General features: G+C 37.6%; 216 protein-coding genes, 2 tRNA genes, 5 pseudogenes and 1 CRISPR repeat array (2 of these 224 only partly in view). Of the genes and pseudogenes, 118 read left to right on the top strand and 105 right to left on the bottom strand.

Features of this window, described 5'->3' with window-relative positions:
• From cysW to DJ533_RS13670, 4 genes are all read right to left on the bottom strand, one after another.
• Positions 1 to 322, bottom strand: the start of a protein-coding gene (gene cysW / locus DJ533_RS13685) for a sulfate ABC transporter permease subunit CysW (RefSeq protein WP_065994910.1). 572 nt of this gene lie to the left of the window's left edge; 322 of the gene's 894 nt are visible here — the first part of the coding sequence; it begins with the start codon at positions 320 to 322; its stop codon lies off the left edge, out of view.
• Positions 319 to 1,152, bottom strand: coding sequence for a sulfate ABC transporter permease subunit CysT (gene cysT, locus DJ533_RS13680; protein ID WP_065994909.1), 834 nt, complete (start codon positions 1,150 to 1,152; stop codon positions 319 to 321). The genes cysW and cysT overlap by 4 nt, the downstream gene beginning before the upstream one ends.
• An 82-nt stretch (positions 1,153 to 1,234) precedes the next feature.
• On the bottom strand, positions 1,235 to 1,840 hold the full coding sequence (locus DJ533_RS13675) for an RBBP9/YdeN family alpha/beta hydrolase (protein WP_065994908.1): 606 nt from the start codon (positions 1,838 to 1,840) through the stop codon (positions 1,235 to 1,237).
• Positions 1,841 to 1,872: 32 nt separating this feature from the next.
• Positions 1,873 to 2,880, bottom strand: coding sequence for a sulfate ABC transporter substrate-binding protein (locus DJ533_RS13670; RefSeq protein WP_065994958.1), 1,008 nt, complete (start codon positions 2,878 to 2,880; stop codon positions 1,873 to 1,875).
• Between the two features lie 160 nt (positions 2,881 to 3,040).
• Here DJ533_RS13670 and pabC point away from each other — a divergent pair, with 160 nt between their 5' ends.
• The 4 genes from pabC (at position 3,041) to DJ533_RS13650 (ending at position 6,271) form a co-directional block, all read left to right on the top strand.
• Positions 3,041 to 3,865, top strand: a complete 825-nt coding sequence (pabC, locus tag DJ533_RS13665; RefSeq protein WP_065994907.1) for an aminodeoxychorismate lyase — start codon at positions 3,041 to 3,043, stop codon at positions 3,863 to 3,865.
• Complete coding sequence (gene mltG / locus DJ533_RS13660; protein ID WP_065994906.1) at positions 3,858 to 4,913, top strand: endolytic transglycosylase MltG; 1,056 nt, start codon at positions 3,858 to 3,860, stop codon at positions 4,911 to 4,913. Before pabC ends, mltG begins: the two co-directional genes overlap by 8 nt.
• A gap of 8 nt (positions 4,914 to 4,921) precedes the next feature.
• The gene (gene tmk / locus DJ533_RS13655) at positions 4,922 to 5,521 is read left to right on the top strand and encodes a dTMP kinase (protein ID WP_065994905.1); all 600 of its coding nucleotides are present in this window, start codon (positions 4,922 to 4,924) and stop codon (positions 5,519 to 5,521) included.
• 333 nt (positions 5,522 to 5,854) lie between these two features.
• Complete coding sequence (locus DJ533_RS13650; RefSeq protein ID WP_065994904.1) at positions 5,855 to 6,271, top strand: PaaI family thioesterase; 417 nt, start codon at positions 5,855 to 5,857, stop codon at positions 6,269 to 6,271.
• A 131-nt stretch (positions 6,272 to 6,402) separates the two neighbouring features.
• Here DJ533_RS13650 and DJ533_RS13645 read toward each other — a convergent pair whose 3' ends face one another.
• Positions 6,403 to 7,794: a Do family serine endopeptidase gene (locus tag DJ533_RS13645; protein ID WP_065994903.1), complete on the bottom strand. Its 1,392-nt coding sequence runs from the start codon at positions 7,792 to 7,794 to the stop codon at positions 6,403 to 6,405.
• 229 nt (positions 7,795 to 8,023) lie between these two features.
• Between DJ533_RS13645 and nadB the strand changes: the two genes are divergently transcribed.
• Positions 8,024 to 9,673, top strand: coding sequence for an L-aspartate oxidase (gene nadB / locus DJ533_RS13640; protein WP_065994902.1), 1,650 nt, complete (start codon positions 8,024 to 8,026; stop codon positions 9,671 to 9,673).
• Between the two features lie 54 nt (positions 9,674 to 9,727).
• Here nadB and DJ533_RS13635 read toward each other — a convergent pair whose 3' ends face one another.
• Positions 9,728 to 10,540, bottom strand: a complete 813-nt coding sequence (locus tag DJ533_RS13635; protein WP_065994901.1) for a rhomboid family intramembrane serine protease — start codon at positions 10,538 to 10,540, stop codon at positions 9,728 to 9,730.
• A 75-nt stretch (positions 10,541 to 10,615) separates the two neighbouring features.
• On the opposite strand from DJ533_RS13635, the gene mtgA reads away from it, so the two are divergent.
• Positions 10,616 to 11,290: a monofunctional biosynthetic peptidoglycan transglycosylase gene (gene mtgA, locus DJ533_RS13630; protein ID WP_065994900.1), complete on the top strand. Its 675-nt coding sequence runs from the start codon at positions 10,616 to 10,618 to the stop codon at positions 11,288 to 11,290.
• A 124-nt stretch (positions 11,291 to 11,414) separates the two neighbouring features.
• The gene (gene ppk1 / locus DJ533_RS13625) at positions 11,415 to 13,496 is read left to right on the top strand and encodes a polyphosphate kinase 1 (RefSeq protein ID WP_065994899.1); all 2,082 of its coding nucleotides are present in this window, start codon (positions 11,415 to 11,417) and stop codon (positions 13,494 to 13,496) included.
• A gap of 73 nt (positions 13,497 to 13,569) precedes the next feature.
• On the opposite strand, the gene oxyR is transcribed toward ppk1, so the two are convergent.
• From oxyR to rubA, 4 genes are all read right to left on the bottom strand, one after another.
• Entirely contained in the window at positions 13,570 to 14,478 is a 909-nt protein-coding gene (gene oxyR, locus DJ533_RS13620) for a LysR family transcriptional regulator OxyR (RefSeq protein ID WP_065994898.1), read from the bottom strand.
• 12 nt (positions 14,479 to 14,490) lie between these two features.
• The gene (gene estB, locus DJ533_RS13615; protein WP_065994897.1) at positions 14,491 to 15,429 is read right to left on the bottom strand and encodes an esterase EstB; all 939 of its coding nucleotides are present in this window, start codon (positions 15,427 to 15,429) and stop codon (positions 14,491 to 14,493) included.
• A gap of 55 nt (positions 15,430 to 15,484) precedes the next feature.
• The gene (locus DJ533_RS13610) at positions 15,485 to 16,675 is read right to left on the bottom strand and encodes an NAD(P)/FAD-dependent oxidoreductase (RefSeq protein WP_065994896.1); all 1,191 of its coding nucleotides are present in this window, start codon (positions 16,673 to 16,675) and stop codon (positions 15,485 to 15,487) included.
• A gap of 75 nt (positions 16,676 to 16,750) precedes the next feature.
• The gene (gene rubA / locus DJ533_RS13605; RefSeq protein WP_065994895.1) at positions 16,751 to 16,915 is read right to left on the bottom strand and encodes a rubredoxin RubA; all 165 of its coding nucleotides are present in this window, start codon (positions 16,913 to 16,915) and stop codon (positions 16,751 to 16,753) included.
• A gap of 569 nt (positions 16,916 to 17,484) precedes the next feature.
• Between rubA and DJ533_RS13600 the strand changes: the two genes are divergently transcribed.
• The gene (locus DJ533_RS13600; RefSeq protein ID WP_065994894.1) at positions 17,485 to 18,027 is read left to right on the top strand and encodes an adenine phosphoribosyltransferase; all 543 of its coding nucleotides are present in this window, start codon (positions 17,485 to 17,487) and stop codon (positions 18,025 to 18,027) included.
• A gap of 68 nt (positions 18,028 to 18,095) precedes the next feature.
• On the opposite strand, the gene DJ533_RS13595 is transcribed toward DJ533_RS13600, so the two are convergent.
• Entirely contained in the window at positions 18,096 to 18,587 is a 492-nt protein-coding gene (locus DJ533_RS13595; RefSeq protein WP_171488566.1) for a YqiA/YcfP family alpha/beta fold hydrolase, read from the bottom strand.
• A gap of 373 nt (positions 18,588 to 18,960) precedes the next feature.
• Positions 18,961 to 19,674 (bottom strand): hypothetical protein, encoded by a 714-nt coding sequence (locus DJ533_RS13590; protein ID WP_148245838.1) that lies wholly within the window; start codon positions 19,672 to 19,674, stop codon positions 18,961 to 18,963.
• 117 nt (positions 19,675 to 19,791) lie between these two features.
• Between DJ533_RS13590 and lysS the strand changes: the two genes are divergently transcribed.
• Together lysS and DJ533_RS13580 are read left to right on the top strand one after the other, a co-directional pair.
• Positions 19,792 to 21,318, top strand: a complete 1,527-nt coding sequence (lysS, locus tag DJ533_RS13585) for a lysine--tRNA ligase (protein ID WP_065994957.1) — start codon at positions 19,792 to 19,794, stop codon at positions 21,316 to 21,318.
• Between the two features lie 106 nt (positions 21,319 to 21,424).
• The gene (locus DJ533_RS13580; RefSeq protein WP_109849248.1) at positions 21,425 to 22,729 is read left to right on the top strand and encodes an IS4 family transposase; all 1,305 of its coding nucleotides are present in this window, start codon (positions 21,425 to 21,427) and stop codon (positions 22,727 to 22,729) included.
• Positions 22,730 to 22,977: 248 nt separating this feature from the next.
• Here the strand turns inward: DJ533_RS13580 and DJ533_RS13575 are convergent, their stop codons facing one another.
• Entirely contained in the window at positions 22,978 to 23,958 is a 981-nt protein-coding gene (locus DJ533_RS13575; RefSeq protein ID WP_065994657.1) for a Tim44 domain-containing protein, read from the bottom strand.
• A gap of 121 nt (positions 23,959 to 24,079) precedes the next feature.
• Complete coding sequence (gene radA, locus DJ533_RS13570; protein WP_065994656.1) at positions 24,080 to 25,468, bottom strand: DNA repair protein RadA; 1,389 nt, start codon at positions 25,466 to 25,468, stop codon at positions 24,080 to 24,082.
• A 509-nt stretch (positions 25,469 to 25,977) separates the two neighbouring features.
• Here radA and DJ533_RS13565 point away from each other — a divergent pair.
• The 8 genes and pseudogenes from DJ533_RS13565 (at position 25,978) to DJ533_RS13530 (ending at position 33,426) form a co-directional block, all read left to right on the top strand.
• Positions 25,978 to 27,396: an amino acid permease gene (locus DJ533_RS13565; RefSeq protein WP_065994655.1), complete on the top strand. Its 1,419-nt coding sequence runs from the start codon at positions 25,978 to 25,980 to the stop codon at positions 27,394 to 27,396.
• A gap of 145 nt (positions 27,397 to 27,541) precedes the next feature.
• Positions 27,542 to 27,760: an LPS translocon maturation chaperone LptM gene (lptM, locus tag DJ533_RS13560; protein WP_065994654.1), complete on the top strand. Its 219-nt coding sequence runs from the start codon at positions 27,542 to 27,544 to the stop codon at positions 27,758 to 27,760.
• A gap of 30 nt (positions 27,761 to 27,790) precedes the next feature.
• Positions 27,791 to 29,035: a diaminopimelate decarboxylase gene (gene lysA / locus DJ533_RS13555; RefSeq protein ID WP_065994653.1), complete on the top strand. Its 1,245-nt coding sequence runs from the start codon at positions 27,791 to 27,793 to the stop codon at positions 29,033 to 29,035.
• Between the two features lie 13 nt (positions 29,036 to 29,048).
• Positions 29,049 to 29,894, top strand: coding sequence for a diaminopimelate epimerase (gene dapF / locus DJ533_RS13550; RefSeq protein ID WP_065994652.1), 846 nt, complete (start codon positions 29,049 to 29,051; stop codon positions 29,892 to 29,894).
• Positions 29,895 to 30,132: 238 nt separating this feature from the next.
• A complete protein-coding gene (locus DJ533_RS13545) occupies positions 30,133 to 30,633 on the top strand; it encodes a chorismate--pyruvate lyase family protein (RefSeq protein ID WP_065994651.1) in 501 nt (166 codons plus the stop codon).
• 14 nt (positions 30,634 to 30,647) lie between these two features.
• Positions 30,648 to 31,535: a 4-hydroxybenzoate octaprenyltransferase gene (gene ubiA, locus DJ533_RS13540; protein WP_065994650.1), complete on the top strand. Its 888-nt coding sequence runs from the start codon at positions 30,648 to 30,650 to the stop codon at positions 31,533 to 31,535.
• Between the two features lie 115 nt (positions 31,536 to 31,650).
• Complete coding sequence (locus DJ533_RS13535) at positions 31,651 to 32,850, top strand: alpha/beta hydrolase family protein (protein WP_065994649.1); 1,200 nt, start codon at positions 31,651 to 31,653, stop codon at positions 32,848 to 32,850.
• Between the two features lie 150 nt (positions 32,851 to 33,000).
• A pseudogene (locus DJ533_RS13530) lies at positions 33,001 to 33,426 on the top strand (endonuclease domain-containing protein).
• A 53-nt stretch (positions 33,427 to 33,479) separates the two neighbouring features.
• Here the strand turns inward: DJ533_RS13530 and DJ533_RS13525 are convergent.
• From DJ533_RS13525 to DJ533_RS13515, 3 genes are all read right to left on the bottom strand, one after another.
• Positions 33,480 to 34,475: a 5'-nucleotidase gene (locus DJ533_RS13525; protein WP_065994648.1), complete on the bottom strand. Its 996-nt coding sequence runs from the start codon at positions 34,473 to 34,475 to the stop codon at positions 33,480 to 33,482.
• Positions 34,472 to 35,437 carry a RipA family octameric membrane protein gene (locus DJ533_RS13520; RefSeq protein WP_065994647.1) on the bottom strand — a complete coding sequence of 322 codons (966 nt, stop codon included), beginning with the start codon at positions 35,435 to 35,437 and terminating at the stop codon, positions 34,472 to 34,474. The genes DJ533_RS13525 and DJ533_RS13520 overlap by 4 nt, the downstream gene beginning before the upstream one ends.
• A 68-nt stretch (positions 35,438 to 35,505) precedes the next feature.
• Complete coding sequence (locus DJ533_RS13515; RefSeq protein WP_065994646.1) at positions 35,506 to 38,400, bottom strand: valine--tRNA ligase; 2,895 nt, start codon at positions 38,398 to 38,400, stop codon at positions 35,506 to 35,508.
• A gap of 365 nt (positions 38,401 to 38,765) precedes the next feature.
• On the opposite strand from DJ533_RS13515, the gene DJ533_RS13510 reads away from it, so the two are divergent.
• From DJ533_RS13510 to DJ533_RS13500, 3 genes are all read left to right on the top strand, one after another.
• Positions 38,766 to 39,458 (top strand): hypothetical protein, encoded by a 693-nt coding sequence (locus tag DJ533_RS13510; RefSeq protein WP_065994645.1) that lies wholly within the window; start codon positions 38,766 to 38,768, stop codon positions 39,456 to 39,458.
• Positions 39,459 to 39,539: 81 nt separating this feature from the next.
• Positions 39,540 to 40,337: an SDR family NAD(P)-dependent oxidoreductase gene (locus DJ533_RS13505; RefSeq protein WP_065994644.1), complete on the top strand. Its 798-nt coding sequence runs from the start codon at positions 39,540 to 39,542 to the stop codon at positions 40,335 to 40,337.
• 434 nt (positions 40,338 to 40,771) lie between these two features.
• The gene (locus DJ533_RS13500; protein ID WP_171488565.1) at positions 40,772 to 42,007 is read left to right on the top strand and encodes a tetratricopeptide repeat protein; all 1,236 of its coding nucleotides are present in this window, start codon (positions 40,772 to 40,774) and stop codon (positions 42,005 to 42,007) included.
• Positions 42,008 to 42,076: 69 nt separating this feature from the next.
• On the opposite strand, the gene DJ533_RS13495 is transcribed toward DJ533_RS13500, so the two are convergent.
• Positions 42,077 to 42,265 (bottom strand): hypothetical protein, encoded by a 189-nt coding sequence (locus tag DJ533_RS13495; RefSeq protein ID WP_065994642.1) that lies wholly within the window; start codon positions 42,263 to 42,265, stop codon positions 42,077 to 42,079.
• 214 nt (positions 42,266 to 42,479) lie between these two features.
• Positions 42,480 to 43,058 (bottom strand): DJ-1/PfpI family protein, encoded by a 579-nt coding sequence (locus tag DJ533_RS13490; RefSeq protein WP_065994641.1) that lies wholly within the window; start codon positions 43,056 to 43,058, stop codon positions 42,480 to 42,482.
• Between the two features lie 239 nt (positions 43,059 to 43,297).
• Between DJ533_RS13490 and sbmA the strand changes: the two genes are divergently transcribed.
• Positions 43,298 to 44,497, top strand: coding sequence for a peptide antibiotic transporter SbmA (gene sbmA / locus DJ533_RS13485; RefSeq protein ID WP_065994640.1), 1,200 nt, complete (start codon positions 43,298 to 43,300; stop codon positions 44,495 to 44,497).
• 82 nt (positions 44,498 to 44,579) lie between these two features.
• Here sbmA and DJ533_RS13480 read toward each other — a convergent pair whose 3' ends face one another.
• From DJ533_RS13480 to DJ533_RS13470, 3 genes are all read right to left on the bottom strand, one after another.
• The gene (locus DJ533_RS13480; protein ID WP_065994639.1) at positions 44,580 to 45,329 is read right to left on the bottom strand and encodes a DUF4850 domain-containing protein; all 750 of its coding nucleotides are present in this window, start codon (positions 45,327 to 45,329) and stop codon (positions 44,580 to 44,582) included.
• A 242-nt stretch (positions 45,330 to 45,571) separates the two neighbouring features.
• Complete coding sequence (locus DJ533_RS13475) at positions 45,572 to 46,468, bottom strand: ABC transporter ATP-binding protein (protein WP_065994638.1); 897 nt, start codon at positions 46,466 to 46,468, stop codon at positions 45,572 to 45,574.
• Positions 46,468 to 47,412 carry an ABC transporter permease gene (locus DJ533_RS13470; protein ID WP_065994637.1) on the bottom strand — a complete coding sequence of 315 codons (945 nt, stop codon included), beginning with the start codon at positions 47,410 to 47,412 and terminating at the stop codon, positions 46,468 to 46,470. The genes DJ533_RS13475 and DJ533_RS13470 overlap by 1 nt, the downstream gene beginning before the upstream one ends.
• A gap of 238 nt (positions 47,413 to 47,650) precedes the next feature.
• On the opposite strand from DJ533_RS13470, the gene DJ533_RS13465 reads away from it, so the two are divergent.
• Entirely contained in the window at positions 47,651 to 47,890 is a 240-nt protein-coding gene (locus DJ533_RS13465) for a hypothetical protein (protein ID WP_065994636.1), read from the top strand.
• 271 nt (positions 47,891 to 48,161) lie between these two features.
• Here DJ533_RS13465 and DJ533_RS13460 read toward each other — a convergent pair whose 3' ends face one another.
• From DJ533_RS13460 to map, 3 genes are all read right to left on the bottom strand, one after another.
• Complete coding sequence (locus DJ533_RS13460; protein ID WP_065994635.1) at positions 48,162 to 49,388, bottom strand: MFS transporter; 1,227 nt, start codon at positions 49,386 to 49,388, stop codon at positions 48,162 to 48,164.
• Between the two features lie 236 nt (positions 49,389 to 49,624).
• Complete coding sequence (locus DJ533_RS13455) at positions 49,625 to 50,704, bottom strand: OmpW/AlkL family protein (protein WP_065994634.1); 1,080 nt, start codon at positions 50,702 to 50,704, stop codon at positions 49,625 to 49,627.
• Between the two features lie 336 nt (positions 50,705 to 51,040).
• Positions 51,041 to 51,868 (bottom strand): type I methionyl aminopeptidase, encoded by an 828-nt coding sequence (map, locus tag DJ533_RS13450; RefSeq protein WP_065994633.1) that lies wholly within the window; start codon positions 51,866 to 51,868, stop codon positions 51,041 to 51,043.
• A 218-nt stretch (positions 51,869 to 52,086) separates the two neighbouring features.
• Here map and rpsB point away from each other — a divergent pair, with 218 nt between their 5' ends.
• Together rpsB and tsf are read left to right on the top strand one after the other, a co-directional pair.
• Positions 52,087 to 52,836 carry a 30S ribosomal protein S2 gene (gene rpsB / locus DJ533_RS13445; RefSeq protein ID WP_065994632.1) on the top strand — a complete coding sequence of 250 codons (750 nt, stop codon included), beginning with the start codon at positions 52,087 to 52,089 and terminating at the stop codon, positions 52,834 to 52,836.
• A gap of 143 nt (positions 52,837 to 52,979) precedes the next feature.
• The gene (gene tsf, locus DJ533_RS13440; protein WP_065994631.1) at positions 52,980 to 53,858 is read left to right on the top strand and encodes a translation elongation factor Ts; all 879 of its coding nucleotides are present in this window, start codon (positions 52,980 to 52,982) and stop codon (positions 53,856 to 53,858) included.
• A 60-nt stretch (positions 53,859 to 53,918) separates the two neighbouring features.
• On the opposite strand, the gene DJ533_RS13435 is transcribed toward tsf, so the two are convergent.
• Complete coding sequence (locus DJ533_RS13435; protein WP_065994630.1) at positions 53,919 to 54,524, bottom strand: hypothetical protein; 606 nt, start codon at positions 54,522 to 54,524, stop codon at positions 53,919 to 53,921.
• Between the two features lie 67 nt (positions 54,525 to 54,591).
• Here DJ533_RS13435 and DJ533_RS13430 point away from each other — a divergent pair, with 67 nt between their 5' ends.
• Positions 54,592 to 55,140, top strand: coding sequence for a DUF3465 domain-containing protein (locus DJ533_RS13430; RefSeq protein WP_065994629.1), 549 nt, complete (start codon positions 54,592 to 54,594; stop codon positions 55,138 to 55,140).
• Positions 55,141 to 55,217: 77 nt separating this feature from the next.
• Positions 55,218 to 55,313: pseudogene (locus DJ533_RS13425) on the top strand (AraC family transcriptional regulator); the annotation flags it as partial.
• Between the two features lie 213 nt (positions 55,314 to 55,526).
• Here DJ533_RS13425 and DJ533_RS13415 read toward each other — a convergent pair.
• The 8 genes from DJ533_RS13415 to DJ533_RS13380 form a co-directional block, all read right to left on the bottom strand.
• Complete coding sequence (locus DJ533_RS13415; protein WP_065994628.1) at positions 55,527 to 55,973, bottom strand: Mpo1 family 2-hydroxy fatty acid dioxygenase; 447 nt, start codon at positions 55,971 to 55,973, stop codon at positions 55,527 to 55,529.
• A 367-nt stretch (positions 55,974 to 56,340) separates the two neighbouring features.
• Positions 56,341 to 56,952: a septal ring lytic transglycosylase RlpA family protein gene (locus tag DJ533_RS13410; protein WP_065994627.1), complete on the bottom strand. Its 612-nt coding sequence runs from the start codon at positions 56,950 to 56,952 to the stop codon at positions 56,341 to 56,343.
• Positions 56,953 to 57,236: 284 nt separating this feature from the next.
• Positions 57,237 to 58,238: a lytic murein transglycosylase B gene (gene mltB / locus DJ533_RS13405; RefSeq protein ID WP_065994626.1), complete on the bottom strand. Its 1,002-nt coding sequence runs from the start codon at positions 58,236 to 58,238 to the stop codon at positions 57,237 to 57,239.
• 653 nt (positions 58,239 to 58,891) lie between these two features.
• Positions 58,892 to 59,740 carry a metal-dependent hydrolase gene (locus tag DJ533_RS13400; RefSeq protein ID WP_065994625.1) on the bottom strand — a complete coding sequence of 283 codons (849 nt, stop codon included), beginning with the start codon at positions 59,738 to 59,740 and terminating at the stop codon, positions 58,892 to 58,894.
• 202 nt (positions 59,741 to 59,942) lie between these two features.
• A complete protein-coding gene (locus DJ533_RS13395) occupies positions 59,943 to 60,593 on the bottom strand; it encodes a hypothetical protein (protein ID WP_065994624.1) in 651 nt (216 codons plus the stop codon).
• Positions 60,594 to 60,615: 22 nt separating this feature from the next.
• Complete coding sequence (gene queF, locus DJ533_RS13390; RefSeq protein ID WP_065994623.1) at positions 60,616 to 61,440, bottom strand: NADPH-dependent 7-cyano-7-deazaguanine reductase QueF; 825 nt, start codon at positions 61,438 to 61,440, stop codon at positions 60,616 to 60,618.
• Entirely contained in the window at positions 61,440 to 62,213 is a 774-nt protein-coding gene (locus DJ533_RS13385; protein WP_065994622.1) for an ABC transporter permease, read from the bottom strand. Before DJ533_RS13385 ends, queF begins: the two co-directional genes overlap by 1 nt.
• A complete protein-coding gene (locus tag DJ533_RS13380; protein WP_065994621.1) occupies positions 62,210 to 63,145 on the bottom strand; it encodes an ABC transporter ATP-binding protein in 936 nt (311 codons plus the stop codon). Before DJ533_RS13380 ends, DJ533_RS13385 begins: the two co-directional genes overlap by 4 nt.
• A 187-nt stretch (positions 63,146 to 63,332) precedes the next feature.
• Between DJ533_RS13380 and DJ533_RS13375 the strand changes: the two genes are divergently transcribed.
• Positions 63,333 to 63,408, top strand: a tRNA-Arg gene (locus tag DJ533_RS13375).
• A gap of 507 nt (positions 63,409 to 63,915) precedes the next feature.
• On the opposite strand, the gene DJ533_RS13370 is transcribed toward DJ533_RS13375, so the two are convergent.
• The 3 genes from DJ533_RS13370 to DJ533_RS13360 all read right to left on the bottom strand — a co-directional run bounded on the left by DJ533_RS13370 (position 63,916) and on the right by DJ533_RS13360 (position 65,840).
• Positions 63,916 to 64,263 carry a hypothetical protein gene (locus tag DJ533_RS13370; RefSeq protein WP_065994620.1) on the bottom strand — a complete coding sequence of 116 codons (348 nt, stop codon included), beginning with the start codon at positions 64,261 to 64,263 and terminating at the stop codon, positions 63,916 to 63,918.
• Between the two features lie 177 nt (positions 64,264 to 64,440).
• Complete coding sequence (locus tag DJ533_RS13365; RefSeq protein ID WP_065994619.1) at positions 64,441 to 65,055, bottom strand: hypothetical protein; 615 nt, start codon at positions 65,053 to 65,055, stop codon at positions 64,441 to 64,443.
• An 83-nt stretch (positions 65,056 to 65,138) separates the two neighbouring features.
• The gene (locus tag DJ533_RS13360) at positions 65,139 to 65,840 is read right to left on the bottom strand and encodes a 3'-5' exonuclease (RefSeq protein WP_065994618.1); all 702 of its coding nucleotides are present in this window, start codon (positions 65,838 to 65,840) and stop codon (positions 65,139 to 65,141) included.
• A 438-nt stretch (positions 65,841 to 66,278) separates the two neighbouring features.
• Here DJ533_RS13360 and lldP point away from each other — a divergent pair, with 438 nt between their 5' ends.
• The 4 genes from lldP to dld all read left to right on the top strand — a co-directional run bounded on the left by lldP (position 66,279) and on the right by dld (position 71,804).
• The gene (lldP, locus tag DJ533_RS13355; protein ID WP_065994617.1) at positions 66,279 to 67,943 is read left to right on the top strand and encodes an L-lactate permease; all 1,665 of its coding nucleotides are present in this window, start codon (positions 66,279 to 66,281) and stop codon (positions 67,941 to 67,943) included.
• 34 nt (positions 67,944 to 67,977) lie between these two features.
• Entirely contained in the window at positions 67,978 to 68,721 is a 744-nt protein-coding gene (gene lldR / locus DJ533_RS13350; RefSeq protein WP_065994616.1) for a transcriptional regulator LldR, read from the top strand.
• A gap of 3 nt (positions 68,722 to 68,724) precedes the next feature.
• Positions 68,725 to 69,879 (top strand): FMN-dependent L-lactate dehydrogenase LldD, encoded by a 1,155-nt coding sequence (lldD, locus tag DJ533_RS13345; RefSeq protein WP_065994615.1) that lies wholly within the window; start codon positions 68,725 to 68,727, stop codon positions 69,877 to 69,879.
• Between the two features lie 233 nt (positions 69,880 to 70,112).
• On the top strand, positions 70,113 to 71,804 hold the full coding sequence (dld, locus tag DJ533_RS13340; protein WP_065994614.1) for a D-lactate dehydrogenase: 1,692 nt from the start codon (positions 70,113 to 70,115) through the stop codon (positions 71,802 to 71,804).
• Between the two features lie 44 nt (positions 71,805 to 71,848).
• Here dld and DJ533_RS13335 read toward each other — a convergent pair whose 3' ends face one another.
• Positions 71,849 to 72,853, bottom strand: coding sequence for a hypothetical protein (locus tag DJ533_RS13335; RefSeq protein ID WP_065994613.1), 1,005 nt, complete (start codon positions 72,851 to 72,853; stop codon positions 71,849 to 71,851).
• Between the two features lie 414 nt (positions 72,854 to 73,267).
• Between DJ533_RS13335 and glyA the strand changes: the two genes are divergently transcribed.
• On the top strand, positions 73,268 to 74,521 hold the full coding sequence (gene glyA / locus DJ533_RS13330; RefSeq protein ID WP_065994612.1) for a serine hydroxymethyltransferase: 1,254 nt from the start codon (positions 73,268 to 73,270) through the stop codon (positions 74,519 to 74,521).
• Positions 74,522 to 74,683: 162 nt separating this feature from the next.
• Positions 74,684 to 75,088 (top strand): nucleoside diphosphate kinase regulator, encoded by a 405-nt coding sequence (rnk, locus tag DJ533_RS13325; RefSeq protein WP_065994611.1) that lies wholly within the window; start codon positions 74,684 to 74,686, stop codon positions 75,086 to 75,088.
• A gap of 165 nt (positions 75,089 to 75,253) precedes the next feature.
• On the opposite strand, the gene DJ533_RS13320 is transcribed toward rnk, so the two are convergent.
• Both DJ533_RS13320 and DJ533_RS13315 read right to left on the bottom strand, forming a co-directional pair.
• On the bottom strand, positions 75,254 to 75,583 hold the full coding sequence (locus DJ533_RS13320; protein ID WP_065994610.1) for a thioredoxin family protein: 330 nt from the start codon (positions 75,581 to 75,583) through the stop codon (positions 75,254 to 75,256).
• Positions 75,584 to 75,621: 38 nt separating this feature from the next.
• Positions 75,622 to 76,077 (bottom strand): N-acetyltransferase, encoded by a 456-nt coding sequence (locus DJ533_RS13315; RefSeq protein ID WP_065994609.1) that lies wholly within the window; start codon positions 76,075 to 76,077, stop codon positions 75,622 to 75,624.
• A gap of 123 nt (positions 76,078 to 76,200) precedes the next feature.
• On the opposite strand from DJ533_RS13315, the gene DJ533_RS13310 reads away from it, so the two are divergent.
• Together DJ533_RS13310 and DJ533_RS13305 are read left to right on the top strand one after the other, a co-directional pair.
• Positions 76,201 to 77,193, top strand: coding sequence for an NAD(P)H-quinone oxidoreductase (locus DJ533_RS13310; protein WP_065994608.1), 993 nt, complete (start codon positions 76,201 to 76,203; stop codon positions 77,191 to 77,193).
• A gap of 160 nt (positions 77,194 to 77,353) precedes the next feature.
• A complete protein-coding gene (locus tag DJ533_RS13305) occupies positions 77,354 to 77,857 on the top strand; it encodes a hypothetical protein (protein WP_065994607.1) in 504 nt (167 codons plus the stop codon).
• Between the two features lie 92 nt (positions 77,858 to 77,949).
• On the opposite strand, the gene DJ533_RS13300 is transcribed toward DJ533_RS13305, so the two are convergent.
• Together DJ533_RS13300 and DJ533_RS13295 are read right to left on the bottom strand one after the other, a co-directional pair.
• Complete coding sequence (locus DJ533_RS13300; RefSeq protein WP_065994606.1) at positions 77,950 to 79,281, bottom strand: hemolysin family protein; 1,332 nt, start codon at positions 79,279 to 79,281, stop codon at positions 77,950 to 77,952.
• Positions 79,282 to 79,406: 125 nt separating this feature from the next.
• Positions 79,407 to 80,396 (bottom strand): LysR family transcriptional regulator, encoded by a 990-nt coding sequence (locus DJ533_RS13295; protein WP_065994605.1) that lies wholly within the window; start codon positions 80,394 to 80,396, stop codon positions 79,407 to 79,409.
• Between the two features lie 622 nt (positions 80,397 to 81,018).
• Here DJ533_RS13295 and DJ533_RS13290 point away from each other — a divergent pair.
• Positions 81,019 to 82,623 (top strand): isocitrate lyase, encoded by a 1,605-nt coding sequence (locus DJ533_RS13290; protein ID WP_065994604.1) that lies wholly within the window; start codon positions 81,019 to 81,021, stop codon positions 82,621 to 82,623.
• An 84-nt stretch (positions 82,624 to 82,707) separates the two neighbouring features.
• On the opposite strand, the gene DJ533_RS13285 is transcribed toward DJ533_RS13290, so the two are convergent.
• On the bottom strand, positions 82,708 to 83,202 hold the full coding sequence (locus DJ533_RS13285; protein WP_065994603.1) for a copper resistance protein NlpE: 495 nt from the start codon (positions 83,200 to 83,202) through the stop codon (positions 82,708 to 82,710).
• A 419-nt stretch (positions 83,203 to 83,621) separates the two neighbouring features.
• Here DJ533_RS13285 and DJ533_RS13280 point away from each other — a divergent pair, with 419 nt between their 5' ends.
• Positions 83,622 to 84,173, top strand: a complete 552-nt coding sequence (locus DJ533_RS13280) for a 1-acyl-sn-glycerol-3-phosphate acyltransferase (protein WP_081406120.1) — start codon at positions 83,622 to 83,624, stop codon at positions 84,171 to 84,173.
• Positions 84,174 to 84,263: 90 nt separating this feature from the next.
• Here DJ533_RS13280 and DJ533_RS13275 read toward each other — a convergent pair whose 3' ends face one another.
• The 3 genes from DJ533_RS13275 to DJ533_RS13265 all read right to left on the bottom strand — a co-directional run bounded on the left by DJ533_RS13275 (position 84,264) and on the right by DJ533_RS13265 (position 87,683).
• A complete protein-coding gene (locus tag DJ533_RS13275) occupies positions 84,264 to 84,611 on the bottom strand; it encodes a hypothetical protein (RefSeq protein ID WP_065994601.1) in 348 nt (115 codons plus the stop codon).
• Between the two features lie 133 nt (positions 84,612 to 84,744).
• Positions 84,745 to 85,455 carry a sulfite exporter TauE/SafE family protein gene (locus DJ533_RS13270; protein ID WP_407647697.1) on the bottom strand — a complete coding sequence of 237 codons (711 nt, stop codon included), beginning with the start codon at positions 85,453 to 85,455 and terminating at the stop codon, positions 84,745 to 84,747.
• A 254-nt stretch (positions 85,456 to 85,709) separates the two neighbouring features.
• Positions 85,710 to 87,683: an esterase/lipase family protein gene (locus DJ533_RS13265; protein WP_065994599.1), complete on the bottom strand. Its 1,974-nt coding sequence runs from the start codon at positions 87,681 to 87,683 to the stop codon at positions 85,710 to 85,712.
• Between the two features lie 427 nt (positions 87,684 to 88,110).
• Here DJ533_RS13265 and DJ533_RS13260 point away from each other — a divergent pair.
• From DJ533_RS13260 to DJ533_RS13235, 7 genes and pseudogenes are all read left to right on the top strand, one after another.
• Positions 88,111 to 88,563 (top strand): annotated as a pseudogene (locus DJ533_RS13260) (transcriptional regulator).
• 12 nt (positions 88,564 to 88,575) lie between these two features.
• Complete coding sequence (gene atzF, locus DJ533_RS13255; protein WP_065994598.1) at positions 88,576 to 90,387, top strand: allophanate hydrolase; 1,812 nt, start codon at positions 88,576 to 88,578, stop codon at positions 90,385 to 90,387.
• Positions 90,384 to 91,406 (top strand): ABC transporter substrate-binding protein, encoded by a 1,023-nt coding sequence (locus tag DJ533_RS13250; protein ID WP_065994597.1) that lies wholly within the window; start codon positions 90,384 to 90,386, stop codon positions 91,404 to 91,406. The genes atzF and DJ533_RS13250 overlap by 4 nt, the downstream gene beginning before the upstream one ends.
• Positions 91,407 to 91,515: 109 nt before the next feature.
• Positions 91,516 to 91,701, top strand: a complete 186-nt coding sequence (locus DJ533_RS18715; RefSeq protein WP_081406116.1) for a hypothetical protein — start codon at positions 91,516 to 91,518, stop codon at positions 91,699 to 91,701.
• Positions 91,664 to 92,158, top strand: a complete 495-nt coding sequence (locus DJ533_RS13245) for a hypothetical protein (RefSeq protein WP_148245837.1) — start codon at positions 91,664 to 91,666, stop codon at positions 92,156 to 92,158. Before DJ533_RS18715 ends, DJ533_RS13245 begins: the two co-directional genes overlap by 38 nt.
• Before the next feature lie 187 nt (positions 92,159 to 92,345).
• Positions 92,346 to 92,870, top strand: coding sequence for a hypothetical protein (locus DJ533_RS13240; RefSeq protein ID WP_065994596.1), 525 nt, complete (start codon positions 92,346 to 92,348; stop codon positions 92,868 to 92,870).
• Positions 92,870 to 93,253, top strand: a complete 384-nt coding sequence (locus DJ533_RS13235) for a lysozyme inhibitor LprI family protein (RefSeq protein ID WP_065994595.1) — start codon at positions 92,870 to 92,872, stop codon at positions 93,251 to 93,253. The genes DJ533_RS13240 and DJ533_RS13235 overlap by 1 nt, the downstream gene beginning before the upstream one ends.
• Before the next feature lie 117 nt (positions 93,254 to 93,370).
• On the opposite strand, the gene DJ533_RS13230 is transcribed toward DJ533_RS13235, so the two are convergent.
• The gene (locus DJ533_RS13230) at positions 93,371 to 93,988 is read right to left on the bottom strand and encodes a hypothetical protein (RefSeq protein ID WP_065994594.1); all 618 of its coding nucleotides are present in this window, start codon (positions 93,986 to 93,988) and stop codon (positions 93,371 to 93,373) included.
• Positions 93,989 to 94,124: 136 nt separating this feature from the next.
• On the opposite strand from DJ533_RS13230, the gene DJ533_RS13225 reads away from it, so the two are divergent.
• Complete coding sequence (locus DJ533_RS13225; protein WP_065994593.1) at positions 94,125 to 95,303, top strand: DNA uptake protein; 1,179 nt, start codon at positions 94,125 to 94,127, stop codon at positions 95,301 to 95,303.
• 48 nt (positions 95,304 to 95,351) lie between these two features.
• Here the strand turns inward: DJ533_RS13225 and gatB are convergent, their stop codons facing one another.
• From gatB to gatC, 3 genes are read right to left on the bottom strand one after another with little or no spacing between them, the layout of a single operon-like run.
• Positions 95,352 to 96,827 carry an Asp-tRNA(Asn)/Glu-tRNA(Gln) amidotransferase subunit GatB gene (gene gatB, locus DJ533_RS13220; protein WP_065994592.1) on the bottom strand — a complete coding sequence of 492 codons (1,476 nt, stop codon included), beginning with the start codon at positions 96,825 to 96,827 and terminating at the stop codon, positions 95,352 to 95,354.
• A complete protein-coding gene (gene gatA / locus DJ533_RS13215) occupies positions 96,827 to 98,305 on the bottom strand; it encodes an Asp-tRNA(Asn)/Glu-tRNA(Gln) amidotransferase subunit GatA (RefSeq protein ID WP_065994591.1) in 1,479 nt (492 codons plus the stop codon). The genes gatB and gatA overlap by 1 nt, the downstream gene beginning before the upstream one ends.
• A 51-nt stretch (positions 98,306 to 98,356) precedes the next feature.
• Complete coding sequence (gatC, locus tag DJ533_RS13210) at positions 98,357 to 98,671, bottom strand: Asp-tRNA(Asn)/Glu-tRNA(Gln) amidotransferase subunit GatC (RefSeq protein WP_065994590.1); 315 nt, start codon at positions 98,669 to 98,671, stop codon at positions 98,357 to 98,359.
• Positions 98,672 to 98,805: 134 nt separating this feature from the next.
• Between gatC and DJ533_RS13205 the strand changes: the two genes are divergently transcribed.
• The 6 genes from DJ533_RS13205 to DJ533_RS18710 all read left to right on the top strand — a co-directional run bounded on the left by DJ533_RS13205 (position 98,806) and on the right by DJ533_RS18710 (position 103,570).
• Positions 98,806 to 99,846 carry a rod shape-determining protein gene (locus DJ533_RS13205; RefSeq protein WP_065994589.1) on the top strand — a complete coding sequence of 347 codons (1,041 nt, stop codon included), beginning with the start codon at positions 98,806 to 98,808 and terminating at the stop codon, positions 99,844 to 99,846.
• Positions 99,847 to 99,877: 31 nt separating this feature from the next.
• Positions 99,878 to 100,735, top strand: a complete 858-nt coding sequence (gene mreC, locus DJ533_RS13200) for a rod shape-determining protein MreC (RefSeq protein WP_065994588.1) — start codon at positions 99,878 to 99,880, stop codon at positions 100,733 to 100,735.
• Positions 100,722 to 101,219, top strand: coding sequence for a rod shape-determining protein MreD (mreD, locus tag DJ533_RS13195; protein WP_065994587.1), 498 nt, complete (start codon positions 100,722 to 100,724; stop codon positions 101,217 to 101,219). The genes mreC and mreD overlap by 14 nt, the downstream gene beginning before the upstream one ends.
• On the top strand, positions 101,207 to 101,773 hold the full coding sequence (locus DJ533_RS13190; protein WP_065994586.1) for a Maf family nucleotide pyrophosphatase: 567 nt from the start codon (positions 101,207 to 101,209) through the stop codon (positions 101,771 to 101,773). Before mreD ends, DJ533_RS13190 begins: the two co-directional genes overlap by 13 nt.
• A 40-nt stretch (positions 101,774 to 101,813) precedes the next feature.
• Positions 101,814 to 103,268: a ribonuclease G gene (gene rng, locus DJ533_RS13185; RefSeq protein WP_065994585.1), complete on the top strand. Its 1,455-nt coding sequence runs from the start codon at positions 101,814 to 101,816 to the stop codon at positions 103,266 to 103,268.
• Between the two features lie 128 nt (positions 103,269 to 103,396).
• A complete protein-coding gene (locus tag DJ533_RS18710) occupies positions 103,397 to 103,570 on the top strand; it encodes a PA1571 family protein (RefSeq protein ID WP_171488564.1) in 174 nt (57 codons plus the stop codon).
• Positions 103,571 to 103,629: 59 nt separating this feature from the next.
• Here the strand turns inward: DJ533_RS18710 and DJ533_RS13180 are convergent, their stop codons facing one another.
• Positions 103,630 to 105,021 (bottom strand): WS/DGAT/MGAT family O-acyltransferase, encoded by a 1,392-nt coding sequence (locus DJ533_RS13180; protein ID WP_065994584.1) that lies wholly within the window; start codon positions 105,019 to 105,021, stop codon positions 103,630 to 103,632.
• 187 nt (positions 105,022 to 105,208) lie between these two features.
• Complete coding sequence (locus DJ533_RS13175) at positions 105,209 to 105,940, bottom strand: phosphoadenylyl-sulfate reductase (RefSeq protein ID WP_065994583.1); 732 nt, start codon at positions 105,938 to 105,940, stop codon at positions 105,209 to 105,211.
• Between the two features lie 190 nt (positions 105,941 to 106,130).
• Here DJ533_RS13175 and thrH point away from each other — a divergent pair, with 190 nt between their 5' ends.
• On the top strand, positions 106,131 to 106,748 hold the full coding sequence (gene thrH, locus DJ533_RS13170) for a bifunctional phosphoserine phosphatase/homoserine phosphotransferase ThrH (RefSeq protein ID WP_065994582.1): 618 nt from the start codon (positions 106,131 to 106,133) through the stop codon (positions 106,746 to 106,748).
• Between the two features lie 88 nt (positions 106,749 to 106,836).
• Here the strand turns inward: thrH and DJ533_RS13165 are convergent, their stop codons facing one another.
• Positions 106,837 to 108,045, bottom strand: coding sequence for an MFS transporter (locus tag DJ533_RS13165; protein WP_065994581.1), 1,209 nt, complete (start codon positions 108,043 to 108,045; stop codon positions 106,837 to 106,839).
• Positions 108,046 to 108,274: 229 nt separating this feature from the next.
• Positions 108,275 to 108,919, bottom strand: coding sequence for an arylesterase (locus tag DJ533_RS13160; RefSeq protein ID WP_065994580.1), 645 nt, complete (start codon positions 108,917 to 108,919; stop codon positions 108,275 to 108,277).
• A 16-nt stretch (positions 108,920 to 108,935) separates the two neighbouring features.
• On the opposite strand from DJ533_RS13160, the gene DJ533_RS13155 reads away from it, so the two are divergent.
• From DJ533_RS13155 to miaE, 9 genes are all read left to right on the top strand, one after another.
• Positions 108,936 to 109,667, top strand: a complete 732-nt coding sequence (locus DJ533_RS13155; RefSeq protein WP_065994579.1) for an ABC transporter ATP-binding protein — start codon at positions 108,936 to 108,938, stop codon at positions 109,665 to 109,667.
• Positions 109,664 to 112,171 carry an ABC transporter permease gene (locus DJ533_RS13150; protein ID WP_065994578.1) on the top strand — a complete coding sequence of 836 codons (2,508 nt, stop codon included), beginning with the start codon at positions 109,664 to 109,666 and terminating at the stop codon, positions 112,169 to 112,171. The genes DJ533_RS13155 and DJ533_RS13150 overlap by 4 nt, the downstream gene beginning before the upstream one ends.
• Before the next feature lie 295 nt (positions 112,172 to 112,466).
• Positions 112,467 to 112,841 carry a DUF4845 domain-containing protein gene (locus tag DJ533_RS13145; protein ID WP_065994577.1) on the top strand — a complete coding sequence of 125 codons (375 nt, stop codon included), beginning with the start codon at positions 112,467 to 112,469 and terminating at the stop codon, positions 112,839 to 112,841.
• Entirely contained in the window at positions 112,813 to 113,505 is a 693-nt protein-coding gene (gene rnc, locus DJ533_RS13140) for a ribonuclease III (RefSeq protein WP_065994576.1), read from the top strand. The genes DJ533_RS13145 and rnc overlap by 29 nt, the downstream gene beginning before the upstream one ends.
• Before the next feature lie 5 nt (positions 113,506 to 113,510).
• A complete protein-coding gene (era, locus tag DJ533_RS13135; protein WP_065994575.1) occupies positions 113,511 to 114,539 on the top strand; it encodes a GTPase Era in 1,029 nt (342 codons plus the stop codon).
• A 31-nt stretch (positions 114,540 to 114,570) separates the two neighbouring features.
• Entirely contained in the window at positions 114,571 to 114,759 is a 189-nt protein-coding gene (locus DJ533_RS13130) for an NF038104 family lipoprotein (protein ID WP_065994574.1), read from the top strand.
• A 9-nt stretch (positions 114,760 to 114,768) separates the two neighbouring features.
• Entirely contained in the window at positions 114,769 to 115,488 is a 720-nt protein-coding gene (gene recO / locus DJ533_RS13125; RefSeq protein WP_065994573.1) for a DNA repair protein RecO, read from the top strand.
• Between the two features lie 30 nt (positions 115,489 to 115,518).
• On the top strand, positions 115,519 to 116,244 hold the full coding sequence (gene pdxJ, locus DJ533_RS13120; protein ID WP_065994572.1) for a pyridoxine 5'-phosphate synthase: 726 nt from the start codon (positions 115,519 to 115,521) through the stop codon (positions 116,242 to 116,244).
• 27 nt (positions 116,245 to 116,271) lie between these two features.
• A complete protein-coding gene (gene miaE / locus DJ533_RS13115) occupies positions 116,272 to 116,928 on the top strand; it encodes a tRNA-(ms[2]io[6]A)-hydroxylase (protein ID WP_065994571.1) in 657 nt (218 codons plus the stop codon).
• A gap of 200 nt (positions 116,929 to 117,128) precedes the next feature.
• A CRISPR array of direct repeats spans positions 117,129 to 119,377; the repeat unit is 28 nt; unit sequence GTTCACTGCCATGTAGGCAGCTTAGAAA.
• 112 nt (positions 119,378 to 119,489) lie between these two features.
• On the opposite strand, the gene DJ533_RS13110 is transcribed toward miaE, so the two are convergent.
• A tRNA-Asn gene (locus DJ533_RS13110) sits at positions 119,490 to 119,565 on the bottom strand.
• Positions 119,566 to 119,811: 246 nt separating this feature from the next.
• Between DJ533_RS13110 and DJ533_RS13105 the strand changes: the two genes are divergently transcribed.
• Positions 119,812 to 120,270 (top strand): hypothetical protein, encoded by a 459-nt coding sequence (locus tag DJ533_RS13105; RefSeq protein WP_065995562.1) that lies wholly within the window; start codon positions 119,812 to 119,814, stop codon positions 120,268 to 120,270.
• A gap of 29 nt (positions 120,271 to 120,299) precedes the next feature.
• On the opposite strand, the gene DJ533_RS13100 is transcribed toward DJ533_RS13105, so the two are convergent.
• From DJ533_RS13100 to DJ533_RS13085, 4 genes are all read right to left on the bottom strand, one after another.
• Positions 120,300 to 121,712, bottom strand: a complete 1,413-nt coding sequence (locus tag DJ533_RS13100; protein WP_065995561.1) for a cryptochrome/photolyase family protein — start codon at positions 121,710 to 121,712, stop codon at positions 120,300 to 120,302.
• 580 nt (positions 121,713 to 122,292) lie between these two features.
• A complete protein-coding gene (locus DJ533_RS13095) occupies positions 122,293 to 122,775 on the bottom strand; it encodes an FKBP-type peptidyl-prolyl cis-trans isomerase (RefSeq protein ID WP_065995560.1) in 483 nt (160 codons plus the stop codon).
• Between the two features lie 143 nt (positions 122,776 to 122,918).
• Positions 122,919 to 124,205, bottom strand: coding sequence for an NAD(P)/FAD-dependent oxidoreductase (locus DJ533_RS13090; RefSeq protein WP_065995559.1), 1,287 nt, complete (start codon positions 124,203 to 124,205; stop codon positions 122,919 to 122,921).
• Between the two features lie 129 nt (positions 124,206 to 124,334).
• Positions 124,335 to 125,603 carry a D-alanyl-D-alanine carboxypeptidase PBP6B gene (locus DJ533_RS13085; RefSeq protein ID WP_065995558.1) on the bottom strand — a complete coding sequence of 423 codons (1,269 nt, stop codon included), beginning with the start codon at positions 125,601 to 125,603 and terminating at the stop codon, positions 124,335 to 124,337.
• Positions 125,604 to 125,771: 168 nt separating this feature from the next.
• Here DJ533_RS13085 and DJ533_RS13080 point away from each other — a divergent pair, with 168 nt between their 5' ends.
• On the top strand, positions 125,772 to 127,475 hold the full coding sequence (locus DJ533_RS13080; protein WP_065995557.1) for a M61 family metallopeptidase: 1,704 nt from the start codon (positions 125,772 to 125,774) through the stop codon (positions 127,473 to 127,475).
• 49 nt (positions 127,476 to 127,524) lie between these two features.
• Here DJ533_RS13080 and DJ533_RS13075 read toward each other — a convergent pair.
• Together DJ533_RS13075 and DJ533_RS13070 are read right to left on the bottom strand one after the other, a co-directional pair.
• Positions 127,525 to 128,829 (bottom strand): annotated as a pseudogene (locus DJ533_RS13075) (IS4 family transposase).
• A gap of 90 nt (positions 128,830 to 128,919) precedes the next feature.
• Positions 128,920 to 129,933 carry an ELM1/GtrOC1 family putative glycosyltransferase gene (locus tag DJ533_RS13070; protein ID WP_109849261.1) on the bottom strand — a complete coding sequence of 338 codons (1,014 nt, stop codon included), beginning with the start codon at positions 129,931 to 129,933 and terminating at the stop codon, positions 128,920 to 128,922.
• Positions 129,934 to 130,190: 257 nt separating this feature from the next.
• Between DJ533_RS13070 and DJ533_RS13065 the strand changes: the two genes are divergently transcribed.
• Entirely contained in the window at positions 130,191 to 130,604 is a 414-nt protein-coding gene (locus DJ533_RS13065; RefSeq protein WP_065995356.1) for a hypothetical protein, read from the top strand.
• A gap of 112 nt (positions 130,605 to 130,716) precedes the next feature.
• Here the strand turns inward: DJ533_RS13065 and DJ533_RS13060 are convergent, their stop codons facing one another.
• Positions 130,717 to 132,429, bottom strand: coding sequence for a flotillin domain-containing protein (locus DJ533_RS13060; RefSeq protein WP_407647696.1), 1,713 nt, complete (start codon positions 132,427 to 132,429; stop codon positions 130,717 to 130,719).
• 32 nt (positions 132,430 to 132,461) lie between these two features.
• Positions 132,462 to 133,106, bottom strand: a complete 645-nt coding sequence (locus DJ533_RS13055) for a YqiJ family protein (protein WP_065995354.1) — start codon at positions 133,104 to 133,106, stop codon at positions 132,462 to 132,464.
• A 177-nt stretch (positions 133,107 to 133,283) separates the two neighbouring features.
• On the opposite strand from DJ533_RS13055, the gene DJ533_RS13050 reads away from it, so the two are divergent.
• Positions 133,284 to 133,523: a hypothetical protein gene (locus DJ533_RS13050; RefSeq protein WP_065995353.1), complete on the top strand. Its 240-nt coding sequence runs from the start codon at positions 133,284 to 133,286 to the stop codon at positions 133,521 to 133,523.
• 228 nt (positions 133,524 to 133,751) lie between these two features.
• On the opposite strand, the gene trpS is transcribed toward DJ533_RS13050, so the two are convergent.
• The gene (gene trpS / locus DJ533_RS13045) at positions 133,752 to 134,765 is read right to left on the bottom strand and encodes a tryptophan--tRNA ligase (protein ID WP_065995352.1); all 1,014 of its coding nucleotides are present in this window, start codon (positions 134,763 to 134,765) and stop codon (positions 133,752 to 133,754) included.
• Positions 134,766 to 134,976: 211 nt separating this feature from the next.
• Here trpS and DJ533_RS13040 point away from each other — a divergent pair, with 211 nt between their 5' ends.
• The 3 genes from DJ533_RS13040 to DJ533_RS13030 all read left to right on the top strand — a co-directional run bounded on the left by DJ533_RS13040 (position 134,977) and on the right by DJ533_RS13030 (position 139,183).
• A complete protein-coding gene (locus tag DJ533_RS13040; RefSeq protein ID WP_065995351.1) occupies positions 134,977 to 135,903 on the top strand; it encodes a DUF808 domain-containing protein in 927 nt (308 codons plus the stop codon).
• A gap of 54 nt (positions 135,904 to 135,957) precedes the next feature.
• Complete coding sequence (gene ypfJ / locus DJ533_RS13035; RefSeq protein ID WP_065995350.1) at positions 135,958 to 136,848, top strand: KPN_02809 family neutral zinc metallopeptidase; 891 nt, start codon at positions 135,958 to 135,960, stop codon at positions 136,846 to 136,848.
• 835 nt (positions 136,849 to 137,683) lie between these two features.
• Positions 137,684 to 139,183, top strand: a complete 1,500-nt coding sequence (locus DJ533_RS13030; protein WP_065995349.1) for a cation:proton antiporter — start codon at positions 137,684 to 137,686, stop codon at positions 139,181 to 139,183.
• A gap of 62 nt (positions 139,184 to 139,245) precedes the next feature.
• Here the strand turns inward: DJ533_RS13030 and DJ533_RS13025 are convergent, their stop codons facing one another.
• The 3 genes from DJ533_RS13025 to DJ533_RS13015 form a co-directional block, all read right to left on the bottom strand.
• Positions 139,246 to 140,121, bottom strand: a complete 876-nt coding sequence (locus tag DJ533_RS13025; RefSeq protein ID WP_065995348.1) for an arginase family protein — start codon at positions 140,119 to 140,121, stop codon at positions 139,246 to 139,248.
• A gap of 12 nt (positions 140,122 to 140,133) precedes the next feature.
• The gene (locus DJ533_RS13020; protein WP_065995347.1) at positions 140,134 to 141,108 is read right to left on the bottom strand and encodes a hypothetical protein; all 975 of its coding nucleotides are present in this window, start codon (positions 141,106 to 141,108) and stop codon (positions 140,134 to 140,136) included.
• A 234-nt stretch (positions 141,109 to 141,342) separates the two neighbouring features.
• A complete protein-coding gene (locus DJ533_RS13015) occupies positions 141,343 to 142,308 on the bottom strand; it encodes an alpha/beta fold hydrolase (RefSeq protein ID WP_065995346.1) in 966 nt (321 codons plus the stop codon).
• A 108-nt stretch (positions 142,309 to 142,416) separates the two neighbouring features.
• Between DJ533_RS13015 and DJ533_RS13010 the strand changes: the two genes are divergently transcribed.
• Positions 142,417 to 142,746: an MGMT family protein gene (locus DJ533_RS13010; RefSeq protein WP_065995345.1), complete on the top strand. Its 330-nt coding sequence runs from the start codon at positions 142,417 to 142,419 to the stop codon at positions 142,744 to 142,746.
• A gap of 66 nt (positions 142,747 to 142,812) precedes the next feature.
• Here the strand turns inward: DJ533_RS13010 and DJ533_RS13005 are convergent, their stop codons facing one another.
• Complete coding sequence (locus DJ533_RS13005) at positions 142,813 to 143,256, bottom strand: universal stress protein (protein ID WP_065995344.1); 444 nt, start codon at positions 143,254 to 143,256, stop codon at positions 142,813 to 142,815.
• A 305-nt stretch (positions 143,257 to 143,561) separates the two neighbouring features.
• Entirely contained in the window at positions 143,562 to 144,401 is an 840-nt protein-coding gene (rsmI, locus tag DJ533_RS13000; protein ID WP_065995343.1) for a 16S rRNA (cytidine(1402)-2'-O)-methyltransferase, read from the bottom strand.
• A gap of 10 nt (positions 144,402 to 144,411) precedes the next feature.
• Between rsmI and DJ533_RS18940 the strand changes: the two genes are divergently transcribed.
• The 5 genes from DJ533_RS18940 (at position 144,412) to DJ533_RS12980 (ending at position 147,463) form a co-directional block, all read left to right on the top strand.
• Entirely contained in the window at positions 144,412 to 144,807 is a 396-nt protein-coding gene (locus tag DJ533_RS18940; protein WP_228716481.1) for a penicillin-binding protein activator, read from the top strand.
• Entirely contained in the window at positions 144,773 to 145,363 is a 591-nt protein-coding gene (locus DJ533_RS18935) for a type 1 periplasmic-binding domain-containing protein (protein WP_228716480.1), read from the top strand. Before DJ533_RS18940 ends, DJ533_RS18935 begins: the two co-directional genes overlap by 35 nt.
• Positions 145,364 to 145,387: 24 nt before the next feature.
• Complete coding sequence (locus DJ533_RS12990; protein WP_065995342.1) at positions 145,388 to 145,822, top strand: YraN family protein; 435 nt, start codon at positions 145,388 to 145,390, stop codon at positions 145,820 to 145,822.
• A gap of 65 nt (positions 145,823 to 145,887) precedes the next feature.
• Complete coding sequence (locus DJ533_RS12985; RefSeq protein WP_065995341.1) at positions 145,888 to 146,589, top strand: BON domain-containing protein; 702 nt, start codon at positions 145,888 to 145,890, stop codon at positions 146,587 to 146,589.
• Positions 146,576 to 147,463, top strand: coding sequence for an alpha/beta hydrolase (locus DJ533_RS12980; RefSeq protein ID WP_065995340.1), 888 nt, complete (start codon positions 146,576 to 146,578; stop codon positions 147,461 to 147,463). The genes DJ533_RS12985 and DJ533_RS12980 overlap by 14 nt, the downstream gene beginning before the upstream one ends.
• Before the next feature lie 37 nt (positions 147,464 to 147,500).
• Here DJ533_RS12980 and nudC read toward each other — a convergent pair whose 3' ends face one another.
• From nudC to dnaQ, 3 genes are all read right to left on the bottom strand, one after another.
• The gene (gene nudC / locus DJ533_RS12975) at positions 147,501 to 148,268 is read right to left on the bottom strand and encodes an NAD(+) diphosphatase (protein WP_065995339.1); all 768 of its coding nucleotides are present in this window, start codon (positions 148,266 to 148,268) and stop codon (positions 147,501 to 147,503) included.
• Positions 148,268 to 149,911 carry a chemotaxis protein gene (locus tag DJ533_RS12970; protein ID WP_065995338.1) on the bottom strand — a complete coding sequence of 548 codons (1,644 nt, stop codon included), beginning with the start codon at positions 149,909 to 149,911 and terminating at the stop codon, positions 148,268 to 148,270. Before DJ533_RS12970 ends, nudC begins: the two co-directional genes overlap by 1 nt.
• 228 nt (positions 149,912 to 150,139) lie before the next feature.
• Positions 150,140 to 151,609, bottom strand: a complete 1,470-nt coding sequence (gene dnaQ, locus DJ533_RS12965) for a DNA polymerase III subunit epsilon (RefSeq protein ID WP_065995337.1) — start codon at positions 151,607 to 151,609, stop codon at positions 150,140 to 150,142.
• A gap of 218 nt (positions 151,610 to 151,827) precedes the next feature.
• On the opposite strand from dnaQ, the gene DJ533_RS12960 reads away from it, so the two are divergent.
• From DJ533_RS12960 to DJ533_RS12935, 6 genes are all read left to right on the top strand, one after another.
• Positions 151,828 to 155,055 (top strand): LysM peptidoglycan-binding domain-containing protein, encoded by a 3,228-nt coding sequence (locus DJ533_RS12960; protein ID WP_065995336.1) that lies wholly within the window; start codon positions 151,828 to 151,830, stop codon positions 155,053 to 155,055.
• Between the two features lie 44 nt (positions 155,056 to 155,099).
• Complete coding sequence (locus DJ533_RS12955) at positions 155,100 to 156,944, top strand: extracellular solute-binding protein (protein WP_065995335.1); 1,845 nt, start codon at positions 155,100 to 155,102, stop codon at positions 156,942 to 156,944.
• Between the two features lie 57 nt (positions 156,945 to 157,001).
• Positions 157,002 to 158,081 carry a microcin C ABC transporter permease YejB gene (locus DJ533_RS12950; RefSeq protein WP_065995334.1) on the top strand — a complete coding sequence of 360 codons (1,080 nt, stop codon included), beginning with the start codon at positions 157,002 to 157,004 and terminating at the stop codon, positions 158,079 to 158,081.
• Entirely contained in the window at positions 158,081 to 159,094 is a 1,014-nt protein-coding gene (locus DJ533_RS12945) for an ABC transporter permease (RefSeq protein WP_065995333.1), read from the top strand. The genes DJ533_RS12950 and DJ533_RS12945 overlap by 1 nt, the downstream gene beginning before the upstream one ends.
• Positions 159,069 to 160,667 (top strand): ABC transporter ATP-binding protein, encoded by a 1,599-nt coding sequence (locus tag DJ533_RS12940; RefSeq protein WP_065995332.1) that lies wholly within the window; start codon positions 159,069 to 159,071, stop codon positions 160,665 to 160,667. The genes DJ533_RS12945 and DJ533_RS12940 overlap by 26 nt, the downstream gene beginning before the upstream one ends.
• 106 nt (positions 160,668 to 160,773) lie before the next feature.
• Positions 160,774 to 162,018, top strand: a complete 1,245-nt coding sequence (locus tag DJ533_RS12935) for an NADH:flavin oxidoreductase/NADH oxidase family protein (protein WP_065995331.1) — start codon at positions 160,774 to 160,776, stop codon at positions 162,016 to 162,018.
• Here DJ533_RS12935 and DJ533_RS12930 read toward each other — a convergent pair.
• Entirely contained in the window at positions 162,015 to 162,719 is a 705-nt protein-coding gene (locus DJ533_RS12930; protein ID WP_065995330.1) for a glutathione binding-like protein, read from the bottom strand. The genes DJ533_RS12935 and DJ533_RS12930 overlap by 4 nt on opposite strands.
• A 92-nt stretch (positions 162,720 to 162,811) precedes the next feature.
• Here DJ533_RS12930 and DJ533_RS12925 point away from each other — a divergent pair, with 92 nt between their 5' ends.
• Together DJ533_RS12925 and DJ533_RS12920 are read left to right on the top strand one after the other, a co-directional pair.
• Positions 162,812 to 163,414, top strand: a complete 603-nt coding sequence (locus tag DJ533_RS12925; protein ID WP_081406155.1) for a YiiX family permuted papain-like enzyme — start codon at positions 162,812 to 162,814, stop codon at positions 163,412 to 163,414.
• Between the two features lie 645 nt (positions 163,415 to 164,059).
• Positions 164,060 to 164,470 (top strand): NTF2 fold immunity protein, encoded by a 411-nt coding sequence (locus tag DJ533_RS12920; RefSeq protein WP_065995329.1) that lies wholly within the window; start codon positions 164,060 to 164,062, stop codon positions 164,468 to 164,470.
• A gap of 32 nt (positions 164,471 to 164,502) precedes the next feature.
• Here the strand turns inward: DJ533_RS12920 and DJ533_RS12915 are convergent, their stop codons facing one another.
• The 6 genes from DJ533_RS12915 to ahcY all read right to left on the bottom strand — a co-directional run bounded on the left by DJ533_RS12915 (position 164,503) and on the right by ahcY (position 174,319).
• The gene (locus DJ533_RS12915; protein ID WP_065995328.1) at positions 164,503 to 165,744 is read right to left on the bottom strand and encodes a multifunctional CCA addition/repair protein; all 1,242 of its coding nucleotides are present in this window, start codon (positions 165,742 to 165,744) and stop codon (positions 164,503 to 164,505) included.
• Positions 165,745 to 165,850: 106 nt separating this feature from the next.
• The gene (locus tag DJ533_RS12910; RefSeq protein WP_065995327.1) at positions 165,851 to 168,121 is read right to left on the bottom strand and encodes an NADP-dependent malic enzyme; all 2,271 of its coding nucleotides are present in this window, start codon (positions 168,119 to 168,121) and stop codon (positions 165,851 to 165,853) included.
• Positions 168,122 to 168,254: 133 nt separating this feature from the next.
• Positions 168,255 to 170,558, bottom strand: a complete 2,304-nt coding sequence (locus tag DJ533_RS12905; RefSeq protein ID WP_228716479.1) for a putative bifunctional diguanylate cyclase/phosphodiesterase — start codon at positions 170,556 to 170,558, stop codon at positions 168,255 to 168,257.
• A gap of 715 nt (positions 170,559 to 171,273) precedes the next feature.
• Positions 171,274 to 171,987, bottom strand: coding sequence for a 16S rRNA (uracil(1498)-N(3))-methyltransferase (locus tag DJ533_RS12900; RefSeq protein ID WP_065995325.1), 714 nt, complete (start codon positions 171,985 to 171,987; stop codon positions 171,274 to 171,276).
• Positions 171,988 to 172,022: 35 nt separating this feature from the next.
• Positions 172,023 to 172,859 carry a methylenetetrahydrofolate reductase [NAD(P)H] gene (gene metF / locus DJ533_RS12895; RefSeq protein ID WP_065995324.1) on the bottom strand — a complete coding sequence of 279 codons (837 nt, stop codon included), beginning with the start codon at positions 172,857 to 172,859 and terminating at the stop codon, positions 172,023 to 172,025.
• 77 nt (positions 172,860 to 172,936) lie between these two features.
• Positions 172,937 to 174,319 carry an adenosylhomocysteinase gene (gene ahcY / locus DJ533_RS12890; protein ID WP_065995323.1) on the bottom strand — a complete coding sequence of 461 codons (1,383 nt, stop codon included), beginning with the start codon at positions 174,317 to 174,319 and terminating at the stop codon, positions 172,937 to 172,939.
• Between the two features lie 1,014 nt (positions 174,320 to 175,333).
• Between ahcY and DJ533_RS12885 the strand changes: the two genes are divergently transcribed.
• From DJ533_RS12885 to pgaD, 7 genes are all read left to right on the top strand, one after another.
• Positions 175,334 to 175,879: a hypothetical protein gene (locus tag DJ533_RS12885; RefSeq protein ID WP_065995322.1), complete on the top strand. Its 546-nt coding sequence runs from the start codon at positions 175,334 to 175,336 to the stop codon at positions 175,877 to 175,879.
• 74 nt (positions 175,880 to 175,953) lie between these two features.
• A protein-coding gene (locus DJ533_RS12880) for an IS3 family transposase (protein WP_089024817.1) occupies positions 175,954 to 177,083 on the top strand; the annotation gives its coding sequence in 2 pieces (ribosomal slippage) (positions 175,954 to 176,206 and positions 176,206 to 177,083; 1,131 coding nt in all).
• A 40-nt stretch (positions 177,084 to 177,123) separates the two neighbouring features.
• The gene (locus tag DJ533_RS12875; RefSeq protein ID WP_109849260.1) at positions 177,124 to 178,176 is read left to right on the top strand and encodes a tetratricopeptide repeat protein; all 1,053 of its coding nucleotides are present in this window, start codon (positions 177,124 to 177,126) and stop codon (positions 178,174 to 178,176) included.
• Positions 178,130 to 179,755 (top strand): PgaA family protein, encoded by a 1,626-nt coding sequence (locus DJ533_RS12870; protein ID WP_081406066.1) that lies wholly within the window; start codon positions 178,130 to 178,132, stop codon positions 179,753 to 179,755. Before DJ533_RS12875 ends, DJ533_RS12870 begins: the two co-directional genes overlap by 47 nt.
• The gene (gene pgaB / locus DJ533_RS12865; RefSeq protein WP_065992451.1) at positions 179,755 to 181,608 is read left to right on the top strand and encodes a poly-beta-1,6-N-acetyl-D-glucosamine N-deacetylase PgaB; all 1,854 of its coding nucleotides are present in this window, start codon (positions 179,755 to 179,757) and stop codon (positions 181,606 to 181,608) included. The genes DJ533_RS12870 and pgaB overlap by 1 nt, the downstream gene beginning before the upstream one ends.
• Positions 181,605 to 182,849 carry a poly-beta-1,6-N-acetyl-D-glucosamine synthase gene (gene pgaC, locus DJ533_RS12860; RefSeq protein WP_065992453.1) on the top strand — a complete coding sequence of 415 codons (1,245 nt, stop codon included), beginning with the start codon at positions 181,605 to 181,607 and terminating at the stop codon, positions 182,847 to 182,849. Before pgaB ends, pgaC begins: the two co-directional genes overlap by 4 nt.
• The gene (pgaD, locus tag DJ533_RS12855) at positions 182,846 to 183,325 is read left to right on the top strand and encodes a poly-beta-1,6-N-acetyl-D-glucosamine biosynthesis protein PgaD (protein ID WP_065992455.1); all 480 of its coding nucleotides are present in this window, start codon (positions 182,846 to 182,848) and stop codon (positions 183,323 to 183,325) included. Before pgaC ends, pgaD begins: the two co-directional genes overlap by 4 nt.
• Before the next feature lie 42 nt (positions 183,326 to 183,367).
• Here the strand turns inward: pgaD and yiaA are convergent, their stop codons facing one another.
• The 4 genes from yiaA to DJ533_RS12835 all read right to left on the bottom strand — a co-directional run bounded on the left by yiaA (position 183,368) and on the right by DJ533_RS12835 (position 186,682).
• Positions 183,368 to 183,853, bottom strand: coding sequence for an inner membrane protein YiaA (gene yiaA / locus DJ533_RS12850; RefSeq protein ID WP_065992459.1), 486 nt, complete (start codon positions 183,851 to 183,853; stop codon positions 183,368 to 183,370).
• 305 nt (positions 183,854 to 184,158) lie between these two features.
• Positions 184,159 to 185,160, bottom strand: coding sequence for an LLM class flavin-dependent oxidoreductase (locus tag DJ533_RS12845; RefSeq protein ID WP_065992461.1), 1,002 nt, complete (start codon positions 185,158 to 185,160; stop codon positions 184,159 to 184,161).
• 225 nt (positions 185,161 to 185,385) lie between these two features.
• Positions 185,386 to 185,907: a hypothetical protein gene (locus DJ533_RS12840; RefSeq protein ID WP_065992463.1), complete on the bottom strand. Its 522-nt coding sequence runs from the start codon at positions 185,905 to 185,907 to the stop codon at positions 185,386 to 185,388.
• Positions 185,908 to 186,259: 352 nt separating this feature from the next.
• Positions 186,260 to 186,682, bottom strand: a complete 423-nt coding sequence (locus DJ533_RS12835; protein ID WP_065992465.1) for a hypothetical protein — start codon at positions 186,680 to 186,682, stop codon at positions 186,260 to 186,262.
• A gap of 525 nt (positions 186,683 to 187,207) precedes the next feature.
• On the opposite strand from DJ533_RS12835, the gene prfA reads away from it, so the two are divergent.
• Both prfA and prmC read left to right on the top strand, forming a co-directional pair.
• Positions 187,208 to 188,296, top strand: coding sequence for a peptide chain release factor 1 (gene prfA / locus DJ533_RS12830; RefSeq protein WP_065992466.1), 1,089 nt, complete (start codon positions 187,208 to 187,210; stop codon positions 188,294 to 188,296).
• Positions 188,297 to 189,115, top strand: coding sequence for a peptide chain release factor N(5)-glutamine methyltransferase (gene prmC / locus DJ533_RS12825; RefSeq protein ID WP_065992467.1), 819 nt, complete (start codon positions 188,297 to 188,299; stop codon positions 189,113 to 189,115).
• 95 nt (positions 189,116 to 189,210) lie between these two features.
• Here prmC and DJ533_RS12820 read toward each other — a convergent pair whose 3' ends face one another.
• Positions 189,211 to 189,558, bottom strand: a complete 348-nt coding sequence (locus tag DJ533_RS12820) for a hypothetical protein (protein ID WP_065992468.1) — start codon at positions 189,556 to 189,558, stop codon at positions 189,211 to 189,213.
• Between the two features lie 230 nt (positions 189,559 to 189,788).
• The gene (locus DJ533_RS12815; protein ID WP_081406067.1) at positions 189,789 to 190,799 is read right to left on the bottom strand and encodes an AraC family transcriptional regulator; all 1,011 of its coding nucleotides are present in this window, start codon (positions 190,797 to 190,799) and stop codon (positions 189,789 to 189,791) included.
• A 145-nt stretch (positions 190,800 to 190,944) separates the two neighbouring features.
• Between DJ533_RS12815 and DJ533_RS12810 the strand changes: the two genes are divergently transcribed.
• Together DJ533_RS12810 and DJ533_RS12805 are read left to right on the top strand one after the other, a co-directional pair.
• Positions 190,945 to 191,715 carry an SDR family NAD(P)-dependent oxidoreductase gene (locus DJ533_RS12810; protein WP_065992470.1) on the top strand — a complete coding sequence of 257 codons (771 nt, stop codon included), beginning with the start codon at positions 190,945 to 190,947 and terminating at the stop codon, positions 191,713 to 191,715.
• Positions 191,716 to 191,910: 195 nt separating this feature from the next.
• Positions 191,911 to 193,047, top strand: coding sequence for an acyl-CoA dehydrogenase family protein (locus tag DJ533_RS12805; protein WP_065992471.1), 1,137 nt, complete (start codon positions 191,911 to 191,913; stop codon positions 193,045 to 193,047).
• A 56-nt stretch (positions 193,048 to 193,103) separates the two neighbouring features.
• Here DJ533_RS12805 and DJ533_RS12800 read toward each other — a convergent pair whose 3' ends face one another.
• Positions 193,104 to 194,153: an NADP(H)-dependent aldo-keto reductase gene (locus tag DJ533_RS12800; protein ID WP_065992473.1), complete on the bottom strand. Its 1,050-nt coding sequence runs from the start codon at positions 194,151 to 194,153 to the stop codon at positions 193,104 to 193,106.
• 149 nt (positions 194,154 to 194,302) lie between these two features.
• Positions 194,303 to 195,001, bottom strand: a complete 699-nt coding sequence (gene crp, locus DJ533_RS12795; RefSeq protein ID WP_065992475.1) for a cAMP-activated global transcriptional regulator CRP — start codon at positions 194,999 to 195,001, stop codon at positions 194,303 to 194,305.
• Between the two features lie 151 nt (positions 195,002 to 195,152).
• Between crp and DJ533_RS12790 the strand changes: the two genes are divergently transcribed.
• Positions 195,153 to 195,572, top strand: a complete 420-nt coding sequence (locus DJ533_RS12790; protein ID WP_065992477.1) for an OsmC family protein — start codon at positions 195,153 to 195,155, stop codon at positions 195,570 to 195,572.
• A gap of 218 nt (positions 195,573 to 195,790) precedes the next feature.
• On the opposite strand, the gene DJ533_RS12785 is transcribed toward DJ533_RS12790, so the two are convergent.
• Both DJ533_RS12785 and DJ533_RS12780 read right to left on the bottom strand, forming a co-directional pair.
• Complete coding sequence (locus DJ533_RS12785) at positions 195,791 to 196,591, bottom strand: peptidoglycan DD-metalloendopeptidase family protein (protein WP_065992478.1); 801 nt, start codon at positions 196,589 to 196,591, stop codon at positions 195,791 to 195,793.
• Between the two features lie 300 nt (positions 196,592 to 196,891).
• Positions 196,892 to 197,380, bottom strand: coding sequence for a rhodanese-like domain-containing protein (locus tag DJ533_RS12780; protein WP_065992479.1), 489 nt, complete (start codon positions 197,378 to 197,380; stop codon positions 196,892 to 196,894).
• Between the two features lie 357 nt (positions 197,381 to 197,737).
• Between DJ533_RS12780 and epsC the strand changes: the two genes are divergently transcribed.
• The 6 genes from epsC to pstB all read left to right on the top strand — a co-directional run bounded on the left by epsC (position 197,738) and on the right by pstB (position 206,915).
• Positions 197,738 to 198,646, top strand: a complete 909-nt coding sequence (epsC, locus tag DJ533_RS12775; RefSeq protein WP_065992483.1) for a serine O-acetyltransferase EpsC — start codon at positions 197,738 to 197,740, stop codon at positions 198,644 to 198,646.
• A 412-nt stretch (positions 198,647 to 199,058) separates the two neighbouring features.
• Complete coding sequence (gene clpB, locus DJ533_RS12770; RefSeq protein WP_065992487.1) at positions 199,059 to 201,638, top strand: ATP-dependent chaperone ClpB; 2,580 nt, start codon at positions 199,059 to 199,061, stop codon at positions 201,636 to 201,638.
• A gap of 452 nt (positions 201,639 to 202,090) precedes the next feature.
• Complete coding sequence (locus DJ533_RS12765) at positions 202,091 to 203,116, top strand: substrate-binding domain-containing protein (protein WP_065992488.1); 1,026 nt, start codon at positions 202,091 to 202,093, stop codon at positions 203,114 to 203,116.
• A 100-nt stretch (positions 203,117 to 203,216) separates the two neighbouring features.
• Positions 203,217 to 204,596, top strand: a complete 1,380-nt coding sequence (gene pstC, locus DJ533_RS12760; RefSeq protein WP_065992490.1) for a phosphate ABC transporter permease subunit PstC — start codon at positions 203,217 to 203,219, stop codon at positions 204,594 to 204,596.
• Positions 204,593 to 205,987 carry a phosphate ABC transporter permease PstA gene (pstA, locus tag DJ533_RS12755; protein WP_065992492.1) on the top strand — a complete coding sequence of 465 codons (1,395 nt, stop codon included), beginning with the start codon at positions 204,593 to 204,595 and terminating at the stop codon, positions 205,985 to 205,987. The genes pstC and pstA overlap by 4 nt, the downstream gene beginning before the upstream one ends.
• 13 nt (positions 205,988 to 206,000) lie before the next feature.
• Positions 206,001 to 206,915 (top strand): phosphate ABC transporter ATP-binding protein PstB, encoded by a 915-nt coding sequence (pstB, locus tag DJ533_RS12750; protein WP_065992493.1) that lies wholly within the window; start codon positions 206,001 to 206,003, stop codon positions 206,913 to 206,915.
• 578 nt (positions 206,916 to 207,493) lie between these two features.
• Here pstB and DJ533_RS12745 read toward each other — a convergent pair.
• The 14 genes from DJ533_RS12745 to DJ533_RS12680 form a co-directional block, all read right to left on the bottom strand.
• Positions 207,494 to 207,775 carry a pyocin activator PrtN family protein gene (locus DJ533_RS12745; protein ID WP_065992494.1) on the bottom strand — a complete coding sequence of 94 codons (282 nt, stop codon included), beginning with the start codon at positions 207,773 to 207,775 and terminating at the stop codon, positions 207,494 to 207,496.
• The gene (locus DJ533_RS12740; RefSeq protein ID WP_228716478.1) at positions 207,775 to 208,329 is read right to left on the bottom strand and encodes a hypothetical protein; all 555 of its coding nucleotides are present in this window, start codon (positions 208,327 to 208,329) and stop codon (positions 207,775 to 207,777) included. The genes DJ533_RS12745 and DJ533_RS12740 overlap by 1 nt, the downstream gene beginning before the upstream one ends.
• A gap of 57 nt (positions 208,330 to 208,386) precedes the next feature.
• Positions 208,387 to 208,704 (bottom strand): hypothetical protein, encoded by a 318-nt coding sequence (locus DJ533_RS12735; RefSeq protein WP_065992495.1) that lies wholly within the window; start codon positions 208,702 to 208,704, stop codon positions 208,387 to 208,389.
• Positions 208,692 to 210,206, bottom strand: coding sequence for a 3'-5' exonuclease (locus DJ533_RS12730; protein WP_065992497.1), 1,515 nt, complete (start codon positions 210,204 to 210,206; stop codon positions 208,692 to 208,694). The genes DJ533_RS12735 and DJ533_RS12730 overlap by 13 nt, the downstream gene beginning before the upstream one ends.
• A gap of 53 nt (positions 210,207 to 210,259) precedes the next feature.
• The gene (locus tag DJ533_RS12725; protein WP_065992499.1) at positions 210,260 to 211,273 is read right to left on the bottom strand and encodes a RecT family recombinase; all 1,014 of its coding nucleotides are present in this window, start codon (positions 211,271 to 211,273) and stop codon (positions 210,260 to 210,262) included.
• 11 nt (positions 211,274 to 211,284) lie between these two features.
• Entirely contained in the window at positions 211,285 to 212,271 is a 987-nt protein-coding gene (locus DJ533_RS12720; RefSeq protein WP_065992501.1) for a YqaJ viral recombinase family nuclease, read from the bottom strand.
• 10 nt (positions 212,272 to 212,281) lie between these two features.
• Positions 212,282 to 212,815, bottom strand: a complete 534-nt coding sequence (locus DJ533_RS12715; RefSeq protein ID WP_065992503.1) for a hypothetical protein — start codon at positions 212,813 to 212,815, stop codon at positions 212,282 to 212,284.
• A 1-nt stretch (position 212,816) separates the two neighbouring features.
• On the bottom strand, positions 212,817 to 213,032 hold the full coding sequence (locus tag DJ533_RS12710; protein WP_065992505.1) for a hypothetical protein: 216 nt from the start codon (positions 213,030 to 213,032) through the stop codon (positions 212,817 to 212,819).
• Positions 213,029 to 213,415, bottom strand: a complete 387-nt coding sequence (locus DJ533_RS12705) for a hypothetical protein (RefSeq protein ID WP_065992507.1) — start codon at positions 213,413 to 213,415, stop codon at positions 213,029 to 213,031. The genes DJ533_RS12710 and DJ533_RS12705 overlap by 4 nt, the downstream gene beginning before the upstream one ends.
• Before the next feature lies 1 nt (position 213,416).
• Positions 213,417 to 213,857 (bottom strand): hypothetical protein, encoded by a 441-nt coding sequence (locus DJ533_RS12700; RefSeq protein WP_065992509.1) that lies wholly within the window; start codon positions 213,855 to 213,857, stop codon positions 213,417 to 213,419.
• A 93-nt stretch (positions 213,858 to 213,950) separates the two neighbouring features.
• Positions 213,951 to 214,775 (bottom strand): DUF2303 family protein, encoded by an 825-nt coding sequence (locus DJ533_RS12695; protein WP_065992511.1) that lies wholly within the window; start codon positions 214,773 to 214,775, stop codon positions 213,951 to 213,953.
• A gap of 53 nt (positions 214,776 to 214,828) precedes the next feature.
• Positions 214,829 to 215,158, bottom strand: a complete 330-nt coding sequence (locus DJ533_RS12690) for a hypothetical protein (protein WP_010112842.1) — start codon at positions 215,156 to 215,158, stop codon at positions 214,829 to 214,831.
• A 161-nt stretch (positions 215,159 to 215,319) separates the two neighbouring features.
• Positions 215,320 to 215,904 carry a hypothetical protein gene (locus DJ533_RS12685; protein ID WP_065992513.1) on the bottom strand — a complete coding sequence of 195 codons (585 nt, stop codon included), beginning with the start codon at positions 215,902 to 215,904 and terminating at the stop codon, positions 215,320 to 215,322.
• Positions 215,905 to 215,933: 29 nt separating this feature from the next.
• Positions 215,934 to 216,659: an XRE family transcriptional regulator gene (locus DJ533_RS12680; RefSeq protein WP_065992515.1), complete on the bottom strand. Its 726-nt coding sequence runs from the start codon at positions 216,657 to 216,659 to the stop codon at positions 215,934 to 215,936.
• 107 nt (positions 216,660 to 216,766) lie between these two features.
• Between DJ533_RS12680 and DJ533_RS12675 the strand changes: the two genes are divergently transcribed.
• Genes DJ533_RS12675 through DJ533_RS12625 form a run of 11 tightly spaced genes read left to right on the top strand, consistent with a single transcriptional unit; the run spans position 216,767 to position 221,945 of the window.
• Positions 216,767 to 216,994, top strand: a complete 228-nt coding sequence (locus tag DJ533_RS12675) for a Cro/CI family transcriptional regulator (protein ID WP_065992517.1) — start codon at positions 216,767 to 216,769, stop codon at positions 216,992 to 216,994.
• Positions 216,995 to 217,002: 8 nt separating this feature from the next.
• Positions 217,003 to 217,329: a hypothetical protein gene (locus DJ533_RS12670; RefSeq protein ID WP_065992519.1), complete on the top strand. Its 327-nt coding sequence runs from the start codon at positions 217,003 to 217,005 to the stop codon at positions 217,327 to 217,329.
• Between the two features lie 2 nt (positions 217,330 to 217,331).
• Positions 217,332 to 217,613, top strand: a complete 282-nt coding sequence (locus tag DJ533_RS12665) for a hypothetical protein (protein WP_065992521.1) — start codon at positions 217,332 to 217,334, stop codon at positions 217,611 to 217,613.
• Entirely contained in the window at positions 217,610 to 218,287 is a 678-nt protein-coding gene (locus DJ533_RS12660) for a hypothetical protein (RefSeq protein WP_065992523.1), read from the top strand. The genes DJ533_RS12665 and DJ533_RS12660 overlap by 4 nt, the downstream gene beginning before the upstream one ends.
• Entirely contained in the window at positions 218,284 to 218,670 is a 387-nt protein-coding gene (locus DJ533_RS12655) for a zinc-finger-containing protein (protein WP_065992526.1), read from the top strand. Before DJ533_RS12660 ends, DJ533_RS12655 begins: the two co-directional genes overlap by 4 nt.
• Positions 218,667 to 219,224, top strand: coding sequence for a hypothetical protein (locus tag DJ533_RS12650; RefSeq protein WP_081406068.1), 558 nt, complete (start codon positions 218,667 to 218,669; stop codon positions 219,222 to 219,224). The genes DJ533_RS12655 and DJ533_RS12650 overlap by 4 nt, the downstream gene beginning before the upstream one ends.
• A complete protein-coding gene (locus DJ533_RS18930; RefSeq protein ID WP_065992528.1) occupies positions 219,221 to 219,514 on the top strand; it encodes a hypothetical protein in 294 nt (97 codons plus the stop codon). Before DJ533_RS12650 ends, DJ533_RS18930 begins: the two co-directional genes overlap by 4 nt.
• Positions 219,511 to 220,500 carry a helix-turn-helix domain-containing protein gene (locus DJ533_RS12640; RefSeq protein ID WP_065992530.1) on the top strand — a complete coding sequence of 330 codons (990 nt, stop codon included), beginning with the start codon at positions 219,511 to 219,513 and terminating at the stop codon, positions 220,498 to 220,500. The genes DJ533_RS18930 and DJ533_RS12640 overlap by 4 nt, the downstream gene beginning before the upstream one ends.
• Positions 220,493 to 221,071, top strand: coding sequence for a hypothetical protein (locus DJ533_RS12635; RefSeq protein WP_065992532.1), 579 nt, complete (start codon positions 220,493 to 220,495; stop codon positions 221,069 to 221,071). Before DJ533_RS12640 ends, DJ533_RS12635 begins: the two co-directional genes overlap by 8 nt.
• The gene (locus DJ533_RS12630) at positions 221,068 to 221,463 is read left to right on the top strand and encodes a DUF1064 domain-containing protein (RefSeq protein ID WP_065992534.1); all 396 of its coding nucleotides are present in this window, start codon (positions 221,068 to 221,070) and stop codon (positions 221,461 to 221,463) included. Before DJ533_RS12635 ends, DJ533_RS12630 begins: the two co-directional genes overlap by 4 nt.
• Positions 221,464 to 221,486: 23 nt before the next feature.
• Positions 221,487 to 221,945: a hypothetical protein gene (locus DJ533_RS12625; RefSeq protein WP_065992536.1), complete on the top strand. Its 459-nt coding sequence runs from the start codon at positions 221,487 to 221,489 to the stop codon at positions 221,943 to 221,945.
• 203 nt (positions 221,946 to 222,148) lie between these two features.
• Here DJ533_RS12625 and DJ533_RS12620 read toward each other — a convergent pair whose 3' ends face one another.
• A complete protein-coding gene (locus DJ533_RS12620; protein WP_065992538.1) occupies positions 222,149 to 222,502 on the bottom strand; it encodes a hypothetical protein in 354 nt (117 codons plus the stop codon).
• A gap of 107 nt (positions 222,503 to 222,609) precedes the next feature.
• Between DJ533_RS12620 and DJ533_RS12615 the strand changes: the two genes are divergently transcribed.
• From DJ533_RS12615 to DJ533_RS19170, 4 genes and pseudogenes are all read left to right on the top strand, one after another.
• Positions 222,610 to 223,296, top strand: a complete 687-nt coding sequence (locus DJ533_RS12615; protein ID WP_065992543.1) for a hypothetical protein — start codon at positions 222,610 to 222,612, stop codon at positions 223,294 to 223,296.
• 88 nt (positions 223,297 to 223,384) lie between these two features.
• Positions 223,385 to 225,049 (top strand): terminase, encoded by a 1,665-nt coding sequence (locus DJ533_RS12610; protein ID WP_065992549.1) that lies wholly within the window; start codon positions 223,385 to 223,387, stop codon positions 225,047 to 225,049.
• A gap of 9 nt (positions 225,050 to 225,058) precedes the next feature.
• On the top strand, positions 225,059 to 227,362 hold the full coding sequence (locus DJ533_RS12605; protein WP_065992550.1) for a portal protein: 2,304 nt from the start codon (positions 225,059 to 225,061) through the stop codon (positions 227,360 to 227,362).
• A 268-nt stretch (positions 227,363 to 227,630) separates the two neighbouring features.
• Positions 227,631 to 228,008: pseudogene (locus DJ533_RS19170) on the top strand (Gp49 family protein); the annotation flags it as partial.
• Positions 228,009 to 228,358: 350 nt separating this feature from the next.
• Here the strand turns inward: DJ533_RS19170 and DJ533_RS12595 are convergent.
• Positions 228,359 to 228,586, bottom strand: coding sequence for a hypothetical protein (locus DJ533_RS12595; RefSeq protein WP_228716477.1), 228 nt, complete (start codon positions 228,584 to 228,586; stop codon positions 228,359 to 228,361).
• A 105-nt stretch (positions 228,587 to 228,691) separates the two neighbouring features.
• Between DJ533_RS12595 and DJ533_RS12590 the strand changes: the two genes are divergently transcribed.
• A complete protein-coding gene (locus DJ533_RS12590) occupies positions 228,692 to 229,738 on the top strand; it encodes a hypothetical protein (RefSeq protein WP_065992553.1) in 1,047 nt (348 codons plus the stop codon).
• Between the two features lie 26 nt (positions 229,739 to 229,764).
• On the top strand, positions 229,765 to 230,686 hold the 5' portion of the coding sequence (locus DJ533_RS12585; RefSeq protein WP_065992555.1) for a phage capsid family protein. 368 nt of this gene lie beyond the right edge of the window; 922 of the gene's 1,290 nt are visible here — the first part of the coding sequence; it begins with the start codon at positions 229,765 to 229,767; its stop codon lies beyond the right edge, outside the window.

The following is a 230,686-nucleotide window of genomic DNA, read 5'->3' as shown; positions in this document are numbered from 1 at the left end:
CTTTACCTTTAAAGTTAAACTTGGCAACACACCATGCTGCAGCCACACCAAAAATTACATTCAATGGTACTGCGATTGCAGCCGTAAGCAGTGTTAATTTGACTGCCGATAAGGTATCTGGGTTCACTAAAGCTTCTACATAAACGGTTAAACCTTGTTTAAAGGCTTCAACGAACACTAAAATCAAAGGTAAAATCAAGCAGCTTAGAAAGAAAATTAAAGCAATACTAAGAAGAGTATAGCGTACCCATCTTGGTTCACGGGTTGCATCACGTGACTGAAGTTTTTCAGCCAAAGTATTACTATTGGTTGTTAAGCTCATCGTGCAGTTCTCCCTGTACGGCGACTCGCCCATGCTTGAACCAGATTAATCACAAATAAAATTGCAAATGAAATCACCAACATCACTACAGCAATAGTTGTTGCGCCTGCATAGTCATATTCTTCTAAACGAGAAATAATCATGAGTGGTGCAATTTCAGTTTCAAAAGGTTGATTGCCTGCAATAAAAATAACAGAGCCATATTCACCTACACCGCGTGCAAATGCCAAAGCAAAACCTGTTAAAAGTGCAGGAAATAGCACAGGTAAAATCACTTTTGTGATGATCTGAAAACGATTCGCACCCAATGCCGATGCCGCTTCTTCAAGCTCAGTTTCAAAATCACTCAGTACAGGTTGCACAGTCCGCACGACAAAAGGAATCCCAATAAAAATCAAAGCTAAGGTGATCCCAATCGGGGTATAAGCGACTTTAATTCCTAAAGGTTCTAAATATTGCCCAATCCAACCTGTCGGCGCATATAAAGATGTTAAGGCAATACCCGCAACTGCTGTAGGCAATGCAAAAGGTAAATCGACTAAAGCATCCACAATACGCTTACCAGGAAAGGTATAGCGCACTAAACACCAAGCCAATAATAAACCAAACACGACATTAATCAGGGCGGCAACAATGGCAGTACTAAAGCTCAGTTGAAGAGATTTTAAAATACGTTCAGAACTGAGAATTTCCCAAAGACCTTCCCAACCTACACCTAATGATTTTATGAAGACGGCAGATAACGGTATCAGTACGATTAAAGATAGATACGCAAGGGTGAAGCCTAGTGAAAGACCAAATCCTGGCAGCACTCGGGATCGCTGCGACATGACTACTCCTCAAAGAGAGAAAGCTTGTTGAAACCAACAAGCCAATAAACTAAAAACTTTTGTCAAGCTTAAAAGGCAATATTCAAATAGCAAATTTAAAATACAACTTGTTCTCATCAATATTACTGATATAAGGAAGAGTTGAGCGTGTAATTAAATGATCAAAAATTTCAGGGAAAGCGCCAAACCCTGAAGCGACATTGATATGACCCACTTGACCTAGATTACGTGGTTTAACTTTCCAAGCTTTTGCCAGTACTTGTGCATCTCCAAAACTTAACCAAGGGTCATTTTCAGAAATAAGCATATCAACAGGAACATCTATACGAAGATTTTGAAAATATTCAGCATAATTTCCAATACTATTTCGAGCAAATCCTGCTTCGCCAAAACGCGCAGGATTGGCAGGTGCAACTAAAATCATTTTTTTAATTTTTGACTGTAATTCAGGATGTTGTGCTAATGCTGCAACACTGGTCAAACAGCCAAAACTATGCGCAACGATTTGTAAAGGTGCGTCTGCTTGGTTTACGGTTTTTACAAAATTTTCAATCCAATTTGCTAAAACAGGATGCTGCCAATCCTTTTGTTGTACACGAGAGCAAGAGGGGAGTTGGCGTTGTAACCAAGATTGCCAATGATCATAATCACTGCCACCAACACCGGGAACAATTACGGTATGAATCATGTTAATGCTCCTTTGCTCTTTAACTTAACAGATTACTTAGCAGAATTTGCTTTTACGATTTGATCAAAAACACCATTATTTTCAAAATGTTGCTTTTGTACTTTTGTCCAGCCACCAAACTCTTGATCAATGGTGACTAATTTTAAGGGTCTAAATGTGGTCGCATATTTTTTCAAAGTGGCAGCATTACGAGGACGATAAAAGTTTTTTGCTGCAATTTCTTGACCCGCAGGTGAATACAAATAATTTAAATACGCTTTAGCAAGATTTAGGTTGCCATTTTTTTCTGCATTTTTCTCAACGATCGCCACAGGAGGCTCAGCTAAAATTGAAAGAGAGGGAGTAATAATTTCAAATTTATTCGGCTGCTCACGTTGTGCTAAAAATGCTTCATTTTCCCAAGCCAATAACACATCACCAATGCCACGTTCTGCAAATGTAGTGGTTGCACCACGTGCACCAGAGTCTAATACTTTGGTTTGCTTGTAGATTTGACGAACAAAATCTTGTGCTTTCGCATCAGAACCATATTTGTGTTTTGCCCATGCCCATGCTGCCAAATAGTTCCAGCGTGCGCCACCTGAGGTTTTTGGATTTGGAGTAATGATGTCTACGCCTGGTTTTACTAAATCGCCCCAGTCTTTAATGCCTTTTGGATTACCTTTACGCACTAAAAATACGATGGTTGAGGTATAAGGTGTTGAGTTTTGTGGAAATTTTTTTTGCCAATCTTTGGGTAATAAATTGGTCTTGTCCGCAATAGCATCAATATCCGCAGCCAACGCTAAAGTGACCACATCCGCACTTAAACCATCAATCACAGCACGTGCTTGTTTGCCTGAACCACCATGCGATTGTTTAAAGTTGATTTCTTGACCAGTTTTTGATTTCCAATACCCAGCGAATTGTTTATTAAAGTTATCGTATAATTCACGGGTTGGGTCATAAGATACATTTAAAAAATCTTTGGCTGCTGACGAGAAAGTAGACACAGAGATTAAAGTTGCTGCGACTGCTAATTTTAACTTTGAAAATTGCATGGATAATGCCCCAAATATTGTTAATTTCGTTAATATGGATGCAGCATAACGCCAGTCTTTATCCATAAAAAATAATAAAAAACGAATTTTATATGAATAAAAACGCATAAGATTGGCTTTTAAATAGGGTGAGAGTCAGTATTTTTTTAGGAAAATAAACATGGTATATGCTTATAGAAATGGTCAAGCTGTTGATTCTCTATCAGTTTTTGATCGGGCTTTTCAGTATGGAGACGGTTGTTTTACTACGGCACGTATTCATCAAAATCACATCGAGTTGGAACAACGTCATCATCAGCGTTTAATGGATGCTGCTGAAAAATTATTTTTACAGACAGATTGGTCTATTTTAGATCAGACGTTGACACAATTAACCCAGAAATTCACATACTTAAATGGCACTTTAAAAATTGTGCTGAGTCGTGGCGAAGGGCAGCGGGGTTATTTGATACCCGATCATGCGGCTGACTTATACGTATTTTATTATCCGCATACAACCCAAGATTTTCAGCCCGAATATATAAACAGTGGTGTTTTGACACAGCGCATCGGATTGAGCATGCCGCCATTGGTTGGTGTAAAAAGCTTAAATCGTCTTGAACAAGTGATGTTAAAAAAAGAAGCGCATGAACGAGGTTGGTTGGAAGCTTTGGCGGTGGATGTGCAAGATCGTATTGTTGAAGGAGTGAGCAGTAATTGTTTTATTCAAATAAACAATACATGGATTAGCCCCGAACTCCGTTATAATGGCGTGCATGGTGTGATGCGTGCGGAAATCTTACAACGTATGCAACAACAGCATATTTCATGTGAACATCGTTATGTTTCTATCCATGAAATACCAGCGATTCAAAGTCTATTTTTTTGTAATGCGTTAAGCCCTATGAAAATTGCTCAAACTTTGGATGGCAAACCTTTAGCGCTTCAACCTTGTGTTGAATTATTTGAAACTTTGCAATTACATTTGTTTAAATCTCATGCCTAAGACTCCTGCAAAAACCAATAAAAAAGTGCCGAAAAATGCACAAAACAAATTCTATAAAGGCGTTGCAGTTGTATTGATTGCAGCTTTAATTTTGGTTGCCATCATTTTGAAAATGAGCTTGTTTAAAGCCTATCCTGTAGACGGTGCCAAGCAAAAACTCGTAATTGATCAAGGTGATACTTATACGGGTTTTATTGATCAACTCGCCAAAGACCATAAAGTAAATTTTCCGATTATTTTAAAGCTCTATCGTAAGGTTTTTATTCATGACACCATGAAAGCAGGTGTTTATGAAGTTTCAAAAGGCATGAACATGCGCCAAGTTTTGCTGATGGTGTCTGATGCTGATAATGCGCAAATGAATCGTGTTTTAGTCATTGAAGGCACTACAACAAAACAGTTACTCAACACCCTGAAAAAAGATCAGTATGTTAAAACTGAAATTGCACATCTAAGTACTGCTGAAATGCTAAAAGCTTTAAATATTCCTTATGATCATCCAGAAGGTTTGTTTGCCCCAGATACTTACTTCTTTGATAAAGGCGCAAGTGACAAAAAGATTTTGACTGATTTATATCAGCGTCAAATGAAAATTTTAGATGCTGCGTGGGAAAAACGTGATCAAGGGTTGCCTTATGAAAATAAATATCAAGCTTTGATTATGGCATCAATTATTGAACGTGAAACCAGTGTAGACAGCGAGCTTCGTCAAGTATCTGGCGTTTTTGTACGCCGTTTAAAATTAGGAATGCGTTTGCAAACAGATCCAACCGTGATTTATGGTATGGGTGACAGCTACAAAGGCAATATCACTAAACAAGATTTACGTACACCAACAGCTTATAATACCTATACCATCAATGGCTTACCACCTACACCGATTGCTTTGCCAAGTAAAAAAGCCATTGAAGCTGCGATGCATCCTGACAACACTGATAATATTTACTTTGTTGCTACAGGTAATGGTGGGCATAAATTTTCAGCCAATTTGGCGGATCATAATCGTGCAGTACAAGAATATCTTTCTGTGATGCGTTCAAAAAATTAGGAGTTACTATGTTTATTAGTTTTGAAGGCACAGAAGGTGTAGGAAAAACCACACTGATTCGTAGATTGTTTGAATATTTTCAACAACAGGGTAAAGATGTTGTATTGACACGAGAACCTGGTGGAACACCACTTGCTGAGCAAATACGTTCGTTATTGTTGTCAGTCAATCATGATGAAAAAATGAGCAATGATACAGAGTTATTGCTGATGTATGCAGCACGTGCACAGCATATCGAAGCGGTGATTTTACCTGCTTTGGGAGCGGGTAAGATCGTCTTGTGTGATCGTTTTATCGATTCAAGCTTTGCCTATCAATGTGCGGGACGTGGTTTGAGTCGTGACAAGCTACACCTGTTAAATGAAAATTTTGTCGCTCAAATGCCTGATTTAACTTTTTGGTTAGATGCACCGATTGAATTAGGAATGACTCGTGCGAGAGAGCGGGGTGCTTTAGATCGCTTTGAACAAGAAAAAGTAACCTTCTTTGAATCGGTACGTTCAGGATTTGCAGAAATTCATGCACGAGATCCCGAGCGTATGAAGCGTTTGGATGCGACTCAAACTGAGGATGCGGTTTTTGCAGAAGCATTAAGTTATTTGGAATAATTTAAAATTTTAAGCTTAATCACAATTTCCAAATTAAAATTGCTTGACTATGTACAGAATGGAGAAATTACAGGAACCCAAAGCTTCTGTTATTTTTCCTAAGCAATTCACCTCTAAAAATAAAAGTTTTTCTCATTATAAAACCTAATATATCTGCATAGTTTTTATAAGAAATTATTTTATAAGTGGTTTTAAAATAGAACAAAATAAAAGCATTGGCAAAGATTTTCCTTATCAATCAAAAAGTGAACCCAAGAGTTCTTAAGTCTATTCACAAAAACATTTATATTGACAAGGTCATGAAATAAAGCAATAGCTTAGGGATAGATAGAAATGAAAAGTAGCAAACAGGAAATTATTGATTTTTTAACCGTACATTTTCCACCGAGTTTAGAAAAATGTGAAATTGAAGAGGTGACTGAATGCGGTGCAACTTTGATTTGGCACGTGAGTGGCACAGATATTCGTCCAGGTGGAACCATTTCAGGACCTACTATGATGACACTGGCTGATTTTGCTTTATATGTCGCAATCTTAGGGGAAATAGGCATTGTAGGTTTAGCAGTCACCACCAATTTAAATATTAATTTCTTGCGTAAACCATCAGGTGGTGTGGACTTACGTGGTGTCTGTAAATTGATGAAAGTGGGGCAAGCTTTGATTGTAGGTGAAGTTTGGATCTATTCCATTGATCAAGAGCAACCTGTGGCACATGTCACAGGCACTTATTCCATTCCTCCAAAAAGATAAGGTTTAGATTTAAATAGAATAGAAACGTCAAATAGCATTTTAAAACAGTAATATTTAAAATAGGAAATAGTCGATTTGAAGACTATTTCCTATCAGTTATTTCTTAAGCGTGATTTATTTGTTGCAATATATTATTGGATGCGTAAACCTAACATAGCATGTTGTCCTTCACGGATAATTGCCACGCGCGCAACGGTATTCGCTTTGAGCTCTGATACCGCTTCAACAAAATCATTGGCATTTAAAATTGGTTTAGAATTGATTTGTGTCACAATATCTCCTGCAAGAAGACGAGATTGTGCTGCCAAACCGCCACGTGTCACATCCTGAATCAAGACCCCACCTTTCACACCTAAACGAGATTTTTCAACTTCGTTTAATGCGCGAATAGCTACCCCAAGTGTCGGTCCTTTTTTCTTAGCAGATGTAACGGCATTTTCACTTTTTGCCGGGGTGTCGTCTGGTGCAGTAGTTAAAGTTGCTGTAATGACTTTGGCTTTATCATCACGTAAAACTTCGAGCTGTACCGTTTGTTTTGGCTGTGTGCGGTTGAGATAGTTCAACAACTCACTAGTACGTGAAATTGGTGAACCATTGTATTTCATGATCACATCACCCGCTCTAAAACCAGCTTTGTCTGCAGGTGAACCTGCTGCAACTTGAGTAATCAAAGAGCCTTCTGGTTTATCTAGTTTATAAGCTTCTGCTAAATTACGGTCAATATCTTGTAGCATCACGCCCAAATATGAACGCGTCACTTTACCATTAGTTTTCAACTGGCTGACCACATCCATTGCCACATCGATTGGGATGGAGAATGACAAGCCCATATAACCGCCTGTACCACTAAAAATCCGTGAGTTAACGCCTACCACCTGTCCTTGCTGGTTAAACAGTGGACCTCCTGAGTTGCCTGGATTTAAAGCTACATCGGTTTGAATAAATGGTACTGACGTTTCACCCATCATATTACGTGATTTAGCGCTGACAATCCCTGCCGATGCTGAGTAATCAAAGCCGAATGGTGAACCAATTGCTAGTACGGGTTGCCCCACTTTGAGTTGATCAACATTGCCTGTGCTTAATGAAGGAAAATTCGCCCCCTCTACTTTCAATAGTGCAATGTCTGTACGCTCATCACTGCCGATTACTTTGGCATCAATTTCACGACGATCATTCAGCACAATAGTTACTTTTGAAGCATCTTCGACTACATGGTGGTTAGTTACTAAATAACCATCTTTGCTGATGAAAAAGGCACTGCCATAGCCAGTTTTTTCTTGGGGAATTTGTTGTTGGGGAATAATAATTTGATTACCAAAAAAACGTTTTAAGATCTCAGGAACTTGTTGTTGTAATAATTCTTCCTGCGTCATCTTTTTTACAACATTAACGCTGACGACAGCAGGGCTAACTTGTTCCACCAAGTTTGAGAAATCAACAGGTGCTTGTGCTTGTACTTGTGTTGCTGCAACTGTAAATACAGCCGCATACATTCCTTTTTGTATAAAGCCATTTTTCATGAGATAGTAAACCTACAAATTTTGTTCTTTATTGACATAGTCGTTTTGTAACATACAAATGTACAGTGTTGCGTAATAAAATGTTTCTATATTTTTAAAAAACAATACTTTACTTAAAAAATGCTTAAAATATGATGAATTTGCCGAATAGACTCAAATCTGAGACTTATAACTATTGAAATTTACTAAAAAAAAGAGTGTCATTACTAAACTCTTTTCAAATTAGCTGATGGACATGTCTAATTTAAAAACCACGCATCAATTTGACGTGATTATTGTGGGAAGTGGTGGCGCAGGTTTAAGCCTAGCTTTATCTTTGCCAACACATTTTAAAATTGCTGTTTTAGCCAAATCAAGCTTAACCGATGCCAGTACTTATTATGCCCAAGGTGGTGTTGCGGCTGTGCTTGATGAGACTGATTCTATTGAACAACATATAGATGACACTATGATTGCAGGTGCACATTTATGTGAAATGGATGCAGTGAAGCAAACTGTTGAAGGAGGTCGACCATCTGTTGATTTTTTACTTGAACATGGCGTGAAATTCACCTTAGATGAGGATGAACAACTACATCTGACCCGTGAAGGTGGGCATTCACAGCGCCGTATTATTCATGCGGCAGATGCAACGGGCAAAGCCATTTCAACGACATTGGTTGAACGTGCCCAAGAAAAATCCAATATTACGATTTTTGAAAATTATATTGCAATTGATCTGATTACGACGCACAAATTAGGGCATAAAGCACGGGTAAATAAAGCTTTGGGTTTGTATGCACTGGATGAGCGTAATGAAAAAGTACATACTTTTTTAGCGCCTTTCACCGCACTTGCATGTGGTGGCGCAATGAAAGCGTATTTATATACTTCTAACCCTGATATTGCTACGGGTGATGGTATCGCGATGGCATATCGTGCAGGCTGCCGAGTTGCGAATATGGAATTTAACCAATTTCATCCGACTTGTTTATACCATCCACAAGCACGTTCATTTTTGATCACTGAAGCCATGCGTGGTGAAGGTGCTTATTTACGCTTACCTGATGGCGAACGCTTTATGCTGCGTTTTGATGAACGTGCAGAGCTTGCGCCACGTGATATCGTAGCACGTGCGATTGATTATGAAATTAAACGTTTAGGTATCCGTCATGTGTGGCTCGACATAAGCCATAAATCTGCGGATTTTGTGAAAGACCATTTCCCAACTTTATATGCACGTTTGATGGAGTTGGGTATCGACATTACCAAAGATATGATTCCTGTGGTTCCTGCAGCGCACTATACTTGTGGTGGTGTAGTTGTGGATGAGAATAGTGAAACCGATATTGCAGGTTTATATGCGATTGGGGAAACCTCATATACAGGTTTACATGGCGCAAACCGTATGGCAAGTAATTCTTTATTAGAATGTTTTGTCTATGGCATGAGTGCTGCAAAAGATATTCAAGAAAAATTTGATCACTCTTTTGAAGTCCCAAATGTCCCTGAATGGGATGCGACACAAGCGGTAAGTCCTGATGAAGACGTGGTGATTTTGCAAAATTGGGATGAGCTGCGTCAGACCATGTGGAATTATGTCGGCATCGTGCGCACTACTAAGCGTTTAGAACGCGCACTGCATCGTATAGAAATGCTGAAACAGGAAATTACTGAATATTATCAAGATTATCACGTCAGTAAAAATTTGATCGAGCTACGTAATTTGGTCTTGGTTTCAGAAATGATTGTACGTTGTGCGATGCAACGTAAAGAATCTCGTGGTTTACATTACACGTTGGATTATCCGGAACAATCAAGTGAGCTACGCAAAACTGTACTCACGCCACCAAACTTTAAAGTAGAAACACCTTTGGTCAATAGCCAAGAGCAGCTTTAACTTGAAATAGGAAATAGTCTATTGTCAGGCTATTTCCTTAACTTTAAGATGCATTTAAAACTTCAACTGGCCTTTCATTTGGATCACTGCATCTTTCCATAAATATGTCAGTGGTGGTTGAATCAATTGTTGTAAATATAAGTAGATTAGATAAGTTGTAACAGCACCCACAATCAGAATCACAATATTAATGATAGGATTGGATTTGTTACGTTGGGTTACATACCACAATAATGCCAAGACTGCACCCATCATCATGCCACCAATGTGTGCAGCATTATTGATACCTTGAGTAAAGAAGCCAAAGGCAAGGTTAATCGCTAAAATGATTAAAAGGGATTTTTTATCTAAAATAAAACGTTGCTGCGGCGTCGGTGGAAAGAGTGATAATAAAGTAAGCGCACCACCGAGTCCCATCACTGCACCTGATGCACCTGCAGATACACGAGGAATCATGCTTTGATCATGCGTTTGTAAAAAGGTATAGGCATTTTGAATATCAACATAACCACTAAGTAAACTCCCCATCAAACCTGCAAGTACATACAAGCCTAGATAATAAAACTTACCAAAAGTTTCCTCAGCAATATTGCCAAAAATATACAATGCCCACATGTTGAAGCCCAAATGCATCAAACCAAAATGGAAAAACATGCTACTAAATAAACGAAAAGGTTCTTCTAAAAAGGTTAAAGGTGCATAATCTGCTCCCCAGAGTAATGCATCCCGAATACTTGGGTTGTTTATGTTGACCCCTGAAATAATTTGCCAAGCAAATAAACCTACATTGATGATGATTAATAGTAAGGTGATTTTACCTATGGCTTGACGTGGTTGGACTTGGAAAGGTGGTTGCATTTCTGACATAACATTATATTCTGTGCGTTGTTATGCACTTAAGCTTAACATGAATTTTTCTTGAATTTGGAGTAACTGACTGACATGAAAGCCTTTATTGTTCGTAGTTTGTTAATCATTGTCAGTATTCTTATTTTGATTCAGTTGTGGATTTTTTCAAGTTTGGTGTATTGGCGTAGCAATCCTGTCGAAACGACCATGTTTATGCGTTGGACTTATTTGTCAGATTTTAAACCGATCAAGCATCAATGGCGTGATTATGATGAGATCAGCGATAATTTCAAACATGCGATTGTGGCTGCTGAAGATGCTAAATTTCTCGATCATCATGGTTTTGACTGGGATGGTATCGAAAATGCGCTTGAACGTAATATGAAAAAGGAAAAAGTGGTTGCTGGTGGTTCGACTATCTCACAGCAGTTGGCGAAAAATCTATTTTTTTATAATCGTCGTTCTTATATTCGTAAAGGTCAAGAAACCATTGCCACCATCATGATGGAACGCATGTGGTCAAAACAGCGCATTTTAGAAGTGTATATGAACTCGGTCGAGTTTGGCGATCACATTTATGGGGTGGAAGCTGCAACACGGCATTATTATGGAAAAACTGCCAAAAGTTTGACCCGTGAACAAGCGGCATTTTTGGCGGCTATTTTGACAAATCCTAAATATTATCAAGAGCATCCAGATGATCGTAAATTGAATTATCGAAAAGGATTGATCTTAAAATATATGCGTTCAACCCGCATACCGAATTAGTTGTTAAGACATTGCAATACAAATAAATTTATCTTTTAAAAGTGCAGCTAATTGCACTTTTTTATGAAATTGTCACAAAATTGAAGCATACTAATAGAAAGATCTTTAAATGCAGGCGAGTTGCATGAGTAGCGCACCAAATAATCCACCAGCTGAATATACCTATAATGAACGCTATATTAACCGTGAATTGTCAATTTTAGACTTTCATTTACGTGTATTAGAGCAAGCAGTTGACCCTTTACATCCGATATTAGATCGGATGAATTTTTTATTGATCTTTTCACGGAATATGGATGAATTTTTTGAAATCCGTGTTGCTGGTGTGATGGAACAATTGGCTTTGGGGAATGAAAGCCGAAGTCCAGATGGTCTGACACCAAAACAAGTATTAGAGTCTATTTCAAAAACTGCACATGCGGCGATCGAACGTCAATATCGTATTTTAAATGATGAAATCTTCCCAAAATTGCGTGAAGAAGACATTTGTTTTTTACGTCGTGGCGAGTTGACACCTGCACAATCTGCATGGGTTAAAAAATACTTTCAAGAACAAGTTGCTCCTGTATTAACACCGATCAGTCTTGATCCAGCGCATCCATTTCCACGCTTAGTCAATAAAAGCTTAAATTTTATTGTGACTTTGGAAGGTAAAGATGCATTTGGTCGTCAGATTGACCTTGCGGTTGTACCTGCACCACGTTCATTGCCGCGTGTGGTGCGTTTACCTGATGAACTCACAGGTGGCAAAGAGCACTTTGTAATGTTGTCTGCGATTATTCATGAGCATGTATCTGACTTGTTCCCTGGGATGACTGCAACCGGTTGTTATCAATTCCGTGTTACTCGAAATGCTGATTTGGCGTTGAATGAAGATGTGGAGGATCTTGCTAAAGCACTGAAGGGTGAACTCAGCTCACGTCGTTTTGGTCGTGCAGTTCGTTTAGAAGTGACGGAAAACTGTCCTCAGCATATCTATGAATATTTGTTGGATGAGTTTGATTTAGAAGAAGAACAGCTTTATAAGGTCGATGGACCTGTGAATTTGGCACGTTTGGTCTCAAACTTTAAACGACCACATATGCGTTATGATGCACATATTCCTGCAATTCCAAAAGTATTAAAAAAGACTGAAAATATTTTTGCAGCAATGCAAAAACAAGACATTTTACTGCATCATCCATTTGAGTCTTTTGCACCAGTCATCAACTTATTACGTGAAGCGGCACGTGATCCACAAGTATTGGCGATTAAGCAAACTTTATATCGTAGTGGGGCAGATTCAGAAATTGTGCAAGTGCTTGCCGAAGCTGCTCGAAATGGCAAAGAAGTGACTGCTGTGATCGAGTTACGTGCTCGTTTTGATGAAGAATCGAATATCGCAGTAGCAAATGTCTTACAAGAAGCGGGCGCAGTCGTAGTGTATGGCATTGTTGGTTATAAAACCCATGCCAAAATGATTTTGGTGGTGCGTCGAGAAAACAACAAATTGGTGCGTTATGTGCATTTGGGTACAGGTAACTATCATGCGACCAATGCCCGAATCTATACCGACTATGGTTTGATGACCACAGACAAAGAGTTGTGTGAGGATGTACATCGCATTTTCCAAGAACTGACAGGTATGGGCAAAATGGCGAAGCTGAAAAAGCTTCTTCATGCACCATTTACACTGCATGCGCAACTTTTGGCTTTTATTGATGATGAAATTGCCAATGCGAAAGTGGGTAAAGCTGCGCAAATTATTGTGAAAGTCAATGCCTTAACTGAAGTTCAGTTAATTAATAAGCTCTATGAAGCATCGCAAGCTGGTGTACAAATTGATTTGATTATCCGTTCAATTTGCTGCTTGCGTCCAGGCTTACCAAACCTTTCGGAAAATATCCGTGTACGTTCGATTGTGGGACGTTTCTTAGAGCATACCCGTGTTTACTATTTTAGTAATAATGGTAACGCACGAATTTATTGTTCAAGTGCGGACTGGATGGATCGTAATTTATTTAATCGTGTGGAAGTTTGTTTCCCTATCGAAGATCCAGCATTGAAGAAACGTATTTACCAACAAGGTTTATTGAATTATTTAGAAGATAATCAACAAGCTTGGTTGTTACAAGGGGATGGCCATTGGGTTCGTGCTGAGCCAAAAGAAGGTGAGGAGTTGCATAATTCTCAAAGAGCATTGATCGAGGCATTTAAACAGAATTAAGCTTTAAAAAAATGGAGTCAAATGACTCCATTTTTTGTGAATGATGTATTAAATCTTAAAAATAATTTCAAGATTAGTGTAATTCTACAGCAATAATCTTTTGTAAAATTTGTACTAAGACATCAAACTCACTTTGCAGTGGTGTACTTTTACGTGTCACTAATGCCAAAGTACGAGAAGGTGCATTTTCAATCGACTTAACAATCAGTTGTTGATTGCTTTTGAGCATATGCGTATGAACAGCGATTTCAGGTAGAAGAGTAAAGCCTAAATTAGAATTTACCATTTCAACCAATGTCGGCAAAGAGCTTGCTTTTAAGCGATGATCATTTTTACGCTCACCAATTGGACAAGCACTCAAGGTATGATCTCGTAGGCAATGACCTTCTTCAAGTAACATGAGATGAGATAAGTCTAAATCATCTAAAGTACGAGCATTGGCTGTATTTTGGTCAGCTTTATTGCACACCAAAAATAAATTCTCTTTTGCGATCTCTGCCACTTTTAAACCGCGTGTGTCAAATGGTAGCGCCAACATAACCATGTCTAAATTACCATGCTCAAGTTTTTCTACGATTTTTTCACTTTGTGCTTCATGCAAATGTAATTGAATTTTGGGAAGTTGCTTATGAACTTCATTCAAAAGTTGCGACAAAATAAACGGTGCAATCGTTGGAATAATCCCGAGATGTAAATCACCAGTTAAAGGCTCACTCATTTCACGACTTAAACGCATCAAGTCTTGAGCATCAGCGAGTAGAACACGGGCTCGGGCAACGACTTGCTCGCCTAACGGGGTTAAACGTACATTTTGGCGATCACGTTCAACGAGTACGCCACCCAATAAACGTTCTAACTCCATAATCCCACCCGAAAGGGTAGATTGAGTGACAAACGAACGGCGCGCTGCTTCAGTAAAGTGCAACGTCTCAGACAGTGTTACGAGATATGACAGCTGTCTTAGGGATGGTAATGCAGCCATAGTGTCCTAATTTTATGATTTAAAATGATGCGCAAATAAACCGCTAAGCTGAGGAATAAAGTGCGGAGGTATATCATGCCCCATTCCTTGAATTAATTCAAATTTAGCGCCTTTGATTGCCTTTGCCACAGCTTTGCCGTGACTAGGGGGCAGTAAACGATCGCGTGAGCCATGTACTACCAAAGTTGGCTGTTGAATTTGCTTATCTAATTGCAGTAATGAGCCTGTACATAATATTGCTAAAAACTGTTGAAGTACACCCGCTGGATGGTAACTACGTTGATATAATTTACGTGCGATCTGCATCGCTTCCATTTGATTAATATAACCCGGTGAGCCGATGGTTTTAAAAACTTTTAGTGAATGGTTAATAATGCCATCTTCATCATGTGATTCAGGTTTACCTATCAAACTAAAGAGTTGCTTTGGAAATGGTGGGGGAAGTAAGGGTTGATTATTACTGGTAAATAACAAACCCACTTTTTCAATTTTTTCAGGATATTTGGCAGCTAAAATTTGGGAAATCATACCGCCCATAGATGCACCTAAAATATTGACTTTACCTAAGCCCAAATGATCAATTAAAAGTGCTACATCATCTGCCATATCATATAAGTTATAAGGTGCGCCATCATTAGGCAAACCTAATGCAAATCTTCCCATTAATTTATATGAATTTAATCGTGGACCTTTATGACGAATTTTGGAAGATAGACCGATATCTCGATTGTCAAAACGAATGACATGATAGCCTTGATCAATCAATGACTTACAAAAAAAATCAGGCCAAAATAACATTTGCGCACCCAAGCCCATCACTAACAGGATCGTTGGGTTTTTAGGATCACCTCCAGATTCGACATGCAGTTGAATACCATTGCCTAAATCGACTTTGGTTTCTTGCATAAAAGCGGTGTATGGAGAGCTTTGAAATTGGAGTGCGCTATTCATTTTTTATTTTCCTAAAAAGGATGTTCTGTTTTTAGAGCATCCTTAACCTAGAGCGTTAAGCAGAGACTGGAATAAGGTCTGGCACAAGTTTAGTGAGTGCTAAGCGTTGTTTACCTGCAGTTGCACCTAAAAGTACAAAACCACGAAGTGTACCTTCAGCATCGGTTGCTTTTGATAACATGCCATCGTCAAACTCTTCATTGTCCCAAGTGACATCCACGCCAATTGGTGCAGGCAAGACGGTTAGTGGCGCAGCAGGTGTTTTTACTGCTACAGGCATTGCTGGGTAGTGGACATTGGTGCTTTGACCACTTAAGGTTTTGGCTAAGGCACGTGCTTGTTGCATCAAGGGCATAACATATGGCAGTAAAGTGCCATTAACTTCTGCACAGTCCCCAATTGCATAAATATCGGCTTGGTTGGTTTCTAATAAGGTATTGGTAATCACACCACGACTGGTTGCAATATTTGCAGTTTTAGCAAGGTTAATATTTGGCTGTAAACCAATTGCAGAAAGTACAACATCGGCAACCAAGGATTGACCATTTGCTAAAGAAATCACATAACCACGTTCAGTTTTAGACACTTTTTCTACAGTGGTACCAAGGGCAAATTTAATGCCTGATTCTTCAAGATTTTGTTTAAATGCTTGTGCAACATGATTCGGTAATAGGCGACCCAAAGGTTGAGGCGCTAAATCAATTACTGTGACTTGATGTCCTGTATTTTGTAAATCATTGGCAAACTCACAACCAATTAAGCCTGCACCTAAAATAACAACACGTTTATCATCGCATTCGCCTGTTGAGCAATTATCGAGTGAATCACGGAAGGCACGATAGTCCATCAGGGAGTTCACTACATGAATATCATCGCTACCGTCACCAGCGATCGCAAGGCGAATCGGATTTGCACCCACAGCTAAAATCAATTTTGAATAATCTTGTGTTGATACTTGACCATCTTTTTCAAGCGTTAGTTGATGTTTTTCTGCATCAATTGATTTGACCCAAGTTTCAGTTTCAATACGCATATTGAGCTGGGTTGCCATTTTTACTGCATCACCTAAGCCAATTTGGTCAGGGACTTTATTGCCTGCTAAAGCGTTAGAAAGCGTAGGTTTTGCATAATTCACCGCATCATCTGCGCAAATCATCACAAGTTCTTGTTCTGTGTTTAATTTACGAAATTCTCTTGCTAGGGTATAACCCGCCATGCCTGAACCTATGATGACAACTGGTTGCATATCATTCTCCATACTACTTTTAATCTTATACAAGTGATAAAAAAGACCATGTAAACATGGTCTTTTACGGGCTGATTATACTTCTACCATTTCAAAATCGGCTTTAGACACGCCACAATCTGGGCACGTCCAGTCATCGGGAATGTCTTCCCATTTTGTACCTGCTGCGATGCCATCTTGTGGCCAGCCTTCTGCTTCGTCATAAATCCAACCACAAACGATGCATTGATATTTTTTCATCTAATTCTCCAAAATCTGACAGATGGCTTGTATTTGCTGTCAGTCACAAATCTTGCTATTACTTTGATGCGAGTGATATGCATTGCAATAGGTACATATTCAAACAAATTTTTACGTAGTTCAAGAACGAATGTAAAATAAATATGGGAGTTTACCGAACTAATCCTAAAGCTGAATGGCAGAGTAGGACAAAAGCACGGTTGTTTGGGCAAATTTAGGGTGTTTTTGTTAGACAATCATAAATTTAATTTTAAGTTTTAGCGCATTTGTTAAGTTTTGGGGGGATGCTGCGTCTTAATTGAAAATGAAAAGCTATTTTATCTTGCATTTTTTTATTCAGGATAAATTAAGTGAAAATGGTAGTATTTAGACGATGGTCTAACAGCTTTCTATAAGATTTTTTAGTATAATGTGATTAAAATAATCAATAGTTAACATTTAGTAAATAAATGACCATTGTTAAATCAATAACTTATAAAAATGAACTGATTTTTCATTGATTTAGTGACTTTAAAAATATCCATATTCTGGTTAAAATTAGGTCATTCTTTTCTTGATACACTCTCCCAATGATGAACATGTCTACAGCTTTGTGGTCTCATATTCGTACTGTCCAAGATTTCCCAAAACCTGGGATTTGTTTTTATGATTTAACACCACTTTTCATGAAAAATCTTGAACCACTCACCGATGCATTAATTGCAAGTATTCCTACAGAACAGCTTGCACAAGTTGAAAGTTTTGTGGCTGTAGAAGCACGTGGTTTTGTTTTAGCAAGCTTATTGGCACAGCGTACAGGCAAGGGTTTATTGTTGGTGCGTAAAGCTGGAAAATTACCACCACCTGTGATCGGTGTCGGATATAGCCTTGAATATGGTTTAGATCGTCTAGAAATGTCAGCAGAAATTCAGCCACAAAAAGTCATGATTGTGGATGACGTATTGGCAACAGGCGGTACTTTAAAAGCGGTAAAACAGTTGATGAATAAGTGTAATCATACTGTATTAGGTGCAAGTATTTTCCTCGATTTGCAAGATTTGCATGGTGATCTTGGTTTAAATATTTGGTCTGTGTTAGATGAACAATCTAAACCTGAAGCTGCAGTTGCTTAATTAAGTTGTTAAGTTAATCATTCTAAAATAATTTTTAAAGCCTTGTGAGTATATGCTTGCAAGGCTTTTTATATGACAAAAGTATCTTGCATATATTTAATCATGTGATTTAAATTTTCAGGTGATGCTAAGCGGTGATGTCCACCTTGCATCATTTCTACATACATATAAGGTTCTAAAATATTTGAAGTTTCATACATATCAAGAATTTCATCACCTAATTCTATATATGCTGTTTGTGGAATATCATGTTCTAAATCATACTCTGTGATCGGTGCGTAATCTGCTCGAAAATCAGGATGTAAGCTTGGATTGGCAACGATGGCAGGAATACGAAAAACTTGTGACATTTTTAATGCCCAATAACCGCCTAAACTATGCCCGACAATAAGTTTAGGTTGAATTTTTTGGATAATATCCTGATATAGCTCTGCCACTGTGTCATAATTTAAATTGCGATAATCAATATCAATACAATACTTTTGTGTAGCATTTAGTGCATGAAACTTAGTTGAATCTTTGGACGAATCAAGCCCATGCATAAATAATATTTTTGACATATACATATTCATTTTTATCACGTTAAAACTGTCTTTTTTCACAAAGAGAGTCGGGTTGATATAGTTTATTTTTCAACTATTTCTAAAAATATTGTACGCATCATCTTTTGAAAATATAGTTAGATTTTGGTCTAAGGCTTTCGCAGAAGCATTTTAGTTTTTGCTGGTTGATCTAAAAAATGCGGATGAGCTAATATTTTTTTAGCTAAAAATTTATCTAAATATTTGTTTTAATAGTTTTTATGGGTTTTGAAATAGTATTGCTTTAAGCATAAGTAAAAAGTTTTTGATGATGTGGATTTACTAAAATGCTGAGTGAGATATAAAGCTCAGACTAAAGTTCTAGGTATAAAGGGTGATGTTTTTAGATTATTTATCTTTGTGGGCAGACTAACTGTATAGGTTGCTCAGCTTCAAAATGTGTAGGTATTCCATTTTCATTATAGGGGTGAAATTGTGAAGAAATTAGCTCCTTATAGACTAAATTATTTAAGGTTGTATCTGATGAAGGATTGAGTAAATTGACAGTATTCACAACACCATTGCTGTTTACAAAAAGTTTAGTTTTAAAGATATAACTACGATCTTTACGGATCACAGCTTGTTCGTAAAAAGGATCATCTTCTCGCAGTTTACAAAATTTTGCTGAAATCTCCGCTAAACGTTGGAAACGGGGTTGTTTTTTCCAAGCGATACCCAAGGGAAATTGAATATTTAAAATATAGCTGGTTGTAGGTTGCACAGTATTCTTCATAGAGCTTTCATATTGCTCAAGCGACATTTGCTTTAACTTTTCGAGTTCTTCATATCGATAATTTTGTGCCAGTTCTAAAGCACGTTGATCTAACATTGGGAATTTGGGGTTTGGATTGAGTAATTTGTGGGAAATGCCTTTATGTTCAGGGTCAGCAATGAGTTCAATTTTCCAAACATAATCTTCAGTGTTTAAATTGGTGTGTTCCAGTCTATTTAAAGTGTGGAGGCTTGGTGCGGAAGTAATTGTTTGATTGGAATTATTTTGCTCAGTCGCCCATGCAGCTGTTATGAAAATTAAGTTGCTTAAAAAAATAATAGAGAATTTAGACATAGGTTGAATATTTAAGTAGGCTTTATTAGAAATTGCTGTGATTGTATGCTGCTTATTATGTTGTAAATCTGCTATGCTATGCAACTTCCGTTTATTGATAAAAAATTTGAGGCAGAGATGACGCAACACAACGCTCAATCGACTTCTGAACAACACATTTCCGAAAACGATTTAATTGCACAGCGTCATGCCAAGCTCAAGCAAATTCAAGATCACGCTAAGGAAACAGGTGTTAGCCCATGGCCAAACACCTTTAAGCGTGAACATTATGCCCAAGATTTACAAGACCAATTCGCTGATCAATCTAAAGAACAAATTGAAGCTGGTGATAAAGTTTATGTAAAAGTGGCGGGTCGTGTGATGTTGAACCGTGGTTCATTCATCGTGATTCAGGACATGACAGGTCGTATTCAGTTATATGTTGCACGTAAAGAACTTGCGCCTGAAGTATTAAACACAATTAAAAGCTTAGACCTTGGCGATATTATTGCGGTAGAAGGTTATATCGGTCGTTCAGGTAAAGGTGATCTGTATGTTCATATTGAACATTTCGAATTACTGACTAAATCACTACGCCCACTTCCAGATAAATTCCATGGTTTATCTGATACTGAAGCGAAATATCGTAAACGTTATTTAGATTTAATCGTGAATGAAGAAACCCGTAAAACTTTTGAGATACGTGCCAAAGTGGTGTCAGGTATTCGTTCATATTTAACTAACGAACGTTTCATGGAAGTTGAAACACCAATGATGCATGTGATTCCAGGGGGTGCATCTGCACGTCCATTTGAAACACATCATAATGCTTTAGATATGCCATTGTTCTTACGTATTGCGCCTGAGCTTTATTTGAAACGTTTGGTGGTAGGTGGTTTCGAGCGTGTATTCGAAATTAACCGTAACTTCCGTAATGAAGGTGTTTCTACCCGTCATAACCCAGAATTCACCATGATTGAATTCTACCAAGCCTATGCAGATTACAAAGACTTAATGGCTTTGACTGAAAACATGCTTGAAAAATTAGCAATCGATATCTTGGGTTCAACCGATGTGCCTTATGGTGAAGAAGTATATAGCTTCAAAGGTCCATTTAAGAAAATCTCAATGTTTGATGCGATTTTGGAACACAATCCACAGTTCACACCTGAAAATGTGGGTGATCGTGACTTCCTTGCAGACTTCGTTAAAAATGAACTGAAAGAGCAAGTAAAACCAGGCTTTGGTTTAGGTAAACTTCAAACCATCGTATTTGAAGAAACAGTAGAAACCAAGTTACGTCAGCCGACCTTCATTACTGAATATCCTGCGGAAACGTCTCCACTTGCACGTCGTAATGATGATAATCCACATATTACCGATCGTTTTGAATTCTTCATCGGTGGTCGTGAGTTGGCAAATGGTTTCTCAGAATTAAATGACCCGATCGACCAAGCAGAACGTTTCCAAGCGCAAGTAGAAGAAAAAGATGCGGGTGATGATGAAGCAATGCATTATGATGCAGACTTTATCGAAGCATTAGAATATGGTTTACCGCCTACAGCAGGGGAAGGCATCGGGATCGACCGTTTGGTGATGCTTTTTGCAAATGCTGCAAGTATTCGTGATGTAATTTTATTTCCACATATGCGTCATAAAAACTAAATTTTGATATAAATAAAAAAGCCACTGACAACAGTAATGCCAGTCAGTTAAGCAAAAAAAGTTAAAATGCTGTAAAAAGAGTGTATGTAAATACGCTCTTTTTTTTATGAAATTATCTCAGAATTTAGATATAACATTACAACAAACCTTGCCTTCACTTTCTCAATTTAGTGAGTTAATTGATTTAAACTGGATTGAAGATTGCTTAAATCAAACAGGTAAAGCATCCATTCGAAAAAGAAAACTTCCTGCTGAACATGTTGTTTGGTTAGTCATTGGACTTGCTCTATTTCGAAACCAACCAATTTGGTATGTAGTTCAGCAATTACAACTTGTTTTCGGTACAACAGAATACTGTGTACCTAGTGCATCGGTACAGGCAAGACAGCGCTTAGGTTTAGAACCTATGAGTGCTTTATTTTCAACATTAAGTCAGGCATGGCTTAAAGACTCACAACAACAATATAATAACTTTCATGGTCTGTGCGTTTGTGCTGTAGACGGCGTGGTTTGGTCTATGCCTCATACCGAAGAAAACTTTAAGCACTTTGGCTCTTCTAAAGGGAAAACAGCAGTTGTTCCTTATCCACAAGTTAGAGCAACTTGTCTTGTGAATACCAATACACATGAAATGATCGATGCCCAAATTGGCAGTATGGATCAAGGTGAATTAACCTTAGCTAGTCAATTAAAAGCACCTGCTCATAGTATTACCTTATTTGATCGTGCTTACTTCTCTGCTGATTTTTTAGTGAGTTGGCAATCTCAGGCAGAAGAAAGTCATTGGTTGATGCGTGCAAAAGATAACCTTCGTTATGAAGTTATTCACAATAATGCCGCCCATGACTTTCAGATAAAAATGCCTGTTTCACCAAGAGCAAAAAAGATCAATCCAGCATTAGGTGATTATTGGGAAGCCCGTTTGCTTGAAGTTGAATATGCAGGAAAAACGAGGCGTTACATTACATCATTGACAGATTCTAAAGCGTATCCATTCAAAGACCTTGCGATGCTTTATATGCAGCGTTGGGAAATAGAAATGTGTTATCGAGAAATTAAAAGTGATTTACAGGATTCAAAGGTTTTAAGAAGTAAGCAACCTGATTTGGTGTATCAAGAATTGTGGGGTGTATTTATAGCTTATAATATTTTGAGACGACAGATGAAATTTATCGCCCAACATGCAAATGTCAGTCCTTTAAGGATCAGTTTCCATATTGCATCCATAGGTATTATCAATATCTTAAGACATACGCCTTTAGAGTCAGCAGGAAACTTACCTAAACATTTAGCACAATTATTTGAACAATCAAAAATATTTGTATTACCTGAAAAAAGGCAGAGAGAATGTTCACGAGTCGTGAAAATTAAAGCACAAAAATATCCAAGAAAATGCCAGTCAATTTCTTAACTGACTGGCATTAACTGACAACAGTGGCTTTTTTGCTTTTATAGTAAATAAATGAAAGATTTTGAATTTTTGCAGATAAGTTTTTGTTTTTAATTTAAATAATATGTAAAATCAATCGAGTTATTTTTGTATTTCTCATGTTTATTTCAGTTTCACTCTATAGCAAAGACAATGAAAAAACCGAGCAATGATATTACTCGGTTTTTAAAATACTTATATGCTTCAATCATGTGAATACATGACATTTATCAAGCTTGTTGAATACCAGCAACCAGCCAATCTTGTGTAGAACCAACTGGTTTTACAAAGTGCCAGATTTCTGTAAATGGAACAGCTTGACTGTTCAAGTCTTCGCTAACAGTTCCTGTAAAACGAACACTGACGACATATTGACCATTTTCTGTCGCTGAATCAGTCACCATCGCATTTAAGTTAGAAAACTCAGCAACATCTTGATCTTGGTTTGCCATGATATCGCTATACATAGACTGATAAAGATCAGGCGTTAAATAACGCTGAATCTCACTAATGTTACTTGCAGTGTTCATGGATTGAATATGATTAAAACGTTGGCGTGCTACACGCAAGAATGCAGCAGGTTCACTACCATCTGGTAATTGCTGACCACTTTGCATTGATGCTGCACCAAATGGTGCTTGCGCAGCAGAACCGGCTACAGATTGACCAAAAATATTGGTGTTATCGCCATTTTGTGATGCAGATGAACGACCAAATGGTGCTGTGCTTGGTCCTGCATTGTTTGGTGCATAAGGGTTAGAAGCTGCTAATTTTTTTTTTGCACCGAATTTACGGAACAAGAAGAATGCAGCACCTGCAATTAGAATGAGCCAAATCCAACTAGGTATGCCACCTTTTTCCTCTTGTTCAGGAGCAGCTTGTTGTTTTGCTAATTCAGCATCATTGGTTTGTGTTTGGTTGTTGTCATCCGCCATTGCATTGGCTGCAATAGCACCGACTGCTGCACCTGCAACACCAGCAGCAACCATTTTACCTACACCAGAACCTGACTTTTGTTGGCTGTTTTGAGCAGGCATTGGTTGTTGTACAGGCGTAGTTTGTCGAGGTTGTGAGTAAGACTGACTCGAAGTTGTAGAACGGCTCATACCATGACTTTTACCGCCACCTGCACGTTTAGCTTCTGCTAAGGGTGCAGCAACCAAGGCAGCCATCAATACACCTGCCATTAAACCACGCTGTCGAACTTCCATTGAATTTTCCTACAAGAAATAATATGTGAATTGAGCTTTTATATATGCCGTTTTTTAGGTGAAATTTCAAGAATGCTTGCCAGTTTTTTGTACAAACATTCACATAAAAGCAACGATTTATTTAAACATGCTCATCACTGAGCTGAATCGCTTCGGTTAATGCTTCATGTAAGCGTGCCACTGCGATGATTTGTACGCCTGCAATGGTTTTTTGTGGTGCATTGCCACGTGGCACAATGATGTATTTAAAACCATGTTTAATGGCTTCTTTTAAGCGTTCCTGACCATTGGGTACAGGACGTATCTCACCTGATAATCCCACCTCACCAAAGACTGCAAGTTGTTGTGGGAGTGCTTTGGAACGTAAGCTGGAAGCACAGGCCAGTAGTACAGCCAAATCAGAACCTGTTTCGGTAATTTTTAGACCACCGACGACATTCACATACACATCTTGCCCTGAGGTTTGCACACCACCATGTCGGTGCATGACAGCCAATAACATATTTAAGCGGTTTTGTTCTAAGCCTAAAGCAACCCGACGAGGTTGTCCATGTGCATCATCGACCAAGGCTTGCACTTCGACCAAAAGTGGGCGTGTGCCTTCACGGCTGATCATTACTACGGAGCCTGGAATAGCTTCATCATAACGACTGAGGAAAATTGCTGAAGGATTAGCAACCTCTTTCAGTCCTTTGTCAGTCATGCCAAAGACACCAAGCTCATTTACCGCACCAAAACGGTTTTTTACTGCACGAATCATACGATAGCGTGAGTCAGATTGACCTTCAAAATACAAAACACAATCCACCATGTGTTCTAAAACACGAGGACCTGCAAGAGCCCCTTCTTTGGTGACATGACCTACAATAAATAAAGCGGTGCCACTGTTTTTGGCAAAACGAGTCAAGAGCGCCGCAGACTCACGGATTTGAGAAACACCACCGGGTGCTGATTGTAAAGTTTCAGTATATAAGGTTTGGATAGAGTCTAAAATGGCAACAGATGGACGTAACTGTGCCAAAGTTTCACAAATACGTTCTACACAAGTTTCAGCCATGACTTGAAGCTTATCGGTGGGCAAGTCTAAACGATTGGCACGCAAAGCAACTTGAGAAAGTGACTCTTCCCCTGTGACATACAGAGCTGAGCTGTTAGCTGCTGCCATATGAGTTGCAGTTTGTAGCAAAATGGTAGATTTACCAATGCCTGGATCACCGCCAATCAAAACCACAGAACCTGTTACCAATCCCCCGCCAAGGACACGGTCAAATTCTCCAATACCTGTCGCAAGACGTGTTTCGGTTGACACCGCAACTTTATTTAAAGTGGTGACATTGGCAGCTTGTCCTGCATAGCCTCCGCCCATCGCTTTAGCACGATGGCTCACCACAGGCTCAATACGCACTTCAGTAAGACTGTTCCACTCGCCACAATCTGAACATTGACCAGCCCATTTCGGATGATCAGTACCACATTGCTGACAACGATAAACAGTTTTTACTTTAGCCATAGTAATTTCATAAAGACTTAAACATTATTTTGACTATACAATAATTTTGTTGGTAGCAGCAGCATATAGGTAAAAAGAGCGACTATTTGAGTCGTGCAAAGTGCATAAAATGATTCTTTTATGCATGCTTAGTGTAAATAATAGATTAGATTTATGCTTGATCATTTGAATTGAAGCGAAAGGTCTGATCGCCCAACATGCTACGACGTCGATGAAATGCTATACAGTGACATATTGTTTTTTCCAATGGTTTCTTTTTTAAGATAGATTTAATAAACGGGTCAGTCATTTTATATTTTTAAATTCAAATCAATTGGTTTTAATTTAGTTATTGACTTTTATTGTGATTAATTATTTTGATTGGATATGTTGAGAAAAATAATAGTATTAGATGAATATGGTTTTCATCATTTTAAGAAGAAGAAAGCTGTGAGTTTTATAATTTATTTTTATTTTTTTGCAAAATTACGCTAATTTGTGCGAATTAACATGAAAGATGAATCTAAAAAATGTCAAACGGAAATTATTCATCCTCACATGAAAATGGGGAGCTTGCACGGAGCTTATCCAATCGCCATTTACAATTGATTGCGATTGGTGGTGCGATTGGGACAGGTTTATTTATGGGGTCTGGAAAGACGATTAGTCTTGCAGGACCTTCGATCTTATTTATTTATATGATCATTGGTTTGATGGTATTTTTTGTCATGCGAGCGCTTGGTGAATTACTGCTGTCAAACTTACAGTACAAATCTTTTATCGACTTATCTACTGATCTGATCGGACCTTGGGCGGGATATTTTGTCGGTTGGACGTATTGGCTGTGTTGGGTCACGATTGGTATCGCTGATTTATCTGCCATTATTTACTACTTAGAGTTTTTTAATGGTGGAATGTCATTTAGTCCTTTAGAAGGGCTACTGATCAGTACGGTTGCTGTACTGTTTGTCTTGGGCTTGAACTTGGTCACTGTAAAATTGTTCGGTGAAATGGAGTTCTGGTTTGCAATGGTCAAAATCACGGCAATTATTGTGCTTATTGCAGTAGGTTTATGGATGATCTTTACTGGATTTATCAGTGAATCAGGCACAGTGGCAAGTGTTTCAAACTTGTGGACACATGATGGGATGTTTCCAAAAGGTTTGGATGGCTTCTTAGCAGGCTTCCAAATTGCAATTTTCGCTTTTGTTGGAGTGGAGTTAGTCGGGACAACTGCGGCTGAAACCCAAGACCCGAAACGTAATTTACCTAAAGCGATTAATTCGATTCCAATTCGTATCATTATTTTCTATGTTTTGGCATTGTTTGTGGTGATGTGTGTAACACCGTGGGATCAAATCAATCCTAAAGTAAGTCCATTTGTGAATATTTTCTCACAAGCTGGTATTGCTTCTGCTGCCATTATCATGAATTTGGTGGTTTTATCTTCAGTAATGTCATCTATGAATAGTGGTGTGTTTTCAACCAGCCGTATGTTGTTTGGTTTGTCGGTAGATCGCCAAGCGCCCAAGTTATTTGGAAAATTGTCTAAAGCTTCTGTACCTGCAAAAGCGTTGATTTTCTCCTCTATCTGTATCTTTATTGGTGCATTTGTACAGTTTGTTTATAAAGTGCAAACAGGTACCAATGATGAGGTTACGGCATTTACTTTGGCAACGACTTTATCCACCATTTTATTTATCTGTGTTTGGATCATTATTATGTGGAGTTATATTAACTACCGCAAAAATAGACCTGAATTACATGCACAATCGACTTTTAAGCTTCCAGGTGGAGTCGTGACGTGTTGGGTGGTGATTTTATTTTTCCTTGCCACAGTGTATTTCCTTGCTTTAGATGAAACGACTTTGGAGGCTTTAAAAGTCAGCCCAATTTGGTTGATTATTTTGGCAATTGGTTATTTCTGTTTCTATAAGAAAAAACAGTAATTTACTATTTCAAAGATTCTCATAAGAAAACGTCAGTGATTCACTGGCGTTTTTTTTATTATCAAATTAAGCTTTACGGTTTAATACTTTGGTCAATCGTGTGATCAAGGTATACTGCTTAAAAATTGAAAAGATAGGTCTTCAAATGCGTCGTGTCATTTGTTACATCAGTGTTATGGCAATGGCTACTGTTTTGCTCGGTTGTGGTCAGTCAGGTGATTTACAATTACCCAATGATCCAAATTATGATAATCGAGCAAAATATTTGCTTTATCCGAATACAGAAAATAAAACCACGACTTCAGAACAAAAAGTTGTGGCAACGCTTGATGCACCGACTGCATCACAAGCGACAACCAATTAAATTTTTAGCTTTCATTGAAAGGATACATTCATGAGTTTTTCCCGCATTAATGAGGTATTGCATGCAGAGCAATGTTCTTTAGAGCAGCTTGCACAGCAATTTGGCACACCGCTTTATGTGTATTCTAAAGCAACGTTTGAAAAACATTATTTGGATATGGATAAAGCATTTGACTTTATTGATCATCAAATTTGTTTTGCGGTGAAGTCAAACTCAAATCTTGCGGTTCTGAATGTATTGGTAAAATTGGGTTCAGGTTTTGACATTGTGACAGGTGGAGAGTTGGCACGTGTGTTAGCCGCAGGTGGCGACCCATCAAAAATTGTTTTTTCAGGTTTAGGTAAACAAGAAGCAGATATTCAAAAAGCGTTAGAAGTGGGTATTGCTTGTTTTAATGTTGAATCCTATGCCGAACTTGATCGTATCCAAAAAGTTGCTGCACAGTTCGGTAAAAAAGCACCGATTTCTTTACGTGTAAATCCTGATGTAGATGCAAAAACCCATCCCTATATTTCAACGGGTTTAAAAGAAAATAAATTTGGGATTCCATCTGATTCAGTTTTTGAAACCTATCAATATGCTGCATCTTTACCAAACTTAGATGTCGTGGGAATTGATTGTCATATTGGTTCACAGCTTACCGAAACACAGCCTTTTGTGGATGCACTTGATCGTGTGATTGCGATGATTGAGCAGTTACAAAAACTGGGTATTCATCTAAAACACATCGATATTGGTGGTGGTTTGGGGGTGACGTATAAAGATGAGACACCGCCAAGCGTTGCTGAATATGCCAATGCACTGCGTCCTGCATTGGAAAAACTCGGTTTAAAAGTCTATATGGAACCAGGTCGTAGTATTTCTGCCAATGCAGGGGTGTTATTGACCAAAGTAGATTTATTAAAACCGACCAATCACCGTAATTTTGCCATTATTGATGCAGCGATGAATGATTTGATTCGTCCATCACTGTATCAAGCATGGATGGATATTCAAGTTGTGAGACCTCATGCTGATGTTGAAACAAAAACATGGGACATCGTCGGTGCGATTTGCGAAACAGGTGATTTCTTAGGGAAAGAGCGTGAACTTGCGATTCAAGCCGATGATATTTTAGCGGTCATGGGTGCAGGTGCTTACGGTTTTGTCATGAGTTCAAATTATAATAGCCGTGGTCGTGCTGCTGAAGTCATGGTTGATGCTGATCAAGCACATTTAATTCGTAAGCGTGAAACAATTGAATCTCTGTGGGAAAATGAACAATTATTGCCTTAAGGAGTCAGTGTAAATGTTATTAGAATTTACCAAAATGCATGGTCTGGGCAATGATTTCATGGTGGTGGATCTGATTAGTCAACGTGCTTTTTTTGATACTGCAACTATTCGCCGTTTAGCAGATCGTCATTTTGGGGTAGGTTTTGATCAATTGTTAATTGTTGAACCACCTGACTTCCCAAATGTGGATTTTAAATACCGTATTTTCAATGCAGATGGTTCTGAGGTTGAGCAGTGTGGCAATGGTGTACGTTGTTTTGCTCGTTTTGTACATGAGCGTCAACTGACCAATAAGACCAAGTTTAAAGTACAAACTTGTGCAGGCATTGTTGAACCTGAAATTGGTGCGAATGGTTGGGTACGGGTCAATATGGGTTATCCGAAGTTTCTGCCAAGTGAGATTCCTTTTGTTGCTGAAGAAGCCGATGCTTTGTATGAGATTGCACTTGCCAATGATGAACAGTTGACCATTGATGTGGTGAATATGGGCAATCCGCATGCGGTGACGATTGTATCTGATGTACTCACTGCTGATGTTGCTAAAATTGGTCCTCAAGTTGAGTCGCATATACGTTTTCCTCAACGTGTTAATGCAGGTTTTATGCAAATTATTGATGAAAAACATGCGCGTTTACGTGTGTTTGAACGTGGTGTAGGTGAAACCATGGCATGCGGTACAGGTGCTTGTGCTGCGGCTGTTTCTGGTATGCGCCGTGGTTTGTTGGCAAATAGTGTTGAGATCGAGTTGGCAGGTGGTAAGTTACAAATCGAATGGAAAGAAGGTGATGTGGTGTGGATGACAGGTCCAACAGCAAATGTCTATGAAGGTCGTTTGGACTTACGATATTTCCAAAGTTGATTTGTAGTTATTGCTAAAAAGTAGATTTGAAAATCTTAAAAGCCCTGAATTAATTTGGGGTTTTTTATTTAAATTTGTCCCAGAGGAGTTTTAAAAAATAGGGCTGTGATCACCTAAATTTTACATCTCAAGTAGGCAATCACAACACAGCTTGTCATAATCTCGATATACTTTATAAAATTGACATTATTTTTGATTATTCTAAATGATGCTTTTGTTTATTTAACATTTCAAGGAAATGACATTGATTGCTGCTAGCCGCAAACAGGTTTCCCATATTCCTGAACATTTAATCACATGGCTGTATGCCCAAGGTTCCCTCACACAACAACTGACAGATCTTGCGGATGGTGTATTTAAAGTTGAACCGACCGAAGAACATTTCCAACGTTTAAACTTTTTGGATAGTCAGTGGATGAATATGCCAAATCAACATACAGCATGGGTACGTGAAAGTTCTTTATATGGTTGTGAGCGGGATGCTTGGGTCAAAGCCAAAAGTATTTTTCCGATTTTAAGCTTACAAAAACGTGCTCGGCTGTTTCAGCACATTGGGCGTAAACCGATTGGAAAGTTTTTATTTCAACGTACAAATCCTGCGTGTGAGCGTCGAGTATTACTTTTAGAAGATGGTTGGACACGCCAAAGTTGTTATACTTGGCATGGCTGCAAATTTATTGTGCAAGAAACTTTTTTACCTGCTTTTGAGCAATTCCTTGAAAGTAAATCGTTGAAATAAGGTGTTGGATTTTCATGGCAACTCTGCAACAAACCACATGGCGTGACCGCTTAGAAGCATATTATTATCTGTGTCGTTTTGATAAACCAATCGGTACAGAGTTGGTATTTTGGCCAACCATGTGGGCATTATGGATTGCAGCAGGTGGTATTCCTGACACCGTGACCTTAATCGCAATGGTTTTAGGCACGATTTTTATGCGTGCAGCAGGGTGTGCGATCAATGATTTTGCTGATCGAAAAGTTGATGCACATGTCGAACGCACCAAGAACAGACCTTTGGCAACAGGCGTTATTTCTGCGACAGAAGCAGTTTGGGTATTTGTTGCCTTGGTTGCAGCCAGTGCATGTACGTTGTTTTTCTTACCAATAGCAACTTTTTACTGTGCTTTGGCTGGTTTGGTCTTGGCATTTATTTATCCATTTATGAAGCGTTATACCCATTTACCGCAAGTGGTTTTGGGCATGGCATTTTCATGGGGTATTCCGATGTCGTTTACAGCCATGGGTAAGCCTTTGGACTGGACATGTTGGTTATTGTATTTTGGTAATTTGGCATGGACAGTGGCGTATGATACACAGTATGCCATTACAGATCGTGAATATGATTTAAAAATCGGGGTGAAGTCGACTGCAATTTTATTTGGAAAATATGACATTCAAATCATCTCTTTGTTGCAAGCCACGGCTGTCATTTTGATTGGTGCGAGCTTATATTTAGAGAATTTATTATTTCCTTATGGTCTAATTGCATTATTGGTGGTGGTGGTTGATTTTATTTATCAATGGACAAAAACCAATGATCGTGACCCACAACGTTGTTTTTGGGCGTTTCGCCATAATCGTTGGGTTGGATTGATCATTTTTGTAGGTATTTTTGTGGCGTTGTATTTTAAAAATTAAAAAAGCATAAAATCACTGCATTTTCATGAAAGCATCCTAGTAAGATGCTTTTTTTTATGTTTTATTAGATCAATGCTCATGAAGAGCTTAACAACAATAAAATGAGGATTTGCATATGCAACAGTTACTTAAAAAATCTCTAATCGCTTTAAGTTGTAGTTCGGTTCTATTTTTTGCAGGATGTAGCGATGACGATAATGATTTTAGTTTTATTGGAGAATCAAAAACTAAAACATTTAAAGTCGATAATGATGTTGCGAATGTAGCGAATAAACACGATATTTTTACTTATACCATGCCAAGTGTTTTAAATAAAAATATTGATGCAACCACTTTAGTCTTTACGCCTAAAGGCAATGCGCCTGTAGGTGGATGGCCAGTTGTTGTGTGGGCACATGGTACAACGGGTGCAGCAGATCAATGTGCACCATCTGCAAATGCATTAGATGGTTTGGAAAAAAACTTGATTATGGCATTGCTACAAAAAGGTTATGCAGTAGTTGCCCCAGACTATGAGGGTTTAGGCAATAAAAAAGTTGCACATCCTTATCTCAATCTACAAAGTGCTGCAAAATCAATTTTATTTGCTTTAGATGAGGCGAATAAACATTATGGTAATTTATCTAAAAATTGGAGTGTGATCGGTTGGTCGCAAGGTGGTCATGCGGCTTTAGCTGCGGCTGAATACAGTAAAGCATTACCTAGTTATAATTTTAAAGGAACTATTGCAATCGCACCCGCATCATATCTTGCTGAAACCTTAGATATGGGAATGGATGTTGCTAATAATTTAGCAATTGCACAAGATTTTAAAAGTGCAACTGAGGTTAGTGCAACTCTACATACGTATGCTGCGATTGTCAGTTCAGGGATAAAAGCAGGCTCTACAACTTTTAAATATAATCAGGCATTTGTAGATGCTAAAGTGCCACTTGCTGAGAAAGCTGAGAGTTTATGTTCACCAGAGTTAGCAGTAGAATTTGGTAAAGACATTGCTAATAGTTTACAAGCAAATCACGGTAATCTGAGTAAGTATCAAGCCTTACAGCCAAATTTTAAAGAAGATCCTGATATTGCAAATTACTTAGCGGATAATACTCCAGCGAAAATTAAACTTGAAAAACCAGTTTATATTTATCAAGGTAAAGCCGATACCACAGTGCCTTATCCAATCACGGTAAAATTAGTCGAAAATATGTTGGCGAAAAAAACTGATGTTCATTTAAAGCTTTTAGAAGGAAAAACACATAGTACGGCTGTATCAGATAATATTCCTGCATTGGTGAATGATGTGGATGTATTAATGCGTCAATAGTCTGAATATGTTTGAAAATTGATTCTAACGTGTTTTAAAGAAACGTCTGATGCTTTGCATGGGGCGTTTTTTATTTGAGTTAAATTATGTGTTGTTTGCTGAATATTGATTTTTAATCTGTTTTTGAAAGGCATATGAAAGAGAATAAAAATGAAAATAAATTCATCATTATTAGAATTTGCTAAAAATATGCGTAGCCATGCTACGGATGCAGAATATTTGATGTGGCAGATTTTACGTGCTAGATGATTTATGGATTTAAAGTTTCGTCGTCAGCATGTGATTGCGCCGTATATTATGGATTTTTACTGTCATGAGCTTGGTTTGGTGATTGAGTTAGATGGCAGTCAGCATGGGACTGATGATGCAGTTGAATATAATGCCGAACGGACTCAATTTTTAGAGGCTTTGGGTTTTAAAGTGGTGCGGTATTGGAATCATGATGTGTTGGGGAATACTGAGGTGGTTTTAGAAGATTTGTGGAGTGTTTGTAATGAATTAAAAAGCACCTCTCCCTTGCGCAGCAGTGCTGCTCATCTCCTGAAAGGAGAGGAAACTTCATTACGTATCAAATAGTAAGAAAATTAGTAAAGGATTGCTCTCTCTCCCTATGGGAGAGGGTATAAAATTTAGCTATTTTCTGCGGATATTTTCTTCTGATCATTAGATACAATAGCTTGTTTAGGATCAGCTTTTTTATTGGCTATACCAAAGGGGATGTGAACAGATGCAATACTGTTAGCAGTTCTTTCAAGGTGAGTAACTTGATCATCAAAGAAAATATGTGGATTTAAAATTTCTAAGACTCTACGTTTTTCAATACCGCCTAAGAAAAACGCTTCGTTTATTGTATCTATTCCCCACGCTCTTAAAGAGTTTATGACTCTTTTATGGGCAGGTGCATTTCTTGCTGTAACAATAGAAAGTCTTAATCTACTTTTATAATCAGAATTTTGAGACTGATATTTAATTTCTTCTTTTTGTAAAGTTGAAAGTTCTTTTAATAATTTATGTAAAGGACCAATATTTGCAGGTTGATTAGCTAAATTTTCTTCATTTTCAATAAATGCGCCAAGACCACTTTCTTTATAGACTTGTTCGGAAGAATCATCAGCGATCACTCCATCAAAGTCGAAAGCAATGCGTAGCTCTTTATCATGTGCTACATCAAATATGTGGCCTTTTAATATTAAACCAGCAGGATATCCGGCAAGTATTGCTTGATTAACATCAGTTTCATTGGCTGAAAGAAATAAGCTAATATTTAAAGCATTGATGTATTTATGTGGTGTGCGACCTTGTAAAAAAATTGCTCTTTTAATCCCTAAACCATAATGTTCAATAGAGTTCATGACTCGTAATCCTGTATTAGGGTCATTACGAGAAAGGAGGATAACTTCAACAAATGGTTTATCTTTGGGGAAAATACTGTTCAAACTAAGAAGTCGTTGAATAAAGGGAAAAGCTACGCCTGGTTCTAAGAGGATATTTTCATGTTCACGCTGATATTCACGATATGTTAGTTCTCCTTGAGTTCTAAATACTTCATCTGATTCTTCTAGATTAAACAATGCACTTGAAGCTAAGCCTATAACAAGTTTTTGTTCTAAATCATACCCACTCATTTAATTACTCCTTTAGCTTCAATTTTTTGACCATTAATTGATAATTCAATATTAATTCTTTGATTTTTATTAATTTTTTCTAAATCTTTAATTTGAATATTTAGTGGGATGGCTGTATTGCTAATAGGTTTATCAGCTGAAAAATAAATTTCTTGCTTAGCTGCTTCTTTATGAGTTGGAAAACCTCGTAAAAAACTTTCATTCAAGTTTTTATTTTCTAGCCATTTGTTTGGAAACCATAATGTAGATATAAATAATAACCCCCACGCTATCATAAAAAATCTTCCAACACGAATTGGAATTTTACTTACAGATGGTTTAGCTAAAATGAGTTCTCTACTATAGATAACTTTTAAAAATGTAAAGTAATTTATAAAACTTCGATTTAAGTTGAGACTCCAAAAATTATTTACTTTGCTTGTAAAACTGTTATTGTCAGTGTTTCTATCTAATTGTTTTATAACATCGCCATTTATTTCAGATTGTTCTGTCGAGAACAATTGATAAAATTCAGTTAGATTACTATCTACAGCCAGATTCTTATCATCTTTTTTATAAAACTTTAAAAGATGCTGTTCTATGGTTTCTAATTTTTTCTCCCAAAATTCTTGCCAATATTTAGCTCCAGCCGCAACAGCAGTCTGAGAATAGGCAACATAAAATCCTACTGAGCAAAGAATTAGATGGACGTATGGGACCGTATTGCTTGAATAAATTAAACATGCAAATAAAACACCCTGAAATATCATAAAAAAATTATTTCTTTGAACTAGTTGTCCAATTTCTAAGTTTCTTGTTGCTATAGTAATTTCATAAACACTTTTTAATCGCCCTAGATGTTCTTCATCCTTTGTTTTCTCAAATGGATTATTTTGACCTTCAATTACAATATTATTATTAAAAGTTCTATTATCGTTGTTAGTGATATTTTTGGTAAAAAAGTCTTGAAAAAAATCTTTCATGTAGTTAAAGATAAAAGGCTGAATAATCAGCCTTTTATCTTACATCTTATTTATTAAATTACAACACCTTAAAGCGCCGCAATCTGCTCCATATTCGCTTTAATCTTCGCTAACTGATCAGCGAACTCAGCAAGTTTAACTTTCTCGCCTTCAACCACAGCAGCAGGGGCTTTCGCCACAAAACCTTCATTGCCCAATTTAGTCGCAATTTGGTCATGTTGCTTTTGAACCTTGTCGAAGTCTTTTTGTAGACGACCCAATTCCGCTTTAGGATCAATCAAACCTTTCATCGGGACAAATACAGACACGTGACCAACGACAGAAGACGATGACAATGGTGGTTGTTCAGCATCTGCAAGGAAAGTAATGCTTTCAACTTTTGCCAATGCTTTAAACAACGGCTCAATACGTGCAATCTGTGCTTTTTCAGTATCAGTGGTGTTTTGAAGCAGAACAGGCAACAAACGTGCATTACCTAAGCCCATTTCACCACGGATGTTACGAACCGCACCAATCAAACCTTGAAGCCATTGCATATCAGCTTCCGCTTGCTCATTGATACGTTCAGGATTGGCAACAGGGTATTGCGCCAGCATGATGGTATCACCTTTGATGCCGATCATCGGCGCAAGTGTCTGCCAGATTTCCTCTGTTAAGAAAGGCATCAATGGATGTGCCAAACGTAAAGAAGCTTCCATCACCGCAAGAAGAACACGGCGAACTTCAGCTTTACGTTCAGTTGATACATTTTCATCATTCAGTACAGGCTTAGTCAGCTCAACATACCAGTCACAGTATTCATTCCAGATGAATTCATAAATTGCTTGCGCAGCCAAATCTAAACGATAGGTTGCAAATGCCGTTTGAACCGCTTGTTCAGCTTTCTGTAAACGACTGACGATCCACTGTTCAGGTAATTCCCAAAGGTCTTGACGAACTTCCTGACCAATTGGTTGTTGCTCACAGTTCATCATCACGAAGCGTGTTGCATTCCAAATTTTATTGGCAAAGTTACGGTAACCTTCAACACGTTTCATGTCGAATTTGATGTCACGACCCGTATTGGCAAGTGCACAGAATGTGAAACGAACCGCATCTGTACCGTAAGCTTGAATCCCTTCTGGGAATTCTTTACGCGTCGCTTTTTCGATTTTCGGCGCAGTTTTCGGGTTCATCAAACCAGTAGTACGTTTCTGTACCAAAGTTTCAAGATCAACACCGTCAATCAAATCTAATGGGTCAAGTACGTTCCCTTTAGACTTAGACATTTTCTGACCTTCGCCATCACGGACTAAACCATGTACATAAACAGTTTTGAACGGAACTTGTGGCGTACCATCTTCATTTTTCATGAAATGCAACGTAAACATAATCATACGTGCAACCCAGAAGAAGATGATGTCAAAACCAGTCACAAGTACGTCAGTTGGATGGAAAGTATTTAAGAAATAGTTTTGTTTATCTTTCGCTTCGTCGCCCGTCCAACCTAAAGTTGAGAATGTCCACAGCGCAGACGAGAACCATGTATCCAAAACGTCTTCGTCCTGTTTTAGTTCAACATCAGTGGCAATGTTATTTTTTGCACGAACTTCTTCTTCGTTACGACCCACGTAGATGTTGCCTTCAGCATCGTACCAAGCAGGAATTCGGTGACCCCACCACAATTGACGAGAAATACACCAGTCCTGAATGTTATTCATCCAAGCCATGTACATGTTGCTATATTGCTCAGGTACAAATTTGATGTCGCCATCTTTAACCGCTTTGATTGCAGGTTCAGCAAGGGGTGCAATTTTCACATACCATTGATCTGTCAGTAATGGCTCAACGATCACACCTGAACGGTCACCACGAGGTGGTTTCAATGTGTACGGTTGAATTTGATCTAACCAACCTTCAGCTTCAGCTTGTTCAACTAATTTCTTACGTGCAGCAAAACGTTCTAAACCCACATATTCAGCAGGTGCAGGGATGGTTTTAGAAATTTGTTCACCCGCTTTCGCGATGTATTCAAACTCAGCCAAGATCTCAGCATTTTTGTTGAAAATATTGATAATTGGCAATTCACAGCGTTTACCTACGTCATAGTCATTGAAGTCATGTGCAGGGGTGATTTTTACACAGCCTGTACCGAACTCTTTGTCTACATATTCATCTTTAACAATCGCAACTGCACGACCTGTAATTGGCAGGATAATGTTTTTACCTACAAGGTGTGCATAACGTTCATCATCAGGTGCAACTGCAACGGCACTATCACCGAGTAGAGTTTCAGGACGAGTTGTTGCAACCACGATGTAATCTTTACCATCGTGTGTGCGAAGTGACTTATCTTCAAAGAAATATTTGAAATGCCACAATGAACCTTGTTCTTCTTTATCAGACTCAACTTCAAGGTCAGAAAGGGCAGTTTGTAGTTTTGGATCCCAGTTTACGAGGCGTTTACCACGGTAGATCAAACCATCTTCGTGTAATCTAACGAATACTTCTTTTACTGCATTCGATAAACCTTCATCCATAGTGAAGCGTTCACGTGACCAGTCTACAGACGAACCTAGGCGACGGATTTGACGCGTAATCGTGCCACCTGATTGTTCTTTCCATTCCCAGATTTTGTCGATGAACTTTTCACGACCTAAATCATGGCGACTAATGTTTTGTGCACCCAGTTGACGTTCAACCACCATCTGGGTTGCGATGCCCGCATGGTCAGTCCCTGGTTGCCATAAAGTGTTTTTGCCAGACATACGGTTGTAGCGCGTCAAAGCATCCATGATGGCATTGTTAAAACCATGACCCATGTGCAAGCTACCCGTGACGTTTGGTGGCGGAATCATGATACAGAATGATTCTCCCTCACGAGAGGGTTTGAAGTAGCCATTCTCTTCCCAAGTCTTATACCATTTTTTCTCGATCTCGGTAGGATCGTAAGTCGTAGCAATGTTTTGCGCTGAATCAGTCATAGTCTAAACAGATCAAAAGTAGATAAAAAATTGTATTCATTGTAGCAAAATATTTATCGGCTTTGTTGATTCTGATTCAGCTCATTTACTGCTTAGACATGATTTTTAAATTTGATCTTTAAAAATCTAGCTTGTGTAGCATTTGTATGTTGTTCAAAAAAATATTAAAAACAAAAATAAAAACAGTGAAATATCCTACTAAATTAGTCAAAATTACAATAAAAACTATAAAACCTGAGCTAAAAGAGTGGCTTAATCGTCAGTGAAAACCCAAAAACAAGGATAAAAAGACAATGCATAAGCAATAATGCTTTGCTAATATCTCAACACCGTTGACCCATAATATTAACAAAAGGCTGATTTGCATGACTTACAAAATTAACTTAGCAATCAATACCGAAACGTATCAAGCGTTAAAAAATGTGACTGAGCGTTTGAACCAAGGTGACAAGGAAAGTTTATCTAAACAATTGGGGAGTATATTTACCGAAATGTCTTGTCAGGTTTTAGAGCAAGTTTTTGGACGCTTAATTGAAGAAAAACGAGGCAAAACTTTGGATGCAGCAGGACAAAAAAGTTTAAAAGAAGCTGAACAAATATTTGAACAAATTGAAAGTGCGCTTAGAAAATATATGCCATGGTCAATTTCATTTTTTGGTAATGATCGTTTAAAACCCGTTGCAAATCATATTTTACAAAAGTTTGATCATTCAAACCCTGAGCAAATCTATATGTACTATGTACTCGATCGTCAGTTAGGTGAGGAAGCTAGTCAAAATATTGAACAAGTTTTAGCGGGAAATATTCAAGCTTTGCCTGCAACCTTGAAAAATTTGGTAAAAATTATTGATCTGGGGATTTCTGAGTTCATTCGTGATCCAAAAACGTTATTAAAATTTAACTTTGTGGTCGATAAAACCTTAAATGGTGTGATCAATATGATCACCAGTACAGGCTATAAACGACTTGAAAAAGTGGGTGATGAATACAAAGCCAGTGATGCTGAAAAAGCACAACATTATGCAAAACATTTTAACCACTTTTTGGTACGTGCATAGCATATTTTAGCCATTGATCAATGGTTTGCATGAAATTGTTTTTATGGCATATTTACAATAAATGGGTGAGGAATAGATGTCATGGAAGGAATAGAAAATAAGGTTGTTTGGATTACTGGAGCTTCATCGGGTTTAGGTAAAGCATTAGCCAAAGAGTGTGCTTTACAAGGTGCACATGTGGTACTAAGTGCACGCCGTTTAGATGAGCTTGAAAATGTCCGAATCAGTTTGCTACATCCAGATCGGCACATTTCGGTTGCTATGGACATTACCCATGAATCACAGGTTCGCCATGCCTACGAGCAAGTGTTGAAAGAAAAAGGGCGGATTGATTGGCTGATTAATAATGCTGGCTTAAGTCAACGTGCCTTGATTGTAGATACCACTATGCAAACTGAACGTGCCATTATGGAAATTGACTATTTTTCACAAGTCTTTTTAACCAAAACGGTTTTACCGACTTTTTTAGCGCAAAAATCAGGTCGGATTGCTTATGTGTCGAGTATTACAGGTTTGTTGGGGACGCAATATCGCGCATCTTACTCGGCTGCAAAAGCTGCGATTCATATGTGGGCAAATAGCTTACGTGCTGAAGTGGCGCAAGATGGGGTCAATGTTTCAGTCATTTTCCCTGGTTTTGTCAAAACTAATGTATCGTTTAATGCGTTGAATGGTGAAGGTAAGCCGCAAGGACATCAGGATGAAGCCATTGAAAATGGTTTAGATGCTGAGGCGTTTGCGCAACAAACAGTTGAAGCGCTGCAAAAAGGTGAAGAATTTATTGTGGTGGGTGGACGTAAAGAAAAACTTGGCGTGTTAGTGTCACGTATTTCACCGAAAATTTTATATAAAATGATTCGGAAGATGAAAGTGAAATAAACGCGTGTTTAAAAATATAAGAGAAATCTACATGAAAATAAAATTAAAGTTAGCCTGTGGATTTTTCTCTTATATTGTAACGAATACAATGGTATTTGCTATTGATTGCACAAATGAATCCCAAACTTTCAGCCGTTTTAAAACAATCTGATGTGGCTGACTCATCTCATCATTTTTTGACTGTAAACTATTATTCTATTTAATCAAATATTCTATAAATGCAAAATGGTACTAAAAAATTGTAAAAAGCTTAAAGCTCAGGCATTACAACAGAAATTTATTCTAAAATTTTATGGACAGCAATACCGTGTGTCTAAAGTACTTAAAAATGAGTATGTTTATGAAATTGAGTTAGAAAAAGTGAAGCGCTGTGGGTTAGTATGCGCTTAAAGCTACACATTTGAGTGAAAAAGATAACTATGTTAAAGAGTGAAATGACTTTAGAACAACTAAATCAATATCTAGCAGAAAAAGCCAGTAGTATTCGAACAGCATTCAAAATACGTGACTATTATCGTGCAAACCAGCAACTTTTAGAGTTAATCCAAGTCGTACCTAGACATCAAAATGTATTATGTGATTTAGCGATTACAGAAATGCGTTTGGGTCATTATCAAGTTGCATACGATTATTTGCAACGTGCGATCCAGTATCATCCCCATGCAGTTGAAATTAATACTTACGATGCAATGTGTGAGGTCTGTTACTTTTTAAAGGATAGCCAGCAACAACAATATTATGGGCGTTTAGCCAATCAAGCTAAAAAAGATCAGGTCAAAGATGAACCTAAGATAGCTTTACTCACATCAGAAGCTCCTGTTTTTGATCGAAATCAAGTATTAGAAAATATCATTAGTTACTCCTTGTTTGGAGATTCACCTCGCTATTGTGAAGGTGCAGTTTTAAATGTGAAATTTGCCCAAAAAATCTTTCCGGAATGGACATGTCGTTTTTATATAGATGAAACTGTACCACAGCAGGTGGTGATACGACTTCAAGCTTTAGGTGCACAAATCATTTATGTAAATGCGCAACAAAAACAAATTTCTGGATTATTTTGGCGGTTTTTTGTGATGGATGATCCGAAAGTTAAACGCTTTTTAGTACGAGATGCAGATTCATTTTTATCTTATAAAGAAAAAGCAGCCATTGAAGATTGGATTAGTTCAAAACGTTATTTTCACTGTATGCATGATGCTTATGACCATGTTGAGTTACTTTTGGCAGGTATGTTTGCAGGTTGTACGGGTGTTTTTGAAAATATCGCACAGGATATACAGCAATTTTTACACAGAGATCGCTATTTGATCGAAAGGGTGATGGATCAGCACTATTTACGTTACTGTATTTGGCCCACAGCACAACAAAGTATCCTGATCCATGATAGTCAAGGCTATGATTCAAAAGGTATTATATTTCCATTAAAAACCCTAGAATATGACGATGGTTTTTATATCGGACGAATTGAGGCGAATAAAAAAGTTAAAGTTCATCATGACTTTAAAATCACAGATACAGTGGGTTGGAGGTTGAGAGATCAGCACCATCAGATAATTTGTGAATATGATGTAAAAGAGCTAAAAGAAAAATATTTTTATTTAATGTTGTCTAAATTATATACTGATCATTTGGAGTCTGGAAATTGGTATATAGAAACATATAAAAAATAATAGACATAAATTTAGAGTTTACAGCTTTAAAAAGAAAGTCAGTATCTAAGTACTGACTTGAATAAAAGATTAAAGTTTTTTCCACACCGTATCTTCATCTTTAAAATTAACTAAAAAGGAAATTCCAGACTCATCCTCAACCAAATATGAAGAAGGATTTTCCATTTTAACTTTTAATAAAGTACCAGCCGCAATGGTAATCGGTTCTAAGTCACCTTTTTTTAAGGTCATCGGTTGCAATAATTCGATGATATCCATAAATATATCCTAGATAATGATTCAAAAATAAAGTTATGAATAAGATTATGGCATGTCTAAATGATTATTTTATTGAATTGAAACTTAAACCATACAAGCAGTTGTATTGACTTGATTACAGATTAACTCTTTAGCTGTGTGAGATATTGATCAAATTTTATATGAAAATAATATTTGCTCTGCAAAATATCTCACACCACTGATAATTATCTTATTAAAGTTGTACTGTTGCACCTAAAACCTTAATAAATTGTGCTAACCATGCAGGATGAGCAGGCCAAGCAGGAGCGGTAATCAAATGCCCATCCGTAACTGCTTCAGTCACAGCAATGTCTGCATATTGCCCCCCAGCAAGTTTCACTTCAGCAGCACAAGCAGGATAAGCTGAACACAAACGACCTTGAAGCACATCTGCTGCTGCTAAAAGTTGTGCACCATGACAAACTGCTGCAATTGGTTTTTTGGCTGCATCAAACTCACGTACAATTTCAATCACACGTGTATTCATACGCAAATATTCAGGTGCACGCCCACCAGGAATGACAAGACCAACATAATCAGCACTATTCACTGCTGCAAAATCATAATTAATAGCAAAATTATGACCACGTTTTTCACTATAAGTTTGCTCGCCTTCAAAATCATGAATAGCGGTAGCTACCGTATCACCTGCTTTTTTATCCGGGCAAACAGCATGTACTGTATAGCCTAAGCCTGTTAAAAACTGGTATGGCACCATCGTTTCATAATCTTCGACATAGTCACCCACCAACATCAAAATTTGTTTAGACATAAGATTTTCCTTTTTAACTTGCGTGATACTTATAGATCGACCATAGCAGATTGATATGAGCGACTTAATCAGACCAATAGATATAAAGATAAGTTTGAAAATACAGCGTTTTTGTATGTAAGTAGTATGACAAGTTACTAAAATATAAAAAAATTAAGTGAGTGCCATATTTTTATTTAAGCTTTTAGGCATAGTATGAAAATCTAAATTTAAAAAATGACTAAGGAAATGAATGTTCAATGTTTAAGTCTTTTTTTCCAAATCCAAAATGGTTTTTTGGGTCTTTGTTAGTATGGTTCGTGATCAACCTAATCTTATGGTATAGCGGAGGAAAAGCATGGGGCGAATTTATCGGTTTTCCGCAAGGTTATGCTAATGCTGAATTACCGATTAATGTAAGTCGTTTTTGGTCAGCAAAGTTTTTATGGTTTTATTTATGGTTTTTTACTGCGACAGCAATATTTGCAGGACTTTGGAAATGGCGATCTGATCATAAATGGCAAGCATGGTCAGTGTGGGGATCGGCATTTATTTTATTTAATGTGTGGTTTGGCGTGCAAGTTTCTGTTGCGATTAATGCGTGGTATATGCCTTTTTATGATCTAATTCAACAGATGCTTTCCAATAAAGGGGGGGATATTGCTAAATTATATTTGGGACTTCTCGATTTTTTATATATCGCAATTGTAGGTGTCACCTTAGCAGTATTAAACAACTTTTTTGTGAGTCATTATATCTTTCGTTGGCGTACGGCGATGAATGAATACTACACATTGCATTGGGCTCGATTACGTCATGTTGAAGGTGCATCACAACGTGTACAAGAGGATACCATGCGTTTTGCAACGACAATGGAGTCCTTAGGCATTGATTTAATTAAAGCAGTAATGGTACTTATTGCATTTTTACCTGTATTGATTCAATTATCGACATATGTGCCCGTACTGCCTGTTATTGGTGAAATAAAATATTCATTGGTTTGGGCAGCAGTGAGTTGGGCGATCTTTGGTACAGTTTTATTGATGGTAGTGGGGATTAAACTCCCTGGGTTAGAGTTTAATAATCAAAAAGTAGAAGCAGCTTATCGTAAAGAGTTAGTCTATGGTGAGGATTATGTAGATCGGGCAAAACCAACCACCTTAAAAGAACTCTTTTCTAAAGTAAGACTGAATTATTTCCGTTTATATTTTCATTATGCTTATTTTAATTTAGTGAGCATTTGGTATATTCAATTAGATATTTTATACAGTTTAGTCGTATTATTTCCATCCATCGCAGCAGGAACAATTACATTGGGATTGATGACACAAATTGGAAATGTATTTGATAAGGTACGAGAGTCTTTTCAATATCTTATTAGCTCATGGAAAACCATCATTGAACTTTTATCTATTCATAAACGTCTAAAAGCCTTTGAGTCTGTATTAGACGAGAAATAATTTTCAAAACTTTAACAACTTTAAAAAGAGAGCATATCCAAATGTTCTCTTTTTTATTAAATGCCTATAGGTGTCAATGGTTTTAATGTGTGGCGTGATAGAAGTTTAAAATCGTACGAACTAAACTTTGATTGTTTTGATTAAAGGTCACATGAATTTCACGAAAGTTAAAATCTCCATCATCGATATATTTGGCAACCCCATGTGTTTTATAACTAATTTTTGGAATTTGATAACTAAAAAATGCCGTAGTTTTATTGGGATAAACCAAAGTTAATTTTTTATTACGGTCTTGAGTACCGCCATATTCATATTCAAGACTTTGTTTGAGCAAGTGGGGAAAATACAAACTCGCTGAAGGATAACCGCAGCCCGCACATAATGAAGAATCATACAAAGAAATGGCTTCTTGATGATTTGGACTCATGAGTAAACTTGAACCTGTACCATTTGCACCAGCATGGGTTTGAATATCTTGCCAATGCCGAGGAACCAAAAGCACGCCTATTTCAGGTAAGTAAAGTAGCTTTAATTGTTTAGCGTACTTTTCCTCTAATTTAAAATCAAAATGACACGATTGTGTATGGCATTTTGGAATTTTTTCAATCAAACCTTCATCTATAGGATTCAGTGCTGTTACGCCATAATAGGGGACACTGACTCGATCTTGAAAAGTGGCGTTGCCGAGAAAATACTGCTGATTATGCATTTTACGTGTTTGAACAGGATCAGAAAATTGAGGAAATTTAGGTTGAAATATACTGATTTTTGCATAGCTCAAAGTAGTTGTACTGAGTAAGCAAATAAAAGCGAAAATTATTTTAAATTTCATTTTATAGTTATGACTATGTAATTGTACTAAGTATATTTAATCACGCTTAAGCACAAGCGACACCTAAAAATATTCAGAGATAAAAATATTTTAGATGTGCTCTATTTATACTGAAAAAATGTTAATAAAAAATGCATTGCTTGAATGGATTTAACTTTAATATATTTCAATGTTTTAGGTTGGCGTTTAATGAAATGCAGGCGAACTTGACCTGCATCATTTCACTGCGACAATTTAAGAACCTACTTATGTGTACTGACTTGGGTCATCCGAGGAATTTTGGGTAGATTTTCTAGTGCAGGGTCGAGTTCATCTTCCTGTGCATGTACAAGAAAATCAACACACTCACGTAAACGCTTAAATTCAGGTGTATTCAAAAGTTCAGAGTTACGAGGATGAGGTAAGTTGACTTCAATAATTTCTTTAATCTCCCCAGGATTGGCTTTGAGTGCTACGATTCGATCTGCCAATAAAATCGCCTCATCCATATCATGTGTTACGAAAATAATTGTAATATCAATATTTTGCCATAAGTCCATCAAGTGTTTTTGCATTTTCTGACGAGTATGGGGATCAAGTGCACCAAAAGGTTCATCCATTAATAAAATTTTGGGTTCATTCACCAAAGCACGCGCAATGGCAACCCGTTGTTTCATTCCACCAGACAATTGATGTGGATATTGATTTTCATATTTTTCTAAACCAATAATATTGATCCATTCTCGTGCAGCAGCTTCTGCGGAAGGGTTACTCGCACCTTTCATCAGTGGTCCAAACATGACATTTTCTTTCACTGTTTTCCACGGAAATAGGGTATAGCCTTGGAACACCATACCACGTTCAGGGCTAGGACCATGAATATTTTGACCATCGACCAAAAGTTCACCATGACTATAAGGATCTAAGCCTGCTACGACACGGCTGAAAGTTGACTTACCACAACCTGAAGGACCAATTACACAGATAAATTCTCGTTTGTGAATTTTTAGATCTATTTGATTTAAAATAGTACGTTCAACTTGATCATGTTTAAAAATTTGTGTCAGCTTTTTTGCTTCCAAAATCACAGGGCGTTGATAAATCGCATCAAAATAGGCTTTTGGATCGAAGTCAGTAGATTGTTCAGGATGAAGATTCATTATTTTACTCCTATTTTCCATTTAAACAGACGTTGACCGAGTTTCATGAGGATGACATCACACAGTAAACCAATGATTCCAATAATGAGGATTGCCGCATAGACATTGTCAAAGTTTTGATAACGGGCTTGTTGGGTAATAAACCAGGTAATGCCAGAGGTTGTTCCGATCAGCTCTGATACGATTAAATACGTCCATGCCCAACCGAGTAAAACCCGTAAATCACGGTAAATATCAGGTAGTGCAGCAGGAATCACCACATAAAATAAGCTTTTAAGTTTATTGGTACCCAGTGTAAAACCTGCCTCAATTAAGCCCTTATCTACCATACGCGTGGTATTGGCGATGATTAAGACTTGTTGAAATAACGTGCCAATCACAATGATGGCAATTTTTGGTGCATCATTAATTCCCAAAATCGCCACTGCTAATGCACCAAAGGCAGGTGCAGGCAAGTAACGAAAAAACTCTACAAATGGCTCAGTAAGTTGGGAGATGGTATTAGAAAATCCGCATAAAATTCCCAACGGAATACCAATCAGCGAGGACAGAAAAAATGCAGTAAAAACAATTTTAATACTGTGCCATAAACTCTGATGAAACCATGGTGCATCTGCTTGTGCAGGTGGTGTGGTAAATGCTGTGACCAAAGCAATTGCGACTTCATGCGGTGCAGGTAAATAAATCGGATTAACTAATTTTCCTTGTGGTGGCGTAATATCCTGATTTACCGCATTTTGTGCTTCAGCATAAAAAACAGCTTTATCTACAAGACTGCTAACTTGAAAAAATGGCACACTGCCTGACTGTGTAATTTGTACTTGTGGATGCCAAATAAATGGCAAATAACTAACAGCACACCAAATTAAAATAGGAATTAAAAAAGAACCAAAACCGAGCAAAATTTTTTGTCTTGCACCGAGTTCACTAGCAACATAAGCCATAATGTGTCGCCCCAGTATTACCATTTTTATTAAATGTAATACTGATAAGCAAAATGAATGCCATATCTGTGTTTGATATTGATCGCTGATGTCGTGCAGTCAGATGGAGTATTTAATTTTTTCTGCATACTGTATTTAAATCACCAAGAGAAAAAGTTTTAACATCCAATCGAAAAGTGTTTTTTGTTATAGTGCAAAGCCAAACTAATGTTTATTTTTGATTAAGGAATGAGCACACATGAATTCAACAATACCTACAGCAAAAAAAAGGCATATAAAACTTTTACTTACTTTAAGTTTAGGTATTCTAATTCCAGTTATTTTGATTGCTCTTGTGTTTTTTGCTGCGAAAAATGATGCTGAAAATCAAAAAGAATATGATCGTATTCGTCAACAGCAAGCTGAGAAATTTGAACACCAAAAACAGCAAAAGATACAACAAGATTTAATTCAATCTCAAATCCAAGTTGAATCTTAAGCAAAATATTGAGATTCAAGACATGTGGAGGTGTTCTAAAAAAGTATGTTGGCTTTAAATCAATTCATTGTTGAGACAAAAGAAAGTTAAATCAAAGTTTAGCCTATTTTTTATCAACATATTTTTGAAACACCTACAGTATTTTTAATGTGCACAAAATGCCATATTAAAATACGCAAACAGTTCAGGCGTGCTTAACCAAAGTAAAGTGGAAAGGGCAAATAAAAAAATAAGCCCTAACACAATACTAATTTTTAACCATGAAAATGTGTTAGTCATCAACAATGGTTTCCTCATTTACAAAGAAATGGACAAATACTCCAAACAGACTGAGTACAATTGAGCACGCCCAAATCACATTATAATTTCCAGTTAAATCATGATTTAAGCCACCCAGCCAGCCACCAAAAAATGAACCCACCTGATGGGTAAAGAATACAATTCCACTGAGCATAGTCAGGTATTTTACTCCAAACATATTTGCGACAATACCATTGGTTAATGGGACAGTCGATAACCATAATAATCCCATCACGATCCCAAAGCTATAAATCGTCCAAACACTTAAAGGCAACATTAAAAATGTTACAATTGCGATACCTCGTAAACCATAGAGCCACATCAGTAAGTGCGGTTTAGAAAATTTATCGCCAAGAATACCTGCTGTATAGGTGCCGATGATATTAAATAGTCCCACTAGAGCGAGGAAAATTGTACCGTTTGAGGCATCAAAACCATGATCAACAAGATAACCTGGTAAATGAATCCCTAAAAATACAACTTGAAAACCACAAACAAAAAAGCCTAAGGCTAAAAAAAGAAAGGGCTTATGTGACAATGCAATTTTTAGAATTTGTTTAAAACTCAAAGCAGGCTGAGTAATTTTTGAAATCGCAGCAGGCGCAGAATACATCGGTGCTTTGAGCATCCATGCCAATGGTATGATCAATGCGATGAGAATCGCACTAATTACTAAGGCAGATGACCAACCTACATTTTTAATCAATAATAAGGTGGTTGGCAGCATGATAAATTGTCCAAATGATCCCGCAGCACTGGCGATACCCATTGCCATACCACGTTTACTTGGATGTGCTGCACGACCGACTGCAGACAGTAATACTGAAAAAGAAGTGGCTGACAGTGCCATACCAATAATCAATCCAGCGCTTAAATCCAACAACCATGCTTCGGAACTCACCGACATTAATAACAAACCGATGGTATAGAGAACACCACCAACAGCAACAACAATTTTACTGCCGTATTTATCAGCCAAAGCACCTGTAAAAGGTTGGACTGCGCCCCACAGTAAATTTTGCATGGCAATGGCAAGGCTAAAAACCTGATGATTCCAGTTAAATTCGTGGCTCATCGGAACTAAATACAGCCCAAATCCATGGCGTACACCTAACGAAAGCGCCAAAATAAAGGCACTCCCAATGAGCATATAAATTAAAGGCTTAGAAAATCTGGTTTCATCAAGTGAGTTCGTCATACAACATCCATTGTCTCTTGGTGTTGAAATTGTATAGGATTCACTTGATGAAGACGATAGAATTAAAATTTATCAATCAATAAAGTAAAGTTATTGAATGAAATGAAAAATTAGATGATCACATAATTTTTATTAAATTTAATGCAATACTGGGCAGGAAAATTGTATAGAAAAATTACCTATATTTTATGATCTAAATATAGGTAATAAAATAATATAAAACATTTACTTATTGCTTAAAAACGATAACCAACACCTGCATAGCCTAAAATAGGATTAATTTCGATATCGGTTTTGGCATTGATAAGTTCACCTAATTTCTCATCTTTGACGGTAATTTTTGCTTCGCCTGTGAGCTGTGCATAACTAACTGAACCTACCGCAAACCAACGGTCATTAAAATCATAAGTAAAACCCACTGTGGCTACAGGGGCAATCGCATCATCTGCATCTAAACTCACCTCTGGTTTTGCAGCACTTTCTTTACCATCGAGTGCAGCACCTGCTTGACCTTGTTTGATATTAGCGATCATATGACCTGCATTAATCAAGTCTTTTTCTAGGCTTGGATTCATCTCTAACTCATTAAAATAAGCATACATCAACCCTACACCAACATAAGGACGAAATTTATTTACACCTGTCTTACCAAAGTGATATTGCAGTTCAGCCGCTGGCGTCCAAGCACGTGCTTCAGCTACAGCGCCACCATGATTTTCTAAGTCGGTGATGAGTAGATTATTCTTCATATCAATTTCGGGGAGGGGAATGCCAATCACCTCAGGTGTAGCTGAGGCTTCAAAAGGCGCATAAATTTTCCCTTTCCCTTGAATATCGACTTTTGGTGGAATTCCCGCTTTCACTTCAACAGAAACGTGATCAGTAAAGAAGTAGTTGGTCATTAAACCTAAAGTAGTGACATCCTCCGCTTCTAATCCTGTTCCAGCATTGTTCCATTCACTTAGACCATGGATTTCAGCCGTACCACTGAGCGCACCCGATAAGGTATCTACACCTAAACCATCTAAAAAATTCACAAAGGTCGATGACAAGTTTGGATCCATATTTGGATCCATATTCTTTTTGACAGAATCAATGGAAATATCACCAACTTTAGATTTTTCACCTTCTTTGATAGCTGTATTTACCCCAATCGGTTGGGCTTTACCTTGCGGCATCACATGCAAAGCACCTACTGAAACAGAAAAACGTTTAAAACCATCACCATCTTTGAAACTAAAATATGGAGATTCTGCATAAGACCATGTTGAGATAAGGGGAATGCTGCTCATCAAACATAAAAACACTTTTTTCATAAAATGGACTCCATGTCCGCTGTGTTGCTCATTTTTATTCGGCTTCATTATTTGGTTTTTTTGATCTAGAAGAATGTTGCATTTCACAAGGACTTTATTTAATGAATGTTTTAGTTTGAATATTTTATTTATGTAACGCTTAATTTATTGAATGGCAATGTAAGCACGTTACAGTTAAATTACATTGTAAAAATCACATGATTATTTTTATAAAATTTTGAAAAATAGAACGTTAAACAATATCTAAAGATCTAAATCATAAAAAAGGTCACTCAAAAGTGACCTTTTCTACCAGTACACACAAAAAATCAGTCAATGACAATTTTTGTGCTGAAATTATGCATTAAAACGAGATAAATCTTCTTCAGGGCGAGCCGTTAAAACTTCAATTCCTGTTTTAGTGACTAAAATTGTATGTTCATATTGTGCAGATAGGCTGTGATCTTTGGTCACAACCGTCCATTTATCACCGAGTAGTTTAGTTTTCCAGTCGCCCGCATTAACCATGGGTTCAATGGTAAAGGTCATACCTTCTTCTAAAACCATGCCTGAGTTGGCTTGACCATAATGTAAAACTTGTGGTTCATCATGGAAAACCGTGCCAATGCCATGACCACAATATTCACGGACTACACCAAAACGTTCAGATTCAACATATTTTTGAATCGCATGACCGATATCACCAATCGTTGAACCGGGTTTAACAGTTTCCATACCTTTATACATCGCTTCTTGTGCGACTTTACATAAGCGATCAGCCAAAATAGAGGTTTCACCGCCCACGATATACATCATGTTGGTGTCGCCATGATAGCCATCTTTAATCACGGTTACGTCAATATTTAAAATATCGCCTTTTTTCAAAATCTTTGCTTCTGAAGGAATACCGTGACACACCACATGATTCACAGAAGTACAAATCACATGTTGAAACGCAGGGCGACCAGGTGCTGCACCATAGCCTAAGCAAGCAGGAATCGCATCTTGTTTATTGACAATATAATCGTGACAAATCGTATCTAACTCAAGTGTAGAAACACCTGGTTTAATATGCGGTTTGATCATATCCAAAACTTCTGCCGCCAGTCTTCCCGCCACACGCATTTTCTCAATTTCATCTTGAGTTTTGATTAATCGACGGGGAGCTTCGTAAGTACTGTTCATGATCTTTAAAAACTTTTGGAAATTTGTGTGTGACTATGGTATAAATAGCCGCCCAAATTATCAAATGCTTTTCGTTACTTTCTTATTGAAAGCCCAACGAGAAAATTAATTAGGGTAATTTAAAAATCCGCACATATGTCGACACATTACTCTGGGTGCCCGTTAGGGTGGAGAATGCGGACATATGGAGGCCTAACCCAAACTTTAAGGTAAAGAAAATGGCAGATTACAACGTAAGCATGCGCGACCTTTTACAAGCTGGCGCACACTTTGGTCACCAAACTCGCTTCTGGAATCCAAAAATGCGTCAATACATTTTTGGTGCGCGTAACAAAATTCACATCATTAACCTTGAGCATACTGTTCCTGCGTTAAATGATGCTTTGAACTTCGTTAACAACTTAGCAAGCAAAAAGAACAAAGTATTATTCGTTGGTACTAAACGTGCTGCTTCTAACATCATCCGTGAACAAGCTCAACGCGCTGGTCAACCTTATGTGGATCACCGTTGGTTGGGTGGTATGTTGACTAACTGGAAAACTCTTCGTCAGTCAATCAACCGCTTAAAAGATCTTCAAACTCAATCTACTGACGGTACTTTTGCTAAGCTAACTAAACGTGAAGCTTTAGAACGTACACGTGAAATGGAAAAACTTGAACGTGGTCTTGGCGGTGTTAAGAACATGGGTGGTTTACCTGACGCATTGTTCATCATTGACGTTGATCACGAAGCGATTGCAATCAAAGAAGCTAAGAACCTTGGTATTCCTGTAATCGGTATCGTTGATACAAACTCTAACCCAGATAACGTTGATTTCGTTATTCCTGGTAATGATGATGCGATCCGTGCTGTAACTCTTTATGCTTCTGCGATGGCTGATGCGATTATTGCTGGTAAAGAATACGCTCAAACTCAAGCGAATGCACAAGCAAAAGGCGAAGAAGCGAAAGAAGCTCCTGAGGCTTAATGCGTTTATTGACGCATGCTTGTCATTTTTGCGACATGTAATGGTGGCAAATTAAGCGTCGAGAAAGCAAAACGGCCCAGATTCAATGTTTGGGCCGTTTTTGTTAACAGAATTCATATCTCTACCGAATTTAGGAGAACAACATGACTGCAGTTACTGCGAGCATGGTAAAAGAATTACGTGACCGTACTGGTCTTGCGATGATGGAATGCAAAAAAGCATTAACAGAAGCAAACGGTGACATCGAGTTAGCGATTGACAACCTTCGTAAATCAGGTCAAGCAAAAGCTGCTAAAAAAGCGGGTAACATTGCTGCTGATGGTGCGATCACAATCGTTCAAGAAGGTAACAAAGCAATTCTTTTAGAAGTAAACTGTCAAACTGACTTCGTTGCAAAAGACGAAAACTTTGCAAACTTCTCTAAACAAGTTGCGACTGCTGCTTTAGCTGCGAACGAAACTGATGCTGCTAAAATTGCTGAATTGAAACTTGAAGATGGTCATACTGTAGAAGAAGCGCGTATTGCGCTTGTTCAAAAAATCGGTGAAAACATCCAAGTTCGTCGTGCAACCCTTATTGAAGGTGAAAACCTTGCAGTGTACAAACACGGTTTAAAAATCGGTGTTGTTGTATCTTACACGGGTGATGCTGAAACTGGTAAAGGTTTGGCAATGCATGTTGCTGCGTTCAACCCAGTTGCTGTAAATGCTGAAGGCGTATCTGCTGATCTTATCGCAAAAGAGAAAGAAATTGCGGAAGCGAAAGCGATCGAATCTGGTAAACCAGCAAACATCGTTGAAAAAATGGTAACGGGTTCTGTTGAAAAATACTTGAACGAAGTTGCACTTGATCGTCAAATGTATGTTATCGACAATGATAAGAAAGTTGCTGACGTATTAAAAGCAACAGGTACAACTGTAACTGAATTCGTTCGTTTCGAAGTTGGTGAAGGTATTGAGAAAAAAGCAGAAATGAGCTTCGCTGATGAAGTTGCTGCTGCTCAAGCTGCTGCTGCACAATAATTTTACTGATTTAGTAAAGTTATAAAAGAACCCCTCAATTGTGAGGGGTTTTTTATATGTTTATTCTAAGTCGGTGAGTAGATAGCCAAACTGATAATCTTGTTTATACTCATGATGATAAAGTGTTACATCACTGTTGGTATATATTGTTTTTAATAATTTTTCTAATTTTGATAAAGCTTCAAAAGCAGCCTGACTTAAAATAAAAGCAGAATTTTCTCCGTGTTCGATAACAATTACACTTACATCATGCTGGAGAATATCAAATGTAATATTATCCATCGCAATGGCATATTGTTCTTCAAAACTCAGTTCATTATCGTCATAGAATGACGCATCATATTCTGATTCACTTAAGTCAACCAATTCATGCTCAGAATTATCTTCAAATTTTTCAATATAATTAAAAATGTCTTTTAAAATATATGAAACATCATAGTGTGATGACTTTACAACATTTAAAGTTTTAAATTTTTCTTCTAATAATCCACCAAAATTTGAAAACTCACATGCTGCAATCACCTGTTTTGACGCTTCGTAATTGGATTGCCAATCCATTAACCATGTACTGTTACTAGATTGAGCATTTAGTTTGGGAAAATCAGTAGGGCGAAGTGTAGGAAAAAGTTCTATAAGTACTGTTCTTAATTGTTTTTGTTCATTCATTTGGCTTTCTCATTGTTATGGAAGTTTATATAATTTGGGCATTATTTTTAGCATAGAATGATTATAGATGGCAAATAAGACCAATCTGAGTATCGGCGCAGTAATTATCCTTATCATTGCAGCATATTTGGGTATTGATTTAAACCAAGATAAAAATACAACAGCGACCGTTCACTCAGAAAATACTCAGTCGGAGTCAAAAGACGATCAAGCTTCGGCACAGCCACAAATAAACTCACATAATACTCATGTAGATAATGCGCAAAATAGCCAAAATCAACAGGGTTTAGAGGTTATTCAAAAGTCGTATGAGCAAAAACTCAGTAATGTGCAAGTACAATCTGCGGGTAAAGTTAAAGCAATATTGAGAGATGATAATGAAGGTGCTCGTCATCAGAAATTTATTTTGTTATTGGACAATGGCTTAACTGTATTGGTTGCGCATAATATTGATTTAGCACCAAGAATTGAGCAATTACAAAAAGGTGATACCGTTGAATTTTTTGGTGAATATGAATACAGCGAGCAAGGTGGAGTGATCCATTGGACACATCATGATCCACAAGGTCGTCATGTAAGTGGTTGGTTAAAGCATCAAGGCAAGTCCTATAGTTAAGGCAATTTTGAATAGTGCTGCTGCAAAATTTTTTAATTCTCATAGCAATTTTGTTCTATATCTTTTGAATAGCAAAAATGCAGGAGAGAGCGAGCTATATTCATCTAAAAGAATTAGGGGGCTTAGAATTACTAAAAGCACAATATCATCAGAAACAATTTTCAAAACACACCCTAATTGTATTTTTTAATGCAAATGCGCTGCGAAATTTACCTTTGGATGCTTATTTTTTAGCAGCAATGATATGCGTCATATTGGCTTTAATTTCTAAAAAAATATTAATTCATTTAGCGCTGAGTTTAGTTTGTTTTTATGTTTTATATTACTTTTTGAGTTAAAAAAATGGGTTAAATTCCATCATAAAATTTAACCCATGCTCATTTGCGCTAAAAAGCCAGTTTTTGGCGTGTTTTCCATTTAGGTAGTACTTTAGTTAAATAAGCATCCATACACCATACAGGACCAATCAGAAGGAATTGGAGGTCTTTGAAGAAAGAAGGCTTTTTACCTTCGACTTTATGCCCATAAAACTGACCAATCCAAGCTAAAACGAACACCCCAATATAGAATCCCACCCCGACAGGAAGTAGATAAATCACCCACGCCATCACTGCAACCAGTGCGACCATAGCTACGGCTAAAACCAGATCAAGACGCGCGTAAAAAACTAGGGTTAAAACAATAATCAAAGCCGTTAACAGAGCACTAAAATGTGCCAAAATTCCAATAATCGAAAATAAAATAGCAGGTACACACACCCAGTGAATCATTTTATTGGTTTTGTTTTGATGGCTTTCGCTATACTCATCGAACCACTCGGTTATAGATTTCATATTCAACTCCATGCGCCAGATTTATTTCATTTATTTTTAGCCACTCTAGAAAATATAAACGAGAAACCGACAATGGTCAAAGGCGAATCTAAAAAGTTTTAAGTCTTTTCAGTCAATGTATTTTTATTCTTAGATTTAACAGACTAAAAAAGACCGACAGTGTCCACGATCAAATTCAATAAAGTCATGAGAAGTTATGAGATTAAAACGTGAATAAAAATAGGTCGATTGGATTGACTGATTTTATTGAGGAGAAGAACGTATTGAAGTAAATAAGATAAGAAAGAGGTAAATAAGCGCAAAAATCCATTTAATTAAAAAAGCCACAAACGATGTGGCTTTTTTCGTTAAATGGGGAAAGGTAAACTTAAGAGTTTGGACCATCCACACGTTCGATACTGACACGACCTGTACCAGAGTTCGTGATGCCTAAACGTTTAGCGGCACCATAAGATAAATCGAGCACACGGTTACCATGGAAAGGACCACGGTCATTTACTTTAACCACAACACTTTTGCCGTTGTCTTTATTGGTCACACGAATATAACAGTTTAAAGGCAGGCTACGATGTGCTGCTGTTAATTGGTTCATATCGAAGGTGTCACCACTTGCCGTTTTACGTCCATGGAATTGACGACCATACCAAGATGCAACACCTGTTTGTGAGAATTTACGAACAGTATTGGATGCAACAGCATTTAATTTATCAATGACTGAAGGCTCATCTTCTTGTACTTGAACTTTTGCAGCGAGTGTATCACGACGGATTTTATCGCCAGAACGTTCAGTAATTGACAAACTGTTTAAGTTTGAAAAGTGTGAATTAAAATTAGTTGAATCTTTATTCACTACACGTGAAGCAAGGCTAGAACTGTCTGAATCGTTGTTTAAATATGATGACTGAACCATTTCTGAGTTGACTTGCGTCATACCTAAACCCATGGTCAGGGCGATCATATATTTCAGTGAAGCATGCATTGTTTAACTCCTGGGAACTTCAAAAACTATTTTTTTAAACACAAAAAATAAGCACTGAAGTCTGTAAATTTACTTTTGCAACCACATTTAACGGTAGGGGATAATATTCATGCAGTAACGAATGTGTCTACTAATATTTTAAGATCAGTTACAAAAAGGACAAAAACTTACGAAATAAGTATAAAAAATAACCATAATTGTAACCAAATGTTTAAAAAGTTTAAATAGTAGTCAATTTACTCAAAATAGTTCTTGACTTATTTAGTCTGAAAGAAAAGTAAGTCTTAGCGACTTACTATTTCAGTACCTAATAACCAGAGCGCAGTGGCATACATGCGGCTTTTGTTATACGTAGTAATCACCTGAAAATTAGGGTAAGTAATGTAGTAAGCAGGTCCATAACTTTCCTGTAGTTGAATCACATTGACCATATCTAAATCGTCAATTTTCACGATAGGATTCATCGGGGTGATACCTTGGTTTTTCAGTGCACCATAAGGCGTAGGTTGAGTTAAATCCTTAGCAATGATGGCATCAGGATTATTTCCTGTATAACGTGCTGGGAATGCAATTGGTTGGTTTCGCTGCCAACCTTTTTGTGCCAAATAATTTGCAATAGAGCCAATCGCATCGACAGCTGAGTTACGCAGATCAACATGACCATTGCCATCATAATCAACCCCATACAGTGGGATATTACTTGGCATAAATTGTGGGTAACCAACTGCACCTGCATAAGAACCTACAATCGAATTGGTCGGTACACCATCTTTATATGACCAAGCAATTAAGGCAGAAAGTTCATCTTGGAAATATTGAGCACGACGTTCATAACCAAAACCTAAGGTTGCAAGCGCATCACGGGTGATAAACGAGCCTTTATTTGCACCATAACCTGTTTCCACACCTAAAATCCCCAGAATAATTGCTTGAGGAACGCCATATTGTTGTTCAGCACGATTTAGGGTATCCGCATACTGATTTTTAAAACGAACACCACGCTGAATTGTACCTTCTGCTAAAAAATTAGTTTTGTATTGATACCAAGGTTTACTTTCCCCCGGTCTATTCATGATATTGATAATATTTGGTAAATTTCGTGAACCATTCATTGCCCAATCGACTTGTTCACTGCTTAAACCATAAGTTTGCATTGTTTTTAATTTAAAATTGTTATAGTTGGGATCATTGGCAAAATCATTTGCCTGACAAAAACTGGTAATGGATAAGGCAGCTGCACAGAAGCTGATGTTTCTTACTTTCTGAAAAAGCCCAAAATTTAACATGAAATATAATTTCCTAATTTTCTATGGGTATATAAGTGGCGAATACGAATGGACATAACCATACCAAAACTTATGTGTAATGTAATGCTTAGACTGGCAGCAGCATGCAAAAAGTAGTACATCACTGACTCACTTTTATTAAAATAGCATTGCCTTGGCTCAATTTTACAAATACATAAACAAAACATGACAAAGCTAACGTATCAACTCTTAGATTTTAGCAAATATGAATAGAATGCTATTTAAAGTCTAAAATAATGAAAATTATATAAAAAGTAGATTTATTTAACTGAAATAATTTTGCAATATACTGTAGATAATAAATTAAATGAAAAATAGATATAAAATTGTCTGTAGAGGCGATGCATTAAAAATGTAACACTGAGATTGCATAACATTGTTTAAACTTGCCAAATTTAATTGATTCATTGGATTAATTTAGTATCATAAAAATGATTTAAAGCATGCGTATAGAGCGAAATAGAGTAGGTGCATTGTAGTGTTTTATACACCATAGCCCATTCAGACTTCTATAGTCATATAGAAGCCCAATGTATAGAAACAACAGATCAAGTGATTGAAAAATCAGTTTTAATTTAAACAATCTAATATCTAAAAAAATATTTTTTGAAGTGATTTCATAAAGTGAAACTTTAACTTGGATTAAGCAACTGACGCCCCATTTCAAGTAAATCTTGTTGATCAAGTTGTTTAGGATGAAAATCCTCATCATAGAATGCAATATATTCTGGAAATAAACGCACCATCATTAAGCCCAAACCATACAGAGCTTTAATGTTTTTAAGTAATTGTTTCGGTTGATATAAGCTTGTTTTACGATCTTGCCAGAGTAAATCGGCAGTCATTAGCATTGTGCTGCTTATAAAGCCGATGGTAATGGTGCGCATACTTCTACGGCGCTGTGCTAAATTATTAAAAATACTCTGATAAACATCAAAAGCCACATGTTTATGTTCAATTTCCTCTACCGCATGCCAAAGCCAAAGTTGTTTCATGTTTGAAGATAAACCTTTAAACATAAATTCGGGATACTTCAACATATAACCTGCCATAAGTGCTGTAAAATGCTCTAAAGCAACTGTCGCAGCAAGTTGGCGACGTTGGGTTAGTGTTCTTAAACGCAACATTTCTTTTTCAAACGCAGCATCATATTTTTTTAGGTTGTACTGGGTTGACTGTACAGCATGGTTAAATTGCTCGTGTGCTTGTGCATGATGCGCCTCTTGCCCAATAAAACCTGCAATATCTGCCTGAAGCTGAGGATCTTTAATTTGTTCTCGGACATTGCGCACTGTTTCCACAAAGAAGCGTTCACCTTGAGGAAAGGTAATGGATAAAGCCGTAAGAAAATGTGAGATTAAAGTAGCATCTGTATAGTGAGGATGTACTGATACTGCATTAAACCTAGTTTTACGGATATGAATATTAGAGTGTAGGCGTTGTTGAAAATTTTTGGATTGATTAGAGAGATTTTTTAACATTTGTTTACCTATATCATTCTAATTTTTGAGCTATAAATGTGCTTACATCCATCCTAACATTATTAATATCCCATGATTGCCTGCTAAGACATTGGCTATAGTGAATGGTTTTTGAGTTATTAAGTGAATAGAGAAATTTAAAATATAAAAAATGCTCTTATAAAAGAGCATTTAAAAATAATTTACTTTAGCAAATAAAAACTTAATTGAAGAATAAAGTATCGTGATATTCAGCAACAGCTTTGAGTTCATCACGGCTTAAATTTGGAATAAGCTTATTAATCGCAATATGTACTGCTTTGGTGACTGCGGCAGCACCAATATCAGATGCTTTACGCTTAATCATGCCTAAGTCTAAGGTTTTATTAAACTCAATCATAAAATGACGAATGGTTGCATCAGCAAACTGTTTATACAGTTCTGCCAAAGCTTCTTTATCGATTTTATTATCTGCTTTAATTTCCGCAAAATAATGTTTTAAGTTAGTCACAAGACTTGCATCAAGGGCTGTACCTACTCGGCTAGTACCAGTTGGGTCTTTAAACAAACTACGCTCTGAAAACTCAACAGACTGACGTACGACATTATTGTCTGCTTTACCTAAAAGTTGCTTCAAGAGCACAGAAACAGTTGATTTTACATACCCTGCTAATTTCTCAGCTGTATCTCGTTTATCACTTGCAGGGAAGTGTTGAACAAGTTTTACCAACAATGCATCTATAATCTCATCATTGATTAATAGCGCAGTTTGATCACGTAAAGGGTACAGTGGTTCATTAGAATTTTTTTTCTCAATACCTAACTGAATGTTTTTTAAAAGTTCATCAGTAGGTACAAAACCAAAAAAGGACATGTTAAAACCTCAATGTTTTATTTTATTGTCTCGCCAATCGAACGGGGCTTGGCATCCATGATTCATCCGATACACGACAAGGGTTAATATCTAATCCCCCACGACGTGTATATGTTGCATAAACCATCAGTTTTTCAGGTTGTAAATTTTGCCAAAGATCGGCAAAGATTTGCTCCACGCATTGTTCATGGAAACCATTATGCTGACGGTAGGAGATAATATAAGCTAAAATACTGCGATAACAAGGCTTTTTACCTTGATAGCGAATAAAAACCGTGCCCCAATCAGGTTGCCCTGTCACTGGGCAATTACTTCTTAAAAGATGTGAATACAGTTGAATTTCAACACTTTTATCAAAATTTTCATGCTCAGAATCAAAAGCTAGTAACGATGCATCAGGGTGATTGACTAAACAGTCAGGTTGTTGATTATCAATGCAAATCCCTTGTGGTTTTGCAACTTCTAATTCATCCACTTGAAATAAGGTTAAAGTGACAGATGCTTGTGCGGCAGCAGACAAGTCTTTTTCTACGGTGTCAATAAATGCTTGTTTCGATGCAAACTGAGTAAAGTTCAGACTATTAAAATACAACTTTAAAGATTTTGACTCGATTAAAAACTCAGAAGATGCGGGCAATGTCATACGCCCAATCGCAACTTGTGGAATACCGTGATCATTTAACCAAGAAATTTCAAAAATATGCCACCAATCTTTGCCTTGATAGATTCCTTCTACATGTTTGTAGTTTTCACGTGCTTGAACACGTGAAATTGGAAATAAGATATCAGGCTGATAAGTGTTTGGATAATTAGTATCTTTACCCAAAAGAGATTGTTCAACAGTCATTATTCACGCATTCCTGAACCACGAGAAAGTAGATAGTAAGCAATACCGTATAGTACAGCACAGAATAATGTCACAACGATTAATGATAAAGACACATTTACATCGCTGTGACCTAAGATGCCGTAACGGAACGCATTTACCATATAGACAATCGGGTTAACTAAAGAGAGATTTTGCCAAAATGGGCTTAAAGCACTAATCGAATAGAATACACCACCTAAATAAGTCAGTGGTGTTAAAACAAAGGTCGGAATAATCGAAATATCATCAAATGATTTAGCATAAACCGCATTAATAAATCCTCCCAAAGAAAATAGGAGCGAAGTAATAATCACAGTATAGATCGTGACGAAAATGTTATGAATGGCTAAATCGGTGAAAAATAGACTCATCAGGGTTACAATTAAACCCACCAAGACTCCACGACAGACTCCACCAATCACATAGCCACACAGCACCATGTGCAATGGAACAGGGCTCATAATCAATTCTTCAATACTTTTTTGAAATTTTGCACTGAAAAAACTAGAAGATACGTTGGCATAACTATTGGTAATCACCGCCATCATAATTAAGCCAGGGACGATAAATTGCATATAGCTAAAACCACCCATTTGCCCAATACGAGAACCGACCAAGTTCCCGAAAATAACAAAATACAGGCTCATGGTAATCGCAGGCGGCAGCAAGGTTTGAGGCCAAATCCGCATAAAGCGGCGGATTTCTTTATGCACAAGCGTGAAAAGCGCAACTTTTAACTGGTTAAAATTCATTGCGCTGCTCCTTCAAGATTTTTTTCCACCATTTTGACAAATAATTCTTCTAAACGGTTGGATTTGTTACGCATACTGCGTACACGAATGCCTTGTGCTTCTAACAGTTGGAATAAATCATTCATTGAATGTGCTTTGTCCATCGTCACTTCCAAAGTCACAGGATCAATCAAATTAAACTTGACCCCGATAATGTCGATTTTGATCGGTTCAATGGCATGTTCTAAATCAAAAATAAAAGATTCTTCATTCAACTGATTTAAAAAAGCTTTCATCGACGTATCTTCTTTGATCACCCCTCGATCAATGATGGCTATTTGACGACACAACATTTCAGCTTCTTCAAGATAATGCGTGGTTAAAATAATCGCCGTACCTTTTTCGTTCATTTCAGTGAGAAAGTCCCACATTGAACGACGTAACTCAATATCTACACCTGCCGTTGGTTCATCTAAAATTAATAATTTAGGCTCATGCATCATGGCACGCGCAATCATTAAACGGCGTTTCATACCGCCTGAAAGCATACGCCCTTGGGTATTTCTTTTTTCCCAAAGTCCTAATTTTTCTAAATATTCCTCAGCACGTTGTTGTGCAATTTTCTTTGGAATACCGTAATAACCTGCTTGTGTCACTAAAATATCAAAGGTTTTTTCGAATTGCCCAAAGTTAAATTCTTGTGGAACGACCCCTAAACATTGCTTGGCTTGGGATGGATGGGTATCTAAATCATGCCCGAAAATTTCAACTGTCCCTGAAGTTTTACGAGTCAAAGAGCTGATAATCCCAATCGTTGTTGATTTTCCTGCACCATTGGGTCCTAAAAGTGCATAAAACTCACCCTCAGGAACATTTAAGTTAATTCCTTTTAGTGCTTGAAAGCCGTTGCGATAAGTTTTAGACAAATCCCTTAACGTCAATGCATCAGTCATGAAATTCTCACATGGATTGGGGAGGGTATATTGTGAGCGAACTTGCCCAATAAACCAAGTGCATTACATGGAATTGTGCGTTGCAGATATGCAACGTTGTATAAAGCTTAGACAGCAAACAGGGAGAATAATAGATATATGCTTTACCTATGTAATTTTTTTGATATGATGTGCGCACTTCTTTTATGCGGCTATAGCTTAACTGGATAGAGTACAGGTTTCCGAAGCCTGTGGAGTGGGTTCGAGTCCCGCTAGCCGTACCATTAATGTTATTTCAAGTTCCATTTAGTATCAAAAGTCTTTATATTCAAAGCACTCAAGTAAATTTTTAATATACCGTTATTTACCATTATGTACCCTAATTAATCACACATTTAACGGCATATAAAAATATAAGTTTCTTTTTAAATGAGAGTGGCTTTTAAATAATAAATTGAACATATTTTTTTATCATTGTTATATTTCAGATTAAGTTGCAATTTTAAATGTGCATTATTTTAAGGTTACAACTCCAAATATTCAATTGGATTTTGATATCGCCTGTGTGCTGAAATGTTAAGCGGTCTTGCGTATTTTGATTTATAAATTTATATTAAAACTACAGTAGATCATATATAGATGCTACGAAGAAGTTGGACAGATCAATGACGGCTTATTGAGTTTGCAACTTTCTAAGTTCAGATAAGAAATAAGCACTAGCTATCCAACATAAAAAGCTCGCAGAAATGCGAGCTTTTTCATTTGAGTAAATATACTTATAAAGTAAAATCTTATACATAACTGAGTTCGACATCATAACGTGCAAACTCACCAATCAATTGCTGAACAAATTTGTGTGCTAAGGTAGTATCTAAGTCTGCTTCAAGCATTTGCTGAGTACGACTATCAAAATATTCTAATTTTAGTATTTGCCACTCATATTGATGTTCAGTGCGTTGTATATATAAGCTACGCAATTGCAAGTCATTTGATACTTGACGTGGAATAACATGGGTAATAGCCAAACGAGTTGGCGTGTTTTCTGCGGAATCAAGAAAAGTAATGACCCAGTTCCCCACTTTACTCAGTTGTGTTGGATCGTCATCGGCGGAAAAGCGAAAAAAATGTGTAGAACTCATAGCAATTATCCCTCTCTAGCATGCTTATAACGGTACATGGCTAAATTGTAGATAAGGCTTAAGTGGTAGACTGAATAAATATATTCATTTAAAAATATATTTTAAATGTAATATGCTGTTTTATAAATAAATATTATTTTTGATCTAGAGTTGTAAACTTTAAATTTAGACGCAATATCAATAACTCTGTTGCTCAAAGTGCTGCATAGAATAATTGATCATTTGCAAGTTTTTATTTAATTCGATCGGTGATATGCGGGTTTCTTGTAAAGCCGTTAACCACTGCATTTGACATAGTTTTAAAGCTTGAGAATGTTCAGCACTTTCAATTTTTTGAATTAACATCTTTGCCATCAAGCCGCAGTTTTGACGCAATAAGCGAATCATTAAATTTTTGGTTTCAGTAAAGTCTAATTTTCTTAAAATGATTTCGTTGTCGAGTGCAAGATTAACTTGTGGTGTAGGGCGTGAGGGCATATCAGATGGGTGGGAAGAAGCGATATTCGCTGCGACTTTTTGGACAATAATTTTTTCAACTTTTTCTTGTGCAATCTGCGTATGCGACACTTCAGTGGCTGTTTGAGATTTTGCTTGAAGATTTTTGATTAACCCCAAACTTTCTAAATCCCTTAACATCTCTGGTGTAGCAATATTTTTCTGTAATTGTGTGGTAAGTTTGTGGAAGTCAGGCGTCCCAATCAAAAGTAACAAACGTCTTAGCTTTGGACTTAAATCAAATAAGCGTTGTTGTAAAGCCTGCGTCCCAAGTTCAGTTTTTATATAATGATTCATTTGCGCTATCCCCCAAAAAAGCAAAATTAGGATAGAGCATCAAAATGACATTCTGGTGTCATTTTGATGACAAATAGCGTTATTTATAAAGTAATAATCGCGCTATTTTCTAATGCTTTTCTTAGATATGGGTCTAAATCATCTTGCTTTAATAACCATTTTACATAGTCCGCAGGCAGCGCTGAAATGGCTGTGCCACGATGTTTGCCAAAATTAATGCTACGTGGAATACGTGCATCTTCTGAGGCTGCAAAAAGTTCTTCTATAGTTTGAATATTTAAATGGTGAATGATATGCATCAAAATATTAGCAGTTAAAATAATATCAGCATCTGCACGGTGAGCACCTTTAAGCATGTTTCGGGCTTTTTCACTGCCTTTGCTGATTTGATAAATCAATGCAGAAATATTATGTGCTTCGGCAGTTGGCCAAACTAGGCGAGCCAATGCAAGCGTACAAATCGCTTTGATATTTGTCGTATCTACACCACATTTTTGGATGGTTTGAATATCATAATCAATATTATGACCAATAATATAGCTGGTTTCAGTCGGCAAAGTAAATGTTGAAAAATTAGGTTGCCCAACCAAATCAGATTCTAAAATATGATGAACTGCCATAGAGGCATAGGAAATTTTCTCATCGCCAATACTATAAAGTTGATCAAAAATTTGTTCACGTTCTAGGCTTAACTTGCCCTGTTCGATTTGGATAGGCGCATACGCAATCTCAATGGGTAATCCATTTAAAGTATGGGTTTCTGTATCGAGAATAATGGCTTGCATGACCTCTTCCAAATTTTAAAAAAGAATGTGCTTACTTTAACACTTGGATTTTCTTTGTGACACATATAATTATTCATCATGCTTTAAAAGATTTAAAAATTATGTGGAAATAACTTTTCAAGATTAAATTAAGACCAAAGTCTAATAAGTCGAGATTTAGATTTTTCAATACAAGAAAAATCAACTATTTAAAAAATTTATATAAAAATATTGCTGAGTAAAAATGACAATCAATGCTCAAAAATAAACTTAAATTGGTATGACCAATAAGTGTGTCTTTAAATTAATTATTGCTAATTTAGGTTCTAAAATTTAATATTGCTGCGCTTGGAGGTATAATTTTTTAATTTATTTCATTATTGGTATGACCAATTTAAGAATTAATTGAATTGGTTGATATGAGAAAGTGATCCCTGAAAGCATTTCAAGGAGAGGACAATGCTTCAACAATGGCAACAGATTTATGATCCAATGGGCAATATCTGGATTTCCAGTTTAATTGCCCTAATTCCAATTATATTTTTCTTCCTTGCTCTGGCTGTATTTCGTATGAAGGGCAGTGTTGCAGGGACAATTACGGTTGTACTGGCACTTTTGGTGTCTTTATTTGCTTATCAAATGCCCAGCATGATGGCATTTGCTTCGATGGCATATGGTTTTCTGTATGGTTTATGGCCGATTGCTTGGATCATCATCGGTGCGGTATTTCTTTATAAAATCTCTGTAAAAACAGGGCAGTTCGATATTATTCGTTCTTCGATTTTATCAATTACTGAAGACCAACGTTTACAAATGCTCTTGGTTGGTTTTGCATTTGGTACTTTCCTTGAAGGTGCGGCAGGTTTTGGTGCGCCTGTGGCAATTACTGCTGCACTTTTAGTGGGGCTAGGTTTTAAACCCTTATATGCTGCTGGTTTATGTTTGATTGTAAATACAGCGCCTGTTGCTTTTGGGGCAATGGGGATTCCCATTATTGTCGCTGGACAGGTTTCTGGTGTAGATACTATGGAAATCAGTCAGATGGTGGGTCGTCAGTTGCCATTTATGGTGATCATCGTTTTATTTTGGATCATGGCCATTATGGATGGCTGGCGTGGCATGAAAGAAACATGGCCAGCAGTTTTAGTTGGTGGCGGTTCTTTTGCATTGGCACAATACTTAACCTCTAACTTTGTTGGACCAGAACTGCCTGATATTACGGCTGCGATTGCATCACTGGTGTCACTCACCATTTTATTAAAATATTGGCAGCCTAAACACATTTTCCGTTTTGCAGATCAAGACAGTAGCATCGATGAAAACCTAGCTGCACAAAGACAGCGAAAATACACAATTGGTCAAATTGCTAAAGCATGGTCGCCTTTTGCGATCTTGACGGTGATGGTAACGATTTGGAGTATTCAACCATTTAAAGCTCTATTTGCAAAAGATGGTGCGTTGGCAGATTGGGTGATTTCAATCAAAGTGCCGTATTTGCATGAATTGGTTCAGAAAATGCCACCTGTGGTTGCTGATGTAAAAGATTATGAAGCAATTTATAAATTTGACTGGTTGTCTGCAACAGGAACAGCGATTTTTATCGCCGCAATTATTACCATTATTTATTTAAAAATGAAGCCGAAAGATGCTGTAGTGACTTTTGCTGAAACAGTGAATGAACTGAAAATTCCAATTTATTCAATTGGGATGGTGTTGGCTTTTGCTTTTATTGCCAACTATTCAGGTATGTCTGCAACGCTTGCACTTGCACTTGCGCATACAGGTCAGGCATTTACCTTCTTCTCACCATTTTTGGGATGGTTGGGCGTGTTCCTGACAGGTTCAGATACATCGGCAAATGCATTGTTCTCTGCATTGCAGGCGACCACAGCACAACAAATTGGTGTACCTGAAGTTTTACTTGTTGCAGCCAATACCAGTGGCGGTGTCACAGGGAAAATGATTTCTCCGCAGTCGATTGCAATTGCATGTGCAGCTGTTGGCTTGGTGGGTAAAGAATCAGATTTGTTCCGTTTTACGGTCAAACACAGTATTACCTTTACCGTGATGATTGGTATTATCATTACGCTACAAGCCTATGTGTTTCCGTGGATGATTCCATAGCAGATGCAATGACGTAATAATTTGAGGATAGCAGATGAAAATCTCCGACAAAGTGGTACAAAGCTTACGGATGTTGATTGAAGAAAATCACATGCAAGTTGGAGATCGTTTACCTGCTGAACGGAAGTTGTGTGAACAACTCGGAGTTTCCCGCTCTTCTTTGAGAGAGGCGATTTCACAACTGAGCAGTACGGGCATGCTGGTCAGCAAAGTTGGAGCGGGAACGTTTTTGCAACAATTGCCCAGTAATTGGTCAACATATCAAATCGTTGAGCCATTAAGCAATCTGATCGATGAAGACCCTGCCTATCGTTTTGATGTGCAAGAAGCACGAATGATTCTGGAAGGTGGGACAGCATGGCATGCAGCGCAACGCGCAACGGCGGAGGATTTGGAAAATATTCGCCAATGCTTTGATCAAATTAGTCATTTTCAGTCTATGGGCGATGATGATCAAGCTGCGATTGCAGATGCTAAATTTCATTTAGCGATTGCTGAAGCTTCGCATAATTTGGTGTTGATTCAAATGATGCGTGGGCTGTTTGATTTGTTGCAATACAACGTGGTTTTGGGACGGCGTAAAGTGTATACCGAAGCCAAACGTTATGATCAATTGTACGAACAACACTTTCAAGTGATGGATGCAATTGAGCGAAAAGACCCAGATGCTGCACGAAAAGCAGTCTGTGGACATATAGAATTTGTAGTTCAGCAAGTGCGCATGATTGATGAAGAAGAAGCTCGTCGACATCGTGCAAGCCGATTAAATAGGATCTAGAGCATGATTATTTCTTCTGCAAATGACTATCGTGAAGCTGCACGACGTCGTTTACCGCCATTTTTATTTCATTATATTGATGGAGGAGCATATGCAGAATATACGCTTAAGCGAAATGTAGAAGATTTATCAAAAATCGCACTTAGGCAGCGTGTTTTAAATGACATGTCGCAACTCAGTTTAGAAACTAAACTGTTTGATGAAACTTTGTCGATGCCTGTGGCATTGTCGCCTGTAGGTTTGACGGGAATGTATGCTCGTCGTGGTGAAGTGCAAGCAGCAGTTGCAGCAGATAAAAAGGGCATTCCATTTACTTTATCGACTGTATCTGTTTGTCCAATTGAAGAAGTTACCCCTGCAATTAATCGTCCAATGTGGTTTCAGTTATATGTACTACGTGACCGTGGTTTTATGAAAAATGCCTTGGAACGTGCTAAGGCGGCAGGCTGTTCGACACTAGTTTTCACTGTCGATATGCCCGTTCCAGGCGCACGTTATCGTGATGCACACTCTGGGATGAGTGGTCCAAATGCAGCAATGCGTCGCTATATACAATCTTGTTTTCATCTGCATTGGGCATGGAATGTAGGCTTGCTGGGGCGTCCACATGACTTGGGTAATATTTCAAAATACCTCGGTAAACCAACGGGTTTAGAAGATTATATTGGTTGGCTCGGTAATAACTTCGATCCATCTATTTCATGGAAAGACCTTGAGTGGATCCGTGAGTTCTGGGATGGTCCAATGGTGATCAAAGGAATTCTTGACCCTGAAGATGCTAAAGATGCAGTACGTTTTGGTGCAGATGGTATCGTGGTATCGAATCATGGTGGTCGTCAGCTGGATGGTGTTTTATCGTCTGCGCGTGCGCTTCCTCCGATTGCTGATGCGGTCAAAGGTGATATTAAAATCTTAGCGGATTCAGGTATTCGTAATGGTTTGGATGTGGTACGAATGCTGGCTCTAGGTGCGGATACGTGTATGCTAGGACGTGCATTTGTCTATGCTTTAGGTGCGGCAGGTGGTGCTGGTGTTTCTAATTTATTGGATTTGATTGATAAAGAAATGCGTGTAGCTATGACGCTAACAGGTGCGAAAACAATTGCAGATATTACTGAGGATTGTTTGGTGAAGTTAGAGAAAGAGTTGGTGGGGTAATTATTTTTGCTAGTGAATCTCTCCCTTTTATAAAAGTGGGAAAGGTTATTTGATTCAAATAGTAATACTCCTTCTCCCTTTGGGAGAAGGTTGGGATGAGGGGTTAATTGAAAAGCACCTCTCCCTAATCCTTACTTGCGCTGAATTTGAAAGCAGTGCTTCTCTTAAAAAGCACCTCTCCCTAACCCTCTCCTGAGAGGAGAGGGAATATTAAAAATGGAAGACAGTATAAAATGCACACTCAATCATCACAAACTATCCAAAACCTCATCAACATCGTGGGTCAACAACATGTTCTGACGAGTGATAACGACACACGCCTATACCGCCAAGGTCGCCGCTATGGTTCGGGGCAAGTATTGGCTGTGGTGGTTCCGGGGACTTTGCTTGAGCAATGGCAAGTGTTACAGGCAACGGTGAATGCAGATTGTATTGTGATCATGCAGGCTGCAAATACAGGTTTGACTGGTGGCTCAACACCATTTGGGGATGACTATGACCGTCCTGTGGTTTTGATCAGTACCCGAAGATTGGTGGGTATTCAGGTCATTAATGAGGGTAAACAAGTGATTTGCTTACCCGGCGCAACACTGGATAAACTTGAAAAAGATTTAGCACCGTTTAATCGTGAGCCACATTCAGTGATTGGTTCATCGTGTATAGGTGCATCAGTACTTGGCGGTGTATGTAATAACTCTGGTGGTGCATTGGTGCGCCGTGGTCCTGCTTATACAGAATTAGCCTTATATGCACGAGTCAATGATTCAGGTGAATTAGAGTTAGTGAATCATTTGGGTGTGAATCTGGGTGAAACACCTGAACAGATTTTAACTGCGTTAGAAAACAAAAATTATCAAAGCAATGACATTATTAACGATTCAAGTTGCTGTGCTTCCGATCAGCGTTATTCATATGATGTAAAACAGGTCGATGAAAATACCCCTGCACGTTTCAATGCAGACCCATCACGTTTATTTGAAGCATCAGGTTCGGCAGGTAAAGTCTGTGTATTTGCGGTGCGTCTGGACACCTTTGAAAAGATTCCAAGTCAGGTATTTTATGTGGGTACAAACTCACAGGATGATTTAACCGAAATTCGCCGTTTTTTACTGAAAGATTTGCCACATTTGCCGATCGCAGGCGAGTATATTCATCGTGTCGCCTATGATATTGGTGCGGAATATGGCAAAGACAGTTTCATGTTTATTGAGAAATTCGGTACGGCAAAAGTGCCTGCCGCATTCGCTATGAAAGACAAAGTCGATGGTTATTTGGAAAAAGTCGGTTTACGTGGGTTATCTGATAAAGTTTTGCAGATAGTCACTAAAATTTTGCCAAATCATTTGCCAAAACGGATGAATGAATTTCGTGATCTCTATGAACATCATTTGATGATTAGAATTGAAAATCAAGATGTTGATCATGTTGAGCAATATTTAAAAACGTATTTTTCAGATAAATCTTCAGGCAATTATTTTCATTGTACAGAAGAAGAGGGGCGTAAGGCATTTTTACATCGTTTTGCGGTGGCAGGTGCTGCGATTCGCTATCGTGATACACATCGTTCGGAAGTGGAAGATATAGTCGCGCTTGATATTGCGTTACGCCGTAATGATCGTGAATGGGCGGAAACCTTACCTAAAGCAATGGATGAAAAAATCATTCATAAATTGTATTACGGACATTTTCTGTGTCATGTGTTTCATCAGGACTATATTGTGCAAAAAGGCGTTGATCCTTTAGCGATGGAACATGAAATGTGGCATTTACTGGATGATCGTGGTGCGGAATATCCTGCGGAGCATAATGTTGGGCATTTATATGTGGCGAAACCTGCATTAAAAAATCATTATCAAAAGTTAGATCCGACCAATCGTTTTAATGTAGGCATTGGGCAAACCAGTAAATTAAAATATTGGAAATAAAGTTACTGAAAAAAAGGGACTCAAAAGTCCCTTATAAATATAAATTAGAATTTAACTGTAGAAGCAATCGTTTGTGCTGCTTTTTCATTATATAAATGACATACATTTTTTGCAGCTGCTAAAAGATAAGTTGCTCGCAATTTTTCTTCAGGTGTACCATTTTTTAGATCATCTTCATAATCTTTCAAGGACTCATCCATATTAAACTCAACACCTTTCTGTGTTAAGAATGCTGAATAATAGTTGTTTTTATATAAGGCATAGCCATACGACTCATTTGAGAATGTGTCTGCTTTTAAGTAAGCAGTCGTATCCTTAAAGTTTCGTAAGGTTGCTGTTTTATCATTTTTCAATGAAAGCCAGCTTTGAGCCAATGTGTTTTGCTGTTCTTTATTATTTAAATCAGCATCTAAATCTAAATATTCTTGAGTATTTGAGAACTCTTTTAATTGTAAACAACTTGAGCCTTCAGGAAACTTGACTTTAGAAATAGTGGTGTATAAATCTAACAAATCATGTTGAACTGGAAACTTATCTGTTAAATTTTGAGTAATTGCGTAGTAAGCAGAGGGAGATATTGCCTCTAAAAGATTTTTACCACTCAAATTTAAAGTTGTATATTTTGTTGTATATTGCAAACCTTTAGAACCAATACTTGAGTAAGGGTTTAAAGTCCATTGTGTATTAGATGCTTGAACGGTACCTGAGTAATGTCCCAGTTCTGTATCGAGAGGGGCATTAACTTCATCATAAAGACCATCGATCGTTACAGTCAGCCCTTTATACGAATGATATGAAGGATCTGTACTGGTTTCTTTAGAGTAAGCTTTACCATCTTTAAGTGTTAAAACTTCTTTATCAATAAAATAACCATCTTTTTGATTTGTATAAAAATCATAAGATGTCCATTGACCATTACTTACTGAAGTATTACCACCTGTTTGCCCATTTCCTGTAGTGTTGTTTGAGGAATCATCAGAGTTGGAACCACCACAAGCGGCTAGCATGATTGAAGATAAAACTGCAAAAGAAAGTGCTTTTATTTTCATATATATTCTCAATTTATAAATTTTAGTTGATGAGTTTAATTTACTCAGTTGTATATTATTTAAAATTTAACAAAACGCAATTGCTTACACATTTATTTTTAATTATTTTAAAAAGTTGTTAAATAAATTTAATTTCCATTCATTTTACTTTAAGAGAATAATCAAAACATTTTTGAAGAAAAACATAATGGCAATTTTAAAGAGAGTTTTTCTTTTCGTTTGCAATTTTTTAAATACTTGGCTTTTAAATCCAAACTGTTAATTTGACCTCAAATAAAACAGTTTTGTTGCAAACTTAAGATAATTTTATGACAAACTCAGTAAAGTTCACTCTCAATCTTTAAAAAGTTCATGCTACAATATGTGCCAATCTTAGCACGGCTTAAAAGCCCTACATTTCATAGGACCTCGCTAATGTTTGCCAATATCTCTATTGCTGAATTTGATCCTGAATTAGCGCAAGCAATCTCGAATGAAGATGCTCGCCAAGAAGCGCATATTGAATTAATCGCTTCTGAAAACTATTGCTCACCAGCAGTAATGGAAGCACAAGGCTCAAAACTTACAAATAAATATGCAGAAGGCTACCCAGGCAAACGCTATTATGGTGGTTGTGAATATGTAGACGTGATCGAACAATTGGCAATTGATCGTGCTAAAGAATTATTCGGTGCTGACTATGCAAACGTTCAACCACATGCAGGTTCACAAGCAAACTCAGCAGTCTACTTAGCGCTTCTTAATCCTGGTGATACAGTATTAGGTATGAGTCTTGCTCACGGTGGTCACTTGACGCATGGTGCAAAAGTAAGTTTCTCTGGTAAAACATATAATGCTATTCAGTATGGTTTAAATCCTGAAACTGGTGAAATTGACTATGAAGAAGTTGAGCGTTTAGCAGAAGAGCATAAACCACGTATGATCGTGGCAGGTTTCTCTGCATACAGCCAAATCGTAGATTGGCAACGTTTCCGTGAAATTGCGGACAAAGTCGGTGCATATTTATTTGTTGATATGGCACACGTTGCAGGTTTAGTGGCTGCAGGTGTTTATCCAAGTCCAGTACAAATCGCTGACGTAACTACAACGACAACACATAAAACTTTACGTGGTCCACGTTCTGGTTTAATTCTTGCAAAAGCAAATGAAGAAATCGAGAAAAAACTTCAATCTGCTGTATTCCCAGGTAACCAAGGTGGTCCTTTAGTTCATGCAGTTGCTGCAAAAGCAATTTGCTTTAAAGAAGCAATGGCACCTGAATATAAAGAATACCAAAAGCAAGTGGTTGTGAATGCGAAAGCAATGGCTGAAGTACTCATCGCGCGTGGTTATGATGTGGTGTCTGGTGGTACTGAAAACCATTTATTCTTATTGTCTTTGATTAAACAAGACATTACGGGTAAAGATGCCGATGCCTGGTTAGGTGCTGCTCATATTACAGTAAACAAAAACTCTGTACCAAATGACCCACGTTCTCCATTTGTGACTTCTGGTATTCGTATTGGTACACCTGCTGTAACTACACGTGGTTTTGGTGAAGCAGAAGTTCGTGACCTTGCTGGTTGGATCGCTGACATTTTAGATGCAAAAGGTGACGAAGCAGTTATCAATGCAGTGAAAGCGAAAGTTGAAGCGGTATGTGCCAAATTCCCTGTTTATGCAAAATAAGCATTGACTTGAGAGAGCCTCCTCAAGGAGGCTTTTTTTATAACTTTGAAAAAGTTAGTCGATTATCCAATTATGATATTTTCTGTTATAAGTGGGTATGAGAAATTCATTTTTTATTGCTGTTGCTCTTTCATCACATTTAAATTTAAGGAAGTGAAGTAGATGGCTCAACCAAAAATTATTATTACTGAACAAGATTTACATCGTTTAGAAACGATGCTTGAACATCAATCTAAATTAACCCCTACAATGGAGCATTTAGAAGATGAGTTAGCACGTGCAGATGTGGTTGCGCCACAAGACATTCCTGCAAATATTGTAACGATGAATGCGAAGGTGTTGATTACGATTGCGCCTGCAACAGAAGCAACAGAAATTACCTTGGTGTATCCACATGACTTTAAGGGTGATAAAGGTCAAGTGAATATCCTTGCACCGATTGGCGCTGCAATCATTGGATTGGCTGAAGGGCAAGAAATCGAGTGGCCACAGCCTGATGGCCATACGATGAAAGTTAAAATTGAAAAAGTCCTTTATCAACCTGAGCGTGAAGGGAATTTCCTTTAAGTATTTAAAGCCATCCTTGAGATGGCTTTATATTTTTTTAGCAGTTCGACTATACTAATCTAAGTTTATACATTGAAAGTTATATTCATTTTGCAAGTAGTTGTCATTAAAAAATAAAAATTGATATTTTAAGTCCTGAAAAATTAAAGTAATAAGAAAATGATTTTATAGGTAAACCTTTAGAATAGTTGAATATTCAGACAAGGACTTTACTCCTGCTATTCGTTTTATAATTTCCCCATTTCTAAAAATCAAAGTAGAGGGTAAACCATAGACGTTATAACGTAATGTCAAAATAGGCGATTGGTCGATATTCACTTTACCAAACTTAATCTCAGGATTGGACTCAGAAAATTGAGCCGCGAACTGTTCAAAAATAGGAAAATTTTGTAGACAAGGTGCACACCAGTCGGCATAAAAACGGATCACTGCGACTCCTTCAAACCATTCAAACTCTTGAAAGTTATTTTCTGAATATTCGGTAATGAGTGACATGTTAAAACTTTCCTTCATTTATATTGATTATTTCTTGCCTATTGATTGGATAGAGAGTGAACAGACCAATACATATCAAATTGTGGTTGTTCAGTATGTACATCCATAGACTCCCTCACGATTTGAAAAGCATGTTTTTGATAAAACTGTACCGCATTTGTATTTGCAGTATAAACTTGTAAATTCAACTCGGTAGATTGCTTTTGCAAAAATTGTAAAAGTTGAGAGCCTAAACCTTGTGCCTGCGATTCAGGTGCGACAAACAGTGCTGCCAAATAATGTACTTCTTTTAACAGAGAGACAAAGCCCGTCACTAGACCATTTTGCTCAATGACATGGTTTTCAGCCATTGGGAGATAAATATCACGCATATTGCACAACTGGGCTTGCCAAAAATATGCAGGAATAAAATGATGGGCTTGGGTGGATGCGTCTAGCCAAATTTTAAGCATTTGCGTTATATCATCGGCATGTGCAGCTCTAATCAAATGCATAGAATTAAACATCAATAAACTGAATGATAAGTGGATTATACATAAGTCCACTGTTATTCAAACTGAAGCAGCTTTATGTTCAAATAGAGCAAATTAAAGTAATGAATGAAATAGGAATAGAGGATGTCACAAGCAACAATGCAACAGATTATTATTACTGAACCTGGTGGTGTAGATAAACTGGCGTATGCAACAGTTACAGTGCCAACAGCACAAGCAGACCAAGTCTTAGTGAAAGTGCATGCTTTTGGAATTAATCGTCCAGACATTTTACAGCGTCAAGGTTTATATCCGATGCCGAAAGGGGTAACACCTGTACCCGGTTTGGAGGTGGCAGGTGAGGTTGTTGCAGTGGGCAGTGACGTCACTCAGTTTCACGTGGGGGATAAAGTCTGTGGTCTAACCAATGGTGGTGGTTATGCTGAATATTGCGTTGTGCCTGAAAGTCAGACGATTGCGATTCCACAAGGTGTGAGCTTTGTACAAGCAGCAGCCATTCCAGAAACCTTTTTTACCGTATGGGCAAACGTGTTCCAAATGGGCAATGCCAAAGCAGGTGAAACAGTATTGGTACATGGTGGGGCAAGTGGGATTGGTACGACTGCACTGATGTTGTGTAAGTCTTTGGGATTAAAAAGTTTTGCAACAGTAGGTTCAGATGAAAAAGTGCAAGCGATTGCCGATTTGACCGATGCGATTAATTACAAAACCCAAGATTTTGAGCAAGTGATTAATGAAAAAACAGAAAATGGTGGTGTTGATGTGATTTTAGATATGGTCGGTGCGCCATATTTAGAGAAAAACCTGAATCTATTACGCCGTGATGGTCGTTTGGTTTATATTGCATTTTTAGGCGGTGCCAAAGCCAAAGAAGTGAAGTTGGGTCAAATTATGATGAAGCGTTTGACCATTACAGGTTCTACCATGCGTGCGCGTAATACTGCTGAAAAGGCAGCAATTGCGCAAGGTTTGATGGAAAATGTTGCTCCGCTTTGGGCGAAAGGAGAATGTCTGCCGATGATTTATCGCACTTTTAAATTTGATCAAATTCAAGAAGCACATGCAATCATGGATACAGGTGAACATATCGGTAAGGTTGTAGTGGAAGTGCTTTAAAATTAAATCTGTTTCGTGTAGGGGAGAATTTTCCCTACACGAATAGAGGTCTGAAATAAGATGTAGTACAACATCTGTATAATTCTCAAATTTTAACTCTGATTTAATTTTAAAATTATGCGAAAATAACCCTTCAAATTTTTTGTATTTTAGGACTCCCATGACAGATTCTTCTGCATCGTTAAGCGATATTGAAATTTTAGATATTTTACAGTCAATGAAATCTGACGAATTAAATGTCGAAGCAAAAAAAATCATTCGTGAAGGCGGAAAAGCAGGGCGTCAAGAATCACATAAACAAGCTTTAATAGCATTGCATGACAGTTTTGAAGAAAAGTTTGTGGAAGCAGCCACCTTGGCGTTGCATTTAAATGAAGCGCAAGCTAAAAAAATTCGTTATAAAAAAGATCGTATTCGCATTTTGAAAGCCAAAGGGATTGATTATCTTGCCATCGATGGGGCTGAAACAGCGCAGGTTTTAGCGCAAGTCGCACAAGCCATTTTGCGTGAAGATGCAACGGTAACCCATGATTTACATAATATTTTTCCATTTTGGAAAGAAGGTTGGCCGATGGTGCAGTTTGATAGTGCTTTCAAAATTTTAGATGAAGATATTATGATTCATTATCAAGCAGTTTTAGATACTTTGATTCAACGCCATTGATTACTTAAACAGGTGTTTTAAAAATAAGATTAAAATCGCTGAACAATAATTGTTTAAGAAGCTCTAAATTTAGAGCTTCTTTTATTTTGATGTTATTCAGTGGCTTCACTTTGGTCAGTTTCTGGCTCACTTCTTTCAAGTAAACGTGTGACCAATAATTGGTCGATTTTAAAATGGTCTACGTCTACTACTTCAAATTTATAGGCATCAAAGATGACAGTATCGGCAGGACGAGGAATTTTACGTAGCTTATACATCATAAAGCCAGCTAAGGTTTCATAGTTTTCTTCTTCAGGCATTTCATCAAGTGCCAGCGCATGCTTTAAATCCTCAATCGGCGTACTCCCGTCAATCAACCAAGAATTATTATCACGTTTAATGATTTGCTGTTCCTCTTCGATCGGGGTAACCCAGTCTCCCATCACCGTAATCATAATGTCTGAAAGCGTAATCACGCCCACTACAAGTGCATACTCATTGATGACCACTGCGAATTTTTCTTTGGTTGAGCGAAAACGATCAAGCAACTCAGACAGCGTCAAAGTATCAGGAATGGTAAGGACATTACGGATGGTATTTTCATTGAGTTGTAACAAAGACTGATTATTTAAAATACGCACTAAAATATCTTTAGAGTCGACATAACCAATTACATCATCGATATTATTATTACATACTAAAAACTTTGAATAGGGATACTCTGCAAGTTTTTGACGAATACTTTCTTCTGATTCTTTTAATGTGAAAAATACTACATTTTCTCGTGTGGTCATACTAGAAGGAACATTTCTTTCTTCAAGTTCAAACACATTTTCAATAAAATGATGTTCTTGTTTTTGTAGAACACCTGCTTGCGCACCTGCATCCATGACTGCAGAAATATCATCAAAAGTAATATTGTCATCACGCGTCGTATTGACTTTAAATAGTCGAAATAACAAATTGGCGATCATGTTAATAAACCAAGCCAAAGGTTTACACACGATGATAAAAATTTGAATCGGGTTAATGACGGCGACTGCGATTTTCTCAGGTGCGATCATTGCCAAACGTTTCGGCATTAAGTCAGCAAATAAGATGAATAATGACGTGACTAAAGTAAAAGACAGTGAAAAGCTAATGGTATCTGCCCATGGTCCTGTATAAAAACCTGAAACTAAACTCAAGAAATAAGGACGAAAAGCACCTTCACCCAATATACCGCCTAAAATCGCAACTGCATTTAGACCAATTTGAGAAGCTGCAAAAAAATCTGCTGAATTTTCTTGTAAATCAAGAACCTTTTGTGCCCGGTCATCTCCAGTTTCTGCGAGTATTTTTAATTTAACTTTGCGTGCGCCAGCAAGGGCGATTTCAGTTAAAGATAAAAATCCAGCACCTATAATAAGGAGTGCCATAATGACGATATTTTGAAAAAGGCTCACGAATCCACCTGTGGATCTTGATTATTATGAATATTTTTAACACAAAAGCACTCAAGAGAATATTAAATTGGGCTCTTGAGTGCTTAGTATAATCTGAAAATGTTAAATCTTATAAAACTAGATCATTAATAATGTGAAAATTGTGAATTATTCATGAGAAATTCACGATTTTCCTCATCAATCATTTGACGTGCAACATACAAAATTAACTGACGTAACCACCGATGCGCAGGATGATGATGCAGTAAAGGACACCATGCCATTTTTAATTCAAACTCTGGAATATAAAAAGGCGGGTCTTTAATCAGTAAATTTTGGCTTTTGGCTTGTAAGCGAGCAATACGTGTTGGTAAAGTCGCCACTAAATCAACATTTGATGCCAAAAGTGCTGGCATTTGATAATGGCGAGTAAATACTGAAATTTTACGTTTTTGCCCAATACGTTCTAATGCTTGGTCAATCCACCCAAGTCCAGCTTGTTTTTCAGGATTTACACCAAAGCCAACGCCCATCCCTGTTTTCGATACCCAAATATGTTGTGCATCTAAGTAACTTTTTAGGTTTAGATTATTGGCAGCAGGGTGCTTGCCATTCAGTAAACATGAAAAACTGTCACGCCATACCAAAACCTGATGGAAGCTTTGTGGAATTTCATTAAAACGATTAATCGCTAAGTCGACCTTACCTTGTTCCATATCACGATAGGACACATCACTGGGTGTTAAAAAGTCTAAAACGACATTTGGCGCTTCAGAACGTAATGCTTTGACTAGACGAGGGACTAAAGTCGCTTCAGCATAATCAGAAGTCATGATACGAAAAACACGGTTTGAAGTATAAGGACGGAACTCCGTACGTGGTTCCAAAATCATGGATAAATCAGACAATGCATCCCGAATACGGGGTTGTAACTCTAAAGCACGTTCTGTTGGCGTCATCCCTTCGGATGAACGAATCAAGAGAGGATCATTAAATAAATTACGCAAGCGGCGCAAAATATTACTCATCGCAGGTTGAGTCACACCCAATTGTTCTGCTGCACGGGTAACATTCTTTTCACGTAATAACACATCAAGGTAAATTAAGAGATTGAGATCAACCCGCTCAAGATTCATATAAAAAATACCGAAAATAAATTTTTAAAATCACGAGAGATTATGCCACAAGCAAATGACTTTGTGTTAAATCAGGATAAAAAAACTCAATTTTACAAAGTCTAATCTTATAATAATTCACTTTGTAAAAATATAAAAAACTTGATGTTGCTGAATTGAGTCAAAATATGCCAAAGGCATGTTCAATACAGGCGTTTAAGCTGTAAAACTTAGTTAAAATTGCATAGAAAATGAGCTGAGGATTAACCTATAAATGTCAAAATTGGCAAAAAATTACAGCTAAAAATAAAAATAAATACAGTTTGGTACGTATTCAAGACTTAAGTCTAATATGCGCATGATTGCTTTAATGTGTGATTTTTACACAAAATGATTAGCAATAAGTTTTATTTAATTTTATATAAAACAATAAATTAATATTTTGTAATATAATTATAATACGACTTTGATCTACATATTTTTTAAATAAATATTGAGAATTAACGCAGAATATTGGATTAATTGGAAGAGTCCCTCTAAGCTAAGTCCATAACAACGAAGCGTACTAAATCTGAACAAATAGATAGCGACTAGATTTAGCGATTCGATGGATGAAATCCTAATATTAAGACAGGAAAAAATCATGACTACATACCAAACAGCGATTGATGCAATCCGCGAATTAAAAGCAAAATTCGGCAACACTTGGGCAGACATCAGTCCTGAAGATGCTGCACGTATGCAAATGCAAAACCGTTTCAAAACTGGTTTAGACATTGCGAAATACACAGCTGCGATTATGCGTCGTGATATGGCTGAGTATGATGCTGACTCTAGCAAATACACTCAATCATTAGGTTGCTGGCACGGTTTCATCGCACAACAAAAAATGATTGCGAACAAAAAATACTTCGGTACTACAAACAAACGTTATATCTACCTTTCAGGTTGGATGGTAGCTGCGCTTCGTTCAGAATTCGGTCCACTTCCTGACCAATCTATGCATGAAAAAACTTCAGTTCCTGCATTGATCGAAGAAATCTACACTTTCTTACGTCAAGCTGACGCAAAAGAATTAAACGACTTATTCCGTGCGTTGAAAAAAGCACAAGATGCTGGTGATACTGCAAAAGCTGCTGAAATCACTGCACAAATCGACAACTTTGAAACTCACGTTGTGCCAATCATTGCGGACATCGATGCTGGTTTTGGTAACGAAGAAGCAACTTACTTACTTGCTAAGAAAATGATCGAAGCGGGTGCTTGTGCACTACAAATCGAAAACCAAGTTTCTGATGCGAAACAATGTGGTCACCAAGCTGGTAAAGTAACTGTTCCGCACGAAGACTTCATCGCTAAAATCCATGCATTACGTTATGCATTCTTAGAAATGGGTCTTGATGACGGTATCATCGTTGCGCGTACTGACTCTGAAGGCGCTGACTTGACTCAAAAAATCCCAGTGGTTAAAGAGCCAGGCGACATCGCTTCTCAATACATCAGCTACTTAGACACAACTGAAATTGACATCGCTGACGCTCAAGAAGACGAAATCTTGATCAAACGTGATGGTAAATTACACCGTCCTAAACGTTTAGCTTCTGGTTTATATCAGTTCCGTGCTGACACGCAAATTGACCGTGTAGTACTTGACTGTGTAACAAGCTTACAAAACGGTGCTGACCTTCTTTGGATCGAAACTGCAACGCCAAACGTTGAAGAAATCGCTCACATGGTGAACCGTGTTAAAGAAGTTGTTCCAAATGCGAAACTTGTTTATAACAACTCTCCATCGTTCAACTGGACTTTAAACTTCCGTCAACAAGCTTACGACCGTTGGGTTGCTGAAGGTAAAGACGTATCGAACTATGACCGTGCTAAATTGATGAGCGCTGAGTACGATAACACTGAATTAGCTGCTGATGCTGATGAGAAAGTACGTACATTCCAAGCAGATGCTTCTCGTGAAGCTGGTGTGTTCCATCACTTGATCACACTTCCGACTTACCACACTGCTGCGCTTTCTACACATGAGCTTGCACAAGGTTACTTCGGTTCTGAAGGTATGTTGGCTTATGTTGCTGGCGTACAACGTAAAGAAATCCGTGGAGGTATCGCTTGTGTTAAACACCAAGCAATGGCGGGTTCAGACATCGGTGATGATCACAAAGAAATCTTCTCTGGTGACAATGCACTTAAAGCGCATGACGATGCTAAAAACACAATGAACCAATTCTCTGCTCACTAAGCATTGATTTGATTCAAAAAGAAACCCAGCAAAAGCTGGGTTTCTTTATTAATAAATATACATAAAAATTTAAAAAGCTTTGAATTAATTACTTTCTTTATTCAATTTATAATGTTCAGCAAGTGCACTGTCAATCTTTGCACCTGTATCACGGTCACGCGCTTCAATAAAGTTTTCACCGACAAAGAATTTACGATTATCAGCAGCTTGATCTAGGGTAATGATGCTACCGGTATTATCAAAAGTAAAACTACCTTTAGATTCAAACTTTTTACCTTCGCCTTTACCGCCTTTATACTCTTCTTCTAACTCATAAGTTTTATCGGCATTCAGTTTTAATTCAGTTTCGATCCCTTCGCAGTCAGCACATGGAAATAACCCTTTGTATTTGCCCGCCCAGTCTAAACTGGTTTTAGCGTTGTGTGTTGTATCTGGTGTAGTTGCTGGTGCACTAGCTTGAGTTTGTGATTGTTGGATTTGAGGCGTGTTTTCAACTTTTTCAGCAGCGTTTTCAGTCGGTTTAGAACAAGCTGTTAAAGCAAAACCAGAAAGTGCAAGAATTAAAAGAGTTTTTTTCATATTTTCACCAAGTGTTAAAAATTCAATTTATATTAGCCTAATTAAGTTATAGGCTCTACTGTAGTTAAAAATAGTGAACTCCTGTAAACAAATGCAGTATTTTGTATTGGTCGGTTTTTATATGCTTAGATTTTTGAGAAATAAATCACATTTAAATGAATTATTACAAATAAAAGTATGAATAATTTTTTTAGGAAATTATCTATATATGCAAAACTAATCATAAAAAATGAAAATATTTGGGAAAATTGTAGTAGAAAAATCATTAGATTCAGTATTTATTCACAAGTGTAATTTAATTGTCTATAAAGTGATCTGCTACTAGGTTTTTTATAGTTAAGGTGTTGCTACAATTCAGAAATTTTTTTGTATTTGGTGTGTTTGTGTTCGAGAAATTAGCTGAACAAAGTCTTGAGGCAATGGGGTGGCAGATTGATAACCATTGGGACTTAACTATTGATCAATGTGTGATGATTGCTGCACCACATACCAGTAACTGGGATGCTTTATATGCCCGTTTGGCACTGAAAGCATTAGGTGTCAATGTGCGTATTACGATCAAAGACAGTTATATGAAATTACCTTTTGGTCCTTTTGTACGTGCAATGGGGGGGATCGGTATTGATCGTCGTCCTAAGAACGGGGGAGAAGCTCGTCCAAGTATGGTTGAGTTGATGACAGATTTATTTAGAACACATCCAAAGTTGGTCATGTTGGTGACCCCTGAAGGAACCCGTGCAAAACAAGAAAAGTGGAAAACAGGTTTTTATCATGTGGCTATGAAGGCAGGTGTACCAATCGCATTGGCTTATATGGATTATGCTAAGAAAAAAACAGGCATTGGTAAGATCGTCTATCCTTCAGGTGATTATGAAAAGGACATGGCTGAGATTATGGGTTTTTATGCACAAATTCATCCCAAATTTCCTGAACTCTTTAGTGTTGATACACGGTATTATTCTGAAAAATAATTTAATGACGCTCCCACTAAAAAGATAGGTTTTAATCCTGTCTTTTTATATGTAATCTACAAAACGATGTTATCAAGCTTATGAGTTTTCTCACTCTCGATGAAGTTCAACATCGCTTGTTTCACTCTGAATACCCCCTAAAGATTCACAAGCAGACTTATAAACATCGTATTGCTGCTGTATCACATTGTCTAAAGGAATCTTAAAAAGTACATCCCCTGATTTATAACGATCAATATAACCACTTGCTTTTTCACGACTAACGGCTAAAGCACGTTCATGATAAGAGGTAATTGGACTATGTGCTAATTCTGTGCTTTCTATATTTTTACACTCAAATTGACTGAGTAATTTTTCCGCTGATTTTATTTCGCTAGATGTGCCAAGAGCGCAACCTGTTAAGATAAAAGTAAAACTGAACAAAAACGAGAATTTCATCACAATAATTGTATAAAAATGAGGAACAAAATTATATGCCTAATGGTTTGAATTAAATAGTTAAATTTGATTAAAAATTAGCACATTAATGATGTTTTTATTGCATGGTTTATTTTAAACTGTAAGTAAATATTTATATTAATGCAGATAGGCTTAAAAATACGCCAGACGCAAATAATAAACTCAGCACGATACGTTTAAATTGTATTTCAGAAATTTTATAAAATAATTGTGCGCCTAAAATTGCAGGAAGACTGACACTCATCATAAGCACAAGGATATAAGGTAGGTGGTTAGTATTGATTGTTCCCTGTACAATATAAACGAGCAGGGTAAAAAATTGAATGGCAAAATTAAAATGACGCAGCACATAGCGTTGTTGTTGTTTAGGCAGTTGTTTTAACATCACCCATGCAGAAGGCAAGGCACCACAAAAACCACCTAACCCGCCTAAGATACCCCCTAAAAAACCGATACTACTGTCTGCCATGTTTCCCATTTTTTGGATATGAGGCAACTCAGGTGCAAAATAAATCGTGGGACACCACAACATTAAAAAGAAACCTAAGATCATTTTAAAAAGATTTTGGTCAATATAATGTAACAGCAGAGTGCCTAAAGGTACGCCTATTAAACCTGCGATAAGATAAGGCTTCACTAAAGAAAAGGGGAGGGTATGCTTTTGTTCTTTGCTTAAGGAGATGAAGTGGCTCCAAAGTGAAGCAAATACCACTAAGGGAGCGGCAATTTGTACAGGTAATACCCAAATCCAAAAAGACATGGCGATTAGGGCAAAGGCAAAACCTGTTAAGCCTTGAACAAAACCGGCAATAATGGCGCCCATACAGAAAACTAACCAAATCAAGAACAACATCCGAGAAGTAAAGATTTAAATAAAAAAGTGAGAGATTTATACATGCGGATGGATAGCTTGCAAAAACTTATCCATTTTACGGGATTATGGATTTTAATTGAAATGAGTAATTTTGCATTGTATCTGAATAAACCTGTGATCTACATAAAGGCTTTAGCATAATAGGTGCATTACACACTGTATTAGTTTTATACGTCTAAATTTTTATGCATTTAAAAAACTCTTTAAGGTGTTGTTTGGCGTAAATGAGTTTGTAAAATCCGACGTAACTCTAAAATCACTTCAGGTTTTTCATGAATAGAATGCCCACCATTTAGTACTTTTTCTGAAATTGCACCTGCTAAATGCGAACTGCTATAAGGCACGATTCCGTCGGACATCACCTCTGGATCATGACTTTGGGTTTTATTGCCGATAATTGAGTGATAAGGCACCAAAGGAATAGGCATGATATTCGTGGTTAAGCGCATAAATCGTGAATCACGACTTAAATCCGCAGGACCTGAACGCACTAAACCTGCAGATGAGCTTTTTTGATGTGGAATTTGAATATTGACATTATTTAAAAATGTTGTCGGTAATACTACGAGCTTTTTCGCAATATTAGTGAACCAACGGTCTGCAAACTCAGTACCATGATGGGGCGCAGCAATAAAAATAGCACGACTAATCGGTTTTAAGGGTTTAAAAATAAAACGATTGTGAATTACTGGGTTGCGTTGTAACTGGATATGCTGTTCATAATTCATATAGGGAATGGCTTGCTCAGAAATATCGGCATCACTCATCAATAAACGGCTAATTACACCGCCCATACTATGCCCAATCAGCACTGCATCTTTGGCAGATGGACTGTTGGGTTGAACTTGGGCAAAGGCTTGTTTAAGTAAGGCATGGATCTGATAGCGACTTTCAAAAATGGGCATATTGGTAGAGTAAAAAACTTGCCAAACTTGAAAATTTTCACGCAGTTTTGTGTCGCCCATAATGTTGTTAGTTAAAGAAATCCAGGTTTCAGGACTGCTTGCCAAGCCATGAATCATTACAATGATTTTTTTATTGGGCTGATAAGGCTCTAATTGATACACATGTGGCATTCGCAATTTTTCTTCACGATTAAGCAGCGTCCAATAACCTGCTGAACCGAGTTTATTTTCTGCTAACCATAAACCAAAGGGCACAGAGTAATTAGCAGTTAAGGTATAGTCATGCTGATGTACATGTGCTGTTTTGTATAAATTAGGATCATAAAACTCAACTTTAAAAGTTGCTTTGCCTGATAAAATATCAGTGACTGAGCTGTTGGCTTGCGTCGGTTGTGCAACTGTACTCACTGGTAAGTAACGTGCTTCATGAATATTGGGGTTGGGTTGGTTTTTATAAGTATCTTCAGGATCTAGAATAAAATCATTCTTAAAAGAATAATTTTCACCTATTTTAGGGGCTTTGATAATGACAAACTCAGCGCCTAAACCCTCTTGACGGTTAATACTATAAAAGCCTGAAAAATTGAGAGTATAACTTGATTGTAGTTTGGTTACTTGTGCATTTTGCAAGGCAGGATAATGAGTTAAGTCAAACGTATATAAAGATGAACCCAAGATGAGTTGTTCAGGAATTTTAGTATAGGCAAAACGGTCATAGGCTTTGCTCATTAATTGCGATAATGCAACATTATAAAAAGTACGCACTTGCCCCTGACGTAAATCGAATAGTCTAGTTTCAGGGGCTTGTGAAGATAAAAATAAATAGACATAGCTATATCTTAAACTTTGATCAAAATAACTGAGTTGCAGATCACGACAATTTTGAGAGGCAGTTGCAGTTTTGCCACGGCTTGAAGCCAACATACCTGTGCATTGATTTTGTTTTTGTAACTGAATGGCTTTATTTAAATATAGTTCACTTGCCGCAGAATAAAACTGGTCTTTATCTAAAATATCATTTTTTGCAAGCTGTTCGATACACTGATCAATTTGGGTTAGGCATTGATCTGCTTCAGTATTTTGTAAAAGTAAAAAACTGCGAGTGGCTTCACTGAGTTTGTTTTTGGTTAAAATGTGATCTGTTTTTTCATTTAATGCAGATTGTAAATGATTTTGTTTGATTTTGACGAGCTGACAACCACTTAAAATACTGATACAGAACGTTCCGAGTAAACTCAACTGCATGAGTTTTACAATACGAAAATTAATCATTGGTAGTCACTCACGATTGTATGATTTGCTCTCCATTAGCGAAAAGCATAGCGTTTGCTGAATAGGATTGCTATATCAAGCGCATGTTTTTTAGCTTGAGGATAATTGATTAGAAAGCTATGAAGAATCTATTGCATAGAGCAAATCATTTTTTATTGTAAGCTTTTTAATGCACTGCAATTTAGCATGTAATCTATAAAAATAAATATTGCCCAAAAACTAGGCGTTTTAGCTCTATTTTCTTGTTATTTCTCAAAGAAAAATTGGCATGCTTTCTGCATTTATCTAAGTATTAAAAAACTCAATTTTGTAATACCAAAGGAGATGCAGATGAATACTTCAACAGCAAAAAACAACAGGCATCCACTTAAAAAATTCATCATTGAATTATTGAGTGTTCGTGCAGGCTTACATATTAAACAAGTACATAAAAGATAAATCTGCGCCGAAAACCAAGTTAGTGCGGGTCCCTGTAACTGTACCTGAAGTGACGTTGCTCGTACTAGATCAAAAAAGTGTAGATCAATATTATGAAAGTCATTCGCAAGCCAGTGTTGACATGATCGATAAACATTTAATCGCTGAATAGATCTGCGTAATGCAGTGATGGGGAGACCTGTGACGTTATTGTACGAGCATAAACACAGTACACTGTGTAACCAATTATTTGATTTACAAAAACATTTTTAACACAAGTGATTCACTCATTACCTATCCACTTGGATGAGCAAAAGATTTTACAAGTCAGGTTAGTGCAAGGTGTGAGCAGTGAACTTTGACTGATTTCAGCACAATTTATCGCACTCAAATGGGGGGCAAAGGGCATTTAGAGTTGATGGATGTAGTGATGCCGCCGATTTTACCAAATAAAGAAACATGAGGAAGATTCAGTATGCAAAAGCAATGGACGATTCAAGACTGGCAAATAGCCTATGCGGAACAGCAGATTCAAGTTATTGATTTATATGATTATGTTGCAAATATTGAAAACCATGACCACGCGTGGATAGAGTTGGCAAGTCCTGAACTTTTAAAGCGGCAAATTGCACATTTAACAACTAAAGATAGTGCGGCATTGCCTTTGTATGGGATTCCATTTGCAGTGAAAGATAACATTGATGTCGCAGGTTTTCATACTACGGCAGCTTGTATAGAAGTCAGTTATCTGGCTGAACACGATGCGGTTGTGGTCGAAAAACTCAAAGCTGCGGGTGCGATTGTGATTGGCAAGACTAATTTAGATCAATTTGCCACAGGTTTGGTCGGTGTGCGCTCACCTTTCGGTGCGGTGAAAAATAGTTTTAATCCTGAATATATTAGTGGTGGTTCAAGTTCAGGATCTGCGGTGGTGGTGGCGAATGGATGTGTACCCTTTGCACTTGGTACGGATACCGCAGGTTCGGGGCGAGTGCCTGCAGGACATAATAATATTGTCGGTTTAAAGCCGACCAAAGGTTGGTGTTCTACTACAGGTTTGATTCCTGCTTGTCGCACCATTGACGTGATTTCTATTTTTGCCTTGACTGTGGATGACGCATGGCAAGCTGCACAGATCATGCAAGGCTATGATGAAAATGATGCCTATTCACGGCAACATCCTGCCCATGTGCCGAGTCAATTTTCTAAAGGTAAAATTGCCATTCCTGCACAGCTTGAGTTTTATGGCGATGTAGAGACTGAAAAAGCTTTCCAAATCGCCATAGAACGTGTGGAAGCACTTGGCTATCAAGTGGAGAAAATTGATTTTTCTATTTTTAATCAGTTGGCACAAGCACTCTACAATGAGGCATGGGTGGCAGAGCGTACGGTTGCAGTGGAGCGTATGATCCGTCGTGAACAAGCGCATCCTGTGATCGCACACATCATTGCCCAAGCGGATAAGTTTCAAGCCACAGATGCAATGCAAGCGGAATATACACGAGCAGAACTGGCACGAAAAATTAATTTAGTTTTAGCTGCGTATGATGCTTTGATGGTACCCACTTCACCGACCATTTATAAAATTGCGGAGGTTGAGGCTGATCCAATCGTAAAAAATAGCCACATGGGGGCATATACCAATTTTGTTAATTTTGCGGATTTATCTGCCATTGCTGTGCCGAATGTGATTCGTGGTGATGCTTTGCCAAGTGGTGTGACCTTTATTGCGCAAGCGTGGATGGATCAAGCTTTAGCAAATTTCGCACAAACTTGGCAGACGCATGTACAGCTCAACTTAGGGACATCCACACAGTCTTATCAAAAAACAATCCATATTCATTCGCAACATTTCGTAAAACTTGCAGTAGTTGGCGCACATCTCACAGGAATGCCATTGAATTTCCAACTGACCACACGCGGTGGAACTTTACGACAAAAAACCACTTCAGCAGCCCATTATCAATTATTTGCGCTCAAAAATACTGTGCCACCGAAACCCGGTTTGCAATATGTACAAAAGGATGGACATGCGATTGAACTCGAAGTCTGGGACATTCCATTGGCAAATTTTGGTGCAATCGTGGCAGAAGTGCCTGCACCTTTAGGCATTGGTAATGTACAACTTGCAGATGGCACATGGGTCAAAGGCTTTATTTGCGAAGCGTATGCACTCGTCGATGCCACCAATATCAGCCATTTAGGAGGATGGCGTGCCTATATTCATTCCTTACAAGCTGCCCCAACACAATCTAAAAGTCATTCAATCGGAGAAATTGCACTATGATCAAACCTACATTCATGGCGATTTCTGTCATGACGACAATATTACTCAGTGCATGTGATAACACTGCAAAAATACCTGAGAAACAAAGCAGTGCCAGTGCAACGCCAGATACACAACCGATTAGCATTGGCTATAGTGATTGGCCGGGATGGGTGGCTTGGCAGGTTGCTATTGAAAAAGGTTGGCTCAAAGAAGCAGGTTTAAATGTTGAATTTAAATGGTTTGATTATTCTGCATCGATCAACGCCTTTTCAGCCAATCAACTTGATGCCGTGTCTGTGTCAAATGGTGATAATTTGGTGATTGCATCAGGTGGTACACAGGGCATCATGATTATGGCAACGGATTATTCCGCAGGCAACGATGTGATGATTGCCAAAGCAGGGGTGAACAGCATTCAGGATTTAAAAGGTAAAGCAGTTGCAGTAGAAAAAGGCTTGGTGGATCACTTGTTACTTTCCAGTGCTTTGGAGGATGCTAAGTTTAAACAAGAGGATGTGAAATTGGTGAATTCGATGACCAATGAATTACCCCAAGTTTTTGCCAGTCCTGAAATATCTGCAATCGCCGTGTGGCAACCTGTCGCCAATCAAGCTTTAAAGTCAGTGGCAGGCTCTAAAATTATCTACAGTTCTAAGGATAAACCAGGACTGATTTATGACACTTTAACAGTGAATATGAGTCATTTATCTGCACATAAAGAAGAATGGAAAAAAATCATTCAAGTGTGGGATAAAACAGTTAAATATATTAATGATCCTGCCACACATGATGATGCGGTAAAGATCATGGCAAATAAAGTTGGGGTTGATCCAACACAATATGCTCAGTTTATTGAGGGGACACATTTACTTGATTTGGCAGCGAATAAAAAGGTGTTTCGCAAAGGTGCAGGCTTTGATTCTATTTATGGATCAACTTATCATGTCAATAAATTCAATGTGCAAAATGGTGTGTACAAAACGGAAATCAATGCAGATGGTTTGATTTTTCCGAGTTTGCTGGAGGAGTTGAAGTGAAAAATAGAGAAAGCATTTATTTGAGCTTTCTCTTGGCGCATTGACAGTAGATTTATATTGAATAAAAACATAAACTTGTTGATAGCATTTTTATTTTAACAGGGACGTTATGCGTTATTTTCTTCAGCTTTTAGTTGCAAGTGTGCTTTTTCTTAATAGCCATGTGGTATTTTCCGTAGAACCAAGCCAAGCACAAATCATTCAATGGATCAATAATATTCAAGCATCGGCTGCGAATCCGTCTAGAAATATTAAAGTTGAAAATACGCAAAAAAGTGTATTTAAAATCAGGTGAAGAAGCTTATTTATCCAGTGCATATTTTAATGAATCTGCACGTAATTTTTGGGGAGGCTATATTCTTACGCGTCCCAAATTAAAACAATCTAAAATTTTAGATTTTGGTGGGCAAACCAATACATTTCAAATATTTGAATATTATGCGCAAGGACGAACTTTTAATATTTTTGAAGTACAAAATGCTTCTTCTGGTCAAGGTGCAATGGAGGGAGAGAAAGTTGTTATTGTTATTGATGGTTGGAATGTTAAAACTTTAAGTCGTTTGGAAGAGCAAGATGTAAGTGCTGCCGTTGATGAGGAAAGTTGTAAAACTCATAATAATCAACAAGGTTATTTTAATATGATGCCTTATCAAAATATTTTAATCATGACCACAATCCGCTCAAATGCTTGTGAAAATTTAAAACTGAGCGATTATAAAGTGAATACGAAATTGGTTGAAATTAACTTATAGATCATCATGAGAAGTGAGGATGGTCAATACAATCTGACGCAAGAGAAGAGCTGAATTTATCAGCTCTTCTCTTTAAAGGTGAATAAGCCAACCTACTTTTTTGCTTTAAGTAAGTTTACACAGTTCTAACAGGTCTATTTGTCTGATCTATGCTAAAAATAACCTATATATTTTTGGAGTTCGGCTGATGTCACGCCTTGTTTCTCGTTCTTTTGTACAAAAAATTTCTCGTCATACGCAGTCTGCTTTATTGGCTTGTGCATTATTGGGCACGACACAATTTGCAGTTGCAGGGCAGGCAGTCGATCAACTCAGTGAATGTTTGGTGAAATCAACCACCGCAGCCGACAAAACCACTGTATTGCAATGGACATTTACTGCTTTAGCACAACATCCTGATTTAAAAGCTTTTAGTCATGTGACACCTGAACAAAAAACAGCTTTGGATAAAAGTTTGGCGCAGACTTTACAACGTATTTTAACCGAGCAATGTTCTACGCAAGCACAAGCCGTGATTAAGGCTGAGGGTTTGCAAGCGGTGGGTGATAGTTTTCAGGAGTTAGGCAGCATTACAGGTGAGGAAATTTTAAAAACCCCCGAGATCAAGCAGCAGTTAAATGGTGTTTTAAAATATATCGACTTAAATAAATTAGTGATGACGTTTTTAACGCCAGATATTTGGAATAAATTGGGTGTGGTGAGAGAGCAATAATGAAAAAATTAATGGTTACAAGTTCATTGCTTATACTTGGTTTGCAAGCTGCTTATGCAGATTCAAAAGTAAGTAATCAATATACAATATGTATGAATAAAGCAGGCAATACTGCCACGATGGTGCAGTGTTTATCGAATGAAACGGCTCGTCAGGATGCCCGTTTAAACAAAGCATATAATGGTTTAATATCAAAGCAGAGTAAAACCCGTAAGCAAGAGTTACAAACAGCGCAACGTTTATGGATCAAATATCGTGATGCAAATTGTAAGTTTTACTTAGACCCGAATGGTGGCACGATTGCTCAAGTAAAAAGTGCCAATTGTGTGATGAATGAAACATTAAAAAGGGCGAATGAATTGGAAAATTTAGCTTCGCTTTGATAAAGAATGAGAGTAAAAGACCTGATTTTTCAGGTCTTTTTATAGAAAAATAAATTTTGAAAATGGTTGTGTCTTTAGTTGCTAATAATACTGTTTATAATGGGGCGAGCATGCATTTTAAATGAGATCAGGATAAAACTTTTCATATTCAGGATTTGGTTCAGGAGTAACTTTTAAATTGCCTTTATAGCCTGTAATAAAACTATAAATCTCTTTTCTCGGTTGTTCATGCCAAGATAAATTAAAGGCGCAGAAGGTATCTTTACGTTTAAAAAATTGCATATGGCTATAGGGCAAATGGTTATGAATCCAATAGGCGATTTGTTTCCAATTTGCGGTGTCTTTTTCAATAAGTTCGATAAGCGATGGAATCACGATACATGCTGTTGCACCGTAATCATGTTCATTCGGATAGTCCCAAATATGGCTCGCATAGTTACTTTCATTGTTACCGCAGTTATGGTTATTTTCATTGCCTAATTGATTGACAGCAGGCGAGCGATAAGCAGAACGAATTTCCAGCCGTCCAAATTTGTCTTGTAGAGGTTCGAGCAGTTGCTCACAGAGCTGTGTTCCTGTACGAATGGCAATATCAGGGTGGTCAGGAAAGTTTTGTATACCATACCAATTAGCGATTTCGCTATATAAAAAATCACGCATAAAAAAGGTTTTTGATAGGCGGATACGTCCAAGTTCTTCAAGTTTGTCGATGGAGCTTACTTTTTTGATGGTCATGTTGTTTTGTGTCTGCAGTGTTAGGTTGATTTTATGATTAAATTCTATATCCGAAAATTATTATTTTAATCACATAAGGAATTGATTTTATATTATATTGTTAAGTATTAATTATCAAATATTAAGGCTTTGCGAAGTGGATAAGAAAGAAGAAGCATTAAAAATTATTGAAGATGGGATTAAAGAACTAGAATCTCCAAAAGGAAGCATAACGGTAGGTGTTCAAAAACTATCGAGAGCTGCAAACTTATTGGAAGAAACTAATTATTATATTTGGGCGGAAATTGAGCTTGGAAATCAAAAGTTTATTGATCCATTAAAAAAAATACTTACTAAAATAGTTGAAGATAATGAAAAAAAAGAACAGGTTAATATAAATAGTGAAGATTATAAAGTATTTCTAGATCGTTTAACGAAAGTTGGTATTGATATTCAATTTATTTTCACGACAAATTTTCTTCGAATTAAGACTAATCCAAGTACAGGTGGATTAGAAAAATCAATTCATCACATTGAAGATCATCTACCTTATTTAAAAAAGCATGGTAATGATAAATCTTTATACTTAAATAATGTAAATGAGCGTTTAGCTTATGCTAAAGGCGAGTGTCATAAATATTTGAGTGACTTGTATAACAAACTTAAATTTTCAGGAACTATAATTTCAGGTTTTGATCTTTTAAAAAATGCAGTAGATGACAAGTTGCTTGATTTAGATCCTGAAATTGCTGAACAACTTATGTTAGCCTTTCGTTCTATTTCCTCTGATTCTAAAGAAGAATGGTCTCAAGCATTAGCAACATGTAGGCGGTTACTAGAAAATTTAGCAGATAGATTATATCCAGCTACTGATGAAAATATTAATGGACGTACTTTTAAACAAAATCAGTATATAAACCGAATTTGGAGATTCATGGATATTTCTATCGAGTCGAAAAGTAATAAAGAGATGGCTAAATCCCATCTAGATTATTTAGGCAGTTGGATGGCTGCTGATTACACATTAACTTGTAAGGGTGTCCATGCAGAAGTATCCCAATTGGAAGCAACAAAAACTATTTTTCACATTTATTTAATGCTTGCTGATCTTTTGGAATATCTGAATATTGATTTAGAAAAGGTAACTACTCAACTATTAATTACTGAGGTTTCATTAGATGAAATCGAAGCATTACTTAATGTCAAACGGGATGTGGCTAAAGCCATTGTAGTGGCAAGAGTCAAAAATAAGGGCTTAACACTTGGACAATTGTCTGGTGTGCAAGGGATCGGCCCTAAAACAATTGAAAAAGCAAAGGAAATATTTAAATTTTAAAATAAGAAACCCGCTCTAAAGCGGGTTTTCTTTTACAAAAAGATTAGTTCAACCAATCAATTTCTTCATCAATTCATTGACTTGCGCAGGGTTAGCTTTCCCCTTAGATGCTTTCATCACTTGACCAACAAGACCATTGAAGGCTTTGTCTTTACCAGACTTATACTCTTCAACCATCTTCTCATTGGCAGCCAGCACTTCCTTAATAATCGCTTCAATCGCACCTGTATCAGTTTCCTGTTTCAAGCCTTTTTCCGCAATAATTTCATCTGCAGTTTTGCCTTCATCCCACATAAAGCCAAACACTTGTTTTGCAATCTTACCGCTAATGGTATTGTCCACAATACGTGCGATCATACCGCCAAGCTTCTCAGCAGAAACAGGAGAGTCAACGAGTTCCAGACTTGCTTTATTCAAAGCACCTGAGAATTCACCCATTACCCAGTTTGCAGACACTTTACCTTGTGCAGCGCCACCAGCAGCCTTAACAACATCTTCATAAAACTCTGACATTTCACGAGTCAGCGTAAGAACGTGCGCATCGTACTCAGTCACGCCAAAGTCAGCCACGAAACGCGCACGACGTGCAGCAGGTAGCTCTGGCATTTGTGCTTTAATTGCTTCGATTTGTTCGTCAGCAATGATGACAGGCAACAAGTCAGGATCAGGGAAGTAGCGATAATCGTTCGCTTCCTCTTTCGAACGCATAGAACGCGTTTCCATCTTCACAGGATCGAACAAACGTGTTTCTTGATCAATCGTGCCATCCCATTCCAAGATTTCCATTTGACGTTCAATTTCAACATTGATCGCCTGTTCAATGAAACGGAATGAGTTGAGGTTTTTCAACTCGCAACGTGTACCGAAAGGTTGACCCGGACGACGTAACGACACGTTACAGTCGGCACGGAATGAACCTTCTGCCATGTTACCGTCAGAAATACCCAACCAACGCACCAACGTGTGAATGGCTTTGATATAGGCAACCGCTTCTTCAACCGAACGCATGTCAGGTTCAGACACGATTTCAAGCAAAGGCGTACCTGCACGGTTCAAGTCGATACCTGATTGACCTTCAAACTGATCGTGAATAGATTTACCTGCATCTTCCTCAAGGTGCGCACGGGTTACGCCAATACGTTTTACTGTGCCATCTTCAAGTTGAATGTCGATATGACCTAAGCCCACGATTGGATTGTCCATTTGGCTGATTTGATAGCCTTTCGGAGAGTCAGGGTAGAAATAGTTTTTACGTGCAAATACCGAAGCTTGGTCGATATACGCATCAATTCCCAAACCAAAGCGAATGGCAAGATCAACCACTTCTTTATTGAGTACAGGTAAAACCCCCGGCATCGCCAAATCGACAAGGCTGGCTTGCGTGTTTGGGTCTTGACCAAAAGTCGTTGAAGAACCTGAGAAAATTTTAGAATTGGTTGCAAGTTGCGTATGGATTTCGATCCCGATAACGACTTCCCAACCGTCAATCAAGTTTGATTTAGGTTTAGTAGTATTTTTAGCCATTATGTATTCTCCTCCGCAATTGCCGCACGTTTGGTATGCCAATCTGTTGCTTGTTGATATTGATGCACAACCGAGAGCAATTGAGATTCTGACCAGTAATTACCAATCAACTGTAAGCCTACAGGAAGATTATTTGCATCAAAACCGACAGGGGTGTTGATTGCAGGTAAGCCTGCCAAGTTCACAGCGATGGTGTAAATGTCACCTAAATACATTTCTACAGGGTCTAAAGACGCACCAATTTTATACGCAGTTGTTGGCGCAGAAGGCGCAGCAATCACATCGACACTTTCAAATGCTTTTAAGAAGTCTTGTTGGATCAACCGACGTACTTTTTGTGCTTTCACATAATAAGCATCGTAATAACCTGCTGATAGTGCATAAGTACCGATTAAAATACGGCGTTGTACTTCTGCACCAAAACCTTCAGAACGGGAGCGTTTGTAGAGGTCTAAAATATCTTTTGGATTTTCAGCACGATAACCATAACGCACACCATCATAACGTTGTAAGTTTGAAGATGCTTCCGCAGGTGCGATCAGGTAATAGGTTGGCACATAGGCATCGGTCATGTTGAGATCGATCTCAACCAACGTTGCGCCCATGTCTTCCAATTTTTTCAAAGATTCTTCAACACGTGCTTTAACATCTGTATCCAAACCTGCAACATTAAAGTATTGCTTTGGAATACCAATGCGTAAGCCTTTGACTGTAGTTGCATTCAAATTCGCAACATAATCATCAGCATCTTTTTGCACAGAGGTGGAGTCTTTTTGGTCGTGACCTGCCATCACATTCATCAGATACGCACAGTCTTCTGCTGAACGTGCCATTGGGCCACCTTGATCAAGTGATGAGGCATAGGCAATCATTCCGAAACGCGAAACACGACCATAGGTGGGTTTTAAGCCTGTTAAGCCACAGAATGATGCTGGTTGACGAATCGAACCGCCTGTATCTGTACCTGTGGCAAAAGGTGCAAGGTCTGCTGCAACCGCTGCGGCAGAACCACCTGATGAACCGCCCGGCACACAGTCTAAGTTCCATGGGTTTTTGGTCGCACCATAGTATGAGCTTTCAGAGGTTGACCCCATGGCAAACTCATCCATATTGACTTTACCTAAAGTCACTAAGCCTGCTGTTTTGGCTTTTACAACCACAGTTGCATCGTATGGAGAAATGAAATTGTCTAAGATTTTAGAACCCGCAGTGGTTTTGATGCCTTGGGTACAGAAAATATCTTTATGCGCAAGGGGAATACCTGTCAGTGCAGTTGCTTGACCTGATTTTAATGCTGTATCAGCAGCATCAGCTTGAGCAAGCGCATGTTCCGCAGTAACCGTCACATAAGATTTCACTTGTTGGTCAATCTTGGCGATACGGTCTAAATAATGTTGAGTCAATTCACGAGATGAAAACTGAGCGCTTTTTAAGCCTTCAGCCATTTCACGAACAGATAAGCGATGTAAATCAGTCATGGGAACAATTCTTTACGATTAATTTGGGAAATAGATTTAACTGGTTAAATTTTATTCGATCACGCGTGGCACAAGATACAAACCATCCTGTACAGCAGGAGCAACGGCTTGATATTGATCACGATGATTACTTTCAGTTACAACGTCTTCACGCAAAGGCTGTGGATTGTCAAATGGACTCTTAAGTGGCTCAACACCTTCGGTATCAATGCCTTTCAGGGTTTCCATCATCCCTAAAATTTTATTTAAACTTTGAGCATATTCAGTAGATTGCGTCTTATCTAGCGACAATCGAGCAAGGTTAGCAATCTGCGATACAGTTTGCGCATTTAAGTCTGCAGAATGCTGAGCATCTGAAGTTGACATGATGTCTCACCTAATCAGTTTTAAAAAAAGTTAAAATATCGTGCGTTATAATAAGCGATTGACTTGTCCAAAGCATCACATTTAGTTAAAGTTGCCATCTTGCGTCCATACTAAAGTTTAACTGAGAACGACCCGTGATTCTAAAACGACTAATTGGCTTGTTTTCGCCAGATCTTGCCATTGATTTAGGTACTGCTAATACACTGATTTATGCACCAGGACGGGGCATTATATTAAATGAACCGACGGTTGTGGCGATTCGCCACAGCGGTTCACAAAAAATTGTAGCAGCTGTAGGCTTAGATGCTAAGCAGATGCTAGGCCGTACCCCTGCAAACATTTCAGCGATCCGTCCGATGAAAGATGGTGTAATTGCAGACTTTGAAGTCACTGAAACCATGTTAAATCAATTTATTGGTAAAGTGCACGAAAAACGTTTATTTCCACCTGCGCCACGTGTCGTTGTCTGTGTTCCATGCAAATCCACACTGGTAGAACGTCGTGCGATTCGTGAAGCGGTGTTTAATGCAGGCGCACGTGATGTACGTCTGATCGAAGAACCAATGGCAGCAGCGATTGGCGCTGGTATGCCTGTTGAGCAAGCATGTGGTTCGATGGTCGTTGATGTGGGTGGTGGTACGACTGAGATTGCGATTATTTCCTTGCAAGGTTGTGTCTACGCAGATTCTTTACGTATTGGCGGTGATGTATTTGATGAGCAGATTATTAACTATGTGCGTAAAGCACATGGTTGTGTAATCGGCGAAACCACTGCAGAAATCATTAAAAAAGAAGTCGGTATGGCGATCCCTGATGCTGAAACTTTAGAGATCGAAGTGCGTGGTCGTAACTTAGCAGAAGGTGTACCACGTGCCATTACTGTCACTTCTGATGAAATTAGCCAAGCAATTTCTGATCCATTACAAAGTATTGTCTCTGCGGTCAAATCAGCACTTGAACAAACTCCGCCTGAATTGTCTTCTGATATTGCAGAGCGTGGAATTGTGTTAACAGGTGGTGGTGCATTGTTGCGTAACTTAGACAAATTACTTGCTCAAGAAACAGGTTTACCTGTGGTGGTGGCGGAAGATCCTTTAACTTGTGTGACCCGTGGTGGTGGAAAAGTCTTAGAATTCTTTGACAATCCAAACCACGATATGCTGTTTGTGGGCTAACCTTCTGTAAACTAAGTTTAAGGATGAGGCGGTGCAACCGAATCTCTTTTCAAGACAACCGCCATCTTTTCGTTCATTTGTTATTGCAGTGATCGCATGTTTGGTGGTGCTGTTTTTTAATTGGCGTATGCCACATGTGATTCAACCTGCAAGAGATGTCTTGTATGCAGCATATAATCCAATTTATGCACTTGCAAGTTATCCAGTATTATCGAAAGAATGGCTCAACCAACAAACTAAGTCTGAGGCACAATTGCGTCGTGAAAATACAGCGATGCAAGCCGAATTGCTTCAGGCACAAGTGCGTCTACAGAAACTTTCCGAATTGTCAGCAGAAAATACCCGTTTACGGGGACTACTCGATACGCCTTTGATTATTGATGGGCGTATGGAGATTGCCGAAGTGATTGGCACCGATGCCGATCCGCTGCGACATATCATTATCATTAACCGTGGTGCATCAAGCCAACTTCGTGTTGGACAAACCGTGTTAGATGATAAAGGAATTATGGGGCAGATCATTAATGTCTATCCGCATAGTAGTCGTATCATGTTGTTGTCTGATAAAGAACATTCACTCTCAGTTCGACTAGAACGTTCAGGAATGCGTGCGATTGTTACGGGTACAGGTGACTTGGGGCGTTTAAAAATGGAATATGTCCCAACCAGCGCCAATATCAAAGTAGGGGATAAAGTCTATAGTTCGGGACTAGGGCAACATTTTCCAGCGGGTTACTTAGTGGGCACAGTATCGAAAGTGATGCGTCATAATTCAGGTGAGTTTGCCAGTATTGATGTCGTACCTGCTGCACAGTTAGCAGGTGGTCATCATGTGGTGGTGTTGTTTTCAGATTCTTTAGCGATGGAGCAACCGCATGTTGATCGCTAAAAAACTACCCTCACAACGTCAGCGTAAAGACCCATTCTTAATTATTGTGATTTCTGTGGTCATTGGCTCAATTTTAGTGGTGTATCCATTATCCTATGGCATGGCAAGTTGGCGACCTGTGTTTATGTTGCTAATCACTTTATTTTGGGTGTTGTGTCAACCGACTTGGTGTGGTGTATGGTTTGCATTTGCAATGGGATTATTCACTGATTTATTGCTAGATGCACCGTTGGGTATGAATGCGCTAAGTTATGTGATCTTAGCATTTTTGACACGTTATTTTATTCGAGAGCGACGAATTTTGACCTTTGCTAATTTATGGGTCATTATCTGTTTGGCATTAACTGCACATTTGTTATTTACTTTGATGGCGCAGACCATGTTCGGCATAAATTTTTCTTTGACACGACATTGGCAACCTTTGCTTACAAGTATTTTAAGCTGGCCAATTCTTTATTATATTTTGAAAAGATGGCGAAATTAATACTGGCGTCTAGTTCACCTAGACGTAAAGAGTTGTTGCAACAATTAGGCTTAACATTTGATATTTTAAGTCCAGATATTGACGAGTCAGCATTAGAACATGAAAACGTAGACCACTATGTTCGTCGTTTAGCCGAAACCAAGGCACAGACTGTGCTGGCAAGCCAACCAGATGCGGTGGTGCTTGCAGCAGATACCAGCGTGGTCTTAGAACAACAAATCCTCGGTAAACCTGAATCTAAACAACATGCTTTTGAAATTTGGTCATTATTGTCAGCTCAGGTGCATGAGGTTTTAACGGGTGTTTGTGTCGCAACTGCAACGCATCGTGAAAGTATCGTGGTACGAACTCAGGTGGCGTTTCAAAAATTAAGCCTAGATGATATGGAGCGTTATTGGGCAACTGGAGAACCATTAGGTAAAGCAGGCGCTTATGCTATTCAAGGTATTGCTGCACAATATATCCCTCGGATCGAGGGAAGTTATAGCAATGTCGTTGGACTACCTTTGCATGAAACAGTACAGTTATTAAAAGCGGTTAAGGTCTTAAATTAACCACTTCAAAAAGAATTTTTATAATGTTTTGAGTTTTATTATGTCTGACGAGTTATTGATTAACGTCACACCTATGGAATGTCGGGTGGCGCTGATCCAAAATGGTACGGTCAATGAATTATTTGTTGAACGTACCGCGAAACGTGGTCTTGTGGGCAATATTTACAAAGGCAAAGTGGTGCGTGTTCTGCCAGGAATGCAAGCTGCTTTTGTCGATATTGGACTTTCTCGGACAGCATTTTTACATATCAATGATATGGTTTGGCCACGTAACCAACCTACACCAAATGTCTTTGAATTATTACAACCGGGTCAAATTTTGACTGTTCAAGTCATGAAAGACATGCTCGGTACCAAAGGCGCACGACTCAGTACAGACTTGTCTATTCCTTCACGTTATCTGGTATTGATGCCATATGGAAATCATATTGGTGTATCGCAGCGTATTGAATCAGAAGAAGAACGTGACCGTTTACGCTCTATCATTGAGCGTATTCAAAGTGAACATAAACTTCCGGGTTCAGTGATTGTACGGACAGCGGCAGATGGAATTGATGAAGCGTCTATCGCACAAGATATGTGTTATTTGGTCAAACTTTGGGAATATATTCAACGTAAACAAAAAGCCATTGCTGTTCCATCTTTGATCTTTGAAGAATTACCGCTTCCGCAACGGGTTATTCGTGATTTAGCCAACGAAAATACAGCTAAAATTTATGTCGACTCTCGTGAGATACATGCCAAATTACAAGAGTTTGTACAAGAGTTTGTACCCAATATGGCAAATCACCTGCTGCATTATCCTGGTGAACGACCATTATTTGATTTATACAATGTCGAAGAAGACCTTCAAAAAGCCTTACAAACCCGTGTTGCTTTGAAGTCTGGTGGTTATCTGATGATTGATCAGACTGAAGCCATGACCACAATTGATGTCAATACAGGTTCTTATGTCGGTGGGCGGACACTTGAAGACACTGTTTTTAAAACCAATATGGAAGCGACGCAAGTCATCGCAAGACAATTGCGCTTACGCAATCTAGGCGGCATTATCATTATTGATTTTATTGATATGCAAGAGGCTGAGCATCGTGATGCCGTCATGCAGCATTTTGACAAAATGTTAGAACGTGATCACGCTAAAACCAAGATTACTCAAGTGTCTGAGCTTGGTTTGGTCGAAATGACCCGTAAACGTACCCGTGAGTCACTAGAACATCTACTATGCGAGTCTTGTCCAACCTGTCAGGGACGTGGTTATGTTAAAACTGCCGAGACAGTGTGTTACGAAATTTTTCGAGAAATCTTAAGATATGCACGTGCTTTTGAGTCACAAAGTGGCTTTACTGTGGTTGCGCATCCCGCTGTAATTGATCGTTTGTTAACTGCGGAAGCGCCTGCTGTAGCGGATTTAGAGCATTTTATTCATCGAGTGATTAAGTTCCAAGTTGAAAATTTATATACGCAAGAGCAATACGATATCATTTTAAGCTGAAATTGTAACAGGATGTCGTTAAACACTTGTTACAACTGGTATTTTACTTTCAAGCAGATTAATTTCAAAATACTAAACACAATAAGTAGCCATAGATTCTACGTTGAGTCTTAGCAAGTGAGGTTAAAATGACAGTGAGTGAAAAAATTATCACACGTAATCTACAACACACATTAGAAACCCAACCGAAGAACACCTGTGTGATGTTGGATGAAAATGGTAAAGAAGTGAATATCACCAAAGATATGGTGGTGATGGTATGCCATCAACTACTCAAACAGTGTCGTAATATTAAAAATTAAGGGGCAATTTAATCGCCCCTTAATTTTCTATGTGTAAAAATATTTTTTAAGATGTAAAATTAGTTTGTTTCAGACTTGGCAATATCTTCCAGTTGATTTTTTTCTGCAATCAGTTTTTCAAAACGTTGAATCTCATCTTCTAAATGAGTGAGAAGATTTTGCATTTTAGGCAAAGTACGACGACAACCTGTTAAACCCACTTCGAGTTTATCTAAATAACTGGTTAAGGTGATGTTGAGTGCTTGCCCATCCAATACAATTGAGGCAGGGTACAAAGCATCAAGTTTTGCACCATTCCAATACAACGGTTCTCGTGGTCCAGGTACATTCGAAATAATGACATTAAAGGCTTGATGTTTTGGTAGTAAGCCTGAGGCAATATTTAGACCTGCTGCGCCATATACAAAAGCACTATAGTTTAAAATTTGATTGGCATTCATGCGCTTGAAGCGGCTTTTTGAGTTCTGTACACTGCGTTTGATAATATCTAAACGCTCTAATGGGTCTTCTTTATGTGTACCGAGATTTGCCAAAATCATGGTGATTCGGTTACTGACATCAGAATCATCATCACGTAATGATGCAGGAACCATAGCAATCAATGGTTTTTTAGGTAAAGCATTCTGAGTGGTCAAATATTCACGTAATGCACCTGAACAAATAGCTAAAACAACATCATTAATAGTGACATTTAATGCTTTAGAAATCGCACGAAAACGATTTAACTCAAAAGACTGCGCAGCAAAACGGCGTGAGGAACTCACACGTTGGTTAAAAATGCTACTTGGTGCTTGAAAAGTTGAAACATAATCGGGGTTTTTGCCCATTTCTTTAAAAACTGTTTGGCAAAGTTCTTGGGTGACTTTGGGTGTAACTTCAATTTGCCCCTTAAGAGTTGCCAAAATATTTTTAATTCTACTGGCTTTTGGTTGTTTTAAGCGTTTAGCACGTTTACCTTCTACACACCAAGGCGGAACGATACTTTTTGCTGTTGGATCTTTGGACAGAGATTTCTCAATCAAACGTATCCCTGCTACACCATCGACCATTGCGTGATGAATTTTAAAATACATGGCAAAACGATTGTCTTCGATACCTTCGATAAGATGGCATGTCCAAAGCGGTTTTGCACGATCAATTAACGCACTGTGTTCTTGTGAAATATAAACCAGTAATTCACGGATGCGTCCAGGGTGAGGCAGAGCGATATGGCGGAAATGATGGTCAATATCAAACTCTTCATCCTCGTCCCAAAACAGACCATTTAAACGATTATTAAAAGGTGGTACAGGAATTGTTTTTGAACCGCGAATATCGGCAACAAGGTCTTGAATAAAAGTCGATGGTGCATCATCAGGGATTTGAAATAAGAACAATCCTCCAACGTGCATTGGTTGTTGGCGCTTTTCAAGACTTAGGAAAATAAAATCAAGAGGATGTAGTGGTCGCATGATGATAGGTTGCCTCCCTGCAATATGTCATTTTAACAAATTTTTTGATCAGTGTTGTTTTTTGAATTATAAAACTTTTATGATTATAAAATGTTTTAGTAATGAATATCCAAATATTTTAGCGAATGATTAGTTTATAAAAAAGTCCCTAGATTTAGTGACTTTTTTTTACCAATTTCTTATCAACTTATTTCAGATTACCTGCGTGTAAACCGCATTCTTTATGAGTTGCTTCTTCCCACCACCAACGTCCTTCACGCTCATGCTGATTTGGCAGTACAGGGCGTGTACACGGTTCACAACCAATTGAAATAAAACCTTTTTCATGTAAAGGATTATATGGGACTTCCATCATGCGGATATAGCTCCACACTTCAGCACTCGACCAATTGGCTAAAGGATTGTATTTAATCAGTTGTTTGCCTTCACCTGAAAAGCCTGCATCTGCTTGAATCACAGGAATTTCTGTACGTGTGCCAGGGCTTTGGTCTTTACGTTGCCCTGTAATCCAACCATCCAAGGTGGCTAATTTTTTACGCAAAGGTTGTACTTTACGAATGCCGCAACATTCTTTGTGATCGTCTTGATAAAAGCTAAAAAGCCCTTTTTCATTGACTAGGTTTTGCACAGCTTCAGATTCAGGGAAGCAAATCTCGATTTGAATTCCATAATGTTTACGCACAGTTTCAAGAAACTGATAGGTTTCAGCGTGCAAACGTCCTGTATCTAAGCTAAATACGCGAAAAGGTTGACCTAAATTTGCTGCCATATCAATCAGTACCACATCTTCAGCACCTGAAAATGAAATGGCAATTTCACCTTGTTGTGAAAGAGCAAGCGCTAAAATTTCCATAGGAGATTTGTGAGCATACTCAGTAGCAAGTGCATCGACAAGGTCAATGGTTGGAATCGTGGTCATATCTGCTCCTGGCAGGTAGCTTGAAGCTAGGTGTTATTTACAATTTCCTTATATTTTAAAGTAAATGAAATAAACTGCTTAGTAGATTTCATAGAATGCTTATGAAGAAAAGAGATTTATAAAGTTTCGTTAAATTGCGCAATCTTTAATGGTATGATAGCGCAAATTTTTTCTGACATTGGGAGAACCCATGGAAATCGTCTGTCTTGACCTTGAGGGTGTATTGGTACCAGAAATTTGGATCAATTTTGCTAAAAAAACAGGAATTAAAGAATTAGAAGCCACTACACGTGATATTCCTGATTATGATGTGTTGATGACACAACGTTTGAATATTTTAAAACAACATGGTCTAGGCTTAAACGATATTCAAGCGGTTATTGCGGACATGGGACCTTTTGAAGGTGCAAAAGAGTTTGTGGAATGGGTACGTACGCATTTCCAATTGATTATTCTTTCTGACACTTTCTATGAGTTTGCACATCCATTAATGAAGCAATTAGGATGGCCAACCATTTTCTGTCATAAATTAGAAACTGATGAAAATGGTATGATCACAGCGTATAAATTACGTCAACCAGACCAAAAACGTAAAGCGGTTCAAGCTTTACATGGCTTGAATTTCCGTGTAATCGCAGCAGGTGATTCCTATAACGATACTACGATGCTGGGTGAAGCAGACCAAGGTTTCTTGTTTGATGCACCTGAAAATGTGATTCGTGAATTCCCTCAATTCCCACCAATTCATGGTTATGCAGCGTTGAAAGAGGCGATTCGTAATGCTTCTGTACGTGATATTCCCGCTTAATTCGATTAAATTGTAATACTGAAAATAAAAGGCGTTTAATGCGCCTTTTATTTTTATTGACAGATGGCATTTGCAATAATTTTAGATTTTAAGACAGTTTAGATTTATTTTGAATTGCAAAAAATACAGCGAGACCTGATAAAACAATAATCATGCAAATATAGATAGTCGCACTCATACTTAAACCAATTTGCCTCACAAAATAACCTGCAATAATCGCTGGAATACTAAAAGCCAGATAACTGATGACATAAAATGTTGCCATTAAACCTGCTCGTTGTTCGGGTTGGGCAAGTGGCATAACCGTACGAATAGCACCCATAAAGCCTGTACCAAAACCAATCCCTGTAACGCCTGCACCCATGAAGAGTAAAGTTGCTTGAGAAAGATGAACGCCCAATAGAATCGTACTGGTTCCTATGGCAATGGTACTTGCGCCCACAATTAAAATTTTGAATGTTTGTGCATGTCTTAAACTGAGAATTCCTATTGCACCCATAATGGTCAAAGTCATAAACATTGATCCATTGAGCCATACAGACGGATTTTTAAAAGTTTGAACCAGTAAAGATGGCATAAGCGAGAGAAAAAACCCACTCACCATCCATAAGGCAATATTCACAGGGCTAACAATTAATAAGGCTTTTCGTGCTTGTGATGGGACAGTTAACTTCGGTTTTAATGATGCAAATGCACCTGAACGCCGTATTGTAGTTTCAGGGCTAAACCAAGCAATACAAAGCATGACAACAAATAATACAATCAAGACTTCAAAAACCAAAGAGAGTGGATAACTTGAGAATGTCAAAACTAGACAAGTCAGCATCATGCCCAACGCCATTCCAAACATTGGAGAAATACTGTTGATCAAAGTGCCTTGGGTTTTACTTAAATCAAGTAGCGCTGCACCGAAAGTTGATGTAGCTAGAGCAGTGGCTATGCCTTGAAAACCCCGTGCCAAAAATAGCATTTCAATATTAGACGCATATAAAAATAGTCCCATGGAGGTGGCTTGTAAGATTAAAGCAAGAAAAATAACAGGTTTACGCCCAATATAGTCTGAAAGTGAGCCAGCGACTAATAAAGTGGTCAGTAAGGTAAAGGCATAGGTGGCGAAAATTAAAGTGAGTAAAACAGGGGAGAAATTAAACTGTTGTTGATAAAGACGATATAAAGGCGTTGGCGCACTTGAGGCAGCCATGAATGCCATTAAGGTAAAAGTATGTGTGAACAGTGCTATTTGTGGATTGAATCGGGATGATGTTGCTTGTCGATGCTTAAAACGTGATACGCTCATAATTAAGCTTATAAATGAGAATTAATATCATTTATAGCAGATTTCTCTTATCATGAGAAAGAGATTTTATGTCTTAGATTGACACAATGCAGGTGAATGATTTGATCAAACCAAGTGATTGATTATTTGTAAATGAAAACAGCATATTAATGTGCTTTTCATCCTATTTAAATTATGGCTTTTGGGTGAAACGCCAGAGTGAACTTTACTTATTGCATTAAAAGAAGATTTATAAAGCACCTTTGATCAATGGATAAGCATTATCCAACAAAATCTTTTGTGCGGTTGCATTGGGATGCACCAAATCTTTCTGCATCAAGTTTTTATGACCTGCGACATTCTCCATAAAAAATGGCAGCATTTTCACTTTATACTGCTGACTGACGACTTTGTAATTATTCTCAAACGCTTTGCTATAGGTTGTGCCGTAGTTGGGCGGAATTTTCATGCCAAGCACGATGACGTTGGCTTTGGCTTTTTGTGACATTTGAATCAATTGCGCGAGATTTTTTTGAATCATTTGTGGGGGTTGTCCACGTAAACCATCATTTCCACCGAGTTCGATGACCACCACATGTGGTTTATGGGTGTGTAGTAGTTTTGGCAAACGTGCCAAAGCACCACTGGTAGTTTCACCACTGACACTGGCATTTATAACTTGATGTTGCTTAGGAAACTGTTGGTTTAAACGTTGTTGGAGTAAATTTACCCAGCCTTGTTGTGGATTGATGCCGTAACCTGCACTTAAGCTATCGCCCAAAATCATCACGGTTTTTGCAAAACTACTAACAGGTAGTAAGCATAACGTGCTAAAAAATAAGCAAGCATTTATTTTTTGAACTTTTTTGAACTTAAATAAATTTTCAGTTTGCATATAGGGTTTCTTTACCATGTCTTCGGTTTTGCCAGAATCTACTTTTATCATGCCACAAGCAATTATTTCTGCACAGCAACTTACACAAAGTATTCAATTACCACATCAAACATTAACGATTTTTGAAAATTTAAATTTAGAGATTTTGGCAGGGCAGCAAGTGGCGATTACTGGGCGTTCAGGTTCAGGGAAATCAACGCTATTGGGCATATTGGCAACCTTAGACCAAGCCAGTTCTGGAAAACTATCCATTTGTGGTGAAGCGATCCAAGATTTGGATGAAGAACAGCGTGCTTTAGTTCGATTAAAACATATCGGTTTTGTATTTCAGTCTTTTCAGTTGTTGCCACATTTATCTGCGCTTGAAAACGTCATGCTGCCATTACGCTTACAACCCAATTTTATTTATGCAGATGCTGAAAAGAAAGCTTTAAAATTATTGCAGCGTGTGGGTTTAGAGCGGCAAAGTAGTCAAACACCTAAAGTTTTATCAGGTGGTGAGCAACAGCGTGTGGCGATTGCACGGGCATTGATTTCAGAACCCAAAATCATTTTTGCCGATGAACCGACAGGCAACTTAGATGGGCATACCGCACAAGAAATTGAGCAATTATTATTTGAACTCAATCGTGAATTAGGTACAACGTTGGTACTGGTGACGCATGATCCAAAACTGGCTGCACAGTGCCAACGACATTTTGAACTTAAAGAAGGTCAATTGATTGAGCATACTGAGGTGTCGGTATGATCGCATTATTTAAGCCGTTGTTTCGACAGAGCTTTGGAACAACAGGAATTTATTTGTTAATTGTTGCATTAAGTATTGCGATCAGTGCCACCACTGCTTTGAAGTTTAGCAATGAACAAGTGCAAGATGCTGTGTCCTTACAAGCAGCAAAAATGCAAGCTGCGGATTTGGTTTTAAGTGATAATTCACCGCTTGCAACATCATGGATGAAACAAGCGCAACAACTTGGGTTAAAACAATCGCATGTCACACTGTTTGGAACGATGGCATCGACTGATGAACAATTTGTTATGGTGAATGTCAAAGCAATTGATCAGGCTTTTCCCTTACGTGGTGAGTTACGCATCCAACCACAAGCACAATATTTAAAGTCAGGACAAGTGTGGCTAAGCCCACGTGCGATGGATTTACTCAAGGTGAATATTGGCGACAACATTCAAATTGCGGATGGAAAATTTAAAGTTACAGCTAAGATTGAGCATGATTCTAATCAGGAGTTAGGATTCTCAGCATTTTCACCAACCGTAATTATTTCGCAAGCTGACGTTGCTAAAACCAATGCAATTCAAGTCGGTAGCCGTATCGAGTATCGTTTATTGCTTGCAGGTGAGAAAGCACAAACGCAGCGTTATGAGCAATTTTTTCAAGCTTTTCAAGACAAACAACAGCAGCGTTTAGAGATTTTACAGCAGAACTCGACATCACAGGATAATTTAGCTGAACAAGATGTTGCAGCCGCATCAGATCTCAAACTGCGTAATGCCAATGATGGCAATACCCGTTTAATTAAGCCGATTGAAAATTTAGATACCTTTCTACAATTGGCAAATATCATGACGATTTTACTGTGTGGCTTAGCAATAGCCTTAACTAGTCAACGCTATGTACACCAAAATCAGGACTATATTGCCTTGTTGCGTTGTATGGGTGCTAGTAAGAAACAGATTTTCCAAACTTTTCTGGTGTTATTGTTGGTTGTGGTTGCAATTGCAATGCTTGTGGGTACCATTTTGGGCATGATTTTGGGTTATGGACTTTTACAATTGATGTTGCAATTGATTCCATCACTAGAATTGCAGTTTTCAGTACTGAGTATGTTGTTTGGTCCATTGCCGATTGCGATTTTTACCAGTGCAATCGTGCTATTGGGGTTTATTTTGCCAAGTTTATGGCAGCTGTTACGGACACCACCGATTCGTGTGATTCGCCAGCAAGAACAATCAAAAAGTTCTTTGCTGTGGATGTTTGTGACAGGTGTGATCAGTTTGATTGTTTTTAGTTTGGTTTTGACTGAAAATTTAGTGCTGACCAGTTTAGTGATCGGTTCAATTATCTTACTCAGCGCTGTATTGTTTAGCATCATATTTATCATTTTAAAATTGATTAAAGCGCTAAAAAATCGCTGGTCGAGCTATGTACGTGTACCTGCCCAAACTGCGATTCAGATTACTGCTTTGGCTTTAGGGTTGAGTTTAATTACCGTACTTAGCGTCTTAAGAAGTGATATTTTAGATCGTTGGCAGCAACAATTGCCTGAAGGTACACCGAACCAATTTATTTATGGCTTGCCACCACAAGATGTTGAGGCATTTAAACAGCAAACTGCAGCAAATAAATGGACATCAACGCCATTATATCCAAATGTACGTGGACGATTAGTTGCAAAAAATGGGCAAGCATTTTCCAAAGAATTGATGGAAAAGCATAACTCTTTAAGACGTGAGTTAAATCTCACCCAAGCCGATCATTATCCTAAAGACAATGTGATTGTCGAAGGTGAAAGCCAATTAAAGGCAGGTGGGGTATCCATCGAAGCCAAACTTGCCCAAGACTTGGCAATAAAAATCGGTGATCGTTTAACGTTTAGTTTGCCTGAAGGGCAGTTTGAAGCGCAAGTAACCAATTTACGCACTGTTGAATGGCAAAGTTTTAGCCCGAACTTTTTCTTTATTTTTGCACCAAATACCTTGGATGAAAATGCTGGAAGTTTTTTAGGAAGTTTTTATGTACCACTTGAGCAGAAAAACCAATTGGTGAAAATCATTCAACAATTTAGCAATACTGTATTTATTGATGTTTCTGTGATTTTGGATGAGATCAAACGTTTGGTGAATGTTTTGGTACAAATTATTACGGTGCTTGCGATATTGGTGACGATTTCTGGAGTTTTGGTACTGGTGGCTTGTATTAATTTACTTTTAGATGAACGTAAGCGAGAAGTTGCATTGTTACGTTCTTTTGGCAGTACCAAAGCGCAACTTAAAAATATGTTGACGATGGAAATTGGTTTTATTGGATTTATCGCAGGAATTGTATCATGCTTTTTTGCCGAAATTATCAGTGCGATTGCCAGTTATCGCATGGATATGCTGATTCAACCGCATTGGCAAATTTGGCTGATTCTACCGATTTTAATGACTGTGGTGTGCGCTTTGATTGGGCGTTATCGTTTGAGTTATTTAAGTGATATTCCACCTTTACAGAGTTTAAGAGAAATGAATTAATTTCAATCTAAAGTCAAATATCAGCCTTTTAAAAAATTGTATTGAGAATACTGCAATGTTTTCGATTATTTTTAGGAAAATACAATGACTAAATCTAGCATCTGTCTTGTCTTTGCAAGATAATGTTGCTTTAAAATAGCTGTAAATAGAATGGATGGTTTCATAATATTCTATTGTGTTGCTATTGGTTTTAAATTTGGGGAATTTTCAGGTGTGACGAGACTAGATTCAACAATCTAGTCTTATTTTAATATCTGTAAAATGTTATAATTAATTCACCTAGTGGATAATAAAAATGCGTAAATCTCAACAAGGTGCATCGTATATTTCGATTTTATTAGGAATCGTGGTTTTTGCTTTTATCGTTAAAGCGACATTAGCACTGTGGCCATCGTATTGGGATGATCGTGTGATCGATAATCAAATTGAGCAACTGATGCAAGAAAGCTCAACGGATATCACACCATCTAAATTTGAAAGTCAAATGAGTCAACGTTTAGACATGAACAATATTCGAGATATTCAATTTAAGGATATTGCGACTGTGTCAACGGATAATGGCTTAACAGTGACTAAAAAATATGAAGTAAGAAAGCCATTTTTTATGAATATTGATTTAGTCCAAACATTCGAGAAGAGTTTTGATCAAAGGTCAGTTCAAAGTAAGTGATCCTCGCTTACAGCGTCGTATCGGCTATGAATTTAAACAACCTGAGTTACTCCAGCTTGCGCTGACCCATCGTTCAGTCAGCCATAAGTACAACTATGAACGCTTAGAATTTTTAGGTGATTCATTGTTGGGTATGATTATTGCAAATTATTTATATCATGCTTATCCACAGGAAAATGAAGGGCGTTTAACACGTATGCGTGCGACGTTAGTACGTCAAGAAGCTTTAGGTAAAATTGCCAATGACTTAAAATTAAGCACCAGTTTAATTTTAAGTACAGGTGAATTGAAATCAGGCGGTCATCATCGTGAGTCAATATTGGCAGATACGGTAGAAGCGATTATTGGTGCGATTTATACGGATTGTCAGGATTTGCCTGCATTGCGCAATATTGTTCTAAAATGGTATGAACCATATTTGGAGAATATTGAGCCTACAGATCAACTCAAAGATCCAAAATCACGTCTCCAAGAATATCTACAAGCTCGTAAAAAGCCATTACCAAGTTATGAGGTTGTAGATATTCAGGGTGATGCACCAAATCAGCATTTTAAAGTAGAATGCTTAGTAGACGGCCTGCCTAAAATGATGGGTGAGGGTTCAAGCCGCCGATTTGCAGAACAGGCAGTGGCGGCAGATTTTTTAAAGTTATTGGAGCAGTAAACTGCATGAATACACATTCCGATCACGTTGATGCTGATCACGAGCCAGATGACAACGGCAATGATTTAATTAACCAATTTTTTATTGCGCAGGGAACCGAAATTCCTGCTGACTATAAAAGTGGTTTTGTGGCGATTGTGGGTCGTCCAAACGTCGGTAAATCGACTCTAATGAATCATTTACTTGGTCAAAAGTTGTCGATTACCTCGCGTAAACCGCAAACGACTCGTCATAAAATCATTGGTATAGATAGTCGTGAAACGTCACAAGCGGTTTTTGTGGATACGCCAGGGATGCACAAAAAAGAAGTGCGTGCCATCAATAAAATGATGAATAAAGCTGCAAACTCGGCGTTACGTGACGTTAATCTGGTGTTATTTGTTGTGGATGCACAAAAATGGACACAGAATGACGAGTTGGTCTTAGAAAAGCTGAAAAATGCTGAAATGCCAGTGGTTCTTATTATCAATAAAATTGATACTTTAGAGAATAAACGTCAGATTTTACCGTTGATCGAAGAACGTGCTAAGTTGATGAATTTTGCTGAAATTGTTCCTGTTTCAGCATTACGTGGGGCAAATTTAGATCATTTGCGGGATGCAATTGAAAAATATTTACCGTTCCAACCACCACTTTATTCTTTGGATCAAGTAACTGACCGTTCTGAACGTTTTCTTGCGAGTGAAATAATTCGTGAGAAAATTATGCGTCAGTTAGGTGAGGAATTGCCTTATGATTTAACGGTACAAATTGAGTCATTTAAAACTGAAGAAGCGACGGTAAACCCAAAAACAGGTCGCCCAAAAGCAGCATGTACTTATATTGATGCCACAATTTTTGTAGACCGTTCAGGTCAAAAAGCCATCGTGATTGGTGAAAAAGGTGCTAAGCTGAAAAAAATCGGGATGGATGCACGTGTCGATATGGAAAAAATGTTCGAACAAAAAATCATGCTAACGCTTTGGGTGAAAGTCAAAGGGGGATGGTCTGATGATGAACGTGCATTGAAGAGTTTAGGTTATAGCGATATTTAAACGCTGATCTTAGAAAAAGGATAGAACCGTAATGATGAAAGTTTTAGCAATTGTGACCTGTATTCTCTTTTTACAAGGCTGCGTACATAAACTCGTTACGGTTCCTGTCAAAGTTGCTTATAAAACTACAAAAGGGGTCGTCAAGGGCACCGCTGCCGTGGTAGGTGCGGTCATTCCTGATGGTGATGACGAAGATAATAAAAAAAATAAGGATGATTAGTTCGGCAAGATGCGAAATGAAGTCTTGCATGGTTATTTGATCCACCATCGAAAATACCGAGAACGCAGTCATATTGTGCATTTATTTACACAAGAATATGGGCGTGTCGATGGAATTTTAAGACAAAATCCGCCACCACAATACCAGCCGATTACTTTACAAGCCACAGGTAAGAGTGAGCTGAAGAATTTTTCAAAATTAGAAATACTCAATCAACCTGTATTTTTTTATGGGGATGCTTTTTTTTCAGGTTTTTATTTAAATGAAATTCTTTTAAGGTTGTGTCCCTTAGAAGAAGCGATGCCACAAACTTTTCAACAATATCATTTTACTTTAGAACATTTACAAAACTTAGCAGAGCATGCCAATCCTAACGTATTTTTAAAGCAAGTTTTACGTCAGTTTGAATATGCGCTATTAGAAGAATTAGGTTATCCGTTGGACTATGAGGCAGATGCACAGCAACAACAGATCAGCGCAACACAACGTTATCAATTTCAATTGTCTGATGGTTTTATACCTGTTTCGCATACCTCATCTGCAACCTTAACCGGTGAGCAGATTTTAAGTATGGCAAATTATGAAAAGGGTAGGGATTTTAATCCAGAACAGTTACAATTATTGTCGAAACTTTATCGCCAAATGATTACATCATTGCTTGGTGATCGCCCTTTAAAAAGTCGACAACTGTGGATCCAAAACTCCCAGTCTAAAACTTTGAACCGATAGTTTTTATTTTTAAGTATTTAGGAAAATAGTATGGCTGCATTGCTTGGTGTAAACATTGACCATGTTGCGACGCTTCGACAAGCACGTGGAACACAATACCCTGATCCTGTTCAGGCAGCGTTAGTGTGTGAGCAAGCGGGTGCAGAGGGGATCACGCTTCATTTGCGTGAAGATCGTCGCCATATCCAGGATGATGATGTATATCGTATGCGTACTGCGATTAAAACTCGTATGAATCTGGAAATGGCTGTCACTGATGAAATGGTGGCGATTGCACTTGAAGTTAAGCCGCATCATGTTTGTTTTGTCCCTGAAAAACGCCAAGAAGTAACGACTGAAGGTGGTTTGGATGTAGTTGGGCATTTTGAAGATGTTAAAGCTGCAACGCAGGCGTTGGTTGCGATTGGTTGTGATGTGTCATTATTTATTGATGCGGATTTTGCACAAATCGATGCGGCTGTGGCATGTGGTGCACAAACCATTGAATTACATACAGGTGCTTATGCAGATGCACATTCAGAAGATACACATCATCAAGAGCTAGAACGTATCATCAAAGGTGCTGAGTATGCTGCTGCGAAAGGTTTAGTGGTAAATGCAGGGCATGGTTTGAATCTTAACAATGTCGCTGAGATTGCTGCAATTCCACAAATTCATGAGTTAAATATTGGGCATTCAATCATTGCTGAAAGTGTATTTGTGGGTTTGCAACAAGCGGTGAAAGACATGAAAGCAGCAATCCAAGCAGCACGTTAATTTTATAGAATGTATTGAAAAGTAATCATGTCAAATATTAATTATGATGAACTGATGCAACCGGTCATTGGTTTTTTAGGCTGTGAAACACCCAAAGCATGGTTAGATGAAGCATTAAATAATCTCGATATTTTAATGCAAGATCATGCCAACTGTGAGAAAAAAGCGGCAGGAACCGCGATGAATTTGATGTTCCGCTATAGTTTTTTTACTGATTTACAAGTCAAACTTGCTCAGCTTGTTCGTGAAGAAATGTTGCATTATGAGCAAGTTTTAGAGTTTATGACGAAACGTGGTCAAGAGTGGAAAGGTTTAAGTGCAGGGCGTTATGCAGGTGGTTTGCGTAAGGAAATCCGTACCTATGAACCTGAAGCGTTGATCGATGTTTTAGTGATTGGGGCATTTGTAGAAGCACGTTCTTGTGAGCGTTTTTATGCTTTAGCACCTTTGGTAGATGAGGAGCTTGGACGTTATTATCGTTATTTGCTCAAATCAGAGTCTCGCCATTATGAAAATTATTTGGCTTTGGCATTGGATGTGGCGAAGACGGCTAAGCTCAAAGACCCTGAAGAGGATATTCAGCAACGGATTGCGGATATTCGTGAGGTTGAAAAGAATCTGATTTTGGCAACGGATGATACGTTCCGTTTTCATAGTGGTGTGCCTGAAAAAGCTTTAGCTTAAAGTTAGTCGATTTTTAAAGAAAGGAAGTGTTTATACTTCCTTTTTTATTTTGACAAATGCAGGTTTTTACCCCAATATTTTCTTGCTCTTTAACAATTTATATAAATCAATGACTTATAACTTGAATGAAAAACTTGGGTAATTTTGATTTTTTTAAATTAACTCTATGTTTTTATTTTGTTTATGGTTAGAATTTTACTGTTCACTGCCATGTAGGCAGCTTAGAAAACTATTACCAGTCGTACTTTCATACTGTTTCTTGTTCACTGCCATGTAGGCAGCTTAGAAAACTTTGATATTTATCCAAGTTTTGACCTGATTCGTTCACTGCCATGTAGGCAGCTTAGAAAAAGAGCCTGAAACAACGTCTTGAACATTCTTAGTTCACTGCCATGTAGGCAGCTTAGAAATAAAGAAAAGTCATACAAATCCCATAAATCCAGTTCACTGCCATGTAGGCAGCTTAGAAAAATAGAACGGCTACCGCAGGGAAAAGTATAGCGTTCACTGCCATGTAGGCAGCTTAGAAAATCCGCAGCATTAGCATTTGAAGTTGCAACAGGTTCACTGCCATGTAGGCAGCTTAGAAAGCTAAGAATAAAAAACAAGGATATGAAGCGATGTTCACTGCCATGTAGGCAGCTTAGAAAAGATTATTCTCCGACGGAAGAAGATAAGAAAAGTTCACTGCCATGTAGGCAGCTTAGAAAATTAATCCATTTTTTACAGTCAGATTGTTTTAGTTCACTGCCATGTAGGCAGCTTAGAAACGACTCAGATATTGAGATTATGACGACTGGTGGTTCACTGCCATGTAGGCAGCTTAGAAACGACTCAGATATTGAGATTATGACGACTGGTGGTTCACTGCCATGTAGGCAGCTTAGAAATAAGCTGCAAGCGACTTATCAAGAGCGAATGAGTTCACTGCCATGTAGGCAGCTTAGAAACTGACGTACGCTTGTCCGATCTGCGGCACGTACGTTCACTGCCATGTAGGCAGCTTAGAAAATTGGCATCTTTTGGCATTTCCACATACCAACGTTCACTGCCATGTAGGCAGCTTAGAAAAGTACAAGAATTTTCAGCAACTACAATAACCGGTTCACTGCCATGTAGGCAGCTTAGAAAATTGGTCAGCGTATTGATGTTGTGCAGTCTGAGTTCACTGCCATGTAGGCAGCTTAGAAATGCAAAAGATGATTCTAACTGCTCAAAAGGGGGTTCACTGCCATGTAGGCAGCTTAGAAATTTCGGATCGCCAGCAGGTCTATAATAAAGATGTTCACTGCCATATAGGCAGCTTAGAAATGATTCATTTAAACGTAATACGGCAACGTATGGTTCACTGCCATGTAGGCAGCTTAGAAATCTTGTGGCAACTCTTGAAGTCGTAAATCAATGTTCACTGCCATGTAGGCAGCTTAGAAAGATAAAGCCCGTACTGCTTCACGTGTATTTGCGTTCACTGCCATGTAGGCAGCTTAGAAATGATAAACCTCAAGACTCTGCAACTTTGATTGGTTCACTGCCATGTAGGCAGCTTAGAAAATTGATAAAAGGCAGGAATACAAAAGCTACAGGTTCACTGCCATGTAGGCAGCTTAGAAATTTTCTATCCATCTTCTACAAATATCTTGTGAGTTCACTGCCATGTAGGCAGCTTAGAAATGTAAAAATAACGGGTATATCTTACTCGTCAGGTTCACTGCCATGTAGGCAGCTTAGAAAAGATTTAAAGCGAGTTCTGATTTTCTTTTTACGTTCACTGCCATGTAGGCAGCTTAGAAAATGTAGGATTTGGCTTGAGCTTCGGTGCAAGTGTTCACTGCCATGTAGGCAGCTTAGAAATTTAAATTTTTCTATTTCTCTTGCAAGTATTTGTTCACTGCCATGTAGGCAGCTTAGAAAACAATATCAAAACCATGACATTTATTTTAAGTGTTCACTGCCATGTAGGCAGCTTAGAAATTTAAGAAGAATGCTGAAATCTTTAGCAAGAAGTTCACTGCCATGTAGGCAGCTTAGAAAGCTTTACGCTCAGCATCAGCCTTGGCTTGAGCGTTCACTGCCATGTAGGCAGCTTAGAAAACAAATTTTCTGTGCTGGTATCAGGTTGTATCGTTCACTGCCATGTAGGCAGCTTAGAAAAGTAGAAACACCATAGCGCTTAAAACCATTTAGTTCACTGCCATGTAGGCAGCTTAGAAAAAAAAACCGTTCTCAATAAGAACGGCTTCGGTTCACTGCCATGTAGGCAGCTTAGAAAATCATTACCTAGTACCAAGACAGTGCTTTCACGTTCACTGCCATGTAGGCAGCTTAGAAACGAAAGTTTGTGCAACCAACATGGAATATTGAGTTCACTGCCATGTAGGCAGCTTAGAAATTTCAAAACCATGTGCTTTACCAAATGGCGAGGTTCACTGCCATGTAGGCAGCTTAAAATAGTAGATAGTACAATTATTATTGAATTACTATACAAGTTAAATCCGCTTTTTATTATTCAATATCAAGGCATAAAAAAAGCCCACTGCATAATGAGTGGGCTTTTTAGAATTTGGCTCTCCAACCTGGGCTCGAACCAGGGACCTGCGGATTAACAGTCCGTCGCTCTACCGACTGAGCTATTGGAGAATCTGAGTGCGATTATAAGGATATATCTGGGCTGGTCAAGCCTTTCATGTCATGTTTTCTTCATTTTTGAGTTGTATGCTTTTTATTTGAACAAAAATATCTTAATTCAAAAAAAATATATGAAATGGTTGCAATCCCACAAATGACTTGCTAGATTAAATTTAGAAAGTGAGTTTAAGCAACTGCTTAAACCGTGTGGATTTAACCAACTTGCCAGCACTAAAATGGCTAAATAGGAGACAGCGAATGAATACGCTCAGCATTTCCGATATTTTTTCAAATTTATCTTTTTACCAAGAAAATTATCTTTCGATTCTTCAGAACCCTGAACAGTATTACACTAAAATTGAGCAAGCTTATTTTGAAGTGTGGCCGTTTGCTGAGAAGCAATTATATCTTGGTGATTTGCTACAGCTGTGGTTTAGCGAAAAATGGTTAATCAATGCGCAATGCAAACCATTAACCGATACAACTTCAAAAAATAATCAAGCAACGATTCAACGTGAGCATGATTTATATTTATTTCAATTGGTAGGCAGTACATTTTCAGGTGCAAACCATGCCAAAGTTTGGTCTGTGTCTGAGCAGAAAGTCATCCATGTTGCTTTAGATCGCGTATTTAAATATTACTGTTTCTTTGAGTCGATTGATCGTCCGAACCAGCCTATTCACTTTTCTTTAAATCACTTTAAACATGCAGTTTAAGTATTTTGATGAAAAGGCTTTTAAGTTGATTATTGCTTAAAAGCCTCAATGGCTCTCACACGACTCATTTTCAAATCAACAATAGGGTGAGGATAATCGAGTTGTAAATCAGGATTTTTAGCATAAGGTTCATGGATGTTTTTTGCATCCAGATGAGCAATTTCAGGTAGCCACTTTCTTAAATAATCACCATTTTCATCAAACTTTTTGGATTGGCTGATTGGATTAAAAATACGAAAATAAGGCACAGCATCTGTTCCTGTAGAGGCACACCACTGCCAGCCACCATTATTTGCAGCCAAGTCACCATCAATCAAATGCTGCATAAACCATTGTTCACCCAAACGCCAATCGATCAATAAGTTTTTGCATAGAAACATCGCAACGATCATACGCACACGATTATGCATCCAACCTGTTTGTAACATTTGACGAATCCCAGCATCAACAATCGGAATTCCTGTTTTTCCATATTGCCATGCTTTAAGGTCTTCAGGAGCATCTCGCCACTGAATTTTTTGCATATTGATTTTAAAGGGTAAATTTTTTGAAACTTGCGGAAAATCAAATAAAATCTGTTGATAAAACTCGCGCCAAAGTAGTTCATCTAACCATATTTGTTGCCCAAGATTATCAATATGAAAGTGACCTTGCTGTGTGCGAAAGAGGGCATTTAAACAGTGGCGAATGGATAAAATTCCCAAATTTAAATAGGGTGAAAGCTGACTAGTTGCATCAAGATGGGGAAAGTCCCGAGTCGTTTGATAAGTGGTGACTTGATTTTCTATAAAATGTTCTAATAGGGAGTGTGCATGACTTTCACTCACTTGCCATTGCTGACTTAATTGAGGCTCGTTAAAGTCGAGTTGTTGCAAACTTGGAATTTTATCTTCAATTTCAATGTCTAAAAATGCCTGTGGCTCAGGTGTTGGATAGGACTTTGGAATCGAAATACTGAGCTGTTCATAGCAATATTTTTTAAATGCGCTAAAGACTTGGTAGGGTTGATTAGATTTATTTCGGATTGAACCTACAGGGAAAATGCTGCGATCATGATATAAAACTAAATCACGACTCTGCTGATTTAACAGTTTTTGTACTTGAAAATCACGATTAAGTTCATTTACACCACATTCGATATTGGCATGTACATTTTCAATATTAAATGTATGGCAATGTTTTAAAATATGCTTTGGAAGGTCTTTCCACACTGGAACAATATCAATAATTAATGGGATATTGATTGATTTAAGTTGGTGTTTAAGTTCAGTAAGTTGTCTTAAATAGAAATCAATTTTTATTGGTGCATCGTGGTGTTTACGCCATTGTTCAGGTGAAAGGGCAACAAATGCAATGGTATTGCCTAATTGTGTTGCATGCCAAAGTGCGGCATGGTCTTGAATGCGTAAATCTTGGCGAAACCAAATCAGTTGTCGTTTCATGATCTTTAATATTGGGCTTGGAGATTAAGAAATGGATGAATCTAAAATAGAATGATATTGATTTTAGGGTAAAAATCTAAAATTAACAAAGTAATACCATTCGATCAAAGTTAGATAATATAAATTAAAGGTTTGCACAGACTCGTCATAGATTGAAAAGTTTAAATTACTTTGTGTAGTCGATGTCTCACTTTTGAAGGATCAAAAGTGACAAAGTAATACCATTCGATTAAAGTTAGATAATATAAATTAAAGGTTTGCACAGACTCGTCGTAGATTGAAAAGTTTAAATTACTTTGTGTAGTCGACATCTCACTTTTGAAGGATCAAAAGTGACAAAAATTCTTTGTTGGACAAAGGGGATATCCATATCACCCTTGTCCAACAGCGACATCCATGTCGCCTCATGATCGTATCACCACGTTTAAAGCAATTGGTGCAGAAAAGTAAAAGAGTTTAATTTATATAATGTTAATTTAACAGATTGGTATAATGAAATAAAAAATAATGAGAATAGAAATTAAAGCGCATAAAAAAGGCAAAGTATTAAACTTTGCCTTTTTGTCAGATCGGAATGATCTTAGTGGTGATGACCACCTACACCGTGAACATGACCATGTTCTAATTCTTCAGCAGAAGCATCACGAATTTCAACGATTTCTACTTCAAAAGTAAGGTCTTGACCAGCAAGAGGAAAGTTTGCATCTACTACAACATTGTCGCCTTCCACTGCTTTAACAGTCACGATTTGCACGCCATCTTCAGTTTGTGCTTGGAATTGCATACCTGCTTCGATGTTCTCAACGCCTTGGAACATTTGTTTTGGCACTTCTTGAACAAGGTCAGGGTTGTATTCGCCATAACCTTCAGCAGCAGGCACGTTTACAGTAAATTTATCACCTACAGTTTTGCCTTCTAACGCTTTTTCTAAACCAGGAATGATGTTGCCTGCGCCATGCAAATATGCGAGTGGCTCACCTTGTGATTTATCGAGAGTTTCCCCCTCAGCGTTAGTCAACGTGTAGTGGAAAGAAACCACTTGGTTATTTGCAATAGCAGTCATGTTATTGATCCATACGACAATAGATAATTATAAGTGTACATCATAAAGTGAAATGCCATTTTTGTAGACTAAATTTACGAAAAAAAAGCATTTTTACCACTTTTTTGATGGTTTTTTCATTAATAAGGGCAAATTATAAAATTTCAATGCAATTTTATCCGCGGTGCAATTTTCCGTGTAACAAAATCTTTAGCGGTGAGCAATCCTGCATGAGCATAACCATAAATCGTGGCTTGATGTAAACGATATAGCGATACATACATGGATTTTGCGACAAAACCTTGTACATTCACTTGTCCCAATAATTCACCCACGGCTTTATTTTTACTTAAAGAAACCAAAGAGCCTTTATCTGAGAATTGGAACATTGGTTGTTTGTTCCCATTGACACGTGCTTTGAGCGCATCAACCATAAAAGTCGCTTGTTGGCTTGCAACTTGAGCGCGTGGACCGAGTGCTGCTTCTCGTGCATCTAAGATGCAGTTAGCGCAGTCGCCTATAGCAAAAATATTTGGATCAGTTTTGGTCTGTAGAGTTGCATATACTTCTAAACGTCCCATACGATCTTTTTTAAAATCTGGTAAGTCCGCTATTACTTGAGGGGTTTTGATCCCCGCAGCCCAAACTTTAAGCTCAGCTTGAATACTTGTGCCATCATTAAAGTAGACTTTTTCAGCGTCAACTTTTTCTACACGTTTTGAGGTTAATACATCGATTTTCATGTGATGTAATTGCTTATCCGCATGTTCTGCAATTTTTTCAGACAATGCAGGCAAGATCCGATCAGCACCTTCAATCAAAGAAATTTTCACTTGGTTTGGATTGATTTTATTTAAACCATAATTATAAAAATTTTGTTTAGCTTCAACCAATTCAGCCGAAAGTTCTACCCCTGTCGCACCTGCACCGATCACCGCAATATTCAGGCTACGTTCAGTATTGGTATTTTGTGCATCTAAGTAGAGATGGAGTAAATCTTGTTGGAAAATTTCTGCTTGTTTAGGACTATCTAAGTAATGACAATATTCTTTAACACCTTGTGTATTAAAATCATTGGATACAGAACCTACAGCAAGCACTAAGGTATCGTATTCAACAATTTGCTTTTCACTTGCAGCTTCGTATTTCGTCGTTTGAGGTTTAACTAAGGTAATTTTTTTATTTTCTCGGTCTAGATGTTCAAAACAACCTTGAATAAATTGGTAATGATGTTTTGCCGCATGGGCATAATAATGCGTTTCTTCATCATTGGGATTCATCGTTCCCGCAGCGATTTCATGTAAAAGCGGCTTCCAGATATGGGTCAGCTTTGGATCAATCAATGTGATTTTAGCTTTTTGTGCTTTGCCTAAAGTGTCGCCGAGTTGTGTGACCAGTTCCAAGCCGCCCACACCACCACCGACAATCACGATATGATGAAGTTTTGACATAAATTACCTAATAGTTGTTATTGAAAGATGGCATTAATATGCCATCCATTTTGAGGTGATTTGTATTTTTTGTTTTACAATTTACATACTTATAACAAAACAAAGTAAATGAGTCGGGTTTTATATTACTCAGAAACCAAACAATGCTTTTAGCCATTCGAGTAGACGTTCAAACCATGATGCTTGTTCAATATGAACCTCATCTTTAATGTCAAAAGATTGTAGTAAAAGACCATTTTGATAAACATTGACTTTGGCTAAATGCATCATTTTTGCTAAAGGAGCGGTAAGTGACGCTTCATTAAGCTCAACATTTAAATGTGTTTCTGTATTTTGTAAGGGCTGAATGGCAAATAATAAACCAGTTGTGTCAGGTTGCATGATCTTAGAATTCAAATTGTCAAATGTCATAAGATCAATCGGTTGGGCATTATTATATAAACTGGTGGTGACAATTTGTGGTTTTTTAGCCTCAACTTTAAACATTTTCAATGTAGATTTAACCACTGGAAGCTCAGCAATCAGTTGTTTGTCTTTGATCACAACCTCATCACGGGTATAGGCATACGCTAAGTTTAAAAGTTTATGGGCAACTTCAGCACGTTTTGCTGCACTTTTTGTTCCCATGACCACCACAATTAAACGACGATTAGGTACATCAGGATTCATCGTTGGGCGATGTGCTGACAAAGCTAAATTATATCCCGCTGCTTGAGTAAAACCTGTTTTTAGACCATCAACACTCGGATCAGTTTTTAAAAGTAAATTAGTCGCATGATGAAAATGTTGTTTATAACTAAAACTCGGCATTACCGAATAATATAAATAATCAGGGGTGTGTTGAGTTACTGCTTGTCCAAGCAATGCCATATCATGTGCAGAAGAAAAATGCTCAGGCATGGTGATTCCTGGCGCATTGGTAAAATGTGTATCATTCATGCCCAATGCTTTGGCTTCTTTGTTCATGCGCTCAATAAAAGCGGGGAGTGTCCCTGAAATTCGTTCGGCTAAAGTCACTGCTGCATCATTGGCAGACATCACAATCAAACCTGCGATCAGTTGATCGACAGAAATTTGTTCACCTTCTTTAAGATACATTTGCGATTCATCCCATTGCACGATTTTTACAATCGGTGTCGCGGTCAGTATTTCTTCTTTTTTCAAGTGTCCAGCTTGGATTTCTTTTAAGGCAATATACGCCACCATCATTTTAGTCATAGAGGCAGGCGCACGTTGCACATGGCTATTATGTTCTGCGATGGTTTGTCCTGTTTGGGTATCTAAAATTGTCCAAGCTTCCGCTTCTACTGACATGGGGTTGATATTTAATAAGGCTGCGTTAACTAGCGTGGAACAAAACGAACAGATGAAGACAAGCAAATAAGTGACAATTTTCAAGGAGGACAGCCTTAGTAAAACAGGAGGTGAAAAACATAACGAATGCTATGCTTTTTTCGCTATTCTGGCTAGTCAGTTTTACAATCAAAATGCACGAATAAAGCACTGCTTTGTAAAAAATGTTAATCTAATAAATAATTACCTTTAAATATTTTTTGAATACGGCTTATGTTGCATTATCAAATTGAATTTGACGATTATCGTCAGCATCTCGTGCATGTTACTTTGCGTTTTTTAGCGAATCCAACCCAAGTATTATCCTTACCGACCTGGATTCCGGGCAGTTATTTAATTCGTGAATTTGCCAAACACGTGGAAGCTGTAAAAGCCTATGATGAAGCAGGACGTGAATTAAAAATTAGCAAATTTGATAAGAATAAATGGCGTTTATTCAACACCGATCATGAGCTAATTACTGTTGAATATGACGTTTATGCTTATGATTTATCTGTGCGTGGGGCATATGTCGATCAAACACGTTTATATGCAAATCCTGCATGTATTTGTTTGGGATTGGAGGGGCAAGAACATAGTCCAATTGAGGTTGAATTATTTTTACCTTCGGAGTTAAAACATTTTCAATTAGCAACAGGTTTAAAATCAAAAAGTTTAGTGAAAGGTCGTTATACCTTAACCGCACAAAATTATGCAGAATTGATTGATAGTCCATTTGAGCTTGCTGAACAAACACGTTTCAGTTTTGAGGCACAAGGTATTCCACATGAATTTGTGGTGTCAGGGCAACATGCCATGAATGCTGAACGTATGCAGCAAGATATTGAAAAAATTTGCGCTACCGAAATAGCTATGTTTGGTTCAGCACCTTTTGAACATTATACTTTTATGACCATGGCAACAGGCAATAGCTATGGTGGGTTAGAACATCCAAACAGCACCAGCTTAATTATTCCACGGGATGACTTGCCTAAAGCCGATGAACCAAATGAACCCTCTGCGGATTACCAGCGTTTTCTGGGGTTATGTAGCCATGAGTATTTTCACTCTTGGTTGGTTAAATTTATTCGTCCTGAAAATTTAGCAACTTATGATCTTAATAAAGAAAGCTTGACATCTTTATTGTGGATTTTTGAAGGATTCACCTCATATTACGATGATCTGATTTTGTATCGTAGTGGTGTGATTTCTCAAGAATCTTATTTGAAATTACTCAAAGCACAAATTGATCGCTATTTACAAAATCCAGGACGCTTTATTCAAACAGTCGTTGAGTCGAGTTTTGATGCGTGGATTAAATTTTATCGCCAAGATGAAAATTCCAATAATGCAGGCACAAGCTACTATAATAAAGGTTGCTTGGTCGCATTATGTTTAGATTTAGGTTTGCGTATGAAAGGCTCAAGTCTTGATGCTTTGATGCGCAAACTATATGAAAATACGCAAAATAACATTCAAGTCAATGAAAGCACCATTTTCAGCTTATGTGAAGAGTTAACAGGTGTGAAATGGATCGAGCAAATTAACCACCTAATCAATACCACAGAAGAATTGCCACTTGATCAATTACTTCCTGAGTTTGGTATTGATTTTGAAGTTAAAAATGAAAAGTCATTACCATTTGGTTTAAAAGTTTCAGAGAAGCCAGAAGGTATTTTGATCCAACAAGCACGACGTGATGGAACAGCAGCAAAAGCAGGGTTATCTGCCCATGATGTGATCGTTGCGATTAATGGTTTAAAAGCATCTGAAAAATTATTAGCGAAATATGCAAAACAATCTGCAAGCTTCAGCGTATATGCTTTCCGTCGTGATGAGCTTTTACAGTTTGAGTTACAAGGTGATGAAGTTGAACTCAACACAGTTGAACTCAGAGTTGTTGATCAAAACAAAGTCGCAAAGTGGTTAGATATTTGATTTAGGTAATTTAAAAGAAAAAAGCACTCATCTGAGTAATGCCAGTCAGTTAAGAAATTGACTGGCATTTTCTTGGATATTTTTGTGCTTTAATTTTCACGACTCGTGAACATTCTCTCTGCCTTTTTTCAGGTAATACAAATATTTTTGATTGTTCAAATAATTGTGCTAAATGTTTAGGTAAGTTTCCTGCTGACTCTAAAGGCGTATGTCTTAAGATATTGATAATACCTATGGATGCAATATGGAAACTGATCCTTAAAGGACTGACATTTGCATGTTGGGCGATAAATTTCATCTGTCGTCTCAAAATATTATAAGCTATAAATACACCCCACAATTCTTGATACACCAAATCAGGTTGCTTACTTCTTAAAACCTTTGAATCCTGTAAATCACTTTTAATTTCTCGATAACACATTTCTATTTCCCAACGCTGCATATAAAGCATCGCAAGGTCTTTGAATGGATACGCTTTAGAATCTGTCAATGATGTAATGTAACGCCTCGTTTTTCCTGCATATTCAACTTCAATCAAACGGGCTTCCCAATAATCACCTAATGCTGGATTGATCTTTTTTGCTCTTGGTGAAACAGGCATTTTTATCTGAAAGTCATGGGCGGCATTATTGTGAATAACTTCATAACGAAGGTTATCTTTTGCACGCATCAACCAATGACTTTCTTCTGCATGAGATTGCCAACTCACTAAAAAATCAGCAGAGAAGTAAGCACGATCAAATAAGGTAATACTATGAGCAGGTGCTTTTAATTGACTAGCTAAGGTTAATTCACCTTGATCCATACCGCCAATTTGGGCATCGATCATTTCATGTGTATTGGTATTCACAAGACAAGTTGCTCTAACTTGTGGATAAGGAACAACTGCTGTTTTCCCTTTAGAAGAGCCAAAGTGCTTAAAGTTTTCTTCGGTATGAGGCATAGACCAAACCACGCCATCTACAGCACAAACGCAGAGACCATGAAAGTTATTATATTGTTGTTGTGAGTCTTTAAGCCATGCCTGACTTAATGTTGAAAATAAAGCACTCATAGGTTCTAAACCTAAGCGCTGTCTTGCCTGTACTGATGCACTAGGTACACAGTATTCTGTTGTACCGAAAACAAGTTGTAATTGCTGAACTACATACCAAATTGGTTGGTTTCGAAATAGAGCAAGTCCAATGACTAACCAAACAACATGTTCAGCAGGAAGTTTTCTTTTTCAAATGGATGCTTTACCTGTTTGGTTTAAGCAATCTTCAATCCAGTTTAAATCGATTAACTCACTAAATTGAGAAAGTGAAGGCAAGGTTTGTTGTAATGTTATATCTAAATTTTGAGATAATTTCATAAAAAAAAGAGCGTATTTACATACACTCTTTTTACAGCATTTTAACTTTTTTTGCTTAACTGACTGGCATTACTCATCTGAGTGCTTTTTTTAGGCATAGACTTTGTTCTTTTTACGAGAGTGGGTTGATGTATTGAAATGTCCTTGATCATAAAGTCTGTCTAACTGTTGTACCAAAGGTATGAGCATGTCTGTTCTTTTGATGGGACTATAGTGTTCGATAATCTGCCCCAAATGTGCAATGGATTTTCTTTGAATATATTGATAATTTAGATATTTTTCGATTAATTCATTTGGTTTAGCTTCATTCAGGCAAATTGAAGTAACGACTGCCCCAGTATGTATTGCTTCAGATAGCATGGTGATACTGTCCTCAGTCACAAAAATATATTTATACTGTGTTAATTTTTCAGACATTGTAATTTTTTGATGTGGATCTATATATTCTATTTGTTTTCTACGCAATAAATCTAAACTTTGAGTGTCTAAATTCGGTGTTCTACGTGAACAAATTACACTACCTTTCAACTGATGTGTATCAACAAAATGGATAAACTCCTGAATTATGTTAGCAAAATCTTGCTTTGAAAAAGGGTATTCTGTAGTTGAGCCCCCTAAAAGTAAAACTGCATTATGCTGTTTTTGGAGAGTATGTTGTGTTGTAAAATGTGCAGAAACGGGTGGGGTGGGTAAAATAATTTGTTTACAATTTACATTTTGTGGTAAAGCAGTAATGCTAAAATCAATCAATTTTTCATTAAATTTTCTTAGATTTCCTACATATAAAAGTGGTAGTTGGTATTTTTTAGCCAAATATGCTGCATAGATTAAATTTGGCATGCCTGAGCAAATAAGCATTTCAGCGTGTTTGATATTAGTAGGCTCAATTTTAAAAAATAGTTGCCCCAACATGTTATAAAGGACTGGGAAGTTAGAGAATTTTTTCAATAAACTGACCCATTTTTTATTCAGTATTGTGGGGAGTTGAAAAGCATACAAGTCTAATGCGTATTTTTCCTGAACAATTTCAGCCACAGCAAGTGATGGATTTAAATGACCTTTTCGACCATCATGGATCACGATAACAGTTTTATTTGAAATCATTGCATTCACAATTGAACCTAATTCTGTATTGGGTTGATATTAGGCTAACTGTGTTTTATTAAATGATACTGAAACTTATATTAAAAGTTTTTGACAAAGACAAGTCTTATAGGTGTATTGAATTAATCTTAATTTAAGCTGAATAATTATGTGAATATTAAGATCACAATAAATAACAACATTATCGTGTGACTGTCACGTTGACATCAAAATTATAATGAATAATACCTCTAATAGTTTTAATGTTGGAGAATATAATGCAAAAAATAATTTCTGGTCTCATGTTTTCGATGTTGTTAACTTGTTCTAGTCTTAGCTTGGCAGCAGTATGTAATAAAACGATCACCAATACCGCATTGGGTCAACTTATTGTACCGACAGGAGCAACTTGTACATTAAATATGGCAGCAGTGGATGGCTCAATCAATGTACAAAAAAATGCGAATTTAGTTTTAAATAACTCTTCGGTTTCAGGTGCAATACAGGCAGATACTGCGAAATCATTAAAGTTAGTTAATTCAAGTGTGGAAGGTGATGTGAATGCAGCATCAGGTTCAACACAAATTAGTTTAAACAAGGCAATGATTTCAGGAAATTTATATTGCTCAAACATTAAATTACAATCCAATATGAGCAGTATCGAAGGTAAAATTATTGGTAAGTGTCAGTAGTTTTTATGTGACATGGTAGATTTAAATAAAGACTGCTGAAATTTGATCATTGAATAGATTAAAAATCAGCAGTTTTTATATCTATGATATCTATAAAGTTAAATATCAAAAATTATTTTGCTTCAGTTTTGGCTTTTAAAGTTTGGGTTAAACCATTGATGTCGCCACCTTGAATCCCCAACTCATTCATTAAACTATCGATCAAAGGTGCTTGCGTACGATAGCGTAAGGCACTATTTACCACTTGATCAGATAAAGCGACTTGACCTTGATCAGTACCAGCCTCAGCGGATGTAGTAGAACCACTAACACCCCCTAAGCCATTTACTTGCAAAATTTTAATATCATCAATATTTTCCATAGGTTTAACGCTTTCACGAATAATCTCTGGTAAATACTTTAATAATGCCAAGCGGATTTGCATTTCTACTTGTTCAGTAGACAAAATATTATTAGCTTCGTTGACAGCACGCGTACCTTCTGCATCTACGTGATATTGTTTCTCTTGTGCTTGTGCGAGCAAGATTTTTGCATCGGCTTCACCTTTGGCTTTTAAGCGTACTTTTTCAGCCTCAGCTTCAGCGCCGATACGAACAGCCTCAGCTTCATCTACAGCTGCTTTTTTCGATGCTTCAGCAGCAACTGTGATTGCAATTGCATCAGTTTCAGCCACCTGTTTTGCTGCAACCAACTCAACGGCTTTAACACGTTCAGCACGTTGTGTTTCACGAACTGTTAATACTTCTTCTTCTGCTTTTACTGCTTGTGCACGTGCTTGGTCAGCTAAAGCTTTTGCTTCGGACTCAGCACGAGATTTTTCAGCAATCGCAATCGCACGATCTTGCTCAGCCAGTTCAATGGTTTTCTTTTGCTCAACTTGTGCTTTTTGAATCAATTGTGCTTTAACAATATTTTCATTTTCTACATCACGTGCAGAAGCAATGCGTTTTAATTCAACTTCACGTTCCGCAGCAATGCGCGCTTCTTCCGCCTCACGTTTTTTCGATGCTTCTTGTGATGCAATTTCTGCCAATTGTTCAGCTTTGCGGATAGATATTTCACGTTCTTGTTGCATTTTTGCATATTCCTCTTCACGTAGAATTTGCAATTGTGCTTGTTGGGTTTCAAGGTTTTTAGCTTTGATGGCTAAGTCTGCATCTTGCTCAATGTCATTACGTTTTTTACGACGATCTTCAATGGTTTCCGTGAGTTTGGTTAATCCTTCCGCATCAAACGCATTTTGTGGGTTGAAAAATTTAAAGCTAGTTTGGTCTAAACCAGTCAGTGATACAGTTTCGAGCTCTAAACCATTTTTAAACAGATCTTCAGAAACGACTTGTTGAACTTTTTGTACAAAATCAACGCGCTTTTCATGTAATTCTTCCATTGCCATTTCCGCAGCAACTGCACGCAATGAGTCAACAAACTTGCCTTCAACCAAATCCTTTAATTCTGGTGGTGACATGGTTTTTTTACCCAATGTTTGCGCAGCAGTCGCAATGGATTCTGCGGTGGGTTTTACACGCACATAGAACTCAGCCATGACATCTACACGCATACGGTCACGAGTAATTAAAGCTTGATCCGCAGCACGTTTTACTTCTAAACGTAGCGTATTCATATTGACAGGAATGACTTCATGCAGAACTGGCAGCACGATTGCCCCGCCATTTAAAATGACTTTTTCACCACCAAAACCAGTTCGAACAAACGATACTTCTTTACTTGATCGTTTATAAAGACGGGCGATGATGACACCGATGATAATAAGCGCTGCTAAAATAATGCCAGCAATAATCATAATTTGGTTTAAAGAAGAACTCATGATGTAATTATCTCTGCTTTGTTATTTAAAAATTAAAGTTGAATTGCTTGAAAGCCATTGACTGTTTTTTGGGTTAAAACAACCTCTTGTCCTTGTGAAAAAGTAATATTAAGTTCAGGTTCGACCAAGATATAATGAGTCTGACCAAACTGATCAAGGACTTTGGCTTGCGCTGGATAGTTTTGTCTGGCTTCGCCTAAAATGATGAGTGCAGTTCGACCAATCAATTCGTCACTATAAATGGCAGTGGTTTCATCTTTCGGTAAAATTTTTGCAATGGTGGCTGCAACAATACGCACTAAGGGCATACATAAAAACAAACTGGCAGGTGCTGCAATCCAGATTGGTAAGTATTGTTGTGTAAATGAGAAATACAGAGCTTGCATGGCAAAACCAAACAAAGCATATACAGTTAAGAAGATAATCAACCAGATTAGAACAGGAATGCGCCCGAGATAGAGCCAATCTAAAAATTGTACAAATAAGCTTTGATCAGTCTCGAGATCAATCCCTAAACTTTTGCTGTCGCCAATATCATCAGGAATAAATTGATCTAAAAAGCCTTGAGATGAAGCACCCAATACTAAAAGTAAGCATTCAAAAATACCCAAAAGCAGCATTAAGCATAAGCTAACACTAAAAAATAAGTTTGAAGCATGTGTAAATAATTCCCACATTTTGTACACTCTTCTTCAGTTCACAATTTATTTTTTGTGAGGTGTTTTTAAATATTTGGCAAATGCCAAATGATGAGTTAATTCTATTAATAATCACAGTTTATATGGATATTTCAATGTTGACAAGAATTTTTTAGCAATAATAGTTGTAAATCAAAAGGTTATTGTTTTTTATCGATGAATGGTATTTCAACGGAAAAATTTGTAATTGATCAAAAACTAGATTATAAAATAAAAAGAATTAGACAAATGAATAATAGCCATTACAAGGAATGTATGGGTCTTATGCTAAAAAGAGCTTTAACATCAATTTTTCTTTTCTTATTTAAAAGTGCATTGGGACTAAAAGGAAAAGAGCGCTATTCTATGATTTCACACTCAAAAAAATACGCAATGATTGGGGTGATCATTGCGTAGAACAACGAATTTGTACAGACAAATTCGGTTAAGGAGAAATGTTATGAACTTTGGGGATTGCTCATAACGTGAAATAAATAATAATGCTGCTCATTAAATCGATCATTAGTTTTCACGTTAATTCATGTAAACAAACGTTAAGACTAAGAGGTTTATGTTTCTTCTAGAGCCTAATATAAAAAAGCCTTTCAAGTGAAAGGCTTTTTTATTGAATAAGTTATTTATAACTTAAAAATGGAAAACACCTAAGCCATTTTTAACCTCGTCTAGGGTTTCTTGAGTAATGATACGACATTGATCTGTACCCGCTTTTAAAATATCCATGATGTAATCAGGGTCTTTGGCAAGTTCCATACGACGTTCACGAATCGGTGTAATTAATTCTTTTAACACACCTTCAAGACGTTTTTTCACAGTACCGTCACCTAAACCACCACGACGATAATGTGCTTTTAATTCTTCAACTTCTTCTTTGTTTGGATCAAAAGCATCTAAATAAGTAAATACAATATTACCTTCTACTTGACCTGGATCTTCAATACGCAGATGGTTCGGGTCAGTGTACATGGCATTGACTGCTTTCTTAATATCTTTATCAGTTGCATCTAGCACAATGGTATTGCCTAAAGATTTAGACATTTTCGCTTTACCATCAAAACCTGGTAAGCGACTCATGTTAGATAACAGCGCTTTACACTCTGGTAAAATGTCTTGACCAATCTGGCGGTTTAAACGACGTACGATTTCGTTGGTTTGTTCGATCATTGGGATTTGATCTTCACCTACAGGCACGACTGTTGCTTTAAATGCAGTGATATCCGCAGCTTGCGCCACAGGGTAGCATAAGAAACCTGCAGGAATATCACGCTCAAAACCACGTAATTGAATTTCAGCTTTAATAGTTGGATTACGTTCTAAACGTGAAACAGTCACGAAGTTGAGATACAACATGGTGAGTTCATTCAAAGCAGGTAAGCATGATTGAACACAAATCGTTGTTTTTGTTGGATCGATCCCAACTGCTAAATAATCAGTAGCAACTTCAATGATATTACGGCGAACTTTTTCAAAATTATCGGCATTATCCGTTAAAGCTTGTGCATCCGCTAAAAGTAAATGTTGATGGTGAGAGTCTTGTAAACCCACACGTGAGCGAAGTGAACCCACAAAATGACCTAAGTGAAGTTGTCCTGTTGGACGGTCGCCCGTTAAAATGACAGGACGATTGTCTTGATTACTCATTATTTCTTCCACAGCCGTAAGCGTCGATATCAATTGTTACTCAGAATATGGATATTGTACGGCATAATTTTTTTTTATGTCAGCGAAAAAATGTGCTTGATTGCAAAATATAAAAATTTCAAAAATGATAAATAAAAATACAACTCCTTATATAAAGCTCTTTTAAAGTTAATTAAACTACTCAAATAAACATAGATTGGGATAATAAAAAATGGCAAGTAGCTTGTTATTACTATTAGATGATATTGCCACAGTGTTAGATGATGTTGCAGTCATGAGTAAAATGGCAGCCAAAAAAACGGCTGGGGTATTGGGTGATGATTTAGCATTAAACGCACAACAAGTGACTGGGGTTCGATCCGAGCGAGAAATTCCTGTGGTTTGGGGCGTGGCTAAAGGTTCTTTTGTAAATAAGTTAATTCTTGTTCCTTTGGCATTATTGATCAGTGTGGTTGCACCGTGGCTGATTACACCTTTATTAATGATCGGAGGATTGTTTTTATGCTATGAAGGTGTTGAAAAGGTGATTCATTCGCTGGTGCACAAAAAAGCTAAAACTGAGCAAACTGCACATGCTGAATTGGATGCGATAGAAACAGATTTACAGAAATTTGAAAAAGATAAAATTAAAGGTGCGATTCGTACAGATTTTATTTTATCAGCAGAAATTGTGGTGATTTCATTAGGGACTGTTGCTGCAGCAACGTTTCTGACTAAAGTGATGGTGCTTTCAGTGATTGCTATCGCAATGACTGTGGGCGTATATGGCTTTGTGGCGATGATTGTTAAAATTGATGATTTAGGTTTATATCTCACTGAGCAAGCCTCAAACCTTAAGAAAACAATCGGTCGTGGGTTGTTGGCATTTGCGCCAATGTTAATGAAAACTTTATCAATTGTGGGTACCATTGCCATGTTTTTAGTGGGTGGTGGTATTATTTCGCATGGGATTTCAGCTTTACATCATTTTACAGAAGAAACCGTAGAACAGGTTGAGCATATTCCCACCATCGGTTCGATTATTGGAGCCTTAACACCAACTTTAATTAACTTAGTAATTGGGATTGTTGCAGGTGCGATTGTGTTGGGGGGAGTGCATGTTTTCCAAAAAATACGTGGGCAAGCATCTTCTACCTAATTGAAAAAAATTCATTAAAATAGACACAACTTTATAAAGAATAAGGATAAAGCTATGCGTTGGAAAGGACGTCGGGTAAGTAGTAATCTAGAAGACCGTCGAGGCGGTGGTGGAGCAAAAGCAGGTGGGATTAGTATTCTGGGTTTGATCGTGGCTTTTGTGGCATGGAAGTTTTTTGGTGTTGACCCACAACAAGCTTATCAAGCGACCAAACAAGTGACATCTGGTGGTCAATCACAAGCTGTTGCTCCTGAAAATTTAACCCCTGAGCAAAAAGAAGTCTCTGATTTTGTTGGAACTGTGCTTGCAGATACTGAAGATGTTTGGACACCTATTTTTCAGGCACAAGGGACACAATATGTCCCACCAAAATTGGTTATGTTTAGTGGTGCGATTAATTCAGGTTGTGGTACTGCACAGTCTGCGATGGGACCATTTTATTGTCCAGCAGATCAAAAAGTTTATATTGATACCTCTTTTTTTAGAGATATGCGCCAGCAAATGGGCATATCTGGTGAGCAAAATCAATCTGAACTTTCTGCAAAGGATGAAGCAGGGGATTTTGCACAAGCTTATGTCATAGCCCATGAAGTAGGGCATCATGTGCAAAATCTTTTAGGAATTTCTGGACAGGTACAACAAGCGCGTCAGCGTGCCAACGAGGCTCAAGGCAATGAATTGTCTGTACGTTTAGAGCTTCAAGCGGATTGTTTGGCAGGGGTTTGGGCAAATAAAACCCATCAAAAAACTCAATTCCTTGAGCAAGGTGATGTAGAAGAAGCAATGGATGCGGCTGAAAAAATCGGTGACGATTATTTACAGAAAAAAGCACGAGGCTATGCAGTTCCTGATAGTTTCACGCATGGTACTAGTCAGCAACGTATGCAATGGTTTCAAACAGGCTTAAAATTAGGTGATATTAATCAGTGCGAAACTTTTAAATAAAATTTCATAACAAGAGTGAAAGGAGAGTAAGCTCTCCTTTATTTTTTAAATTTTTGAAAATTACCTAAAATCTGAATAGATACATAAGTCGTAAATACACAAAAAAATTATAATAAAATCAAATGACATTTCAATTTTTTAACATGTGAATATAAAACTCAAAAAATTTTTTCTGATTAAAATGATAGTTTTTATTCTCTCAGCTCTACGTGTTTTGATAACTGATATTTTAAATATAATGATGACTGCCGTAATAGATTAGTAATAGATTAAATCGAGCTTTTAAACTTGATGATAATAATGTTAATTATCTAAGTCAGTGCATAAACTAGTCATACAGTGTTCATCTGAAATTATGAAAATATAAGCTTGATTTGGATTAGTGATGAATGTTTCTTGATCAGTTTTTTGATTATTATTGATCAAGCGCAACTTTTTATTTCTTTATCTCAAGCACTTTCTAGGTAAGTAGTCTGTATTTGTATGGCTGTAAATGTGTAATAAGTTTTTAGCCGTGTTGCCCCAATCAATACCACACTAGTCAGAAAAATCAACATAGCTAAAAAATATCGGGATACCATTTTAAAATGTCTTAAGCTTCAACATAATAGAAATGTTGCTGATACTGAATTCAAAGCACTATTTGATATCTTTTTAAACGCGTATATCAATAAGCTTGAGATTTATGTTAAAAAAATTATTTTTTTCGGGCGATGTAACGCATTTTTTTGTAAGATTATATCGATTTTAAAATCATCTTTATTTCTTGATTCATTTAAAAAATGATTGGGTAGTGGTTGTTCACATAGATTAAAAAACCGTATAAAGGATACGCATGGGTAATTATTTTTTTCTACAAGTCTTTACAGTTGTTTTTGCTTTATCCATTGCAACCACCATTTTTAATAAGCGAATATTAGGTTTTCCACAAGCGATTGGTGTACCTCTAGTTTCTGCGATATTTGTCTTTATTTTGCAATGGGGCGCAAGCTTACTCAATGGTAATCAATTTATTTCTATTAATATTCACAATATTGAGGAAGCGGTTAGGAATATTGATTTTTATGACTTTTTAGTGAATGGTGTGATTTGTTTTATTTTAACCTCATCCGCTTTAAAGTTTAAAGTTTCTGACTTAAAAGTATATTGGAAACCCATTAGTATTTTAGCGACCATCGCTTTATTACTTTGTGCAGTCTTTTTTGCAGGTATTGTGTTTGGATTCCAATACATTATTGGCAATCCAGTACCAATTTTAGTGTTATTACTGTTGGGTTCGGCATTAGGTGCAACTGACCCGATTGGGATTAAAGGTGTGCTGAGTTCAGTTCGTGCGCCTCATCATTTGATGGTGAAGCTTGAAGGTGAGTCATTATTTAACGATGCAATGTGTATTGCTGTTTTTATGACTTTACTTAATGTACTGGAGGGTGAGCATTTTAGTTTGGTTGCAACTTTACAAACTTTGCTGTACGAAATTATTGTTGCTGTGATTATTGGTTGGGCATTTGGTTTGACTATTTTACGTTTACTACGTGGTAAACATGAAATGGAATCTCTAATTTTAACCACAGCATTACTGGCATGTGGTTCATATTTAATTGCTTTATTTGCGCATGCTTCTGCACCGATTGCGTGTGTCATCGGTGGTTTGATTGTTGGGAATAAATGGAAAGAGATTTTACAAGACCGTGAAATTCGAGAAGTAAATCATTTTTGGCATACTGTGGAAGGAATTATTAACTCATTCTTATTCACATTGATTGGGCTAGAATTATTTATTTTAGATTTAAGTACCAGTCTTATTTTAGGTGGGATATTGGCTTTTTTTGCATTACATTTATCCCGTTTTGCTGCAAATTATTTAGCATTTGCATTTTTCCCATCATTTCGACACAAAAGTTATAATGGTAGCCTAGCGATATTATCTTGGGGTGGGGTGCGTGGGGGGATCTCATTGGCATTGATTTTAGCAGTCGCCAATATTCCTGAATTACGTGAATATAGCAGTATTTTAATTGGTTATACTTTTATCAGTGTATTACTTTCTGGAATTGTCTGTGGTTTAGGCTTACCAGCGGTGATGAATGCATTTTACTATAATCCTAATGAAGACAAAGAAGGCTTCAAAGGATGGTATCAGCGCATGTGTCATAAAATGAATCGTAAAGGCGTAAAATATATCGTAGGCGAAGATGCGGAAGGGCATGAAACTATTACTATTTATAATCCTGAAGTTTTAGTCGATAAAAAATCAGAGGATGGTGTGGCATCTGTGCATCGTCCAGATAAAGCTCAAGAAGTAAAACGTTTGGAAAATCCAACCAATTTCTAAGCGGTGCTGAAAATTAAAAACCGAATGTTTTAAATATTCGGTTTTTAATAAGCAAAAATAATTTAATTTTCTTTTGGAAAATACACGGCATTGGCAGCTTTAAAGGTATTTACATGTAAAGGAACCAAATCTTCTAACTTTTGGTAACCACCTGCTAATACAAACATAATAGGTAAATTATATTTTTTAGCCAATTTAAATACCATTAAATCGCGTTCATAAAGCATTTCAGTACTGAACCATTTCGAGCCACAACGGTCATTTTGATGACAGTCCATACCTGCTTGATAAATGATGATATCCGCTTGCCATTCTAAAGCATGTTCAAAACCATCCACAACTGCTTCAGCATATTGCTCAAATGAGCCTTTTTTATTGTGAATATGACGTGTGATACTTCTTTCATAGGTTGCACAGCCAAATGCCAACGCATAGATACTGAAATTGAATAAGTTTTCAAATCTCAAGGTATATTCTGCTGTGCCATTTCCACCATGTTGGTCACAATCGAGCACAAAGACCTTTTTATTTGGATATTGCTGTGCAATTAAGGCTAAACCATTAAAAGTACAGTAAGCATTGCCGTGTTCATAAACAGCATGGTGAAAACCTTGTGCGATATTTGCTGAAATACCTTCTCGAAGTGCAATTTCTGTGGCTAAAAGTTGCCCTGCCTGTACAGCAAATATAGCTTCACGAAAGGCTAAACTCCATTGTTTAAAACCCTGCATCACAGCGAGCGGTTTTTTGCCTTTGACGAATGCTTGTACATACTCAGGATCATGGATGCCATATAAAATTTTAGGGTCAATACTTTCAGGATCCACCAGTTCGACCATTTCATTGGCTTCAAGCACTTGCGCAACCGCAGTCAGTTTTTCCATGCTATTCGTATGCGTTTTTGCAAAATATTGAGGTGAATAGCAAGCTTTTAACATAATGACTCTCGATTAAATCTGCTCTTGAGCAACAGCAATCAATTGTTTTAGCTCAGTGGTTTCTGGGCTAAATAAACCATTATCGATTTGCTGTTTAAAGTGTGAACTAAATGCACGCGCTCTATTTGCTGGCGAAATTGCCAAAGTGGTTAAACGTAAAAACCAAAAACCAATCACATCATTGACCGAAATCACATGACCTTTAAAGTTTTTATTTGGACGTTTAGCGATATTTTCTTCATCATAATATACTGAAAATAAGCTACCAAGAGGAATACGAATACCATTAATAATCAAAGGAACAAGATTAATACATGAATGGTCATCTCCCATTTTGATTTTTTCCATCAAAATAGGCATATCATTTTGATCTACAAAAATATTGATATTACCTTGGCGTAGCATACGCCCATGTGCAATTTTTAAGAAAAAGTTTTCAGCCATTGGACATGAGCCAACTTTGGGTTTTTCGCTGAGATTTTTAAGTTCTAAACTATTCACATCCTGCGGTTCTTTGCGCAAAATAATATCTTCTAAGAACTGACACAGAACTTTACTTTCTTCTTTTTCAACATGCTCATGGATATTACGAAGTTTGGTTTGAAATGCAACTTGTTCCGCCAAAGCATTAACAAAATTATCTTCACTGTTGGGATGCTCAGCTAAGAACTTTTGAACCTCTGGATTTTGGTCTAAGTTCCGCCAAGTTTTAAGTTCTAAACCGTGTGCAACGGCATTCGCCAAAATCATTTTTAAAGGCTTAGTATCATACTGATCAAATATTTTAAAGTCTTTAAAATCAATTTCATCTTGTTCTGAATTAATAAATTCAGCAACGACACGAGTGGCTTGAGTATAACCACAACCTCTACGTTCTGTTTGATGACTGAAATGTTCATTTAACATTTCAGTTAAGTTTTTAGCTAAAGGATGTAATTGTTCATTAAAACATCTTAAAACTTCGTGTTCTAAAATGACATCGCTCATGTATATTCCCCAATCAAGATTTTTTATCTTTTTTAAATTATTTAGCGATTCAACGATAATAAATTTCTAATATTTTAACAATAGTTTCATAAATTAGGTGCTTTATTTTTGTGTATATAAATCAATAATAAAATAATTCATTTTTAGAATGGAAAGTTTTTAAAATAAAATTAAATATGAAAATATTTAGATTAAAAAAGCAGTAGAGAAATTCTACTGCTCAAATAAATACAATTATTTTATAGTATTCAGAAAGTTTAAATACGGTTGTACCAGTAACTGTTCCTGTTCCATGAGTGGCATATGTCCCACACCTTTTAAAATCAGGGGTTCTTTGGCATTTTTAAGCAAAGATTTTAATTCTGCCGCCGCTTCAACATTAATCACTTTGTCTTGGTCACCCCAAGCAATCAATACCGGTTGATCAATTGAACGTGCAGCTAAAGCAAATGTTTCAGGTGTATACATTTTTGACATAATAATTAGTTGTTCTACCAACTTTGTATTATTTGTGGCTTGAGAAATCATCAGTTTTTCTTGAGCTTCTTTGAGTTCATTTGGAATAAATGGCGGTAAAGCAGTTGCGATACTCAGAACTTTATCGAAGTCACCTTTTTTAGAAACGATCATACTGCGTAGTGTGGTTGGGTCTTTTAAATAAGGTGTATTCGCAGACTTAAAAACACCTGCACTATCAATTAAAAATAAAGATTTGGTATCTATAGGGTATTGGGCTGCATATAGTAAAGCGATTGATCCGCCCATACTATGACCTGCAACATGTAGACCATTTTCAAACTTGCCCGCTTCAGCAAAACGGCGTAATTTTTCAGTCATGTTTGGAATGGTGTAGTCAAAGTCAGCAGGAACTTTGCTGTCACCTTGACCAGGCAAATCAGGAATAATCACATGATAATGTGGTGTTAAATAGCGTGCTAAACGGTTACAGTTATCTCGACTACCCGCAAGCCCATGCACTAAAAGTAGGGTGGGTTTGCCAACTTGTCCACCTTCACTATATGCCCAGTCGATATCGCCTACTTTTAAGCGTTTAGATTGTAAGCCTGCCCAAGTACGCTCTTGTTGTAAAACACTTTGAATGTCAATTGCAGCAAAAGTTTGGCTAGGAAGACTGACAGTTGTGGCAATTCCTATACTGAATGCCGTAGAAAGTAGGAGTTTACTAAAGATTCCTTTCATTTGTAGTACTCTATGTTTTTGTTGTTTAATGTATTTTAAGCTTAGGATAGTATTTAAAAAAATACATTTGCCTAAATACATAATTAGTACATATTTGAGCCAATGGTTATGCAAAATACTCAAACACCTACAGTTGAACTTGCTCAAATGATTCTGTCAGTGGTCATACAAATTCCTTATGGCAAAGTGGCAAGTTATGGGCAAGTTGCTAAATTGGCTGGATTGCCAAAACATGCTCGTTTGGTTGGGCGAGTATTAGGACAATTAGAAGCGGAGCATGATGTTCCTTGGCATCGCGTAATTAATTCTCAAGGAAAAATTCGAGTCAATCAGCTGGATGAGCAAGGCACGAATCTACAACAAGCATTGTTGTTGGCTGAAAATGTTGTAGTTATTGATGGGAAAGTGAATATGAAAAAATTTGGTTGGCAACCTTAATTGCAATATTTTTATTTTCTATAAAACATCCCTATATTTGCTATAAGGATGTTTAGGCTTTAAACATTAAGGGTGCTTGATTACCAGCACGGGAACATTGACTGTAGTCAGTAAACTTTGTGCAACACTGCCGATTAATAACTTTTTAAAACCACTGCGTCCGTGTGAACTGATAATCACTAAATCGGTGTTGAGGTCTTCAGTTGCTTGAGCGATGGTTTTGGCAATATTTTCACCTTCTAATAACTTAACTTGAACATCAATACCTTGTTCTTGAAATTTGACCTTTGCTGTTTCCAAATTATCTAAAATATAATTTCGAGCACGTTCAATCATTTGGTTACTTTGACCATGCATCATATATTCTGAAGCAATATAAGGGTCTAGCGTCATCACTTGTACCACTGTGATTGTGGCATTAAATTTATTCGCTACTTCAACAGCTTCCGGAATGACAGCAAGTGAAGTGTCTGAGCCATCGATAGGAACTAAGATATTTTGGAAAGTCATAATGTGCTCCTTTTCCTTTATAGTTATTACAAAAAATATATGAATTTAACCGTCTATAAAATCATCATATCTTAATTTTTTTGGTTTGGAAATGGCAAAAATAGATCGATATTTAAATATTTAAACTTAGTTTTGTATTTTTATAAAATACTGTATTTAAATAAAAATTGTACTAAAATGGTCGGGATTAAAATTGTAATATTGCACTGTGTTTAAAAGCAAAAAGTGAGATCACAATATTACAATTTTATGGCAATTATTTTTATAAAATCATGTGAATTGGAATGTAATTTAACAAAAAATGTTTAATCTTTTTGCGTGAGTTCCAAAGCACGTTGATAAGCAATTTTTTTCTTAATACCAGTTAAGTCAGCTACCAATTGTGAGGCTGCTTTTACTGAGAGATCTTCTAGTAAACGTAACAGAAGCTTGTCCAATTTTTCTTGATTTACATCATGTTCTTCGGTTGCACCACCGATGACCAAAACAATTTCTCCTTTTTGCTGATGGTGATCATTTTCAATGAAAGTGCGTAACTCTGCCAAAGTCATTTTTTTAATCGTTTCAAAGGTTTTAGTAATTTCCCGTGCAAAACCAACAGGGCGTTCAGCACCAAACACCTCAACCATATCTTTAACACACTCTAAAATACGATGCGGTGCTTCATAAATAATCATGGTTTGGGTTTCATGTTTGAGTTTTTCAAGTTGTAACAGGCGTTGCGATTGTTTAGAGGCTAAGAAACCTTCAAAACTAAATCGGTCACTGGGTAAACCCACCGCACTCAGTGCTGCAATGGCAGCACATGCGCCAGGTACAGGGATCACACGAATATTATGCTCTTGCGCAGCACGCACCAGTTTAAAGCCCGGGTCACTGATTAAGGGGGTTCCAGCATCACTGACCAAAGCGATGTCTTCACCATTCTTTAAGCGTTCAATCAGTATATTAATTTTGTTACTTTCATTATGATCATGACACGCTGTTAAGGGCGTTGCGATATTATAATGCTTTAAAAGTTGTGCAGATTGGCGGGTGTCTTCTGCGGCAACAACTGAAACGGACTTTAATACCTCAATTGCACGAAAGGTCATGTCATCCAAGTGCCCAATTGGGGTTGCTACAACAAATAACTGAGCACTCATAGGGTTCTCCATGATTAACAATAAAAAAGTGAATTATAGACAGACCGTACTCGGTCTTGGTTTGATGAGCATGATTTTTACAACGCATGCGGATGTTTTGGTTATTTTACCTGAAACAGGACCTTTGGCGCGAGCCAGTAGCAGTATTAAACTGGGAATATCGACTGCATATCAGGCAACAGGTGCAAAAACAGTTTTAAAATTTGTGAATACTGATCAAAAATCCATGAATGCGATATTAAAACAACATGTAAATAAGCAAACACAAATGATTATTGGACCTTTAGCACGACAGGATGTTGAAGAGGTCATTAAACTTGCGCCGAAAGTACCCGTTTTGGCTTTAAATGAAGTCGCCATTCAACATCCCCATGTTTTACAGTTTAGTTTGTCAAAAAAAAGATGATGCAGGCGCATTGATCAATACCATGCAAACGGATCACATTACCAAGTTGTATGTTTTACAACAGGCTGAAACTGCACAGGAAAGTAAAGCATTCTTTAATGCTTTATCAGCGCAGTTTCAAGGGCAAATAGAACTAGTCAAAAACATACCTACCAAAATGATGAAAACAGAAGGCTTATTGTTATTAGGGAATTATGCGTGGATTCGTCAATTGAAAAAATTACCTATACAAAATTTGTATATGCAAGCCCTTGCGGTTGAAGATAGCCAGCCATTACCAAAAGGAATCAAGTTTTGCGATGTGCCTTCACTTTATATGGCTGATTGGAAAGATGTTATGATTGCATATCAACAAAATCCAACACCGATGGCTTACCAGCGTTTATATGCTTTTGGTGGGGATGCATGGCAAATTACGCAACAGTATTTATCAAAAACGAAAACAGCCAATATTGATTTCAACGGACGTACTGGAAAAATCCATATCGAGAATAATCAGATTGCCCGACAACCCATGTGCTTTGTGAGTACTGGCAAGGGTCTAGCAGTGGCTTAATCTTTTAATCGCTGGAAAATGCACATGAAATCTACGGTTAAATCTGTACGGCAACAATTAGGTGAATGGGCTGAACAAACAGCATTAGACTGGCTTGAGCAAAAGGGATATATTTTGATCTCTACAAATTATCATACGCGTTTTGGTGAGATTGATCTGATCGTACAAAAGGACAATGAGTTGATTTTTGTAGAGGTTAAAGCACGTGCTAAAACAGAATATGGTCATGCTGCAGAAGTGATCACCCTTGCTAAACAGCGTAAAATTATTAAGACTGCCTTAATATTTTTACAAGATCATGCAGATTTTCAGGACTTTTATTATCGTTTTGATGCAATTTGTTTTGATTTTCATAAAGAAATTGCAAAAAATGTACAGCATGACTTTTCAAAAATCCCGTATGATCTACAGTGGATTGAAAATGCATTTACTTTAGATGCAGACTTGATTAATCTGTGAGTGAAATTTAAGCGTAGTGGCTTATAAAATATAGAAATAATGATTTCAATGAGGAGTCTTGCTGAGTGTTAAACCGAATTGTCATTACAATGTTGTGTGTAGCAAGTTTATCTGGATGTGCGAGTTTCATTTCTGGGGGGACAGGGAGTACACCTGTAGGCACAGAAAGTGGCGTTAGATCGCTGGGTCAGGTATTTATTGATTCTTCCATTGAACGTACTGCAAAAATTAATTTATATAAATTGGATGCAAGATTTAAACAATCTCGTGTAAATATTAATAGTTTTCACAGCAATGTACTGCTAACAGGACAAGTGCCTGATGTGCATTTAAAACAATTGGCTGAAGATAATGTTCGTGCCATGAGTGATGTAAAAACAGTACACAATTATATTACTGTGGGTAATCAGATCAGTTATAGCACCATTATGCAAGATGCATCAGTCACTGCCAATACCCGTGGTTTGATCATGAAAGCGCCTGTCGTGTCTGACAATAAAGTTATGGTACATACGGAAGATGGGGTGCTTTATGTCATGGGACGTTTAAATAATGCTGAAAGTGATGATTTAAATGATGTACTGCAAAAAGTGGGTAACATCACTAAGATTGTGACCCTATTAGATAATATCGAACAAAATAGCCGTCAAGTGCAAAGCTCATCATTTGCAGCCACACCAACAGTATCAAACGTTCAGCCTGATGTACAAACACCAGTGGCAATTGATCCTGATGCTGTAGAGCCAAGTAATAATGTTCAACCCTAATTTTCAACATAAACAGCAGCTACTGTTAAAAAAAATCCAAGCAATTAAAGCATTTTATGCAGACTTTCGTTTGTATGATTTGGCAAGTATCACGATTAATGGACTGACGCCGAAAAAAGGTTATCAATATCGTACTAATATTGCTTATGGTTTAAAAGCTAGACAGCGCTTGGACTTATATATTTCAACAAAGAAACAAGATAAGCCTTTAATTGTGTTTGTGCATGGCGGTGCTTGGCGTCATGGTGACAAAGGTGCTTATAAGTTTGTGGGTGAAGCATTTAGTCGCTATGGCTATGATGTTGCGATCGTGAATTATCACCTTGCGCCTCAATTTAAGTTTCCAACCTATGTCGATGATTTAGCGATTGCGTTAAGCTTTTTAGAACAACAGCAAGAAAAACTGGGGATTTCTACACAGAAGATTGCTTTGATGGGACACTCTGCAGGTGCATTTAATATTACTTCTTTGTTATACCACCCACAGCGCTTTCAGTTGCCCCTCAAAGGTCAAATCAAGGCGATCATAGGTCTAGCAGGACCTTATCATTTTGATTATAAAGGAGATCCATTGGCTGCTGATGCATTTGACCAAGATATTCCTTATCAACAAGTAATGCCTTATTATTTTATTGAAAAAAATGAAGTGCAACATTATTTGTTTTTGGCGGAAAATGACCAAATTGTGAAAGCAAGTAACAGCTTTGATTTGAAAAATCAATTAGAAGCTTTGGGTAATCATTGTCAAATTCGTGTGATTCCAAAAACAGGACATGTTTCGATTATGGGAAGTGTTTCAAGTTTATTTAGCCGTTTTTATCAGACACGGTCTGAGATTGTAAAAGCTTTGGAACAGGCTTTTAAAGATAGCTAAATTTACCATTTGAATAATCGTATAAAAAATGCCTGAATTAATCAGGCATTTTTTTATTGTGTATCACATGTTCAATCATCGCATGGGCGATACTGCCTGAAATTGGAATTTCAGGTAAGGCATTAAACTTAAAGAATTTTGCATCACTGATTTCTTCCTCTTGTAAGACGATCTCACCTGATTCATATTCAGCCTTGAAAGCCAACATCAGATTACTTGGGAAAGGCCAAGGTTGACTGGCTAAGTATTGAATATTTTTAACTTTAATGCCAACTTCTTCTAAAGTTTCACGCGTAACAGCTTCTTCCAAAGTTTCACCTACTTCGACAAAACCTGCGATTAAACCATACATATTGCTGGTGTTTTTAGCATTTTTCGCCAGTAAGATCTCATCTTGTCCACGTGTAATCACAGTAATAATACAGGGTTGTACACGTGGGTATTGATGATAACGACAAGCAGGGCAAACCATTGCATATTCACGCGGATGGACTTCAGTTTCATGCCCACAATGGCTACAAAATTTATGATTACGGCGCCATTCTAAGAGTTGTAAAGCACGACTGGCTTGTTCAAATTGAATTTTTGTCCACTGGGCAATCAGTTGACGAATAGGTACAAGTTGATAACCTTCAGGAATATCTTCTTCAATAAATAAATCTCGGGCGATGATTTGATCTCCCGAGCGAAAGACTAGATCACTTGCGAGTTGTTCAACCTTGGGCAGTTGGAAATTTTCATCGACCAAAAGTTGATGGTGATGGAAAATATAGGCAAGTGATAAGTCAGTAGTTTGGTCAGACATTAGGCAGTCGCTTGTAAGTTTTGGCTACTCGTTAATGCTATATCAAACATGGACTGTAATACAGGTTGTTTATTTTGCAAATTGTCAATCATCATATCTGCACTTGCTAAGACTTCTAACAAAGCTTGTACTTGTTGCGGATTTAGCAATGTTTCTTTTGATAACTCTGCTTCGACAAAAGCTGCGCTATCCAATAATGTTTTTTGACTTTCAGGGGAACCTAAAAACAACATTGCACCACTGATTTCTTTAAGTTGTGCTGGAATGTTGGCAATATTTTCATTGTTTTGTTCAGCAATGTACTGTACTAAGGTTTGAGTGGTTGTATCAATTTGGATTTTGGTTTCGTTAAGCAATACCGTATGTGCGTCGTCTAAGCGATCAAGCGAAATATGCAAATTGTTGACACGTAGTTGCAAACGGTTTGAGGTGTAATTACGTTCTAAAATACCAATTGAGTTCATTGCAGATAAAATACTATTCATCAATTGTTGTGCATAGTTTTCATTATTTAATGAACTATGATCTGACAATAATACTGCTTGTTGAGTCAGCTCAGTTGCAGCCTCACTTAAGTTTAATACTTTGAAAATATTGGCTAAGTTAAGCAATTTCTGTTTTAACTCGGCAGTTTTTTCATCAGACATATTTTGATAATTATACTCAATGTCATTGCGAATTTCGCTCATTTCATCAGTAATGAGTTTGCTCGCAGTATGAATCGTTTCAAAATCTGGACCATATAAATGACGACTAAAAATCTGTAATTGATTGTCCGTTAAAATATCATCGCCCGCATTGATTTTTTCACGTAGATTTTGTCCAATATCATTGTCTTGGCTAATACATAAACTCAGAACATTGGCAACGGCAAGAGTATCAACTTTAAACTGTTGTGGGTCTTGAAGAAATGCGCCAATATGCGTTTCAATTTGAATTAAGGTACGTAAACGTGCATCACTTAAAATGATCTCAGGCAGACTTTGTAAAGCATTGGCGGTTAATTTCCAATATTGATGACTTGGTGTATTTTCTGACAGATGGGATTGATACGCCCCTACTAATTCTAAACCTTGAAAATCAAGCGCTGCTTCTTGTTGTTTCAGCAAATTATTTAAACAAAGCTTATAAAGTTTATGTACATAAATAGATTTTTCTAGTTCAGGTGCAGCAGCTAAGTCTAAATTTGGCTCAACACAGTCTAAAAGGGGAACAATACTTTCGCCTTCTTGAGTGAGAGGTTTACCCAAGGCTAATTCTAAACGATTTAAGGTGTCGAGCAAAAATTGATGAACCTTAACTTCACGCAAACAGGTAAATTCCACAAAACGCTTTAACATGGTTGTGCCTTCACTTAAAGCTAGCACATCTGAAGTTTTGATATTACGTGGGTCTTGCATGATCTTACGCATCAACTCAGCAGCGTACTCCGTGAGTTGTGCGAGTTGTGGCATATTAATTAAACGAATGACATGTGCACATTGTTCAAACTGATTCAATGCGTCATCGATACCAAAAGGCAAGGTTTGATCTTCCACCAAACTGCTGACCGCAGACTCAACTTGCTGAATCGAGTTATCTACTTCATTTTTTATTATTAATAAAGCCGTTGGATCGAAATAAATTGATGTTTGATAAGACATCAAAGCCCCCTGATAAAAATTACATGTTTTAGTTTTTTAGCCTTTATCTTAAAGACTAATTTTTAAATTTTAATATCGCCTAAATGCGCAGGATTTACAATAGATTTGTATGCTATCGCGTTAGTTTCTATACGATACAAAAAGAAATCAACCTGATTTATGCAAAACTAAAAATAAAATCATCCTGTTGCAATGCTCGATAAGTGAGTATTGCTTTAAACAATTTAACTATTTTGCAAAGATGCAAGCTTCTCCATTTTTCTTTTCAAACTCATCCATCCATGTTTGATGTGCTGTAAGTTCTTCATCAGAAGCTAAAATGATAGGTGCATCAAGATCAATTGTTTGACGGCTTTGAGAGCAATTCGAAAACTCGTTTGCGTTCGATAAGGCATCCATATCAAAAGAAACTTGTCCACCGGTCATCGCAAGATAAACATCGGATAAGATTTCCGCATCGAGCAAGGCGCCGTGGAAAGTACGATCACGCTGTGGAATTTCATAACGACGCACTAACGCATCTAATGAATTTTTCTGTCCTGGATGTTTACTTTTTGCCATCGCTAAGGTGTCGGTAACAGTACACACCTCAGATAACGCCACAAAACCACTGCGTTTGAACTCCATATCCAAGAAGTTCATATCGAAGCTAGCATTATGCGCAATGATTTCACTGCCTTTTAAATAGTCAAAGAGCACTTGGGCAATCTCATCGTATTTAGGTTTATCTTTTAGAAATTCATCAGTGATGCCGTGAATGGCTTCAGAGTCGCCAACAGGTTTTTCAGGGTTAATATAAATGTGAATCGAACTGCCTGTTAGTTTGCGATTGATCATCTCAATGGCACCGATCTCAATAATACGATCACTGTCTTGGAAATAAAAACCTGTGGTTTCTGTATCTAAAATGAGTTGTCTTGGACCCTGAAGATCAAGCTTTTTTGGGGTGATTACAATATGCGGATGGGATGTTGAAGTAGCATTTTCAATTACACTATTTTCACTGATTTGATTCGACACTTCATTTTCATCTGTTGCATCATTATGAATAACTTGGCTAGCAGTTTGACTGGTTGCATCAATTTCACTACCCAAAGTATTTTCGAGTTGCATATCATTTTCAAACTCATCAGAGCTATCATTTTCCATTACATCCAAACCAAAGGGATCATCTAAAAGCCAATCAGTTTCAACTTTTTTTTTATCTTCGTTCATGATCTCACTCGCCTGCGTTACTGTTTTGGGAATCGTGGTAATTTGTGGTTCTTGGATGCCTTTAGCGGTATTTGCTGCACCTAAGTTGGCGAGTTGATCTGCCATTTCATTGCCTGCATGTCCAGCGTGACCTTTGATCCAATTCCATTCAATATCACGACCTTTGCAGGTTGCATCGAGTTGTTTCCAGAGGTCTGGATTTTTTACATCTTTCCAGTTTTTCTTTTTCCAATTCTCGATCCATTCAGTGATGCCACGTTTGACATAGTTAGAGTCTGTCCAAAGCACGAGTTTTGCATCTTTAGGGCAAAATGCAATGCCTTGAATCGCAGCCGAAAGTTCCATACGATTATTGGTTGTTTCAAGCTCACCGCCACAGAGTTTGTGTTCCTCTGTTGCTGTAATCACATATGCTCCCCAACCACCGAGCCCGGGGTTGCCTTTGCATGCACCATCTACATAAAGTGTGATCGTTTGAGACATAATGATAACCAATGAATTTGAATTTAGTGTTGAACATAACGAGCGAAGAATTTATTGTATACGCAAATCATGCTTTTCAACGGCAAGAACTGCGATTTTTTTAATTTTTTGTAACATTTGTAAGCAATTTGCTTGCAATAAGTGCCTTGTATGAGTGAGATGCTCTACTAAAATGGCATGGATAAAATAATTTACTATATTGATGTTCGGAACCCTGTATGTCTAAACCAACCACAATTGCGTGGCAGCCTAATTCTTCTGCTTTATTTAAATTATCATTCATGACATCAGCACTTGCTGCCATTGGGTTAATGACAGGGTGTTCCTCTTCACAAACTGTGACCAAACCACAGACCACCAAGCAATCAGGTATGTTGGATGCAAGCAGTTTAGACTCTTTAGAAGATTTATTATCTGCAACTGATATGCGTGCGGTAGAAGGTGATCGTTTACTGATTTTAAAACATGGTGATGTGTGGAAGCGCATGTCCGTTGGTTTTAAAATGAATGAAGACCGTTGGGATCCACGTATTGACGCACAGCGTAGTTGGTTTGCCGCACGTCAACCTTATATTGATCGTTTGAGTGCACGTGCCTCTCGTTATCTGTACCATACAGTTAAAGAGGCTGAACGTCGTGGTTTACCTACGGAGTTGGCACTTTTACCGATTATTGAAAGTTCTTATGACCCTGCGGCAACCAGTAGCGCAGCCGCAGCAGGGATGTGGCAGTTTATCCCAAGTACAGGGAAAATTTACGGTTTAAGACAAACAGGTTTATACGATGGTCGTCGTGATGTGGTGGAGTCGACGCGTGCAGCCTATGAGTTTTTAGGGAGCTTATATAATCAGTTTGGTTCTTGGGAATTGGCACTTGCGGCATATAACGCAGGTCCGGGACGTATTCAACAAGCGATTAACCGTAATCAGGCAGTAGGTTTACCTACCGATTATTGGTCATTACGTTTACCACAAGAAACTATGAACTATGTGCCACGTTTCTTAGCAGTGGCTCAAATTATTAAAAATCCTTCAAAATATGGCGTGACACTACCACCTATTGCGAATCGTCCGCACTTTAGAGAAGTATCTGTCCCTGCAGGCATTCAACTTAATCAAATCGCAGCAACGACAGGTCTTAGTCGTGCGGAATTATATGCACTGAACCCAGGACATCGTGGTGAAGTCATTGACGTGTCTAGCCCGATGAAAATCTTAATTCCTGCGGATTTAAATCCTAATATTGATGCAAAATTAAAAGCCTTACAGCCAAATAGTGGTTATTTAGCCAGTACTGCGCCTGCTTATGTACCTGCACCGACCTATGTCCCAGCCAATACTGGTACACCGATTACTCCTAATAGAACTAATCCACCTGTTCTTACTGCAAATACTACAGCGCCTAACCCTGTGACGCCTGTTAGCCCAGCAACGACTACTATTAAAACCACACCGCAAGGTTCATCTGCTTTAGCTGCTTTTGCTTCAAATGCGACGATTCCGAGTGCGCCACGTATTCCAGTCGCTGTGACGCAAGCCAGCAATGTAAAACCAGTGACTGTAGAGCCACCGTTGTCTGCGCGTGAGCGTGAGCAAATCATGGCAGCAGTCAAAGCTGAAGATGAAAAATTAACTGTAAAACAGGTAATAGAACCACAAGCTACACAAGCTGAAAAAGATGAAGTGGTGAAAGAGATTAAAGCCATTGCGCCACAAGGTACCGAAATTGTGGATCCTTATGATGGCAAAATTAAGTTGACCGCAATCCAAACCAGTCAGTCTGTGGCAGAACAACAAGGTCGGGAAAATACAGTTGGCTTTGCTTATCCAAAAGGATTGGCTGAGCCAAGTGCGGTTACTGCGGAAGAAGTCAAACTTAACCAAGATAAAAAGTTTGAAAAGACAGAAAGTGAAGTCGTCGTGGTACCGCCTAAAGGCAAACGCAGTACTTATACAGTGCTACCGGGAGATACTTTAGCGATTATTGCCATGAAAAATGGGGTAAATTGGCGTGACATTGCAAAATGGAACCAAGTTGACCCAAATGGAACTCTGTTTGTGGGCGCAACCTTATATTTATATGATGCCAAACCGCAACAAGTAGAAACTTCGACCAAGAAAGTAGACAGTACACCTGCAACTTATACGGTTCAACCAAATGACAGTCTCACAGGTGTAGCGAATCAATTTAATTTATCCGTGTCGCAGTTGGCAAGTTATAACAATCTAACCACCAGCAGTAATTTATTTGTGGGACAAAAGCTGCATTTAAAAGACAATGCAGAGCATAAAACTGTCGGGCGTGCCGACAACAAACCTGAAGCAAAAATTAAAACCAAGCCTTATGTGGTAAAACGTGGTGAATATCTAAAAGCTATCGCTGATCGTTATGCGCTTTCTATACAAGAGTTGGTGGATTTAACACCGGGTCTAGAAGTGGGCAATCTTTTCGTGGGGCAAAAAATCAATGTACCCGTTCAAGAAGTGGAGCAAAATGTTGAAAAAATTGAGTCTAAAGTTGTAGATCAGACTAGGTTTAAAAATGTTAAAGCTGAAACAAACTATAAGACTGAAAACTATCGTGTGAAAAGTGGCGATACTTTGTCAAGTATTGCGGTTCAGTCAAAAATGAGTTTGTCAGAATTGGCGGAGTTAAATAATTTATCCACCTCTAAAGGTTTATTGGTTGGACAAACCTTAAAAATTCCTGCGGGAACGACGGTACCAGATACTTATACGGTGCAATCAGGTGATAGTCTAACCAGTGTTGCAAGCAAATATAATTTATCGGTGAGTCAAGTCGCTGATTTAAATGGTATGAGCAACAATGCAGGTTTATTTGTTGGGCAAAAATTAAAATTGTCAGGTGAGCCTGTATCGAGCAAATCAGCTGAAGCAGAAGACGTGGTAAGCACGAATCGTGCTACTGATAAGGATATTCATGTAGTCAAAGCAGGTGATACCATTGCTTCAGTTGCTAAGAAATACCATTTACAAGTGGCTTTTTTAACTGAGTTGAATGGTCTGACTAAAAATGCCAAATTACGTGCAGGGCAGCGTTTAAAAATTGATGGGGAATTACCCAGTAAAGGTACAGTATCTAAAGAAACAGAGAATGTAACGACCAAATCAACACGCTCTACACAAGATACTGAAGCCTATACAGTAAAATCTGGTGAGTCTTTAAACGTAATTGCGAGTCGTACGGGTATTTCGGTAAAAGAATTGGCGGATCTTAATAACTTAAATGTTCGTGCAGGTTTACAGCGGGGTCAAACTATTCGTATTCCAAAAACTGTTACAGAATATAAAGTCAAAAGTGGTGATTCCCTGATTCGTTTAGCCAGTAAATATGGCATTGCCAGCAACGAGCTTGCTGAAATGAACGACATGAAACCTTCTACACAATTGCGTATTGGGGAAGTGATCAAAGTTCCAAACCTATAGTTGTTGACTGAAAATTAAGTAATAAGTAAAAGGATAGACTCAATATGCAATTGAGCTTTGCGTATGCAAAAAAAATTGGGGTGATGTGTGTGCTATCTGCCATGGCAAGCCAAGTCTGGGCGGTTGTTCAGACCACGCCATATATTGCGATCCATACCACAGCAAAATACGCAAATGCTCAAGTCATGCCTTATGCTAACCCAAATGCACCAAAAGGCGGTTGGATCAGTCAAGCGAGTAATGGTACTTTTGACAATTTGAATGGATTCAATGGTAAAGGTAGTAGTGCTGACGGGACTAATTTTTTATTTGATAGCCTAATGAGTTCATCACTCGATGAGCCCAGTGTCATGTATCCTTTATTGGCTGAAAAAGTGACCTTTGATCCTGACAAAACTAAATTTGTCATTTTTCATTTAAATCCCAAAGCACGTTTTAGTAACGGTACGCCCGTGACTGCCGAAGATGTTAAATTTACTTTCGATACTATTCAGACTAAAGCCAATCCTGGTTTTCAAATGTATTTATCCGACTTGGATAAAACTGAAGTCTTATCAAAATACCAAGTGAAAGTAACGTTTAAGTCTGAAAACAACTCAGAAATGCCGTTGATTTTATCTACGATTTCTATTTACTCCAAAGCAGATTGGAAAAATCGAGATTTTGCCAAAATTACCATGCAGCTGATTTTGGGTTCAGGTCCTTATTTGATTGATCGTATTGATGCAGGACGCAGTATTTCCTATAAACGTAATCCGAATTATTGGGGCAAAGACTTAGCGGTGAATAAAGGGCGCTATAATTTTGATCTCATCAAATTTGTTTATTATCGTAGTTTAGATATTGCATTTGAAGGCTTTAAATCGGGACAATATACCTTTCATGAAGAGAAAATTTCTCGAAAATGGAGTACGGAATATAACTTTCCTGCCTTAAAAGTGGGTATGGTCACGAAATATATTTCTAAAACCCAAAATCCAGCCCCTACGCAAAGCTTTGTATTTAATACCCGTAAAGCACCATTTAATGATATCTATTTTCGTCAAGCCTTAAGTTATGCTTATGATTTTGAATGGTTAAATAAGGCTTTGTTTTATGGGCAATATATTCGTTTGACCAGTTATTTTCAAAACAGCGAATTAGAAGCCAAAGGCAAACCAAGTCAACCAGAGTTAAAACTCCTACAACCTTATTTATCTCGTTTGCATCCATTACAACGTCAAGGTGTTTTGGCAGATTGGAAATACCCTCAATCGGACGGGAGTGGTTTTAACCGCACTAACTTATTGATGGCGCGATCATTATTGCTCAAGGCTGGCTATCGCTATAAAGATACGGTGTTGGTCGACAAACAAGGACAGCCGATTCGAATTGAATTTATAATTCACCAAGAAGGTTTACAGCGCAGTTTAATGCCGTTTGTACGCAATCTTAAAAAGCTAGGCATTCAGGTTTCAGTTCGCCAAGTCGATGTTCCCCAATATATTGAACGAATGCGCCGTTCTGACTTCCAGATGACTACCAATGTTATGCCACAGTCATTAACACCTGGCAATGAACAGGCGCAAATGTGGAGCAGTAAAGCGGCAGATGAGGTTGGAAATTATAACTATGCAGGTATTAAAAACCCTGTGATTGACGATGCTGTGCAACAAGTGATTCGAGCGCCAAATCGTGAACAGTTGATTCTGCGTACCAAAGTCTTAGATCGCTTATTGCGTTCAGGTTATTATCATATTTTGACCTATGGCAATGATAAAAACTGGTATGCCTACTGGAATATGTATAAGCAACCCCATGTAAAACCAAAACTATCGCTCGGTTTAGATTATTGGTGGTCTGATCCGCAACAAGCGCAAAAAGTCAGTCAATATTTGCGTAAACAATAATTCAGACTGTATTTGATTGAAAATAAAAGTCATGCGCTTACAAGGAATATCAAATCAATGGGCACATACATACTCAAACGACTTCTACTGATCATTCCAACATTGTTTTTTATTTTATTGATTAACTTTGTCGTGGTTCAACTTGCACCAGGGGGTCCCGTAGAGCAAGCCGTTCAACAAGCAGAAAGTTTTCAAGGGATGGGCAATGCTGCTATGGGGGCAGAAGTGGCTTCGAATTCAAATCAAGCCAGTCAGTACCAAGGCGCACGTGGTTTGAGTGATGAGATGGTAGAGAAAATCAAAGCACAATATGGCTTTGATAAATCTGCACCTGAACGCTTTTGGATGATGCTGAAAGGATATTTGCATTTTGACTTTGGTACGAGTTTTTTTAAAGATAAGCCTGTGACACAATTGTTATGGGAAAAAATGCCTGTAACAGTGTCTTTGGGCTTATGGAGCACCTTATTGATTTATTTGGTATCTATTCCGTTGGGTATCAAAAAAGCCAAACAGCATGGCATGATTTTTGATAAATCAACTTCGTTATTATTAGCAGTTGGCTACGCAGTTCCATCATTTGTATTTGCAGTTTTACTGATCGTGTTCTTTGCAGGGGGCTCATATTTTCAATGGTTTCCGCTGCAAGGTTTAGTTTCGGATGACTTTCATAGTTTAAGTTTATTTGGAAAAATTAAAGATTATTTTTGGCATATGACTTTGCCTTTGATCGCCATTGTGTTGGGTGGTTTTGCTGGTTTGACCTATCTTACTAAATACTCCTTTATGGAAGAGTTAAATAAACAATATGTGATTGCTGCACGTGCCAAAGGTTTAAATGAAAATCGCGTGCTGTATGGGCATGTATTTCGAAATGCAATGTTGATCGTGATCGCAGGGTTGCCTGAAGCTTTGGTGGGTATTTTCTTCGTGGGTAATTTATTTATTGAAATCATTTTCAATTTAGATGGGTTGGGTTTGCTTGGTTTCGAAGCGATTACTCAGCGGGATTATCCTGTGATTTTTGGAACGCTATTCTTATTTACATTATTAGGTTTGGTTTTGCGTTTGATTAGTGATGTCTTATATCAAATCATTGATCCTCGGATTAATTTTGAATCAAGAGGTGCAAAATAATGTCACCGATCATGCAAGCAAGGCTGAAAAGATTTAAGAAAAATCGCTTAGGTTTTAGTTGTTTTATTTTATTTATTATTATTTTTATCTTGTCTTTAGGGGTAGAGTTTATTGCCAACGATAAACCCCTTTTAGTGAAATATGATGAAGAATATTACACACCTGTTCTAAAAAAATACCCAGAAACGACTTTTGGTGGGATATTTGAAACGGAAGCGGACTATCGTGATCCTGTGGTACAACAGATGATTGATGCCAAAGGGTGGGCGATTTGGCCGATCTTACGTTATTCTTATCAAACGCCCAATTTGGCTTTGGCAGTGCCTTTACCAGCACCGCCTAGTAAGGAAAATTGGCTCGGTACAGATGACCAAGGACGTGATGTAGTGGCACGGATTTTATATGGCTTACGTGTCTCGCTATTGTTTGGTTTAGCATTAACGCTATTTGCTTCAGTGATAGGCATTATGGTTGGAGCGATTCAGGGCTATTATGGTGGTTGGATTGACTTAATTGGACAGCGTGTGCTCGAAGTATGGGGCGGTTTACCCACATTGTTTATGATCATGATTTTGGTCAGTTTGTTTACCCCAAGTGTCTATTGGCTATTTTTGATCATGCTGGTATTCGGTTGGCCTGCTTTGGTCGGTTTGGTACGGGCTGAATTTTTACGTGCTCGAAATTTGGACTATGTGCGTGCAGCACGTTCGTTGGGTGTGCGTGATACCACGATTATGTTTCGACATATTCTTCCCAATGCAATGAGTTCAAGTTTGTCACAGTTACCATTTATGTTGACTGCCAATATCACAGCACTGACTGCACTGGATTTTCTGGGGTATGGCTTACCGCCCGATGCTGCTTCTTTGGGTGAGTTATTACTACAAGGTAAAAATAATTTAACTGCACCGTGGTTAGCACTGTCAGGGTTCTTTACTTTGGCTTTGGTACTTTCTTTATTGATTTATATTGGGGAGGCGACTCGTGATGCATTCGATCCAAGACGTCAATAAAGACGCAAAATTAGTGTTGTCGGTACGACACTTACAGATCCAAAATCAGCAACAAGATCTGGTGCAAAATTTAAATTTTGATCTGCATGCAGGTGAAACTGTTGCAATTGTTGGCGAGAGCGGTTCAGGGAAGTCGATCAGTAGTTTGGCAATGCTGGGTTTATTGCCTGATCACCTCAAAATTACAGGTGAAGCCAATTTTGAAGGTCAAAATTTATTGACCATGAATGAAGCTGGATTGCGTCAAGTGCGTGGTCAGAAAATCGCAATGATTTTTCAAGAACCCATGACTGCCCTTAATCCTTTGCATCGAGTAGAAAAAATTATTGGCGAACCATTACTCTTAAATGGCATATCTAAGCAGAAAGTGCGTAAACGTGTGATTGATTTACTGACTGATGTGGGGATTCCTGAGCCAGAAGAAAAACTGAGTCGTTATCCACATGAGTTGTCGGGTGGTCAACGGCAGCGAGTCATGATTGCAGCAGCTTTGGCTCTAGAGCCAGATATTATCATTGCGGATGAACCAACCACAGCACTTGACGTGACGCTGCAAGCACAAGTATTAAATTTATTGCAACTATTGATTTTAAATCATGATATGGCGATGATTTTAATCAGTCATGATTTGAATTTGGTCAAGCGTTATGCCAATCAAGTCATTGTCATGAACAAAGGGCGAGTCGAAGAAAAAGGTGCTGTGCGTGATATTTTTAATGCGCCTAAAGCAGCTTATACTAAACATTTGCTTGATCATGATTTTGGTGAAGCCAATCCTACGCCATCTGATGACCCTTCGCATTTGGTCTTATCATTGCATCATGTGGGGGTCAAATTTCCAATTAAGAAAGGTTTATTGAATAGAGTAAAAGATTATTTTGTTGCGGTCGAACCTTTAGATTTAAGGTTACATGAGTGCGAGTCGATTGGCATTGTGGGTGAAAGTGGTTCAGGAAAAACCTCATTGGCATTGGCAGTTGCAAGACTTATTGAAAGTGATGGCTTAATCGTCTTATTCAACCAAGACTTAAATAAACTGAAAGAGTCTAAACTGCGTCCTTTGCGTACGGATTTCCAAATGGTGTTTCAGGATCCATTTAGTAGTTTAAATCCACGTATGACGGTGGAACAAATCATTGGTGAGGGTTTGGCATTAAAGAAACTCAAAACACATGAAATTTCTGCACGTATTGATGAAGCATTACAAAAAGTTGAATTGCCGATAGATTTTAAACAGCGCTATCCACATGAGCTTTCAGGTGGGCAACGACAACGCATCGCATTGGCACGGGCTTTGGTTTTGCGCCCAAAGTTAATCATTTTTGATGAACCAACATCGGCTTTAGACCGTACTACACAACGTGCAATTGTAAAATTATTAAGACAGTTACAAGCTGAGTTTCATATCAGTTACTTATTTATCAGTCATGATTTGCAAGTGGTAAAGGCATTGTGCCATAAAGTTTTGGTTTTACGTCATGCAAAAGTGATTGAGTTTCAAAGTACAGCAAATTTGTTTACGCAGCCAAAAACTGACTACACCAAGCAACTCATTTCAGCGAGTCAGTATTAAAGCCAGCAATTTATTTAAAATTGACATACTATATTGTCAGATTTAACTTGACCATTTTTTTAAATAATTTAGAGTAAATATTCTAAAAACAATTTCGAGAAGCACCATGAATCATATTGCAGAAGCACTAATTATCCGAAACATCCCATTTAAAAACCGTATTATCAAAGGTGCAATGAGTGAAGCTTTGGCAAACCGTGCAGGCCAGCCGAATAAATTACATCTGGGCTTATATGATGCATGGGGCAAAGGTGGTTTAGGGTGTGCCATTACAGGCAATGTTATGGTGGACTGGCGAGCTAAAAATGAACCAGGTGTGGTGGTTATTGAAACTGAACGTGATTTAGCCAAATTTACAGAATGGGCAAATGTTGGAAAGCAATATGGTATGGTGCAGTTAGTACAACTGTCACATCCAGGTCGTCAATGTCCGAAGGGTTTAAATAAAGAAACAGTTGCACCCTCTGCTGTACCTTTTAGCCCATTACTTGCAACAACTTTTGGTACACCACGTGCTTTAGAAGAGGGAGAAATTTTAGATATTATTGCTCGCTTTGCTGAGGCGGCACGGATTAGTGAAAAAGCCGGTTTTGAAGGTGTGCAATTACATGGTGCACATGGTTATCTGATCAGTCAGTTTTTATCCCCATTAACCAATAAGCGTCAAGATCAATGGGGCGGTTCGATTGAAAATCGTATGCGTTTCTTATTAGAAATCTACAAAGCAGTACGTGCCAAGACGTCTGAAAATTTTATTATTTCTGTGAAACTCAACTCTGCAGATTTCCAACGAGGAGGGATTACGGAAGAAGAAGTTATCCAAGTATTTAAGGCGATTGATGCAGCAGGTATTGATATTATTGAAGTATCAGGTGGGACATATGAAGCCCCAGCAATGGCAGGTGCGAAAGCGGACCAACGTAAGGCGAGTACCATTGCGCGTGAAGCATATTTCTTAGATTTTGCTGAAAAAATTCGTAAGGAAGTAAAGTGTCATTTAATGGTAACGGGTGGCTTCCGTACAGCAAAGGGTATGAATGCAGCATTAGACAGTGGTGCGTGTGAGTTTATTGGAATTGCACGTCCATTAGCAGTGGAAACTGATGTGAGTAATCGTTTAATCGCAGGACATGATGTGCGTTATGCGGTAGAGCAGATTAAAACAGGTATTCCTTTTGTGGATAAAATGGCGATTATGGAAATTCTTTGGTATGCAGCACAGTTCAAAGCGATTGGTGAAGGTAAAAAACCAAATCCGAACTTATCGCCACTCAAAGTATTTTTGAATTATGCTAAAAACAATATAAAAGCCATTATTCAAGGACGTGTCAATTCACGTAAGTCGGCTTAATTGGCTTTCGACCAATAATTTTTAAATACTGAAGTAGACCATTGCCCTTTCAAGCATGCGGTTTGAAAGGCGGGTCTACTTTCTATTCGTGTTAAATAGGTATTAATAGCTTCAAAACTTTGAAAACCATTACTTAATTGCTGACATGCAGATAAAGGAAACCACATTAAAATATCAGCATTACTGAACTGTGCGCCTGCCATCCATGTATGCTGTTGTAAATGTTGATTAATCAATTGCATTTGTTGTTGTAGGGCGGCATTTAAATAGTTTTGATCAAAAGCATATTTAAAAAACTTGGCAATCAAACGCACAGGAAAAGGTGTATATTGCACGATTTGTGCAAAGATCTGTTTTAATGCTAAATTTGGCATAAATGAGGCATCGGCAAAATTTTTCCAATAATAAAAATATTTGATTTCTTCTAAATCTGTACAGATATTCACATTTAATTTGTTATGTACATGGCAAAGAAAATCTGTAATTGCACTGATTTCAGTGAGTATAGAAAAGTTGTCTTGTTCATTTTTTCGAAATGCTACAGTTGGAAATTTCTTAAAAGCATGAGGATGAGTTTGCATTTCTTGCTCTTGTTTGTACTCAGTAAAAGTAATTAACTCATAATCTAGCTTAAGCTCTTCACATAGCCATACAATACGTTGTGAGCGAGAGTTTTGCAGATGATATATTTGTATTTGCATTTAGATTTCTTCTTATTGAAATAAGTTGAGTATTTGGTACTGCACTTGCTGTTCGATGATATTCAAAACAATAACATGAGTGATTTTAAACTGTGAGACAATTAATTTATAAAATATTTTATCTGATTGCATTTTTAAGTTGTGGTCATGTGTATGCTGCCGCATTACAAACGGGTGATATTATTTTCCATACTTCAAAGTCTACACAAAGTCAGGTGATTCAACTGGCAACACATTCTCCTTATAGTCATATGGGAATGGTGGTCAATAAAAATGGTAAATTATGGGTGTTAGAAGCGATTCAACCTGTGAAATATACTGCATTTGAAGCTTGGGTAAGTCGTGGTGTCCAACAAAAATATGTCGTAAAAAGACTATATAAAAATTTGAATCTACAACAACAAATTGCTTTACAGAAGCAAGCTGAACAATATCTTGCTAAACCTTATGATCTTTATTTTGAATGGAATGATCAGGCGATTTATTGCTCTGAACTGGTGTGGAAAGCCTATAAAAATGCTTTAGGAATCGAGCTAGCTCCTTTACAACAATTGAAAGATTTTGATCTGAAACATGCTAAAGTGAAAGCATTGATGCAACAACGTTATACTAAAAGTATTCCTTTACAAGAACAGGTGATTAGTCCAAAAGCATTATTTGATTCAAAACTATTAAAGACCATTAAAGTGCATTGATGAATATATTCTTTAACATAGAGTCAGTTTATTAGGTGATAGATCATCAACTAAATTATTTCAATTCTCTAGTTTATTTTTTAGAAAAATCTAGTTATATAAAGCTATTCAAATTATTTTATAACTTTTATTGGTGTTAGATTTATGAGTAGTTTTTCCATATAGAGCAAATGAATGAATCATAGATATTTAAGTATATTTTGAATTGGTGGAATATTCTGATTAAAAATTAATCTAACTAAAAATATCCAATCTTATTAATACACAACTATATATTTAATTAAAGATTGATAAAATTTCACACCTTAAATTAATTTTTCCAACAGAGGTGTTATAATATTTTAAAATTGTTTATATAGGTTTTGAGTAAGTCGTGATTAAGGAGTTTGATTCTGAAGAGTTGATACAAGCTTGGGTTACAGGTCATTTTGAAGTTCTTTAAAAGTAGAGTTGAAAAGTTATAGTCAATACAATAAATTAGAGATATTATTCTTAAATATTTGATTTTAAATTTAATTTATAATAATCTTGTGTGGTTTCCGTGGATTCAAATATACTGGTTTTCTAAGAAAACTTAAACACTAAGTGCATTCAATTAAAGTTTTCAATATATATTATTGTAATAAATAAAAATGAAGGAATTAGATGGATACCAATAAAGCTAAATTTGTATTGGAGAGTTTTATTTCGGAAATGAGGTTGTGGGAGATTAAATGGGGAAAAGTTTTTGATGAGGATAATCAAGCAATTTTTAGCGACGATAATCTTAACCTTCGACGTACTGAATTGTTAATGGTTTATAATAAATATTTGTCAGAAAAAGTACTCTCTTTAGAGCAATCTAGAACAATGGCGCTTCCTTTTAGTATGCCTCCTGAATATAACCAAGAGATTTATAAAGAAGATACAATTAATCAAATTCAGATCAGTTTTGAGGTAAATAAAAATGGTGATAAATACCGAATTTACTATTTAATTTTTGAAAAAAATCTATGGAAAATCGATAAAATGAAAATATTAGAATTAAATTGGAAAACGAGCAGACAATTATTTTAAAGAAATTGGCTGCTTCTCGGAAAACTGCTGCTTTAAGGAGTATGCGTATGATGCCTCAACTCATGCTTTAACTGTGCAATCGCTTCAATCCTCTTCTGAATTAGCATCTCACCGATATCTGCGCCTTTGACTTCAGGGGGAAGGTCAGATGCTTTAATGGTGCGAACCCGTTGCATAATTTTTAATAAAAACTCAGCCTGAGGATAGTCACGATCTTGCATGCCCAAACGACCTTTAGCATCACATTCACAAGCCTGTAAAAATGCTTCTACACGCTCAGGACGACGCAATACATCCAAACGCTGTAACAAACGCCATAAAGTTCCTGCTTTCAACGTAAAAGCCTGATGACATTTCAAATGCTCTTTACACACCACAAGCGCAAGTTGTTTGGTTTGAGTGGGTACTTTTAAACGATCACAAATCGCAGTCACAGGTTCAATACCACGCTCTTCATGTTGAATATGTCGAGGTAATTCCTCTTTTGGCGTGAGTGCTTTACCCAGGTCATGTACAAGTACAGCAAAGCGCACATCCAAAGAATAGTTAGCTTTACAGGCTTGTTGTAATGACAACAGTGTATGAATACCACAGTCGATTTCAGGATGATATTCAGGACGTTGTGGTACACCAAACAGGGCATCAATTTCAGGAAATAAAACTTTTAAAGCACCACATTCACGTAATACTTCAAAATACACATCGGCATGAGATTCTAACAAGGCACGTGAGGTTTCTTTCCAGACCCGTTCAGGTGTTAGCGCTTCTAATTCTCCTGATTCTGCGAGTTGACGCATTAACGCTATGGTTTCGTCTGCAATAGTAAAACCATACTGAGCATAACGCGCAGCAAAGCGAGCAACGCGTAATACTCGCAATGGATCTTCCGCAAAGGCGATTGATACATGACGAAGAATTTTATTATTTAGATCATCTTGACCATGATAAGGATCAAATACTTGACCCTCTGCATCCATAGCGATGGCATTAATTGTGAGATCACGACGTATTAAATCTTCTTCTAGGGTCACGGCTGGATCAGTATAGAACTCAAATCCATGATAGCCCTGTCCTGACTTACGCTCGGTACGGGCAAGTGCATATTCATCTTTGGTTTCAGGATGCAAAAACACAGGGAAGTCCTTACCCACAGGTTGATAACCTTGAGCAAGAAGTTGTTCAGGTGTTGCACCGACAACAACATAATCTTTTTCGTGATAGGGATGTCCGAGTAAATGATCTCTGACGGCACCGCCTACTAAATAAACTTGCATGAAAAAACCTCTATTCTTCAGGCAATCATGCAACAGAATAGAGGTTTTCTCAAGTCGGAAAACTGAGCAATCTGCTAAAGTTTTCCTATTTTTATATAGTTTTCAATTAACCACGAAATTGTTGGATTTCAGCAACAGTTAATGCGGTCATATTGACTAAACGACGTGTTGTCGCAGTAGGTGTTAAAATATGCACAGGTTTTGCTGCACCAAGCAAAATTGGACCAATGGTGACGTTATTTCCTGATGTGGATTTCAATAAATTAAATGAAATATTTGCAGCATCAAGATTTGGCATGATCAATAAGTTTGCAGACCCTTTAAAGCGCGAGTTAGGGAACGCAAAATGACGAATATTTTCATCAAGTGCTGCATCACCATGCATTTCACCTTCAACTTCAAGTTCAGGTGCAATCTCTGTCAAGATTTCAAATACTTTACGCATTTTTTGTGCGCTCGCATCATGTGGATCTGAGCCAAAACTTGAGTGAGAAAGTAGCGCAACACGTGGGGTCATACCAAAACGGCGGACTTCTTCAGCCGCCAAAATTGTCATTTCAGCCAGTTGTTCTGCTGTTGGATTGGTATTTACGTAGGTATCAGCAATAAATAAATTACGATCTTCAAGCATCAATGCATTCAGTGTAAAGAAGTTGTTCATTCCTTCTTGTTGACCAATGATATTGCGCACAAAATCTAAGTGAATATCATAGCTTGCGTAAGTACCACATAACATACCATCGGCAATGCCGTGTTTTACTAACATTGCTGCAATCAGGGTAGAACGACGACGAGATTCACGTTGTGCATATTCAGGTGTTACACCTTTGCGCTTCATGATTTCATAATAATCATCAGCAAACTGTTCATAATGTGGATTTTTTTCTTGATCCACGATGGTGATATTGACACCATTTTCCAAACGCAAACCTAGTTTTTTGATATTGGCTTCAATGACTGCTGTACGACCAACAAGAATTGGTTTTGCCAAACTTTCGTCTATCGCAATTTGTACTGCACGTAATACACGTAAATCTTCACCTTCAGCATAAGCAATACGTTTAGGGTCTGTTTTCGCTTGTGCAAAGATCGGTTTCATCATGAACGCAGAGTTGTAAACAAACTCAGACAAACGTTGACGATATACTGAAAAATCTTCGATTGGACGTGTTGCAACACCTGAATCCATTGCTGCTTGTGCAACTGCTGGGGCAATCTCTAAAATTAAACGTTGATCCAATGGGCGAGGAATCAAATAGTCACGACCAAATGATGCAGATTTTTCACCATAAGTTGCCGCATCTGCTTCAACATGCGCCATACGTGCAATTGCATGTACACATGCAATTTTCATTTCTTCATTAATGGTTGTTGCACCAACATCTAATGCACCACGGAAGATATATGGGAAACAAAGCGCGTTATTAACTTGGTTTGGATAATCTGAACGCCCAGTTGCCATGATCACATCAGGGCGTACCTCATGTGCATGTTCAGGTAAAATCTCAGGATCTGGGTTTGCCAATGCAAAGATAATTGGGTCGGCAGCCATTTCCTTCACCATTGCTTTGGTTAAGATACCAGCAGCAGAAAGTCCTAAGAACATGTCTGCACCAGTAATGACATCAGCAATTTGTGAAGCTTCAATGTCTTGTACATAACGCTTTTTAGACTCATCCAAGCCTTCACGTTTGTTGGTCAATAAACCACGAGAGTCTGCAACGATGATATTTTCTTTTTTCGCACCAATAGCACAAAGTAAATCTAAGCAAGAGAGGGCAGCAGCACCTGCACCTGAAGCCACGATTTTAATCTCTTCAATTTTTTTACCATTGATTTTTAAAGCATTTAGTAATGCGGAACCGACAATGATAGATGTACCATGTTGATCATCATGGAACACAGGAATATTCATGCGTTCACGTAATTTTTGCTCAATATAAAAACATTCTGGCGCTTTAATGTCTTCGAGGTTGATACCACCAAATGTCGGTTCTAACGCAGCAACGATATCTACAATTTTGTCTGGATCATTTTCAGCAATTTCGATATCAAATACATCGACACCAGCGAATTTTTTAAATAATACGCCTTTCCCTTCCATGACGGGTTTAGATGCTAATGGTCCAATATTTCCTAAACCTAAAACCGCAGTACCGTTACTCACCACAGCAACCAAGTTTCCACGTGCAGTATAGAGTGCTGCTTTCGATGGATCCTTTTCAATTTCTAAGCAAGGCGCTGCAACACCTGGAGAATAAGCCAATGCTAGATCATGTTGGTTGACCAGTTGCTTACTTGGAGTAACACTGATTTTTCCAGGGTTTGGAAATTCATGATAATAAAGGGCTTGCTGTTTTAGTGATTGATCGTCCATTTAAATCTCGATTGTTACAATATGCCAGCTTGGCTGGTAGTTTTGGCTAAATTTTCTTGAATATATCATTTGTTGAGCGCTACGGACAGTCGTAAAGCGACCTTTTTCAACAAGAAATACAGATGAAGACATTTCAAACACGATAAACTGACGCAAGTTTGAATTTGGTAAGATAATCAAGACATTCCTGTGCAGTCAAAGGTTTTGAATAATAATATCCCTGTAAAATATGACAACCATGTTTTTTTAGGAAATTTATTTGTTCAATCGTTTCAACACCTTCTGCGATAACACTCATTCCCATGGCTTTACCCATTGCAATAATCGCGCTGACGATGGCTTGGTCTTTTTCTTGTTCAATTTTTGAAATAAATATTTTATCAATTTTTAAAGTATCAATTGGGTAGTTGGTTAAATAAGCTAAAGAAGAATACCCTGTACCAAAATCATCTAAAGAAATTGAAATATGACGTTGTTTAATTTGCTGTAATAGGTTAAGTACATTGTCAGATTTTGCGATTAATGAGGATTCTGTAATTTCAAGTTCGAGCATATCTCCTGAAATTTTATACATATTCAATGCTTGATCAATATCCTGAATCAACTCACCCCGATGGATTTGTTGTGCAACAATATTGACTGAAACACGCAGATAGTCAAAATTTAAGTCTTGCCAAATTCGGATTTGTTTACAGGTTTCAAATAGAACAAATCGTCCAATCTCAGTAATTAAGCTTGACTCTTCTGCAATTGGTAAAAATAGATCAGGAGTAATCAAACCAAGTTTCGGATGTTGCCAGCGAATCAAGGCTTCAAAACCATAAATCTTTTCAGTCTGTGTACAAATTTTTGGCTGATAATACACAAGGAGTTCTTTGTTTTTAAGTGCTTGTCTCAGGTCGCCTTCTAAATTGATATTTTGTTGGATAAGTCGTGCATTTTTGTTGCTATACAGATAGGCTGTGTTTCCCCCTAGACTTTTGGCTTCCGCTAATGCTTGTTCTGCATGACTATTTAATGTATCAACTTGACGTCCATGTTCAGGATAAAGCGCAATTCCAATTGAAATAGAAATAAAGTGTTCATTATTATGAATCATAAATGGACTTTCAAACGCTTTTAAAATACTTTTAGCTGTTTGATGTATGGTTTTTTTATTTTGACCATAATTATAAATCATCGCATAGTCATCGTTATTTAAATAGGATATCAATAAAGCATCAGGACAAGCTTGTCTTAAACGTTGTGCAATTTTTTGTAATAAAATATCCCCTGCTTGCGTACTTGCAAACTCATTAAAAGATCTAAAGCGATCTATATTGATGCGGATGACTGCAAGATTTTGCAGTATATTATTTGGGTCGGTTAAATAATGATGTAACTGCAAATTAAAATAAAAACGGTTAGGTAAATCAGTTAATAAATCGTAATTTTCTAAATAAGAGACACGTTGTTCTTGTTTTCTTCGTTCCGTTAAATCAGTGATAATACCAACATAATTAATGATTTTATTTTTCTCATCGGTAATTGCATTAATATGTAACCATAAAGTTAAATGTTTACCTGTTAGAAATTCAATTTGCAACTCAGCATCGTATTCTCTTTCGGCGACCAACTTTTTAGTAATATCGAAATGTTCTTCTATAATTTCTTTTTTATTATTCACTGTAATATCAAATAAATGTTTACCTAATAAATCGCTTTGATGATAACCAATAAGCTTTTCAAAATAAGGATTTACTTCTAAATAACATAAATTATTGTCAAGGACAAAAACACCTTGAGCCACTTGTTCAAAAACATTTGCTGCCAATTTTAATTGTTCTTGATCAGATTTTTCTTTTTGAATATCACGATGAATTCCCACCATCCGTATAGGCTTAAAGGAAATAGGATGACGAGCAATCACTTTACCAGTATCTTGAATCCAACACCATTGATCATTTCTTTTAATTCGATATTTGGCTTCAAAACGCTCGGTTCTACCTCGTAAGTGTTGCCGCATTAAATGTTGATAGTTTTCCAAATCATCTGGATGAATTAAAGAATCAATTTGAAGGTGATATTCATCAATATGGTTAAATAAAATTTTATTTTTTGTATCAAATATTTCAATTGTACGTTTTTCGATATTCCACAGCCATGAATTAATTCCTGCTGTTTCATGGGCAAAAGCTAAATTGGCTTGATGATTTTCTAAACGATCATTGATTTGTTTAATATCATAAGTCCGTTCTTTTACTTTTTGCTCTAATAACTGATTATTTAATAATAGCTCATTTTTAATGTGAATTGATTTTTCTATTTCATGTTTTAATTTATTTTGAAGTTGATTGTTATCGAAAGTTTGTTGTTTGGCTTGGAGTAAAAGCTTACTGCGTTCAAAGGTAATTAGCCCTAATTTATGGTGTAGTTTATGGGTAATGTATCCTGCCAATAAAATAAATATTAAAATAAAATTAAAGCTAAATTGGTAATAATGACTTAATGGACTAACACTAAGAAATTTATAAAATAAACAAGGAATAGTTGCAGGAATAAATAGAAATAAAAAATATCTAAAGCGACTGGTTAAATAAGTAAGTGCTGAAATTGAAACTAAACAAATTAATATACTTGATAATATTAGTAAATGTGTCGATGTAATATCAGGTGTATCAATAAGAACATAATGCTGTAGAGTAAAAATTCCAAAACCAAAACTACATCCTATGATTAAGCAAATAAATTGACATAACGCATCTAGGTTAAAAACATTATGATAAGGTGAAACTAAAATAGATTTAATTAATAACCAAGAAATTGTACAGATGATGCTGGTTGTAGCAAACCATAAGTTGAATGAGAATGAGAAATTTTTGAAATAGATGTAGTATACAAAAACGTCATATAAGATAATGACAAATAACCAGATTAAAAAACGTTGTAAAAGGACAGCCGCACTTTTTATTTGTGAAGCGTATAAAAGTTCATCTTGAACATCTATGACCATTCCTAATGCCTTTGCCTTATAGAGGGTATTTTTTTAACTTTAGTTTTATATACAACATTTAATGTAACTTAAATATATACCTTTGAAACATGTAAATTACTTATATTTTTTGGCAAAATCAATATATTTTTAAGAAATATGTCACAATATTCTATAAAAACTACGGAAACTTATAGTTTAAAATAGAAAGAGCGACCACAGGCGCAGTTTCAGTTCTTAGCACACGCTCGCCAATACACCAATTGTTAAATCCGACTTGGTTGGCTTGTTGGATCTCTGATTCACTTAATCCACCCTCAGGTCCAATCAATAATGCGATTTTTGTAGTTACATCTGCCAGTACATCCAGTTGTTCTTTGTTGGGTGCAAGTACAAGCTTAGTAATAGGTAGCTCAGAGGCAAGCCATTTTTCTAAGCTTAATGGAGCTAATATTTGTGGCACTATATTCATACCGCATTGTTCACAAGCTGCGATAGCAATACCTTGCCAGTGCTCTAATTTTTTTTGATCACGGTCATATTTGAGACGCATTTCACAGCGCTCAGAAGTCAAAAGCTGGATATTGGAAACACCGAGTTCAACAGCTTTTTGAATTGCATAATCCATACGATCACCCTTACTCATCACTTGTCCAAGTAAGGTGGTGAAGTGAGGTGTACGATTATCGGGATTAAATGCCTCAACATAAACAAAAGCTGATTTTTTTGCAATGTCTGTTAATGTCACTTCATATTCACCACCTTGCCCATTGAACAAAGTGGCTTTTTCACCCACTTGTGCGCGTAAAACTTTGACCCAATGATGAAAAACTGTTTCAGTTAGTGCAACCGTAGCTTCAACAGCTAAATCAGTTTCAATATAAAAACGGGGCATTCGGTCTTACTCGCAGAAGGTAATTTAATTTTGAATTATGCTAAACCAAGATCAAGGACAAGTTGGCGATTTGGTTCAGTATGGTTCATGGTGTAAAAATGTAAACTTGGTGCGCCACCAGCAATTAAGCGTTCACAAAGTTTCACCACAACTTCATGACCAAAGGCTTTGATACTTGCAGAATCATCACCATAAGTTGCCAGTTGCTTACGAATCCAGCGTGGAATCTCAGCACCTGTACCATCAGCAAAGCGAATCAGATTGCTTGCATTGGTAATCGGCATAATGCCTGGTGCAACAGGAATATCAATTCCTTCTTTTTGAATGCGATCTACAAAGTAAAAGTACGCATCTGGATTGAAGAAGAATTGAGTCAACGCGGCATTTGCACCTGCGCGAATTTTATCACAAAAGCGTTGAATATCTTTATCAAAGCTGTCTGCTTGAGGGTGCATCTCAGGATATGCAGCAACTTCGATATGAAAATGATCACCTGAGTGTTCACGGATAAAGCGAACTAAATCCGTTGCATAGGGAAGTTCACCTAAACCCACCTGACCTGATGGTAAGTCACCGCGAAGTGCGACAATACGGTCAATGCCTTGTGACTGATATAGATCAAGTAATTCAGCAATACGTTCTTTACTGTCACCAATACAAGACAGATGAGGGGCAACAGGTGTACCTTTACCGTTGAAGTCATTTAATGTCGACAAGGTGCGTTCACGGGTTGAACCGCCTGCGCCATAAGTTACAGAGAAAAATTCTGGCTTAAGCAGTTGAAGTTCTTGATGAACAACTCTGAGTTTTTCTGCACCTGCATCGGTTTTTGTTGGGAAAAACTCAAAAGAAATTGGAATCTGTTTAGACATGTTCAAATCCTTTAAACTTATACATTGCAATAAAAAAACTAAAGAAAAGCAGGCAAAACGCCTGCTTTTTCTAAAGATTAGTATTTATAAGCTTCAGCTTTGAATGGACCTTCAACAGGAACGCCTAAGTAGTCTGCTTGTTCTTGAGTCAATTGAGTCAAGACACCGCCAAAACCAACAACCATTGCTGCAGCAACTTCTTCATCCAATTTTTTAGGAATAAGTTCTACACGGATCGCAGCTTGTTTTTGATCTTCAGGAAGATCAGCAAATTTCTCAGCGAATAAATGCATTTGACCTAAGACTTGGTTGGCAAATGAACCATCCATAATACGTGAAGGGTGACCAGTCGCATTACCAAGGTTCACCAAACGACCTTCTGAAAGAAGGATTAAATAATCGTTTTCATTTTCTGTACGATATACTTGGTGTACTTGTGGCTTAACCTCAATCCATTTGTAACCACGTAAGTAGTTAGTGTCGATTTCAGTGTCAAAGTGACCAATGTTACAAACCACTGCACCTGCTTTTAATGAATCAAGCATTGCAGAGTCACATACGTGATAGTTACCCGTCGTTGTTACGATCAAGTCTGTATTTTGAAGAAGATCAAGATTGATGTCTTCTTTCTTACCTGTTTGTACGCCATTTTTGTATGGAGAAACAACTTCATAACCGTCCATGCATGCTTGCATTGCACAGATCGGATCAATTTCAGTTACACGAACAATCATGCCTTCTTGACGAAGTGATTGAGCAGAACCTTTACCTACGTCACCATAACCGATTACAAGTGCACGACGGCCAGATAAAAGCATATCTGTACCACGTTTAATGGCATCGTTTAATGAATGACGGCAACCGTATTTGTTGTCGTTTTTAGACTTAGTAACAGAGTCATTTACGTTGATTGCAGGTACTTTTAAAGTGCCGTCACGGTGCATTTCATAAAGACGTTGAACACCTGTAGTCGTTTCTTCTGTAATACCATGAATTTTAGCAATCACTTGAGGATATTTCTCATGAACAAGTGCAGTTAAGTCACCGCCATCATCCAAAATCATGTTGGCATCCCAAGGTGTGCCATTGAAATTGATTTGCTGTTCTAAACACCAGTTGTATTCTTCTTCAGTTTCGCCTTTCCAAGCAAATACAGGAATACCTGCAGCAGCGATTGCAGCAGCAGCGTGGTCTTGAGTCGAGAAGATGTTACAAGACGTCCAACGAACTTCTGCGCCTAACTCAACTAAAGTTTCGATGAGAACCGCAGTTTGAATTGTCATATGGATACAACCCAAAATTTTTGCACCAGCAAGTGGTTTCGCAGCAGAATAACGTTTACGAAGACCCATCAAAGCAGGCATTTCTGCTTCAGCAAGTTTGATTTCTTTACGACCGTAGTCAGCTAGGGAAATATCGGCAACTTTGTAATCTGTAAATGAAGCATTAACCGCGTTCATCACGATCTCCTTAATTAAAAATAAAAATTGATCATTATGTTCGCGGATGCCGTTGTTGGTAATTCTTAGTTAACTTTGAGCAGAATACCGATGGTCGAGCCTAGCGATCTTACATTTAGTGCCTGTAAGAAAGTCGCAGCATCCCTCGACTGCGATGTATTGTACTTGGAAAATGATTTGGTTCCAATGCAAATCCATGTAAAAATTGCTGAAAACCCCTTGGAATCGTATGATTTATTTTAAAATTAAGTTGAAGCTTTCATAAAAAACAAAAATAAAACAACATATAAGACCTTCAGGCATTTTCTATATTTACTACGTATGTTTTTTATACATTCACTTTATACAGTTTTATAGCGTTTTCTAAGGATCTTTAATTGTTAAGGATTCACGTAGTGTTTTCTAATTTATATAAGTGTTTGTTTTTAAATTTAAAATAGATGAATGAACCAATAAAATATTTATATCTTTAATCCAATGTGAATGTGGTAGTAGAGAGTAATTCAATTCTTTAGATAATTATAATAAATATACTGATATATCCTGTAGTTAATGGGTTTTTTGGTCTAATGTATTTTAATGGGAAATCCTAATTGCAATTTTTTCAGTGTTACTTTATTTGTGTATTTAATGTAGTAAAAAATACATTAATAATATACTAAAAAATTACTTAAGCTGATGACTAAAACTCTATTTTTTTAAAAAATACAATAATATCTATTTGTTTTATAAGGGGTAATTTTTTTGTTTTTTTAGTGGGTTGTTCTGCAAATAAGATCCTATATATCTATTTGCTTAAACGTATTTTATACAAATGTATTTATAATTTTTACATGAAGGTTAGATGTAAAATAAAAAATAAAAAAAGACATTAAACTGAGTAATTGATAATTAACATTTTTTAAAAAATAAATTTAAAAATTCTTAAAACATAAGTTTACAAAGTTGTGATTATTTATTAATTATTATTTAAAAATGAGAATTAAGTCACATTTAGTTTAGATAAGAATCATTATGCGTAATCCCTATTATTTATTATTTATAAGTGTTTTTCTGTATCCGAATACAAACTTTTCATATGCTGCCCAGATATCTGACACCTTAAGAGAACGCACAGTATCTCAAATTAAAAGTGGGCAGACCCAACAAGGTACGATAATACTTGAACAATTATTAAAGAAGTATCCAAATAATCAAAGGATATTGGCAGATTATCTATTGTTGGTCGTTCCAATTCATCATCTAAATACAGCAAAGCTATTGAGTTTGACTCGACATATTCAATCCAAACAATTTCCTGAATATGCGCACTTTGGCGTTGTCAAATTATTACGTGATCAAAAGCAATTTTCACAGGCAATATATCTTTTAGAGCAATTTGAACCCTATCAAAAACAAAATCAACTGCAAGTAAATCTTTTAAAAGCAATTTTATTCAGTGAGAATCAGCAAGAAAAGCAAGCGCTTGAAGTTTTAAAAAAAATTAACTTAAAAGATTTAACCGCGGATCAGTTAATGCAAGTCGCATATAGTTATCGTATCATTCTGATGTGGTTCTAGGATTTTAGACCACGCCTATAAGTGATAATCTACTCCCCAATAAGCATGGGAAATGCTTGTTTTTGGAGTCAACCATGACACGAAGAAAACGTCGTAATCATTCAGCAGAGTTTAAAGTTAAAGTTGCTCTCGCAGCAATTAAAGGCGACCACACACTCGCTGAACTTTCTACTCAATTCGATTTACATCAAAACCAAATCATCGATTGGAAAAATCAACTGCTTGAGCAATCAATCAATATTTTTTCACGACCAACAGCACAACAAGAACCTGAGATTGACCTCAAAGCTCTACATGCCAAGATAGGACATCAGGCATTGCAAATTGATTTTTTAGAAGGTGCGCTCAGAAAAATAGGGCAGCTGAGCGGCAAAAAATGATCGATAAGACCCATCAACTTTCGGTACGACAACAATCGCAATTGATTCAAATCAATCGCAGTACGTTGTATTACAAGCCCAAAGAGATTTCATCAACTGATTTGAGTTTGATGCGTCTAATCGATGAAATTCATCTCGACTACCCATTTATGGGCAGTCGAATGATACGAGATATGCTACAGCGTCAAGGACATAAAATAGGTCGGCGTAAAGTCCGACGTTTAATGCGCTTGATGGGAATACATGCCTTGTATCCAAAACCCAATACCAGTAAGCCTAATCTTGCACACCGTATTTTCCCATATCTGTTGAAAAACATGGTCATCGATCACTCTAATCAAGTCTGGTGTACAGATATCACGTACATTCCTATGGCTAAAGGCTTTGTCTATCTGTGTGCAATTATAGATTGGCATAGTCGTAAAGTACTGGCTCATCGTGTATCGATCAGTATGGAAACAGACTTTTGCATAGATGCGTTGCAAGAAGCAATTGTGAAATATGGTTGTCCAGAGGTGTTTAATACAGACCAAGGCAGTCAATTCACAAGCGAGGCATTTTTGAATGAGTTAAAATTGCGAAATATCCGTATCAGTATGGATGGGAAAGGACGATGGATGGATAATGTAATGATTGAGCGTTTATGGCGCAGTGTGAAGCATGAGGAAGTCTATTTGAAGGCTTACGATACGGTTAAACAAGCAAAACAATCAATTGCTGAATATTTGGATTTTTATAACACGATACGTCCTCATTCAAGCTTGAATAAGGCAACACCAAATGAATTTTATGATCGACATTTACCAAAAGTAATGGCAGCATAATTTAAATATTTAGAGCGGATTTATCACTTATAAAACTAGATTGAGTGGTCTAATTAACGGAACCACATCAATTCAACATCCCACAGAGGCTGTACATGCGATTCAATATGCCTATGAGAAAAAGCCATTAGATGAAAATATTCAGAAGGAATATGTGAATAGTTTGATGGCGTTAGGAAGTTTTGATCGTGCTGAAAAAATTATTCAAAGTCATCCTCAAACAAAGTGGGGATCAACGTTCAAGCAACAAAAACAGTATGGACACGGAGCAACAGCTTATGCTGCAGAGTTATCGAATGTTTTAAGAGAGCAAGCAGTCTCGCGGATTAAAAATGGGCAAACTCAACAAGGTATTGTGGAACTTGAACAGATATTACAAAAATATCCATATGACCAAAGGATATTGGCAGATTACCTATTATCAGTTGTTCCGATTAAATCCTTAGATACAGTAACACTGCTTAATTTAACTCAACGGATTCAGCCTAAACAATTTCCTAAATACGCACACTTTGGTGTCGTAAAATTATTACGTGATCAAAAGCAATTTTCACAGGCAATATATCTTTTAGAGCAATTTGAACCCTATCAAAAACAAAATCAACTGCAAGTAAATCTTTTAAAAGCAATTTTGTTCAGTGAAAATAAGCAAGAGAAGCAAGCACTTGAAGTTTTAAAAGAGATTGATTTAAAAGCTTTAACAGCAGATCAATTGATGCAAGTTGCATATAGTTATCGCATTATTCAACATCCAGCAGAGGCGATACATGTAATTCAATATGCCTATGAGAAAAAGCCATTAGATGAAAATATTCAGAAGGAATATGTGAATAGTTTACTGGCATTAGGAAGTTTTCAACGTGCTGAAAAAATTATTCAAAAATATCCTCAAACGCAATGGGAAACCACGCTAAACCAACAGATTGAATTAGGATATTTAGCACAAGAAATTGGTGCAGCAATAAAAAGACATCAATATTTATCAGGACGTGGTGAAAATGATGCAGTGAGTTATCAAAAGTTAGATCGTGTATTAGTAGAAGCTGATGAAATTGCTGCACGAAATCAATTGGTTCAACCTTTTTTATTATGACTATTTATATGCTTTGAGTTATAGAGGGAAATCAAAGCAAATATTAGATATTTTAGCGCAAGTAAAATTACCTGCGGTTACATCCATGCCAGCGTATGTGCGACAAGCGATAGCTGATGCTTATCTTGCAGAACGTCAAGCGAAAGAAGCAGAGCAATTATATAGAACCTTGATTACTGAAAAAAATTATTCTGATATGTCTGTTTATACTGCATTTTACTACTCACTGCTAGAGCAAGAAAAATATGATCAGGCAAATCAATTAATTCATGAGATTGATCATTTATTACCAACATTTCAATACAGTCAAGCCAAAGGGGTTGATAAGTCTGTTCATACGGATCGATCTCAATATATTGGATTACGTGGTTTGGATTGGGCATATAGTAATCGTTTAGACATTGCTGAACCATATTTTGAAGGTTTAGTAAATAAAACTTCAAATACAGATGATGGTTTAAATCAGCTTGCCCGTATTCAGCGTTGGCGTGATAAGCCTGAACAAGCACAACAAACTTTAGCAAGATTAAATGGTTTGGTGCCTGTTTCTAAAACTACCAAAATTAATCTAATGCAAAATGCACAAGCACTCGGTGATATCCAAGCTTGGCGAGTGCAAACTGACCAATTGGTAGAGGATTATCCAGAAGATACCAGTATTGTTAAAAGTCGCAAAGAATTAGCGGATAGAGATCGAGCAACGATTCAACATAGTAGTCGTTTTTCTCGCAGCCGCTCAGACCAAAATAATATTTCTGAAGGTTTAAAAGGTTCTAAAGATCGTGAGCTAACAACAACTTTATATTCTCCTTGGTTCTCAGATAACTATCGGACATTCGTTGAACATCGAGATATTTGGGGTAAATTTCGTCAAGGTAACTTAGAACAACAACGTTTTGGTATTGGTTTGCAATGGCAAGACCAAAGAAAATCTTTAACAGTGACTGCTTCACAAAACGATGATGCTGATCGTCAAGGATTAGAAGCAGAGTGGTCACATCAGCTTAATGATCATTGGCAATATTATCTAAATGCCAATAGCCAAGCAGATATACCTTTACAAGCAATTGAGCTTGGTCATGAAGGCTATGCTTTGGGTGGTGGTATTCGCTGGAAAGAAAATGAGTCACGTCAAGCAGGTTTTGGATACACCGTGACGGATATCGATGATGGAAACTTAAGACAAGAATTTTCAGCAGATTATTCGCAGCGTATTTTTTTAAGTCCACATCAGACAACAACTGCAGGAATCAATGCTTATTATGGGAAAAATAGCTTAAATAATGTGTCTTACTTTAGTCCAAAACAAAGTTCAAGTCTGGGTTTAAGCCTAACCCATGAATGGTTAACTTGGCGTGAGTATGAGCGTTCATTTACTCAACGTTTTGGTCTAGGTGTTGGAGTTTATCAGCAACAGAGCTTTGATACCCAACCGATAGCTGATCTGCAATATCAACATTTATGGAAGTTATCGAGAACATGGTTACTACGTTATGGCATTGGCTATGGCATGCATGTTTACGATGGAGAATATGAAAATCAAATGTACGGTAATTTAGGTTTTGAGGGGCGCTTCTAATGAAATATATAAATCAACTTTCAAAATCTATAATTATGAGTGGTTTACTTGTATGTTCTACACATCTATTTGCAGAAACCACAGTCAAAGATTTGGCGCTTGAATCTGAGAAAAAAGTTTTATTTGATCAGCAACATTTTGTCAGTTTAACTTTTCATGATGTGCGTGACGATGTACTTAAAGCAGGTGATCGTGATCCTTATGCAATTAGCACACAAAACCTAGTACAGTTTTTTGAATGGTTAAAACGTTCAGATTGGCATCCTGTGAGTTTAAAACAAATTACAGAGGCTCGACAGAAAGGTACAGCTTTACCTAGAAATGCGGTTTTGATTAGTTTCGATGATGGTGCACTTAGTCATTATAGTCGGGTTTTTCCTTTAGCAAAAGAATATCAAATTCCAGTAGTTTTTGCTTTGGTGACGAGTTGGATGAATGGAAATACTAAAGCCATTTATGAAGCTTATGGACAAGGTAATGAAATGACTTGGGCGCAAGTTCGAGAAATGCAGCGCTCTGGCTGGGTAGAGTTTGCAAGTCATTCACATGATTTACATCAAGGAATTTTAGCCAATCCTCAGAATAATCAACAACCAGCAGCAATTACACGACTATATTCTGCAACATTAAAACGTTATGAAACACAACAGGAATATGAACAACGTATAGTTCAAGACTTAAAGCAATCTCATGAAATCTTACGTAAAGAAGTGGGTGTTTCGCCAGTTGCTATCATTTGGCCCTACGGTGCGGTAAATACAGAAACAGAAAAATTAGCACAAAAAGCAGGTTTTCCTCTGTCTTTTAGTCTAGGAGCAGATGCTGTAAATCGTATTGATGATGGCACTTTTCAGCGTGGTTTAGCTGTAAATAATCCTAGTTCGGAGGATTTGTATGAGCAAATGAAAGATTCGATTCATTATCAAAATTTTGTTCATTATGCGCCTATGCGTGGTTTAACTTTTGATTTGGGAGAGTTTTCACAAGACTATGGAAAAGCAGACCAGCAACTTGGTCAAGTGTTAGATTTAACTAGTGCCCTAAAAAGTAATGTATTGATTTTAAATGCAGTGGGGGATCAAAATAAAGATGGTATATATGAGAATGCTTATTTCCCAAATACATATTTGCCTGTGAAGTTTGATGTATTAAATCGCACTTTATGGCAAGCCAAGACACGTATTTTTAACCAAATTTATGTGCAGTTACCGTATTCATTAGAGCAGCAGCAATCACAGCTCGCTGTACACTTATCGCAGCAGTTATTCAAAAATAACACTAGTCTAGATGGAATTATTTTAAAAACAGATTCACATTTGCAATGTGCTTTTAAAACAATACAAGAACAAAAGTGTATAGATCAGCAACTGCAAGTTCAACATACTTTGCAAGAGATCAATAATAGTTCAAAACAATATTCAAATATCAGTAATCCTTTTAAACTATCTTTGCAAGTTCATCTTGCTACGCTAGAAAAAGGTACATTGTCCGCATTTTTAAATCAATTTAAAGCTCAAGTAAAATTATTTAATTTTGAAATAGATAGTCTTCAACAAGAACAGCTGTTTAAAGACTTTTTAAAGCAAATCGAATTATTAAGTGCTGAGCAAAAGGCACAAATTTGGGTGACTTTATCTGTAGACTCTGCACGAACAGCACAAGATTGGAAACGTATTCAAACTAATTTTCTAACCTTGCAACGTTTGGGTATACAGAAACTAGCAATTAATCAATATAACAGTGTTAATGCTGAATGGGTTCAAGAGTTTTTATATACTCCATTAAGCTTAAATCAAAGTCCTTTGACATATCGAAATCCCTTTATTACTAAAACAGAGGGGAAATCGCCATGACAATAGTTGAGCTTTTGTTCCTCTTTGCTTTCTTATATCCATTGGTGATGGCGTGGACATGGATGATCGGTGGAGTATGGTTTTTCTTTAAGAGAGAATATAAACAAAATCAATTGCCTAAAATTTCTCAGCAAGGGTGCAGTATTATAATTCCATGCTTTAACGAAGAAGCACAGGTTAGAGAAACTATTCGTTATGCTTTACAGACACAATATCCAAAATTTGAAGTAATAGCAGTTAATGATGGAAGTTCGGATCGTACTGCAGAAATTCTAGATGAATTAGCAAAACAGTATCCAAGTTTAAGGGTTGTACATCTGGCTGAAAATCAAGGGAAAGCGTTTGCTTTACGTTCCGGCATGATGGTGAGCCAATATGAGTATTTAATTTGTATAGATGGTGATGCTTTATTACATCCTCATGCCGCAATTTGGATGATGCATCATTTAACCAATTTTAATCGTGTTGGTGCGGTGACTGGAAATCCACGCATTATTAATCGTTCAAGTATCTTAGGTAAATTACAGGTCGGTGAATTTTCATCTATTATCGGGCTGATTAAACGTGCACAAAGAACTTATGGGCGTATTTTTACCGTTTCGGGTGTGATCGCAGGTTTTCGTAAAACAGCTTTAGAACAAGTTGGCTTTTGGTCTGATGATAAAATTACAGAAGATATTGATATTTCATGGAAAATTCAGTTAGCAAAATGGGATATCCATTATGTGCCTAATGCACTTTGTTATATCTATATGCCTGAAACCTTATCAGGTCTATGGAAACAACGAGTACGTTGGGCACAAGGTGGCGTTGAGGTTCTACGTACCTATATTCCTAAGCTATTTAAATTAAGTGCCTTAAAAATGTGGCCTGTGGCATTAGAGTCTATGATCAGTATGATCTGGGCTTATGTGATTTTATTGATTATTGTCCTATTTTTTGTAGGGTTATTTGTACCATTACCTGCAGAATGGTACGTGAAATCTTTATTCCCACAATGGTATGGCGTGATTCTTGCTATTACTTGTCTAATTCAATTTTTTATCAGTTTGTATATAGATAAACGTTATGACGATCAACGTTTTTTTAGAAATTATTTTTGGGTGATTTGGTATCCACTATTTTTTTGGCTTTTGAGTGCGGCAACTACCATTGTTGCGGTTCCAAAAGCATTGTTTACACGTAAAAAAAGAGCGAGATGGGTAAGCCCAGATCGAGGTTTCAGAGGAGAAGATGTATGAATAGTTTCCATTCAGATGTTGTAACAGATGCGTCTAAGCTTGATATTCCTGCATATATTGATCAACCTCAATATGTTAAAAATAAAGGAGTCCATTATACTTTGCAGGCTATAGGTTGGACTTTATGGACAGTTTTACTTTTGCCTTTAATCACTGTATTACTTTGGATTTTTCAAGGTAAATTTATTCAAAGTTATATTTTTGCAGAACATTTTAGTGTACAAATTTATAACTTTGCTTGGTTAGCTTTAATTGTGGGAGTGTGTTGCGCTTCATTGCTGATTTGGGCAAGCTATAATTGGCTACGATACCGAACAGTAAAAAAACCCAAAGTATTAAATGTTACACATTCCACTTTAGCAAAAGACTTTTTAATGAGTACTGAGGAACTCTTAAAAATGCAGAAATCTAAAAATATTGTGCTTCATTATGATGATGAAGGTATTTTATATAACTATGAGCTAAAAAAAGCTTAGTATATTGATATTTATCAAAAGAGGTGGTTTATCCACCTCTTTTTATTCCTCTTTATAAATATCTTTTTGCAACTCAATTACTTTATGGTTTTCATCCAAAATTTTTGTTGTCAGTTCAGGTGCTGATTTATTACGAATATATTCTAAATCCCGAATATTTTTTTGTACTGCAACGGCACCAAATAAGCTCAGTAAAAAAGCCATAATATAAAAACCTTTTTCACTGAGCAGTAGATTGGCATTCCATAAGCCAATGGCTAACAGCACAAGACAAATCATGACCGATGCCCAACACAGTCCAAAATAGATTGGTGTGACATGAACCCCTTCAAGTCGATCGCGGATAATTTTTTGTAATGAAACGGCTGAAAATAAACCATATAAAATGAGAATTAAATAATAACCTTTTTCATTCAATAACATATTAGCATTAAACAATCCCACCATATATGCAGCTGCACCTGCCAATAAAGCAACCCAACTCGCAGCAATAAAAGCGGGTGTAGGTTTATTGATGAATTGATCCATTGTTATTTTCCTTATAATCTTACAATTTTATATTTTCCATTATGCCTAAAGTAAAAAGTATGGCAAATATTTTCAAATAAAAGTACATGCTATGATTTTATAAATGATATTCGTACACAGTGTCCTATTTTATTTTAAGAGAAATAAGGTGTTTTTTCAGCATTACTGAAGTAAGGTATCTAAAAATGATTTGCGATGATGGTAAATTTTAAAATTGAGATTATTATTAAAAAATAATATCTTAGATTATGAGTCGTATTAAATAGCCAGGGTGTGATGACTATTTAATACTCAAGATTTGTATATTATGATTTTTTAATGTCCATTAACAAACTGAAATTTTCCAAACGTTTTTCAGTATCATAAATATCACAGGTAAAAATAAACTCATCTACATCATATTTTGCTAAAAGATTTTCTAAACCTTGTTTAACAGTAGTTGGCGAACCAATTTGCGCCATTGCTAAGAAATTTTGTACAGCCATTTTTTCAGCAGCTGTCCAACGTCCTTCCATCGTTGCTACGGGTGCTTTTAATTTCATGCTGCGTGCCGTTAAAAGGCTTTGAATACGTTGATATACACTGCTTGCAAGATATTCTGCTTCAGCATCTGTTTGTGCCACAACTGTTGGTACGCCCATTGAAACATAAGGTTTATCTAAATATTGCGATGCTTGGAAATTATCACGGTACAATTCAATCGCTTGTGCCAACATACGCGGTGCAAAATGAGAAGCAAAAGAGTAGGGAAGCCCCAAACGTGCGGCAAGTTGTGCACTAAATAAACTTGAACCTAATAACCAAACAGGTACATGCGTTCCTTGTCCTGGCGTTGCTGTAATTCTTTGGTTTGGTTGTGCATTATCAAAATATTGTAAAATCTCAACTACATCATTTGGAAATTGATCTTCAGTTTCTTGACGACCTCGTCTTAAAGCACGCATAGTCACTTGATCAGTGCCTGGCGCACGACCTAGACCTAACTCGATTCGCTGTGGATAAAGTGTTGCCAATGTTCCAAACTGTTCAGCAACCACTAAAGGCGCATGATTGGGGAGCATAATGCCACCAGAACCGACTTTCAGTGTCTGCGTATTGGCAAGAATATAACCCAACAGGACAGCCGTGGCAGAACTGGCGATACCATCCATGTTGTGGTGTTCTGCTAACCAAAGACGATCATAGCCTAACTTTTCAGCATGTTGGGCGAGTTCGAGCGCGTGTTTTAAGGAGAATGCGACATCTTTATCTTCACGTACAGGTGCTAATTCTAAAATCGAAAATTGGGTATTTTGTAAAGATCGCATAGCTATACTCAAAAAATAGGATGTATAGAAATAGTACGGTATAAATAAAACTGTGTATATCGAAAAATTTCGATATTAAAAAATACTTACAAACATTAAAATTTAAATCTGAATTAAATTTTTAGCATAAAAAAACCTAGAAAGTCAGCTTGCGATCCAACATTCTAGGAGAAAACTTAAAGAGCTTTTAGAAACTTAAACTTTCTATCTGAGCGTTTAAATTTATTAACGGCGATGTTTATTTTTATAATGACCTAAATGACGTCCATTATCATGGCGGTAGTTGCGGTCATTATAACGGTAGTTACTGCCACGATAGCCACCATCATAGCGGCGGTCGTATCGGTCATTATATCGACCATCATAACGATCATCGTAACGACGATCTTCACTGACTTTACGTCCTAGCGTTGAACCACCTGCTGCACCTAGACCCGCACCAACATAACCACCTGTTGAACCTGCTACATTTCGTCCTACGGTATAACCACCCGCACCCCCTAATGCCCCACCAATTGCAGCACCTGTACGGTCACGACGATTACTTGATGCTGCTGCGCCACCTGCACCACCAAGGGCAGAACCAATCATTGCACCTGTGCTGCCACCCATTTGATTACCGATCGCAGCACCTACGACACTGCCTAGACCTGAGGAAAGGGCAACACGAGAGCCATTATCTGCATGTACGCTTGTGATCATCGTTGCTGCAAGTACAGTCGCACCAATCATTGCTTGTATTTTCATTTCAAACTCCTTCTCGAAGCTTCTTCAATTTCTTAACTTAGACTTAATTTAGCGAACAACTGCGGTTTGATTGTGAACTCTGTTGTATTGAAATTATCGTGATACGTAAACATTTTGTAACTTTTGTCTTTTATTCATAGTTGATTTTTTGATGTTGGAACATTAAAAGAAGATCTGAGTTTTAAGTGAGTAAGTTTCTTCGTTTAAAAGTTTATAGATAAATGAAAAGCAGCAATGGATCAAATGCTTATAAATTGTCTAAGTCGGATTAAGCAGTGTTTATTTATATTTAAAATTTTAATTTAAAAATAAAAAAGCACTCAAAACTGAGTGCTTTTTATATGTTGATGAATTAACGACGATGTTTACGATATTTTTTATTGTACTTACGGTTATCATAGTGACGATCTTCAGATACTTTTTTACCCAGTACTGAGCCACCTGCAGCACCTAATGCCGAACCAATATAGCCACCCGTAGAACCGCCTACGTTTTTACCCACCGAATAACCACCTACACCGCCTAAACCACCACCGATTGCAGCAGCAGTACGGTCACGTCTATTGGTTGCAACCGCAGCACCACCAGCACCGCCAAGTGCTGAACCAATCATAGCACCTGTGTTACCACCCATTTGTTTACCAATTGCAGTTCCTGCAACACTTCCTAACGCTGAAGTTGCTGCAATACGAGTTGAGTTGTCAGCATGGGCATTTACTGTAAAAACTGACGTTACTGCTAAAGCAGAACTTAATAAGAATGCATTTAATTTCATGTCTTGCTCCATGTCCTGATGTGGACAGCTCTATCTCTAATTCGATGAGGTAAATGTAACAAAAGGCGACATGAAAAATGTGGAGAAGATTTCCCTTTATGGGAGTGTTTAGTTTCTGAATGTTGGTTTTCTATTAATATTGTGCTTTAAAGAAGCAGGCATTTAAAAATAATGTAGAAACTATGAATTTAAATGCCGAATTTTTAATCAATTCTTTAAATGAGAGGATTAGGCATTGATTTAAATGCTTAGCTTACATTCTAAAATGCTGATTTTTAAATCTGTTTTATATTTATATTGTTCAGATTTTAGAACCTCTAAAGTTATTGTCTATGTTTGAATATTTTCTCTTGAGAATAGAAAAATTGATCCTATGAAAAATAAAGAGAAATTCAGTTAGCTGTGTTATTTAAAAGCGAGAATCGTTAAACTAGGCACAATTTTTAAAAATGTCTTACCGTGTTTATCCTGATAAGTGTCCTGATAAATGAATTTGGGTAAGCTTAAGCTTGAGATTTTATTTAAATGAAAGAATCGTTACGTTTACGATTAGATCAATTGTGTGATCGACACGAAGAGTTAGAGGCGCTGCTTGCCGATGTAGAAGTTATTTCAGACAATAAACGTTTCCGTAATTTGTCACGTGAACATAATGATTTAACTGAAATTACCGATGTTTGGAAGAAATACAAACAAGCAGAAGAAGATATCCTTACTGCTGAAGAAATGACTTCTGACCCTGATTTTAAAGAGATGGCGATTGAAGAAATTAAGGAAAATAAAGCATTAATTGAAGCTTTAGAATCTGAACTCAACATTTTGATGATTCCAAAAGATCCAAATGATGCCAATTCAGCATATTTAGAGATTCGTGCGGGAACAGGTGGTGATGAAGCTGCGATCTTCTCGGGCGATTTATTCCGTATGTATAGTAAGTATGCCGAAACACAAGGCTGGCGTATTGAAGTTTTGTCTGAAAATGAAGGCGAACATGGCGGTTATAAAGAAGTTATTTGCCTGATCAATGGTGAAGGTGTGTACGGTCGCTTAAAGTTTGAAAGTGGTGCTCATCGTGTACAACGTGTACCAGCGACTGAGTCACAAGGTCGTGTGCATACATCAGCATGTACGGTTGCGATTTTGCCAGAAGTCGATGTCGATACCAATGTTGACATCAATCCTGCAGATTTGCGTATTGATACTTATCGGGCATCGGGTGCAGGTGGTCAGCATATTAACAAAACTGATTCGGCAGTTCGTATTACTCATATTCCGACAGGAACAGTGGTGGAATGTCAGGATGAACGTTCACAACATAAAAACAAAGCCAAAGCCATGGCGCTTTTGGTATCACGTTTAGAAAATGCCAAACGTGCTGCTGCGGATGCTGCAACCTCGGAAATGCGTCGTGACTTGGTAGGTTCGGGTGACCGTTCGGAACGTATTCGTACATATAACTATCCACAAGGTCGTATGACGGACCATCGTATTAACTTAACTTTATATAAGTTAGATGCGGTGATGGAAGGGGATTTGACTGAATTACTCGACAGTTTACATCGTGAATACCAAGCAGATCAGTTAGCACTTCTTGCACAGCAGAATGGTGGCTAAGTGAATATTGCAGAGGCTTTAGCCTTACGTGGTGAACCTGAAAGTTACGAGCGCCAAGAAAATGCGTGGTTACTTGAACATATTACCCAAATTGATGCTTTTGATTTGGTCATGAAAAAAGACCAACAACTGAGTAGCGATCAAGAACAAGCTTATAGAGATGGTCTAGCACGTATTCAAGCGGGAGAGCCGTTAGCTTATGTCACAGGTTCACAACCATTTTGGACTTTAGATTTAAACGTTACACAAGATACTTTAGTCCCTCGTCCAGACACTGAAGTATTGGTGGAAACGGTTTTGCATTTGGACTTACCTGAAGATGCGCGTATCGTGGATTTAGGCACAGGAACGGGTGCGATTGCTTTGTCTTTAGCAAGTGAGCGTCCTGACTGGGCGGTGACGGCAACAGATATTTATGAACCGACTTTAGAAGTTGCCTTATCAAATGCCAAAAAGCATGATTTAAATCAAGTAAAGTTTTATGTGGGAAGTTGGTTTGAAGCACTCAATCGTCAATACTTTGATTTAATTGTATCCAATCCACCTTATATTGATGCAGATGATGAGCATATGCGTGATTTGACTTCAGAGCCTGAGCGTGCATTGGTCGCTGAAAATCAAGGTTTGGCAGACATTGAATTGATTATTAAGCAAGGTAAAAATTGGCTGACACATCAAGGTTGGATTGCTTTAGAACATGGTTATGACCAAGCAAATGTAGTACAAGCCATTTTTAAGAAGTATGGTTTTAAAGAAATCCGGACAGTAAAAGATTATGGTGGAAATGATCGGGTGACTTTAGCGCAGTGGTTAGCTTAAGTTTAAGCATTTCTAATGAAAACCATTTAATAAAATGGTTGTGTAATAAAAAGAGGTGATTGAAATCACCTCTTTTTATTTGGATGTATTTAGATTTACATTGGAAAATCTTGCAAAGACTCAGCAACTCCAAGTTGCGATAAAGTATCTGCTTCGATTGCTAAACACAGCGCTACAATTTTTGCAGTATCCGCTAAGTTTTCCTTTTTTAAAGCAAGCCCATTTTGAATGGCATTTAGATTTTCTTTTTGAATATCTAAAGCATAAGCGAAATTATGTGTTTCTTGATCGGCAATAAAATGAGCAATCGCCTGATTTAAGTCAGGTTGAGGTGCACTTAACAGACCATTAATTAACTCATCGAGTTGTTCTGTTTGGGCAGATAAAGAATGAACAAATTTTTGCACCAGTGAATGTTCAAGTACATCAGAGATTTTATTCATGGGAGAACCTGTAGCTAAAAACAACTTTAAATAACAAAATTTTGGGAGAAATATAGTTAAGTGAAATCACATTAACTTGATTAAAAAATAATCCATTTGTGGTTTTAAAGCAACTTGATTCAGACGAATGAACAATAAGTATTTTTAAAATTAAAAAATTAATACTTTAAAATATAAATTATTCAATTGATTGTATTTTATTTTTTACTGAGAATTAAAATTATTGATTGTTATTCACGATAAGAACCAGGGCTCACGCCCGTCCATTTTTTAAAAGCACGATGAAAAGCGCTTGGGTCTTGAAAATACAATTCGTCACTAATTTCTTGTAAGGTTTTAGTGGTTGTGGTTAAGAGTTCGATTGCTGTATCTCGGCGTATTTCATTTTTAAGCTGTTGGTAGCTGGTACCTTCAGTTTTTAATCGCCGTTGAATGGTGGCTTCGGACATATTGAGCTGTTGCGCCAAACTATTTAACTCCAGCCATTCTACTGGAGGATGTTGCATGAGGGATTTACGAATGATGGAACTGAGAGCGTGTGGATTCTTAAAACGGACTAACAGGTTTTCCGGGGTATTTCGAATGAATTTATACCAAGATTTTTGATCTTGTTTAATGGTTATTTTTAAGTAACTGGCATCAAACTGGATATAATTTTCATCCGCATGGTATTGAATATTCTCACAAAATCGTACTTTATAGTCATGATCATCCAAAGGTGTTGTACATTTAAGCTGAATTTTATTGATGATCAAGCGTTGTCCACTGAGCCAACAAATTAAACCATGAATCAACATCAGGTAGGTGGCGTATGCAAACATGGTTTTAGGTGCTTGACGATCATAAATTACGATGTATGCATAATTTTCTTCAACGAACAGCGTACTTGTAAAATCATCTAAAATTGCATTTAAAAATTGTAAGATTTGATTGAGTGCAATTTTCACGGTTTCAGCCTGCATTAGCATTTTGGACAAGAGTTGAAAACTACCACGACGCATGCCATGGCTGTCCATTCCAAAAAACTCATCATTCATTTGATTGGCCATTTCTGTCCAAAGTCGAGCAAAAGCGCTGACTGAAATTCTACTTTTTTCGGATTGGATCAGCTCAGGCGAGATTCCAGCTTTTTGCATCAAGCGCTCTAGGTCTAAGTTTTTATTTTGCGCAGTTGCCAAGGCTTCCTGTACCAATGCAATAGAAATCGTCCCCTTACTGTATTTTAGCGGTTGATTATCCATAGGTAATTCCATTATTTTGTAGCACGACGTCATTGTCCAAATGCATCAATTAAAATGCAACTTTTGGAAATTGTACTCAAGTGTTTCTGTGTTTACTCTGCTGCTTAAGTCGAGTGCTCGTTCAAAAAATGGATAGGAAAATAATATGAAAATTGCAGGAAAAGTTTTTGTTGTGACAGGTGGTGCATCTGGTTTAGGTGCAGCCACTGCAGCATTTTTAGTTGAACGTGATGCCAAAGTCATCATTGTGGATATGAATAATGAGCTGGGGCAGCAAACACAACAGCAATTGGGTGCAAATGCTAAGTTTGTGCAATTGGATGTAACCGATGAAACCACAGTTGAACAATTTTTTAATGCGGTTGAACAAGAGTATGGTCAGCTCAATGGCTTGGTGAATTGTGCGGGAATCGGACCTTCTGCCAAAGTTTTAGGCAAAAAAGGCATTCATGCCTTAGCTGATTTTCAACGTGTTTTGAATATTAATGTATCAGGCACATTTAACATGTTACGTTTTGCAGCTAACTTGATCGCAAAATATGAGTTGCAAGCAGGTGAAGAAGATCGTGGTGTGATTATCAATACCGCTTCAGTTGCAGCATTTGATGGTCAAATTGGGCAAACAGCTTATTCGGCTTCAAAAGGTGCAGTGGTTGCAATGACATTGCCTTTGGCACGTGAGCTTGCGCACCATGCAATTCGTGTGATGACCATTGCGCCAGGGATTATGGAAACACCGATGCTTAAAGCTTTACCACAAAATGTACAGGATGCTTTAGGGCAAATGGTACCATTTCCACCACGTTTGGCAAAACCTGAAGAATTTGCTTCTTTGGTGGGGCAAATTTGTGAAAATGGTTATTTGAATGGTGAAACGATTCGTCTTGATGGCGCGATTCGTATGCAACCCAAATAATCAAATATCTAAGATGATATAGAAATTTAAAGCACTCAGCTTTGTCACATGCTTCTTTGTTTCAACGAGGAAGCATGTGAATTTCCCTCAAGAAACTCATTTCCCTTTAATTTTCTTTGTACTTTTAAATGTACGAAGTCGGGATACTTTTGCCAAAACTATTGTAAAAACAGATTGTAAAGACAGGATGCTGCTATGATTTTAAATGAAGAACACAAAATGATTCAGGAGATGATGCGTGATTATTCGCAAAATAAACTGAAACCTACGGCAGCTGAACGTGATCAAACGTCACATTTCCCAGCACAAGAACTTAAAGCGCTTGGTGAATTGGGTGCTTTAGGCATGACGGTTGCTGAACAATATGGGGGTGCAGGGCTTGATTATATTTCTTTGGTCTTGGCACTGGAGGAAATTGCTGCTGGTGATGGGGCGATTTCAACGATCGTCAGTGTACAAAACTCTTTACCGTGCGGCATTTTGCAACGTTATGGCACTGAAGTACAAAAGCAAAACTATTTAACTAAACTGGCAACTGGAGAGTGGCTGGGTTGTTTCTGTTTGACTGAGCCACAGGCAGGGTCTGATGCAGGTGCTTTGCAATGTAAGGCGGTGCGTGAAGGGAATGAATGGGTACTGAATGGTACGAAGCAGTTTATTACCACAGGTAAAAATGCTCAGATTGCACTGGTATTTGCGGTAACTGATAAAGAAGCAGGCAAACGCGGAATTTCTTGTTTCCTAGTGCCAACAGATACGCAAGGTTATATTGTTTCTCGTATTGAAGATAAAATGGGGCAGCATTGTTCAGATACAGCCACCATCGTTTTTGAAAACTGCCGAATTCCTGCTGAAAACTTGTTGGGGCAGGAAGGCGAAGGTTATAAAATTGCTTTGTCTAATCTCGAATCAGGACGTATCGGTATTGCATCACAATGTGTTGGCATGGCACGTGCTGCTTTGGATGCTGCGGTTGAGTATGCCAATGATCGTAAAGCTTTTGGTGTAGAGTTAGTACAGCATCAAGCTGTTGCATTTCGTTTGGCAGATATGGCGACACAAATTGAAGCAGCAAGACAATTGATTTTACATGCAGCAAGTTTAAAAGACGCAGGATTGCCTTGTTTAAAAGAAGCCTCTATGGCAAAACTGTTTGCCTCAGAAATTGCTGAAAAAGTTTGTTCGGATGCAATCCAAATTCATGGTGGTTATGGCTACGTTTCAGATTTCCCAGTAGAGCGTATTTATCGAGATGTGCGTGTCAGTCAAATCTATGAAGGTGCTTCAGATATTCAACGCTTACTGATCGCACGTGAAGTCACACGTGTTTAAGTGTATGAATCAACTCCCCAACCTTATGCAGGATGGATGGGGAGTTGATCTTAAGATCAAGGTGCGGGATTTGGTTGTTGACGGTGAATATCTTCAACACCCTGTAAAATTTCATCTGACAATGTCAGATCAAAAGCAGCAATGTTTTCTTTTAGTTGAGATAAATTGGTTGCTCCAATAATGGTACTGGTCACAAAAAACTGTTGTTTAATATAAGCCAAAGCCAATTGGGTTAAGCTTAAACCATGCTTTTCTGCCAGTTGTGCATATTGTTCAGTTGCCCATACACTTTCAGGATTGCTATAGCGACTAAAACGGCTAAAAAGTGTTACACGCGCATTGGCTGGACGTGCGCCATGACGGAATTTTCCTGTTAAATAGCCAAATGCCAGTGGGGAATATGCCAATAAACCAACCCCTTCGTAATGGGCAATTTCAGCCATCCCAATTTCATAGCTACGATTTAGTAAGTTATAAGGGTTTTGCACACTGACAATTTTTTCTAAACCTAATTTTTCAGCCAAATGTAAAAACTTCAAGGTTCCCCAAGGTGTTTCATTGGACAGACCAATATGACGAATCCGACCTTTTTCAACTTCTTTGGATAATGCGACTAAAGTCTGTTCCAAAGGGGTAATGTCTTGTTGACTATGTGCATCGCTGTTACTGTAACCGAGTTTGCCAAAGAAATTGGTTGGGCGTTGTGGCCAGTGTAACTGATACAAGTCAATATAATCTGTCTGTAAGCGCTTTAATGAGTCATCGAGTGCAGCTGTGATTTCACTTTCAACAAATTGGGTATAGCCATCTCGAATATGACTTCCCCCTTGTTGTGGACCTGCAATTTTTGAAGCAATGAATAATTGATCGCGTTGCCCATTTTGTGCGATCCAGTTGCCAATGATTTGCTCAGTCGCACCTTGTGTTTCAGGCTTTGGTGGCACAGGATACATTTCCGCCGTATCCCAAAAATATACCCCTTGATCTAATGCATAACTCAGTTGTTCAAATGCTTCAGCTTGGGTGTTTTGTTCACCAAAAGTCATCGTACCTAAACAGATTTCTGGAACTTGAATAGCGGATTGACCTAGTGGATTAAATTTCATTGCCTTTGTCCTGATGTATTATTTTTCACATTGTCTTAGTTGCAATATCATAACGTGATGAAGTGATTTTAATTGCTGAATTCTGTATAGGAAATTGTAATAATAAAAAAGCAAATCCGAAGATTTGCTTTTGAAAGAGTCATAATGAATTATTCATCATCATTTTCTGAATATGAAGACTCTTCTAAAGATGCATCAAAAATTAGAATTGCTTTCCCATCGGTTTCGATCATACCTTGTTCTTCAAGGGTTTTAAGAACACGACCTACCATTTCACGAGAACATCCCACAATACGCCCAATCTCTTGGCGAGTGATACGGATTTGGCGACCATTAGGTAAAATCATTGCTTCAGGTTGAGCAGACAGATCAATTAAACAACGTGCAATACGACCTGATACATCAATAAAGGCAAGGTCGGTTACTTTACGTGTGGTATTTTTTAAACGTCTGACCAATTGTGCAAATACAGCATAACTTAAGTCAGGATATTGTTTGCTGACTTCATGAAAATTCTCATAAGAAATTTCGGCAATTTCGCAAACATCGCGGGTTCTTACTTCAGCGGTACGTTGTGGGTTTTGTTCAAATAATCCCATTTCTCCGAAGAAATCACCTGGATTGAGATATGCAACCACAATTTCACGATCATCGTCCTCGCGTAAAATGATTGATACCGATCCTTTTAAAATTAAATACAGCGATTTTGACTCAGAACCCGCATCAACAATAGTCGTACGTTTCGGAAAACGATTGATGTGAGCACGCTTGAGTAATGCTTTGACTGATTCAGGAAGTTGTCCTGGCGACAAAGCATCTGTACTAAGTTGTGCTAAATTAGAAGACATGCTAAAAAATTCCAAATTGGATAATAACTAGACCGATTGATCTAAATTGAACTCGTCACGTAAAAGCGCAAGAGATGAAATTCCTTATCAACTCATTATATGCTAGTGTACAGCTACCCTGTAAATTTATAGCTTTTTTTAGGTAGTTGCAATGCAAACTAGCGTACATTGGTTAGAGAATGTTGCTTTTGAAGCAAAATCGGAAAGTGGTCATCAAGTCGTGATGGATGGATCAGCCGAATATGGTGGTGAAAACCGTGGTCCACGTCCCATGGAGCTGATATTAATGGGACTTGGTGGCTGTGCTTCTTTTGATATTGTGACGATATTAAAGAAATCTCGCCAAGATGTGACAGGTGTTGTGTGCCAACTTAAGGCAGAACGTGCTGATACAATCCCTGCTGTTTTCACAAAAATCCACTTACATTTTGTCGTGACTGGACATGATGTAAAAGAAAAACAAGTCACCAAAGCAGTCGAACTTTCTGCTGAAAAATATTGCTCTGCGAGCAAAATGCTGTCAGATGGTGGGGTTGAGATCACACACGACTTTGAAATTGTTGCTGCTTAATGGTGATAAAATTAAAAAAGCCAAAATTTATTTTGGCTTTTTTTTGTTGAAGTGATCTGCAATTTTGACTTTAATCTGAGTAAAATAGTTGACATTCAAACCAATAAAAATTGATAAAAATCACGTAAATTATCTAAAACAAAAATAATCGGCATTAAGTTGTTACTAATTATTTCAAAGCCATGTGTTTTTGATAATTTGTATATTATTCAACCGTTTTAACGGGCTAAAAATAATTGCGGATCAATACGTGCATTATTTAAGCTCATACCCCAATGCAAATGTGGACCAGTCACTCGTCCAGTTTTACCGACTAATCCTAAAACTTCCCCTTGCTGCAGTCGTTGACCTTTTTCCACATTAATTTTACTCAAATGGCAAAACATACTGATTAGTCCTTGACCGTGATCTACTAAAACAGTTTTTCCATTAAAGAAATAATCACCAACACCTACTACTATACCAATCGCAGGTGCAACGACTTTTTGTCCGACTGGTGCTGGAATATCTAAGCCAGAATGTGGTGCACGTTCTTCACCATTGAAAAAACGTTTGCGTCCAAAAGAGTTGCTGAATTTACCTGCAGTGGGGTGAATGAAACGTGGAAAATCAGCTGATTGTGCTGCGGTAAATGATGCGTAAATATCATTTTGTTCTTTGGCTTCATGTGCATAACGATCAAGCTGTTCTTGTTGAGGATTCACATAATCCTGATTTTTGATCGTTAAACGTTGTTCTGCATATTTATAAGGTTGAATCTCGATTTGGATAGGTTGAGCATTGGTTTGCAACTGTAATGTTCCTACTGGTGTCGATAGCGGAATGCCAAAAACTGCATAACGTTGAGCATTTGGTTGTGTAAGCAAGACAGCTTGTCCGTTGTAGCTTACTTCAGTAACATTTTGCGCCAATGGAATAACCGCGATTCCACCTGCACGACGAGAGTCTTGAGGGAGTGCAAAGACTTGGGTTGTGGTAAATATTCCACATAAGATGAGTATTTTTTTAATGGAGAACATAATTCAACACAATAGTTAATTTTTATAAATTATGCGGCTTTTAAAAGGATATTCTCAAGAAGCAGATTGTTAATGATGTATGAATTAAATAGCTTAAGCTATAATTATAAATTGCTATGTTTAAAGATAGGCAGGTAAGTTACATAGCGCATTATTAATGCAAGAAGTCTACTAAGCAATATCAGTCCTTCCTCCTTAAATCTAGTTTGTGCATATCTATCTATCTATCTATCTATCTATCTATCTATCTATCTTACTTGCGTCCTTTCAAATTTTTAAAAATAATATATAAAGACAATATTACTCTTGCCGCCAAGGAAGTTGATGAAAACGCCAGCCATTAAATGTGCCACGTTGTAAGCTTTCATTGAGATCACCTTCAAAACCTTGCTCAATATTATACACTCGCTCAAATCCAGCATTTAACGCGACATTCGCAGCTGCAGCAGAGCGTTTACCACTACGGCACAGTAAGAGAATTAATTTATCTTTGCCAACCAAGTGTTCAAGCTGTTGCGTAAAAAATGGATTTCGATCTAAAGCTGTTCCAATCGCCCAAGGAATATGCACAGTGTTTTCTACATAACCGACAAATTTACGTTCCTCGCTTGTACGTACATCGACAATGACAGCCAAACCTGCTTGAAACAAAGCCCATGCTTCATGTGGTAAAATCGTCCCTGTAAATTCAAGATAATGATCTTCAACACGTTGCTTAGCATCCTCTAAAATTTGTTTAATTTTTACCTCATCTAAGGGGAGAAAATTAATCTGAGTTAAACTATTCATGATTTTTCCTCAATCAAATATTTTAAAAGCATTGAATGAAAATGCTTTTTATATTGAAAATAGACGGTGAATGATCTGTGATTTAATATAAAGGTTTTTTATATTCCTAAAATGAATAAAAATTGAATTAGTTATCATTAAATTGGAAATAGTTGTTATCTTCAATATTTCACAAACTTAACATTTGTTTTAAAAAAATTTAAAAATCAAATAATGCAATATTTAGATATAAATATATCAATAAATGTTTATCTAAAATTGTTCTTATAAAATAATATTTGTTGAAAGAATTGAATAATGCGGCAAGATCCAGTTTGATTATTCAGTGTATAACAACGCAAAAATATAGGCATGTTCATGACCCAATGGAATATTCAAAATATCGTCAGCGAATTACAGCAAGCGCGTAATGAATGGCGTACAAAGCAAAAAAGCCTAAAAGATTTTGGGGGGAGAGAACTGCCGTCGAAAGAAGAAATTAGCAAAATTATGAATGATCTTTGTGGTATTTTATTTCCGATGCGACTTGGACCACATGATTTGCGACAACAGAGTGAAAATTTTTATATTGCACATACGCTTGAAAAAACGCTGCATGCCTTACTAGAACAAGTGAAGCTGAATTTAACCTATGACGATAAATCTAAAAAGCATCATCAAAGCAAAGAGATGATTGAGGATTTGGCACAGCGTGTAGTCAATGATTTTGCAGAAAGATTGCCAACACTGCGTCGTGTCTTAGATTCTGATGTGATTGCAGCTTATGAGGGCGACCCTGCTGCACGTAGTGTTGACGAGGTGTTATTGTGTTATCCGGGTATTTTTGCTATTACTTATCATCGTATTGCACATGAGTTTTATACAAAAGACTTACCATTATTGGCACGCTTAATTGCTGAATTAGCACATTCTAAAACTGGAATTGATATTCATCCTGGTGCGCAAATTGATCAAGGCTTTTTTATTGATCATGGCACAGGGGTTGTGATTGGTGAAACTTGTGTCATTGGAAAAAATGTAAGGATTTATCAAGCAGTGACTTTAGGTGCGAAACGTTTTGAAGTCGATGACACAGGTCGTTTGCAAAAAGAATATGCACGACATCCTATTGTTGAAGATAATGTTGTGATTTATGCAGGTGCAACGATTCTTGGGCGTATTACCATTGGTGAGGGTGCGGTGATCGGTGGAAATGTGTGGATTACCCAAAGCGTGCCTGCCAACAGTGCGGTGTTGCAAAGTTCAGCGACTAAGTCACAGGTTTGATATTTTTGAGTACTGATGTCTTGGTCAGTACTCACCTTCTATAGCTTGCAAATGCATGAGATATTCAATTTCTTTTGTCATTCCCAGAATGAGTTTAAAAATTTAGATTTATATTGCAAATATCGAGTTTTTATTACTTAAACCCAACATTATTTTTATTCTCAATTTTGTGAGGCTGGCCTAATCTAATGAATATCTTTAAAAAGCCAAAGGACTTCATTAAAGTTATATTTTTCAGAGAGCTTACCTTGAAAAAGATGAAATTAGGACGCATATTATAACTAACGTATATCTTGGGTTAAGATTTAAGTTTTTGAAAAATATATAAAATAATTTTAAAAATGAGTTGAAAATGTAAAAACTGTTCCCATTTATGATTCAAGTACAAAATTTGTTGTGAGGAATAACAAGAATGCGTTTTGAAAAATTTACGAACCGCCTACAGCAAGCTTTATCAGATGCTCAATCTTTAGCGATGGGTAAAGATCATACTGCCATTGAGGGAATTCATATACTCTCGGCACTATTGGAAGAACCCTCCAATCTCAGTTTGTTGCAACAAGCAGGCGCAAATCTCCCTGAACTTAAAAATAAACTCAAACAAGCATTGAATGATGCTGCAACCCTTAGCAATCCAACAGGGGATATTAACCTTAATCCTGAAGCAGTACGTGCATTGAATCTGGCAGATAGTTTTGCACAAAAAGCTGGAGATGAGTTTTTATCAACTGATTGGGTCATTTTAGCGCTCGCTGAAACAGGGGTAACCAAAACATTATTAAGTAGCGTAGGTGTAACTGAAGACAAGCTACGCAAAGCGATTGAAAATATTCGAGGTGGCGAACAAGTCATGGCAAATAATCATGAAGATCAACGTGATTCACTTAATAAATACACTATTGACCTGACTGAACGTGCATTGTCAGGCAAGCTTGACCCTGTGATTGGTCGTGATGAAGAAATTCGCCGTACCATTCAAGTATTATCACGCCGTACCAAAAATAACCCTGTGTTGATTGGTGAACCAGGTGTCGGTAAAACTGCGATTGTTGAAGGTTTAGCGCAGCGTATTGTCAATGGTGAAGTCCCTGAAAGCCTGAAAGGCAAACGTGTCCTTTCACTTGATTTAGGTTCTTTACTTGCAGGTGCAAAATACCGTGGTGAGTTTGAAGAACGCCTAAAAGCAGTTCTAAAAGATTTGGCGAAATATGATGGTGAAATCATCTTATTTATTGATGAGTTGCATACATTGGTTGGTGCGGGTAAAGGCGATGGTGCAATGGATGCGGGCAATATGCTCAAACCTGCATTGGCACGTGGTGAGTTGCGCTGTGTGGGTGCGACCACTTTAGATGAATATCGTCAGTTCATTGAAAAAGATGCAGCACTTGAGCGTCGTTTCCAAAAAGTCTTGGTCGATGAACCAAGTGTGGAAGACACCATTGCGATTTTACGTGGTCTAAAAGATAAATATGCAACGCATCATGGTGTACAGATTCTTGACTCAGCGATTATTGCTGCGGCGAAAATGTCACATCGTTACATCACAGATCGCCAGTTGCCCGATAAAGCCATTGATTTGATTGATGAAGCTGCGTCACGCATCAAAATGGAAATTGACTCAAAACCTGAGCCATTAGACCGTTTAGACCGTCGCTTAATTCAGTTGAAAATGCAGCTGGAGGCGGTGAAAAAAGATGCCGATTCGGTGTCTAGAGCTGAAGTTGAACATCTCGAAAAACAAATTGAAGAAGTTCAAAAAGAGTATAGCGACCTTGAAGAAGTGTGGATTGCTGAAAAACGACTTGTCGATGGTACAAATCAAGCACAAGTGGAGTTGGATAAAGCACGTACAGCCTTTGAAAAAGCACAACGTGAAGGTGATCTGGCAGAAGCAAGCCGTTTGCAGTATGGGGTCATTCCAGAACTGCAAAAACGCTTGAATGAAGAAGAAGTTGCGGAAACCAATGAAGAGCCGAAACTGATTCGTACCAAAGTCACTGAAAATGAAATTGCCGAAGTTGTCAGTGCTGCAACAGGAATTCCTGTTTCGAAAATGCTACAAGGTGAACGTGAGAAACTTCTTCATATGGAAGAATTCTTACATAACCGAGTGGTTGGTCAGGATGAAGCTGTGGTTGCTGTATCTAATGCAGTACGCCGTTCACGTGCAGGATTATCTGACCCGAACCGTCCAAGTGGTTCATTCTTATTTCTTGGACCAACAGGTGTCGGTAAGACTGAATTGACCAAAGCGTTAGGTAATTTCTTATTCGATAGTGATGATGCGATTATTCGTATTGATATGTCTGAATTTATGGAAAAACACTCAGTCAGTCGTTTAGTGGGTGCGCCTCCAGGTTATGTCGGCTACGAGGAAGGTGGTGTGTTGACTGAAGCGGTACGTCGTAAACCATACAGTATTGTATTGTTTGACGAAGTTGAAAAAGCGCATCCTGATGTATTCAACATTCTTTTACAAGTGTTGGATGATGGTCGATTAACGGACTCACAAGGTCGCTTGATTGACTTTAAAAATACTGTGATTGTGATGACGTCAAACTTAGGTTCAAGTGATGTACGTGAACTTGGTGAAAATGCAAGCGATGAAGAGGTACGTGCAACTGTAATGAATGCAGTATCACAACATTTCCGCCCTGAATTTATCAACCGTATTGATGAGTTAGTCGTATTCCACTCATTGAAAAAATCGCAAATTCGTGGCATTGCCGATATTCAGTTAGATCGTTTACGTTCTCGTTTAGCTGAACGTGACATTGGATTAAAAGTCGATGATCAAGCCTTTGATATCTTGATTGATGCTGGTTTTGACCCTGTTTACGGTGCACGACCTTTAAAACGTGCAATCCAACAACAGCTTGAAAACCCATTGGCTCAAAAAATCTTAGCAGCTGATTTTGCTGCGGGAGATACGATTTTAGTGAGTGCTGAAGATGGTCAATTAAACTTCAGTAAACTGAAACTAAGCTAACCCAACTTACCATCTATCAATTAAACTTTAAAAAAGCCAGCTACTTTCGAGTGGCTGGCTTTTTGATGGGCTATTATCTAAGAATATCATTGAATGAAATCGATGCTGCTTCATATAGTTTAAAAAAGAAGGAGTCAAAAGATAATAAACCATGAAAAATTATTTTAAATAAAGCTGAATTTGAATAAAAAAACTTACAACTGTGTGACATTCTCATGAATTATTACAATTCGATTTTAAAACAATAGAAAAATAAATATTTAGAAAAATGTCTTTACATATTGAAAATTAAAGAATTTTAATTAAATCAAAAACAAATCTAGAATTATCATAAAAGCGTCACAAAGCTGTAACTTATTTGTCATATTTTAAAATCAAAATGCAGTTATCGAAAAGGTACTCCATTGTGGAAGTTAAGTACTTAAAATTGCTATTTACAAAGAGAGAAAATAATGCGCTTAAACCATATCGCAATTGCTTTAGCAGTTTCAGGGGCAGCCGTAGCAACTACAGCAAATGCAGCTCGTGATACGATTCAAATCGCTGGTTCTTCAACTGTACTTCCATATGCAAGTATCGTGGCTGAAGAGTTTGGTAATACATTCCCACAATTTAAAGCACCTGTTGTAGGTTCTGGTGGTTCATCTGCTGGCTTAAAACAATTCTGTTCTGGTGTGGGCGACAACACCATCGATATCGCAAATGCTTCTCGTAAAATTAAAGATACTGAGATTGCTGCTTGTAAAAAAGCAGGTGTAAACCAAATTCTAGAAATCAAAATTGGTTATGACGGTATCGTATTTGCTTCAAACTCAAATAAAGCTGCTTATAAATTACGTCCACAACATGTATTTGCAGCATTAGCAGCCGAGTTGCCTTCAAACGGTAAAATGGTGCCTAATCCATATACACGTTGGAATCAAATTGATAAATCACTTCCAAATGAGCCAATTACTTTAGTGATTCCTGCATCGAATCACGGTACACGTGAAGTGTTCCAAGAGAAAATGGTTGATGCGGGTTGTGAAGCATATGAAGCAATCAAAAAGTTAGACAAAGATGCAATGAAAAAAGCATGTTCTACTTTCCGTAAAGACGGTAAAGTCATTGAAATTGCAGGTGACTATACTGAAACATTGGCACGTTTAAAAACGTCTCCAAGTGCTGTTGGTGTATTTGGTTTAGGTTTCTATGACCAAAACCGTGACAAGTTACGTGTAGCAACTGTAAACAATGTTGCACCATCTGAACAAACAATCTTGAATGGTTCGTATCCTGTTTCTCGTCCATTGTTCTTCTATGTGAAAGGCGAACATTTAAAATCAATCAAAGGCTTACCTCAATTTACTGAATTCTTCTTGAGCAAAAAAGTTTCTGGTAAAGGTTCTAAGCTTGAGCGTGCTGGTCTAATTTCAATGTCTGATGCTGAACGTGCAAAAGTTCTTGCTGCATTCAAAGCAGGTAAAGGCGTTAAATAATTTTTGAAAATAAAAAAGCTAATGGTGGGTGACTGCCATTAGCATTTTTTGCTAAGCAGTGTTTTTTCAGACTAGACATTGAGAAAACTGTGGAGAATGCATGAATCTGCTACTTATTGGCGTGTTATTGGCTCTTGTGGCAATCGCGTATCAAATCGGATTAAGTAAAAGTCGAAACATAGCGGGTAAAGGGAAAAACTCAGCATCCTTACATTCACGTCCAGGCTACTACGGGGCATTGGTGGCATTGTGGTGTGGTATTCCAGCATTTTTGATTTTAATTGTATGGAATCTGGTTGAACCAAATTTATTAAAACAAATAATTTTAAATCATGTACCTGCATCAGTTGTTGCGTCCTCAGATCATGCCAGTATTCAAGTTCTCGTTGAGCGTGTGAAAGCCATTGCATCTGGTTTTGGGGTGAGTGATACGCCAGCAGCCTATGAAGTTGCAGCAGCAGCAGAATTAAAAAAAGTTCAGACTATTGGCGCATTTGCCAAGTTTGCTGTTGTAATTTGTGCAGCTTTATTGGGTTTAGTTTGGGCGAAAAAACGTGTTGAAAAACAATATAGAGCACGGAATCAAGTTGAAAAGACCATTAATGTTGCATTGGCATTATGTTCAGTTGTTGCGATTTTAACCACTGTCGGCATCGTGATGTCGATGTTTAGTGAAGCAATGCGTTTCTTCCAATTTGTCAGTCCTTTAGATTTTTTCTTAGGCACAGAGTGGAATCCAGGCTTTAGTACGACAGGTAGTGCAGAAGGAAGTTATGGTTTATTACCACTTCTTTGGGGTACGCTCATGGTCAGTATTGTGGCGCTTGTAGTTGCTGTACCGATAGGCTTAATGATCGCAATTTATTTGGCAGAATATGCTTCACCACGCTTACGTTCATGGGCAAAGCCAGCGATTGAGATTTTGGCGGGTATTCCAACGATTGTTTATGGCGTATTTGCTTTAATGATTATTGGTCCATTTTTTAAAATGGCTGGGGAAGCAGTTGGACTCAATATCAATGCAACCAGTGCATTAACTGCTGGTTTTGTCATGGGAATTATGATCATTCCATTTGTATCCTCATTGTCGGATGACATTATTACGCAAGTACCACGTGCTTTACGTGATGGTTCTTTAGGTCTAGGTGCAACTAAATCAGAAACGATTCGTCGAGTTGTTATGCCTGCTGCATTACCTGGTGTCATTGGTGCATTCTTGCTAGCAGCATCACGTGCAATTGGTGAAACCATGATCGTAGTATTGGCAGCAGGGAATAGTCCCTTATTGCATGTCAATCCGCTTGAAGCTGTTTCAACCGTCACTGTGACCATTGTGAACCAATTAACGGGTGATACAGACTTTGCTAGTCCACAAGCATTGGTGGCATTTGCCTTAGGTTTGACTCTATTTGTAATTACATTAGGTCTAAATATTGTTGCACTTTATATTGTGCGTAAATACCGTGAGCAATACGAATGAGTACATCAAATACATCTCCAGTGGATCAAAATGTATTTGATCCTCGTTTGGCAGAAGAGTTACGTCAAAAGCGTAAAGCAAAAATTGAAAAATCGTTGGCATCACGTCATCGTACTGAAAAATCGTTTCGTTTTTTTGGTTTAGCTTCAGTGATCATTGGTCTTGCATTTGTCGCATTACTTTTTGGTAGTATTTTAGCCAAAGGTCTGCCTGCATTTTGGCAAGCAAGTGTCAATGTTCCTGTCTATTTCGATCCAAAGATCATTGATGCAGGTCCACAGCCAACACAGTCTCAAAATGAATCACCTGCACACTTCCAAGAGCGTTTTGTCGATTGGCAAACCAAAATGGGAATGGTGGATTGGGATGCCTTGTTGGTAAATGGCATGATTGCAAAAGATCCAAACCTTGAAGCATATCGTGATGATTTAGGGAGTATTTATACCAGCTCAGAAGCTTATCGCTTACGTGATATGGTAATGAAGGATCCAGCCCTAATTGGTCAAAAGAAAGATGTTAAAGTTTTAGCAGATGCTAATATTGATGTATGGCTGGCTGGAAATATTGATCGTACGTTACCCGATGAGCAACAACAATTAAGCCCTGAAGTCCGTAAATTAGCTGATACCATGGTTGCTTCTGGCGATATGGATCGCACGTTTAATATGCAATTATTTAGCAATCCAGACTCTCGGAGTTCGCCAGCAACAGCGGGTCTTGCAGGTGCATTCATGGGGTCGTTGTTCATGATGTTGATCGTGATTTTTATCTCGATTCCAATCGGTGTGGCATCAGCGATTTACCTTGAAGAGTTTGCAAAACAAAACTGGCTTACTGACATTATTGAAGTCAATATCAATAACTTGGCTGCTGTTCCTTCGATTGTATTTGGTTTATTGGGTGCTTCGATCTTTGTCGGATGGATGCATATGCCGATCTCTGCACCGCTTGTGGGTGGTTTGGTTTTAAGTTTAATGACTTTACCGACAGTGATTATTACCACACGTGCTTCACTCAAAGCTGTTCCACCTTCGATTCGCCAAGCTGCTTTAGGGTTGGGCGCATCACGTGTACAAACGATTTTCCATCATGTTTTACCTTTGGCTTTACCAGGTATTTTAACAGGTGCGATTATTGGTGTGGCGCAAGCACTCGGTGAAACTGCACCATTACTCTTGATCGGTATGAGTGCATTTGTTGCCAATATTCCTTCAACGCCTTTAGACCAATCAACTGCTTTACCTGTACAAATCTTCTTATGGCAAGGCAATGAATTGCGTAACTTCTTTGAAGGGCGTACTGCAGCAGCCATTATTGTATTGCTTGGCTTAATGATTCTACTCAATAGCTTCGCAATTTGGTTGCGTAAGAAATTTGAAGTACGCTGGTAATTGAGGACAAACTATGAGTACTCTAGACATTAAAAATTCCTTAGAAAAGGATCAATCAGTGAATCAAGATCACACACAATTTACGTCTCAAGAAACTGAGCAAAAACGTCCTGCGACTTCATTTGTTTCTCAATTCGATTCAAATAGCGCACCTAAAAAAGACCCAGCAACAACTGTAAAAATCAGTGCTGAAGATGCGCATGTCTATTATGGTGATTTTGAAGCAATCAAAGGCATTGACTTACAAATTTATGAAAATGAAGTGATTGCATTTATTGGACCATCAGGTTGTGGTAAATCAACATTTTTGCGTACGTTGAACCGTATGAATGACACCATTGATGGCTGTCGAGTGACTGGTAAAGTGACTTTAGATAATCAGGATATTTATGATCCAAGCCTAGATGTGGTGTTACTTCGTGCACAAGTTGGGATGGTATTCCAAAAGCCAAACCCATTCCCAAAATCAATTTTTGACAATGTCGCTTACGGTCCAAAATTACATGGTTTGGCACGTGATAAATACGACATGGAAGAAATTGTTGAAAGTAGTTTGCGTAAAGCAGGTTTATGGGATGAAGTAAAAGATCGTTTAAATCAACCAGGTACAGGCTTATCTGGTGGTCAGCAGCAACGTTTATGTATTGCTCGTACCATTGCAGTGAGTCCTGAAGTGATTTTGATGGATGAACCATGTTCAGCACTAGATCCGATCGCAACTGCAAAAGTGGAAGAGTTGATTTCTGAACTATCAAATCAATACACCATTGCAATCGTAACCCACTCAATGCAACAAGCGGCACGTGTTTCAGACCGTACGGCGTATTTCCATTTGGGTGATTTGATTGAAGTTAACTCAACTGAAAAAGTATTTACGCAACCTGATCATCAGCTCACTGAAGCGTATATTACAGGTCGTTTTGGTTAATATTTTCCAAAAAATTGCTTGAAAGTTTTAATAATAAAGCCCCTGCATCAATCAGGGGCTTTATTGTATCAAATGTAAAGAATGTCTAAAGTTTTTGACATAACCTTAGCTTCTGGATTTAGAATAGTCGGATTAACCAGAATCTTTGCTTCGAATCATTTAATCCCTTCTTGGGTTATAATGACTCCTCTGCAACCGTTATTGGTTGTATAAACGGTGCTAAGTTTTTACGCGTTATTCGTATTTTAGTTTTCTGTCTAGAGTTCTACTATCTGCTGTAGTCTGTTATGTCATTGTCTAAATTTTTGCATCATTGTGCTGATTATGGTGTAAATTAGCCGAAATAAATAGTCAAGAGCGATTAAAAAATATTGTGAAACCTTTAACAGTATGGGAAAGTGAAAGTTGAGTCAAAACAATGTAATTAAAGAATTGTTTGATAAATCAAAACGTTCGCAAATATGGGTCGCCCCGATGGCAGGTGGGTTAGACTATTTATAATAATAATTTTAAATCAATGATTTAATGTTTTTTACGTGGCGTATGGCGTAGAATTGGCGTAAAAAAATGAGGTGAAATCAATTCACCTCACTCCAATTTCTTTGAGACTCTTTTTGCAGTGAATCCAACCAAGCTGCAACATCCGTTAAGTTTACAAAGTATTCAGATTTATTACCATCTACCTTAAATGCTGGGAAAGGTAGTTTACATTTAGCTGCTCGTTGTTTTGCAGCTGCCATATCTAAATGTGGCATGTAATCTTCAACAATATCTTTTAAGGCAACAACTGGTCTTTTATAACGCAGAATCAACATCATTGACGTGTCGATTTGGTCATTTCGATTGATAGCTACTCCCATTAGTCATCCTCCTGAAAATCATCAATATCAAAACGCCATTTTTCAATTTGACCTTTTTCGTCAATATTCATAATGATGTAATGGCCATAACCATTTTCAGCAGGGCATAGAGTTCTTGGAACATATCCATATTCTTGAGATTTAATGGTGTTACCAATTGAATCTACCAACTCCCAGCCACAGCCATCAACTACTTTAAAATGGATACTTGCAGTTTTCCCAATTTCCCAATTTTCAATTATGCCAGTAGCCACATTAATGACAGGACACCATAAATCACCATTTTTACAAGGTGTTCTGTCACCACTATCAGTATCTTCAACACCATTAATTGTAGAATCTTCCCAATATCGAACAGATGCTTTTACAATAACTTTTGCTGGTACTTTTGGTGTTGCACGTGCAATCCAAGATTTTTCGCTTACTTCAAACTCTCGATCTATTTGAGGGTTTTGTTTTAATATAAAGTCGGCTGGCAAGTTATTCGTTTGAATAAAATAATTAAGATGTGCTTTAAGTTCACTTTCTAAATCAAAATTTACATTTGTTTTCATCACAGCCACCATAATTCAAAGTTAATAAATAAAAATCCGTTCACTACCAACATAATTTCAAGCCACCAGATAACCCATTCCATGTGCTTCACCTTTAACAATATGCAGAATTTCCTTTTCTGCTTTTGCTGTGCAAGTCTGTTCAGGTGCACGAAGATGGTTTTCAAATTCAGCCCCAAGCTCATAGGCTGCTTGATTCCCTGAAAGGTCTGAGCCAACACGCACATAATGATGTGATTTTTTATATGCTCGTTGTGCTTCTCGAATTTTTGCTCGTGCCACAAAACCACCATCTAATTGCTTCACCTCATAATCCAATTTTTCTAACCAGATTTTGAAGCCTAAGAAGTTTTTCTGTTTAACTACTGGACGCATAAGGCATTTACCTCCGCTATTTTAGATGTGGATTTGTAGCCAATCCCTTTGAATAGAGGGTTTAAAGCAGAAATGTCTAACTGCTTTTTAGCACGTGTGGCAGCAACATATAAAAGTCGAGCTTCATCTTCAGTGAGGATTTTCTCTCCATCAGATACCGTTTCTTTATAGAAAAAGTCGCCACCCAATTTGACCTTGTTAAACTCTAAGCCTTTAGATTTATGAGCTGTGGTCACAATGCAGTCATAATCACTGGAATTACTTTTGTTTAATGCTTCAATTAAGGCATTTTCACCGACTTTATCAATCAGGCTCACCAACGGTTTTAGGTCATTTCCTGTGACTTCTTCGGTGTATTCAATAACTTCTTCCCAATTGCTAAAGCCTTCAAATACACTTCCATCATGGACTTTGATGCCAGCTTTGACTTTTTTGGCATCTTCAATGTTTCTGATTAAAGAGGCTGTATCCACTTCAAGTCGTGGTTCACGTCCAATTTTAACCAACTCCACCATATTAGAGAGGGCAGCAGCGTTGGTTCGATAAATAAATGCATCAGCAATGGCATCGCTAATTTCATTTACCTGGGAATCTATCTGTTCAAAACCACGTAATGGAATTTCTTCATCTAAAACATTGAATAAAATTTTATTGGCAAGATCTGCGATGTTTGCACCAAAACGGAATGACTGACTCAAGCGTGTTTCAGCAATATCTAGGGATTGCATGGCATTTACAGCACCACGAAATGCATAGATTTGCTGGTGACGATCACCAACATAAATGACCTGAGCACGTTGCTTACTCAAGACATTCAACATGATTGGATCAGCATCTTGTGCTTCATCAAATAAAATAAAGTCAGCATTAATGACAGGATTGCTCAGAGCCCAATATTTTAGGTAATGGTCATGTTCCAAGCGGTTCACACCTGTAGGGTTCAGAATATCATTCCAATAATCATGTGCCTTAGGTAAAAGAAGATTTGCCAATTCAGCACGATAGGTATCATCCATCCAGTCGGGCAGTGCAGCATAGACTTGTGAGAGTTGAATTTCGCTGTAATTAGATCGGCAGAAATATCCAACGGCATTCATCATGGATGTCGCCATACGTTTTGAATTAAACAATCGTTTCTGATCATCTTCACCACGTTGTTTAACCAATGCCACTGGTACTTGATAATTTTCAAGATCATAGCGTGATGCTAATTGAGCCGACATCAAGCGACGATTTTGAAGTTTATTGGTCAACCAACGTGGTACTGAACCGTAGGCGAGGCTATGAAAAGTACGACATTTTACGTTATGGTTAAATTTAGACTGTGCTTCTGTGGCAATGGCTTTGTTAAATGCCAAATACATGCCATGTTGGTGATGCTTTGCATTGCCGATTAATTTAAGGGTAGATGTCTTACCAGCCCCAGCGTATGCGGTAACTTTACAAGACTGACCATGTAATGCCATATCAATGGCATGTTGTTGTTCAATAGTTGGATTCATATTGCTATCTCACTATTGGTACCCTCGTATATGAGGGCACCACATGCCATTAGTTAAGGTGTAAGTTCTGCTGATTTACGTTCAAATAGTGCGCTAACTTCATCAATTTGTTCATCACTCATTGAACTTGTATTTGGTTCAAAACGTTCAGCCATAATTGAGTTGATTAATTCGATGGTATCAGCACTATCCAAATCAACGAGTAATTGCACATAATTTTTACGGTTGGCATACGCAGTAGAAATATCTGTTTTTGCAGGTTCGCCAAGATCGGCAGGAATTGTTTTAGCTAAAGCCTTTAATTCCTCAATTGTGCTTAGAGCATTAATTTGATGAATAAGACCTACAACATCGAACTCAGCTGCCATATCAATTACTTCAGCTTCTACTGCTGCTTCGCGCTCAGCCATTTGAGCTTTTAATCCGGATGCGCCTTGATGTTTTTTTACAGTTGATTGAACAGGGGTAACATCAAGTTCTTCACGTTCCATGAGTTCATCAGGTGTATAAACACCTAAGATTACGTCTGGTGTATATAAACGTGACCAGCGTTTGATAGCTAAATATGCAAGCTGTTGACGTGGATCGTTTACCCATAAAGGCGAATTACGTACAGTACCGACTTGCCCCATAGAAATATCAATTTCACGCGGACTATCCTCACCTTTTAATGTCGCCCAAACTTTTATACCACGATCCCAAGATTTATCATCTTTACCATTAACTTTGGACCAGTCACCATACCATTCAAAATGTAAACGCTCTTTTACTGGGGCGCGATTGGTAATAACAGCATTCACAAGTTGTGCTTCATACCCTAAAGCACCATTAATTTGATGAGTTTTTTGAGCTACTGCAAAAGGATCCATTTGCCATTGAGCTGACTGCATAATTATTGCTAAGCAGTCACCCTCATTTCCCTGAAGATGCTTAGGCACAGCGAATTTTGATGAAGCCATTACCTTAGCCATACGCTCAAAACGCGCCATGATTTCTTCATTCATCATGATGTCAAAAGCAGTTAAGTGGGCAATCTGACCATTTTGTGGGGTTGTTAATGCGTTCATAATAAAATTCCTTAAACTGTTTCTTTAAATTTGTTTGAAATACGGAAAACTCGGGTGCTGGAGGTTTTGCTATATTTCGCAAATAAATCAGGTTGTTCTTTTTTCAACAGCGTACTGTCGATACGAGTAGAGGATTGTTCTTTGTAGGTACAGATGGACTTGCCTTGGCTAATCATCATTTCCGCATCCTGCATCGTGGAGACGATCTTTAACTTGATTTCATCTTCACGAGCCTTGTCCGCTTTTTGGCGACCTTGAACAGTGATAAGTTCTTCAGCCAGCTTGATATGTTCAAAATCAGCTTCGACTTGTTTACCTACAACATGATTTGACCAACGATGTAAAACATCATCAAAACAAGTAGGATCGGGTGGCACATCAGCAATGACATGGTTGAACCAAAATGCTTTAACTTGTTTAAAGATTGATTCAATTAAATCGTCATCACGTTCAATGCGATACATGCGGAACTTATTGCCACCAATGAGAACGGCAAGGTGCCATACTTGGAAGCCTGTAAGTTTCATGTACCAAAGACATTGAGTAAGGTAATAATCTGGAATCTGATCTGTACCTTCTTCACCAAATAGCTTGGACAAATATTCCGAAGCTGTTTTACATTCCAAACCTTGGTCTGTTGTTAATTTTCCATCTTTAAAGAAAACACGACCTGCAATTTCAGGATTCACAACGGCACGGTCAATGTTCCCAATAGCCCAAGTTTCACCAAATTCTGCAAGTGATAGTTGCTGTGTAACACGCTGAACTTTCATACCTGAGCGACGTGAAAATTCTTTGGCAACAACATCTTCAAGCAAGTTGCCGAAATGGGCAGACTCATTTTGTGATTCTTTACGTTCGCCACGACCTGTTTTGTCTAACCATAATTGGTAAGGTGATTTGTACGGACTAAAACCAAGGATTGCAGCAACATCTGAACCACCGATACCTTTTTTACGACCTGCAAGAAATTGGTCACGATTAACTTGTGTATTCATAGCGTTATCCTTAATGAAAACTTACTGCGCCATTGACACAGGCGTACTCAAAAGCGGTTTTCCATTCGACATAAAGTTCATAAAAACGATCATCGACCTGTTTCGCATGTTCTTCAAAATCCATAAAATCCTGATAAAGCTTTTTACTGACTTCTGTGCCAATCACGCCTTCACAATCACTAAAACTTATTAATTCCCAAAATGCCCCAGAATCAGCTTTCCAAGCGCTTGTGGAATAAGGATGACTACTATCGCATTCACTTTCAGATGCAAGATAACCAGCAAGTTTGGCTAATTGCTCACGCCAATAGTTATATCCAATATAAGAGCCAGCTCTAAAACCTATTGAATCTTCAAATGTATAAAATAGGCTTTCATTTACATCTTTAGCTCTTTCTGCATAATGGTGGTTGATGCAAGGCTTGAAATAATTATTCCAATTTACCGTTTCACCAGTGTTCAGATTTACAACTTCATCTGTTTCTTCATCATATTGACCTGGAAAAGATTGAAGATTTTTATATGCAGTAATATCCAGTCCCATATCACACCACCTGATTTTCAGAGTATTTTGTAGAAAGCGGGCGATAATCATCACCAGCATTTAAACCACAGCTATTACATTTGATTTTTGGAATAACATTCCTGTGGTAATATTCATCGTCATACCCATCAACACTTTGGGTACTATTACAGTGCTCACACTCCAAAATGGCTGTAAAATCACGACGAATTTGAGAAGTAATCTTTTTGATTTTCATGCTCTAAATCCTCTACGTGAATTCATGATTTCCAAACGAATTGAACCTATTCCCACGTCTATAACTAATTCACGGAAATTTTCATTTGAGGTGATGCCAAATTTAAAAGCCCATCCACCACCAAAACGACCTGAACTTTTTACCTTGAATGGATTCCATCCCCAGAACTCACCGTTTTGCTGATCAAATGGTTCATATTTAGAAACCACATGCCAAGGAAAACCATGCATTCGGCAAATAACAGTTTTATTTCCAACATCGAATTCAAATTCGTTGTATTTGACAGGCTCACCAAATAATGCTCGGTATACATCAGCTTGAAGGCTTTTAGAGTGATCAATTGGTTCACTAGAAGCTGTTTTAATTTCAATTAAATCAAGCATATTAACCTCTCAATTTATTCAATTTCACAGCGATAGAGTCTTCAAGGGCATCATTGATTTTTACGAGTTCATAGCGATCAAGGTATGCATTGATTTCACCATCTTCATCACCGACCACTTCAGGTTCTAAGCGATCAATTTGAATGCCTACAGCACGATTAAAGCCGTTACCATCATCGAAACCTGAATAGTCAAAATTCACTTCGATGTAATACTGGTCATTTGCTGTTAATAAAGTTGCATGACAGTCATGTTGACAGTCGTTGTATGGTCCTAAGTCGAGCTCATCCACCTTGTAGATGTCTGATGCCACTGTGATTGGCTGCTGTTCTTCAACAGGTAGCTTGGCTGGTTGATACATTTGCACAGACGCTAAAACTGCTGTCATTGCTATTGCAGCACCTAAACCCAACAAAATTGATTTGAAATTTAATGAAACCATGTTCATAATCTCCTTATAGCGATTGCTATACCCCTGAAAAGAGCCCCGTCCTCGATCAAAATTTCGGGGCTTTTTATTGCTTAATTTTTAGTTTTAAGCGGAAAAGGCACCAATACGGACAGGGTTTTCTGGAAGCAAGGCAATCACTTTTTCTTTGAATTCTTGAATAATTTCATTACGCAAGAGTTCTTCTTTAACGATTTGCAGTGCAAACGATGGCTCACCATCTGAGCTGTTTACTACAAGACGTAAACGAATTGTTTTGTCATCAAGACCAACATAAGCTGGATCAATGATTTCAAAATAGCTTGGTAATTTCCCTGCTGTGCTAGAAGCTTCAACTTTGTCAAAGACAGAGCGAGTTTCTTGCATGTTTGATACTGACGAGTCAGTCGTTGAAGATGCGCCAACTTTCATGTTGCGAACGGCATTAATTGCTTCCGCAATATGGATAGTTTCACCAGTTTCACTTGTTGCAGCGAATACACTTGCCCAATCTTCAAGCAATGTTGCAAAACGCTTTTGATTGAGTTTGTTATCTTTAAGTTGATTGAGCTTTTCCCACACTACAGTTGGTTCAAGCTGTAATACCGCTTTATGGTCACAATGACCTTGAGCCAATCCAACAACTTTGAAGTTTAAAATTGCCGTTGCAGATACATTTTTGTGGTCAACAAATACAGGGGCATAAACTTTTACTTCAGGAACAGAATTTTCAGACTGTGTATTACCTAAAACATAACTTTTAAAATCATCAAAAGATGGAGTTTTCAAGACACCACGTGCACGGTTACGACCAGCTTGAAATTGTTCTAAATCATGAACTTTGAAATTTTCGTGAATAGCAACAAGTTGACCACGAGATAAATCATTTACAGGTAACGCAAGTTCAACGATTTCTTTAGCATAGTTTTCCATTTTCAATACCTTATGGATGGTTGGTAAAATTGTTGTAATGAGAAGGGGGCTGTTTAAGCGTCTTCAGTGAATAATTGGCTTGTATGGTTGGCGAACAAAGTGACATCACCACCAGCATTCAAATGCATTGGAGTTTTTGAGGTGGTGTCCTCTGCACGTTTACCTTTTGCTGTTGGTTCAACAAAAGCGAGTGTGTGTGCAATTTCGACCTGGCTTGAATCACCGATACGAGCAATATCAAGCGTGATTTTGATTTGACCTTTTTTGTTGTGCTGAACAGCACCTTGAGAAACCATGCTGATAGCTGCACCTAATTGGTTAGCAAAGGTTCCTGCACCTAAGTCAGCAACAAATTGCTGTGCGTTGGTTGGTTTGGTAGACATAAGATTCACCAAGTTTGGTTGTTGTTGGTGATTTAAATATTAGGCAAACCTAATTATTTAGTCAATAGGCATTCCTAATTTATTTTTAGGATTACCTAATTTTTTTGTATTTGATAAAAAAAACCTGCATTAATGCAGGCTATGATTGTTAAGTGTTTAGTCTATAAAAAAGAATCTATAATTTTTTTTATTAAAGTTAATTTTTCAATATCGTTAGGTAGCTTATTGAATTGTTTATATTTTTTATAAGCACAAGAATATGCTTTTATATGAAGAAATGAAAAATAGATTAAGTGAATGATAACGCCAACCAAGAATGAATAAAAAGCCGTCAATATGAAGCCTAAAAATATGTTTTCACTAAAAAATTTTAGTATAAAAAATAATGGAAAAATCAAACTCATTGAAAGTATGTAGCAAAACTTTGTTTTTGGGCGATGGCTTGTTCGCTCCCTTACTTCATCTTTAATTAGTTTTTTAATATTATTTTTTATTTCTAATTTCAATAATTTACGATTTTGATAATGATCATGTTTAATTATTAATAATTGGAGTAGATTCAATATCCTAACAATAATTTTGATGCTAATTAAAAATATTACTATGCCCAATACGATTGTAAGGATAATTGCACTTAAAAAATCATTTCCTGAAGATACATAATCATCATCATAAACACCATAACGATCCGCAAATGCTTGAAATGAAAAAAGCATAAGAAAAAGCAAAGTTATACTTTTTTTCATGATCCACCTTACAATTTAATTAATTGCAATTACCATTTTTCTAATTTTGAAATCTGCCAAACCCAACCAATAATTTCAAATTGTTGAGAGACTCTTTCTTCTGCTGTTAGTTCAATTTCTTTATATTCTTCTGAATTATCAGATAACAATCGGATTCCACCAAAGGGTAGATTATATAAACGTTTGCAGTAATGAAGCCCACCTATACAAATCACATAGATACGACCATCTTTAACCTCTTTGCGACCAAGATCAATGTGGATTGTATCGCCATCATTAATGGTTGGTGTCATTGAGTCACCTGATGCAGTTGCTGCAACTGCATTAGATTCTGTGATTGCTAAGTTACGTAAAGTCGCTTTGGACATTCTTAATTTACGTCTTTCATTAGCAATAGCTTCATTAAATGAACCATCACCACAAGCAAAAGAAAAATCTTTGAAAAATGGAATTTCTACTTCGTCATCATCTACTGAAGTATTACTATCCCATTCATTTACTTGGGTGAATTGAGGATTAATTTCACCATCTGGTTTAGGTGAACCTTTGCCAGTTGCGAGCCAAATAGGATTTACATTCAAGTGATGTGCAGCACGTAGAAGATTTTCACCTTCCATTGTTTTTGATTTACCAGAAAGCCAGTCACTTACAGATGGTGGCTTAACACCAACAGCACGAGCAAGTTCTACACCCTTAATTTTTTTAGGTGGTAAAACTTCCATTGCATATTTCAGTCTTTCAGCAAGTGTCTTCATAAATAACTCTCAAATCATTAGGAAATCCTAACATGAATAAAATTAGGTGTGCCTATTGATTATTTATAAGGAATGCCTAATAATTGCTTTTGTTATAGGAGAGCAACATGAATGACAACCAACTTATAGAAGCCCTTGGTGGATGTAATGCAGTTGCACGGCTTTTAGGTATCACAGGACCTTCAGTGAGTGGTTGGAAAGCTATTCCAACTGACAGAAAAATCCGCCTAGCTGTGATTGCGGAAGATCGTGGAATCTGCACACGTAAAGACCTTTTCCCAGAAGATTATCAGGACATTTGGATTGAACTAAGAGAGCCTGAACGAATTCAATAGGTGAACCTATGGAAACAAAAATAATGTTTGTATTCAGCAAAAAACTGTTGGCACCCATGTCAACACGTGTACCGCTGGAAGTCCAAGAGATCATTGATACTTTGGCTGAAAGCCAAGGTAGTGATCGTGCGAAGTGGTTAAGAGATGCCATAGATAAAAAGATCGAACTGGAGACAGGTCAATCATCATCTGAGCATGTAGAAAAATCAAAGAATACAACGTCTACAAGCGTATTCACGAATGTATGCAGAAATTTAAAAAGTTTTTGGCAGGCATTAAAAAAGCCCGATGTATCAGATCGAGCTTCTAGTATTCATCAACATTCAGGTAAATGAACATGAGTAATTTAACAGAACATAAGTGCGCTGGCAAATGTCCAGAATTTAAAGGGGAGCAGTGCCATCACTGTTTGATTCAGCAAATTGAAAAACGTGAGTTTGAATTGGGCGGTGCACCTGATAGTGCGTATTGCATTGGTATTGATTTAGCTGCTGATGGGGAAGATAAGTCGGTTGAAATGGCTTATTGCGTAATCTCTAAAAAATACTGTACCTGCCCAAACGGTGTTCAGATTTGCTTACATGAACATGGTGGTGCAGTGGTGGAGGTGCAACCATGAAAGAACGTCCGATTCTATTTAGTGCTCCAATGGTCACTGCAATTTTGGAAAGTCGCAAGACTCAGACTCGTCGTGTAATAAATCCACAACCTGAAGGTAAAACCTTGCAGAGTAATTTGGATGGAAAGTGGTTAAGTAAAAAATTCAATGGATTATTGCTTCCTAAAATTGAGGATTTACCAATTCATTGCCCATACGGAAAAATAGGTGATCATCTTTGGGTGCGTGAAACTTGGTCAACTGTAAATTTATACGGTGAAATAGCACTTGCTTATAAAGCTGATTGTGAAGTTACACGTGTTGTAGAAAATGAAAGTTTTCAAGATGAAGATGGATTAATTAATTACGACGATCCACGATTAGAAAAATATTCATTTGCAGCATGGGCTGACGATCTTCTTGAGGGTAAAGAAGGCAACTGGAAACCATCAATTCACATGCCACGTTGGGCATCACGTATTTTGCTCGAAATCACAAATATTCGTGTAGAACGACTTCAAGACATATCTGAATCAGACTGTTTAAAAGAAGGTGTTGGATCACCAATCTTACGTGACTGCAAAAAGCCTAAATTTATGCAGTTATGGGAAGCAATAAACGGTGCAGATTCTTGGGCTGCAAATCCATGGGTATGGGTTGTTGAATTTAAGGTTGTTAAAGGTGGTGCTGTATGAAAAATCCAATCTGTCCATACTGCAACAAAGAGTCTGATGGAGTAGATGGCACAGCCATTTATCCTCATAGACCTGACCTGTCACATAAATGGTTCTACCAATGTGAGCCTTGTGATGCCTATGTTGGTTGTCATCCTGGTACTAAAAATTCGCTTGGTCGATTAGCAAATGCTGAACTTAGAAAATGGAAGTCTATAGCACATCAAGCGTTTGATCCGTTGTGGCGTGATGGACATATGAAGCGCAAAGAAGCCTATAAAGCTTTGGCTGAAGTAATGAATGTTCATCCAAATGACTGCCATATCGGAATGTTTGATGTTGATCAGTGTAAAAAAGTTTATTCAATTTGCATGAATAAGCAAATCAAGAAGGTGACAGCATGATTGAAAAAATCACTCTCACCAAGCTTGGTGAATACAATGGCGATTGGGCTTTCGTTTATATCGAGCCAAATAACGCTTATTCAGATTGTGGTGGGCGTATCACAGTAAATATTAGCGATGATTATATTGGCTCATATTTCTTTTCAAACTGTGGCACAGAAACTTTTGAGCAATTTATTGCAAGACTCGACCCTAGCTATTTAATAAATAAGCTTTTCCAAACAGCCCAAAATATTGATGTTGAAAGTGGTAATGAACTTTTTGAATGCATTATAAAAAATGACATGCTTTGGATGATCAAACTTGCCCGCAACAATACTATTTCTAAAGACGAACTTCGTGAATTGTATGAAGAATTAAAAGAACATGAGTTTAGAGATATCGGTGAATTGTCTTGTATGATTGATTCAGATGCTTATGAAACGATGTCTAAAATTTTCTGTGATGATTGGTATTACGATGGCGGTTTTAAAAAGCCTAACCACATATACGAACGTCAAAAAAACGTGATTCAGGCTGTAATTTCTCATTTTAAAAATGAGGTGCAGTCATGATCGATAACACCTCAATTCTCGCCCTAACTGACATTATCCAATTGCCTGAAGCTGAACGCTTACAGGCAATCAAGGATAAGTTTTCAGCAAAATCACATGATGAATTACACTGTAAAGGCATGGTGATTCTATGTGGATATGAACATCCAATTTATGAAGCATTGAAGTGGAAAAAAATTAAAAAGTCTGTTGCCGCTGCTGGCCAGTCAGGTTCCGTTCAACGTGAGGAAGTGCTTTGGATTAATCCACAAGCTGAAAATCAACAAGATTTATTTAGCGAGGTGGTATGAGCAATTTCAACTTTGTAAAAGCTGTACGTCAAATCTCGATGCCACCAACAACCAAGTTAGTGGCAATCACTTTGGCTACATACGCTGATTATGAAACTGGTGAATGTTATCCATCTATTCAAACGCTCATGGACGATACAGGACTATCAAATCGAGCAGTGGGTTTACACATTAAACACATCGAAAATTTAGGAATATTGGTTGTAGATCGTTCAAATGGTCGTCGATCTTATTACCGTTTTGATGTGGAAAGTCTCACAAAAGCAGTGACTCAGGGTCACTACTCGGATAATAAAAGCAGTGACTCTGGTAACAATACCAGTGACTCTGACGACAGTGAACCAGTGACTCTCACGCAACAACCAGTGACTCTCACGCAACAACCAGTGACTCTGGTGCAAAAAGCAGTGACGCAGGGTCATACTAACTACCAAGAACAACCAATAGAACAACCAATAGAACGTAGTAGTAATACGCACGAAGAAAAAATTTCACTACCGCCAGTTCAATTTGTTCAGTACCACAATTTTGATCTTGCAAAAATCTCAGTGATCGAACTTGGTCAGAAATATTCAACATTGAAATCTGATTTCATCGAATTGTCTAAACCTAGACACCCTGATCTTGATCAACACGATCTTGAAAACTTGTTTGATGAATTTGGAGATTGGTTTGCATCACCGAATGATTACGGTAAGCAATCTTTCAAGACAGCACAGAAGTGGGCTGTAGCGTTTCTGACATGGGTAAACAACAACAAGCATAAACTTATCAACCGAAAGGCGAAAAATAGCGTCACTGAGCAATCAGGACGAAATAAACCTATCCAAACACCATCTGCATACCAAGCTAAACAGGAAAATGTAAATCGTTGGTTGCGTTATGGTCAAAAAGTCCGTGAAGAACAACATCAGGAATCATCAATTATTGATGTGGTACCTGAACCCCCAAAGAGCTTTCTGATTGAGGAGGTGGGTCATGCGTGAGTTCACCATTACTGAAGCACGTCGTTTAATTGACAAAATGCGTATTCGTTACGGTAAGAAATTTACAGATTTTTGGGCAGCAGTTGATGAAGCTGATCTTGAACAGGCAATGATTGAGGACTTTTCAGGATTGACAGTTCAGCAGCTGGAAAATGGGTATAACCGTATGCTCCATGAACCATGGCCACCATGTATTCAAGATTTTAAGATTTGGTGTTTACAAGGTTCACATTGGCTCACTGAAAATGAAGCATGGCAACAAGCATTAGCATACGAGAAATCGAATCAGACGATCTCAATCAGTGTACATGTGCTCAAAACCATTAAAGAATTTAAGAAAGGTTTTGATGAATTAAATCCACGTGCTGAATCACAGTCAAAAGCATTTAAGGATATGTACGTTCGTATCGTTTCAAATGCGAAATTGATGGGAGATGTTCAAGCATTCACTGATCCAGTTGGAGCATTAAAAGCACCTAAGGAAGATGAGAGAAGAATCACCACCTGTCCACCTGAATTGATGGCTCAGGTGAAGGGTATTAATAAAAATTCTAATGCAGGTAGAGCATGACAAATTATTTATCACAATCTCAAATTAAAAGACTGGTCCATCAACGTGACAACAAGCCTAAACAGCCAAAGTATGGGAATCATAAAGTTGTCGTTGATGGTGAAAAAGTTGCTGATTCACAGCATGAATATCGTCGTTTAAATGATTTAAAGGTCTTACAACGTGCAGGTGAGATCAAAGATTTACAGACTCAGGTTCGATACAACTTGATACCAGCACAGGTGATTTGTAATAAAAAAGAGCGTGGTACGGATTACATCGCAGATTTTGTGTATTGGACCAAGGATGATCAGTTGATTTGTGAAGATGCCAAAGGTCATAAAACTGCGGATTACATCATCAAACGTAAGCTGATGAAGTTGATTCACAATATTGATGTGGTTGAAGTTTAAGTGTGATTAAAGGGGAAGTGATTATGAAATCGAATGCGGAAACAATTCTTGAGGCAATTGAAGATTTGCATAATCAGGAGCAGATCGTCACACGTGAAACTTTGTCGCAGCTTACAGGTTTAAAGTTATCGATCATTGATGATCGTTTAAGCCATCTTGTCGATAGTGGTCAGATTATCCGTGTACAGCGTGGTGTATTCATTCCAGCCCCTAAACATCGTCCATCTCGTATTATGTCCAAGATGGTTTTACCTGATGGTACCGTTAAAATTGAAATTGGTGATGATCAGATTTTGACATTAACACCACGTGAAGCACGCAACCTCGGCAATCTTATGGTTGCTGAAGCAATGCAATATGCAAATATTGAAATGGGTCATCATATGGCAATACTTCAAAGTGAAGTTTCAGGTCAAGTGCGTAAATTATCGAAGCAAGTAGGGGATTTATTGGATGTTGGGAAGCAGGGGGAGCTTTTATAAGCTCTCCTGATCATAGTAAGAGGTAACTTCATTAAAAACTGAATTCAATTCATATTTAACTTTAACCTTATACTTATTAAAAGTTTTGAAATTTTTTGATTCTAAATCAAATATTTCTACTGAGTAAATTTTACAATTGTAGGTTTTAACTATATTTGAAAGGTAATTATTGATATCTCTTTCTAATGTACGAGAACAAGAATTTAAATGATAAAAGTGTTCTGAAGCCACTGAGTTACTTTTTTTGTGAATTTTACGCCTTTATAATTTGCTTGTTCAGTTTTTCTACTTAGATATTTTTTTAAATCTCCACCTTTTGAAATTTCTTTAGATAATTTGTAAAAGTCTAATTTATGCTTATCTGGGACAATGAATGATGCAGAAATCGAAACTTTTCTTGGTTGTTGTCTTATCGATTTACTAAGAAAATTTTGCAGTTGTATGAAGTATGATATTTCTGGTTTAGTTTTAACTCCTAAATTAAGGAGTTCTTCTTTTGCCCAATTATTAATAGCATTGGATGCATCTTCAAAAGTAATCTGATTTTTCATAGTCATTAGAAAGTAGCTAAATTTTAAAAATATTATAACTTAGTAACCCCCTCTAAGGTTAGACCTCCCCATCTATATACATGATCATTAAACCAATATGAGGTTTGGTGGTTATGACTGAAAAAAGACAGAAAATCGACTACGAAAGAGTTGAACGTGGATGGAGAGCTGGGATTCTCAGTCCACGTCAATTAGCTGCTGCCTATGAAGAAGAAACAGGGCAAAAAGTTTCTCATGCTGCAATTATCAAACACTTCAATAAACTTGGTGTACCAAGGAACTTAGCAGAAAAGATTAAAGCCAAGTCTGATGCAATGGTTACGCAAGCAATGGTTACGGAGCAGGTTACACCTGTAACCATTAAACGTGACCAAGAAATTATCGAAGATGCAGCAACTCAATTGACCTATGTTCGATTGAATCAACGTAAAGATATACAACGTTCACGCAAGATTGCTATGAGTCTTTTCGATGAGCTTGAAATGATGGTCGGTCAAGAGAATGTCAAATTGCTGGAAATGTTGGGTGAGCTTATGTGGTCACCAGATGATAAAGGCAATGACAAAGTAAATGATCTTTACATGAAGATTATCTCAATGCCTGGTCGTGTGAAGTCGATGAAAGATTTAAGCGACACACTCAAAACATTGATTGCTTTAGAACGCCAAGCATTCGGACTTGATGATGAGAACAATAAACCTGTTGATGCACTGACCGCATTACTTGAACGAGTGAGCACGGGAAATAGTTCTGCGTTTAAACCAATTGCGGATGATCCTGAATATGGAGCATCTACGTGAATGGAACGACTAATCACCCACACCAAAACATTTTCATTCACGTACACGCTTCAAAAATGCACCAATATTGTGCAAAATGGAGTAAAAATTGATTTATAACACTAACTTACAGCCACTACCGACCAATGCCGAGGAGCTTGAACGCTGCTTGGCAGACCCTGTTTGGCGTATTTTTAGTGGCTGTTTATATAAGATCAAAATTAAAGGTGATGACTTTGTAAATGAGTTCGGGCAAGTGGAAGAAGCCCCAACATTTGAATTACCGTTCCAGCCTAATGATGCACAGAAGAAATTCTTAAATCGGTTGTGGTACCGCAATATTATTTTAAAAGCGCGTCAGTTGGGTTTTACTACGCTGATTTGTGTTCTATGGCTTGATCATGCGCTTTTTAATGCTAACCAAAACTGCGGTATTATCGCTCAAGATTTACCAACCGTTTATAATATATTTAAAGATAAGATTAAATTTGCGTACGATAATTTACCGCCTGAGATACGTGAACGTTTCCCACTTAAAACATGCAATAAATCAGAGATGGAGTTTGAGCACAATGGTTCAACCATTCGTGTAGCCACTTCATTTCGTTCAGGTACTATTCACAGATTACATATTTCTGAGTTTGGTAAAATCTGTGCTACTGATCCAGCCAAAGATGATGAAGTAATCACAGGTTCCATACCTACTGTGCCGACCAATGGTGTACTTGTTATTGAATCTACTGCTGAAGGTCGTAGTGGTTCATTCTATCCAATGGTGCAAACAGCACAGTCGAATTATGCTGCACGTAAAAAATTAGGTCTCAAGGATTATAGATTTCACTTCTATGCTTGGTGGCAGGAACCTAAATACAGAATTGATTCTTCAACCATTAGAATTTCACCTGAAGATCATGAATATTTTGATGAGATACAAGAAAAAGTTAAGCAATTTATGGGGTTGGATTGTTACATTGATCCAGATCAACGTGCTTGGTGTGTCATAACTCGTGATAATGATCTTAAAGGTGATCAGTCAAAGATGTGGCAAGAATATCCATCATTCCCAGATGAAGCTTTTCAGGTCGCCAAAGACGGCAATTATTATGCAAAGGATATGCTTGCGCTACGAAAGCGTGGTGGTATATGCCAGGTTGAAGTTCTTGATTTACCCGTAAATACATTTTGGGACATTGGAAATAGTGACGGTTGTTTTATTTGGTATCACCAAATGATTAACCAACAAGATCGTTTTATTAATTGTTATGAAGCACATGGTGAAAATCTTCAACATTATGTAGCTGAACTTACCAGTCATGGTTATGTATTTGGTACGCATTATTTACCTCATGATGCAGCACATCAACGCTTAGGTGATTTTAATAAATCCACATTAGAACAATTACAGGATTTGTTACCTGGTCATGAATTTGTGATTGTTCCTCGCATTACCCTGTTAAACACAGGCATTCAATTAACACGCAAATGTATGAAAAATTATTGGTTTGATGAAAAACGCTGCAAGTTAGGTATTGAAAGAATTGAAGGTTATCAGAAGAAGTTTTCTCAAAGTGAGAAACGTTTTATTGATGCGCCAAATAAAGCAAATGGCTGTAGTGAAGGTGCTGATGCATTAAGGCAACATGCTCAAGCTAAAGAATCAGGTTTGCTTGGTGATTACGTCTATACGGCTAGTCTTAATGGTATGAATCAAGGTACAACACATCAAAATCCACATGGTTATGTCGAAGCACCTCCGACAGATTGGCGTTTATAAGGAAAAGCTATGTTTACTCAAGAAGATACAGCTACAAGTGAGCAGATTAGCGATGATGATACGCTCAGTCTGGAAGAATTGACGGAGATCATGCACGAAATAGAGGAACAACCTCATTGGCGTCACATCGCAGATAAAGAGATGGATTATGCAGATGGCAATCAATTAGATACAGATTTGCTTAATCGTATGCAACAGATTGGTATTCCACCAGCAGTAGAGGACAGAATTAGTCCAGCTTTATTGTCGATTATGGGTTATGAGCTACAGACTCGTACTGATTGGCGTGTAAAAGCCAATGGTGAAACTGGTGGTGATGATGTTGCTGATGCCTTGAACTATAAATTAAATCAAGCTGAACGATTATCTAAAGCTGATAAGGCATGTAGTGATGCTTTCCGTCCTCAAATTTCATGTGGTTTAGGATGGGTTGAAGTAAAACGTGAGCAAGATCCATTTAAATATCCTTATCGTTGTGTTGTAGTTCATCGTAATGAAATTCATTGGGATATGAAGTCTACTGAACCAGACTTATCTGATGCACGCTGGTTACGTCGTACACGCTGGGTTCATCCTAAACGATTGATGAGTGCTTTCCCTGAACATAAGGAGCTAATCCAAACAGTTGGTCGATATGGTGGTTCATGGTGGCAACAACCTGATGTATTGGATGGTGGAGCAAGCACAGGCTTACAAAATGCTTGGCTTGATGCACGTTCATGGACAATAAGTGAAAACTATTGGTATAACCCAACCTCAAAAGAGATAAACGTTACTGAGGTTTGGTACCGTCGTTGGGTGCGTGTACCAGTTTTAAAGTTCAGTGATGGTCGTATCGTTGAGTATGACATCAATAACATGGCTCATGATTTGGCAATCTATCAAGGTGTTGCACGTGTAGAGCAGGCCACCATATCAAAGTTACGTCGCTCATATTGGCTTGGACCACACCTTTTACATGACAGTCCTTCACCATATTCACACCATTATTTTCCTTATGTACCGTTTTTTGGGTTCCGTGAAGATAATACTGGCATACCGTATGGTTTTGTTCGTGGCATGAAGTATAGTCAAGACAGCATTAACTCTGGTATCTCAAAACTACGTTGGGGTATGAGTGTTACACGTGTTGAACGTACCAAAGGTGCAGTGGCTATGACAGACGAACAATTACGTCGTCAAGTTGCACGTCCTGATGCTGATATTGTATTAGATGCAGCACACATGGCTAGATCTGGTGCAAGATTCGATGTTAAACGTGACTATGAGTTATCACAGCAACATTTCCAACTGATCAGTGATAATCGTGCTGCCATTGAGCAAGTCAGCAACATTACTTCGGGGTTCCAAGGTAAAAAGGGTAATGCGACTTCTGGCAAGCAAGAGCAGTTACAGATCGAGCAGTCAAACCAGACCTTAATGAAGATGATGGATAATTTCCGTGAGGGACGTACCCTTATGGGAGAAATGCTATTATCAATGATCGTTGAGGATATGGGAAATCAGCAACAGACCATCATTATTGAAGGTGATGCGGTGCGTGAAGATCGTACAGTTGTTATCAATAAACCTGAGGTTGATGAACATGGTTATCCTTATGTGAGTAATGATGTTCAACGTACACGCTTGAAAGTTGTACTTGATGATGTTCCAAGTACCAGCACATTCCGAGAACAACAGCTTAATGCCTTGTCTGAGATTGTTAAATCCTTACCTCAAGAGGTTCAAGTTGCAGTATTGCCTTACGTGATGGCATTGACTGACATTCCGTTCAAGAAAGATATTATTGAATCTATTCGCCAAGCTACGCAGGCACCGACACCAGAACAAGTTGAACAACAAATCAAAGAAGCGGTTGATAGAGCACTTGCCGATGCTGGTATTGATCTAAAACGTCGTGAACTTGAACTTAAAGAACGTAAAGCAGTAAGTGAAATTAAGGAAATTGATGCACGTTCAGTACAAATTGGTGTACAAGCTGCATATTCAGCAATGCAAGGAGGTTCACAGGTAGCAATGATGCCACAGATTGCACCTATTGCTGACGAGATTATGAAAGGTGCAGGTTATCAGCGTCCTAATCCTGGTGGTGATGATCCTAATTTTCCAACCGCAGATCAGACTGCAGCACGTGATGTACGCTCACCATATTTAGAAGGTGAAGGGGCACAGTTAGGAAGTGAGGGGCTGGCAGAGGTGCAACAGAATACAAGTCCAATGAACCCACCAGTACCACAGCAAGGTTCCACTGGAATGCAAGGGATTGAGACTCCACGAACCAATGACAACATGCCCCCTGTAAGGCAAGAGTAATTCTCATTGTTCACAGATACTAAGGCAGTCAAATCGACTGTCTTTTTTATTGGAATTTATTATGACTGCTCAAATTACTTTACAACTTGATCCAACCACTGACACTACTGGTAATGCTGAACAGGTTGCACGAATGATTGGCGTTAGTGCGTGGCATATTTCAGGTGATTACTTGGTTGTCGAAAATCCATTACTTGATTATCGAGTGACAAATAATGAAACTTATAGCCATAAGACAGATCGTATTCCTAATGGTGCAGTCGTGATTTTGGTTCAGGAAGAACCCAAGACAGTAGAACAACAAATTGAGCAAGAAATTCAATCTAAAAACTTAAATGCGCCACGTTTAACTCCTGCTGATATTGATGCCACTATCGTTGACGAATATTACTTTACAGCAGCGCAAGGCGTTGGGAACAATTGTAATGGTTATGATGCTATGGGGTTTCATAGTGTACTTGGTACACTAACATTTTGCGTATTAGTTCTTAAAAATGGATTTACAGTCACAGGTGAATCAGCGTGCGCAAGTCCTGAAAACTTTGATCCTGAAATTGGCAAAAAGGTTGCTCGTGAAAATGCTCGCAACAAAGTATGGATGCTTGAGGGTTATTTATTGAAAGAAAAATTAAACCATCAAATTAAAATCCAAGAACATTTTGCAAGCCAAGGTGTGGATGCTGGGAAGTTGCAAGACAGCCCTATAGTTTCTGAATTTCCTGAATTAGAAATTAAATATAGTGATGCTGTTAAATCCACCGATCCTACAAATGATAACCAAGCATGTGCCAGTGGTAATGTTGGTGAATGCATTCATCGAACTAAACTTTTAAATAATCGTGAAAATGCATACTTGCTTACTCAATTATTGAGTTTACCAAATATCAATAATGATTTACGCAAAAAAGCTGAAGCCAAAATGACTTCATTATTAGATGAGTTGATTTAAACCTATCGAATTCGATACCTTTAAACCAGCATTAATATGCTGGTTTTTTATTTCTTGATTTTCCATTCAACAGCATGATTTCCATTTTCGCAATCATGGCTCACACATTCACCTTTATTATTGACCTGAATTACACCACAACCTTCACAAATAACATTTGCTAGATAGTTAGGTTTACATTCATTGATAAACCCATTACTCATTCCATATTGTTTGGAACATTGAGCACAATATTCTGCCATTAATCCTACCCCCTGTAAGGCTAACGACATCATATATAAATCCTAGACACTTGTCTCATGTTGAGCAATCAACAGCTAAACGCTAGATAACTCTAGCCATTCGCCTTTGCGGTCACAGCGATAAGTGATAGGACAGACATGGATATTACAGAGCAACAAAATGAGTTGATTGAAGCTAACGGTGGTAAAGCATCACCTGAACTTGCAGCGCAGCTTTTAGAGCAAGCGTTAAATGGCGATACCGCAAATGCGGAAAATGGTAGTCAGCCAGCAACTACCCAAGTTACAGAAGAAAATACCCCAAAAGTTGAAGGTCAAGACGGTACGCAACAACCAGCTGATACACAACAAGCACAACAGCAACAACAGGTCGATGAAAGCCAGTTAAATGCTGAAAATGCTGTGATCTTAGCTAAAGACGGAAAACACACCATTCCCTATGACAAGTTAGTGGAAGCACGTAACGGTGAAAAGGAATGGAAGCAAAAGTTTGATGAAGCTCAACAACAGTTGGCACAACTTCAAGCTGATGCACAGGAACGTAAAGATAACGGACAGGCTCCAACTACACAGGACAACCAAGCAAATATCGCACAACAAGCGATTGATCAGGGTGTAGACCCTGCAATCTTTGGGGATTTTAGCGAGAAAGATTTGGCTGCTGGTATTCAGAAACTTGTTAATTCACAGGTTTCAACTTTGGTGCAACAGCAATTACAAACTGCTTTAGCTCCAATTCAGCAACAACAGCAGGTCAGTGTAGAGCAAGCCCATTTTAACGAAATCTTTACAGCACACCCAGATGCAGAATCTATTGTTGAATCGAAAGAATTTAATGATTGGAAGAATGTACAACCAAGTTTTCTGAAAGATGCGTATGAAACAGTTTTGGATAAAGGTTCAGCTGCTCAGGTGGTAGAACTTCTAGGATTGTATAAGTCGAATACCCAATCAGGTCAACAAGCTGCTCAACCTGCCAATGATGCAGTAAAGGCAGTAGCGCAAAAAGCTGTGAGTCAGGCTCAAACACCACCACCGAACAGTCTGAGTGATTTGCCTGCTGGTAGTCCTGCTGGTGTTTCTCGTGATGAGCGTTTGGCAGCAATGTCGCCAGCGCAACTTGCAGAGGAAATGCAAGGATGGACACCCGACCAAGTGGAGCAATTTCTCAATAGACGTGTTTAAACATACGTGATGAGAGTATTTGAAACATGACTACTAAAACTAACGCAAGTTATGGCGATAAGACCAATTTAGTTACCCAAGCGGTAGGTCTGTTCGCTACACACATGAATCGTAACAGCACCTTAAACCTATTGGCTGGGAAAATGCCTAAGGGCGAAGCAGGTGCGGAAGCGACTCTCCGTAAACAAACCACATCCCATATGCCTATTGTTCGTGTTCAGGACTTAGGAAAAGGGCGTGGTGATGAAGTGACATTCCACTTACTAAATCCAGTCGGTGCATATCCAATTATGGGTAGTGCGTATGCTGAAGGTCGTGGTGTGGGGATGTCTTTGAATGAAGATCGCCTACGTGTGAACCAAGCTCGTTTCCCTGTTGATTTGGGTAACGTGATGTCACAGATTCGTAGCCCAGCTGATTTACGCAAACTTGGTCGTCCAGTCGCTCAGAACTTGATGGATCGCTATTGTGATCAGTCATTACTGGTGCATATGGCTGGTGCACGTGGTTCTCATAACAACATTGAATGGGTTATTCCTAAAGATAATCATAAAAACTTCAATGAAATCATGGTGAACCGTGTTAAAGCACCAACTAAAAACCGTCACTATGTTGTTGATGGTTCTGGTGTGCAGGGCGTTAAAAGCAATGCAGGTGATTTTGATATTGCAACAACTGATCTATTTACAATGGATTCAGTTGATTCAATGAAAACTGTTCTGGATCAAATTGCTTTACCACCACCTATTTGTAAGTTTGAAGGTGATGTTGCTGCGGAAGATTCACCATTACGTGTATGGCTTGTATCGCCAGCACAGTACAATAAATTTGCTGCTCAACCAGGTTTCCGTTCTTTCCAATCATCTGCATTTGCACGAGCAAGTCAGGCAAAACAACATCCGCTTTTCTTAGGTGATGTAGGTTTATGGAACGGATTTATTATCCGAA

It is taken from the genome of Acinetobacter defluvii, from assembly GCF_001704615.3.
Lineage (GTDB): Bacteria > Pseudomonadota > Gammaproteobacteria > Pseudomonadales > Moraxellaceae > Acinetobacter > Acinetobacter defluvii.
Note: the sequence above shows the minus strand (reverse complement) of the source record. Positions and strands in the feature narration are given on the sequence as shown.

Coding starts and splice junctions, on each gene's coding strand:
- DJ533_RS18935 (WP_228716480.1), top strand. CDS start 144,773: ATGTTTTACAGTTTAGTTTGTCAAAAAAAAGATGATGCAGGCGCATTG.
- DJ533_RS13015 (WP_065995346.1), bottom strand. CDS start 142,308: ATGAAAGGAATCTTTAGTAAACTCCTACTTTCTACGGCATTCAGTATA.
- DJ533_RS13650 (WP_065994904.1), top strand. CDS start 5,855: ATGAAAAGTAGCAAACAGGAAATTATTGATTTTTTAACCGTACATTTT.
- map (WP_065994633.1), bottom strand. CDS start 51,868: ATGAACAGTACTTACGAAGCTCCCCGTCGATTAATCAAAACTCAAGAT.
- lptM (WP_065994654.1), top strand. CDS start 27,542: ATGCGTCGTGTCATTTGTTACATCAGTGTTATGGCAATGGCTACTGTT.
- DJ533_RS13145 (WP_065994577.1), top strand. CDS start 112,467: ATGCGTAAATCTCAACAAGGTGCATCGTATATTTCGATTTTATTAGGA.
- DJ533_RS12620 (WP_065992538.1), bottom strand. CDS start 222,502: ATGACTATGAAAAATCAGATTACTTTTGAAGATGCATCCAATGCTATT.
- DJ533_RS13175 (WP_065994583.1), bottom strand. CDS start 105,940: ATGACCACGATTCCAACCATTGACCTTGTCGATGCACTTGCTACTGAG.
- DJ533_RS12655 (WP_065992526.1), top strand. CDS start 218,284: ATGAAAAATCCAATCTGTCCATACTGCAACAAAGAGTCTGATGGAGTA.
- DJ533_RS13515 (WP_065994646.1), bottom strand. CDS start 38,400: ATGACTGATTCAGCGCAAAACATTGCTACGACTTACGATCCTACCGAG.
- DJ533_RS13410 (WP_065994627.1), bottom strand. CDS start 56,952: ATGCATGCTTCACTGAAATATATGATCGCCCTGACCATGGGTTTAGGT.
- DJ533_RS13610 (WP_065994896.1), bottom strand. CDS start 16,675: ATGCAACCAGTTGTCATCATAGGTTCAGGCATGGCGGGTTATACCCTA.
- DJ533_RS13505 (WP_065994644.1), top strand. CDS start 39,540: ATGGAAGGAATAGAAAATAAGGTTGTTTGGATTACTGGAGCTTCATCG.
- DJ533_RS12690 (WP_010112842.1), bottom strand. CDS start 215,158: ATGTCTACCAAACCAACCAACGCACAGCAATTTGTTGCTGACTTAGGT.
- metF (WP_065995324.1), bottom strand. CDS start 172,859: ATGTCTAAACAGATTCCAATTTCTTTTGAGTTTTTCCCAACAAAAACC.
- DJ533_RS13365 (WP_065994619.1), bottom strand. CDS start 65,055: ATGAATCATTATATAAAAACTGAACTTGGGACGCAGGCTTTACAACAA.
- DJ533_RS13080 (WP_065995557.1), top strand. CDS start 125,772: ATGTTGCATTATCAAATTGAATTTGACGATTATCGTCAGCATCTCGTG.
- pgaB (WP_065992451.1), top strand. CDS start 179,755: ATGAAATATATAAATCAACTTTCAAAATCTATAATTATGAGTGGTTTA.
- radA (WP_065994656.1), bottom strand. CDS start 25,468: ATGGCTAAAGTAAAAACTGTTTATCGTTGTCAGCAATGTGGTACTGAT.
- DJ533_RS13235 (WP_065994595.1), top strand. CDS start 92,870: ATGAAAAAATTAATGGTTACAAGTTCATTGCTTATACTTGGTTTGCAA.
- DJ533_RS12625 (WP_065992536.1), top strand. CDS start 221,487: ATGAAATCGAATGCGGAAACAATTCTTGAGGCAATTGAAGATTTGCAT.
- DJ533_RS13010 (WP_065995345.1), top strand. CDS start 142,417: ATGCAAAATACTCAAACACCTACAGTTGAACTTGCTCAAATGATTCTG.
- mltB (WP_065994626.1), bottom strand. CDS start 58,238: ATGTTAAATTTTGGGCTTTTTCAGAAAGTAAGAAACATCAGCTTCTGT.
- rnk (WP_065994611.1), top strand. CDS start 74,684: ATGGCTCAACCAAAAATTATTATTACTGAACAAGATTTACATCGTTTA.
- sbmA (WP_065994640.1), top strand. CDS start 43,298: ATGTTTAAGTCTTTTTTTCCAAATCCAAAATGGTTTTTTGGGTCTTTG.
- pstA (WP_065992492.1), top strand. CDS start 204,593: ATGAGTACATCAAATACATCTCCAGTGGATCAAAATGTATTTGATCCT.
- DJ533_RS13190 (WP_065994586.1), top strand. CDS start 101,207: ATGGCGAAATTAATACTGGCGTCTAGTTCACCTAGACGTAAAGAGTTG.
- estB (WP_065994897.1), bottom strand. CDS start 15,429: ATGAATAGCGCACTCCAATTTCAAAGCTCTCCATACACCGCTTTTATG.
- DJ533_RS13165 (WP_065994581.1), bottom strand. CDS start 108,045: ATGAGCGTATCACGTTTTAAGCATCGACAAGCAACATCATCCCGATTC.
- DJ533_RS13310 (WP_065994608.1), top strand. CDS start 76,201: ATGTCACAAGCAACAATGCAACAGATTATTATTACTGAACCTGGTGGT.
- DJ533_RS13335 (WP_065994613.1), bottom strand. CDS start 72,853: ATGAAAATAAAAGCACTTTCTTTTGCAGTTTTATCTTCAATCATGCTA.
- DJ533_RS13285 (WP_065994603.1), bottom strand. CDS start 83,202: ATGAAAAAAACTCTTTTAATTCTTGCACTTTCTGGTTTTGCTTTAACA.
- DJ533_RS12940 (WP_065995332.1), top strand. CDS start 159,069: ATGCATTCGATCCAAGACGTCAATAAAGACGCAAAATTAGTGTTGTCG.
- DJ533_RS13265 (WP_065994599.1), bottom strand. CDS start 87,683: ATGATTAATTTTCGTATTGTAAAACTCATGCAGTTGAGTTTACTCGGA.
- DJ533_RS12650 (WP_081406068.1), top strand. CDS start 218,667: ATGATTGAAAAAATCACTCTCACCAAGCTTGGTGAATACAATGGCGAT.
- DJ533_RS13230 (WP_065994594.1), bottom strand. CDS start 93,988: ATGACCATCAAAAAAGTAAGCTCCATCGACAAACTTGAAGAACTTGGA.
- mreD (WP_065994587.1), top strand. CDS start 100,722: ATGTTGATCGCTAAAAAACTACCCTCACAACGTCAGCGTAAAGACCCA.
- pgaC (WP_065992453.1), top strand. CDS start 181,605: ATGACAATAGTTGAGCTTTTGTTCCTCTTTGCTTTCTTATATCCATTG.
- DJ533_RS13055 (WP_065995354.1), bottom strand. CDS start 133,106: ATGTGGGAATTATTTACACATGCTTCAAACTTATTTTTTAGTGTTAGC.
- ahcY (WP_065995323.1), bottom strand. CDS start 174,319: ATGAACGCGGTTAATGCTTCATTTACAGATTACAAAGTTGCCGATATT.
- DJ533_RS13060 (WP_407647696.1), bottom strand. CDS start 132,429: ATGAGTTCTTCTTTAAACCAAATTATGATTATTGCTGGCATTATTTTA.
- DJ533_RS13030 (WP_065995349.1), top strand. CDS start 137,684: ATGGGTAATTATTTTTTTCTACAAGTCTTTACAGTTGTTTTTGCTTTA.
- DJ533_RS12935 (WP_065995331.1), top strand. CDS start 160,774: ATGAATCATATTGCAGAAGCACTAATTATCCGAAACATCCCATTTAAA.
- DJ533_RS12720 (WP_065992501.1), bottom strand. CDS start 212,271: ATGAATACACAAGTTAATCGTGACCAATTTCTTGCAGGTCGTAAAAAA.
- DJ533_RS13305 (WP_065994607.1), top strand. CDS start 77,354: ATGACAGATTCTTCTGCATCGTTAAGCGATATTGAAATTTTAGATATT.
- DJ533_RS12630 (WP_065992534.1), top strand. CDS start 221,068: ATGACAAATTATTTATCACAATCTCAAATTAAAAGACTGGTCCATCAA.
- DJ533_RS12780 (WP_065992479.1), bottom strand. CDS start 197,380: ATGAATAGTTTAACTCAGATTAATTTTCTCCCCTTAGATGAGGTAAAA.
- DJ533_RS13315 (WP_065994609.1), bottom strand. CDS start 76,077: ATGCATTTGATTAGAGCTGCACATGCCGATGATATAACGCAAATGCTT.
- thrH (WP_065994582.1), top strand. CDS start 106,131: ATGGAAATCGTCTGTCTTGACCTTGAGGGTGTATTGGTACCAGAAATT.
- atzF (WP_065994598.1), top strand. CDS start 88,576: ATGCAAAAGCAATGGACGATTCAAGACTGGCAAATAGCCTATGCGGAA.
- DJ533_RS13495 (WP_065994642.1), bottom strand. CDS start 42,265: ATGGATATCATCGAATTATTGCAACCGATGACCTTAAAAAAAGGTGAC.
- rng (WP_065994585.1), top strand. CDS start 101,814: ATGTCTGACGAGTTATTGATTAACGTCACACCTATGGAATGTCGGGTG.
- DJ533_RS13090 (WP_065995559.1), bottom strand. CDS start 124,205: ATGTCAAAACTTCATCATATCGTGATTGTCGGTGGTGGTGTGGGCGGC.
- lldR (WP_065994616.1), top strand. CDS start 67,978: ATGAAAATCTCCGACAAAGTGGTACAAAGCTTACGGATGTTGATTGAA.
- DJ533_RS12715 (WP_065992503.1), bottom strand. CDS start 212,815: ATGGGACTGGATATTACTGCATATAAAAATCTTCAATCTTTTCCAGGT.
- nadB (WP_065994902.1), top strand. CDS start 8,024: ATGGACATGTCTAATTTAAAAACCACGCATCAATTTGACGTGATTATT.
- DJ533_RS13360 (WP_065994618.1), bottom strand. CDS start 65,840: ATGCAAGCCATTATTCTCGATACAGAAACCCATACTTTAAATGGATTA.
- DJ533_RS13025 (WP_065995348.1), bottom strand. CDS start 140,121: ATGTTAAAAGCTTGCTATTCACCTCAATATTTTGCAAAAACGCATACG.
- DJ533_RS12870 (WP_081406066.1), top strand. CDS start 178,130: ATGAAATTGCTGCACGAAATCAATTGGTTCAACCTTTTTTATTATGAC.
- DJ533_RS13275 (WP_065994601.1), bottom strand. CDS start 84,611: ATGAAATTCTCGTTTTTGTTCAGTTTTACTTTTATCTTAACAGGTTGC.
- DJ533_RS12790 (WP_065992477.1), top strand. CDS start 195,153: ATGCAAACTAGCGTACATTGGTTAGAGAATGTTGCTTTTGAAGCAAAA.
- DJ533_RS12900 (WP_065995325.1), bottom strand. CDS start 171,987: ATGCCCCGTTTTTATATTGAAACTGATTTAGCTGTTGAAGCTACGGTT.
- DJ533_RS13105 (WP_065995562.1), top strand. CDS start 119,812: ATGAATACGCTCAGCATTTCCGATATTTTTTCAAATTTATCTTTTTAC.
- rubA (WP_065994895.1), bottom strand. CDS start 16,915: ATGAAAAAATATCAATGCATCGTTTGTGGTTGGATTTATGACGAAGCA.
- ubiA (WP_065994650.1), top strand. CDS start 30,648: ATGGCAACTCTGCAACAAACCACATGGCGTGACCGCTTAGAAGCATAT.
- ypfJ (WP_065995350.1), top strand. CDS start 135,958: ATGCGTTGGAAAGGACGTCGGGTAAGTAGTAATCTAGAAGACCGTCGA.
- DJ533_RS12845 (WP_065992461.1), bottom strand. CDS start 185,160: ATGCGATCTTTACAAAATACCCAATTTTCGATTTTAGAATTAGCACCT.
- DJ533_RS13510 (WP_065994645.1), top strand. CDS start 38,766: ATGACTTACAAAATTAACTTAGCAATCAATACCGAAACGTATCAAGCG.
- DJ533_RS13580 (WP_109849248.1), top strand. CDS start 21,425: ATGAAATTATCTCAGAATTTAGATATAACATTACAACAAACCTTGCCT.
- DJ533_RS13270 (WP_407647697.1), bottom strand. CDS start 85,455: ATGGGCGCCATTATTGCCGGTTTTGTTCAAGGCTTAACAGGTTTTGCC.
- mtgA (WP_065994900.1), top strand. CDS start 10,616: ATGAAAGCCTTTATTGTTCGTAGTTTGTTAATCATTGTCAGTATTCTT.
- DJ533_RS12680 (WP_065992515.1), bottom strand. CDS start 216,659: ATGAAGACACTTGCTGAAAGACTGAAATATGCAATGGAAGTTTTACCA.
- trpS (WP_065995352.1), bottom strand. CDS start 134,765: ATGAGTAATCAAGACAATCGTCCTGTCATTTTAACGGGCGACCGTCCA.
- DJ533_RS13180 (WP_065994584.1), bottom strand. CDS start 105,021: ATGCGACCACTACATCCTCTTGATTTTATTTTCCTAAGTCTTGAAAAG.
- pdxJ (WP_065994572.1), top strand. CDS start 115,519: ATGGCTGCATTGCTTGGTGTAAACATTGACCATGTTGCGACGCTTCGA.
- DJ533_RS12745 (WP_065992494.1), bottom strand. CDS start 207,775: ATGGGAGTAGCTATCAATCGAAATGACCAAATCGACACGTCAATGATG.
- DJ533_RS13160 (WP_065994580.1), bottom strand. CDS start 108,919: ATGCAAACTGAAAATTTATTTAAGTTCAAAAAAGTTCAAAAAATAAAT.
- DJ533_RS12785 (WP_065992478.1), bottom strand. CDS start 196,591: ATGTTCTCCATTAAAAAAATACTCATCTTATGTGGAATATTTACCACA.
- DJ533_RS13150 (WP_065994578.1), top strand. CDS start 109,664: ATGATCGCATTATTTAAGCCGTTGTTTCGACAGAGCTTTGGAACAACA.
- DJ533_RS13635 (WP_065994901.1), bottom strand. CDS start 10,540: ATGTCAGAAATGCAACCACCTTTCCAAGTCCAACCACGTCAAGCCATA.
- DJ533_RS12915 (WP_065995328.1), bottom strand. CDS start 165,744: ATGCAAGTTTATTTAGTAGGCGGTGCCGTCAGAGATCATTTACTCGGA.
- DJ533_RS13645 (WP_065994903.1), bottom strand. CDS start 7,794: ATGAAAAATGGCTTTATACAAAAAGGAATGTATGCGGCTGTATTTACA.
- dld (WP_065994614.1), top strand. CDS start 70,113: ATGCACACTCAATCATCACAAACTATCCAAAACCTCATCAACATCGTG.
- DJ533_RS12920 (WP_065995329.1), top strand. CDS start 164,060: ATGGATACCAATAAAGCTAAATTTGTATTGGAGAGTTTTATTTCGGAA.
- DJ533_RS13250 (WP_065994597.1), top strand. CDS start 90,384: ATGATCAAACCTACATTCATGGCGATTTCTGTCATGACGACAATATTA.
- DJ533_RS12885 (WP_065995322.1), top strand. CDS start 175,334: ATGCGTAATCCCTATTATTTATTATTTATAAGTGTTTTTCTGTATCCG.
- tmk (WP_065994905.1), top strand. CDS start 4,922: ATGTTTATTAGTTTTGAAGGCACAGAAGGTGTAGGAAAAACCACACTG.
- DJ533_RS12740 (WP_228716478.1), bottom strand. CDS start 208,329: ATGAAAACAAATGTAAATTTTGATTTAGAAAGTGAACTTAAAGCACAT.
- DJ533_RS12595 (WP_228716477.1), bottom strand. CDS start 228,586: ATGATGTCGTTAGCCTTACAGGGGGTAGGATTAATGGCAGAATATTGT.
- DJ533_RS12725 (WP_065992499.1), bottom strand. CDS start 211,273: ATGAACGCATTAACAACCCCACAAAATGGTCAGATTGCCCACTTAACT.
- DJ533_RS13005 (WP_065995344.1), bottom strand. CDS start 143,256: ATGACTTTCCAAAATATCTTAGTTCCTATCGATGGCTCAGACACTTCA.
- DJ533_RS13130 (WP_065994574.1), top strand. CDS start 114,571: ATGATGAAAGTTTTAGCAATTGTGACCTGTATTCTCTTTTTACAAGGC.
- epsC (WP_065992483.1), top strand. CDS start 197,738: ATGACCCAATGGAATATTCAAAATATCGTCAGCGAATTACAGCAAGCG.
- DJ533_RS12670 (WP_065992519.1), top strand. CDS start 217,003: ATGGAAACAAAAATAATGTTTGTATTCAGCAAAAAACTGTTGGCACCC.
- DJ533_RS13545 (WP_065994651.1), top strand. CDS start 30,133: ATGACATTGATTGCTGCTAGCCGCAAACAGGTTTCCCATATTCCTGAA.
- DJ533_RS13240 (WP_065994596.1), top strand. CDS start 92,346: ATGTCACGCCTTGTTTCTCGTTCTTTTGTACAAAAAATTTCTCGTCAT.
- DJ533_RS12685 (WP_065992513.1), bottom strand. CDS start 215,904: ATGAAAAAAAGTATAACTTTGCTTTTTCTTATGCTTTTTTCATTTCAA.
- DJ533_RS13280 (WP_081406120.1), top strand. CDS start 83,622: ATGGGGTGGCAGATTGATAACCATTGGGACTTAACTATTGATCAATGT.
- DJ533_RS12710 (WP_065992505.1), bottom strand. CDS start 213,032: ATGAAAATCAAAAAGATTACTTCTCAAATTCGTCGTGATTTTACAGCC.
- DJ533_RS13670 (WP_065994958.1), bottom strand. CDS start 2,880: ATGCAATTTTCAAAGTTAAAATTAGCAGTCGCAGCAACTTTAATCTCT.
- DJ533_RS18710 (WP_171488564.1), top strand. CDS start 103,397: ATGACAGTGAGTGAAAAAATTATCACACGTAATCTACAACACACATTA.
- crp (WP_065992475.1), bottom strand. CDS start 195,001: ATGTCTTCTAATTTAGCACAACTTAGTACAGATGCTTTGTCGCCAGGA.
- DJ533_RS12695 (WP_065992511.1), bottom strand. CDS start 214,775: ATGGAAAACTATGCTAAAGAAATCGTTGAACTTGCGTTACCTGTAAAT.
- DJ533_RS12945 (WP_065995333.1), top strand. CDS start 158,081: ATGTCACCGATCATGCAAGCAAGGCTGAAAAGATTTAAGAAAAATCGC.
- recO (WP_065994573.1), top strand. CDS start 114,769: ATGCGAAATGAAGTCTTGCATGGTTATTTGATCCACCATCGAAAATAC.
- ppk1 (WP_065994899.1), top strand. CDS start 11,415: ATGAGTAGCGCACCAAATAATCCACCAGCTGAATATACCTATAATGAA.
- gatA (WP_065994591.1), bottom strand. CDS start 98,305: ATGACTGATTTACATCGCTTATCTGTTCGTGAAATGGCTGAAGGCTTA.
- gatC (WP_065994590.1), bottom strand. CDS start 98,671: ATGTCAACTTCAGATGCTCAGCATTCTGCAGACTTAAATGCGCAAACT.
- DJ533_RS12810 (WP_065992470.1), top strand. CDS start 190,945: ATGAAAATTGCAGGAAAAGTTTTTGTTGTGACAGGTGGTGCATCTGGT.
- DJ533_RS12910 (WP_065995327.1), bottom strand. CDS start 168,121: ATGGACGATCAATCACTAAAACAGCAAGCCCTTTATTATCATGAATTT.
- DJ533_RS12675 (WP_065992517.1), top strand. CDS start 216,767: ATGAATGACAACCAACTTATAGAAGCCCTTGGTGGATGTAATGCAGTT.
- miaE (WP_065994571.1), top strand. CDS start 116,272: ATGTCAAATATTAATTATGATGAACTGATGCAACCGGTCATTGGTTTT.
- clpB (WP_065992487.1), top strand. CDS start 199,059: ATGCGTTTTGAAAAATTTACGAACCGCCTACAGCAAGCTTTATCAGAT.
- DJ533_RS13050 (WP_065995353.1), top strand. CDS start 133,284: ATGAATGGTATTTCAACGGAAAAATTTGTAATTGATCAAAAACTAGAT.
- DJ533_RS13500 (WP_171488565.1), top strand. CDS start 40,772: ATGACTTTAGAACAACTAAATCAATATCTAGCAGAAAAAGCCAGTAGT.
- DJ533_RS13590 (WP_148245838.1), bottom strand. CDS start 19,674: ATGTCTAAATTCTCTATTATTTTTTTAAGCAACTTAATTTTCATAACA.
- DJ533_RS12665 (WP_065992521.1), top strand. CDS start 217,332: ATGAGTAATTTAACAGAACATAAGTGCGCTGGCAAATGTCCAGAATTT.
- rsmI (WP_065995343.1), bottom strand. CDS start 144,401: ATGAGTGCTCAGTTATTTGTTGTAGCAACCCCAATTGGGCACTTGGAT.
- DJ533_RS13065 (WP_065995356.1), top strand. CDS start 130,191: ATGCAAAAAATAATTTCTGGTCTCATGTTTTCGATGTTGTTAACTTGT.
- DJ533_RS13020 (WP_065995347.1), bottom strand. CDS start 141,108: ATGAGCGATGTCATTTTAGAACACGAAGTTTTAAGATGTTTTAATGAA.
- queF (WP_065994623.1), bottom strand. CDS start 61,440: ATGACTGTTGAACAATCTCTTTTGGGTAAAGATACTAATTATCCAAAC.
- DJ533_RS18930 (WP_065992528.1), top strand. CDS start 219,221: ATGATCGATAACACCTCAATTCTCGCCCTAACTGACATTATCCAATTG.
- DJ533_RS12980 (WP_065995340.1), top strand. CDS start 146,576: ATGTTCAACCCTAATTTTCAACATAAACAGCAGCTACTGTTAAAAAAA.
- DJ533_RS12800 (WP_065992473.1), bottom strand. CDS start 194,153: ATGAAATTTAATCCACTAGGTCAATCCGCTATTCAAGTTCCAGAAATC.
- DJ533_RS13465 (WP_065994636.1), top strand. CDS start 47,651: ATGAATTCAACAATACCTACAGCAAAAAAAAGGCATATAAAACTTTTA.
- DJ533_RS12960 (WP_065995336.1), top strand. CDS start 151,828: ATGTCTAAACCAACCACAATTGCGTGGCAGCCTAATTCTTCTGCTTTA.
- yiaA (WP_065992459.1), bottom strand. CDS start 183,853: ATGGATCAATTCATCAATAAACCTACACCCGCTTTTATTGCTGCGAGT.
- DJ533_RS13385 (WP_065994622.1), bottom strand. CDS start 62,213: ATGAATTTTAACCAGTTAAAAGTTGCGCTTTTCACGCTTGTGCATAAA.
- DJ533_RS13595 (WP_171488566.1), bottom strand. CDS start 18,587: ATGTCAAAAATATTATTTATGCATGGGCTTGATTCGTCCAAAGATTCA.
- DJ533_RS12700 (WP_065992509.1), bottom strand. CDS start 213,857: ATGGTTTCATTAAATTTCAAATCAATTTTGTTGGGTTTAGGTGCTGCA.
- rpsB (WP_065994632.1), top strand. CDS start 52,087: ATGGCAGATTACAACGTAAGCATGCGCGACCTTTTACAAGCTGGCGCA.
- DJ533_RS13395 (WP_065994624.1), bottom strand. CDS start 60,593: ATGTCCTTTTTTGGTTTTGTACCTACTGATGAACTTTTAAAAAACATT.
- DJ533_RS13435 (WP_065994630.1), bottom strand. CDS start 54,524: ATGAATGAACAAAAACAATTAAGAACAGTACTTATAGAACTTTTTCCT.
- pabC (WP_065994907.1), top strand. CDS start 3,041: ATGGTATATGCTTATAGAAATGGTCAAGCTGTTGATTCTCTATCAGTT.
- DJ533_RS13575 (WP_065994657.1), bottom strand. CDS start 23,958: ATGGAAGTTCGACAGCGTGGTTTAATGGCAGGTGTATTGATGGCTGCC.
- pstB (WP_065992493.1), top strand. CDS start 206,001: ATGAGTACTCTAGACATTAAAAATTCCTTAGAAAAGGATCAATCAGTG.
- DJ533_RS13460 (WP_065994635.1), bottom strand. CDS start 49,388: ATGACGAACTCACTTGATGAAACCAGATTTTCTAAGCCTTTAATTTAT.
- DJ533_RS12970 (WP_065995338.1), bottom strand. CDS start 149,911: ATGTCTTATCAAACATCAATTTATTTCGATCCAACGGCTTTATTAATA.
- pstC (WP_065992490.1), top strand. CDS start 203,217: ATGAATCTGCTACTTATTGGCGTGTTATTGGCTCTTGTGGCAATCGCG.
- DJ533_RS13525 (WP_065994648.1), bottom strand. CDS start 34,475: ATGAGTGGGTATGATTTAGAACAAAAACTTGTTATAGGCTTAGCTTCA.
- DJ533_RS12705 (WP_065992507.1), bottom strand. CDS start 213,415: ATGCTTGATTTAATTGAAATTAAAACAGCTTCTAGTGAACCAATTGAT.
- DJ533_RS12990 (WP_065995342.1), top strand. CDS start 145,388: ATGAAATCTACGGTTAAATCTGTACGGCAACAATTAGGTGAATGGGCT.
- DJ533_RS13295 (WP_065994605.1), bottom strand. CDS start 80,396: ATGAATCTTGAGCGGGTTGATCTCAATCTCTTAATTTACCTTGATGTG.
- DJ533_RS12590 (WP_065992553.1), top strand. CDS start 228,692: ATGGATATTACAGAGCAACAAAATGAGTTGATTGAAGCTAACGGTGGT.
- DJ533_RS13070 (WP_109849261.1), bottom strand. CDS start 129,933: ATGATTTCAAATAAAACTGTTATCGTGATCCATGATGGTCGAAAAGGT.
- DJ533_RS13290 (WP_065994604.1), top strand. CDS start 81,019: ATGACTACATACCAAACAGCGATTGATGCAATCCGCGAATTAAAAGCA.
- DJ533_RS13415 (WP_065994628.1), bottom strand. CDS start 55,973: ATGAAATCTATAACCGAGTGGTTCGATGAGTATAGCGAAAGCCATCAA.
- DJ533_RS12840 (WP_065992463.1), bottom strand. CDS start 185,907: ATGAAAATACAAGCAATGATTGGTGCGACTGTACTTGCAGCAACGATG.
- DJ533_RS12950 (WP_065995334.1), top strand. CDS start 157,002: ATGGGCACATACATACTCAAACGACTTCTACTGATCATTCCAACATTG.
- DJ533_RS13565 (WP_065994655.1), top strand. CDS start 25,978: ATGTCAAACGGAAATTATTCATCCTCACATGAAAATGGGGAGCTTGCA.
- prfA (WP_065992466.1), top strand. CDS start 187,208: ATGAAAGAATCGTTACGTTTACGATTAGATCAATTGTGTGATCGACAC.
- DJ533_RS12730 (WP_065992497.1), bottom strand. CDS start 210,206: ATGAATCCAACTATTGAACAACAACATGCCATTGATATGGCATTACAT.
- DJ533_RS13380 (WP_065994621.1), bottom strand. CDS start 63,145: ATGACTGATGCATTGACGTTAAGGGATTTGTCTAAAACTTATCGCAAC.
- DJ533_RS13480 (WP_065994639.1), bottom strand. CDS start 45,329: ATGAAATTTAAAATAATTTTCGCTTTTATTTGCTTACTCAGTACAACT.
- glyA (WP_065994612.1), top strand. CDS start 73,268: ATGTTTGCCAATATCTCTATTGCTGAATTTGATCCTGAATTAGCGCAA.
- oxyR (WP_065994898.1), bottom strand. CDS start 14,478: ATGGCTGCATTACCATCCCTAAGACAGCTGTCATATCTCGTAACACTG.
- dnaQ (WP_065995337.1), bottom strand. CDS start 151,609: ATGTCTCAAACGATCACACTTTATGTAGATGGTGCATGCAAAGGCAAC.
- DJ533_RS13520 (WP_065994647.1), bottom strand. CDS start 35,437: ATGAAAGATTTTTTTCAAGACTTTTTTACCAAAAATATCACTAACAAC.
- cysT (WP_065994909.1), bottom strand. CDS start 1,152: ATGTCGCAGCGATCCCGAGTGCTGCCAGGATTTGGTCTTTCACTAGGC.
- DJ533_RS13100 (WP_065995561.1), bottom strand. CDS start 121,712: ATGAAACGACAACTGATTTGGTTTCGCCAAGATTTACGCATTCAAGAC.
- mltG (WP_065994906.1), top strand. CDS start 3,858: ATGCCTAAGACTCCTGCAAAAACCAATAAAAAAGTGCCGAAAAATGCA.
- lysA (WP_065994653.1), top strand. CDS start 27,791: ATGAGTTTTTCCCGCATTAATGAGGTATTGCATGCAGAGCAATGTTCT.
- DJ533_RS13155 (WP_065994579.1), top strand. CDS start 108,936: ATGTCTTCGGTTTTGCCAGAATCTACTTTTATCATGCCACAAGCAATT.
- DJ533_RS18940 (WP_228716481.1), top strand. CDS start 144,412: ATGATTAACAATAAAAAAGTGAATTATAGACAGACCGTACTCGGTCTT.
- DJ533_RS12615 (WP_065992543.1), top strand. CDS start 222,610: ATGACTGAAAAAAGACAGAAAATCGACTACGAAAGAGTTGAACGTGGA.
- DJ533_RS13455 (WP_065994634.1), bottom strand. CDS start 50,704: ATGAAAAAAGTGTTTTTATGTTTGATGAGCAGCATTCCCCTTATCTCA.
- DJ533_RS13095 (WP_065995560.1), bottom strand. CDS start 122,775: ATGACTGCTATTGCAAATAACCAAGTGGTTTCTTTCCACTACACGTTG.
- pgaD (WP_065992455.1), top strand. CDS start 182,846: ATGAATAGTTTCCATTCAGATGTTGTAACAGATGCGTCTAAGCTTGAT.
- tsf (WP_065994631.1), top strand. CDS start 52,980: ATGACTGCAGTTACTGCGAGCATGGTAAAAGAATTACGTGACCGTACT.
- DJ533_RS13490 (WP_065994641.1), bottom strand. CDS start 43,058: ATGTCTAAACAAATTTTGATGTTGGTGGGTGACTATGTCGAAGATTAT.
- DJ533_RS12660 (WP_065992523.1), top strand. CDS start 217,610: ATGAAAGAACGTCCGATTCTATTTAGTGCTCCAATGGTCACTGCAATT.
- DJ533_RS12820 (WP_065992468.1), bottom strand. CDS start 189,558: ATGAATAAAATCTCTGATGTACTTGAACATTCACTGGTGCAAAAATTT.
- DJ533_RS13475 (WP_065994638.1), bottom strand. CDS start 46,468: ATGAATCTTCATCCTGAACAATCTACTGACTTCGATCCAAAAGCCTAT.
- DJ533_RS13040 (WP_065995351.1), top strand. CDS start 134,977: ATGGCAAGTAGCTTGTTATTACTATTAGATGATATTGCCACAGTGTTA.
- DJ533_RS12955 (WP_065995335.1), top strand. CDS start 155,100: ATGCAATTGAGCTTTGCGTATGCAAAAAAAATTGGGGTGATGTGTGTG.
- DJ533_RS13535 (WP_065994649.1), top strand. CDS start 31,651: ATGCAACAGTTACTTAAAAAATCTCTAATCGCTTTAAGTTGTAGTTCG.
- DJ533_RS12765 (WP_065992488.1), top strand. CDS start 202,091: ATGCGCTTAAACCATATCGCAATTGCTTTAGCAGTTTCAGGGGCAGCC.
- DJ533_RS13675 (WP_065994908.1), bottom strand. CDS start 1,840: ATGATTCATACCGTAATTGTTCCCGGTGTTGGTGGCAGTGATTATGAT.
- nudC (WP_065995339.1), bottom strand. CDS start 148,268: ATGTCTGACCAAACTACTGACTTATCACTTGCCTATATTTTCCATCAC.
- DJ533_RS13400 (WP_065994625.1), bottom strand. CDS start 59,740: ATGTTAAAAAATCTCTCTAATCAATCCAAAAATTTTCAACAACGCCTA.
- DJ533_RS13320 (WP_065994610.1), bottom strand. CDS start 75,583: ATGTCACTCATTACCGAATATTCAGAAAATAACTTTCAAGAGTTTGAA.
- DJ533_RS13370 (WP_065994620.1), bottom strand. CDS start 64,263: ATGAGTTCTACACATTTTTTTCGCTTTTCCGCCGATGACGATCCAACA.
- lldP (WP_065994617.1), top strand. CDS start 66,279: ATGCTTCAACAATGGCAACAGATTTATGATCCAATGGGCAATATCTGG.
- DJ533_RS12635 (WP_065992532.1), top strand. CDS start 220,493: ATGCGTGAGTTCACCATTACTGAAGCACGTCGTTTAATTGACAAAATG.
- DJ533_RS12815 (WP_081406067.1), bottom strand. CDS start 190,799: ATGGATAATCAACCGCTAAAATACAGTAAGGGGACGATTTCTATTGCA.
- DJ533_RS13470 (WP_065994637.1), bottom strand. CDS start 47,412: ATGGCTTATGTTGCTAGTGAACTCGGTGCAAGACAAAAAATTTTGCTC.
- DJ533_RS13430 (WP_065994629.1), top strand. CDS start 54,592: ATGGCAAATAAGACCAATCTGAGTATCGGCGCAGTAATTATCCTTATC.
- DJ533_RS12835 (WP_065992465.1), bottom strand. CDS start 186,682: ATGAAATTAAATGCATTCTTATTAAGTTCTGCTTTAGCAGTAACGTCA.
- gatB (WP_065994592.1), bottom strand. CDS start 96,827: ATGGCTAAAAATACTACTAAACCTAAATCAAACTTGATTGACGGTTGG.
- DJ533_RS12605 (WP_065992550.1), top strand. CDS start 225,059: ATGTTTACTCAAGAAGATACAGCTACAAGTGAGCAGATTAGCGATGAT.
- era (WP_065994575.1), top strand. CDS start 113,511: ATGAATACACATTCCGATCACGTTGATGCTGATCACGAGCCAGATGAC.
- DJ533_RS12930 (WP_065995330.1), bottom strand. CDS start 162,719: ATGCAAATACAAATATATCATCTGCAAAACTCTCGCTCACAACGTATT.
- DJ533_RS18715 (WP_081406116.1), top strand. CDS start 91,516: ATGCGTTATTTTCTTCAGCTTTTAGTTGCAAGTGTGCTTTTTCTTAAT.
- lysS (WP_065994957.1), top strand. CDS start 19,792: ATGACGCAACACAACGCTCAATCGACTTCTGAACAACACATTTCCGAA.
- DJ533_RS12805 (WP_065992471.1), top strand. CDS start 191,911: ATGATTTTAAATGAAGAACACAAAATGATTCAGGAGATGATGCGTGAT.
- DJ533_RS13600 (WP_065994894.1), top strand. CDS start 17,485: ATGATGAACATGTCTACAGCTTTGTGGTCTCATATTCGTACTGTCCAA.
- DJ533_RS12640 (WP_065992530.1), top strand. CDS start 219,511: ATGAGCAATTTCAACTTTGTAAAAGCTGTACGTCAAATCTCGATGCCA.
- DJ533_RS12735 (WP_065992495.1), bottom strand. CDS start 208,704: ATGCGTCCAGTAGTTAAACAGAAAAACTTCTTAGGCTTCAAAATCTGG.
- dapF (WP_065994652.1), top strand. CDS start 29,049: ATGTTATTAGAATTTACCAAAATGCATGGTCTGGGCAATGATTTCATG.
- lldD (WP_065994615.1), top strand. CDS start 68,725: ATGATTATTTCTTCTGCAAATGACTATCGTGAAGCTGCACGACGTCGT.